Origin of the sequence: Bacillus arachidis, from assembly GCF_030285945.1 — a bacterium.
In the GTDB taxonomy this organism is placed as follows: Bacteria; Bacillota; Bacilli; order Bacillales; family Bacillaceae_G; genus Bacillus_A; species Bacillus_A arachidis.
Genome location: NZ_CP127376.1, coordinates 4,093,796 through 4,324,481 on the forward strand (window position 1 = coordinate 4,093,796; position 230,686 = coordinate 4,324,481).

Annotated in this window: 247 protein-coding genes, 1 pseudogene, 2 riboswitches and 2 other annotated features (1 of these 252 only partly in view); of the genes and pseudogenes, 80 read left to right on the top strand and 168 right to left on the bottom strand. The window is 36.6% G+C overall.

Annotated elements, in window-relative coordinates:
- A protein-coding gene (locus tag QRY57_RS22670) for a hypothetical protein (protein ID WP_286016150.1) crosses the window boundary here: on the top strand, nucleotides 1–42 show its 3' portion. 117 nt of this gene lie to the left of the window's left edge; only the last 42 of its 159 coding nucleotides appear in the window; its start codon lies beyond the left edge, outside the window; it ends in the stop codon at nucleotides 40–42.
- Nucleotides 43–82: 40 nt separating this feature from the next.
- Here QRY57_RS22670 and QRY57_RS22675 read toward each other — a convergent pair whose 3' ends face one another.
- A complete protein-coding gene (locus tag QRY57_RS22675; RefSeq protein WP_286016151.1) occupies nucleotides 83–766 on the bottom strand; it encodes a metal-dependent hydrolase in 684 nt (227 codons plus the stop codon).
- 148 nt (nucleotides 767–914) lie between these two features.
- Here QRY57_RS22675 and pepQ point away from each other — a divergent pair, with 148 nt between their 5' ends.
- Nucleotides 915–2,012, top strand: coding sequence for a Xaa-Pro dipeptidase (gene pepQ / locus QRY57_RS22680; protein ID WP_026593651.1), 1,098 nt, complete (start codon nucleotides 915–917; stop codon nucleotides 2,010–2,012).
- Between the two features lie 430 nt (nucleotides 2,013–2,442).
- A complete protein-coding gene (locus tag QRY57_RS22685) occupies nucleotides 2,443–3,276 on the top strand; it encodes a DUF2785 domain-containing protein (protein ID WP_286016152.1) in 834 nt (277 codons plus the stop codon).
- Nucleotides 3,277–3,288: 12 nt separating this feature from the next.
- On the opposite strand, the gene QRY57_RS22690 is transcribed toward QRY57_RS22685, so the two are convergent.
- The 9 genes from QRY57_RS22690 to QRY57_RS22730 form a co-directional block, all read right to left on the bottom strand.
- Nucleotides 3,289–3,495, bottom strand: a complete 207-nt coding sequence (locus QRY57_RS22690) for a hypothetical protein (RefSeq protein WP_026593653.1) — start codon at nucleotides 3,493–3,495, stop codon at nucleotides 3,289–3,291.
- 382 nt (nucleotides 3,496–3,877) lie between these two features.
- A complete protein-coding gene (locus QRY57_RS22695) occupies nucleotides 3,878–4,222 on the bottom strand; it encodes a DUF6176 family protein (RefSeq protein WP_026593654.1) in 345 nt (114 codons plus the stop codon).
- Nucleotides 4,223–4,224: 2 nt separating this feature from the next.
- Complete coding sequence (locus QRY57_RS22700) at nucleotides 4,225–5,019, bottom strand: GNAT family N-acetyltransferase (RefSeq protein WP_286016153.1); 795 nt, start codon at nucleotides 5,017–5,019, stop codon at nucleotides 4,225–4,227.
- Nucleotides 5,016–5,348 carry a cupin domain-containing protein gene (locus tag QRY57_RS22705; RefSeq protein WP_286017921.1) on the bottom strand — a complete coding sequence of 111 codons (333 nt, stop codon included), beginning with the start codon at nucleotides 5,346–5,348 and terminating at the stop codon, nucleotides 5,016–5,018. Before QRY57_RS22705 ends, QRY57_RS22700 begins: the two co-directional genes overlap by 4 nt.
- Nucleotides 5,349–5,670: 322 nt before the next feature.
- On the bottom strand, nucleotides 5,671–6,105 hold the full coding sequence (locus QRY57_RS22710; RefSeq protein WP_286016154.1) for a hypothetical protein: 435 nt from the start codon (nucleotides 6,103–6,105) through the stop codon (nucleotides 5,671–5,673).
- A gap of 252 nt (nucleotides 6,106–6,357) precedes the next feature.
- Complete coding sequence (locus tag QRY57_RS22715; RefSeq protein ID WP_272874312.1) at nucleotides 6,358–6,489, bottom strand: hypothetical protein; 132 nt, start codon at nucleotides 6,487–6,489, stop codon at nucleotides 6,358–6,360.
- Nucleotides 6,479–6,913, bottom strand: a complete 435-nt coding sequence (locus QRY57_RS22720) for a hypothetical protein (protein WP_286016155.1) — start codon at nucleotides 6,911–6,913, stop codon at nucleotides 6,479–6,481. The genes QRY57_RS22715 and QRY57_RS22720 overlap by 11 nt, the downstream gene beginning before the upstream one ends.
- 244 nt (nucleotides 6,914–7,157) lie before the next feature.
- Complete coding sequence (gene ald, locus QRY57_RS22725; protein WP_286016156.1) at nucleotides 7,158–8,291, bottom strand: alanine dehydrogenase; 1,134 nt, start codon at nucleotides 8,289–8,291, stop codon at nucleotides 7,158–7,160.
- Nucleotides 8,292–8,425: 134 nt separating this feature from the next.
- Nucleotides 8,426–9,217 (bottom strand): SDR family oxidoreductase, encoded by a 792-nt coding sequence (locus tag QRY57_RS22730; protein ID WP_081811117.1) that lies wholly within the window; start codon nucleotides 9,215–9,217, stop codon nucleotides 8,426–8,428.
- A gap of 149 nt (nucleotides 9,218–9,366) precedes the next feature.
- Here QRY57_RS22730 and QRY57_RS22735 point away from each other — a divergent pair, with 149 nt between their 5' ends.
- Nucleotides 9,367–9,825: a universal stress protein gene (locus tag QRY57_RS22735; protein ID WP_026593661.1), complete on the top strand. Its 459-nt coding sequence runs from the start codon at nucleotides 9,367–9,369 to the stop codon at nucleotides 9,823–9,825.
- Nucleotides 9,826–9,994: 169 nt separating this feature from the next.
- A complete protein-coding gene (locus QRY57_RS22740; protein WP_026593662.1) occupies nucleotides 9,995–10,174 on the top strand; it encodes a hypothetical protein in 180 nt (59 codons plus the stop codon).
- A 70-nt stretch (nucleotides 10,175–10,244) separates the two neighbouring features.
- On the opposite strand, the gene QRY57_RS22745 is transcribed toward QRY57_RS22740, so the two are convergent.
- A complete protein-coding gene (locus QRY57_RS22745; RefSeq protein ID WP_286016157.1) occupies nucleotides 10,245–10,586 on the bottom strand; it encodes a zinc ribbon domain-containing protein YjdM in 342 nt (113 codons plus the stop codon).
- Nucleotides 10,587–10,932: 346 nt separating this feature from the next.
- Between QRY57_RS22745 and QRY57_RS22750 the strand changes: the two genes are divergently transcribed.
- On the top strand, nucleotides 10,933–11,502 hold the full coding sequence (locus QRY57_RS22750) for a DinB family protein (RefSeq protein ID WP_098302305.1): 570 nt from the start codon (nucleotides 10,933–10,935) through the stop codon (nucleotides 11,500–11,502).
- A 44-nt stretch (nucleotides 11,503–11,546) separates the two neighbouring features.
- Here the strand turns inward: QRY57_RS22750 and QRY57_RS22755 are convergent, their stop codons facing one another.
- The 3 genes from QRY57_RS22755 to QRY57_RS22765 form a co-directional block, all read right to left on the bottom strand.
- The gene (locus QRY57_RS22755; protein ID WP_286016158.1) at nucleotides 11,547–13,130 is read right to left on the bottom strand and encodes a serine hydrolase domain-containing protein; all 1,584 of its coding nucleotides are present in this window, start codon (nucleotides 13,128–13,130) and stop codon (nucleotides 11,547–11,549) included.
- Nucleotides 13,131–13,343: 213 nt separating this feature from the next.
- On the bottom strand, nucleotides 13,344–14,732 hold the full coding sequence (gene argH, locus QRY57_RS22760) for an argininosuccinate lyase (protein ID WP_286016159.1): 1,389 nt from the start codon (nucleotides 14,730–14,732) through the stop codon (nucleotides 13,344–13,346).
- Entirely contained in the window at nucleotides 14,729–15,934 is a 1,206-nt protein-coding gene (locus tag QRY57_RS22765) for an argininosuccinate synthase (RefSeq protein WP_090687891.1), read from the bottom strand. Before QRY57_RS22765 ends, argH begins: the two co-directional genes overlap by 4 nt.
- Before the next feature lie 166 nt (nucleotides 15,935–16,100).
- Between QRY57_RS22765 and QRY57_RS22770 the strand changes: the two genes are divergently transcribed.
- Nucleotides 16,101–16,418 (top strand): radical SAM protein, encoded by a 318-nt coding sequence (locus tag QRY57_RS22770; RefSeq protein ID WP_026593668.1) that lies wholly within the window; start codon nucleotides 16,101–16,103, stop codon nucleotides 16,416–16,418.
- A 27-nt stretch (nucleotides 16,419–16,445) separates the two neighbouring features.
- On the opposite strand, the gene QRY57_RS22775 is transcribed toward QRY57_RS22770, so the two are convergent.
- Complete coding sequence (locus tag QRY57_RS22775) at nucleotides 16,446–16,640, bottom strand: hypothetical protein (RefSeq protein WP_286016160.1); 195 nt, start codon at nucleotides 16,638–16,640, stop codon at nucleotides 16,446–16,448.
- Between the two features lie 867 nt (nucleotides 16,641–17,507).
- On the opposite strand from QRY57_RS22775, the gene QRY57_RS22780 reads away from it, so the two are divergent.
- The gene (locus tag QRY57_RS22780; RefSeq protein ID WP_026593670.1) at nucleotides 17,508–18,158 is read left to right on the top strand and encodes a YitT family protein; all 651 of its coding nucleotides are present in this window, start codon (nucleotides 17,508–17,510) and stop codon (nucleotides 18,156–18,158) included.
- A 29-nt stretch (nucleotides 18,159–18,187) separates the two neighbouring features.
- Here the strand turns inward: QRY57_RS22780 and QRY57_RS22785 are convergent, their stop codons facing one another.
- Complete coding sequence (locus QRY57_RS22785; RefSeq protein WP_286016161.1) at nucleotides 18,188–19,021, bottom strand: EcsC family protein; 834 nt, start codon at nucleotides 19,019–19,021, stop codon at nucleotides 18,188–18,190.
- 109 nt (nucleotides 19,022–19,130) lie between these two features.
- Between QRY57_RS22785 and QRY57_RS22790 the strand changes: the two genes are divergently transcribed.
- On the top strand, nucleotides 19,131–19,568 hold the full coding sequence (locus tag QRY57_RS22790) for an NUDIX hydrolase (protein ID WP_286016162.1): 438 nt from the start codon (nucleotides 19,131–19,133) through the stop codon (nucleotides 19,566–19,568).
- Nucleotides 19,569–19,590: 22 nt separating this feature from the next.
- On the opposite strand, the gene QRY57_RS22795 is transcribed toward QRY57_RS22790, so the two are convergent.
- The 5 genes from QRY57_RS22795 to QRY57_RS22815 all read right to left on the bottom strand — a co-directional run bounded on the left by QRY57_RS22795 (nucleotide 19,591) and on the right by QRY57_RS22815 (nucleotide 24,009).
- On the bottom strand, nucleotides 19,591–20,784 hold the full coding sequence (locus QRY57_RS22795) for an acetate kinase (protein WP_090687899.1): 1,194 nt from the start codon (nucleotides 20,782–20,784) through the stop codon (nucleotides 19,591–19,593).
- Between the two features lie 296 nt (nucleotides 20,785–21,080).
- On the bottom strand, nucleotides 21,081–22,067 hold the full coding sequence (locus tag QRY57_RS22800; RefSeq protein WP_286016163.1) for a class I SAM-dependent methyltransferase: 987 nt from the start codon (nucleotides 22,065–22,067) through the stop codon (nucleotides 21,081–21,083).
- A gap of 217 nt (nucleotides 22,068–22,284) precedes the next feature.
- On the bottom strand, nucleotides 22,285–22,785 hold the full coding sequence (tpx, locus tag QRY57_RS22805; protein ID WP_208017335.1) for a thiol peroxidase: 501 nt from the start codon (nucleotides 22,783–22,785) through the stop codon (nucleotides 22,285–22,287).
- 180 nt (nucleotides 22,786–22,965) lie between these two features.
- Nucleotides 22,966–23,361 carry a GerW family sporulation protein gene (gene ytfJ, locus QRY57_RS22810; RefSeq protein ID WP_026593676.1) on the bottom strand — a complete coding sequence of 132 codons (396 nt, stop codon included), beginning with the start codon at nucleotides 23,359–23,361 and terminating at the stop codon, nucleotides 22,966–22,968.
- Between the two features lie 9 nt (nucleotides 23,362–23,370).
- Nucleotides 23,371–24,009: a DUF2953 domain-containing protein gene (locus tag QRY57_RS22815; RefSeq protein WP_286016164.1), complete on the bottom strand. Its 639-nt coding sequence runs from the start codon at nucleotides 24,007–24,009 to the stop codon at nucleotides 23,371–23,373.
- A 193-nt stretch (nucleotides 24,010–24,202) separates the two neighbouring features.
- Between QRY57_RS22815 and QRY57_RS22820 the strand changes: the two genes are divergently transcribed.
- Nucleotides 24,203–25,006: an NAD kinase gene (locus QRY57_RS22820; RefSeq protein ID WP_026593678.1), complete on the top strand. Its 804-nt coding sequence runs from the start codon at nucleotides 24,203–24,205 to the stop codon at nucleotides 25,004–25,006.
- A 69-nt stretch (nucleotides 25,007–25,075) separates the two neighbouring features.
- Here QRY57_RS22820 and QRY57_RS22825 read toward each other — a convergent pair whose 3' ends face one another.
- From QRY57_RS22825 to QRY57_RS22860, 8 genes are all read right to left on the bottom strand, one after another.
- On the bottom strand, nucleotides 25,076–26,638 hold the full coding sequence (locus tag QRY57_RS22825) for an amidohydrolase (protein WP_286016165.1): 1,563 nt from the start codon (nucleotides 26,636–26,638) through the stop codon (nucleotides 25,076–25,078).
- 90 nt (nucleotides 26,639–26,728) lie between these two features.
- Nucleotides 26,729–27,154, bottom strand: coding sequence for a VOC family protein (locus QRY57_RS22830; protein ID WP_026593680.1), 426 nt, complete (start codon nucleotides 27,152–27,154; stop codon nucleotides 26,729–26,731).
- A gap of 119 nt (nucleotides 27,155–27,273) precedes the next feature.
- Entirely contained in the window at nucleotides 27,274–28,860 is a 1,587-nt protein-coding gene (mbcS, locus tag QRY57_RS22835; protein WP_286016166.1) for an acyl-CoA synthetase MbcS, read from the bottom strand.
- Between the two features lie 154 nt (nucleotides 28,861–29,014).
- On the bottom strand, nucleotides 29,015–29,212 hold the full coding sequence (locus tag QRY57_RS22840; RefSeq protein ID WP_017153881.1) for an alpha/beta-type small acid-soluble spore protein: 198 nt from the start codon (nucleotides 29,210–29,212) through the stop codon (nucleotides 29,015–29,017).
- A 195-nt stretch (nucleotides 29,213–29,407) separates the two neighbouring features.
- Nucleotides 29,408–30,619 (bottom strand): tRNA uracil 4-sulfurtransferase ThiI, encoded by a 1,212-nt coding sequence (gene thiI / locus QRY57_RS22845; RefSeq protein WP_208017331.1) that lies wholly within the window; start codon nucleotides 30,617–30,619, stop codon nucleotides 29,408–29,410.
- Nucleotides 30,620–30,625: 6 nt separating this feature from the next.
- The gene (locus QRY57_RS22850; protein WP_090687912.1) at nucleotides 30,626–31,768 is read right to left on the bottom strand and encodes a cysteine desulfurase family protein; all 1,143 of its coding nucleotides are present in this window, start codon (nucleotides 31,766–31,768) and stop codon (nucleotides 30,626–30,628) included.
- 210 nt (nucleotides 31,769–31,978) lie between these two features.
- Complete coding sequence (ezrA, locus tag QRY57_RS22855) at nucleotides 31,979–33,688, bottom strand: septation ring formation regulator EzrA (RefSeq protein WP_286016167.1); 1,710 nt, start codon at nucleotides 33,686–33,688, stop codon at nucleotides 31,979–31,981.
- Between the two features lie 223 nt (nucleotides 33,689–33,911).
- Nucleotides 33,912–34,739, bottom strand: coding sequence for a LysR family transcriptional regulator (locus tag QRY57_RS22860; RefSeq protein ID WP_090687917.1), 828 nt, complete (start codon nucleotides 34,737–34,739; stop codon nucleotides 33,912–33,914).
- Nucleotides 34,740–34,877: 138 nt separating this feature from the next.
- Between QRY57_RS22860 and QRY57_RS22865 the strand changes: the two genes are divergently transcribed.
- Nucleotides 34,878–35,822 carry a DMT family transporter gene (locus tag QRY57_RS22865; RefSeq protein ID WP_286016168.1) on the top strand — a complete coding sequence of 315 codons (945 nt, stop codon included), beginning with the start codon at nucleotides 34,878–34,880 and terminating at the stop codon, nucleotides 35,820–35,822.
- A 46-nt stretch (nucleotides 35,823–35,868) separates the two neighbouring features.
- Here QRY57_RS22865 and refZ read toward each other — a convergent pair whose 3' ends face one another.
- Nucleotides 35,869–36,507 (bottom strand): forespore capture DNA-binding protein RefZ, encoded by a 639-nt coding sequence (refZ, locus tag QRY57_RS22870; RefSeq protein WP_026593687.1) that lies wholly within the window; start codon nucleotides 36,505–36,507, stop codon nucleotides 35,869–35,871.
- A 149-nt stretch (nucleotides 36,508–36,656) separates the two neighbouring features.
- Here refZ and QRY57_RS22875 point away from each other — a divergent pair, with 149 nt between their 5' ends.
- The gene (locus tag QRY57_RS22875) at nucleotides 36,657–37,136 is read left to right on the top strand and encodes a GAF domain-containing protein (protein ID WP_026593688.1); all 480 of its coding nucleotides are present in this window, start codon (nucleotides 36,657–36,659) and stop codon (nucleotides 37,134–37,136) included.
- Between the two features lie 41 nt (nucleotides 37,137–37,177).
- On the opposite strand, the gene megL is transcribed toward QRY57_RS22875, so the two are convergent.
- Entirely contained in the window at nucleotides 37,178–38,368 is a 1,191-nt protein-coding gene (gene megL / locus QRY57_RS22880; RefSeq protein ID WP_286016169.1) for a methionine gamma-lyase, read from the bottom strand.
- A gap of 349 nt (nucleotides 38,369–38,717) precedes the next feature.
- Between megL and rpsD the strand changes: the two genes are divergently transcribed.
- Nucleotides 38,718–39,320 carry a 30S ribosomal protein S4 gene (rpsD, locus tag QRY57_RS22885; protein ID WP_286016170.1) on the top strand — a complete coding sequence of 201 codons (603 nt, stop codon included), beginning with the start codon at nucleotides 38,718–38,720 and terminating at the stop codon, nucleotides 39,318–39,320.
- Between the two features lie 124 nt (nucleotides 39,321–39,444).
- Here the strand turns inward: rpsD and QRY57_RS22890 are convergent, their stop codons facing one another.
- The 7 genes from QRY57_RS22890 to acsA form a co-directional block, all read right to left on the bottom strand.
- A complete protein-coding gene (locus QRY57_RS22890) occupies nucleotides 39,445–39,576 on the bottom strand; it encodes a hypothetical protein (protein ID WP_026593691.1) in 132 nt (43 codons plus the stop codon).
- Between the two features lie 128 nt (nucleotides 39,577–39,704).
- Nucleotides 39,705–40,961: a tyrosine--tRNA ligase gene (gene tyrS, locus QRY57_RS22895; protein ID WP_286016171.1), complete on the bottom strand. Its 1,257-nt coding sequence runs from the start codon at nucleotides 40,959–40,961 to the stop codon at nucleotides 39,705–39,707.
- Between the two features lie 68 nt (nucleotides 40,962–41,029).
- Nucleotides 41,030–41,254, bottom strand: a binding site (T-box leader).
- A gap of 80 nt (nucleotides 41,255–41,334) precedes the next feature.
- Complete coding sequence (locus tag QRY57_RS22900; protein ID WP_286016172.1) at nucleotides 41,335–41,580, bottom strand: hypothetical protein; 246 nt, start codon at nucleotides 41,578–41,580, stop codon at nucleotides 41,335–41,337.
- Entirely contained in the window at nucleotides 41,561–42,106 is a 546-nt protein-coding gene (locus QRY57_RS22905) for an RNA polymerase sigma factor (protein WP_286016173.1), read from the bottom strand. The genes QRY57_RS22900 and QRY57_RS22905 overlap by 20 nt, the downstream gene beginning before the upstream one ends.
- Nucleotides 42,087–42,461 carry a hypothetical protein gene (locus tag QRY57_RS22910; RefSeq protein WP_349775682.1) on the bottom strand — a complete coding sequence of 125 codons (375 nt, stop codon included), beginning with the start codon at nucleotides 42,459–42,461 and terminating at the stop codon, nucleotides 42,087–42,089. The genes QRY57_RS22905 and QRY57_RS22910 overlap by 20 nt, the downstream gene beginning before the upstream one ends.
- A gap of 75 nt (nucleotides 42,462–42,536) precedes the next feature.
- Nucleotides 42,537–43,094 (bottom strand): maltose acetyltransferase domain-containing protein, encoded by a 558-nt coding sequence (locus QRY57_RS22915; protein ID WP_286016175.1) that lies wholly within the window; start codon nucleotides 43,092–43,094, stop codon nucleotides 42,537–42,539.
- Nucleotides 43,095–43,193: 99 nt separating this feature from the next.
- A complete protein-coding gene (acsA, locus tag QRY57_RS22920; RefSeq protein ID WP_286016176.1) occupies nucleotides 43,194–44,912 on the bottom strand; it encodes an acetate--CoA ligase in 1,719 nt (572 codons plus the stop codon).
- Nucleotides 44,913–45,089: 177 nt separating this feature from the next.
- Here acsA and acuA point away from each other — a divergent pair, with 177 nt between their 5' ends.
- Genes acuA through QRY57_RS22940 form a run of 4 tightly spaced genes read left to right on the top strand, consistent with a single transcriptional unit; the run spans nucleotide 45,090 to nucleotide 48,458 of the window.
- Nucleotides 45,090–45,722, top strand: coding sequence for an acetoin utilization protein acetyltransferase AcuA (acuA, locus tag QRY57_RS22925; protein WP_026593695.1), 633 nt, complete (start codon nucleotides 45,090–45,092; stop codon nucleotides 45,720–45,722).
- A 17-nt stretch (nucleotides 45,723–45,739) separates the two neighbouring features.
- Nucleotides 45,740–46,384 carry an acetoin utilization AcuB family protein gene (locus QRY57_RS22930; protein WP_026593696.1) on the top strand — a complete coding sequence of 215 codons (645 nt, stop codon included), beginning with the start codon at nucleotides 45,740–45,742 and terminating at the stop codon, nucleotides 46,382–46,384.
- Entirely contained in the window at nucleotides 46,381–47,547 is a 1,167-nt protein-coding gene (locus tag QRY57_RS22935; protein WP_286016177.1) for an acetoin utilization protein AcuC, read from the top strand. Before QRY57_RS22930 ends, QRY57_RS22935 begins: the two co-directional genes overlap by 4 nt.
- Before the next feature lie 53 nt (nucleotides 47,548–47,600).
- The gene (locus QRY57_RS22940) at nucleotides 47,601–48,458 is read left to right on the top strand and encodes an alpha/beta fold hydrolase (protein WP_286016178.1); all 858 of its coding nucleotides are present in this window, start codon (nucleotides 47,601–47,603) and stop codon (nucleotides 48,456–48,458) included.
- Nucleotides 48,459–48,487: 29 nt separating this feature from the next.
- Here QRY57_RS22940 and QRY57_RS22945 read toward each other — a convergent pair whose 3' ends face one another.
- From QRY57_RS22945 to QRY57_RS22955, 3 genes are all read right to left on the bottom strand, one after another.
- Entirely contained in the window at nucleotides 48,488–49,573 is a 1,086-nt protein-coding gene (locus QRY57_RS22945; protein ID WP_286016179.1) for a hypothetical protein, read from the bottom strand.
- Nucleotides 49,574–49,823: 250 nt separating this feature from the next.
- Complete coding sequence (locus QRY57_RS22950; RefSeq protein WP_035415654.1) at nucleotides 49,824–50,513, bottom strand: response regulator transcription factor; 690 nt, start codon at nucleotides 50,511–50,513, stop codon at nucleotides 49,824–49,826.
- A gap of 1 nt (nucleotide 50,514) precedes the next feature.
- Complete coding sequence (locus tag QRY57_RS22955; protein WP_286016180.1) at nucleotides 50,515–51,972, bottom strand: sensor histidine kinase; 1,458 nt, start codon at nucleotides 51,970–51,972, stop codon at nucleotides 50,515–50,517.
- Between the two features lie 267 nt (nucleotides 51,973–52,239).
- Here QRY57_RS22955 and mscL point away from each other — a divergent pair, with 267 nt between their 5' ends.
- Nucleotides 52,240–52,638 (top strand): large conductance mechanosensitive channel protein MscL, encoded by a 399-nt coding sequence (gene mscL / locus QRY57_RS22960; RefSeq protein WP_286016181.1) that lies wholly within the window; start codon nucleotides 52,240–52,242, stop codon nucleotides 52,636–52,638.
- Nucleotides 52,639–52,688: 50 nt separating this feature from the next.
- On the opposite strand, the gene QRY57_RS22965 is transcribed toward mscL, so the two are convergent.
- The 8 genes from QRY57_RS22965 to QRY57_RS23000 all read right to left on the bottom strand — a co-directional run bounded on the left by QRY57_RS22965 (nucleotide 52,689) and on the right by QRY57_RS23000 (nucleotide 60,314).
- On the bottom strand, nucleotides 52,689–52,961 hold the full coding sequence (locus QRY57_RS22965) for a DUF3917 domain-containing protein (protein ID WP_026593703.1): 273 nt from the start codon (nucleotides 52,959–52,961) through the stop codon (nucleotides 52,689–52,691).
- 249 nt (nucleotides 52,962–53,210) lie between these two features.
- Nucleotides 53,211–53,858 (bottom strand): putative bacteriocin export ABC transporter, encoded by a 648-nt coding sequence (locus tag QRY57_RS22970; protein WP_098302296.1) that lies wholly within the window; start codon nucleotides 53,856–53,858, stop codon nucleotides 53,211–53,213.
- Nucleotides 53,859–53,860: 2 nt separating this feature from the next.
- Nucleotides 53,861–55,891: a hypothetical protein gene (locus tag QRY57_RS22975; protein ID WP_286016182.1), complete on the bottom strand. Its 2,031-nt coding sequence runs from the start codon at nucleotides 55,889–55,891 to the stop codon at nucleotides 53,861–53,863.
- Between the two features lie 72 nt (nucleotides 55,892–55,963).
- Nucleotides 55,964–56,275, bottom strand: coding sequence for a hypothetical protein (locus QRY57_RS22980; RefSeq protein WP_098302294.1), 312 nt, complete (start codon nucleotides 56,273–56,275; stop codon nucleotides 55,964–55,966).
- A gap of 519 nt (nucleotides 56,276–56,794) precedes the next feature.
- Nucleotides 56,795–57,793: a catabolite control protein A gene (ccpA, locus tag QRY57_RS22985; protein WP_026593707.1), complete on the bottom strand. Its 999-nt coding sequence runs from the start codon at nucleotides 57,791–57,793 to the stop codon at nucleotides 56,795–56,797.
- 272 nt (nucleotides 57,794–58,065) lie between these two features.
- A complete protein-coding gene (locus tag QRY57_RS22990; RefSeq protein ID WP_286016183.1) occupies nucleotides 58,066–59,136 on the bottom strand; it encodes a bifunctional 3-deoxy-7-phosphoheptulonate synthase/chorismate mutase in 1,071 nt (356 codons plus the stop codon).
- Nucleotides 59,137–59,428: 292 nt separating this feature from the next.
- Nucleotides 59,429–59,755 carry a bacillithiol system redox-active protein YtxJ gene (gene ytxJ, locus QRY57_RS22995; protein WP_026593709.1) on the bottom strand — a complete coding sequence of 109 codons (327 nt, stop codon included), beginning with the start codon at nucleotides 59,753–59,755 and terminating at the stop codon, nucleotides 59,429–59,431.
- 1 nt (nucleotide 59,756) lies between these two features.
- Nucleotides 59,757–60,314 (bottom strand): DUF948 domain-containing protein, encoded by a 558-nt coding sequence (locus QRY57_RS23000; RefSeq protein ID WP_286016184.1) that lies wholly within the window; start codon nucleotides 60,312–60,314, stop codon nucleotides 59,757–59,759.
- Between the two features lie 143 nt (nucleotides 60,315–60,457).
- Here QRY57_RS23000 and QRY57_RS23005 point away from each other — a divergent pair, with 143 nt between their 5' ends.
- A complete protein-coding gene (locus QRY57_RS23005) occupies nucleotides 60,458–61,573 on the top strand; it encodes an aminopeptidase (RefSeq protein WP_026593711.1) in 1,116 nt (371 codons plus the stop codon).
- A gap of 63 nt (nucleotides 61,574–61,636) precedes the next feature.
- On the opposite strand, the gene QRY57_RS23010 is transcribed toward QRY57_RS23005, so the two are convergent.
- The 13 genes and pseudogenes from QRY57_RS23010 to QRY57_RS23070 all read right to left on the bottom strand — a co-directional run bounded on the left by QRY57_RS23010 (nucleotide 61,637) and on the right by QRY57_RS23070 (nucleotide 74,982).
- A complete protein-coding gene (locus tag QRY57_RS23010; RefSeq protein WP_286016185.1) occupies nucleotides 61,637–61,918 on the bottom strand; it encodes a hypothetical protein in 282 nt (93 codons plus the stop codon).
- A gap of 31 nt (nucleotides 61,919–61,949) precedes the next feature.
- Nucleotides 61,950–62,441, bottom strand: coding sequence for a GNAT family N-acetyltransferase (locus QRY57_RS23015; RefSeq protein ID WP_286016186.1), 492 nt, complete (start codon nucleotides 62,439–62,441; stop codon nucleotides 61,950–61,952).
- Nucleotides 62,438–62,986, bottom strand: a complete 549-nt coding sequence (locus QRY57_RS23020) for a GNAT family N-acetyltransferase (protein ID WP_286016187.1) — start codon at nucleotides 62,984–62,986, stop codon at nucleotides 62,438–62,440. The genes QRY57_RS23015 and QRY57_RS23020 overlap by 4 nt, the downstream gene beginning before the upstream one ends.
- A gap of 119 nt (nucleotides 62,987–63,105) precedes the next feature.
- Complete coding sequence (gene murC / locus QRY57_RS23025; RefSeq protein ID WP_286016188.1) at nucleotides 63,106–64,416, bottom strand: UDP-N-acetylmuramate--L-alanine ligase; 1,311 nt, start codon at nucleotides 64,414–64,416, stop codon at nucleotides 63,106–63,108.
- Nucleotides 64,417–64,667: 251 nt separating this feature from the next.
- Nucleotides 64,668–65,786: a nicotinate phosphoribosyltransferase gene (locus tag QRY57_RS23030; RefSeq protein WP_026593715.1), complete on the bottom strand. Its 1,119-nt coding sequence runs from the start codon at nucleotides 65,784–65,786 to the stop codon at nucleotides 64,668–64,670.
- Between the two features lie 60 nt (nucleotides 65,787–65,846).
- Complete coding sequence (locus QRY57_RS23035) at nucleotides 65,847–69,254, bottom strand: DNA translocase FtsK (RefSeq protein WP_286016189.1); 3,408 nt, start codon at nucleotides 69,252–69,254, stop codon at nucleotides 65,847–65,849.
- A gap of 531 nt (nucleotides 69,255–69,785) precedes the next feature.
- A pseudogene (locus QRY57_RS23040) lies at nucleotides 69,786–69,953 on the bottom strand (aminoglycoside phosphotransferase); the annotation flags it as partial.
- Nucleotides 69,954–70,000: 47 nt separating this feature from the next.
- Nucleotides 70,001–70,948: an N-acetylmuramoyl-L-alanine amidase gene (locus QRY57_RS23045; protein WP_286016190.1), complete on the bottom strand. Its 948-nt coding sequence runs from the start codon at nucleotides 70,946–70,948 to the stop codon at nucleotides 70,001–70,003.
- 236 nt (nucleotides 70,949–71,184) lie between these two features.
- Entirely contained in the window at nucleotides 71,185–71,799 is a 615-nt protein-coding gene (gene ytpR / locus QRY57_RS23050; protein ID WP_286016191.1) for a YtpR family tRNA-binding protein, read from the bottom strand.
- Entirely contained in the window at nucleotides 71,796–72,608 is an 813-nt protein-coding gene (locus QRY57_RS23055) for a DUF1444 domain-containing protein (protein ID WP_090687973.1), read from the bottom strand. Before QRY57_RS23055 ends, ytpR begins: the two co-directional genes overlap by 4 nt.
- Nucleotides 72,609–72,687: 79 nt before the next feature.
- Nucleotides 72,688–73,002, bottom strand: coding sequence for a thioredoxin family protein (locus QRY57_RS23060; RefSeq protein ID WP_026593720.1), 315 nt, complete (start codon nucleotides 73,000–73,002; stop codon nucleotides 72,688–72,690).
- Between the two features lie 83 nt (nucleotides 73,003–73,085).
- The gene (locus QRY57_RS23065; RefSeq protein ID WP_208017296.1) at nucleotides 73,086–73,595 is read right to left on the bottom strand and encodes a DUF84 family protein; all 510 of its coding nucleotides are present in this window, start codon (nucleotides 73,593–73,595) and stop codon (nucleotides 73,086–73,088) included.
- Between the two features lie 313 nt (nucleotides 73,596–73,908).
- Complete coding sequence (locus QRY57_RS23070) at nucleotides 73,909–74,982, bottom strand: M42 family metallopeptidase (protein WP_286016192.1); 1,074 nt, start codon at nucleotides 74,980–74,982, stop codon at nucleotides 73,909–73,911.
- Between the two features lie 142 nt (nucleotides 74,983–75,124).
- Here QRY57_RS23070 and QRY57_RS23075 point away from each other — a divergent pair, with 142 nt between their 5' ends.
- Nucleotides 75,125–75,436 (top strand): PepSY domain-containing protein, encoded by a 312-nt coding sequence (locus QRY57_RS23075; protein ID WP_026593723.1) that lies wholly within the window; start codon nucleotides 75,125–75,127, stop codon nucleotides 75,434–75,436.
- 157 nt (nucleotides 75,437–75,593) lie between these two features.
- Here QRY57_RS23075 and QRY57_RS23080 read toward each other — a convergent pair whose 3' ends face one another.
- From QRY57_RS23080 to trmB, 6 genes are all read right to left on the bottom strand, one after another.
- Entirely contained in the window at nucleotides 75,594–76,745 is a 1,152-nt protein-coding gene (locus tag QRY57_RS23080; protein ID WP_286016193.1) for a thiolase family protein, read from the bottom strand.
- Complete coding sequence (locus QRY57_RS23085; RefSeq protein WP_286016194.1) at nucleotides 76,742–77,614, bottom strand: 3-hydroxyacyl-CoA dehydrogenase family protein; 873 nt, start codon at nucleotides 77,612–77,614, stop codon at nucleotides 76,742–76,744. Before QRY57_RS23085 ends, QRY57_RS23080 begins: the two co-directional genes overlap by 4 nt.
- A 154-nt stretch (nucleotides 77,615–77,768) precedes the next feature.
- The gene (locus QRY57_RS23090) at nucleotides 77,769–78,908 is read right to left on the bottom strand and encodes an acyl-CoA dehydrogenase family protein (RefSeq protein ID WP_286017922.1); all 1,140 of its coding nucleotides are present in this window, start codon (nucleotides 78,906–78,908) and stop codon (nucleotides 77,769–77,771) included.
- On the bottom strand, nucleotides 78,908–80,476 hold the full coding sequence (locus tag QRY57_RS23095; RefSeq protein WP_286016195.1) for a fatty acid--CoA ligase: 1,569 nt from the start codon (nucleotides 80,474–80,476) through the stop codon (nucleotides 78,908–78,910). Before QRY57_RS23095 ends, QRY57_RS23090 begins: the two co-directional genes overlap by 1 nt.
- 334 nt (nucleotides 80,477–80,810) lie before the next feature.
- Nucleotides 80,811–81,674 carry a YtnP family quorum-quenching lactonase gene (locus QRY57_RS23100; protein WP_286016196.1) on the bottom strand — a complete coding sequence of 288 codons (864 nt, stop codon included), beginning with the start codon at nucleotides 81,672–81,674 and terminating at the stop codon, nucleotides 80,811–80,813.
- 74 nt (nucleotides 81,675–81,748) lie between these two features.
- Nucleotides 81,749–82,402: a tRNA (guanosine(46)-N7)-methyltransferase TrmB gene (trmB, locus tag QRY57_RS23105; protein ID WP_026593729.1), complete on the bottom strand. Its 654-nt coding sequence runs from the start codon at nucleotides 82,400–82,402 to the stop codon at nucleotides 81,749–81,751.
- A 274-nt stretch (nucleotides 82,403–82,676) separates the two neighbouring features.
- Between trmB and QRY57_RS23110 the strand changes: the two genes are divergently transcribed.
- Nucleotides 82,677–82,955, top strand: coding sequence for a YtzH-like family protein (locus tag QRY57_RS23110; RefSeq protein ID WP_026593730.1), 279 nt, complete (start codon nucleotides 82,677–82,679; stop codon nucleotides 82,953–82,955).
- 5 nt (nucleotides 82,956–82,960) lie between these two features.
- Here QRY57_RS23110 and QRY57_RS23115 read toward each other — a convergent pair whose 3' ends face one another.
- From QRY57_RS23115 to pepV, 4 genes are all read right to left on the bottom strand, one after another.
- Nucleotides 82,961–83,758 carry a phosphotransferase family protein gene (locus QRY57_RS23115; protein ID WP_026593731.1) on the bottom strand — a complete coding sequence of 266 codons (798 nt, stop codon included), beginning with the start codon at nucleotides 83,756–83,758 and terminating at the stop codon, nucleotides 82,961–82,963.
- Nucleotides 83,759–84,239: 481 nt separating this feature from the next.
- A complete protein-coding gene (gene pulA, locus QRY57_RS23120; RefSeq protein WP_286016197.1) occupies nucleotides 84,240–86,381 on the bottom strand; it encodes a type I pullulanase in 2,142 nt (713 codons plus the stop codon).
- 352 nt (nucleotides 86,382–86,733) lie between these two features.
- Complete coding sequence (gene thpR / locus QRY57_RS23125; protein ID WP_286016198.1) at nucleotides 86,734–87,288, bottom strand: RNA 2',3'-cyclic phosphodiesterase; 555 nt, start codon at nucleotides 87,286–87,288, stop codon at nucleotides 86,734–86,736.
- A gap of 105 nt (nucleotides 87,289–87,393) precedes the next feature.
- On the bottom strand, nucleotides 87,394–88,800 hold the full coding sequence (pepV, locus tag QRY57_RS23130; RefSeq protein ID WP_286016199.1) for a dipeptidase PepV: 1,407 nt from the start codon (nucleotides 88,798–88,800) through the stop codon (nucleotides 87,394–87,396).
- 357 nt (nucleotides 88,801–89,157) lie between these two features.
- Here pepV and QRY57_RS23135 point away from each other — a divergent pair, with 357 nt between their 5' ends.
- On the top strand, nucleotides 89,158–89,379 hold the full coding sequence (locus QRY57_RS23135) for a DeoR family transcriptional regulator (RefSeq protein ID WP_000805512.1): 222 nt from the start codon (nucleotides 89,158–89,160) through the stop codon (nucleotides 89,377–89,379).
- Between the two features lie 82 nt (nucleotides 89,380–89,461).
- Here QRY57_RS23135 and QRY57_RS23140 read toward each other — a convergent pair whose 3' ends face one another.
- The gene (locus tag QRY57_RS23140; RefSeq protein WP_090688000.1) at nucleotides 89,462–90,196 is read right to left on the bottom strand and encodes a pseudouridine synthase; all 735 of its coding nucleotides are present in this window, start codon (nucleotides 90,194–90,196) and stop codon (nucleotides 89,462–89,464) included.
- A gap of 42 nt (nucleotides 90,197–90,238) precedes the next feature.
- Nucleotides 90,239–91,891, bottom strand: a complete 1,653-nt coding sequence (locus QRY57_RS23145) for a putative polysaccharide biosynthesis protein (protein ID WP_286016200.1) — start codon at nucleotides 91,889–91,891, stop codon at nucleotides 90,239–90,241.
- 150 nt (nucleotides 91,892–92,041) lie between these two features.
- Between QRY57_RS23145 and QRY57_RS23150 the strand changes: the two genes are divergently transcribed.
- Together QRY57_RS23150 and QRY57_RS23155 are read left to right on the top strand one after the other, a co-directional pair.
- Nucleotides 92,042–93,313 carry a BaiN/RdsA family NAD(P)/FAD-dependent oxidoreductase gene (locus QRY57_RS23150; protein WP_286016201.1) on the top strand — a complete coding sequence of 424 codons (1,272 nt, stop codon included), beginning with the start codon at nucleotides 92,042–92,044 and terminating at the stop codon, nucleotides 93,311–93,313.
- A 107-nt stretch (nucleotides 93,314–93,420) separates the two neighbouring features.
- Nucleotides 93,421–94,851 (top strand): MDR family MFS transporter, encoded by a 1,431-nt coding sequence (locus tag QRY57_RS23155; RefSeq protein ID WP_286016202.1) that lies wholly within the window; start codon nucleotides 93,421–93,423, stop codon nucleotides 94,849–94,851.
- A gap of 65 nt (nucleotides 94,852–94,916) precedes the next feature.
- Here the strand turns inward: QRY57_RS23155 and QRY57_RS23160 are convergent, their stop codons facing one another.
- The 4 genes from QRY57_RS23160 to QRY57_RS23175 all read right to left on the bottom strand — a co-directional run bounded on the left by QRY57_RS23160 (nucleotide 94,917) and on the right by QRY57_RS23175 (nucleotide 96,348).
- Complete coding sequence (locus QRY57_RS23160) at nucleotides 94,917–95,240, bottom strand: ArsR/SmtB family transcription factor (protein WP_286016203.1); 324 nt, start codon at nucleotides 95,238–95,240, stop codon at nucleotides 94,917–94,919.
- Nucleotides 95,241–95,669 carry an SRPBCC family protein gene (locus tag QRY57_RS23165; protein WP_286016204.1) on the bottom strand — a complete coding sequence of 143 codons (429 nt, stop codon included), beginning with the start codon at nucleotides 95,667–95,669 and terminating at the stop codon, nucleotides 95,241–95,243. It abuts the gene before it with no gap.
- Nucleotides 95,670–95,927: 258 nt separating this feature from the next.
- The gene (locus tag QRY57_RS23170; RefSeq protein WP_026593741.1) at nucleotides 95,928–96,110 is read right to left on the bottom strand and encodes a sporulation protein Cse60; all 183 of its coding nucleotides are present in this window, start codon (nucleotides 96,108–96,110) and stop codon (nucleotides 95,928–95,930) included.
- A gap of 1 nt (nucleotide 96,111) precedes the next feature.
- Complete coding sequence (locus QRY57_RS23175) at nucleotides 96,112–96,348, bottom strand: DUF2553 family protein (protein WP_090688015.1); 237 nt, start codon at nucleotides 96,346–96,348, stop codon at nucleotides 96,112–96,114.
- A gap of 231 nt (nucleotides 96,349–96,579) precedes the next feature.
- Between QRY57_RS23175 and QRY57_RS23180 the strand changes: the two genes are divergently transcribed.
- Nucleotides 96,580–97,074 carry a CarD family transcriptional regulator gene (locus QRY57_RS23180; RefSeq protein ID WP_286016205.1) on the top strand — a complete coding sequence of 165 codons (495 nt, stop codon included), beginning with the start codon at nucleotides 96,580–96,582 and terminating at the stop codon, nucleotides 97,072–97,074.
- An 84-nt stretch (nucleotides 97,075–97,158) separates the two neighbouring features.
- Here the strand turns inward: QRY57_RS23180 and QRY57_RS23185 are convergent, their stop codons facing one another.
- The 5 genes from QRY57_RS23185 to QRY57_RS23205 form a co-directional block, all read right to left on the bottom strand.
- A complete protein-coding gene (locus QRY57_RS23185; protein WP_286016206.1) occupies nucleotides 97,159–98,328 on the bottom strand; it encodes a nitrate/nitrite transporter in 1,170 nt (389 codons plus the stop codon).
- Between the two features lie 91 nt (nucleotides 98,329–98,419).
- Nucleotides 98,420–98,653: a molybdopterin converting factor subunit 1 gene (gene moaD / locus QRY57_RS23190; protein WP_286016207.1), complete on the bottom strand. Its 234-nt coding sequence runs from the start codon at nucleotides 98,651–98,653 to the stop codon at nucleotides 98,420–98,422.
- Nucleotides 98,650–99,120, bottom strand: coding sequence for a molybdenum cofactor biosynthesis protein MoaE (locus QRY57_RS23195; RefSeq protein WP_286016208.1), 471 nt, complete (start codon nucleotides 99,118–99,120; stop codon nucleotides 98,650–98,652). The genes moaD and QRY57_RS23195 overlap by 4 nt, the downstream gene beginning before the upstream one ends.
- Nucleotides 99,117–99,638 (bottom strand): molybdopterin-guanine dinucleotide biosynthesis protein B, encoded by a 522-nt coding sequence (mobB, locus tag QRY57_RS23200; protein WP_286016209.1) that lies wholly within the window; start codon nucleotides 99,636–99,638, stop codon nucleotides 99,117–99,119. The genes QRY57_RS23195 and mobB overlap by 4 nt, the downstream gene beginning before the upstream one ends.
- A complete protein-coding gene (locus tag QRY57_RS23205; protein WP_286016210.1) occupies nucleotides 99,602–100,891 on the bottom strand; it encodes a molybdopterin molybdotransferase MoeA in 1,290 nt (429 codons plus the stop codon). The genes mobB and QRY57_RS23205 overlap by 37 nt, the downstream gene beginning before the upstream one ends.
- Nucleotides 100,892–100,986: 95 nt before the next feature.
- Between QRY57_RS23205 and moaC the strand changes: the two genes are divergently transcribed.
- Nucleotides 100,987–101,478 (top strand): cyclic pyranopterin monophosphate synthase MoaC, encoded by a 492-nt coding sequence (gene moaC, locus QRY57_RS23210; RefSeq protein WP_208017275.1) that lies wholly within the window; start codon nucleotides 100,987–100,989, stop codon nucleotides 101,476–101,478.
- Nucleotides 101,479–101,508: 30 nt separating this feature from the next.
- On the opposite strand, the gene QRY57_RS23215 is transcribed toward moaC, so the two are convergent.
- The 3 genes from QRY57_RS23215 to QRY57_RS23225 all read right to left on the bottom strand — a co-directional run bounded on the left by QRY57_RS23215 (nucleotide 101,509) and on the right by QRY57_RS23225 (nucleotide 104,104).
- A complete protein-coding gene (locus QRY57_RS23215; protein WP_286016211.1) occupies nucleotides 101,509–102,522 on the bottom strand; it encodes a molybdopterin-synthase adenylyltransferase MoeB in 1,014 nt (337 codons plus the stop codon).
- A 16-nt stretch (nucleotides 102,523–102,538) separates the two neighbouring features.
- Nucleotides 102,539–103,552: a GTP 3',8-cyclase MoaA gene (gene moaA / locus QRY57_RS23220; RefSeq protein WP_286016212.1), complete on the bottom strand. Its 1,014-nt coding sequence runs from the start codon at nucleotides 103,550–103,552 to the stop codon at nucleotides 102,539–102,541.
- 225 nt (nucleotides 103,553–103,777) lie between these two features.
- Nucleotides 103,778–104,104: a winged helix-turn-helix transcriptional regulator gene (locus tag QRY57_RS23225; protein ID WP_026593752.1), complete on the bottom strand. Its 327-nt coding sequence runs from the start codon at nucleotides 104,102–104,104 to the stop codon at nucleotides 103,778–103,780.
- Between the two features lie 139 nt (nucleotides 104,105–104,243).
- On the opposite strand from QRY57_RS23225, the gene QRY57_RS23230 reads away from it, so the two are divergent.
- From QRY57_RS23230 to narI, 6 genes are all read left to right on the top strand, one after another.
- A complete protein-coding gene (locus tag QRY57_RS23230) occupies nucleotides 104,244–104,915 on the top strand; it encodes an NAD(P)H-dependent oxidoreductase (RefSeq protein WP_286016213.1) in 672 nt (223 codons plus the stop codon).
- Nucleotides 104,916–105,082: 167 nt separating this feature from the next.
- Nucleotides 105,083–105,775, top strand: coding sequence for a Crp/Fnr family transcriptional regulator (locus QRY57_RS23235; protein WP_026593754.1), 693 nt, complete (start codon nucleotides 105,083–105,085; stop codon nucleotides 105,773–105,775).
- A gap of 214 nt (nucleotides 105,776–105,989) precedes the next feature.
- Nucleotides 105,990–109,673 (top strand): nitrate reductase subunit alpha, encoded by a 3,684-nt coding sequence (locus tag QRY57_RS23240; protein ID WP_286016214.1) that lies wholly within the window; start codon nucleotides 105,990–105,992, stop codon nucleotides 109,671–109,673.
- Nucleotides 109,663–111,138, top strand: coding sequence for a nitrate reductase subunit beta (gene narH, locus QRY57_RS23245; protein ID WP_286016215.1), 1,476 nt, complete (start codon nucleotides 109,663–109,665; stop codon nucleotides 111,136–111,138). Before QRY57_RS23240 ends, narH begins: the two co-directional genes overlap by 11 nt.
- Nucleotides 111,139–111,157: 19 nt before the next feature.
- Nucleotides 111,158–111,688, top strand: coding sequence for a nitrate reductase molybdenum cofactor assembly chaperone (gene narJ / locus QRY57_RS23250; RefSeq protein ID WP_286016216.1), 531 nt, complete (start codon nucleotides 111,158–111,160; stop codon nucleotides 111,686–111,688).
- A gap of 17 nt (nucleotides 111,689–111,705) precedes the next feature.
- Nucleotides 111,706–112,404: a respiratory nitrate reductase subunit gamma gene (gene narI, locus QRY57_RS23255; protein WP_286016217.1), complete on the top strand. Its 699-nt coding sequence runs from the start codon at nucleotides 111,706–111,708 to the stop codon at nucleotides 112,402–112,404.
- Nucleotides 112,405–112,750: 346 nt separating this feature from the next.
- Here the strand turns inward: narI and QRY57_RS23260 are convergent, their stop codons facing one another.
- From QRY57_RS23260 to QRY57_RS23270, 3 genes are all read right to left on the bottom strand, one after another.
- On the bottom strand, nucleotides 112,751–113,065 hold the full coding sequence (locus QRY57_RS23260) for a hypothetical protein (RefSeq protein ID WP_286016218.1): 315 nt from the start codon (nucleotides 113,063–113,065) through the stop codon (nucleotides 112,751–112,753).
- A gap of 18 nt (nucleotides 113,066–113,083) precedes the next feature.
- The gene (locus QRY57_RS23265; RefSeq protein ID WP_026593760.1) at nucleotides 113,084–113,308 is read right to left on the bottom strand and encodes a spore germination protein; all 225 of its coding nucleotides are present in this window, start codon (nucleotides 113,306–113,308) and stop codon (nucleotides 113,084–113,086) included.
- A 93-nt stretch (nucleotides 113,309–113,401) separates the two neighbouring features.
- Nucleotides 113,402–113,707 carry a rhodanese-like domain-containing protein gene (locus QRY57_RS23270; protein WP_000141217.1) on the bottom strand — a complete coding sequence of 102 codons (306 nt, stop codon included), beginning with the start codon at nucleotides 113,705–113,707 and terminating at the stop codon, nucleotides 113,402–113,404.
- Between the two features lie 221 nt (nucleotides 113,708–113,928).
- Here QRY57_RS23270 and QRY57_RS23275 point away from each other — a divergent pair, with 221 nt between their 5' ends.
- Entirely contained in the window at nucleotides 113,929–114,114 is a 186-nt protein-coding gene (locus tag QRY57_RS23275) for a hypothetical protein (protein WP_026593762.1), read from the top strand.
- Between the two features lie 36 nt (nucleotides 114,115–114,150).
- On the opposite strand, the gene QRY57_RS23280 is transcribed toward QRY57_RS23275, so the two are convergent.
- The gene (locus QRY57_RS23280; RefSeq protein WP_432804097.1) at nucleotides 114,151–115,218 is read right to left on the bottom strand and encodes an alpha/beta fold hydrolase; all 1,068 of its coding nucleotides are present in this window, start codon (nucleotides 115,216–115,218) and stop codon (nucleotides 114,151–114,153) included.
- Between the two features lie 252 nt (nucleotides 115,219–115,470).
- Here QRY57_RS23280 and QRY57_RS23285 point away from each other — a divergent pair, with 252 nt between their 5' ends.
- The 5 genes from QRY57_RS23285 (at nucleotide 115,471) to QRY57_RS23305 (ending at nucleotide 120,270) form a co-directional block, all read left to right on the top strand.
- Nucleotides 115,471–117,252, top strand: a complete 1,782-nt coding sequence (locus tag QRY57_RS23285) for a spore germination protein (RefSeq protein ID WP_286016220.1) — start codon at nucleotides 115,471–115,473, stop codon at nucleotides 117,250–117,252.
- Nucleotides 117,253–117,268: 16 nt separating this feature from the next.
- Nucleotides 117,269–118,363 carry a spore germination protein gene (locus QRY57_RS23290; RefSeq protein WP_286016221.1) on the top strand — a complete coding sequence of 365 codons (1,095 nt, stop codon included), beginning with the start codon at nucleotides 117,269–117,271 and terminating at the stop codon, nucleotides 118,361–118,363.
- Entirely contained in the window at nucleotides 118,339–119,418 is a 1,080-nt protein-coding gene (locus tag QRY57_RS23295; RefSeq protein WP_286016222.1) for a Ger(x)C family spore germination protein, read from the top strand. Before QRY57_RS23290 ends, QRY57_RS23295 begins: the two co-directional genes overlap by 25 nt.
- A gap of 135 nt (nucleotides 119,419–119,553) precedes the next feature.
- Nucleotides 119,554–119,739, top strand: coding sequence for a hypothetical protein (locus tag QRY57_RS23300; protein WP_026593767.1), 186 nt, complete (start codon nucleotides 119,554–119,556; stop codon nucleotides 119,737–119,739).
- A 102-nt stretch (nucleotides 119,740–119,841) separates the two neighbouring features.
- Nucleotides 119,842–120,270: a pyrophosphohydrolase domain-containing protein gene (locus QRY57_RS23305; protein ID WP_003201351.1), complete on the top strand. Its 429-nt coding sequence runs from the start codon at nucleotides 119,842–119,844 to the stop codon at nucleotides 120,268–120,270.
- A 326-nt stretch (nucleotides 120,271–120,596) separates the two neighbouring features.
- Here QRY57_RS23305 and QRY57_RS23310 read toward each other — a convergent pair whose 3' ends face one another.
- From QRY57_RS23310 to QRY57_RS23385, 16 genes are all read right to left on the bottom strand, one after another.
- A complete protein-coding gene (locus tag QRY57_RS23310; RefSeq protein WP_286016223.1) occupies nucleotides 120,597–121,418 on the bottom strand; it encodes a hypothetical protein in 822 nt (273 codons plus the stop codon).
- A gap of 132 nt (nucleotides 121,419–121,550) precedes the next feature.
- Nucleotides 121,551–123,959, bottom strand: coding sequence for a leucine--tRNA ligase (gene leuS / locus QRY57_RS23315; RefSeq protein WP_286016224.1), 2,409 nt, complete (start codon nucleotides 123,957–123,959; stop codon nucleotides 121,551–121,553).
- A 66-nt stretch (nucleotides 123,960–124,025) separates the two neighbouring features.
- Nucleotides 124,026–124,289: a binding site (T-box leader), on the bottom strand.
- Between the two features lie 51 nt (nucleotides 124,290–124,340).
- Entirely contained in the window at nucleotides 124,341–125,534 is a 1,194-nt protein-coding gene (locus tag QRY57_RS23320; protein ID WP_286016225.1) for an MDR family MFS transporter, read from the bottom strand.
- 501 nt (nucleotides 125,535–126,035) lie between these two features.
- A complete protein-coding gene (locus QRY57_RS23325) occupies nucleotides 126,036–126,908 on the bottom strand; it encodes an ABC transporter permease subunit (RefSeq protein ID WP_090688052.1) in 873 nt (290 codons plus the stop codon).
- Entirely contained in the window at nucleotides 126,880–127,845 is a 966-nt protein-coding gene (locus QRY57_RS23330) for an ABC transporter ATP-binding protein (protein WP_286016226.1), read from the bottom strand. Before QRY57_RS23330 ends, QRY57_RS23325 begins: the two co-directional genes overlap by 29 nt.
- A gap of 65 nt (nucleotides 127,846–127,910) precedes the next feature.
- Nucleotides 127,911–129,086, bottom strand: coding sequence for an anti-sigma factor family protein (locus QRY57_RS23335; RefSeq protein WP_286016227.1), 1,176 nt, complete (start codon nucleotides 129,084–129,086; stop codon nucleotides 127,911–127,913).
- Between the two features lie 3 nt (nucleotides 129,087–129,089).
- Nucleotides 129,090–129,635 carry an RNA polymerase sigma factor SigX gene (locus tag QRY57_RS23340; protein WP_286016228.1) on the bottom strand — a complete coding sequence of 182 codons (546 nt, stop codon included), beginning with the start codon at nucleotides 129,633–129,635 and terminating at the stop codon, nucleotides 129,090–129,092.
- Between the two features lie 370 nt (nucleotides 129,636–130,005).
- The gene (locus QRY57_RS23345; RefSeq protein WP_090688062.1) at nucleotides 130,006–131,223 is read right to left on the bottom strand and encodes a cation:proton antiporter; all 1,218 of its coding nucleotides are present in this window, start codon (nucleotides 131,221–131,223) and stop codon (nucleotides 130,006–130,008) included.
- 6 nt (nucleotides 131,224–131,229) lie between these two features.
- On the bottom strand, nucleotides 131,230–131,724 hold the full coding sequence (locus tag QRY57_RS23350) for a cation:proton antiporter regulatory subunit (RefSeq protein ID WP_026593776.1): 495 nt from the start codon (nucleotides 131,722–131,724) through the stop codon (nucleotides 131,230–131,232).
- Nucleotides 131,725–131,767: 43 nt separating this feature from the next.
- Complete coding sequence (locus QRY57_RS23355) at nucleotides 131,768–132,334, bottom strand: tyrosine-type recombinase/integrase (RefSeq protein WP_090688065.1); 567 nt, start codon at nucleotides 132,332–132,334, stop codon at nucleotides 131,768–131,770.
- A gap of 127 nt (nucleotides 132,335–132,461) precedes the next feature.
- The gene (locus QRY57_RS23360) at nucleotides 132,462–132,650 is read right to left on the bottom strand and encodes a hypothetical protein (RefSeq protein WP_286016229.1); all 189 of its coding nucleotides are present in this window, start codon (nucleotides 132,648–132,650) and stop codon (nucleotides 132,462–132,464) included.
- Between the two features lie 286 nt (nucleotides 132,651–132,936).
- Nucleotides 132,937–134,787 (bottom strand): FtsX-like permease family protein, encoded by a 1,851-nt coding sequence (locus QRY57_RS23365; RefSeq protein ID WP_286016230.1) that lies wholly within the window; start codon nucleotides 134,785–134,787, stop codon nucleotides 132,937–132,939.
- A 16-nt stretch (nucleotides 134,788–134,803) separates the two neighbouring features.
- Nucleotides 134,804–135,565 carry an ABC transporter ATP-binding protein gene (locus QRY57_RS23370; RefSeq protein ID WP_286016231.1) on the bottom strand — a complete coding sequence of 254 codons (762 nt, stop codon included), beginning with the start codon at nucleotides 135,563–135,565 and terminating at the stop codon, nucleotides 134,804–134,806.
- 143 nt (nucleotides 135,566–135,708) lie between these two features.
- Nucleotides 135,709–136,071, bottom strand: coding sequence for a VOC family protein (locus QRY57_RS23375; protein ID WP_026593781.1), 363 nt, complete (start codon nucleotides 136,069–136,071; stop codon nucleotides 135,709–135,711).
- A gap of 96 nt (nucleotides 136,072–136,167) precedes the next feature.
- Nucleotides 136,168–136,317 (bottom strand): hypothetical protein, encoded by a 150-nt coding sequence (locus QRY57_RS23380; RefSeq protein WP_003208774.1) that lies wholly within the window; start codon nucleotides 136,315–136,317, stop codon nucleotides 136,168–136,170.
- 16 nt (nucleotides 136,318–136,333) lie between these two features.
- A complete protein-coding gene (locus tag QRY57_RS23385; protein WP_026593783.1) occupies nucleotides 136,334–136,597 on the bottom strand; it encodes a YtzC family protein in 264 nt (87 codons plus the stop codon).
- Between the two features lie 112 nt (nucleotides 136,598–136,709).
- Between QRY57_RS23385 and mnmL the strand changes: the two genes are divergently transcribed.
- The 5 genes from mnmL to QRY57_RS23410 all read left to right on the top strand — a co-directional run bounded on the left by mnmL (nucleotide 136,710) and on the right by QRY57_RS23410 (nucleotide 140,619).
- Nucleotides 136,710–137,669: a tRNA modification radical SAM protein MnmL/YtqA gene (gene mnmL / locus QRY57_RS23390; protein WP_286016232.1), complete on the top strand. Its 960-nt coding sequence runs from the start codon at nucleotides 136,710–136,712 to the stop codon at nucleotides 137,667–137,669.
- Nucleotides 137,666–138,238 (top strand): tRNA 5-(aminomethyl)-2-thiouridylate-methyltransferase MnmM, encoded by a 573-nt coding sequence (gene mnmM, locus QRY57_RS23395; RefSeq protein WP_286016233.1) that lies wholly within the window; start codon nucleotides 137,666–137,668, stop codon nucleotides 138,236–138,238. Before mnmL ends, mnmM begins: the two co-directional genes overlap by 4 nt.
- A gap of 95 nt (nucleotides 138,239–138,333) precedes the next feature.
- Nucleotides 138,334–139,221, top strand: a complete 888-nt coding sequence (locus QRY57_RS23400; RefSeq protein WP_286016234.1) for an ABC transporter ATP-binding protein — start codon at nucleotides 138,334–138,336, stop codon at nucleotides 139,219–139,221.
- A complete protein-coding gene (locus QRY57_RS23405) occupies nucleotides 139,190–139,882 on the top strand; it encodes an ABC transporter permease (RefSeq protein WP_286016235.1) in 693 nt (230 codons plus the stop codon). The genes QRY57_RS23400 and QRY57_RS23405 overlap by 32 nt, the downstream gene beginning before the upstream one ends.
- A gap of 53 nt (nucleotides 139,883–139,935) precedes the next feature.
- Nucleotides 139,936–140,619, top strand: a complete 684-nt coding sequence (locus tag QRY57_RS23410) for an aspartate/glutamate racemase family protein (protein WP_286016236.1) — start codon at nucleotides 139,936–139,938, stop codon at nucleotides 140,617–140,619.
- Between the two features lie 224 nt (nucleotides 140,620–140,843).
- On the opposite strand, the gene QRY57_RS23415 is transcribed toward QRY57_RS23410, so the two are convergent.
- The 4 genes from QRY57_RS23415 to QRY57_RS23430 form a co-directional block, all read right to left on the bottom strand.
- Nucleotides 140,844–141,230, bottom strand: coding sequence for a GyrI-like domain-containing protein (locus QRY57_RS23415; RefSeq protein ID WP_286016237.1), 387 nt, complete (start codon nucleotides 141,228–141,230; stop codon nucleotides 140,844–140,846).
- Nucleotides 141,231–141,291: 61 nt separating this feature from the next.
- Entirely contained in the window at nucleotides 141,292–142,239 is a 948-nt protein-coding gene (locus QRY57_RS23420; RefSeq protein ID WP_349775683.1) for a helix-turn-helix transcriptional regulator, read from the bottom strand.
- A 107-nt stretch (nucleotides 142,240–142,346) separates the two neighbouring features.
- A complete protein-coding gene (locus QRY57_RS23425; RefSeq protein WP_026593791.1) occupies nucleotides 142,347–143,408 on the bottom strand; it encodes a tetraprenyl-beta-curcumene synthase family protein in 1,062 nt (353 codons plus the stop codon).
- A 36-nt stretch (nucleotides 143,409–143,444) separates the two neighbouring features.
- Complete coding sequence (locus QRY57_RS23430; RefSeq protein WP_286016238.1) at nucleotides 143,445–144,248, bottom strand: alpha/beta hydrolase; 804 nt, start codon at nucleotides 144,246–144,248, stop codon at nucleotides 143,445–143,447.
- A gap of 74 nt (nucleotides 144,249–144,322) precedes the next feature.
- On the opposite strand from QRY57_RS23430, the gene QRY57_RS23435 reads away from it, so the two are divergent.
- From QRY57_RS23435 to QRY57_RS23445, 3 genes are all read left to right on the top strand, one after another.
- Complete coding sequence (locus tag QRY57_RS23435) at nucleotides 144,323–144,835, top strand: gamma carbonic anhydrase (RefSeq protein WP_098489156.1); 513 nt, start codon at nucleotides 144,323–144,325, stop codon at nucleotides 144,833–144,835.
- Nucleotides 144,836–144,981: 146 nt separating this feature from the next.
- Complete coding sequence (locus QRY57_RS23440) at nucleotides 144,982–145,524, top strand: phosphatase PAP2 family protein (protein WP_286016239.1); 543 nt, start codon at nucleotides 144,982–144,984, stop codon at nucleotides 145,522–145,524.
- Between the two features lie 12 nt (nucleotides 145,525–145,536).
- Nucleotides 145,537–146,682 (top strand): glycosyltransferase family 4 protein, encoded by a 1,146-nt coding sequence (locus tag QRY57_RS23445; RefSeq protein ID WP_286016240.1) that lies wholly within the window; start codon nucleotides 145,537–145,539, stop codon nucleotides 146,680–146,682.
- 47 nt (nucleotides 146,683–146,729) lie between these two features.
- On the opposite strand, the gene QRY57_RS23450 is transcribed toward QRY57_RS23445, so the two are convergent.
- Together QRY57_RS23450 and QRY57_RS23455 are read right to left on the bottom strand one after the other, a co-directional pair.
- On the bottom strand, nucleotides 146,730–147,338 hold the full coding sequence (locus tag QRY57_RS23450) for a molybdenum cofactor guanylyltransferase (RefSeq protein WP_286016241.1): 609 nt from the start codon (nucleotides 147,336–147,338) through the stop codon (nucleotides 146,730–146,732).
- On the bottom strand, nucleotides 147,335–147,844 hold the full coding sequence (locus QRY57_RS23455) for a MogA/MoaB family molybdenum cofactor biosynthesis protein (RefSeq protein ID WP_286016242.1): 510 nt from the start codon (nucleotides 147,842–147,844) through the stop codon (nucleotides 147,335–147,337). The genes QRY57_RS23450 and QRY57_RS23455 overlap by 4 nt, the downstream gene beginning before the upstream one ends.
- 288 nt (nucleotides 147,845–148,132) lie before the next feature.
- On the opposite strand from QRY57_RS23455, the gene QRY57_RS23460 reads away from it, so the two are divergent.
- The 3 genes from QRY57_RS23460 to QRY57_RS23470 are packed head-to-tail and all read left to right on the top strand — an operon-like array spanning nucleotide 148,133 to nucleotide 149,049.
- The gene (locus tag QRY57_RS23460) at nucleotides 148,133–148,312 is read left to right on the top strand and encodes a hypothetical protein (RefSeq protein ID WP_208017243.1); all 180 of its coding nucleotides are present in this window, start codon (nucleotides 148,133–148,135) and stop codon (nucleotides 148,310–148,312) included.
- Between the two features lie 6 nt (nucleotides 148,313–148,318).
- Complete coding sequence (locus tag QRY57_RS23465) at nucleotides 148,319–148,510, top strand: hypothetical protein (RefSeq protein ID WP_090688097.1); 192 nt, start codon at nucleotides 148,319–148,321, stop codon at nucleotides 148,508–148,510.
- 14 nt (nucleotides 148,511–148,524) lie between these two features.
- Nucleotides 148,525–149,049: a GNAT family N-acetyltransferase gene (locus tag QRY57_RS23470; protein ID WP_286016243.1), complete on the top strand. Its 525-nt coding sequence runs from the start codon at nucleotides 148,525–148,527 to the stop codon at nucleotides 149,047–149,049.
- A gap of 99 nt (nucleotides 149,050–149,148) precedes the next feature.
- Here the strand turns inward: QRY57_RS23470 and metK are convergent, their stop codons facing one another.
- Nucleotides 149,149–150,348 carry a methionine adenosyltransferase gene (gene metK, locus QRY57_RS23475; protein ID WP_026593801.1) on the bottom strand — a complete coding sequence of 400 codons (1,200 nt, stop codon included), beginning with the start codon at nucleotides 150,346–150,348 and terminating at the stop codon, nucleotides 149,149–149,151.
- Nucleotides 150,349–150,516: 168 nt separating this feature from the next.
- A riboswitch (SAM riboswitch) is annotated at nucleotides 150,517–150,638 on the bottom strand.
- A gap of 229 nt (nucleotides 150,639–150,867) precedes the next feature.
- Between metK and pckA the strand changes: the two genes are divergently transcribed.
- Nucleotides 150,868–152,454 (top strand): phosphoenolpyruvate carboxykinase (ATP), encoded by a 1,587-nt coding sequence (pckA, locus tag QRY57_RS23480; protein WP_286016244.1) that lies wholly within the window; start codon nucleotides 150,868–150,870, stop codon nucleotides 152,452–152,454.
- 327 nt (nucleotides 152,455–152,781) lie between these two features.
- On the opposite strand, the gene QRY57_RS23485 is transcribed toward pckA, so the two are convergent.
- Entirely contained in the window at nucleotides 152,782–153,153 is a 372-nt protein-coding gene (locus QRY57_RS23485) for an ATP synthase subunit I (RefSeq protein ID WP_026593803.1), read from the bottom strand.
- Nucleotides 153,154–153,600: 447 nt separating this feature from the next.
- Here QRY57_RS23485 and QRY57_RS23490 point away from each other — a divergent pair, with 447 nt between their 5' ends.
- A complete protein-coding gene (locus QRY57_RS23490; RefSeq protein ID WP_286016245.1) occupies nucleotides 153,601–153,822 on the top strand; it encodes a hypothetical protein in 222 nt (73 codons plus the stop codon).
- Nucleotides 153,823–153,850: 28 nt separating this feature from the next.
- Here QRY57_RS23490 and QRY57_RS23495 read toward each other — a convergent pair whose 3' ends face one another.
- Entirely contained in the window at nucleotides 153,851–154,756 is a 906-nt protein-coding gene (locus QRY57_RS23495) for a DMT family transporter (RefSeq protein ID WP_286016246.1), read from the bottom strand.
- Between the two features lie 112 nt (nucleotides 154,757–154,868).
- On the bottom strand, nucleotides 154,869–155,192 hold the full coding sequence (locus tag QRY57_RS23500) for an iron-sulfur cluster biosynthesis family protein (protein ID WP_026593807.1): 324 nt from the start codon (nucleotides 155,190–155,192) through the stop codon (nucleotides 154,869–154,871).
- Nucleotides 155,193–155,318: 126 nt separating this feature from the next.
- Here QRY57_RS23500 and QRY57_RS23505 point away from each other — a divergent pair, with 126 nt between their 5' ends.
- Nucleotides 155,319–156,236, top strand: a complete 918-nt coding sequence (locus tag QRY57_RS23505) for a Nif3-like dinuclear metal center hexameric protein (protein WP_286016247.1) — start codon at nucleotides 155,319–155,321, stop codon at nucleotides 156,234–156,236.
- A complete protein-coding gene (locus QRY57_RS23510; RefSeq protein WP_286016248.1) occupies nucleotides 156,237–156,569 on the top strand; it encodes an outer membrane protein assembly factor BamD in 333 nt (110 codons plus the stop codon).
- 369 nt (nucleotides 156,570–156,938) lie between these two features.
- Here the strand turns inward: QRY57_RS23510 and QRY57_RS23515 are convergent, their stop codons facing one another.
- From QRY57_RS23515 to QRY57_RS23535, 5 genes are all read right to left on the bottom strand, one after another.
- A complete protein-coding gene (locus QRY57_RS23515) occupies nucleotides 156,939–158,159 on the bottom strand; it encodes an ATP-binding protein (RefSeq protein ID WP_286016249.1) in 1,221 nt (406 codons plus the stop codon).
- Between the two features lie 164 nt (nucleotides 158,160–158,323).
- Entirely contained in the window at nucleotides 158,324–159,523 is a 1,200-nt protein-coding gene (locus QRY57_RS23520; protein ID WP_286016250.1) for an ATP-binding protein, read from the bottom strand.
- Nucleotides 159,524–159,897: 374 nt separating this feature from the next.
- A complete protein-coding gene (locus tag QRY57_RS23525; RefSeq protein ID WP_286016251.1) occupies nucleotides 159,898–161,706 on the bottom strand; it encodes an acyltransferase family protein in 1,809 nt (602 codons plus the stop codon).
- Between the two features lie 471 nt (nucleotides 161,707–162,177).
- Nucleotides 162,178–162,393 carry a hypothetical protein gene (locus QRY57_RS23530; RefSeq protein ID WP_286016252.1) on the bottom strand — a complete coding sequence of 72 codons (216 nt, stop codon included), beginning with the start codon at nucleotides 162,391–162,393 and terminating at the stop codon, nucleotides 162,178–162,180.
- 1 nt (nucleotide 162,394) lies between these two features.
- Complete coding sequence (locus QRY57_RS23535) at nucleotides 162,395–162,691, bottom strand: DUF3986 family protein (protein WP_208017233.1); 297 nt, start codon at nucleotides 162,689–162,691, stop codon at nucleotides 162,395–162,397.
- Between the two features lie 120 nt (nucleotides 162,692–162,811).
- Here QRY57_RS23535 and QRY57_RS23540 point away from each other — a divergent pair, with 120 nt between their 5' ends.
- The 3 genes from QRY57_RS23540 to QRY57_RS23550 are packed head-to-tail and all read left to right on the top strand — an operon-like array spanning nucleotide 162,812 to nucleotide 165,391.
- A complete protein-coding gene (locus tag QRY57_RS23540) occupies nucleotides 162,812–163,816 on the top strand; it encodes an ABC transporter substrate-binding protein (RefSeq protein ID WP_090688113.1) in 1,005 nt (334 codons plus the stop codon).
- A gap of 11 nt (nucleotides 163,817–163,827) precedes the next feature.
- A complete protein-coding gene (locus tag QRY57_RS23545; protein WP_286016253.1) occupies nucleotides 163,828–164,592 on the top strand; it encodes an ABC transporter ATP-binding protein in 765 nt (254 codons plus the stop codon).
- On the top strand, nucleotides 164,585–165,391 hold the full coding sequence (locus QRY57_RS23550; protein ID WP_286016254.1) for an ABC transporter permease: 807 nt from the start codon (nucleotides 164,585–164,587) through the stop codon (nucleotides 165,389–165,391). Before QRY57_RS23545 ends, QRY57_RS23550 begins: the two co-directional genes overlap by 8 nt.
- Before the next feature lie 34 nt (nucleotides 165,392–165,425).
- Here QRY57_RS23550 and QRY57_RS23555 read toward each other — a convergent pair whose 3' ends face one another.
- Nucleotides 165,426–166,511 (bottom strand): recombinase family protein, encoded by a 1,086-nt coding sequence (locus QRY57_RS23555; protein WP_286016255.1) that lies wholly within the window; start codon nucleotides 166,509–166,511, stop codon nucleotides 165,426–165,428.
- A gap of 209 nt (nucleotides 166,512–166,720) precedes the next feature.
- On the opposite strand from QRY57_RS23555, the gene QRY57_RS23560 reads away from it, so the two are divergent.
- Nucleotides 166,721–167,371 carry an HAD family hydrolase gene (locus tag QRY57_RS23560; protein WP_286016256.1) on the top strand — a complete coding sequence of 217 codons (651 nt, stop codon included), beginning with the start codon at nucleotides 166,721–166,723 and terminating at the stop codon, nucleotides 167,369–167,371.
- A gap of 17 nt (nucleotides 167,372–167,388) precedes the next feature.
- Here QRY57_RS23560 and mutTA read toward each other — a convergent pair whose 3' ends face one another.
- Together mutTA and QRY57_RS23570 are read right to left on the bottom strand one after the other, a co-directional pair.
- Complete coding sequence (mutTA, locus tag QRY57_RS23565; protein ID WP_026593820.1) at nucleotides 167,389–167,868, bottom strand: antimutator 8-oxo-(dGTP/GTP)ase; 480 nt, start codon at nucleotides 167,866–167,868, stop codon at nucleotides 167,389–167,391.
- 85 nt (nucleotides 167,869–167,953) lie between these two features.
- Nucleotides 167,954–168,271, bottom strand: coding sequence for a hypothetical protein (locus QRY57_RS23570; RefSeq protein ID WP_026593821.1), 318 nt, complete (start codon nucleotides 168,269–168,271; stop codon nucleotides 167,954–167,956).
- A 108-nt stretch (nucleotides 168,272–168,379) separates the two neighbouring features.
- On the opposite strand from QRY57_RS23570, the gene ytzI reads away from it, so the two are divergent.
- Genes ytzI through QRY57_RS23585 form a run of 3 tightly spaced genes read left to right on the top strand, consistent with a single transcriptional unit; the run spans nucleotide 168,380 to nucleotide 169,019 of the window.
- Complete coding sequence (gene ytzI / locus QRY57_RS23575; RefSeq protein WP_286016257.1) at nucleotides 168,380–168,529, top strand: YtzI protein; 150 nt, start codon at nucleotides 168,380–168,382, stop codon at nucleotides 168,527–168,529.
- A 1-nt stretch (nucleotide 168,530) separates the two neighbouring features.
- The gene (locus QRY57_RS23580; RefSeq protein ID WP_286016258.1) at nucleotides 168,531–168,761 is read left to right on the top strand and encodes a DUF3953 domain-containing protein; all 231 of its coding nucleotides are present in this window, start codon (nucleotides 168,531–168,533) and stop codon (nucleotides 168,759–168,761) included.
- A 27-nt stretch (nucleotides 168,762–168,788) separates the two neighbouring features.
- Nucleotides 168,789–169,019, top strand: coding sequence for a DUF3953 domain-containing protein (locus QRY57_RS23585; RefSeq protein ID WP_286016259.1), 231 nt, complete (start codon nucleotides 168,789–168,791; stop codon nucleotides 169,017–169,019).
- Nucleotides 169,020–169,334: 315 nt separating this feature from the next.
- Here QRY57_RS23585 and QRY57_RS23590 read toward each other — a convergent pair whose 3' ends face one another.
- The 7 genes from QRY57_RS23590 to QRY57_RS23620 all read right to left on the bottom strand — a co-directional run bounded on the left by QRY57_RS23590 (nucleotide 169,335) and on the right by QRY57_RS23620 (nucleotide 176,871).
- On the bottom strand, nucleotides 169,335–169,742 hold the full coding sequence (locus QRY57_RS23590; protein ID WP_286017924.1) for a DUF5412 domain-containing protein: 408 nt from the start codon (nucleotides 169,740–169,742) through the stop codon (nucleotides 169,335–169,337).
- 141 nt (nucleotides 169,743–169,883) lie between these two features.
- Entirely contained in the window at nucleotides 169,884–170,873 is a 990-nt protein-coding gene (locus QRY57_RS23595) for a LacI family DNA-binding transcriptional regulator (protein WP_286016260.1), read from the bottom strand.
- Nucleotides 170,874–170,897: 24 nt separating this feature from the next.
- A complete protein-coding gene (locus QRY57_RS23600; RefSeq protein WP_286016261.1) occupies nucleotides 170,898–171,944 on the bottom strand; it encodes an aldose epimerase family protein in 1,047 nt (348 codons plus the stop codon).
- A gap of 17 nt (nucleotides 171,945–171,961) precedes the next feature.
- A complete protein-coding gene (gene galT / locus QRY57_RS23605) occupies nucleotides 171,962–173,446 on the bottom strand; it encodes a UDP-glucose--hexose-1-phosphate uridylyltransferase (protein WP_208017225.1) in 1,485 nt (494 codons plus the stop codon).
- Nucleotides 173,447–173,608: 162 nt separating this feature from the next.
- Nucleotides 173,609–174,790 carry a galactokinase gene (locus tag QRY57_RS23610; RefSeq protein WP_286016262.1) on the bottom strand — a complete coding sequence of 394 codons (1,182 nt, stop codon included), beginning with the start codon at nucleotides 174,788–174,790 and terminating at the stop codon, nucleotides 173,609–173,611.
- Nucleotides 174,791–175,154: 364 nt separating this feature from the next.
- Nucleotides 175,155–175,310 carry a hypothetical protein gene (locus tag QRY57_RS23615; protein ID WP_286016263.1) on the bottom strand — a complete coding sequence of 52 codons (156 nt, stop codon included), beginning with the start codon at nucleotides 175,308–175,310 and terminating at the stop codon, nucleotides 175,155–175,157.
- A gap of 76 nt (nucleotides 175,311–175,386) precedes the next feature.
- Nucleotides 175,387–176,871 (bottom strand): aldehyde dehydrogenase family protein, encoded by a 1,485-nt coding sequence (locus QRY57_RS23620; RefSeq protein ID WP_286016264.1) that lies wholly within the window; start codon nucleotides 176,869–176,871, stop codon nucleotides 175,387–175,389.
- 363 nt (nucleotides 176,872–177,234) lie between these two features.
- On the opposite strand from QRY57_RS23620, the gene QRY57_RS23625 reads away from it, so the two are divergent.
- A complete protein-coding gene (locus QRY57_RS23625) occupies nucleotides 177,235–178,464 on the top strand; it encodes an IS110 family RNA-guided transposase (RefSeq protein ID WP_098019289.1) in 1,230 nt (409 codons plus the stop codon).
- A 147-nt stretch (nucleotides 178,465–178,611) separates the two neighbouring features.
- On the opposite strand, the gene dapA is transcribed toward QRY57_RS23625, so the two are convergent.
- Nucleotides 178,612–179,508, bottom strand: coding sequence for a 4-hydroxy-tetrahydrodipicolinate synthase (gene dapA, locus QRY57_RS23630; RefSeq protein ID WP_026593831.1), 897 nt, complete (start codon nucleotides 179,506–179,508; stop codon nucleotides 178,612–178,614).
- Nucleotides 179,509–179,762: 254 nt separating this feature from the next.
- Between dapA and QRY57_RS23635 the strand changes: the two genes are divergently transcribed.
- On the top strand, nucleotides 179,763–180,320 hold the full coding sequence (locus QRY57_RS23635; protein ID WP_026593832.1) for a helix-turn-helix domain-containing protein: 558 nt from the start codon (nucleotides 179,763–179,765) through the stop codon (nucleotides 180,318–180,320).
- 92 nt (nucleotides 180,321–180,412) lie between these two features.
- Here the strand turns inward: QRY57_RS23635 and luxS are convergent, their stop codons facing one another.
- Nucleotides 180,413–180,886, bottom strand: a complete 474-nt coding sequence (gene luxS / locus QRY57_RS23640; protein WP_026593833.1) for an S-ribosylhomocysteine lyase LuxS — start codon at nucleotides 180,884–180,886, stop codon at nucleotides 180,413–180,415.
- A gap of 128 nt (nucleotides 180,887–181,014) precedes the next feature.
- On the opposite strand from luxS, the gene yidD reads away from it, so the two are divergent.
- Nucleotides 181,015–181,251, top strand: coding sequence for a membrane protein insertion efficiency factor YidD (gene yidD, locus QRY57_RS23645; RefSeq protein WP_286016265.1), 237 nt, complete (start codon nucleotides 181,015–181,017; stop codon nucleotides 181,249–181,251).
- On the opposite strand, the gene QRY57_RS23650 is transcribed toward yidD, so the two are convergent.
- Nucleotides 181,248–181,811, bottom strand: coding sequence for a beta-class carbonic anhydrase (locus QRY57_RS23650; RefSeq protein WP_090688143.1), 564 nt, complete (start codon nucleotides 181,809–181,811; stop codon nucleotides 181,248–181,250). The two genes, yidD and QRY57_RS23650, sit on opposite strands and share 4 nt — an antisense overlap.
- A 224-nt stretch (nucleotides 181,812–182,035) precedes the next feature.
- On the opposite strand from QRY57_RS23650, the gene cydA reads away from it, so the two are divergent.
- On the top strand, nucleotides 182,036–183,382 hold the full coding sequence (gene cydA, locus QRY57_RS23655) for a cytochrome ubiquinol oxidase subunit I (RefSeq protein WP_286016266.1): 1,347 nt from the start codon (nucleotides 182,036–182,038) through the stop codon (nucleotides 183,380–183,382).
- Complete coding sequence (gene cydB / locus QRY57_RS23660) at nucleotides 183,372–184,400, top strand: cytochrome d ubiquinol oxidase subunit II (RefSeq protein WP_286016267.1); 1,029 nt, start codon at nucleotides 183,372–183,374, stop codon at nucleotides 184,398–184,400. Before cydA ends, cydB begins: the two co-directional genes overlap by 11 nt.
- A 172-nt stretch (nucleotides 184,401–184,572) precedes the next feature.
- Here the strand turns inward: cydB and QRY57_RS23665 are convergent, their stop codons facing one another.
- Nucleotides 184,573–184,806 (bottom strand): spore germination protein, encoded by a 234-nt coding sequence (locus QRY57_RS23665; RefSeq protein ID WP_286016268.1) that lies wholly within the window; start codon nucleotides 184,804–184,806, stop codon nucleotides 184,573–184,575.
- Nucleotides 184,807–184,959: 153 nt separating this feature from the next.
- Between QRY57_RS23665 and QRY57_RS23670 the strand changes: the two genes are divergently transcribed.
- The gene (locus tag QRY57_RS23670; RefSeq protein ID WP_286017925.1) at nucleotides 184,960–185,988 is read left to right on the top strand and encodes a YdcF family protein; all 1,029 of its coding nucleotides are present in this window, start codon (nucleotides 184,960–184,962) and stop codon (nucleotides 185,986–185,988) included.
- Between the two features lie 65 nt (nucleotides 185,989–186,053).
- On the opposite strand, the gene QRY57_RS23675 is transcribed toward QRY57_RS23670, so the two are convergent.
- Both QRY57_RS23675 and QRY57_RS23680 read right to left on the bottom strand, forming a co-directional pair.
- Nucleotides 186,054–187,216, bottom strand: a protein-coding gene (locus QRY57_RS23675; protein ID WP_286015498.1) for an IS3 family transposase whose coding sequence is annotated in 2 segments (ribosomal slippage) — nucleotides 186,054–186,949 and nucleotides 186,949–187,216 — 1,164 coding nt in all. Because the reading frame shifts where the segments join, the coding sequence is not laid out codon by codon here.
- 122 nt (nucleotides 187,217–187,338) lie between these two features.
- On the bottom strand, nucleotides 187,339–188,202 hold the full coding sequence (locus QRY57_RS23680) for a LysR family transcriptional regulator (RefSeq protein WP_286016269.1): 864 nt from the start codon (nucleotides 188,200–188,202) through the stop codon (nucleotides 187,339–187,341).
- Between the two features lie 99 nt (nucleotides 188,203–188,301).
- On the opposite strand from QRY57_RS23680, the gene QRY57_RS23685 reads away from it, so the two are divergent.
- Nucleotides 188,302–189,441 (top strand): MFS transporter, encoded by a 1,140-nt coding sequence (locus QRY57_RS23685; RefSeq protein ID WP_286016270.1) that lies wholly within the window; start codon nucleotides 188,302–188,304, stop codon nucleotides 189,439–189,441.
- 57 nt (nucleotides 189,442–189,498) lie between these two features.
- Here QRY57_RS23685 and QRY57_RS23690 read toward each other — a convergent pair whose 3' ends face one another.
- The 4 genes from QRY57_RS23690 to QRY57_RS23705 form a co-directional block, all read right to left on the bottom strand.
- Complete coding sequence (locus QRY57_RS23690; RefSeq protein ID WP_286016271.1) at nucleotides 189,499–190,308, bottom strand: DUF4247 domain-containing protein; 810 nt, start codon at nucleotides 190,306–190,308, stop codon at nucleotides 189,499–189,501.
- Between the two features lie 12 nt (nucleotides 190,309–190,320).
- The gene (locus QRY57_RS23695) at nucleotides 190,321–190,827 is read right to left on the bottom strand and encodes a DUF4178 domain-containing protein (protein WP_026593843.1); all 507 of its coding nucleotides are present in this window, start codon (nucleotides 190,825–190,827) and stop codon (nucleotides 190,321–190,323) included.
- A gap of 21 nt (nucleotides 190,828–190,848) precedes the next feature.
- Entirely contained in the window at nucleotides 190,849–191,253 is a 405-nt protein-coding gene (locus tag QRY57_RS23700; protein WP_208017218.1) for a DUF350 domain-containing protein, read from the bottom strand.
- Between the two features lie 78 nt (nucleotides 191,254–191,331).
- Nucleotides 191,332–191,997: a PspA/IM30 family protein gene (locus QRY57_RS23705; protein WP_026593845.1), complete on the bottom strand. Its 666-nt coding sequence runs from the start codon at nucleotides 191,995–191,997 to the stop codon at nucleotides 191,332–191,334.
- Between the two features lie 410 nt (nucleotides 191,998–192,407).
- Here QRY57_RS23705 and QRY57_RS23710 point away from each other — a divergent pair, with 410 nt between their 5' ends.
- A complete protein-coding gene (locus QRY57_RS23710; RefSeq protein ID WP_286016272.1) occupies nucleotides 192,408–192,986 on the top strand; it encodes a lipoprotein BA_5634 family protein in 579 nt (192 codons plus the stop codon).
- A 39-nt stretch (nucleotides 192,987–193,025) separates the two neighbouring features.
- On the opposite strand, the gene QRY57_RS23715 is transcribed toward QRY57_RS23710, so the two are convergent.
- Genes QRY57_RS23715 through QRY57_RS23725 form a run of 3 tightly spaced genes read right to left on the bottom strand, consistent with a single transcriptional unit; the run spans nucleotide 193,026 to nucleotide 195,422 of the window.
- Nucleotides 193,026–193,193 carry a FeoB-associated Cys-rich membrane protein gene (locus tag QRY57_RS23715; protein WP_026593847.1) on the bottom strand — a complete coding sequence of 56 codons (168 nt, stop codon included), beginning with the start codon at nucleotides 193,191–193,193 and terminating at the stop codon, nucleotides 193,026–193,028.
- A gap of 16 nt (nucleotides 193,194–193,209) precedes the next feature.
- The gene (gene feoB, locus QRY57_RS23720) at nucleotides 193,210–195,198 is read right to left on the bottom strand and encodes a ferrous iron transport protein B (protein ID WP_286016273.1); all 1,989 of its coding nucleotides are present in this window, start codon (nucleotides 195,196–195,198) and stop codon (nucleotides 193,210–193,212) included.
- Complete coding sequence (locus QRY57_RS23725) at nucleotides 195,195–195,422, bottom strand: FeoA family protein (protein ID WP_026593849.1); 228 nt, start codon at nucleotides 195,420–195,422, stop codon at nucleotides 195,195–195,197. Before QRY57_RS23725 ends, feoB begins: the two co-directional genes overlap by 4 nt.
- A gap of 191 nt (nucleotides 195,423–195,613) precedes the next feature.
- Nucleotides 195,614–195,715: riboswitch (TPP riboswitch) on the top strand.
- A 95-nt stretch (nucleotides 195,716–195,810) separates the two neighbouring features.
- Between QRY57_RS23725 and thiT the strand changes: the two genes are divergently transcribed.
- On the top strand, nucleotides 195,811–196,413 hold the full coding sequence (gene thiT / locus QRY57_RS23730) for an energy-coupled thiamine transporter ThiT (protein WP_026593850.1): 603 nt from the start codon (nucleotides 195,811–195,813) through the stop codon (nucleotides 196,411–196,413).
- 223 nt (nucleotides 196,414–196,636) lie between these two features.
- Here thiT and QRY57_RS23735 read toward each other — a convergent pair whose 3' ends face one another.
- The 5 genes from QRY57_RS23735 to QRY57_RS23755 form a co-directional block, all read right to left on the bottom strand.
- Entirely contained in the window at nucleotides 196,637–198,436 is a 1,800-nt protein-coding gene (locus QRY57_RS23735; protein WP_286016274.1) for a sensor histidine kinase, read from the bottom strand.
- Entirely contained in the window at nucleotides 198,433–199,122 is a 690-nt protein-coding gene (locus QRY57_RS23740) for a response regulator transcription factor (protein ID WP_286016275.1), read from the bottom strand. Before QRY57_RS23740 ends, QRY57_RS23735 begins: the two co-directional genes overlap by 4 nt.
- 52 nt (nucleotides 199,123–199,174) lie before the next feature.
- A complete protein-coding gene (locus QRY57_RS23745) occupies nucleotides 199,175–199,795 on the bottom strand; it encodes a class D sortase (protein WP_286016276.1) in 621 nt (206 codons plus the stop codon).
- A 94-nt stretch (nucleotides 199,796–199,889) separates the two neighbouring features.
- Nucleotides 199,890–200,339 carry an LPXTG cell wall anchor domain-containing protein gene (locus QRY57_RS23750; protein WP_286016277.1) on the bottom strand — a complete coding sequence of 150 codons (450 nt, stop codon included), beginning with the start codon at nucleotides 200,337–200,339 and terminating at the stop codon, nucleotides 199,890–199,892.
- Between the two features lie 230 nt (nucleotides 200,340–200,569).
- Nucleotides 200,570–200,902, bottom strand: a complete 333-nt coding sequence (locus QRY57_RS23755) for a hypothetical protein (protein ID WP_026593855.1) — start codon at nucleotides 200,900–200,902, stop codon at nucleotides 200,570–200,572.
- Nucleotides 200,903–201,149: 247 nt separating this feature from the next.
- Here QRY57_RS23755 and hpt point away from each other — a divergent pair, with 247 nt between their 5' ends.
- Nucleotides 201,150–201,680 (top strand): hypoxanthine phosphoribosyltransferase, encoded by a 531-nt coding sequence (gene hpt, locus QRY57_RS23760; RefSeq protein WP_026593856.1) that lies wholly within the window; start codon nucleotides 201,150–201,152, stop codon nucleotides 201,678–201,680.
- 205 nt (nucleotides 201,681–201,885) lie between these two features.
- Here hpt and QRY57_RS23765 read toward each other — a convergent pair whose 3' ends face one another.
- The 8 genes from QRY57_RS23765 to QRY57_RS23800 form a co-directional block, all read right to left on the bottom strand.
- The gene (locus QRY57_RS23765; RefSeq protein ID WP_208017207.1) at nucleotides 201,886–202,485 is read right to left on the bottom strand and encodes a DedA family protein; all 600 of its coding nucleotides are present in this window, start codon (nucleotides 202,483–202,485) and stop codon (nucleotides 201,886–201,888) included.
- On the bottom strand, nucleotides 202,485–203,051 hold the full coding sequence (locus QRY57_RS23770; RefSeq protein ID WP_286016278.1) for a class I SAM-dependent methyltransferase: 567 nt from the start codon (nucleotides 203,049–203,051) through the stop codon (nucleotides 202,485–202,487). Before QRY57_RS23770 ends, QRY57_RS23765 begins: the two co-directional genes overlap by 1 nt.
- Before the next feature lie 161 nt (nucleotides 203,052–203,212).
- Nucleotides 203,213–205,162 (bottom strand): ABC transporter permease, encoded by a 1,950-nt coding sequence (locus tag QRY57_RS23775; RefSeq protein ID WP_286016279.1) that lies wholly within the window; start codon nucleotides 205,160–205,162, stop codon nucleotides 203,213–203,215.
- Nucleotides 205,149–205,919, bottom strand: coding sequence for an ABC transporter ATP-binding protein (locus QRY57_RS23780; RefSeq protein ID WP_286016280.1), 771 nt, complete (start codon nucleotides 205,917–205,919; stop codon nucleotides 205,149–205,151). Before QRY57_RS23780 ends, QRY57_RS23775 begins: the two co-directional genes overlap by 14 nt.
- A 266-nt stretch (nucleotides 205,920–206,185) precedes the next feature.
- The gene (locus QRY57_RS23785; protein WP_286016281.1) at nucleotides 206,186–207,760 is read right to left on the bottom strand and encodes a putative ABC transporter permease subunit; all 1,575 of its coding nucleotides are present in this window, start codon (nucleotides 207,758–207,760) and stop codon (nucleotides 206,186–206,188) included.
- Complete coding sequence (locus tag QRY57_RS23790) at nucleotides 207,750–208,466, bottom strand: ABC transporter ATP-binding protein (RefSeq protein ID WP_286016282.1); 717 nt, start codon at nucleotides 208,464–208,466, stop codon at nucleotides 207,750–207,752. The genes QRY57_RS23785 and QRY57_RS23790 overlap by 11 nt, the downstream gene beginning before the upstream one ends.
- A 122-nt stretch (nucleotides 208,467–208,588) precedes the next feature.
- Nucleotides 208,589–209,221: an SdpI family protein gene (locus tag QRY57_RS23795; protein ID WP_286016283.1), complete on the bottom strand. Its 633-nt coding sequence runs from the start codon at nucleotides 209,219–209,221 to the stop codon at nucleotides 208,589–208,591.
- Entirely contained in the window at nucleotides 209,218–209,490 is a 273-nt protein-coding gene (locus QRY57_RS23800) for an autorepressor SdpR family transcription factor (RefSeq protein ID WP_016116817.1), read from the bottom strand. The genes QRY57_RS23795 and QRY57_RS23800 overlap by 4 nt, the downstream gene beginning before the upstream one ends.
- Before the next feature lie 206 nt (nucleotides 209,491–209,696).
- Between QRY57_RS23800 and QRY57_RS23805 the strand changes: the two genes are divergently transcribed.
- From QRY57_RS23805 to QRY57_RS23825, 5 genes are all read left to right on the top strand, one after another.
- Nucleotides 209,697–210,392 carry a response regulator transcription factor gene (locus QRY57_RS23805; RefSeq protein WP_208017199.1) on the top strand — a complete coding sequence of 232 codons (696 nt, stop codon included), beginning with the start codon at nucleotides 209,697–209,699 and terminating at the stop codon, nucleotides 210,390–210,392.
- 2 nt (nucleotides 210,393–210,394) lie between these two features.
- Nucleotides 210,395–211,417, top strand: a complete 1,023-nt coding sequence (locus QRY57_RS23810) for a sensor histidine kinase (protein ID WP_286016284.1) — start codon at nucleotides 210,395–210,397, stop codon at nucleotides 211,415–211,417.
- Nucleotides 211,418–211,511: 94 nt separating this feature from the next.
- Nucleotides 211,512–213,482, top strand: a complete 1,971-nt coding sequence (locus tag QRY57_RS23815; RefSeq protein ID WP_286016285.1) for an ABC transporter permease — start codon at nucleotides 211,512–211,514, stop codon at nucleotides 213,480–213,482.
- Nucleotides 213,483–213,502: 20 nt separating this feature from the next.
- Nucleotides 213,503–214,255, top strand: coding sequence for an ABC transporter ATP-binding protein (locus QRY57_RS23820; RefSeq protein ID WP_026593867.1), 753 nt, complete (start codon nucleotides 213,503–213,505; stop codon nucleotides 214,253–214,255).
- Complete coding sequence (locus QRY57_RS23825; RefSeq protein ID WP_286016286.1) at nucleotides 214,252–216,225, top strand: FtsX-like permease family protein; 1,974 nt, start codon at nucleotides 214,252–214,254, stop codon at nucleotides 216,223–216,225. The genes QRY57_RS23820 and QRY57_RS23825 overlap by 4 nt, the downstream gene beginning before the upstream one ends.
- Nucleotides 216,226–216,273: 48 nt before the next feature.
- Here QRY57_RS23825 and QRY57_RS23830 read toward each other — a convergent pair whose 3' ends face one another.
- The 9 genes from QRY57_RS23830 to QRY57_RS23870 all read right to left on the bottom strand — a co-directional run bounded on the left by QRY57_RS23830 (nucleotide 216,274) and on the right by QRY57_RS23870 (nucleotide 224,759).
- Entirely contained in the window at nucleotides 216,274–216,474 is a 201-nt protein-coding gene (locus tag QRY57_RS23830; protein ID WP_026593869.1) for a YjcZ family sporulation protein, read from the bottom strand.
- A 245-nt stretch (nucleotides 216,475–216,719) separates the two neighbouring features.
- Nucleotides 216,720–217,022 (bottom strand): nucleotidyltransferase domain-containing protein, encoded by a 303-nt coding sequence (locus QRY57_RS23835; RefSeq protein ID WP_090688192.1) that lies wholly within the window; start codon nucleotides 217,020–217,022, stop codon nucleotides 216,720–216,722.
- Nucleotides 217,023–217,026: 4 nt separating this feature from the next.
- Nucleotides 217,027–218,133 (bottom strand): o-succinylbenzoate synthase, encoded by a 1,107-nt coding sequence (menC, locus tag QRY57_RS23840; protein ID WP_286016287.1) that lies wholly within the window; start codon nucleotides 218,131–218,133, stop codon nucleotides 217,027–217,029.
- Nucleotides 218,134–219,579, bottom strand: a complete 1,446-nt coding sequence (locus tag QRY57_RS23845; protein ID WP_286016288.1) for an o-succinylbenzoate--CoA ligase — start codon at nucleotides 219,577–219,579, stop codon at nucleotides 218,134–218,136.
- 72 nt (nucleotides 219,580–219,651) lie between these two features.
- Entirely contained in the window at nucleotides 219,652–219,777 is a 126-nt protein-coding gene (locus tag QRY57_RS23850) for a hypothetical protein (RefSeq protein ID WP_286016289.1), read from the bottom strand.
- 116 nt (nucleotides 219,778–219,893) lie between these two features.
- Nucleotides 219,894–220,712, bottom strand: a complete 819-nt coding sequence (gene menB, locus QRY57_RS23855; RefSeq protein ID WP_026593873.1) for a 1,4-dihydroxy-2-naphthoyl-CoA synthase — start codon at nucleotides 220,710–220,712, stop codon at nucleotides 219,894–219,896.
- A 92-nt stretch (nucleotides 220,713–220,804) separates the two neighbouring features.
- The gene (gene menH, locus QRY57_RS23860; protein ID WP_286016290.1) at nucleotides 220,805–221,617 is read right to left on the bottom strand and encodes a 2-succinyl-6-hydroxy-2,4-cyclohexadiene-1-carboxylate synthase; all 813 of its coding nucleotides are present in this window, start codon (nucleotides 221,615–221,617) and stop codon (nucleotides 220,805–220,807) included.
- Complete coding sequence (gene menD / locus QRY57_RS23865; RefSeq protein ID WP_286016291.1) at nucleotides 221,614–223,368, bottom strand: 2-succinyl-5-enolpyruvyl-6-hydroxy-3-cyclohexene-1-carboxylic-acid synthase; 1,755 nt, start codon at nucleotides 223,366–223,368, stop codon at nucleotides 221,614–221,616. The genes menH and menD overlap by 4 nt, the downstream gene beginning before the upstream one ends.
- Nucleotides 223,365–224,759, bottom strand: coding sequence for an isochorismate synthase (locus QRY57_RS23870; protein WP_286016292.1), 1,395 nt, complete (start codon nucleotides 224,757–224,759; stop codon nucleotides 223,365–223,367). The genes menD and QRY57_RS23870 overlap by 4 nt, the downstream gene beginning before the upstream one ends.
- A gap of 191 nt (nucleotides 224,760–224,950) precedes the next feature.
- On the opposite strand from QRY57_RS23870, the gene QRY57_RS23875 reads away from it, so the two are divergent.
- The gene (locus tag QRY57_RS23875) at nucleotides 224,951–225,904 is read left to right on the top strand and encodes a 1,4-dihydroxy-2-naphthoate polyprenyltransferase (RefSeq protein WP_090688208.1); all 954 of its coding nucleotides are present in this window, start codon (nucleotides 224,951–224,953) and stop codon (nucleotides 225,902–225,904) included.
- Between the two features lie 158 nt (nucleotides 225,905–226,062).
- The gene (locus QRY57_RS23880; RefSeq protein ID WP_090688211.1) at nucleotides 226,063–226,794 is read left to right on the top strand and encodes a TraR/DksA C4-type zinc finger protein; all 732 of its coding nucleotides are present in this window, start codon (nucleotides 226,063–226,065) and stop codon (nucleotides 226,792–226,794) included.
- Nucleotides 226,795–226,837: 43 nt separating this feature from the next.
- Here QRY57_RS23880 and cspD read toward each other — a convergent pair whose 3' ends face one another.
- Nucleotides 226,838–227,038: a cold-shock protein CspD gene (cspD, locus tag QRY57_RS23885; protein ID WP_001193054.1), complete on the bottom strand. Its 201-nt coding sequence runs from the start codon at nucleotides 227,036–227,038 to the stop codon at nucleotides 226,838–226,840.
- Between the two features lie 487 nt (nucleotides 227,039–227,525).
- On the opposite strand from cspD, the gene QRY57_RS23890 reads away from it, so the two are divergent.
- Nucleotides 227,526–228,308 (top strand): TIGR00266 family protein, encoded by a 783-nt coding sequence (locus QRY57_RS23890; protein ID WP_026593879.1) that lies wholly within the window; start codon nucleotides 227,526–227,528, stop codon nucleotides 228,306–228,308.
- A gap of 41 nt (nucleotides 228,309–228,349) precedes the next feature.
- Here QRY57_RS23890 and QRY57_RS23895 read toward each other — a convergent pair whose 3' ends face one another.
- Nucleotides 228,350–229,132: a MerR family transcriptional regulator gene (locus QRY57_RS23895; protein WP_286016293.1), complete on the bottom strand. Its 783-nt coding sequence runs from the start codon at nucleotides 229,130–229,132 to the stop codon at nucleotides 228,350–228,352.
- Nucleotides 229,133–229,299: 167 nt separating this feature from the next.
- On the opposite strand from QRY57_RS23895, the gene QRY57_RS23900 reads away from it, so the two are divergent.
- A complete protein-coding gene (locus QRY57_RS23900; RefSeq protein WP_026593881.1) occupies nucleotides 229,300–230,022 on the top strand; it encodes a lipase family protein in 723 nt (240 codons plus the stop codon).
- A gap of 76 nt (nucleotides 230,023–230,098) precedes the next feature.
- On the top strand, nucleotides 230,099–230,242 hold the full coding sequence (locus tag QRY57_RS23905) for a hypothetical protein (protein ID WP_090688218.1): 144 nt from the start codon (nucleotides 230,099–230,101) through the stop codon (nucleotides 230,240–230,242).
- Nucleotides 230,243–230,686: the final 444 nt, after the last annotated feature.

Below are 230,686 nucleotides of genomic sequence, written 5' to 3' on the forward strand. Positions count from 1 at the left end.
CCAAAACAAGCATCGGCTTTCAAACCTATTTTGCACACATAAAAAAACCTTCACTTGTCTTTTCAAATGAAGGGTCTTCTTTTTATATTGTAATACTTTCCCCAGCTTCTAATACCTTACCTGTACTACTTGTTAATTTTTGCACAAAAAGATGCGGATCCTGTTCAATAACTGGGAACGTATTATAATGCATTGGTACAACCGTTTTTGCTCCAATCCATTCCGCAGCTAATACTGCATCCTCTGGTCCCATTGTAAAATTATCACCAATTGGTAAAAATGCGATATCAATTTTGTTCAGAGACCCAATTAATTTCATATCAGAAAATAATGCAGTATCCCCTGCATGATAAATCGTTTTCTCTTCTGCCGTAAATAAAATTCCAGCCGGCATTCCCATATATGTAATCGTCTTATTCTCTTCATCAATATAACTAGAACCATGGAATGCTTGTGTAAATTTCACTTTCCCAAAATCAAATACATGCGAGCCACCGATATGCATTGGGTGCGTATTCACACCTTGCCATCCTAAAAATGTTGCGAGTTCAAATGGTGCAACAACAACCGCATTATTTTTCTTCGCAAGCGCTACTGTATCGCCGACATGATCACCATGACCATGCGATAAAATAATTGCGTCTACCTTAACATCTTCGGCCTTTAAATCTGTTTTCGGATTACCTGTTAAAAATGGATCAATTAAGATAACCTTCCCATTCGTTTCAATCTTTACAACTGAATGGCCATGATAAGATACTTTCACGATTATATTCCTCCCTTGTTTACATTCACACCTTGTATTCTACATGATTTCACAATTCCCTGTCTTTTCAAACATCGATTTGCTTGTCATAACGCTTCCATCCGATGTAAAGTTATATATGTAATTAAAATCTCGGGGGTGCGAATTTATGAATACTAGATTAGAAAACTTAATGCAATGGCTACAAGAACAAAACGTAGAAGCTGCATTTTTAACTTCTACACCAAACATCTTCTATATGACAAACTTCCATTGCGAACCACACGAAAGACTACTCGGTCTATTTGTATTCCAAGAAAAAGAACCAATTTTAATCTGTCCTAAAATGGAAGAAGGTCAGGCTAGAAACGCTGGTTGGGCGCATGAAATTATCGGATTCACTGATACAGACAAACCGTGGGATATGATTACAAAAGCAATTCAAGACCGTGGCATCGATGTAAATAAAGTGGCAATTGAAAAAGAACATTTAAATGTAGAACGCTATGAAGAAGTAAGAAAATTATTCCCGAAAGCATCTTTCCAATCTGCCGAAGAAAAAGTACGCGAACTTCGTTTAATTAAAGACGAAAAAGAACTTTCTATTTTACGTCAAGCAGCTTCCATGGCTGACTACGCTGTTGAAATCGGTGTAAATGCGATTCAAGAAAATCGTAGCGAATTAGAAGTGTTAGCAATCATCGAACATGAAATGAAGAAAAAAGGCATTCATAAAATGTCCTTTGACACAATGGTACTAACAGGAGCAAACTCCGCATTGCCACACGGCATTCCAGGAGCAAACAAAATGAAGCGCGGTGACTTCGTACTATTTGACCTAGGTGTCATCATTGACGGTTACTGCTCTGACATTACACGTACAGTAGCATTTGGCGATATTTCAGAAGAACAAACACGCATTTATAACACTGTACTAGCTGGCCAATTACAAGCGGTTGAAGCTTGTAAACCAGGTGTTACACTTGGCGAAATTGACCGTGCTGCTCGCTCTGTTATCGCAGATGCAGGTTATGGAGATTTCTTCCCACACCGCCTTGGCCACGGACTTGGAATTAGCGTACACGAGTATCCAGATGTAAAAGAAGGAAATCCATCTCCATTAAAAGAAGGAATGGTCTTCACAATTGAACCAGGTATTTACATACCAAACGTAGGCGGCGTTCGTATTGAAGATGATCTCTACATCACGAAAGACGGATCAGAAATTTTAACGAAATTCCCAAAAGAATTACAGTTTGTTAAATAAGAAAAAAGGTAGCGACTGCGCTACCTTTTTTTATATCCTATGTCTCTACTATCTCAAACCTATTAACAGTTATCCTGATTTCAACTTTTTATATACACCTTCATCGTCAAAATTTTAAATTACGTCTGTTTGGATTCCCATATGTAGGTGTTGATTTATATAACTTCTATCATTTCGGATTTTTTATTCATGATGAAATATACAGTCTCATTTCTCATCATAACGTATCCTTCCATAGCACCTTTTTCTGTTTGTTGTTGCACATTCACATGCTCATTCTCAACTTTCTCATTACGTATACATGCTGTTACTATCGTGAAAAGTCCAATAACTTTCTTTTTACTGTAGTATGTATTTCTTGTATATTCTCTATTTCTATTATAATATTTAAATACAGAATTTTCTAAACACACAAAAAAGGAGAGATTGCATGCAACAACTTCAAAAACAATTAGAAGAAATAAAGGCTAATCATTACACCATAGATTCCACGATAGATATCGATAAACTAATTTCAAAAATGCTTCAGCATATCGGCACCCCAGATAGTTATTTACGAGATACATTAATCTACACAACGTTTTTCCATCTTATTACAAATGATCATATTACACACACACAATTATCGCAATTATTGTCACAAAGTATAAGCGAACAATATTTATTTTATAAAATCACTACAGATGATAAGGATGCTGTATTCACTCGATCATTTACAACACTATTAATTGCTTTAATCATATACGCCGATACAAAACATAACTTCTTATCACCGTCTGACATATTAGATGTGAAAGACAAATTAATTATATATATGAACCAAGAACATGATTTTCGCGGATATGTTAGTGAACAAGGTTGGGCTCATAGCATCGCTCATGTTTCAGATACATTCGATGAACTTGTCAACAATCCAAAGCTTGAAACCACATATTACCCAGAAATAATGCAAACTCTATTAAAAAAAGTAAGTGTACATACAACTCATTACAACTATGAAGAAGATGAAAGAATTGTCACTCCTATCATCGCTATGCTTAAAAACGGTTTAAATAAAAAAGAACTCATCTCATCCTTACATTCCTTAGTAAATCAAATGGAAGTTCAAAAAACAAAATTATCTACCGCACCTTATGAAGCGTTATACAGAAATATAAAATCATTTTTGCGAAGCTTATTCTTCCGATTACGAACAAATTCCATATGCAAAGAAACAGAAATCGAGATTGAAAACTTATTAAAAAGATTTCGTCAATACAATTAAAAAGAAGGCCTCTCAAAAGGTGCCTTCTTCCATTTCACTAATATTTAATTGAAATTTAACAATCCAAACTGAGAAAAAGTGTACACAAATCGCGATGGCCATACATGTCCCGCTCAAAAAAGTTAAAATTGGGTGCGAGTATGAATGTCCTAAACCATAAGACGCTCCAACAAAAAACATTGTTATGTAGATATAAATTGCTCCATGTATTTGCTTCATATAGGCCCCCTTTTTCCATATTATAACATAAATTTTCTAACTATTCTCACTAATGTTTCGAAATAGATATTTCTCAACTGTTCCCCCTCTTATATATGGTACTCCCCACAACTAATTTCAATTATTCTTTAATTCTACTTGAATAATCATTTGCAATTGCATTTATAATTCTTTATATTAAGAATTATAATAATAAGTGTTTATTATAGCAGAAAATTAATAGAGGGGCTTTTTATTCCTTCAAATTCATGTAATTAGAATCACAATGTTGAGCGCTCTAACAGTATTTCTTATATGAGTAGAAAGGCTTGAAATATGTAATTTTCTACAAGTAAAAAAGCCCATCTCCTCTGATGAACTTTTCCTATTACTTACAAAAATATTATTTCATCGCTTCTTTAACAACATCTTGAATCATAACAACTTCTGTTTTCATATGGGAAACAGGTGATTCTTCATCGATACATTCATACCAAAACTCTAAATGCTTTTTATCAATTTCATGCTGAGAACTTTCGACATCTATTCCGCCTTCTCCTTGTACCGAATACCAATACAAATACTCTTTCTCATCCCTTATTTCCCGGAAAATTGTCTCTACATACATTTTTTCGTCGTTTAATGTCAAAAGTACTTCTTTCATATGATTATTGAGAAGTTTCATCCACTCATCCACACGATGACTTTTTCCTGGTTTCACTTTAAATCTTGTTAATTCGACCTTCATGTTTATTCCCTCATCTTTTTTCGTACATATAAAACATATTCTATCGGATGACAAAAACCTAATTTACCCGCTAAATTTTGTGAAGAAATGTTATCGCTATTACAATCCCAACACGGTGTAATTCCATTTTGTATGCAATGTTCTATGAAAGAAGTTGCGACTAATCCAGCAAGCCCTTTCCGTTGATGGTCTGGATGTGTTGCAATATCAATTTCCGCAAAATCATCACCTCTAAAAATTGAAATACACTCCGCCACTACCTTTTGACCTTGTACAATACAAAAACCAAAACCACGCTTCAAAAACGTTTCTTTTGATCCCCAATACTCTTTATAATACTGCTCCGTAAATTCCGTACTTTTTTCTATTACATTTTTATCGACACGTATGACCTGGTACGTAAAATCATCTACTTCTCTTTTTCCATCTTCAAAGCACTCTCTTTGAAATAGAAATTTTTTTCGAGGGATTTTCCGAAATACATCCTTGAAATGATTTTCAATAATGTTTTCCCAATCTAAGCTAGACACAAATAATGTGAATCGTTTCTCTGTTGTTAAAACATTACTTTCAATGTGAGAAAACAAAGTACATTGAAATTCCTGATCATATGTATCTCCAAACAAATAGTAAATACCATTAGCAGTCACAATCATTCCTGCTGTTAATCTATCATTTACAAAGATTTCACCATCTATCGTTTGATCACATACTGCATAGGCAAAAGTAGCTGTCTGTTTGTTCTCTTCTAAAACCGGAAGAATCTTATGATACTCTGGTAACACTAACTTTCTCATACATTCTCCACAATAACAGTATCCGCTTCTAAGTTTTCAAAACAGAGGTTAACGGTTCGCTGTAGTGCTCTTGTGCGGTGGAGAGTACCTGCTGGAATTAAAATAGAATCATTCGGTTTTAGTACAGTTGTATCCTTATCCTGAAAATCGATCAACAATTCTCCCTCGAGTACTATAAATAATTCATCCGAATTCGAGTGAAAGTGCCAATCATATTCTCCCGTAAACACAGCAATTCGCAAACAATGATTATTTATATTCGAGACAACAAAATTTTTGTGCTGCTCTGTAATCTCTTTTGTGAGTTCTAAAAGATTTACTTTCTCCATCATTCTTCCCATCCCCTAAGTTATTTATTATTTCCGCAAAAACCACCCAAGTACAATTACAATTGCAAAGATCAAAAACATTTCTATTTCTGTTTCCTTACTTTTTTCACTTCTTCTTTTAATTCTCGTACAGTTTGTTCTAAACTAACGATAGCTTCTCCTCTCGTTCAAATCATTTCTCTTTTGTATTTTTTCTTCTGGCTCTTTTGTTAAATTTATTACTGCGCTTCCTTTCTGCGATACACTATTCCATCCTAGTAATCTATTTCAAGTTCTAACGTTTCATTCTGAATAATGAAACATTTTAAGATAGATTACTTTGTTAATCTCCACCGCCCCCGCAATCTCCACCACCACTATCACTTGAACTACTACAATCATTATCGCTGTAGTTTACAAATCCACTTGACGAGTTTGAAGCATAGGAAGATCGTTTTCTTTTCTGCTGCCTTTTCTTATCATTTTTACTTTCACGGCTTGGCCATACTTTGTCAAACAATACAAAAAACATACCGAATGGTACCAAAAAAACAATCCCCTGAAAGATGTCTTCCAAAAATTCAGGTCTTATCTCGATTTGATAAAATACACCTAACAAATACATACACAAAATCACATATAAAACCATACTAATATACCTAGCAATTTCCTCTATACGAAGAGCCAGCTTCTGTTGAAATGGTATATTCTGTTCCTGCTTTTTCTTTATATATTTCTGCCGTTTTATCTGTTTTTTCTTCCTACTCTTTCTCCCCATGACATCCCCTCTTTAAATCTACTTATTCATATAATCCCAAACTACCATAAGAGGAATCTCATTAACAAGAAAAAATTCCAATTTTTAGATTTTCAAAACAAAAAGATGCTCTCTATCTCGTATTACGAGTAAAAATTAAAGAGCATCCCTTTTATCCTACTATTTACGAGCAGTAATACCCTCGTCTCAAAGCTCCCTGACAGAAAAAATTAGTAAGAGATGGACTACTCGTCAAAGTCCAGTTGGTGAAGGCTAATATTCAGCGGTGGATGGAGAAAGCTCCACCGCTGAATGTTTCATTTTATTGGCAACTTCTTTCAAAATCGCCTCGTACCATTCCGAATAATGAAACATTTTAAGGCGGACTACTTTTTTAATCTCCACCGCCTCCGCAATCTCCTCCTCCACTATCACCTGAACTACTACAATCGTTATCGCTATAGTTTACAAATCCACTTGATGAATTTGATGAATCTTTTCTCCTTCTCGCCTTGCTCTTACCCTGTTCACCTTTATCACTTGGTGTCCATATATATAGAAATAAAAAGCCATACAACGCCATTTCTACTATTCCTACAAATATCTTTAATAACTCCCCAAAAAACCCCTTAGTTAGATGTGACTGACTCATTTTAAAATAGATGTAAACACAGAATCCTAAATACAGAAAAATAGTAATGATTCTAAGTACTTTAAGTATAATGGCAATTGGTTTCTCATGTTGCTCTATAACTACTTCCTTTTGTTGCAATACATGCTGTTGTTTAGGTTGTCTCTTCTGTTTTTTCTTACTACTTTTCCCCCCCATTGGATCCCCCCTAGACCAATTTACTTTATTCTATAATTCTCGTTACTTATTATAAATCACATATGAAATAAACATAATTTCCCAAATCCTATCGTATCATTCTTACGATTTTTTTGTCTATCATACGTTATAAAAACATATTGAATATTATATCAAATCAAGGTCTAACTTTTTGTAGAAGACACTTGAGTTACTACATACAAAAAGACCCTCCTTATCTAAGGAAGGTCTCACAATTTTTTTATTATGATAAAGCAGGAGCTTTTTCAAGAAGCTCTTTCGCATCAGCGTATTGTAAGCCGTGTGCTTCTGCAACTGCTTCAAATGTTACATAGCCGTCTAACGTGTTAATACCTTTTAATAATGCAGAGTTACTTAAGCAAGCTTCTTTGTAACCTTTGTTTGAAATTTGTACTGCATATGGTACTGTTACGTTTGTTAACGCAAGAGTTGATGTACGCGGAACCGCACCAGGCATGTTTGCAACTGCATAGTGAACAACGCCGTGTTTTTCATAAGTTGGGTTGTCATGAGTTGTAATACGATCAGTTGTTTCGAAAATACCACCTTGGTCAATTGCGATATCTACTACAACAGAACCTGGTTCCATTGATTTAATCATTTCTTCTGTTACAAGTTTTGGCGCTTTTGCACCTGGAATTAATACTGCACCGATTACAAGATCAGATTCTTTTACAGCTTCTGCAATGTTATAAGGGTTAGACATTAAAGTTTTTACTTGGTTACCGAAAATATCATCTAATTGACGAAGACGTTCTGCACTTAAGTCGATAATCGTTACATCAGCACCTAAACCTACCGCAATTTTCGCCGCGTTTGTACCAGCTTGACCACCGCCGATAACTGTTACTTTACCACGTTTTACTCCTGGAACGCCTGCAAGTAAAATGCCTTTACCGCCCTTGTTTTTCTCAAGGAATTGTGCACCAATTTGTGCAGACATACGACCAGCTACTTCACTCATAGGTGCAAGTAGTGGTAAAGAACGGTTGTCTAATTGTACTGTTTCATAAGCAATTGCTACTACTTTATTATCGATTAAAGCTTTTGTTAATTCTGGCTCTGGAGCTAAGTGTAAGTATGTGAATAAAATTAAACCTTCACGGAAATAACCATACTCACTTTCAATTGGCTCTTTTACCTTCATAACCATCTCTTGATTCCATGCTTCTTCAGCAGTTTCAACAAGTTTTGCTCCAGCTTGTACGTATTCTTCATCTGTAAAGCCAGATCCTAAACCTGCACCCTTTTGAACAAAAACATCATGACCATTGTGTACTAAATGCACAGCACCAGCTGGCGTCATTGCCACGCGGTTTTCATTGTTTTTAATTTCTGTTGGAATACCGATACGCATTCTTAATTCCCCCTTGAGTTATGAAATGACCCCTGAATCATTTTTTAAAGCGCTTTCTACGCTCTTATATTTTAACATAATATCTCAATATTTGACAAAAATATCTCGAGTTTTCCGATAGATTTTATCTATTTTTATCGATGTCTGTGAATAACATCAACCGCCCCTGTTACTTCAATGATTGTACCCGTAATCATATCAGAATCTTCCTCGCATAGAAATGCAATTGTGCGAGCGATATCTTCACCTGTTCCAGATCTACCAATTGGTGTCTTGGCATCTTTCATCATACGTGCCTCTTGAATCGTTGCCTCTTTCATTTCACCAATAATATCTCCTGGACAAATCATATTTGATGTAATTCCGTATTCTGCTTCCTCATAAGCAATTGTCTTTGTTAATGAGACCAGTCCTACCTTTGCCGCAGCAAATGCGGAACGGTTCATCCAACCAGGTGCACTATCCGCTCCTTGAAACCCATAATTGATAATACGGCCAAAACGCTCTTTTCTCATGATCGGAACGACAAGTTTTAATAAACGAAACACTGCTGTTAAATTCCCTTGTATCATTTCATTCCATTCATCTTCTTCATAATCAATTAAATTTTTACGTTCAAATACGTAAGGACCTGCATTATTGATTAAAAAATCAATTTTGCCAAAACGGTCAATTGCTCCTTCTACCATTTTATGTAAATCTTCTTTTTTCGTGACATCTGCTTGCACAAACTGCAGACGTTCTGCTATATGTTCATATTTTTCCCTCATTGCTTTGGCAGCTCTTATATCGCTGCGATATGTTACGGTTACTGAATATCCTTCAGTCAATAATTTTTCTGTTACTTGCTTTCCTAAACCTTTCGTACCGGCTGTAATGAGCGCGTGTCTCACAAAAATAGCCTCCTTTTTATTCCTATACTCAATATGTAACAAGTTATCCCATCAATTACAACTAAAAAGAATCGAAATTAATTTTTCAAAATTCTGTAACGTTTTCGACAAACACATTACCATATTTTGCTTTATAATTAAGTTGTAAAAAGGTTATAAAAAAGAATTGGGAGGAATCTACTATGAATAATACATATACAAATATTTTAATTGCAGTGGACGGTTCCAAAGAAGCAGAAAAAGCCTTTAAAAAAGCAATTCAAGTTGCAAAGCGCAACAACGCAACATTAACAATCGCTCATATCGTTGATGTAAAAGCATACTCTGCTGTAGAAGCATATAGCCGAGCAATTGCTGAGCGTGCAAATCTCTTTGCAGAAGATTTATTAGAAGACTACAAAAAGACTGCAACTGAAGCTGGTCTTGAAAAAGTAGAAACTGTATTAGAATTTGGTAATCCAAAATCTAAAATTTCAAAAGAAATTGCTCCAAAACATAAAGTAGATTTAATTATGTGTGGTGCAACTGGTTTAAACGCTGTAGAACGCTTCTTAATCGGTAGCGTCTCTGAACATATTATTCGCTATGCGAAATGCGATGTCCTTGTTGTCCGTGGTGAAGAAGAGCAAGGTGAACTATAATTTATCAAAAATATAAAAGCATCAAGCTCATGTAGGCTTGATGCTTTTTTGTGTATTCAAATATCAAATAACAAAATATATCTTTGCTCCCATTCGATTAACTTAAAAATCGAAGGATAGAATATATCTGTTCGGTTACGCTAAGAAAAAAAGAAACGAGGGATGCTACATGGGCGATTCCGAACGAATTATTTTAGATGTAAATGATGAAGAAATTGAAATGCTCGACACAATCTGCTCTCATTTTAAAGAAAAGCATGGTGTTGAGCTGAGTCATGGTGCGCTCCTCCGTGATTTAATGGATATTGAATATATTCGTATTACAGAAAATCGGCATAAATACGAATAAGAAAAGACGTTCAGTAATTGGCAAAACCACCTTACTGAACGTCTTTTTAATCATTTATATACGATTCTTTTTATGCCTTTTTAACAAATTCAGATTTTAATTTCATAGCTCCAAATCCGTCAATTTTGCAATCAATATCATGATCTCCATCAACTAAACGGATACTCTTTACTTTTGTACCTATTTTTATAACGGATGAAGTTCCTTTTACTTTAAGATCTTTGATTACTGTTACAGCATCACCATCGTTTAAGATATTTCCATTTGCATCTTTAACAACCTTTTTGTCTTCACCATTTTCAGTTTCTGACCCTAGAGCCCACTCATGCGCACACTCTGGGCAAACAAATAGACTTCCATCTTCATACGTATATTCTGAATTACATTTCGGACAGTTTGGTAAGTTTTGCATATTTTTTATTTCCTCCATTATAAAAATTACTCTCAATTCCCTTTTTCATACTTACGTAAACTTAACAATTACGAACTGGAAACTCACGAAAAATAGGGATGTTCCTTATATACTGCCATAGTATTTTCAGATTGACAAGCCAACTTTATGTGAACACGTTTTCTAAAAAAGAAAGTACATCATATAGTGTGCTCTCCTTCTTTACGTTGATGGCAATGCGGTAAACTTAGATTTCTAAACATACTATTCCAGATGAAGAGTTGTTTTAGCATGGATTCTCCTTCCAAAATACAAAACAATTATAATAATGGTATAATTAGGAAAATGAACTAGGGGGTTCTGGTACATGAAATCTGAAAGTATATCAAAACATTTTCACACATTAAATCAACAAAGATCTCAATTTCTCCCTAAACTACAATCACTTCCGCAAGAAGAACTATGGCATCGAAATAAAAATGGGAAATGGTCAATTGGGGAACATCTCTACCACCTGTACTTAATTGCAAAAATGCTAAAAGTTGCAATTAAGTTTTCTTTCACACTTCTTCCCTATGCCAAAATAAGAAGAAATGCCCCGTTTGCAACTGAAATACATGACATCTATGCAGTATACAAAGAAAAAAATGGGAAAGGAATGAAAGCTCCTTGGATTTTAGTACCATCCAAAAAAATCTATTATTCTATGGATGGTAAAGAACTGGAACGATTGCTAGTTAACGAAACAAATGCAATCAAAATATGCGTTCAAAATATAGAAGAAAATATCGCGGGGCACATTGTATTTTTGGATCCACTCGCTAAGTATCCCAACCTAATTCAAGCCATTCAACTTTTAGCGATACATGAGAAACATCATTTTTTAATCATTGAAAATATCTATAAAACGATGCATGCACGTAGTCTAGAAGTATAAAAACACTAAATCAGTGAGAGCTGAATCCCTCACTGATTTAAGTTTCACTTTATCTTTACTTCTTCTCCTACATATTCCAAATGCCATGCATCTTGAATAGATAATACTGGAGATCCGCTTGTATTCTTTGCAAATCGAAGAAGTCCATATTCTCCTGCGTAAAATATAGAAGCGTTGATCGGAAAACAAGGATAGTGCTGGTCTTCATCTACAAATACTGGTTTACCTTCTTTTGTTAAGAAGCTAAACTCAAATACGCCTGCTGAATATGTTCCCTCATAATCCTTCCATTCTACTGCCTGAACATGCTTTCTTTGTAAATCTGTATACTTACAAGGGCTTCCATTAATAACGATATACTTTGTTCTTAAATCCATTACTCGAAACCCTATCGATACTACCTCACCATTATGACGCGCTATATAGAAATCCTTTCGAACAGGTTCTAATTGCATTTTTTCTCCATTCCACTCCATCATAAGAGCAGTATCTTCAATTGTTATACTGACAAATCCTCTTTTCGCACCTAAATACGTCCCTTCATAGTTTCTCCAACAATCCGAGTCAACTTGAACAGGAGTGATTTTAGGTTTAACAGTTTGTCCTATGAATTGGTTCATTAACATCTCTATAATTTCCCACCCATAATCCTGCGTCGCCATCGTCACAAATCCTAGCTTTTTCTCTGGGAACAATACTAAAAAACATTTATATGCGCTTATCGCTCCGCTATGCCAAAGCATTTCGCAGCCTCGCTCTTTCTCTATTACCAAACCTAAACAGCTACCAAACTCGTTTAAAGTGTAGTTATCAACTTGCTTCTTATGCATTTCCTCAATTATTTCTGACCTTAAAAATGTCTTACCATCTAAAATCCCTTTATTTAAATGCATCATCGCAAAGCGAGATAAATCTGTTATGGTCGACATTCCAAAAAAGGAAGGATAATTCGTTACATTTTCTGCAAATTTATGTTGTACCTTCCAATCGCCTTGTTCTGTTTTTTCATGGGCTAAAGCAAGAGGATACGTCATCGCTTCAAGCGGATCATACATTGTTCTAGTCATTCCAAGTGGATCTAATACATATTCCTTCATGAGCTCTGCAAACGGCTTTTTACATACAGATTGAGCTACATATCCTGCAAGATTATAAGCATGATTTCCGTATGAATATAGGATGCCAGGTGGAGTTACTAGTTTCAAATTAGGAACTATTTCCTCTATATAAGATACCCATCCTGCCTGATCACGAGGTCCCTCTATATCTCCTCCATCAGGTAAACCCGTGGTATGACTTAGCAACATACGAAGAGTTATGGTGCGAGCGTATTCTTGATTCTGCAGGGTAAACTCTTCTATATACGTACAAATTGGAACATCTAAATCTAAAATCCCCTCTTCTACGAGCTTCATTATTAAAGTCCCTGTTAAACTTTTACTAACTGATCCAATGCGAAACAATGTATCGGTCGTAACCTTCTGATTCGATTCTTCCCAGTTCATGAGACCGAATGCCTTTTCATACAAAATTTCTGTTTCATTTATGATTGATAGTGCAAACCCCGGTACTGTTTTGTTCTGTACTTGTTGTTCTATATGCAATTCAATATCTTTTATAGATAACACAGGGCATTACCTCCCTATTCTTTTTGAATTTCATTTGAAGTAAACTCTTTAATAAGTTGGCATAATAGACGCTCCTTACATTACTAAATCTTCCACCTACCCAAATTTCAACTTAAGATTGCGAAACTCCTTTCTCCTTTAACACACTTATTATTTTTTCTAGTAAAAAAAAGGATACCCCGCTCCTATATGGAGCGGGGTATCCTCTCATCCTTATAAATTTACAGTCTCTCCCACTAACACCTTCGCTTTTTCCAGTGCATTTTGAATTTGTTCGAATCCTGTTCCACCTGCACTATTACGACGTTTTACCGCTGCATATGGCGAAAGAACTTCATATAAATCTTCTTCAAATAACGAACTCATTTCTTGATATGTTTCTAACGGTACATCTAATAAATAGATTCCTTTTTGCGTACAATGAAGAACGAGCTTTCCAACAATTTCATGCGCCTGACGGAATGGAAGTCCTTTGTTTGCTAAGTAATCAGCAATTTCTGTTGCATTGGAGAAGTCTTGTGTTACAGCTTGCCCCATTTTTTCTTTGTTTACAGTCATCGTTTCTAGCATGCCAGCCATAATGTGCAGGCAGCCTTCTACTGTTTTCACCGTATCAAACATACCTTCTTTGTCTTCTTGCAAGTCTTTATTATAAGCAAGCGGTAATCCTTTCATTACCGTTAACAAGCTAAATAGATTGCCGTATACTCTTCCTGTTTTACCACGAATGAGTTCAGCCATATCAGGATTTTTCTTTTGCGGCATAATGCTGCTTCCTGTTGCATACTGGTCACTCATTTCAATAAATTGAAACTCCTGGCTGCTCCATAAAATGAGCTCTTCACAAAAGCGTGATAAATGCATCATTAGTATGGACGAATTACTAAGAAACTCTAGTATGAAATCGCGATCACTCACTGCATCTAAACTATTTTCATAGATTCCTTCAAAGCCGAGAAGCTCTGCGCTATACGTACGGTCAATCGGAAATGTAGTTCCCGCAAGAGCACCCGCGCCAAGCGGAGAAATATTAATGCGCCCCAGTGAATCCTCATAACGATTTACATCGCGCTCTAACATCCAAAAATATGCAAGTACATGATGAGCAAACGAAATTGGCTGTGCACGCTGTAAATGTGTATACCCCGGCATAATCGTTTCAATATTCTTCTCTGCTTGATGAACAAGAACCGATTGCAGTTGTTTCGTTGCCTTTATAATATCTTTCACTTTATTACGTAAATATAAATGCATATCTGTCGCAACTTGATCATTACGACTTCTTCCTGTATGAAGCTTTCCACCAACGTCACCAATTTGTTCAATTAACATTTTTTCAATGTTTAAATGAATATCCTCAGCATCTACTGAAAAAGTTAACTCATTTACTTTCGCTTTTTCTAATAAATGTTGAAGGCCTTCTTTAATTTTCTCTGCTTCTTCTTTTGTCACAATCCCCTGCCTCGCAAGCATCGTAACGTGAGCGATACTTCCTTCTATATCTTCTACCACTAATTTTTGGTCAAAGGAGATGGAAGCCCCAAACTCCTCGACCCACTCTTCTGCTTCTGCTGTAAAACGACCTCCCCAAAGTTTGCTCACGCTTCCACCTTCTTCTGATTTACTTGGCTGTATACTTTTGTTGGAAGACCAAATAAAGAAATAAAGCCAACTGCAGCATCATGGTTAAATTCATCATCCACTGTATATGTTGCTAATTTTTCATCATATAGAGAGTATTCTGATTTACGTCCTTCTACAATTGCATGACCTTTAAATAATTTCACACGTACTGTACCTGTTACTGTTTTTTGTGTTTCTTGTAAGAAAGCAACAAGCGCTTGTTTTAAAGGCGAGAACCATAAACCGTTATAAATTAATTCCGTTAATTTTTGCTCGATCATTGGTTTAAAATGAGCTACTTCTTTTACAAGCGTTAAATCTTCTAACTCTTTATGTGCTGTAAGTAACGTCATTGCTGCTGGACATTCATATACTTCACGTGATTTAATCCCAACAAGGCGGTTTTCCACATGATCAATACGCCCAACCCCATGTTTTCCAGCAAGAGTGTTTAACGTTTTGATTAGTTCTGAAAGTGAATAAGAAATGCCATTTAATGTTGTTGGTACCCCTGCTTCAAATCCAATTTCCACAAACTCTGGTTTATTCGGTGTATCTTCTAATGCTAATGTCATTTCATATGCATCTTCTGGAGGCGCTGCCCACGGATCTTCTAAAATTCCACATTCATTACTGCGTCCCCATAAGTTTTGGTCAATTGAGAACGGGCTATCTAAATTGATTGGGATCGGAACATCATTTTCTTTCGCGTACGCAATCTCTTCTTCACGTGACCATTTCCATTCACGTACTGGCGCAATTACTTCTAAATACGGATTTAATGCTTGAATAGAAACTTCAAAACGAACTTGGTCATTCCCTTTTCCTGTACATCCATGTGCGACAGCACTTGCTCCTTCCTGCTCCGCAATTTCTACAAGTTTTTTTGCAATTAACGGACGAGATAATGCAGAAACAAGTGGATATTTCCCTTCGTATAACGTATGACCTTGTAGCGCCATCAATGCATATTCATTCGCAAATTCTTCTTGAACATCAATCATGTAAGATTTAACTGCGCCTACTGAAAGTGCTTTTTCTTTTACAAAATCTAAATCTTTACCTTCCCCTAAATCTAAGCAAAGCGCAATAACATCATAATTTTTATCTTGTAACCATTTAATTGCAACGGAAGTATCAAGACCTCCGGAATATGCTAACACAACTTTTTTCTTCTCCATTTTATATCCCCCTAAAGAATAAATATTCATTATAATTAATAATAATTCAAACTTTAACACCTTTTATAAAATGAATCAAGGGATATTAACAAAAAAAATTCTAACAATTTCATCGAACTTCTTTCTTTTTTTCGGTACAATGGAAACAGAAAATGGGGGTGTCTATATGGAACAATATTTTATATACGATGAACACCTAGGAATAGAAGTACCTGAACTACAAGAAGAATGGGAAGATATCCCTGAAAACATGCAGCATGCAATTTTATTAAAATGGGAACAAATTCGTGGAAAAATACCTGATCGTATAAAAGAACTGGAATATCATATTAATCAAAAACAACAGCGTTTAAATAACGAGGAAAATTTTGAGATTTCTTGTAAACTCAATTCTGAGATTGCCGATCTTGCCTCTATCATTAACGATTTATGGCTATGGTATCGTCTTACTCAACATGTGTCTGAGGGAAAAGCGCATCAATAAAAGAAGCATGACCTCATTTACTGTGGGTCATGCTTTTTTTTCATAACAAGGCTTGCAATATATATTTTTCGCTGATTTCGCTAAGCATACATCAAAAGGACCTACTAACAGATTCCTTTCTTTTGGTAACTTTACAAAGGCAACCAATTCTTCTTCATATTGAATTTTTTTTTGACAAAGAGAACATACTAATTCTTTTCTTTTGAACATATCTTTGAACATACTATCCCCTCCCTTACCATTCATCCATCTATACAAATATACTCTCATACAAACTTATTTTTGTAAAAAAATAACACAATATACATTCCCCGCGTCATATACTAACGAAAAGAATTTGTACAGAAACATGACTCTACAGGAAGTTTAATTTTTATCCCCCATTAACTGGGATGCTTTTTTCAAAGAAAAAAGTGACAAACAGGAAACAAGTGAGTAAATTTCAGTACTTCTTTCTTATTACTTATTGGACATCCTCTCCCAACTCCTAAACAAATAGGACTATTTTGCAAAAACATTTAAAAATAGCAGCATAATTCCCATAAAATTACAAATTATGTAGTTTTTCTCCGGTTATTGTCGGTTTCCATCCGCATACATTTTTTGAAAGTATGATATAATAATATAAAATCTTTTACAGAAAGGATTTTGATATCATGATCGCTCGAAGGAGCATGTGGCATCGAATTGACGAATCTTACACGTAGCGTATTTTTTTGCTCAGATACTTTAGTCTAGCGAAAAAAATACGAGAGTGGGGAAATTATGATTGCCCGAAGGATAATTTGGCAACGAAAAGACTCTTCTTACACATAGCGTTTTGTTTAGGCCTTTATTGATAATTACTAAACAAAACGAAGAAGAAGGCAGGATTGCTAAATAACCAATCCTACTCAAAGTTTTGTTTAGTCGTTTTTAGACTTAAACTAAAACGAAAGTAGGGAGAATTGATGGACGAGAGGATTATTCGTTATTTCTTCAGCGATATATAGCGTAGTTAGTTTGATGTAAACTAACTGAAGGCTATATGAGCTCGTAGTTAGTTTACAAGATGAAAAGAACTACTAACTACGGAAAGAAGGAATAACGATGAGGAACATCCAAAGTCGACAAATTATTAAAGAAATTTTTATGCTTTTAATCGGTTCATTTATTTTATCAGCAGCACTATATCACATTCATTTTCAAAACCACTTAACTGAGGGTGGCTTTGTAGGAATTGCACTATTTATCCAAAACTTTTTTGATATTTCACCATCAATTTCAACTGTAATAATGGATATCCCGATTATTTTGCTATGTGCTACATTTTTAGGTAAAAAGATGGTTGGTTATTCATTTATAGGATCGATTTCATTCGGAGTATTTTATTCTTTAATGGAAAACTATTCTCCATTTACAGTAGATTTATCAAATCATTTATGGATAGCTGCAGTACTAGGTGGTGCGCTGGCTGGGATTGGACTCGGTTTTATATTGCGATTTGGTGGTTCAACCGGTGGAGACGATATTTTAACAATTGTACTAAGTAAAAAAACTCGATTTACAATTGGTCAGATTTTCTTCGTCTTTGATGCGATTGTACTTACACTTTCATTATATTATTTAACTTGGACAGAAATTGCTTTTACTATTCTTTCAATTGCTGTGCAGGCAAAGACGCTCGATTTAATTTATTATCCAGCAGAAGAAAAGAAAACAGTATCTATTCCAATATCAAAACAACATGCAACAAACTAAAAGCGAAAGGCCTTGGCCTCTCGCTTTTTTTATGCTCTTTTTTCTTTTTCTACTATGTAACGCACTTGGTAGAACCTGGTTGCAAATTCTGTTACATTCCTTGTTAGACGGTAATTCACCGTAGAACCAATCGCCATCCCTAATACAGGAATACCTTGAAATAGTTTACGTCGAAGCGCATAAATAGAAAAAGTCTTCAAAATTTGTTTTAACAAAATTTCTGTAGAAGCTGGTTTTAATACTTCTTCTTCCCCTTCATAAAAGAACGAATCCTCTTGTTCTAGCTCCTGAAGCAAGTTATACCAAGCATATTGCTGAAGCCTTGCTGGCAGTAAGGCAGCATGGAATACTTTTAAAGCGAGCATCATTTCATATGGCTTGTTCACATCATGACCAAATGATGTTGCAATAAGTTGAACTGCCTTTACATTTAACGCAATCATGACCGGAAAATCAGCTGTCAACAATAATAAACCACCGACTCCAGTTGCTCCTCCCTGTACAAAAGAATATAAACGATGACGCGCGGTCTGTTGCTCTGCTATATATGTTAGTTGATCAATGGATAATGCTTTCAATTCTCCTAGCTGTTCAATCGATTCATCAAACAACCGCGCTGTTCCTAAAATACGATTTCGCGCATCAAGCTGCGATTGTGAACTTTGAATCAATGCATGAAGATGGAATAACCATCCGTCTGCTTTCGCAAAAAATTCTTTTCGCTTTTTCTCCGGAACCTTTGCAACTGAAGTATGCAACCACTTATCAAACATCTTTTGAAAATCGGTTGACTCCTGTTCCAATAGCTGTCCTTCCCAATTTTTAACCTCTTGTAAAATGGCTTGTTCTCGCTTCGATCGCATCGTAACAACCACCTCGCTCAATTTTGTTCTATTGTAACATATTTCAGATTTTTCTTTACAAATCTGATAGGCTAAACATATATTTATCCAATATATAGGAGGTTATAATATGTACCCACGCGCAAAGGCATTTGGAATCCTACTCCATAACAAGCGTATTCTTGTTCAAGAATATCAAACAGAAATTCAAACATATTACAGACCACTCGGCGGTTCTATTGAATTTGGAGAGAAATCAGATCAAACAGTGATTCGTGAATTTAAGGAAGAAATTAATGCACAAGTAGAAATTACAACTTACTTAGGATGTCTTGAAAATATCTTTTATGTAGGTGAGGAAGCCGGACATGAGATTATTCAATTGTACTCGCTTCATTTTACAGATACATCATTATATGGAAGTGAAATGATACCTATGCAAGATAACGAACGAAGTGCATATGCAAAGTGGATTCCCATTACAGCATTTCTCGGGCAAGAAAAAACTTTGTATCCAAATGGAATCATACATTTTCTCGCAACAAAAATAAAAGACGGAATCCTATAGGATCCCGTCTTTTATTCATATATTAACCAATATTTCCAAGACGTAATACGTCACGAGCAATCATAACCTCTTCGTCAGTTGGAATTATAATAATTTTCACTGGAGAGTGAGGGAAGCTGATGAATGCTTCTTCGCCACGAACATTGTTACGTTTCGGATCGAAGTATACTCCCATAAACTCAAGGCCTTCTAATACACGCTCACGGATTAGAGAACTGTTTTCTCCAATACCAGCTGTAAAGATGATTGCGTCTACACCTTTCATACGAGCTGCATAAGAACCGATATATTTATGAATACGCTCTACGAATATATCTAACGCTACCTCTGCACGGTGATTTCCTTCTTTTTCCGCTTGTTCGATGTCACGTAAGTCACTAGAGAATCCAGAAAGACCTAGCATACCACTTTTCTTGTTTAATACGTTTAGAACTTCTTCTACAGATTGTCCTGTTTTTTCCATTAGGTATGGAATTAACGCAGGATCAAGGTTACCAGAACGTGTACCCATTGTTACACCAGCAAGTGGAGTGAAGCCCATAGAAGTATCGATAGACTTTCCGCCTTCTACAGCTGCGATACTTGCACCGTTACCTAAGTGGCAAGAAAGTAAACGTAAGCTTTCAAGTGGACGACCTAATAATTCAGCTGCACGCTGTGTTACATATTTATGAGACGTTCCGTGGAAACCGTATTTACGAACACCATATTTCTCATAGTATTCATATGGTAAGCTGTATAAGAAAGATTCTTCCGGCATTGTTTGATGGAATGCTGTATCGAATACTGCAACTGCTGGTACGTTTGGAAGTACCGCTTGGAATGCTTTAATACCAACAACGTGTGCTGGATTATGAAGTGGTGCTAATTCGCTTAAATTTTCGATTTCCGCTAATACTTCGTCAGTAATTAAAGCAGAATCATCAAACTTTTCGCCGCCGTGTACAACGCGGTGACCGATACCGCTAATCTCATCAAGAGATTTCACGATTCCGTTTTCAGTTAATTTGTTAAGTAACATATTAACTGCTACTCCATGGTCTGGTATACTTGTTACTTCTGTTTGTTTTTCACCGTTCACAGTAATTGTGAAGATACTATCTTCTAAACCGATACGTTCTACTAAACCTTTTGTTAATACTGTTTCACTTGGCATTTCAAATAATTGGAATTTCAAGGAAGAGCTTCCTGCATTAATCGCGATGATTTTTGACATCTAGTCTTTCGCCCCTTTTTTCTCTTGGTAGTTGTGTGGATGAGACCACAAACCGCTCGATTTTATCTGTTTAAATATACCAAAGATGAAAACGTTTCATCCCCAGTAAATTTTATACTCACGAATTTAATTTAAACATCGTACGACATATATTTCAAGTGAAAAAATTGTAACACCAAGAAAAAATATATATTACAGATTTCAAAAAAATTCAGTTTTATCTTGTATATATTAAAAATTATTACACACAATACAAAACTGTACTATATCTAAGAGTACTCCTGTTACATATATTACTATTTATACGTTGCAAACCAAGTATTTAATTGATCCATAATATTCTCCATCGCCTTCATGTTGGAAAATTTAGGCAACTCCACTAACAAAGCTTGTTTCGGCATTGTTACATTTGGACCTTTCTTTTGGAGAACAAATATACTTTTTGCATTTTTCTCGTTTTTAAACATGGAAACAGGAAGCTGTAATAGTCCTTGAATAAAGCTTGTTTCTTTAATAAATGCATGTAATTTTGGCGCTTGATCACTTTCAAAGATAAAGTTTGGTACTAAGAAGAATAAATAGCCACCTTCTTTTGTATGTTTCACACTTTGTTCAATAAATAAGTGATGTGCATAAGACATTCCTTCATCTGCTTTAAGAGTATATTCACTTGCGCCAATTTCGTTTGGATAAAATCCAACTGGTAAATCACAAACAACCGCATCTACTGGGTCAATATAAAGCGGTGCTAGTCCATCTTGATTGAAGAACTCGATTGCTCGCTTTTGTAAATTCGCATTCGCTAAAGCAAGTCTAACAAGTAAATCATCCACATCTACACCAAATCCACTTATCGTTGCACCTTCTTGAGCACCATTAAAAATTGTCGTCATTAAGTTCCCTGTCCCAATCGCAGGATCTAAAACAACGATTTCTTTTTGATCTTTCATAAATTTATGGAATAAGTAGCTCATAAACATTCCAACTGCATCAGGCGTCATTTCGTGATTGGCTTGCACGCCTTCTTTCATTCCTTTTAGAATCGCAAGTTGAAATGATTTGCGAATTTCCTCGCTTTTATATTTTTCTTCATTAAACTTACTATATTCACGATTCAACCGTTCAATTGTTGATTCAGATAATTCTTCTTGTAGAACCGCTCCTTCAAACAGATTATCTCCTGTTTCCACAAGCGCTTCTAAATAGGTTACATCCAATTCTTTACGTAAAATTACGGTAGAAGAATCAAAAATAGAAAATAATGTTTCTACTGTCTGACTCACGTACATTCCTCCTTCTGTCAATTACACATAACTTATATCATACCACAATCTAATTTTTTGCCAAAAGAAAAAGCGACCCCTTTTTAAGAGCTCCCTTCTTAGATTTTAATTTTATATCGACTGTTTCTTCTTATATATCAGCGCTTTTTCAGTACATCGGCGTTCGGCACTATATGAGAAAAAACGACCTCTTACATAGAGGTCGCCTTCATTTACATTACTTAGCAGCTTTTGCTGCTTCTAATGCTGCTTCGTAATTTGGATGGCTTGTACCTTCGCTTACGTATTCTACGTAAACTACTTTGTCGTTGCTGTCTACTACGAATACTGCACGAGCAAGTAAACGAAGTTCTTTCATTACTACACCGTAAGCTTCACCGAATGAAAGGTCACGGTGGTCAGAAAGTGTTGCTACATTTTCTAAGCCGTTCGCTGCACACCAGCGTTTTTGAGCGAATGGTAGGTCTACACTAATTGTTAATACTTTTGTGTTTTCAATACCAGCTGCATCTTGGTTAAAACGACGAGTTTGCGCATCGCATACACCTGTGTCGATAGATGGTACAACACTAATTAATTTCACTTGACCTTTGTATGTTTCTAAACTTACTGGAGATAAGTCGTTTGCTAGCACTTGGAAGTTTGGCGCTTGATCGCCAACTTTAACTTCTGTTCCAACTAAAGTGATTGGGTTACCTTTAAAAGTTACGTTTGTCACTTGAAAATCCTCCTTTTAATAAAACAAAGTATGTATAGTGTTAATAATAGTCATAATGATTCTAAAATACAAATGAAACTAACTCAACTTATATATTTTTTCAAAAAAGATGCCACTTTCATAATTCAGCACAAAAAAAGAAGGGCCTTTATTTATCCCTTCTTCTCAGAAATTCATCCTCTATATTTCAAATTCTGGTTCGTCGCCTTTTCGCTTCTCCATCATTTCCTTCACTTTATCAACAGCTTGAGGTGCTAACTCAAGGATTTTATCAATCACATGTGTCTGTTGATCTAAGTGTAATACTTTTACGCCTTGTCCATTTATAACGAGAAAAGCGACTGGGTTAATGGAGACACCACCACCACTCCCTCCTCCAAATGGATGACGACCGGAGCTTTCTACTTTTCCAAACTCGCTCCCGCCAGCAGCAAACCCAAAGCTCACTTTAGAAACCGTTAAAATGACGCTCCCATCAGCCGCTTTAATTGGATCGCCGATAATTGTATTTACATCAGTCATTTGTTTTAAATGCTGCATTGCAGTTGTCATTAAACCTTGAATTGGATGATCCATTTTATCCCCCTATGCTTGTACAGATTTTTCTGTTATACCAGATCTTTGTTTTCTCATAAACAAGAGTAACTTCACCCCTGCTACTAGGGCACGATATATATGAAAGGATGCTGTTAATTCACCTTTCGATGCAAATCCCTTCCCTTGAAACACAGGCGTAATCTCAAACTCCGGTACATCGATAACATGTGTATATTGTCCCAAGGCCCCCGCAGTCATTCCTTTTATTCCCCATGCATATCCAGTAACAATTCCAGTACTAGCTGCATCCCCAGTTCCAATTTGCGAATGCCATCTCCACTTATTGATTTTCACTTTTTTAAGAAAACCTTTAATGATAGTATGGATTTCTTGAAGCTTTTTTATCAGTTCCCCGATACTATCAAGTTGCGCCATAATTTTATTTTCTATACCGCCATCTTTCTCTGCCTTTTCAATTTTTTGTTCGGTCTTTTTTTGTTGTTTTTCAATTCTTTCCAGCACATCAAATGTATATCGAATCATCCATATTTTCACTTGAAATAAACATTGTTTCTCCATTTCTGAATATAAAAACGTCACTTTAATCGATAGTTTCGACAATAGTATAAGTAAAACGAGCAAGAGAAGAATTCCAATTCCAATCACAAACCACTTCATTTGTATCATCCTTTCACTCCACATCCATTATCGACAGGTTCAAACAGGATTAAACAAGCAGTTATAAAATTGAATATAAAAATTTTTCTAAAAACAAAGAGGGATTTTGACATTTTATATCGAAATATATTATTTGAGCATACCATCAGAATTTTTCTAATGGAGCACCACGTTAAATTTGACTGCAATGGAGGGATACACAATGACAGATCGCCGCAATTTATTTTTCTTTTATGGTGATGACAAAGCAACGCTTGTCGAAAAAATGAAGCCAATATGTCGTATTTTAGAGGAAAATGGATTTACCATATTAGATCATCCAAAAAATGCAAACGCTATCGTCAGTGTTGGAGATGACGGCACCTTCTTACAAGCCGTTCGTAAAACAGGTTTTAGAGAAGATTGCTTATATGCAGGGGTTTCTACGAAAGATGAAATTTCTTTCTACTGTGATTTCCATATTGACCATGTCGATACAGCCCTTCAAGAAATTACACAAAATGAAATTGAAGTGCGAAAATATCCAACAATTCAAATAGATGTTGATCATGACACATCTTTCCATTGTTTAAACGAGTTTTCTTTACGCTCTAGCATCATTAAAACATTTGTAGTTGATGTACATGTTGATGATTTATATTTCGAAACATTTAGAGGAGACGGTTTAGTCATCTCTACACCGACAGGAAGTACAGCTTATAATAAATCATTGCACGGCGCAGTTGTTGATCCATTAATTCCATGCTTCCAAATAAGCGAACTTGCTTCTTTAAATAACAACACATACCGTACACTTGGATCACCGTTCATCTTAAATCATGAACGTACATTAACGTTAAAGCTTGCTCCAGACGGTAATGATTACCCTGTTATCGGAATGGATAATGAAGCGCTTAGCATTAAACAAGTCGAGAAAGCAGTTGTTCGTTTAAGTGATAAACAAATTAAAACAGTAAAACTAAAAAATAATTCGTTCTGGGAAAAAGTACAAAGAACGTTTTTATAAGATAAAAAATGAGTGCTAGGAGATTCCCTAGCACTCATTTTTGCGTCACATATTTTCGAACGGTCGCTATTATTTTTGATACACAATCTGACCATCTATTACAGTTGCCGTAACTTGTATATTTTTTATGTCTTCTACTTCAATTTCAAATACATTACGGTCCATTATGGTGAAATCCGCTTCATACCCTTGGGCGATTTTGCCACGCTCGTTTTCTTTTCCAATCGTATATGCACTTCCGGTCGTAAAGAGTGAAACAGCTTCAAATACCGATAGACACTCTTCTGGTATATAACATGTTCCATCCATAAAACTTCGGCGCGTTACGGCACTATACATCCCTAAAAACGGATTTACTTGCTCGATTGGGGCATCTGATCCACCGCCGCAATGCAAACCTGCACGGAGCAATGTTTTCCAAGCATACGCATAACGAAGACGATGCTCTCCTAATTTTTCAATAACAGATGGGAAATCAGACGAGACGAATACAGGCTGAATATCAATGATTGCTTGTAAGTTCTTCATACGTTCAATTAAATCTTCACGAGCAAGCTGACAATGAATAATACGATCACGCAGCCCCTCTCCGGGAGGATATAACTCCAGTGCATCAATTACATATTCAAGGGATAAATCACCGATTGTATGAATCGCAACTGGCATCCGTAGATTACGTGCTTTCTTCACTAATTCCGCGAGCTCTTCACGAGAAAAAATAGCTACTCCATTTGTTTCCTTCTCATCTTCATACGGTTCACTTAATAAAGCCGTTCTTCCGCCAAAAGAACCATCAGAAAAAATCTTCATCGCTCCAAATTCAATATAATACTCATTTTCATATTCTTTTCGTTCTTCCGCCACTTCATGATGAACGAGTAAATGTGCTTTAAAAGGCGTCTCTTTTATAACGTATGGAAACGCATTGTACGTTTTTCGAAAACTGCCGTAATAATTTAAATCCTCTGTATGTCCACCCACTAATCCGTACTTCCAACAATCTCGAATAGCTGTTTCTAGTGCTCTTCGTAAATATGTTTCATCTATTTCAGGCTGAAGATGCTTAATTAATTCTTGGCCTTGTTCATATAAAAGACCTGTTAATTCATTTGATGAATCCCGGCCAATTTTCCCGCCTTTTGGGTCCTTCGTCTCAACCGTTATATTTGCTTTGTCAAGTATGTAAGAGTTCACCCATGTAACATGTCGACAAACACGTTTTAATAAGATAGGATGTTCTTTCGAAATCGCATCTAAATCACGGACATGGACGTTTTTAGTATCTGTGAAATTATTTTCGTTCCAGCCCTCACCAATAACCCAAATACCCTCTGCCGCTTCATTAACCCGCTCTCTAACGAGCAAAAGCATTTCCTGATACGACGTGCATGCAGATAAATCTAATCGAAGTAACCTTTCTCCATGCCCAATAAGGTGCATATGACTATCCACAAGGCCTGGAATCATCGTTCTTCCTTCTAGATTATGCACCCGCTCAGGCTCATAACGACTTTCTAACTCTTTTTTATTCCCCGTATCTATAATCATCCCATCTTCTACATACACAGCTTCAACCATTTCGTTCTCTTCACTCATTGTATAAATATGTCCACCGAACCAAATCTCCCCCATCTTCTCCCCCCTTTTTCTTTTAGTCTACGAAATTTAAGTGTAGAAAAAAAGCACCACTTTACAAACATGGTGCTTTTCCAAAAATGAATTTTAATTAGCCGGGATTGTTGTTACTTGCCATTCTACGTTAAATTTATCTTTTACTTGTCCATACGCCGGGCTCCAGAAAGTTTCTTGAATTGGCATAATTACTTGACCGCCATCTTGTAATTTTCCAAATACTTCTTTTGCCTTTTCTGCATCGCTTAATCTAATCGCTATCGTTACTTGCGATCCAATTTCGTGTGGTTTACCTGGGAATGTATCTGAAATCATAAGGTCTGTATTACCTACTTTTAAATGCGCATGTAAAACGCGTTCTTTCACCTCATCTGGAACAGTAAATCCTGGAGTTTCAGGCATTTCTCCAAAAGTTTGAATGACTTCAACTTTTGCATCCAATGCATGTTCATAAAACTTCACTGCTTCTTGTCCATTACCATCCAAAACTAAATACGGATTAATACCTAAAATCATAAAAGGCACCTCTTTTTCTAATTTTTTAGTAATCATTTCACGCCACAACAAGAACATACGTTCCTTTAAATGGTATCATAATCTTACATGCACTTGCAACAATCTAACTCCATTTTTTCTTACTTTAGCCCTAATTCCATTTCTTGTTTTCTAAGTTCGACGCGTCTAATTTTTCCGGAAATTGTTTTTGGTAGTTCGTCTACAAATTCAATTTTGCGAGGGTATTTATATGGTGCAGTTAATTCTTTAACATGTTCTTGAAGTAAAGGAATCAGTGTATCTTCTTTTTCTTGTACATTTTCTCTTAAAACGATAAATGCCTTTACGACACTTCCGCGGATTTCATCCGGACTTGCCACAACAGCACACTCTCTTACATACGGGTGTTTCACAAGTGCATCTTCGACTTCAAATGGCCCAATTGTATAACCAGAGCTAATGATAATATCATCACCGCGTCCCTCAAACCAAAAATAACCTTCTTCGTCTTTTTTCGCTTTATCACCTGTAATATAATAATCACCACGGAATTGCATCGCTGTCCGCTCATCATCTTTATAATATTGCTTAAAAAGTGCTGGCGTTTCAATATGAACAGCAATATCTCCTACTTCTCCAATGGATACAGGTTTTCCTTCTTCATCTACAATATCTACATGATTACCTGGCGTTGGTTTCCCCATCGACCCTGGCTTAATCTCCATTCCTTTCATAACGCCAACAAGTAATGTATTTTCTGTTTGGCCATAACCATCCCTGACGGTAACATGAAAATGATTTTGGAATGTTTCTATTACCTCTCGGTTCAGCGGCTCTCCTGCCGATACAGCACTATGTAACGCTGATAGATTATATTGCTGCAGGTTCTCTACTTTTGCCATTAAGCGATACTCTGTCGGCGTACAGCAAAGCACGTTCACTTTATTATCATCTAATAACTGTAGATATGTCTTCGGTTCAAATTTACCGTGATATACAAATCCTGTTGCTCCAGAACCGAGCGTTGCTAAAAACGGGCTCCAAATCCACTTTTGCCAACCTGGACTAGCCGTTGCCCATACAACATCATTCTCTTCTATTCCGAGCCAATTTGGAGCGCTTGTACGTAAATGCGCGTAGCCCCAAGCATGTGTATGAACGACGCCCTTTGGATTTCCTGTTGTTCCTGATGTGTAAGATAAAAAGACCATATCTTCTCGGTCTGTCTTAGCCATCTCTAATTCGTCACTTTCTATTTCTAATACGTCTTTTAAATTGATCCAGCCATCTACTGACTGCTCGCTCAGCGCAAACTTTTGAAGAGACTCCACCATCTCTACACCGTCAAATTGTTCGATATACGGCCCATAACTGACAATTGCCTTTACTTCTCCGTGCTGAATGCGATATTCAATATCTTTTTTACGAAGCATTTCTGAACTTGGAATAACCACAAATCCGGCTTTAATTGCGGCAATGTACGTCATATACGCTTCAATTAGGCGTGGCATCATAATGAGAAGCTTGTCCCCTTTTTGTAAGCCACTCTTTATAAAAGCGTTTCCAATTTTATTCGCACCTTTTATTAATTCAAAGTATGTAACCTCTCGTCTATTCCCTTTGTCATCCTGCCAAATTAAAGCAAGTTTCTCTTTTTCATTTGTATATTTTTCTATCTCCGCAACTAAATTGTAAGACGGCGGCGCTAATAATTCCTCTCTCTTCATAACAATCATCCTCCTTAATCTCTATGTCTCCCTTCTATAATAAAGAATTTTCAGTAAATTTTGAACCCTCTTCTTTTGACAAATTTTTTAATGGTACTTCGACAAAAAAAGAAGGAGCGAGAAACTCGCTCCTTCTAAGCCATCATATATGGGATTATTTGTGGAAACCGCCTAATTGTTGTTCAGCTAGTGAAACTAGACGTTTTGTAATTTCGCCACCAACAGATCCGTTAGCGCGAGATGTTGAATCAGCTCCAAGTTGAACACCGAACTCTTGAGCGATTTCGTATTTCATTTGGTCTAATGCTGATTCAGCACCAGGAACCGCTAATTTATTTGTGCTTCGTGCCATATGGTATCACCTCCTTGTGAGTATAGAGTGTGATAAACCATAGGACTTCATACATTTTTAGATATGGTAATTTATGGTTTTAAAAGATGTTCAAAAAGTCCGGTACTGATGTAGTTCACTCTACACGTCGTATCCTCCTGACCTCCGCGTCTCGAACTGCCCGTCCCTCTTTATCCTCCTTTTGAACAAGCACTTTTAGAAAAGATCTTCAAATTGTTCTTCTTCAGCCACTTCTACTGTTTGTAATACTATTTTTTCTGTATTAGCAACAGCAGTTTCAATAAGTGGTGTAAAGTCATATTTTGATTCAAAGCGATTTGCTTTTTCACGCTTCGGCTTTGTCGCTGGGCTCGCTGGTGTGAATACTGTACAGCAGTCTTCATACGGACGAATCGAAATATCATATGTTCCAATTTGATTTGCAATTTTAATAATTTCTAGTTTGTCCATCGTAATAAGCGGACGAATGACTGGATAGTTTGTCACTTCATTAATAGTATGCATACTATCTAACGTTTGGCTCGCTACTTGTCCAAGACTTTCACCCGTTGTAATTGCAAGTGCATTACGCTCTTCTGCAATGCGCTCTGTAATACGCATCATCATACGGCGCATTACTGTCATAGAATAACTAGATGGAATTTCTTTATTAATTGTTTTTTGCACTTCCGTAAACGGAACAAGGTGAAGCGTCAAACGTTTGCAGTATTTCGTTAACTCTTGGGCTAAATCAATTACTTTTTGCTTCGCACGCTCACTTGTAAAAGGTGGACTATGGAAGTGAACAGCCTCCACTGATACACCGCGCTTCATTGTTAAGAACGCAGCTACTGGACTATCGATTCCGCCAGAAAGAAGCACCATAACTTTTCCGCCTACACCAACTGGTAAGCCACCTGCGCCCATGCGCTCATCACACATAATGTAGCTATAACCACTGCGAATTTCTACGCGAACATTTACATCTGGATTGTGAACGTCCACTGTGATGTCTTCTGTATTATCTAAAATATACCCGCCAATCTCAGGAAGTAATTCCATCGTTCGCATTGGGAAATGTTTATAAGAACGGTGCACTGTAATTTTAAATGTTTTCACATCGCCTTTTACTTGTAAGAAAGCCGCTAGCGCACCTTTTTTAATCTCTTCTAGTTCTGATGGTACTTTCATCGCTAAATTAAACTTATGAATACCAAATACGTCTTGTAATCTCTCTGCAATCGCCTCATGATCTTCACCATTTAATTGAATGTACATGCGATCATGTGTTGCATCGATTTTGATATTTGGGAATTTCTTTAATTTAAATTTCACGTTCTCTTTTAACGTGTTTACAAACTTAGAACGATTTTTTCCTTTTGTCGTCATTTCACCGTAACGCACTAAAATATATTCATATTTCATCATGTTTCTTTACCTCATCACTTCGTATAATTTTGGTAATGTTTCTTTTATAATTTCTTCGAATTGCATTACTTCTTCCATCGTATTTTCAGATGCTAAACTAATGCGAATTGCACTTGCTGCTGCTGCACGCGGCACGCCCATTGACTCTAACACGCGACTTACTTCATTTACTTTTGAAGAACAAGCTGATTTTGTTGATACATATACGTCTCGTTCTTCTAGAGCATGAACCACTACTTCTGGTTTTAAACCAACGAATGATACATTTAAAATATGCGGTGCTGCATATTGAAGGGATGTATTAATCGTTACATCTTCCATGCCCTCGAAGAAACGGACAAGCTCTGCTTGTAACTTCTGTAAACGGTCACTTTTTTCTTTCATATGTTCCATTGTCATACGCAACGCTTTTACCATTGCCACAATACCAGGTAAATTCTCTGTACCAGAACGATAACGGAGCTCCTGCTGACCACCTGATAAAATCGGATCTAATCTTACTCCATCGCGTACATATAAAAGTCCAGTTCCCTTTACGCTATGAAATTTATGTCCCGATATCGAACAAAGATCAATATGCGAAGCATATAGATCAAGTGGTACTTTTCCGATCCCTTGCACGTGATCTACATGGAATCTTATTTTCGGATAGTTCGCTAGCAATTTACCAACTTCAGAAATAGGCTGAATCGCTCCTGTTTCATTATTAACATGAATCATTGAAACAAGAATTGTATCCTCACGAAGCGCTCGTTTTACATTTTCTACTGATACAATACCATGTTCATTTACAGGTAAGTATGTTACATCAAAACCGAGCCCTTCTAATTGTTTATATGCTTCAAACACAGACGCGTGTTCAATATTTGTTGTAATAATATGTTTACCACGAGAGCGATTCCTCATCGCTATTCCTTTAATCGCAAGGTTATTTCCTTCCGTTCCACCCGATGTGAAAATAATTTCGGAAGGTTTAACATGAAGAAGCTGCGCTGCAATCGTTCTTGATTGTGTTAATAAACGCTCTGCTTCTCCCCCGAGCGAATGAATAGAAGAAGGATTCCCAAAGTATTTTCCTGCAACCGTTACATACGATTGAAGGACTTCTGGATATGGTTTCGTTGTCGCACTATTATCAAAATAGATCATCGTTCTTCTCCTTTCAGCGCTGTCACATCATATAATCATATCACAAACACGTGTAATTACGCTAAACATACTCAAAGGTTTCATTTTTTAATATAAAAGTATAATTTTATATTTTGAAACGAAAAACACTGCTGTATTCCGCTATTCATTATAGCAATATCGCTCTAGAATTTACACAAATCCAGCACAAAAAAACAAACCCCTTTTTCATCAAGGGGTTTGTTCGTTGTCTACAAATTCAGCAATCTTTTGAACAACACCAGGTTCAAGTTGTTCTAAAACAGAAGCTGCTTGTTCTAAGGCAGCATCATATTCATATTCACGGAACAATCTCTCTGCATTCTCTAAGCTTTGGGCTAAATCCGTATCATGACTACGATAACGATTACCATATTGGATTAGCTTTTCTACTAAATACGCCTGTCCAATTAACTCCTGCGTTTTTTCATATACACCATTTACGATTGCATATGCTTCTTCTAACATGCTATTTACAACCTGCATATTCAGCGGCTTTAATTCTAACTGTCCATAAACACCTTGCATTGCCTCTTGCCCTCTTTGTAAATCTTCCATAATGCTTTCTGGAAGACCTGGTAAGTTAGACTTTTGCATAAAGCGTTTTGCTTCTACAATCATATGACGCATTTCTTGTAACTTTTCACGCGCCTCAAATTCTTCTTTACGCATCGTTTGCAACATCTCTTTATATTCTACATGAAGAACCTTTAATGTTTCACATTGCTCATAAATCTCTTCCAGTTCTTCACGAATGACAGAGAAAGCAATATCTTGCTCAGCAACACGTAGTTGCAATACTTCAAAGCGCTTCATTAAAATATGCATTTGTTTTTCAATCAATTTTTGTGACTCAATATCTTTATCTTGCAACTGATAGCTTTGTTTCACAAATTGCGTTTCGGATTTTGTTTCAATTGCTTTTTCGTGAATTTCCTCTAAATCTTCATAAACTGCAACTGATTTTTTCTCTACATAATGCTTCGCATGCACTTCTTGTTCTAATTGATCATACAACGTATCCAGACGCTTTTTTAATCCCTCTATTTTCTCATTAGCTTCTGTTATATGAAGTTCTTCCAAATCAATCAGACATGTTTGTAGTTGTTTGTTCATATCTCGTAATTCTTTAGGGATTTCTAAATGATTTAATACATATCCTTGACGCTTCATATCATCATGACCTTGTAATAAATCATCTAATTGTACTGGTAATGTCGCTTGACACTCGACTAATAGATCAGGAACTTCATGAATGATAACTTCTAAGCTCGCTAACCCATCTTCCAAACTTTTTACAATGTCACGCGCCTTTAAATAATCACCGTTTTCTGTTGTCTCATCAAATTCTTGAAATTTCGCCAGTTCTATATCAAGTAACTCTTCAATTTTCTGTTCAGATTTTCCAAACATATGACGATGAGCAAGTACACTTTTTTTCATACTACGATATGTATCACGTAACTCTTCAATCTCCGAACTATTTTTCTCATAGCTCTCTAACAATTGTTGCAGCTCATTTAAAATCTCCGTAATGCGGTTATCCGCTTCATCTAAATCACGAATGGATTCACTCATCAAACGCTTTGCTTTTCGGAAGGAAAATTGTGAGGCTGACTTTTGGGCGCTTTCTAATGTTTTATCAGCTTTTGGCAGAAGGTTTGTAACAATTTCATCCCATTCTTCACGCCATTTCCCAAACAGTTCTTCTGTTTGGCCAGTCATATTTAAATCCTTAACCCGTTTCAACTCATCTGCAACAGGTTTATCTTTTATTTTTTGTTTCCACTGCTCAAGTGCTTCAATATCTTTATATAAACGATTTCTTATCACGAGCTCTATCATGAGCAGCACTAGAATAGAGCTTACTACGATGATAACGATCGTCAGGATAGAATCCATGTAGAATAGCCTCCTATTATATCTCTTTTTTTGTCCGTTCCGTTTATGAAATGGAAGGCATTATGTATAAAAAGGGGAATCCCCTATATTTAACAACTAACAATGTACTAATCATATCATGTAATGACGTGTTTTTGACCTAGTTTTTTTTAAAATTTCATGTTTCTTTTGATCCGTTTGTAATATTACTTCCTAAAAATTTCTGTATCTCTTTTTCAAATATTTACTGTAACGCCTTTAATAAGGACATCTCTTCCCTATGTGATATAAAATAAATTACTCTCGTTAACGTTGGTTCCACATGCATAACACGAATCCCAGCTTGCATAGCTTGCTTCACTGCAATTTCTGGTAATAACGTAATACCAAGGCCAGCCCGAACCATCGCAAGCATCGGCTCTGCGTATGATGTTTCTACAGCAATAGTAGGTTTAACACCCATTCCTTTGAATGTTGTCATAATCATTTTTCTGATATCACAAATTTCCGGATAAATAATAAGTTTTTCATGCTGTAAATTCTTTATTTGAATCGTATGTTCGTCTTTATAAGCATGTTCATTTGAAACCACGCAAACGATACTTTCTCTTTTTACTTCTTTTACAAACTTGGCTCCCTCCACTTCCGAATCAATTAACATTGCATCAATCTTTCTCTCACGGAATAACTCCATTAACACTTTCGTATGTTCAATTTGCCACTCTACTTCGTATGTTTCTAATATACTCTTACATTTTGATATGTAATGAGCAGCTAAACTTGGTAATACTCCAATTGAAATCTTTTTCTTTTCTTGATACTCTTTCAGCTCTCCCTTCACTTCATTTATTTGTTCTATAATTGGCTCAATACGTTTTATAAATAGCTCTCCAGCATCTGTTAACTCCACTCCTTGTGTAGAACGTTTTAATAATTTAACTTCTAAATCCGCCTCTAATCTTTGAATTTGTTTACTAAGGGCTGGCTGTGAAATATGCAGACGTTTACTCGCTTTCGATAAACTTCTCGTATGTTTCACCTCAATAAACGATTGTACTGCTTCAAAATCCATCTGATATACACCTCTAACCAAAAGTTATAACCGCTATAACAAATCAATATTTCCTGTCCATAGAAAGTGAGCGCTATACTCATCTCATGCTTATTTTTATGAACCCACTATATCGAAATAAGAAGGAGAAAGATACTCTTGGATAAAAAACAAATACTATTTGGCTCTCTTTTATGCTTACTCGCTGTAACAGCTTGGGGATTTATGTTTCCAGTTATGGCCAGCGCTCTGCAATTTATTGATCCATTCTTTTTCACTACTTTTCGTTACGGATCAGCAGCTATCATTTTTATTATTCTTCTCTTCATAATTGAAGGAAAAAGCGCCTTTCACTTAGAAAAACAAGCTTTCTATTTATTATTCTATGGTACAGTCGGTTTTGCTGGATACGGATTTCTTGTTTTCTACGGACAGCAATTAGCAGGACCTTCTGGGGCTATTCACGCAGCCATGATTCAGTCTCTTATGCCGATACTCGCTTTATTATTACAATGGGTCTTAAAGAAGAAAAAACCACAAAACTATACATTCCTTTGTATGTTTTGTGCACTGATAGGTGTGCTACTTGTTATTTCCAAAGGTAATAGTCATATGTTATTTGGAGCAGCAGGACATGTTTCAACAAATATACTTATGCTCTCTGGCGTTATTTGTTGGGTTATTTACACAAACGGCGGTTCTCATTTTCCAACTTGGTCGCCACTTCGCTATACAACACTCACATGTTTATTTGGATCCATTTCGTTAGTTTGTACTGTCATTGTACTAACATATATGAAATTCATTTCCATACCTACATTTTATACAATCGCTACAGTTCGATTTGAACTATTGTATATGTCCATTATCGCTGGTGTTGTCGCCGTCTTTTGCTGGAACATGGGAAATCGCCTTATTTCATCTATTAACGGCATCTTATTTATGAACTTAGTCCCTGTGCTCGCACTTATAGGTTCCATTTTTCGGGGCTATCAAATTGAAAGAATTGAAATAATTGGAGCGATAATTACAATTATCGCTTTACTATGCAACAACTTATGGCAACGAAAACAAGAACGTATACAAGAGGAAATTAAACCTTGAAACACACGCCACAAAATACCCCCACCTACAATATGGCGGGGGTATTCTACATATGAACTGCTCGCGGCAGAGGATAATACATATGTAGTCTACATAATGTTTGTTCCATCCATTGCTCTACTTCTTTCGTATACATTTCCAAAAAGAATGTTTCTGACGGAAACGAATGCAAGACTTCTGTTATATATTGCGGATATAAATATGGCATGTTTATCATACCCTTTAATTGCGTCATAAACATTGTAAAAGACACTTTCTGAAACTCCTGCTGCATTTGTCCCTGCTTAATGATTTGCTCTATATAATATCTTTCTTTAGAAAAATAAACAGTCATCACTTCCCGGATTAACGTTGTATCAAGTGAAAGCTCTCGGTAAAAGAATCGAGTAAGTTCCCTATGTTCAAACTGATAGCGCAAAATGCCTCGTACAATTTGATTCAACACTTCTTTAGCTGGTAAGTACTCTCTTTGTTCAAATGCCCTCTCAATTACTCCGATATATCCTTCTAAAAAATCCGTTATAAGCTGTTCTAATAAACCTTTCTTTCCAGCAAAATAATATGAAATATTAGCCACATTCACATTCGCCCGCTTTGCAATATCGCGCACCGATGTCCCATCATACCCTTTCGTGTAAAACAACGAAATTGCCGCATCAATTACTTTTTGTTTCGTCTGCTTCACGTGCTCACTTCCTCTCACTCTGAACAGCTATAGTTTAAATTTCTTGACTTTTAAGACAAATTCCTTTAATTTTCTATCGACAAAGTCATATGAAATACAGCGTATTTTGCTATGATTTTACATTTCTCGATAGAAAGGGTGACGTTTCCATGTTTACAAAAGAAAGTTATACAGGCTCACGTGAAGAGCAATACGAAACGGTAATTAAGCAACTTGATGCATTGTTAACTGGTGAATCAAATGTAGTTGCTAACTTAGCAAATGCTTCAGCTCTTTTAAATCAATTCTTAGAGCGTATTAACTGGGTTGGCTTTTATGTAACAGAAGGAACAGGGCTTGTACTTGGACCATTTCAAGGAATGCCAGCATGCGTTCGCATCCCATTTGGGCGCGGTGTTTGCGGCGTAGCAGCTGAAACAAAAACAACACAGCTTGTTGCAGATGTTCATCAATTCCCAGGGCATATCGCATGTGATAGCGCCTCTAATTCCGAAATTGTTGTACCGATTATACAAGAAGGCAACGTCATCGGCGTACTAGATATTGATAGTCCCGAAAAAAACCGTTTCGATGAAGTAGATCAACACTATTTAGAGAAATTTGTGGAAACGCTCCTAAAACATATGTAAAAGAGAAGAGCCATCGATTCCGTAAATCGATGGCTCATTTTTCATTCTCCATTCACATGAGAAAATGTATTCGATAGCTTCTGTAACGCGTACGCTAAATCAGAAACAATATCCTCCCATGATTCTAATCCGACAGACAAGCGTGTTAAATTGTCAAAAATCCCCATTTCATGTCGTACCGCCGCTGGAATAACAGCGTGCGTCATCGTTGCTGGGTGTTGCACTAACGTCTCTGTGTCACCGAGACTCACTGCAATTGTAATGAATTGCAACTCATTCATGAACGCCTGTGCTTCTTCTTTTCCACCTTTAATCGTAAATGAAATCACACCGCCCCCGCGTTTCATTTGGTGAGATGCTAGTTCTCCTTCTGGATACCAAACTGATGCAACACTTTCGTGATTCCGCAAAAACTCTACTACTTTTTCTGCATTCTCACAGTGCCGATCCATTCGTACAGCTAACGTCTTTAACCCACGTAGCAAGAGCCACGCATCAAAAGGTGCCATAATCCCCCCAATATCTTTTCGAATCGGACGAATTTGTTCAGCTAGTTCCCTTGTTTTACAAACCGTCACACCTGCAACAACATCCCCATGGCCACCAATATATTTTGTAGCACTGTGAAGAACAACATCACAGCCAAGTGTAAGAGGTGTTTGTAAATAAGGTGAGCAAAATGTATTGTCGACAATGACAAGCAATTCATTTTGTTTTGCCACTTTAATAACCTTCTCTAAATCGATCAGTCTCATTGTTGGATTAATTGGTGTTTCAACAAATATTATTTTCGTATTCGGACGTATGCTTGACTCAATCTCTTCTTCTGTTTCCATATCACATAGTGAATGGGTAATCATAAATTTCTCTTCTAGTACTTCTAAAAACCCGTACGTACACCCATATAATCCATTCGAACAAATGATATGATCTCCAGCACGTAAAAACGCAAGAAGTGTCGCCGAAATCGCTGCCATTCCAGAACCGAACGCTAGCGCCGATTCTCCCCCTTCTAAAACAGCCATGCGATCCTCGAACAATTCCACAGTCGGATTTCCAAGTCTCGAATAAATATAAGATGGATCCTGCCCAGCGAAACTCGCTTCTCCTTGCTGCGCTGTTTCAAATGTATACGTTGAAGTTTGAAATAGTGGTGGCGTTAAACTCCCTTTATGCAGCTTGGAATCATACCCGTGATGAATAAGCGCTGTTTCTATATGTTTCTTTTTCATACAAACATCCCCCTTATGCTCTATTTTATGTAAGCGTTTTCTCTATGTTGCTATCCTTTCTTTCATACGGCTTCGAATTCCTTCTTGCAATTTCCACAATTTCCATGAATAAAACAAAAAAGAACTCGCTTGACGAAATTCCAGCAAAAAGATATAATAGCGTTTGTGTAAAATAAAAAGGCAGCCTTGTAATATGAGTTTATCGTTTGTATTTTGTTCCTCTGTTGTGAGGTGTATCTCGTAACTCCCAGCTGCTGGAGCGAAGGTACATGAAAACAAAATACCCGTAAATATCAATTACGCCTGTTTTTATTTTACGAAAATAAAAACACTAAAGGAGGAGTCAACTATGGCTCGTTATACAGGTCCAGCTTGGAAACTGTCTCGTCGTCTTGGAATCTCTCTAAGCGGCACAGGTAAAGAATTAGAAAAACGCCCTTACGCACCAGGTCCTCACGGTCCTAACCAACGTAAGAAACTTTCTGAATACGGTTTACAATTACAAGAGAAACAAAAACTTCGTCACATGTACGGCATGACTGAACGTCAATTCCGTCGCACATTTGACCAAGCAGGTAAAATGTCAGGTAAACACGGTGAAAACTTCATGATCCTTCTTGAAGCTCGTCTTGACAACCTAGTTTACCGCATGGGCTTAGCTCGCACTCGTCGCGCTGCTCGTCAATTAGTAAACCACGGCCACATCATGGTAGATGGCGCTCGCGTAGACATCCCATCTTTCCGTGTTAAACCAGGTCAAACAATTAGCGTTCGCGAAAAATCTCGCAACCTAGCTGTAATCAAAGAAGCAATCGAAGTTAACAACTTCGTACCTGAGTACTTAACTTTCGATGCTGACAAATTAGAAGCTACTTTCACTCGCCATGCAGAGCGCGCTGAATTAGCTGCTGAAATCAACGAAGCATTAATCGTAGAGTTCTACTCTCGTTAATGACAAAAAGCCGATCTTTGGATCGGCTTTTTTCGTTCTTATAGTGCTGTTTAAAAAGGAGGATAAAGATAGCTGCTTGCTATCTTTATCCTCCTTTTTGAATTTCCTTATATATATAATAATATTATTTATTTTCTTCTTGTTTCTCCACATACACATACGCATCCTTTGGACTTGTATGTATATCACCTTTTGTATTCTCAGCAAGCTGCCCCGCATTTAGCAAAGAAAAGATGATGAGCGCTTCTAGTGACATTTTGTTTTACCACTCCTTTCTTTTTACTTATACTCTTATGATACTCCTTACATGTGATTTTCGTATGAACATGAAAAGGAGATTAAAACAAAAAAAGCTTTGAGGATAAATCTCCTCAAAGCTTTTTATTAGTAACGAATTAAGAAATATTTCTTTTTACCGCGGCGGATAATTGTAAATCTACCTTCGATGCGGTCTTTTTCTGTTACAACATAATCCAATGCTTGTATACGCTCACCGTTTACGTAAATTGCACCATTTGTCACATCTTCACGTGCTTGACGCTTTGATGGTGAAATTTTGCTTTCAACAAGCAAATCGATTAATACTGTATCTTCTGCACTACGCTCTACAGATGGTACATCTTTGAAACCTTGCTCGATTTCGCTTGCAGTTAATTCAGCTACAGAACCGCTAAATAAAGCTGCAGAAATTTTAATAGCTTGTTCTAATGCTTCTGCACCGTGAACAAGTTTTGTCATTTCAGAACCTAAAGCTTTTTGCGCTGCACGTTTTTCTGGTGCTTCAGCTACTTGTTTTTCTAGCTCAAGAATTTCTTCATGAGATAAGAACGTGAAGTATTTCAAGTATTTTACAACATCGCGATCATCTGTGTTAATCCAGAATTGGTAGAACTCGTAAGGCGTTGTTTTTTCTGGGTCTAACCAAATCGCGCCGCCTTCTGTTTTACCAAACTTCGTACCATCAGATTTTGTAACAAGTGGAATTGTTAAACCGAATGCTTTCGCATCTTCTTCTGATTTACGAATTAATTCAAGACCCGCTGTAATGTTACCCCATTGGTCACTACCACCAATTTGCAGACGGCAACCTTGTTGTTGATATAGATTTAAGAAGTCGTATGATTGTAAAATCATATAACTAAATTCAGTAAATGAAATACCTGTTTCTAAACGAGATGCAACTGTATCTTTTGCTAACATGTAGTTTAAACCGAAGTTTTTACCGATGTCACGTAAGAATGTAATTACGTCTAAATTTCCAAGCCAGTCATAGTTATTTGCCATTGTTGCTGGGTTTTCTACATTTTCAAACTCCAAGAAGTTTGAAAGCTGCTTTTTAATACTTTCTGTGTAGTAAGCAACTGTATCTTTTGTATTTAATGTACGTTCTGCTTTTTTACCACTTGGGTCTCCGATCATACCTGTACCGCCACCAACAAGCGCGATTGGTTGATGACCAGCTAATTGGAAACGACGTAGCATTAATACTGGTAACATATGACCGATGTGTAAGCTGTCTGCTGTTGGGTCAAAACCACAGTATAACTTTACACTTTCTTTTTCTAATAGTTGCTCTAGGCCTTCAGCATCTGTTTGCTGGTTAATTAGTCCGCGAAATTCAAGATCTTGTAAAATACCCATATCCTACATACTCTCCTTTAAATTAATAGAGCGTGAAATGTGAAGACATAAAAAAATCGCCCCCTCAAATAAGGGACGATTTTTTTATCGCGTTACCACCCTAGTTGCAGACAAAAGCCTACCACCTCATTCACATAACGGCTCAACACCGTCTTTTCCCTTTTGAATACGATTCAATCGAAAAAAGATGCTCTAGGGGCGTAATTCGCGATCATCTATGTGCTGATTTCCACCGACCATCAGCTCTCTAAAACAGGGAAATGATCACTACTTCTCCCTTTCCACGCTCAATTATTCATATACTTTTCTTTATATCATTATTTGTATAGGCGTGTCAAATAGAGGTGTGGAAATTTCTCAGTCCCCCATTTTTTTACAAAGTCGTGATTAATATCGTAATAAGTGAGAGAAGCGGAACACCCGCTAATAGTGAAGCATGAAACACAATCGATAAATCATTTCCAATTATAGCTTCCACTGGATCTTTCGCTGGAGAGGCAAGAAACCGAAGCAATCGCTCGAAACGATTTACTTTCTTTGAAAAGTTTGGTACTTCTACATAATCGCTATCTAAATGTTGTTTCAGTTTATATTCTTTCTCAAAGGGATTTTCGTTCAATGTCATCTACCTCCAGCAATTGTTTCAATTTCTTCATACCAGCATGAAGTCTCGATTTTACCGTTCCTACAGGAATACCAAGTATCTGAGCAATCTCTTTTTGTTGCATATCATGATAATAATAAAGAATAAGGACAGCCCTCTGATCTTCAGGAACTTTCAAAATTGCATCCCTTACTGTGAGCCGATCTTCTTGTGAAATCTTCCCCTCCTGTATTGGTACTAAAAACGGCAAAAGAGATCGCCACTTTTTTCTTCGATTCAATTTATTAATCATGAGCCGATAACCAATTTGGAACAAATATGTTTTAATCTTTCCTTTTTCAATCTCATACATATACTTCTTACGTTCTAACATTAAAAACGTGTCTTGAACGAGATCTATGCTCAATTGCTCATCACGGTTAAAGCGATATAGAAATGTATATAGCGCGGGTTTAATTAAGACATATAGTTTTTCTCCAGCTCGCCTATCTCCATTTTGATACGCAAGCATGAGCTCTTCCTTAATCCCAATCTGCGCCATGTTTTTTAATCTCCTTTATTCCTTTTAAGGTTAAAGAAATTCGGCTAATTAAGTACCCAATTGCTACAAGTGTCCACACTTGTGATTGATTCGTAAAAAACTGGACGTACGGATTTTTAATCATAAATCCACAAGAGACTAAAATATTTAATACTTGTACGCATATGCACGCATACACCGCAAGACAGACAGATATTGTATCAAATACATTCCACTGAAAATACACTTTTGTTTTTGTAAAATCTATTTTATTTCCTTTTTTTCGTACAATATACTTCTTATCAAAAGGTATTAAAATCCCAAGAATAACAATCATCAGCACAACTACTACAACACCTGAAATAATAAACCCCATGTACACGTAAATCGCCTCCTCATCTATCATGTCATACACTTATACAACCGACAGAGGCAAATGGTTCAAAAAAAGTTATTTTATTTTTTTAATTACTTTCGCAGGATTCCCACCAACTACAACATTCTCAGGAACATCCTTCGTTACAACTGCACCAGAAGCAATCACGGTGTTATCTCCAATTGTAACCCCTGGATTGATTATAGCTCTCCCACCAATCCAAACGTTATTCCCAATTGTTACTGATTTTCCAAATTCCTTGCCACTGATACGTTCCATTGCATCAAGTGGATGTGTCGCCGTATAAATATGAACCCCCGGGGCTAACATACAGTTCTCACCGACTGTAACTGGGCATACATCTAAAATCACGCAATCAAAGTTCGCATAAAAGTTTTCCCCAACATGAATGTTATAGCCGTAATCACATTTAAAAGAAGATTCAACATGAATATTATCACCTGTCGTTCCGAATAGTTCTTTTATGATTGCACTACGCTCTTCATATTTTATTTCTGGCATTTCATTTAATTTTCTTGTTAATAAGCGAGCACGATTCCTATCTTCTACTAACACAGGATTAGCAGGTGCATACATTTCTCCTTGTATCATCTTTTCTTTTTCTGTTTTCATAATAGCATCCCCTTTGACACGTATATATAAGTTATTCATCGTTTATGATAGCACAAAAAAGAAAGGTCTAAATGAAATATCCATTCAGACCTTTTTCTCTTAATCTTCCATTGTTGATAAATCACCTGTTGGTAAGTTTAGCTCCCACGCTTTTAACACGCGTCGCATAATTTTACCACTTCTCGTTTTCGGTAATTTATCGCGGAATTCAATTTGTCTCGGCGCTGCATGAGCTGCTAAGCCTTTTTTCACAAATTGACGAATATCTTCTTTTAATTCATCAGATGCTTCATATCCTGCGCGTAACGCGATAAATGCTTTAATAATTTCACCGCGCACTGGGTCTGGAATACCAATTACACCCGCTTCTGCTACTGCAGAGTGTTCAATTAATTTACTTTCTACTTCAAATGGGCCAACGCGCTCACCAGACGTCATGATTACATCATCAATACGTCCTTGGAACCAGAAGTAGCCATCTTCATCCATATAAGCAGAGTCACCCGATACATACCAATCTCCTGGCATAAAGTAAGACTCATATTTTTGCGGATTGTTCCAAACAGCGCGCATCATTGATGGCCATCCCTTAGCAATCGCTAAGTTCCCCATTGTATATGGCGGCACTTCATTTCCTTCATTATCAACAATTGCTGCCTTCACACCTGGAATTGGTTTCCCCATTGAACCAGGGCGAATTTCCATACAAGGATAGTTACAGATTACTTGTCCTCCTGTTTCTGTCATCCACCATGTATCATGAATTCGAAGGCCGAATGCGTTCATTCCCCAGCGAATTACTTCTGGGTTTAATGGTTCACCAACACTTAGTACGTGACGTAGTGCTGATAAATCGTACTTCTTAATCTCTCCATCGCCAGCTCCCATTAACATGCGGAATGCTGTTGGTGCACTGTACCAAACTGTTACACCGTAATCTTGCAACGCTTCGTACCATGCCGCTGGGCTAAAGCGTCCTCCTAAAACGACATTTGATCCACCTACTAACCACGGTGCAAAAATGCCGTAAGCAGTTCCTGTTACCCAGCCTGGGTCAGCTGTGCACCAGTATACATCGTCTTCTTTTAAATCGAGCACCCATTTTGCCGTTTGATAATGCTGCACCATTGCATTTTGCGCATGGAGAACGCCCTTTGGCTTCCCTGTAGAACCGGACGTATAATGAAGAATTAATCCATCTTCGCGGTCTAACCATTCAATTTGCAACTTATTAGAAGCTTGTTCAAATAATGGATTAAACGCAACAAGTTTTCCGCCTTCTTCTACATTCTCTCCAACAAGAAAGACTGTTTTTAACGCTGGTAAATCATTAAGCGGAACACGCTCTAACAATTCAGGTGTTGTAATTAGCACTTTTGCTTCGCTATCTTCTAAGCGATCGCGTACTGCCCCTTCCATAAATGCTTCAAATAACGGGCCAACAATCGCTCCTAATTTCACTGCACCGAGAAGTGCAAAATATAATTCTGGTGAACGCGGCATAAAAATAAAGACGCGATCGCCTTTTTCTACATCACCATAGTTTTTCAGGACATTTCCCGCTTTGTTGGAGAACTCCTTCATTTCTTTAAACGTATATTTCTCTTTACGCGATCCGTCTTGATAATAAAGGGCCACTTTATTTTTTCGATCAGATTTCGCATGTCTATCAATTGCCTCATATGCCATGTTTACTCGGCCTGTTTCAAACCAAGAAAAGTTTTTATTAACCTCTTCCCAGTTGAAATTTGCATATGCTTCTTTATAATCAAGCAAATTATTTTCTCCTTTAATAACAGGAAGTGTTTCTACTTTCATACTTTACATCCCCCTCCTATGTATTCTATTATCTATTATAATAACATTATTTAAAATTTTCAGTATTTTTGTTGATTTTTAGACAAATTTTTACTGACAAAATTCGATTCACATCGCATATACTGTAAGATACGATATAAAGTAGATTCACAAACCCTCAAGGTGGTGAGCAAAGCATTGATTCATAAAAAAATATATAATGCAAGAAATTTAAAAACAGCAAAAGGAACCTTAATTATCGAAGGTCCTGTGTCCACCCATAATCTTGAAATGTATGAATTTCATCCAGATTTAGTTGCATTCCGTCCTGCCGAACAACAATATAAAGCAATTGTCGAAATTTCTAAATTACCAGAAGCTCGTCTCATTATTGCTAGACATGATCAAACGATTGTTGGCTATGTTACATACCTATATCCGGATCCATTAGAACGATGGTCAGAAGGGAAAATGGACGATTTAATTGAACTTGGAGCAATTGAGGTCGTTCCAGCATTTCGCGGATGCTCTGTTGGAAAAAATCTATTAGAAGTTTCTATGATGGATGATCATATGGAAGATTATATTATATTAACGACTGAATATTATTGGCACTGGGATTTAAAACAAACTGGTTTAAATGTTTGGGAATACCGAAAAGTGATGGAGAAAATGATGAATGCTGGTGGCTTACAATGGATGGCAACGGATGACCCAGAAATTTGTTCTCACCCTGCTAACTGCTTAATGGTTCGCATTGGCAACCGCGTTGATACAAACTCCATCCAAGCATTTGACCGCTTACGCTTTCAAAATCGGTTTATGTACTAAGAAAGGGGGCATATGGAATGATTGTAGAAGAAATTATGAATCATGATGTAATTACACTGCAACCAGATGACACAATTGAAACCGCAATCCGAACAATACGTACAAAGGGCATTCGTCACATTCCAATTGTTGGTCATAACAACAACGTAGTCGGTATTATTTCCGACCGTGACGTACGTGATGCAAGTCCCTCAATTCTCGATGAAGAAGTTTCAAAGGATATGCTTAAGCAACCGATTCAATTAATTATGAAACAGCCTGTTATGACATGCCATCCTCTCGATTTTGTTGAGGAAATTGCAACGCTATTTTTTGAAAATAAAATCGGCTGTCTTCCTGTTACAAAGGGTGGTAAACTTGTTGGAATCATATCGGAATCCACAGTATTGCATACACTCGTCAAGCTAACAGGTGCTCATCAACCAAGTTCACAAATTGAAATTCAAGTAAAAAATGAACCTGGTATTCTTGGAAAAGTCGTTGCGATTTTTAGTGAATTACACATTAATATTGTGAGCGTTCTCGTCTATCCAGCAAAAGATGAGAATGAGAAAGTACTCGTTTTCCGCATCCAAACAATGAATCCGCTAAGAGTGATTGAAGCGTTAGAGAAAAAAGGCTACCATGTTTTATGGCCAAATATAATGGGGATGCAAGCATGACGAGCGCCTTCATTTATTCAGATGATTTTCGGGGCTATTCCTTTAGCCCTGAACATCCCTTTAATCAGCTCCGCGTTACACTCACTTACGATTTATTAGAAAAAAGCGGGCTTATTCATCCTTCTCAAGTCATTCCACCGCGAATGGCAACAGATGAGGAGATTGCTTTCATTCATACAGAGGAATACATAAATGCGGTAAAACGTGCTGGAGAAGGAAAATTAGAACAATCAGTCGCAATGTCATATGGTCTTGGGACAGAAGATACACCCATGTTTCCCAATATGCATGAAGCAAGTGCCTTACTTGTTGGTGGGACATTAACAGCTGTAGATGCCGTACTTTCAGGTCAAGTAAAGCATGCATTAAATTTAGGCGGTGGACTGCACCACGGATTCCGAGGTAAAGCATCCGGTTTTTGTATTTATAACGATAGCTCTATCGCTATAAAATATATGCAGAAAAAATATGGCTTGCGCGTTTTATACATTGATACAGATGCCCATCACGGTGATGGTGTACAATGGTCCTTTTATGATGACCCTAACGTCTGCACCATTTCACTACATGAAACCGGGCGCTATTTATTTCCTGGAACCGGTGCTGTAAATGAACGCGGCCAAGGCATGGGCTACGGTTATTCTTTTAACGTTCCACTCGATGCCTTTACAGAAGACGAATCTTTTTTACATTCTTATCGCACTGTTGTAAAAGAAGTCGCAGCTTACTTTAAACCGGATATCATTTTAACGCAAAACGGAGCCGATGCACATTATTATGATCCTCTTACTCACCTTTGTGCAACGATGCAAATTTATCATGAAATTCCAAAGCTTGCTCATGAAATCGCCAATGAGTACTGCAGTGGACGCTGGATTGCGGTTGGCGGTGGCGGCTACGACATATGGCGCGTCGTTCCAAGAGCATGGGCACTCATTTGGCTCGAAATGAACAACATCCAAAACATCTCAGGTTATCTCCCTCCAGAATGGATTGAAACTTGGAAAGGACAAGCACCTACCCGACTTCCGCTTACATGGGAAGACCCTAACAACATGTATAACCCCATCCCTCGAAAACCAGAAATTGAAGAAAAAAATGCATTAACAGTGGCAAAATGCCTCGAGATTATTCGGAATAATACGAAAAAGGCTTTATATTAATTTACAAGAATAGGAGGTTTTCTCCTATTCTTTTTCATGAAAGGTGATATCTTATGTGGAAAGGACAACTCATACATACGAAACGCGGTACTTTTGAAATCTTTATAAAAGGCAGCGGGGAACCACTTTGTATTACTCATCATTACTCACAATTTAATGAAACCGGTGATTATTTTGCGGAGAGCTTTACTCTTACTCACCGTGTTTTTCTTATCAACTTGCGAGATACTGGTCGTTCTGCGAAAGCTACAAGGGAAAATGAATTAAGCATGAGTGAGACAATTAAAGACTTAGAGGCTATAAAAGAAACATTACAATTTTCATCATGGCATTTCGCTGGTCATTCTACAGGAGGGATGCTTGGACTGCTATACGCTATTACTTTCCCAGACTCCTTACAATCCTTAGTTGTTGTCGGTGCCGCTGCTAGTAACTACACAAAAACACCAGATTGTATTTATCATCCAGACCATCCACAATTTCAATATATGCAAGACATTATCGAAGAACTGAAACTCTCTCATCTTACACAAGAAGAGCGAAGTGCATTATCAACCAAGCGAACAAAGTTATCTTTATATGAACCCGAACACTACAAAATATATTTTTCAAAACCTATTTATAAAATAATGGCAGTAAGTCGAATGAATGCTTTTGCTAAAGAATATCTACACTTTGATTTGAAAGATCAGCTTTCATCTATCATAGTAAACACATTAATTATTTGCGGGAAACACGATGTTCAGTGCCCCTTGCAATATTCAATAGAGATGCACGAAAGTATACCAAATTCTATATTTATTCCATTTGAGTATAGTAACCATTATCCTTTTTTAGAAGAAAGCAATCGTTTTGCATTTATCATTAAAACCTTCTATAAATCATTACAGCACGAAAGCAGCAAGTACTAAATCACTTGCTGCTGGTTTAAAACTTTTCTTTATTTCGCTACAAACTCCACCTGATTTGCAGTTGCCCAGCCATTCATCGGTACAACTGTATATTTCTTACCTGGCTGTAACGTTGCACCATTTTGTAAATCAAAGATTCCTACTGCTCCTTTTCGAGAAGAAAAACGATATTGTGCTTCTACTCGATTTCCATTTTCACCTTGTAATTCTACTTTTCGCCCAGCAAACAGTTCCATACTTGGATCTTTCTCTAATGTAATTTGGATTGACTTATTATCTATCGCTTCAGCGCTTTGAATCGCAAGTGGCTCAATAGTTTCCGCAGTAAAAGTCGGATTCTTAATCGTCGCCCAATCCGATGTTATTGTATACGTCACACCTGGTTGTAACGTTTGGCCAGCAGGTAGACGAAACTTAGGTGCTTGTCTGCCATCTGCGGCTTGTGTAAACGGAACATATCCTACTACAATTTGTTCTCCTGCACTTGATGTAATGGTTAGTTTTCGATCACGTAGTGAAGAAATAATTTGATATTGTTTTCCTTCTTTATCTTTATTTTCTTCATCTAATTGAAACGCTTGATCTCCTCTTCCAGCTTTGTATGCCTCAATAATGTTTGCATAATCTGTCACGCCATCTTCTAAAAATGATTCAATTTCAAACGTATCATTTGTCACTTGTTTCGCTTGGCGAACATTAATTTTTTCAGTACTCGCCTCGAATTTCTCTTTTTTTCCACCTTTATAACTCACCTTATATGCTGTACCGGGTTTTTGAACTGTAACAGGTACAATATATGTACTTGTGGCACCTGTTTTTAATCGTGGTACATTCACAACTTCTAAACCGTTATCAAAAACAAAATTTTTCTTAATTGCCTCTAAGTTTTCTAATTTCACCTCTTCTTCTGATAAAGGTTTAGAAAATGTCAGTTGCAATGTCATCGCGTTTAATGGTTGTAATTTTGTAATCTGCGCTTCTTGCTTCTTCTTTTCTTTTTTCGCTTCTTGTTTTGTCTCCTGTTTTGCTTCTGCTTTTGTTTCCCCTTGCGCACATCCTGTTACCATTACTGTAAAGCCAATCATAGCTGGTACTAAAAATTTTATTGTTTTCATCCTCATCAAACCTCCAAATGATTATTTTCATTTCATATTCAACCACCTCGTGCACATATAACAGATACCTGTTTCCTCATATCTTCTTATCTGTTCACTTTGTTCCTGTGATACCTATAGTAGATGGCAAGTATAAATTGCCAATAAATAAATTCTTAAAAAAAGATTAAATAAAGGTAATATATTTTTAATTCTGTTGATCTTACTTCCCTTAAACATAAAAAAACCTGTCAATACTTTGACAGGTTCACTATACGTTAAAGCGATATCCAGCTCCCCACACCGTTTCAATATATTGCGGATTAGCAGGATCTCTTTCAATTTTTTCACGTAACTTCCGCACATGAACAACAACTGTAGCTAAATCTCCAGCTGAATCTAATCCCCAAATACGTTCAAATAACTGTTCCTTATTTAACACTTGATTCGGGTTCAGCACAAAAAATGTAAGTAAATCAAATTCTTTTGTTGTAAAAGCAACTTCTTCATTGTTTATGAATACTTTTCTCGCTCGTTGATCAATAGAAATCCCATGTATGTGTAACATATCTCTCTGCTTGATCATATTTCCAGACAATCTTTCATAACGGGCAATATGTGCTTTTACTCTTGCAACTAATTCACTTGGACTGAACGGCTTTGTAATATAATCATCAGCCCCTAGTCCAAGCCCACGGATTTTATCGATGTCTTCTTTTTTAGCTGAAACAAGCAAAATAGGAATATCTTTCACAGCACGTATTTGTTTACAAATTTCAAATCCATTCATTTTTGGAAGCATGATATCTAAAATAATTAGATCATATTGTTCCTGTAAAGCGCATTGCAATCCTGTTTCACCTGAATGTTGTACATCCACGTGAAAATCATGAATCTCTAAATAATCTCGCTGTAATTCTGCAATACTTACCTCATCTTCAATTAGTAAAATCCTCTTCACTCTACTCACCACATTCCTGTACTTTTTTCAATGAGAAGAAAATACTTGTGCTTTCTCCTAATTTACTTTCCGCCCAAATCTTTCCGCCGTGTTCTTCAACAATTTGCTTTGCAATGGCTAAACCAAGTCCACTTCCACCTGTACTAGAATTACGGGATTGTTCTGCACGATAAAAACGTTCAAAAATATATGGAAGTTTATCAGATTCTATACCCGATCCATTATCTGTAACTCTCACAATTACTGCATTCTCTTCATCTAATAATGTAACCGTAATTTCTTTCTGCGGCTTATCCATGTACTTCACACTATTATGAATTAAGTTGGATATAACTCGTTTTACTTTCTCACGATCAGCTATTACATAGAGTTGCGAAGCTTTAAGTGATTGTAAGTGCAAGTTAATTCCATACTTACTCAAGTCCATCCGCATTTCCTCTATTAAATCTTCCATAAACGTATACAGTTCTATCGTTTCAAATTGAAATGGCACACGATTCAAATCTAATTTTGAAAATAAAAAGAGTTCATCAATAAGTGTATCCATATGTGTTGCTTTTGTATAAATTGTTGTTAAGTATTTGTTCATCTTCTCGGGTGTATTTGCAACTCCATCTTTTATTCCTTCTACATATCCAATAATAGATGTAATGGGTGTTTTTAAATCATGGGAAATATTCGAAATAAGTTCTTTTCGATTCTCTTCATATTGTGCTTGCACTTCAATTGATTCTTTTAGTTTCTGCCTCATTTCTTCAAATGCTTGGTTTAATTGACCAATTTCATCATGAGACGTAACTGGAATTTGAAAATGTAAATCTCCTTCTTTAATTCTTCCAGTTGCATCCTTCAATATAAGAATAGGCTTTATTACACTTCTTGAAACGAAATAACTTAATAATCCAATGATGAAAATAGCCAACAGTAATAACGATATAAACAATATGGGAAATAGCTTTTCGGTTAGTTCCACATACGAACTTTGCTTATTCAATACAAATATACTTCCTTCTTCATTATGAGGAAAATAAAAATCAAACTTTACGTAGCGATAAAATGTGTCATTTAATTCAACCGTACCACGACTATTAATATTCGTTGCTTCAAATTTCGGAAGAGCTTCTTTTAAATTAGAACTTCCAATTGCTTTTGACGCATATGAAATTGCGTCTCCTTTTCTTACAACTATTTTCACATCTTCTTTCTCTAATGACGGCATAATGGCTTCATCTAATAGTTGTGATTGATTCTGCTTAGCTGCTGATTTCAATTCAAGAAAAGCATTTTCTTCCTCTGGTGTCAGTGGCCTTTGAATATACGAACTCTTATAGAAATTTTTCACTGACTCCAAATTCCCTGTTATAGAAAAAATAATCAAAAAACCCATAACTAACAACAGAGTAATTGAAACAAAAATAACTGCAATATAAGACAACAGAAACCTTGTTTTAATAGACATGACTCAATTCCTCACTTTATAAACTTTCCTATGTTATTCATAAGCATAAGAAGATATTTCCGAATACTCAAGCGATTTTATAGTTATTTTAGCAGCAGTTTATGAAAAATTAATATTTATATTTTAAGGTATAAAATAAAACGGATACATTTTTCAGAATTTACTTTCATTCCCATTTTCTCTTTATTTCTAACAAAAACTTCTATAGAATATGTTGATAGGAATTATAAATTTTATACTGAATCGTGGAAAGGATGGGTATTACACATGTTGAACGAATTTAAAAAGTTCGCTTTAAAAGGGAATGTTATGGATTTAGCTGTCGGGGTTGTAATTGGTGGTGCATTTGGTAAAATTGTTTCTTCATTAGTAGCAGATGTTATCATGCCATTAGTTGGATTACTACTTGGAGGAATAAACTTCACAGGGCTTTCCTTTAAATTTGGAGGCGCTGTTGTAAAATATGGTGCGTTTATTCAAACGGTTGTTGATTTCTTAATCATCGCATTCTCTATCTTCTTATTCATTAAGCTATTTAATAAACTAGCATTCAAAAAAGAAGAAGAAAAAATAGAAAAAATTCCAGAACCAACAAAAGAAGAAGTACTTCTTGGCGAAATTCGCGACTTATTGAAACAACAAAATGCTTCAAAAGACAACGCATAATTGAACGGACAAAAGGCATGCCCCTCGTGGGACATGCCTTTCTTTATATTTTATAACGTTTCCGAATTCATATGAATGAATAAAATAATACCAGCAACCACGAGTACCATAATCGAACCTGCAAATAATGTAATCGCAACAAATACGAGGCCCGTGCTTACATTGACTGAAATACTTTCAATAAAAATAGAAGCTACATACGTGATAAGGGCAATTCCTGCAAGAATACTTCCTGGAACAAAGCGCTTTAGGCCATTTTGTTTTAACGTCATATATGCAAAAAAAGCGGTCATACAAAGCGTAATTATCCAAAGAATAATCATCTCTTCCCCCCCACAAGCCTTTTCTTTCTATTATACATGACATTGCGTAATTATAGGGAAATTTGATTTTGGATCATGTACAATACAGGGGATAATAATCTGTGTAATACGGATGAACTATGGGCATTTATTGAAAATAATTAAGACTTTATTTTTATTTACACAAATAAAAGAACCAGTTATGTTGGGCAATAGAAAAGTGCAGAGTTTTGGAGGTTTCCACTCATAACTCTGCACTTTTTTCTTCCTTTAAGACAATTCATGTAAACGAATGACACGCGAAAAATAAGGTAAGATATCTTGATTATGTGTCACAACCACGATTGTTTTTCCTTTTTTATTTAATTGTTCCAAATACTGCAATATCACTTTTTCATTTTCGGCATCTAAGCTAGCAGTTGGTTCGTCTGCTAGTATTAAATCGCTTTCTTGTAGGATTAATCGTATGAGTGCAATTCGTTGCTGCTCTCCACCACTTAATTGATAGACCATTTTTTCTTTCAAATGAGATAGTTTAAATTCATTCAAAAGCACATCGATTTTTTCGATTTTCTCCTTTTTACTTAACTTCTTGTATTCTAGGGCTAAATTTAAATTCCATTTTACCGTTTCATCATCCACTAACCCATAATTTTGAAATAAATAACCTATCTTTTCTCTTCTGAACATCATCGCTTCTTTCGAATGAATCGACGGATTTTTTGTATCAAATAACAATAAATCCCCTTTATCTTTTTTCGTAATTAAGCCAATAATATTTAAGAGTGTCGTTTTTCCTTTTCCACTTTCTCCAGTAATTGCAATCATTTCACCATTCTCTACCGTTAAATTAACATTTGAGAGTACTTCTTCTTTCTCATATGTTTTAGACACGTTCACGAGTTTTATAATCTCCATCTTTATCCACCTTTAACGATTTTGTGAATATCGTTTTTAATAATCTTTTTGTATAAATATAATAAAACAATAAAATCTATTACGAGTATGCAAATATAGAAAGGAACGTTAAATTCTATAAATATATTCATAACGATCATACTTAGCAACATCGCATATACGATCAAATGTAATTTAAATGTTTTCATTATACTATAGCCATACATATATTGAATTGCGTACCTTTTACTATTCGATATGATATCCACATAATTTGAAATACAAATTACAAAAATTAATGTGAATAAGAATAGTGACGTAAAGACTAAAGAATTGTACATAATAAATTCTACAAAATGCACTTTATCCATATAAGGCGTTAGCAGCGTGCCAACATTTACGAGTTTATTCAAATGATGCTTCGCAAGTATTTGGTTAAATTCATCTCTTTGGTTTAAATGAAAATAAACGTTACCCGAACTTAACTGATCATAATAATATAAGCTACCAAAGTTTCCTTGATCGATCATAATAATTGTATCTTTAAGTTTCATATCAGAATCATCTTCAGACATATTTTTACCTAACAATTCATGTTCTTGATTATTAGCAATGTAGATAACTTCTACATTATCAATGTTCTTCGAGTCGGATTTAGGAATTCCAAAATTTTCATTATAGTTCAGCAACTGATTGTATTGTTCAATATACATCTTTTTAATTTTTGATTCCTCGGACTTATACTTAGTTGGCACCAGGATAGTAGGTTTTGTTACATGGAAATTTGTTATTTTCGCTCCTGTTTCATTCTTAATTTTCATAAAATCATTTATATATCTTTCATTAACTACTATGTAATTATCTTTTATAGAAGTATATAAATCCTCTTTTGTTAATCCGTTCATTTCTAAATATGTTGGTTTTAATAATTCGAGAATGTAAGCATCACTCACGTATAACTTTTCTTGTTCATCAAAATGACGATACATTTTCTGAACAGCATCACCATATTCTGCGATTATTTTCGGATTTTTGCGTGCTTTTTCATCCTCATTAGAGTTAAAGCCATTCGATGTAAAATACCCCTCTAATTTCGTATAGCGCTCTAAATCTCTCGACTTAGCTTTATACTCTCTGTAATTCGAGATAAACGAGGAAACCGAAACTGTGATAGATAATATTAGCAGGATTTTAATTACATATAAAATATAATTTAATCTGTTCGAATATACTTTGTTCTTTATCATCAAATTTATATCGATAAATCTTAAACTAATTTGCGTAAATAGTAACATGACAACATTTATTGCGATCACTAGCACTAGAAACACTAACAATAAATAAAAATAACGTGATACAACATTACCAACGAATACATAATATAGAAAATGAACACCTAATGTAATAACAAGTATCACGCTTTCCATCACTATAAAATCTTTTAATGACGCTTGTACCATTTTAAATTTCGAATAACCGAGCATCTTTTTAATCGCATTTACTTTGATTCTTGTAAATGTGTAAATCACTAAAACCAATTGTGTCAGTATAAAGAGAATGACAAAGTTTAAAACATTGTATGTAACAATTTGACTATAAGCAATATCATTATGATACGGGTTAATAGTAATTCCTATTGCCTTTGATAAATCATTTAATCGATCCAATGATAAATTCGTATAAAACACGCCATTACTATCAACAAAATCTTCTTTTGTTAATGGGTGATAATTTAAAACTGTATCAGATGAAATTGATTTCGGCTTATTTATATCTTTTTCTTGACTATGATATATATCATAAATAAACTCATTATGCTTAGATACAGGTGTTTTAACGAGTTGTAATTGACACGTATTATTCGACAAGCATGCCGAATTCATTTTCTCATATAACTCGTTCAATTTATGCCCTGAAACATCTTCTACAATGTAACCATCAAGAGATGAATCTCCTAAATTATTCAACTCATATATATCATAAACAGATTTATTAAATATATAAGATAGCAGAAATAGCTGCCCAATTAGAAAGATAAACAATAATTTTTTCATACTATCCTCCTGCACATCATATTCAATCCGAAAGTATTGTTAGGAAGGGAAAAGGGCAAAAATTTTTAAATATTATCTTTTATAATAATCGTAATGTGAAGTTTCATCACAATACCATTTTCTGTCCGCATCTTTATAGGCTTGATCTGCTTTCCATCCAGATGAATATGTGTTGCCACAAACTTTTACAGCTGCCCATACCATATATTTATTACTATTAGTAGGTATCGCATCTCTAATATCAGAGTATACTTTTGAATCTGTTTGTCCACCTTTATAAATTAACTCCCCATTCGCTACTGATGCTGCCGAAACAATTCCTACCGGGATTGCAAACGTAATGATTGTTAAAAACGCAATGATAACTCGATTCATTTTTTTCATCGTATCCACCCCTATATTTATTGTCCCTTTTCCCCGCACTCAATATAACATAATTTTAAAAATTGTGATTTTTTTCTAAAAATGGAAAATACGACTTTTCTCAATAGAACAAATATTGACAAAGCACGTGTAAACTAAAATATTCTAATAAAAACCTTACAAAAAATAGATACGATAGCATTTTTATTTCCAAGTTTTCTTTTCGGTATTATATTAAGATGTCATTTTCTCCGTGAGAGAATCGTTCCAAAAGGCATGGATTTTACTAATCATTGTTGTAATATACTTTTCACTTGTGACCCCAATCCAATCTAATACAGTAAAACGTTAAAAGAACAAAATGAATGTTTTTCAACCTGAAATGTATGAAAACATGTCCTACGCAGAATTCCAACATATCTCCATTATCAATGGTCTCATCGATTACATATCGACTTCCATCGTAAGCTAGTATCATTTATAAAAGGAAGCATGGATAATAAAAAAACTCACAGCACCACGCTGTGAGTTTTCCTATTCTTACTTCGTTGAATCTCTAAATTGAATACGATGAGGTAAGATAACTGTATGATCTTCTACTTTTTCTTTATTCATATATTTTGTTAACAGACGCATTGCTACTGCACCGATGTCATACATTGGTTGTACAACTGTTGAAAGTTGCGGGCGTACCATTAACGCAAGACGTGTGTTGTCAAAACCAAGTACTTCTACATCTTCTGGGACGTTTAAACCAACGTCTTGTGCTGCATGAATTACACCTAGTGCCATTTCATCTGAAGATACAAAGATTGCTGTTGGTTTTTCATCAAGTTCCCAAAGCTTTTCAAATGCCTCTAGACCTGAATCGTATGTGTAATCTCCATCAATTACAAGATTTTCATCATAAGCGATACCTACTTCTTCTAAAGCTTTTTTGTAACCTTGTAATTTCTTTGCACTTCCCGCTTTATCAATGTAAGGACCTGATACGAAACCGATACGCTTATGGCCTTGTTCTAGGAAATGCTTCATTGCATCATAAGCAGCTTGTGTATAATCAATATTTACTGATGATGTTTCATTTTCCTCATCAAATGATGCTGCTAAGACGATTGGTACTGGAGACTTTTTAAATTCTTCTACATGCGTATCTGTAATATCTTCACCCATGAATACAATACCATCCACTTGTTTACCAAGCATTGTATTTAATAAATGAAATTCTTTTTCTCTATTTTGGTCAGAGTTACTTAAAATGATGTTATATTTGTACATTGTTGCGATATCTTCGATTCCACGTGCAAGTTCTGCATAAAACGTATTAGAGATATCTGGAATAATAACACCTACTGTTGTTGTCTTTTTACTTGCTAGTCCACGTGCTACTGCATTTGGGCGATACCCTAAACGATCAATTGCTTCTAATACTTTCTTTCTTGTTGTAGGCTTTACATTCGGATTACCGTTTACAACACGTGATACGGTTGCCATCGAAACGTTTGCTTCGCGCGCTACATCATAGATTGTTACGTTCATCTCTTCACACACTCCTTCTATATATATTATCTATCCTTATGTATCGGTTCACTTAAATGAAAAAAAGACATCAACTCTATTTGAAGATGTCACTCCCGAGTCCTTTTACTAATGATACGATAAAAATACAGGCTCATACAATATTTTCCCGCAAAAGTTTCGAAAAAATTCGCTTCTTTTCTCCTATTTTCGTATTTTTCATGTAAAAAAGGATATTTCCCGCAAAAAAGTCTATGCAATAAGTGTCGCATAGACCTTATAAGCACTTCTGATTATCTAGCACGAAATGCTTTTAGCTCTTTCATAAACTCATTGAATTCAGGAATATCCATTTGCTGCGCTGAATCTGATAATGCAACAGCTGGGTCTGGGTGGACTTCAGCCATAACCGCATCAGCACCAATTGCCATCGCTGCTTTTGCAGTTGGTAATAAGAGGTCACGTCGCCCTGTAGAGTGTGTTACATCCACTACGACAGGTAAATGTGTTTCTTTCTTCAAAATAGGCACAGCGGAAATATCTAGCGTATTACGTGTTGCCTTTTCATAAGTTCGGATGCCGCGCTCACATAAAATAATCTCTCCGTTACCTTGTGCGATAATATATTCTGCTGCATACATAAACTCTTCAATCGTTGCTGATAAACCACGCTTTAATAATACTGGTTTGTTCACCGATCCTGCCGCTTTAAGTAATTCAAAGTTTTGCATATTACGAGCTCCAATTTGAATCACATCAACATAATCTAATGCCATTTCAATATCATTTGGATTTAAAATTTCACTAATAACCGCTAAATCATATTCATCCGCCACTTGACGTAAAATCTTCAAGCCCTCTAAGCCAAGACCTTGGAAATCATAAGGAGATGTACGAGGCTTGAATGCACCGCCGCGCATTAGCTTTAATCCGTGCTCCTTCATTGCTTCAGCAACTAGGCGCACTTGCTCGTAACTTTCCACCGCACATGGTCCCATAATAAAATGCGGATTGCCATCACCAATTTTTTCACCTTTTATATCAACAATTGTATCTTCTGATTTTTTCTTACGTGAAACAAGAAGCGCTTTACGGTGATCATCTTCTTGTAATTCTAAACCTGTTTGAAAAATTTGTTTGAAAATATGTTGAAGAGTCGATGTTTCAAACGGCCCATCATTCTTCTCAGCGATTAAATCAAGCATATTACGCTCACGTACAGGGTCAAATCGTTTCACACCTTGCACTTCTTTTAATTTACCGACCTCTTGAACAAGACGACCTCTCTCATTTAGTAATTCTAAAATTTGTAGGTTCATTTGATCAATTTGAGAACGTAAAAGATCTAATTCTTGTGATGCCATAAGATAGCCACCTCTTTCAAAGTTGTATATATATGAAATTACCTTATTATCGTAGTTAAGATAATTTATTATATCCGATAGATGTTAGGTTGTCACATGATATACACTACAGGTAAAATCGTTCTCTTTCACTTAAAGAAGATATGCTCCACAACTTTTTTATATGGCTTTTATATAACTTCATTATTGATTCCTAAAGTCGAATTTATCGTTAGATACATCAAGTTTATGATTGCTAATTATAAATCCTAAAAAAAAGAAACAAGCATCTACGCTTGCTTCTTCCTTCTTCCTACTTCACATTCTCTTCTAAAGTTTGCTTCTTAATATTCCAATGGGATGTATGCCATACCGCCATACCATCTTTTATGTATAATACTTGTGGTGACTCATGTTTAACACCAAAATGCTCTGCGATACGATTCGAAACATCTCTTGCATCTTGCACGTATAAATAGTAAGCAGGCGTTTCTTTTTCATCATGACAATATGCCTCAAATTCAGCATACGCTCCTTGGCTAATTGGACAAGTTATACTATGTTTAAAAAGAATATATGGTTCCGCTGTTTCTACTAATGCTTCAAACTCTTCCATTGTTTCGATTTTTGTCATGTCCATGTTATTCACCTCTCATACGAATTGGAAGTCTAGAGCGCTTCTCTTTTTTCTCTTTTTTCTCTACCTTCTCTAACTTCTTCTCTGCTTTTTCTAGTTTTTTTTCTTGTCTAGTAGCTCGAAAATGATTATACACTTCAATCGCTGCGCTACTCCATTGTACAACTTGCGCAACTTTGTCTGCATTATTCTCAATTTCATTTGTTACAGAATCTGATACATTGCGAAGTTTCGTATTTAAAGAATGAATTGTCGTTCCAATTCCATCTACGCCTTCTACTACTTTATTTAACGACTGAGATTTCTGCTGAATATCATCAGCTAACGCGTTCGTCTTATGTAATAATTGCTCCGTCTCTACGCTTATTCCTTGCATTTGCTTTTCTAAGCCTTCTAGTGTACCTGCAACGTTTTCTAATGTCTTCTGAACTGATAGTAGTGTTCTACATACATATACCACTAATATAGCAAAAGCAACTGCGATAATAGCTGCACTTACATATAAAAGAACTTGCATTTCATCACTTCCTTTATATTTTTCATACTTTCTCCTATTATACAATCATTTTCCGTTTCGTTCTAACCCTTACATTTTCATTAGAATTTTCATACTTGTTTGTTAACTGTAACATAAATTATTCAACAAATTCCACTAAGTAGGTTACAATAAGAAAGGATACATAATTAGTAGGGAGGCTTTTACATATGAAAGACCCACGTATTGAAAAGTTAGCGTATAATTTAATTAACTACTCCATTCGCCTACAAAAAGGCGAAAAAGTATTGATTGAAAACTTTGGCTTGCAAAAAGAACTTGTAACTGCACTGGTGAAAGAAGCATATGCAGCTGGTGGTTTCCCATTCGTTTCATTGAAAGACCATCAAGTTGATCGCTCTTTATTAATGGGTGCTACTGAAGAACACTTCGAGCAAATCGCTGCCTATGAAGCAAGCGTAATGAAAGATATGGACGCTTACATCGGCCTTCGCTCTGGTGATAACATTAATGAACAAGCTGACGTTCCAAGTGAACGCATGAAAATCCACGGTCAAACAGTTGGCAAAAAAGTTCATAGAGACATTCGCGTTCCGAAAACTCGCTGGGTCGTTCTTCGCTATCCAAATGCATCTATGGCACAGCTTGCAAAAATGAGCACAGAAGCATTCGAAGACTTCTACTTTGAAGTATGTAACTTAGATTACGGTAAAATGGACAAAGCAATGGATAACCTTGTTGAACTTATGAACAAAACAGATAAAGTTCACCTTGTTGGTCCTGGAACTGACTTAACATTCTCTATTAAAGACATTCCAGCTATTAAATGCTCTGGTCATTTAAATATTCCAGACGGTGAAGTATACTCTGCACCAGTTCGCGATTCTGTTAACGGTACAGTTTCTTACAACACACCGTCACCATATAACGGCTATACATTTGAAAACGTACAGCTTACATTTAAAAATGGACAGATCGTTGAAGCAACTGCAAACGATACAGAACGCATTAACAAAATTTTCGATACAGATGAAGGCGCACGCTACGTTGGTGAATTTGCAATCGGCGTAAACCCATACATCTTACATCCAATGGGCGACATCCTATTCGATGAAAAAATTGATGGTAGCTTCCACTTCACTCCTGGACAAGCTTACGACGATGCATGGAACGGCAACAACTCTAACATCCACTGGGATTTAGTATGTATCCAACGCCCTGAATACGGCGGCGGTGAAATTTACTTCGACGATGTATTAATCCGTAAAGACGGACGCTTCGTTGTATCTGAATTAGAAGCTTTAAATCCTGAGAACTTAAAATAAGTGAAAAAGAGCTCTTCCTTTGACGGGAGAGCTTTTTTCACTTGTTTTGTCGAATAGTCCATGTTATCGATATATTGCGAGAGACGGTCGATATATTAAAAAAAGCGATATTATTTCTCTACTTCCTATCCTTTGCTTCAAATTTGACGAAGATGGTAATAAAACAAAAGTACAACTGCTAAAATGCCTACTGCTATCGACAAATGCAAAGGCCATCCCAATTCGTGCTGATCCCCAGTTTTCTTTGTTTACAATGAGCATTCCAACTGGCCAAGCAACCATAAGAATCAACATTGAACTTACAAAAATCATAATAGGCTTGCTTCTTTGGATCGGGAAGTTCATATTATCACCCCTTTCCTAATTATCTCATTAATTAAAGGGGGTATTTGTAAAATATTTTATCCACTTCAAGTATTGGGAAATTCCTCGGTAACTCTTCCACACTCACACTTTGGAATCCATTTTTTTCGTAGAAGCGATGCGCTGCTAAAAACTGGACTGTTGTTCCTAAATAGATAGTTTCTAAGTTCTTTTCCTTTGCCCAAGAAATTGCTGTTTGTAATAACAAACTTGCTGTCTTCCACATCTTCCCGCGAAATTCTTTCTTCACAAACATTTTTCTTAAAGCTACTTGATTATTTCCAATATCTAATAAAGCTATTGTTCCCACAACTTTCCCTTTATACGTCGCTACCCAAAAATCCCCATTATCGCTTTGATAAAACTTTTCTATTTCTAATAAATCAGGTTGCTCTTCTTTCGTAATTGGCACATTGTACTCTTTTTGCTGAATGTGAACAATGAGACCCACTACTTCACTTTGAAACTTACTCTCATACGGAGTAATACAAATCGAATCGTTCATCGGATTTTCTCCCATTCTGAAGCTAGTAAACTGTATACAGCAATGTCATGAAAATGGTCATACAGCCATTCTTCCTCACGCAGAATGCCGTCTAATTGAAAACCAAGACCTTCTGGAATCGCACGACTTTTTTGATTCTCTACCCCGCAACGTATTTCTATTTTATTCAATTTTAATTCTTCAAACGCATAGCGAAGTACAGCCTTTACACTTCGCGTCATAATCCCTTTTCCTCCTGCATCTTCTGCAAGATAATATCCAAGGCTCGTCGCTTTCTTGCTCCAGGTCACTGGATGAATACCTACCATCCCAACAAGCTTTCCTTTATAACGTATACCGCTCTCAAAACCGTCTCCCTCTGCAAATTTCTTTAGCCACATTGGAAAAATTTCATCATACGCATCAGAAGATTTTGTTCCATCCACCCATGGAAGCCACCTTCTTAAATGATTACGGTTTTCATCAATTAATTGATATAGTTCCTCTTTATGATGTTTTTCTAGTAATTGAAGTTCAATTTCATCATCGACTCGAAGTGTGAACATTTCTCCATCCCCTTTTTTATTTTCTTATTATTCTAACATTTTTCCAAAGAATCTGTTAACCCACATTCGCTATAGAAACAAAAAAAGACGTGCAACCACCGCTGCACGTCTCCTCCTTATTACTTCTCTGCAACTTGCACTTCTTTCACGTAAGCTGCTTCGAATTTTTGGATGTCGCCTGCGCCCATGAAAATAAGAACGCCGTTTTTATGTTTCTTTAATACATCCGTTGTTGTATCTGTAATCAATTCTGCACCATCAATGCGTTGTTGCAGGTCTTGAATCGTTAATTCACCTTTGTTTTCACGTGCTGATCCGAAAATATCACATAAGTATACTTGATCAGCCTTGCTTAGACTTTCTGCGAACTCATCTAAGAACTTTTCTGTACGTGAGAATGTGTGCGGCTGGAATACAGCGACAATTTCACGCTCTGGATGTTTTTGACGAGCCGCTTCAATCGTTGCGTTAATTTCTGTTGGATGGTGCGCATAATCATCAATGATGACTTGTTCTCCCATCGGCTTTTCATTAAAGCGACGTTTTACACCTTCAAAGGTTGTTAATTGATGTTTCACTGCTTCTACATCAACATTTTCATAATGACAAAGCGCAATAACTGCTAATGCATTTAATACGCTGTGATTGCCGTATCCTGTAATTTTGAATGTTTCATAATACGTATTACGAACAAACACATCAAATACAGTGCCATCTGTTCTCTTTTGAATGTTACGAGCTTGGAAATCATTATCTTCACCAAATCCATAGAAAATAACAGGTACTTTCGCTTGAATTTTTTGAAGTTCTTCATCATCACCACATGCAATAATTCCTTTTTTCACTTGAAGCGCCATCTCTTGGAATGCACTAAATACATCATTGATGTCTGTAAAGTAGTCTGGATGGTCAAAATCAATATTTGTCATAATTGCATAGTCTGGATAGTACGACAAGAAATGGCGACGATATTCACATGCCTCAAACACAAAATACTTACTATTTTCTACCCCATGCCCTGTTCCATCTCCAATAAGGTAAGACGTCGGGTATGCACCTTGCATTACATGGGCTAACAAACCAGTTGTTGATGTTTTTCCATGTGCACCTGTTACAGCAACACTTGTATACTTACTCATAAGATCCCCTAAAAAGTGATGGTAACGATGTACTGGAATATTTAATTCTTTCGCTGCTACAATCTCTTCATGCGTATCAGGGAACGCGTTTCCTGCGATAATCACTTGTCCTTCTTTTACATTATTATTATCAAAAGGAAGGATGGAGATACCACGCTTTTCCAAAGCAACTTGTGTAAAGAAACGTTTTTCAAAATCAGAACCCTGAACAGTATGCTTCATATCATGAAGAATTTGTGCTAATGAACTCATTCCTGTTCCTTTAATTCCTACAAAATGGTAAACTGTCATCTTAAAGAACCTCCAACATTTCGAACTAATACAACGGCCTATCTATAAGACAGTATATGAATCTTTTCTTATTTTGGTAATCATCATACATTTTTGATACAGCGGAACTTTCATCAGCTCTCGCCAATCAGGATAAACACGTACGTACTTCTTATATGTCCACAACAAACTTATTATAGCAAAAAACAATCCGTTATACTATGATAACAGAAAAACTGATAGGGTCAATCACCTATCAGTTTTTCTGTTTCTTACATATCTTCTCTTTTTTCTAATTGAACACGTTCTAAACGTGGGTTTGGACGATATTTGCGTCCAGCTTTCGCTTCTGGTTTTCCATTTAATTCCACATTATCACCTGTAAAACCAATGTTCATTTTTAATAAACTGCTCCCTACTCCGTATAGATCCACAGGAACATTTTGCGCTTCAAATTCACGAATACGCTTTTCATCAAATCCACCAGTTACAACAATATCTACATGCTGGAATCCTTCCTCATCGAGCGCTTTACGAAGAGCGAAAACAAGTGATGGATTGACACCACGTGGGTCAAATGTTCCAAGCACTTCTGGATGACGAATGAAATATTGATCAATCATTGTACGTGATGTATCGATGCGTACACCTTTTAATTCTGAACCAAATTCGCGTGCAACGCGAAGCCCATCTGTAATAACATCATTGTTGTAGTCAATCAGTACAACTAAATCATCCTCTGGAAACTTTTTATGATACGCCTTTGCAGCTTCTACAACATCTCCATTAAACATTTGAATTAACGCGTGAGGCATTGTCCCCATTCCACTTTTGCCCCACCATTCATTCATTGCATGCGTTGCTTGTGCGCTCATACCACCAATATACGCAGCATACCCATCACCAGCTTGCTGTGTATAATGATCATCACGGTCTCCCATGAAAATAACAGGTTTTTCTTTTTCACCGCTGCGAGCAGCCTGTACAACATTATATACATTTGTTGCAACAGATGTACGACGAGCTAAAATCCCATCAATTACACCTTCTAAAAACCCGAAATATTCATAAGGCCCTGTAATTGTTAAAACTGTTTCAAATGGATTAATATTGTCACCATCCTTTAAAGAATGAATTTCAAGTTCTTCAGGATGTGTAGCAAACGTTTGTAACAATGCGATTACTTCATCTGTTCCGCAAAGTACCGCATGCTCTTTCTGGAAAAATTGCATTGTTACAATACTTTTTGGGCGAAATTCTTGAATAATATCACGAGTTTTTAAAAAGTAAACGGCAGAAAACCAGCCTTCTCCAACTCGTTCATCAAATTTAAATGTTTTATTTGTTAGTCGATTGATTTCACCTTTTAATTTTAATTCAATTTCTTTCATTTCGTTTACTCCCTACTTTACTATCCAACATTTTCTCTTAGTATACAGCAAAACCACTTCCTATACATTCGTTTCCTGCATCGCAGCAAACTCATCCTCTGAAATAAGAACATCTCTCGGTTTTGTTCCCCTTGCTTCGGAAATAATTCCTTGTGCTTCCATCTCTTCAATAAGACGTGCCGCGCGATTATAACCGATGCGGAATTTTCTCTGTACAGAAGATGTGGACGCTCCCCCTTGTTCTACAACAAACTGACATGCATCAAAAAACAGTTCATCTTCGGCCTCATGTTGCTCTGTTTTCGCCAATAAATCTTCTTGCTTAAATAAATAGTTCGGCTTCATTTGCTTTTTCACATGGTCAACTGTTTTTTCAATTTCATCATCCGATACATATACCCCTTGCACACGAACTGGTTTAGACGTACCGTTTCCTAAAAATAACATATCACCGCGGCCAAGTAATTTTTCCGCGCCCCCAATATCAATAATTGTACGGGAATCTACTTGAGATGATACTGTAAACGCAATACGCGTTGGAATGTTTGATTTAATTAACCCTGTAATAACATCCACAGACGGACGCTGCGTTGCAACTAATAAGTGAATACCACAAGCACGCGCTTTTTGAGCGATACGACAAATCGCTTCCTCAACATCACCAGGTGCAACCATCATTAAATCCGCTAACTCATCAATTACAATGACGATATATGGCAATGTCTCCCCTGGAACTTCTCGCTCACTCACAATTGTATTATAACGAGTTAAATCACGTGCACCAGCATGGGCAAACAATTCATAACGGCGTTCCATTTCTTCTACAGCCCATTTTAACGCCCCTGTAGCTGCTTTTACATCTGTAATAACAGGTGCTACAAGATGTGGAACAGAATTATATGGCGCAAGCTCAACCATTTTCGGATCAATCAACATCAATTTCACTTCATGCGGTTTCGCTTTATATAAAATACTTGTTAAAATCGCGTTAATGCACACACTTTTTCCTGAACCAGTCGCACCAGCAATCAGTCCATGTGGCATCTTCCTAATATCCGTTACAATCGGCGCTCCAGAAATATCAAGTCCAAGTGCAACTGTAAGCGGTGATTCACTCTTCGTGAACACAGGACTTCTCAAGATTTCTCTTAGAAATACTGGCTTACTCTCTTTATTTGGAACCTCAATTCCAATTGCACTTTTCCCTGGAATCGGCGCTTCAATTCGAATATCTTTTGCTGCTAAACTTAACTTAATATCATCGCTTAAGTTTGTAATTTTATTTACTTTCACACCTGGGTCTGGTTGTACTTCAAAGCGAGTTACAGCCGGTCCTTGTGAAACATTGATAACCTGAGCCCCAACATGGAAATTATTAAACGTCGTATCCAATAATTCTTTCTGTTCGTCTAACCATTCTGTATTATCCAATGTTGCTTGAGTTGGAATCGTCAACAAGGTTAATGGTGGCATTGTATATTCAGGCGGTGTTTGCAGCACATTACGCATATCATTTTCTCTTTTAGCTACAACATATGCTTTTTCTTGTACTCCTGCATTTACAACAGGTACCTTCACTTCCGGTTGCTGAACTGGCTTCTCTGTTACTTGCGGTTCCGCTACAACCTGCTGCATTGCTCTCTCTTCTACTTGCGTTCCCGCTACAACTTGCTGCGTTGGTCTCTCTTCTACTTCCGGTTCCACTACAACTTGCTGCACTGGTCTCTCTTCCATTTGCGGTTCCGCTGCAACTTGCTGCATTGCTCTCTCTTCCGCTTGCGGTTCCACTACAACTTGCTGCATTGCTCTCTCTTCTACTTCCGGTTCCACTACAACTTGCTGCGTCGGTCTCTCTTCCATTTGCGGTTCCGCTACAACTTGCTGCGTTGGTCTCTCTTCCATTTGCGGTTCCGCTACAACCTGCTGCGTTGGTCTCTCTTCTACTTCCGGTTCTGCTACAACTTGCTGCATTAGTTGTTCTTTTCTTTGTGATGCTTCTTCTACTTGTTGTACAGGAGTCTGCGGTGTTTTCATTCCTGCCACCTGTCTCTCCATCAACTTTCTTCTATCTTGTTTTAACATCACAACATTAAACGGCACATGACGCTTTTTCTCACGTTTTGGCTCTACTGTTTTCTCAACGGGCTTTTCTACAGTCACTTCTTGCTTTTCTTCTGCTTCTTCAATTAATACATTTGCAAAGCTTTGAACAGCTTCCTTCGTGTGATCGTCTGCTGCTAAAGATGTTTCAAAAATATCATTTTCTACTTTAGAATCAATCTTCTGTGGTTCTGCTGGTTCTTCAACTACTACTTGAGCAGTTGCTTCTGCTATGTCAGCTTCTTCCGCTGCTTTAACTTCCAGTGCTGGTTCTTCTTCTTCCTCTTCTTCTACTTCAGCCGCTGGTTCTTCTTCTTCAATAACACATTCTGTTAAAACAGTGTTCTCTACTAGCTGTTCTTCTGTTTCTTTCTTATATTCAATCTCTTCCATTGACGTTGTATTGATGTTCTTGACAATAGAGTCTTGTAATTGATTTTGTAGAGATTCTTCATTTTCTCCGATATCATCTTGTGATAACACCACTACATCTGGCTCTTGTCCAACTACCTGTCCGTTATGAAGAGCATGTTCTTCCTTCTTGTTATCCTGTCCAACTGCTTTATGTAACAAGCCATCCGTTGCAAATGGACGAGAGTCTGGAGAAACATCCGTCTTTTCTTTCTCCTCTACCGCAGTAAATGAACGTTCAGAATCATAACCATTTTTCTCTAGCCACTGATCAACAACGGATTTTTCTTCTTTTTTACTTTCTTGTTGTCGATCATCATCAAAGCTTTGCTCTCGTTCCTTTGAAGGAATAAAAGATTCGTCTGATAAATTCGCCAGTGAGTATCCTTTTTTCTCTAGCCATGCATCGACGACCAATTTTCCTTCAACCGATATTTCAAGATCTTCCTGCCTTTTTTCTTCCGTCTTCACCTCTTCTTTCTCTATAGACGGACGTTTATATCCAAAGATCGGTGAAATCATCTCTGTTGGGCGAAATGGTCTTCGATTGCTTTCTTGTGTTGGCACAGATTTTTTTGGTATGAAAGGCTTTGGCTCAATTTCTTGTTCAACTTGTTGAGGGGCAAATGTATGGATTGGTTCTTCTACATATCTCGGCCCGCGCCTCTCCACGTTTATTACTCTCGGCAGTGGCTGCTCTTCAACATATGCTGATTCTTCAACATGTGTTGCTTCTTCCACATTCTCCTCATCAAATCCATCATCAGGCACTAACGGAAATCGACATTTCACACCTGAATTTCGACTAGCCATTTGCGCTTCTCTTGCTTCAGTGTAGTGGTTTACACGAGGACGTTTCGACTTACTTTCAGTGTTCTTCGGTACTTCTTTATTCACCGCTGTTTTTTCTTCTTGATGTTCCTCTTTGTTAAACAGCTTTTTCATCCAATCTAACATGCTTACCACTCTTTCTACTAAATAGTAACATCCTTTATTGTATCAGCATTCAGCAAAAAGTGCAGGTAAAATTACGCCCTTGCCTTTTGTCCATCATATTCCAATTTTCAGTAAGTACAATATAAAGTGATACTTTAATCAGTGAGGATTTTCTTCATCCCAGACCTATCCTCCTTGTTTCTCTTTGAGTCCTGAGGCAGAGGTCTTGCTGCTCTTTAATGCAGGATAAAAGAAGATCTACACTCATTTTCTCCTTTTGTTTTCACTCGGCATGGAGCAAAACAAGGTACTGATCTCTTCTAAACAAAAAGAAATGTTTTCACCTATATTTATATATAAGTAGTTCAGTTATTGTGGAGAAAATCTAAAATAACGAGCTACATAACATATTCATTCACAGGTTAATTGGCGTAGTAAATAACACGCAAAAAAAGCTCAAAGTCCCTATATGACTCTGAGCTTTACTTTTGTATACGACTTATTTCATTAAATCCACTCTTTTCCATGTTCACGAATGAATTTAATATCATTTTAATAATGTTCAAGGTGCCCTTCATCTATCATCTTTTGAAAATTTATATCGCCTTCTTTTGCTTTTCTTTTCATGTATTTACATACCCCTTCTAATCGTAGCAATACCATCTCCAAATACTCTTCTTCCATATCCTCACCGTAGGATTCAAAAAACAATTTAACTCTTTATTTTATACAGTTTCTCTATGTTATCTGAACTGCTTAATATATACCTAAACTTTACTCTTCCGATATTCTTCTATACTCTCCGTTACACTTTGCAGTAAAGCTTCTAAATATTGCTTATCTGATAGTTTTTGATCTTCTTCAGGATTCGACATAAACCCTAGCTCAAGTAAAACTCCTGGAACCTTTGACCAGTTGAAACCAGAAAGATCATCACGAAACTTAATCCCATTTACTTTCACCTGACTATTTTCTTTCATTTTCTCCACGATAATCTGAGAAACTTGTAAGCTTTCTGCATAAATATCTTTTGTATATTGATTTCCTTCGGCTGGCGTCAACACAGCAAAACCCTTTTGTGCCTGGTTTTCAGATCCATCTGCATGAAGGCGTAAAAATACATTTGCTTGATGCTCATTCGCGAATGTAGCTCGCTCTTTGTTACTTATATCAACATCATGTGTTGTTCTTGTCATAAGTACTTGCATGCCTTTTGCTTCAAGCTTCTCTTTTAATATAAAAGCAGCTTCAAGTGTAAGAACGGATTCTCTCTTTTTCGTCACAACACCTGTCGTTCCATCAGTCACTTTATATTTTTTCTCAGTTGCACCTGGACCAATTGGTTCTAAATTTAAATTTGCTTTCTCTTGATGCCCTGGATCAATCACAATAAGAAACTTTCCTTGTTTTTTCTCAGCATCTGTTTTTGCTTCAGTTTGTTCAGCTGGCGGCAATTGTTCTTTACTTTGCTCCACAGGTGGCTCTTGTTCAACTTTTTTCTCTCGGTCTCCATTTTGTCCCACCGGTAATTCTGTTTCTGCTTTCTTCTCTTTTTCCTTAGGTTGCTTCTCTATTGGTGCTTCTTTCTTTTGTTCTACAACTTTTTTATTCTCTTCTTGTACAGGAGATGATGTTTTCTGTTCTTGTTCCTTCGAGCATGCGCTCATATATATTCCAAGTAATATAACTGCACACATCATTTTTATATATTTCATCGTTTCTCTCCCATCTATTTTGTGCATACTCTACAAATTTTTCAACATAAAGCCCCAGAAGTTCTTTCACTTTTGGATGTTGTTTCATATATTCTTATCTTCTATTTTTTTCTAAATTTTAACTAATTTGTTTTTGAAATACAACATGGATTTTTAGGAAAAGCGTTACAATATAAGAATATTTAAGCCAAAAAAAATAGCCTCATTTTATAATGAGGCCACTTTTTCTATATCAATTAAAATTTAAACTCTTGTCCAACTTCATAGCTATCTTCTAGTACAAGAATCCCTTTTTCCTGAGGAGCATCTGGAAGCTCTAATTCACGTGCAGAGCAAATCATTCCAGAAGATGGAACACCGCGAAGCTCGGCTGGTTTAATTAACATACCACTTGGCATTACAGCGCCGATTTTTGCAACAACAACTTTTTGTCCCGCATCAACGTTTGGTGCACCACATACGATTTGTAATGTATCTGTACCGATTTCTACCTTACAAATGTTTAATTTATCTGCATTTGGATGTTTTTCTTTTTCAGCTACATAGCCAACAACAAATTTTGGCGTAAGGTCTGCTTCTACTTTTTCTTCAAAGCCGTTTTTCGCTAAAATGTCATTGATTTTTTCTACAAGCTCAGTTGTTAAAGTAATGTTCCCAGTTTCTTTTACTTCTACATAAGAAGACGCATTAAAGATGTTAAATCCTCCTGTTACGTTGCTTTCACGATCATAAACGCGAGCAACATCTCCTTTGCGGTCAAATGTACGGTTTTCTAATGTAATATCTTGTAAGGAAACGATTAATGTGTCGCCAATTCCTTCAAGGTTATAAAAAACGTTCACTATATTCATCCTTTCTCTTTTCCATTTGTCTTCTTCCGATTCTTCGCTAAAATAAAGATTGGTTCAAAGTTGCCATCTTCATATACGAATGAAAGTGATGTGATCGGAACATGACCTTCGGCAAAAAACTTCATTGTCATTTGTGCAATAATATCATAACCGATTTCGTTGACGATATCAGCAACAATTAATACATCTTGATGCGGAACAGCCACCACCATATCACCTGAAATCTTCTCGCGCATCGATTGTAATAGCGATTCATTTAAAATACGACTCGCATCATAGCCATCATTTGTGTTTAAAAAATAAAATGTATTCCCAGCCACTTCATCTTGTTTAAATGTATAGCTTAATGAGCGGACATTAAACAATGCCATTTCACGTACTTGCTGCTCAGTAAGTCCTAGCTTTTGTAATAAACGCTCATCAATTAATCGATATGTTTTATTAGAGTCTAATGCATAATAAATGCGCGTTTCTGCTGTATGATCTGTCATGATAAAGGGATTGCCTTCTTCCGCTTGTTTCTGGAAAGATGTAGAGCGAATTACCGGCAGAATTTTTGCTGTGCTACTTTCTTCTTTATGCATCGCAACTAATGCCTCTTGTACGTAATAGACGACATCTTCAATCGCTACTTCTTTTTTGACTTCCCATTTTGCTACAACTCCTGGAAGCGATACATTAATTCCCTTCTTCGTATCCTTTTGTTCAATCCGAAGCACATCTTTTTCGCTATCATAATGAAAGTCCCATTCTGGACGAGCTAGCCTGTTCATTAGTGCTTCTTTCATTTTTTTGCTTGTCATTTTCATCTCGTTTGCCTCCCTTCCAAAAAAACAACCTCCCCCGCGAAGGTAGAGGTTGTTTTTACAATTTAATTGGCTGATCGCCTTATTTTAAACCTTCAATAAACGCTTCGATTTGTTCTTGTGTTTTACGATCTTTGTTTACATAGCGCCCAGTTTCTTCTCCTTTATTGTACGCTACAAAGCTCGGAATGCCAAATACGTCTAATTTTACACATAGATCAATAAATTCATCACGATCTACATAGTAGAATGAGAAATCGCTATATTTCTCTTCTACTTCTGGCATAAATGGGTCAACAAAACGGCAATCTGGACACCATTCTGCTGAGAACATAAATATAACGTTCCCTTCATTTTTTAGTTCTTGGAATTGCTCCATGCTTTCTAATGATTTCATCTATATTTCCTCCTCTAACGAAGTGTATCTTTTCATGTGTAATCTTTCTTTTATACTACCATACATCACGTATGCTGCAAGATTTATGCTTGTTTTTCGTCATACTTATATTGCCCGACTAACAGCTTTACAACATGGACAAATAATCCTGTACGATCCACATAATGATCTGTGAAGATTCCAATTGCCCCTTCATGACTGCGGATGTCTTTTCGGTTTACAAATTCCTCCATAACTTCACTTAGCTCTTTCCCACTTTCAAGAGGAGCAACAAAATCATCTGGCAACTTAATACGTGCCCCGCCTGCTACAAATATTTTACCTGTACTTGTTGCTAAAGCGCCCCAGTTACACATAAACAAGCCATGCTCTGTTTTCATGACACCGCCCTCTAGACCGATACCGATGTCAGCTTGCTCTTTCTCCAGTGCTCGCTTTGCTCTATTGATTGCCCCTTGCATCGTTTCCTCATCAGAAAACGGTTGTGCCGCTACTCCTGAAGAAGCAGAAATGGCTGTAATGTTCGCCTCTTTCCATACTTCTTTTACGGCACCTACTTTTGTTTGGTTTTTCGATCCAACTGCTACTTTCATATTCTTCACCTCTATATAAATCAGCGCTACAAAAAACAAAAGGTAATTAACATTCTTGTTCTTTCTTTGATTTTAACTCTGTATGTAGGAAAAAGGATGACTTTATCTCCGTTCTTCATGATATATCCTCTTCATTTTCACAACATATAATTTACGACTATGAAAACGAAAGAAGTCCCATCTCGTTTCCTCTTTTTAGATTCACATGCCCTGAGACTAAGCCGCTACTATGCATGAACGGACGCTCTCTTCCACCTAAAAAAAGGGGTTTTATATTTATACGAAAAGAAAAGGCCAAAACTGGCCCTTTCTTTTAAGCGTTATTTTTAATTGTTTCTAATGTTGTTTTATCCGTTGCTTTCACAAGTTTCGTAATCAATTCTTTCGCTGCAGCATAATCATCAACATGTAAAATAGAAGCATGTGTATGAATATAACGAGCGCAAACACCAATTACTGCTGACGGAATACCAGAGTTACTCGTATGTACCCGACCCGCATCTGTACCACCTTGTGAAACAAAATATTGGTACGGGATGTTATGTGTTTCTGCTGTATCTAAAATAAATTCACGCATTCCTCTATGTGTTACCATTGTACGATCATAAATACGAAGAAGCGCCCCTTTTCCTAATTGACCGAACTGCGTTTTATCTCCAGATGCATCATTTGCTGGACTTGCATCAAGCGCATAGAAAATATCTGGCTGAATCATGTTTGCAGCCGTTTGTGCCCCGCGAAGACCAACTTCCTCTTGTACAGTTGCACCAGAATATAATGTATTTGGCAGAGTTTCATCTTTTAATTCTTTTAATAATTCAATCGCAAGGCCACAGCCGTAACGGTTGTCCCAAGCTTTCGCCATAATTTTCTTTTCATTTGCCATTGGTGTAAATGGGCAAATTGGAACGATTTGTTGTCCTGGTTTCACACCAATTTCAAGTGCTTGCTCGTAACTATCTGCACCAATATCAATTAACATATTTTTTATATCCATCGGTTTTGCACGTTGCGCATCACTTAATAAATGAGGGGGGATAGATCCAACAACCCCAATAACCGGGCCATTCTTCGTCATAATTTGTACACGCTGTGCTAATAGTACCTGACTCCACCAACCGCCTAGCGTTTGAAAACGAATCATTCCGTTTTTCGTAATTTGCGTAACCATAAAGCCGACTTCATCCATATGACCAGCTACAAGTACGCGCGGACCATTTTCATTCCCTTTTTTAAGACCGAACACGCTACCTAAACCATCTTGAACAATTTCATCTGCATATTTACTTAGTTCTTGTTTCATAAAGCGGCGTACATCATGTTCAAATCCTGATGTACCTTGTAGTTCTGTTAACGTACGAAATAATTCTAATGTCTCTTTATTCACGAAGTTCCCTTCTTTCAAACCTTAGTAGAATTCCTCTTTTATTGTAACGAAATTTTCGAAATGTTTCTAGTTTCTTCTTTTTTAGTTAAAATTGCATTATAATTATCATCGATACACTATTTTATAGAATTGAGGTGAATATATGAACTGGAAAGGTTTACTAGCTGGGGTTGGCATTGGTTTTGCAGCTGGTTATCTTGTTGCAAACAAAGTTCAAGAACAATCCCATATTTCTTCAGAAAAAGCATTAAAAATGGTGAAACAAGCACTCAGTCATAAAGGCGAAATTACTGGCTCTTGGGTACATATGGTTCCAGAGACGTTTGAAAAATATGATGTCGCATACGAAGTATATCGCGGCGGTCTTACAACAATTTTAAATGATATACAAGAACGATTTGAATTTTTAGTAGATGCAAAAACAGGTACTGTTTTAGAAGTAACAGCGGCGTAAAGGAACTCGGCTAATCCGAAGAGACAGTATTAAATAAAGCGAAACTTTGATTAGTAGAGGTTTTCCATATCATTTGATGATTAGTACGCCTCACCCATCGGGGTATTTACAGACAGTAGAAGGATAACAGCGTGCAGATGAATTTCTGCACGCCTTTTCACATTCTTTCAATTATCGTCGCTGTTGACATCCCATGTCCAATGCAAATTGTCAGCAGACCGTACCTTCCCTGCCTCCGCTCCAATTCATGCAGAAGAGAAGTCATTAATTTTGCACCCGTTGCCCCAAGTGGATGACCTAGTGCAATCGCACCACCATTAACATTTACCTTTTGTAAATCTGCTTCTATCTCCTTTTGCCATGCTAAAACAACCGATGCAAATGCTTCATTAATCTCTATAACATCTATATCCTGAATTGTTAAATTGGATTTTTGCAATACTTTTTTCGTTGCAGGGATAACGCCGTCAAGCATTGTCGTTGGATCAGAACCAACAACTACTTGATTCACAATACGAGCACGTGCTTTACAACCTAGTTCTTTCGCCTTTTCACTATCCATCAGCAAAATTGCTGCAGCACCGTCGCTAATTTGGCTTGCATTCCCTGCTGTAACCACTCCATTTTCTTTAAACACTGTTTTTAAATTTGCTAATGCTTCATACGAAGTATCTCTTCTTGGTCCTTCATCACTTTCAACTAATATTTCGTTGCCTTCTTTATCTATCCCACTCAGTGGTACGATTTCTCGCTGAAAGCGTCTAGATTCAATCGCTTGAATGGCTCGTCTATGACTTTCTAGCGCGTAAGTATCTAACTGTTCACGGGTAATTCCATATTTTTCGGCAATCATCTCAGCAGATACGCCTTGATGTACAATTTGATACTTTTCATGAAGACTACTTGGGATGGTTCGCTCATTTCCATCAGTTAAAATAGGAACTTTTGTCATATGTTCAACACCAGCTGCAATCGTAATGTCCATATCGCCTGATTTAATTTCTTGCGCCGCAAAGTGAATAGCCTGTTGTCCAGAACCACAAAGCCGATTAATCGTTACTGCTGGAACTGTTATAGGAAAACCTGCTTCAAGTGCTGAAAGTCTTCCAATATTAAATGCTTGCTCGTTAATTGGCGTTACACACCCCATAACAATATCTTCTATGAGACCTTTTTCTATATTCCCCCGTTTTGTTACTGCATCCAGCGCAACTGCCGCAAGCTGTACTGGGTGTAACTCACGAAACGCACCATTTCTTTTCCCAACTGGCGTACGTACAGCTTCAACAATAACAACGTCTCGCTTCATATTTTCTCCCCCACCTTCCCTTTTGAATAATCATAAAAACCTTTCCCAGTCTTCCTTCCAAGATGCCCCGCCTCTACAAGTTTCACAAGTGTTTGTGGCGCTCTAAACCTCTCACCAAATGCTTCTATTAGCCCTTCGCTCGCAAATAACAGCGTATCGAGTCCTATATAATCCGCTAATTCAAATGGCCCCATTGGATAGTTCAAACCAAGCTTAATCGCCTTATCAATGTCTTCTTTACTTGTAATTCCCTCTTCATACATACGCATGCACTCTAACATATGAATAGCAATTGCCCGCGTGGTCACAAATCCTTGCGTATCTTTTATAACAACTGTTTCTTTCCCTATTTCTTCTGAGATTGCTCTTACTGCTTGTATCGTACTTTCCCCCGTAACTACTCCTCGTACAATTTCAATGAGCTTCATAACAGGAGCGGGATTAAACCAATGCATCCCTACTACTTTCTCTGGACGACTTGTCACACTTGCAATCGCAGTTACACTTAACTCAGATGTATTCGTTGCTAGAATAGTAGATTGTGATGTATACGAATCTAGTTTTTGAAAAATCTCCTTCTTTAACTGTAATATTTCTGGTACTGCTTCAATAACAAGTTCTACATTCTGGCAAGCTTCTTCCAATATAACTGTAGGAGTAATATGAGTTAGAATGTGTTTTTTCTCTTCCTCAGTCATACGCCCTGCATGCACGAAACGACTCAGGCTTTTGTTGATCGTTTCATAAGCCTTTTGTAGATTTTCTTCTGATACATCATACATTTTCACATCTTTACCGCCCATTGCTAACGCTTGGGTAATTCCACTTCCCATAATTCCTACACCAATTACCGCGATATTTTGAATCATTATTTTCCCCCTTTAATCATTTTCTTTTTGTTTCCACAGCATACATTCCAACAACAAGACAATATGTTTTGAAATAGTGTTGAATATTAGCAAACAATGCATATGGGCCTGGTAAAGTAGTGAGAAAAATCAGCACCTGTTATTCCTTTCAACATCATAAGCCCATACCTTTCGCAATTATATTTTTCATAATCTCATTCGTTCCAGCATAAATCGCGCTTACTGGAATATCACGATAACGCCGCGCAATCTCGTATTCTTCCATATATCCGTATCCACCGTGTAGTTGCATGCACTCTGCTGACACTTTTTTTGCGAGATCTGTTAACCACCACTTTGCCATCGATACTTTCGTTACGATGTCCTCACCATTCATATGACCTATAATACAGTCATCTACAAATGTTCTACCAATTTCAATTTCCGTATACATTTCTGCTAATCGAAATTGTACCGCTTGAAAATCACTTATACTTTTCCCAAACGCTTTTCGCTCTTGGACATATTTTTTCGTTATATGTAACATTACTTCCGCTGCTGTTTTCGCGGCGATTGCAACGATGAGACGTTCTTGCTGCAACTTTTCCATAAGATAATAAAAACCTTTTCCTTCTTCCCCTAACAAATTCAAAACAGGGACTTTTACATCTTCAAAAATAAGTTCTGCTGTATCTTGACTATGTAAGCCAACCTTTTTAAGCTGTTTCCCTCTCTTAAATCCCTCCATTCCTCTTTCTAAAACGAGTAAACTCATACCTTTATGAGCAGCGTTGATATCTGTCTTACAAACAACGATAACTAAATCTGCATGAATACCATTTGTAATAAATGTTTTTTCACCATTTACGACATAATAATCCCCTTCTTTCCTTGCCGTTGTTCGAATACTCGCCAAGTCCGAACCTGCTCCTGGCTCCGTCATTGCAATTGCAGTTATATATTCACCGCTTACGCATTTTGGTAACCAGCGCTTCTGCTGTTCTTCCGTTCCATACTGCGTGAAATATGGAACAACAATGTCATTGTGCAAACCAATTCCGATTAGACTCGATCCAACCTTTTCAAGTTCCTCGTTGACGATAACCGAATACCCAAAATCAGCACCAGCTCCACCATACCGCTCATCTACCATTGGACAAAGAAAACCTTTACTCCCCATACTCGTCCAGAAAGAACGAGGAATTATCCCCTCTTTTTCCCATTCGTTGTAGTATGGATATGCTTCCTTCTTTAAAAATTTTTGAAAAGCATCACGAAAAATGTGATGCTCTTCCTGTAAATACTTATGCTTCATCATATCCTCTCCTTGGATTCCACTTCTGTCACTTGGCTACGTAAAATAAATTTTTGAATTTTACCGCTCGCATTTCTGGGCAGTTGTTCAACAAATATATAGCGACGTGGACGTTTATAATCAGCAAGCTTATCACTTGATTTACAGTACTCATCTAATATCTCTTCAGTAAGAGACTGCTCTTTTGAAACGATGTATGCTAGAACACTTTCTCCCCAAAGCCCATCTTTCTCGCCAAGCACCGCAACATCTAAAATGCTTTCATGCGTATACAAAAAGTCCTCGACTTCACGCGGATAAATATTTTCTCCGCCACTAACAACCATATCGTCAACACGATCTGCAACATACAAATAACCATCTGTATCTACATAACCTAAATCACCTGAATGGTACCATCCTTTATAGAGCGCTTTTGCTGTCGCCTCTTCATTGTTGTAATACCCTTTCATCAAACAGGAACCTCGTACAATAATTTCTCCAATTTCATACGGTGGTAATATATCATCTGGCTCAGATGGCCCTTCTTCATTTGGACGAACAACGCGAATTTCATGATTATAGGCAGCTTTTCCTGCAGAACCTACTTTAGTAATCTGCTCATTTTCTCGTAAAAAAGTAATTGCAGGCCCCATTTCTGTCATACCATAAGCTTGTACTAATGAAACATTCAATTTTTCATCACATGCTTTTACAAGTGCCGGTGCCATTGAAGCTGCTCCATATAAACCGTACCGAAGAGATGATAAATCATACTGCATTAAGTCTTCCTGCAACATCATATTCCACATTGTAGGTGCTGCAAACATAACAGTAATCTTTTCTTTTTCAATCGTTTCAAGAACATTCTTGGCATCGAAATGGTGCAGAATAATATTTGTACCACCGCTATGCACCCTTGGCACGAAACAACAATGCAGCTCCGCACAATGAAACATCGGTGCTGTTACAAGACCACGACTATTCTCGGTGTAATGTAAATAAGCAATTCCCATCAAACTGTGGTCAATAATTTCTCGATGACGGTGAAGTACACCCTTCGGATAACCGGTTGTTCCACTTGTATACATAATAGAACAAATATCATCTTCTTTTACTTCTACTGCTTCAAATTCCGGTAACGCATTGGATAGTTTCTCTTCATAGGAAATAGAAAACGATGGACGATTTTGATCAATGTACCAGAACTGAATATGAGGGAATTGCTTATGAATGCTTTGTACTTGAGAGGATAATTGTTTTTCAAAAAGTACGATTTTTGGAGAAGCATCTTCTAATATATAAATGAGTTCCTGTGGTTTTAGTCTAAAATTAATTGGGTTAAATACGGCGCCAATTTTCGCACAAGCGAAACATGTGGTTGCTAGTTCACTACTATTAAAGAGAAATGTCGAAACGCGGTCACCTTTTTGTATACCACTTTTTTGGAGTGCATGAGCTAGCTTATTTACCTGTTCATTCCATTCTGTATACGTCCAGCGAATATTTTTTTGCGGTTCAACAATTGCTTCTTGATTCGGATACTTTCCAGTAGTCAGTTCAAGTAATTTTCCAATCGTTATATACAATATATTTCCCCCTTTCAAATAAAACGCTTCTCATATAGAGCATGTAGCAATGTAGTAACTCGGAGATATTATATCAATTTTCAGAATATTTTAAAAGTAATTCTTTCGATAACGCGGAACTTTAATCAGTGGGGGGATTTTTCATCTCCCACTGATTATTAGCCCGCCCTATCTATCTTTTTTGCTCTATCTGAATGTTGAGATAAGGGCCTTACTTCTCTTGAATAGCAGGACAAATTCTTACAACAAAGTATTTTGTAATTGAAAGAGAACATAAGCAGTTTCACTTTTTTAGTAGAAAGGCAGTCACCTCCACTTCACGCTTCTATCCTTCTTACACTTCACTTGATACTTTTTCCTCTATTCGTTCTACCTTCTCAATCATAATCCCTTCCTCATCCCACTTCACAGCGCGATAATATGCATCATGATAAAAGGTGAACCACGCTTTCTTTTCTGCGCCATACTTCATCCATTTTTGCTTATGTTCAATTGAAGTCATTGGATAATCATCATATGCCATCACCCATAATACGTTTTGATGAGCATGTGTTGGCAGTAGATCAGCTAAATGAAGCATTGTTTCTCCCTGACTTTCGAGAACAATAACAGCATGTCCATCACTATGCCCACCTGTGTGCACCATGCTTACTTCATCTGTAATTTGCGTTTCCTCTTTAAAAGTAACAACTTGCTCTACAATCGGCTCCCAATTTTCTTTCCAATATGTATTACGAGAGCGAATATTAGGATTTCTCATTTCATTCCATTCTGTCTCTGACACATACACTTTTGCATTTGGAAACGTCGGAACAAGTTCATCACTTTCCCATTTTGTTAATCCTGATGCATGATCAAAGTGAAGATGTGTCATTAGTACGTAATCAATATCTTCGGCTGTTAGACCGAGCTCCGCTAGAGAATGTTCAACTGACGATTCTTCTGTTACACCTTGATTCCGCTTCATTTTTTCAGTCATTTTATTATTTCCAATTCCTGAATCAATGAGCATATTTCCTTCTTTCGTTTGTACAAGCAACGGATCTGTCCTTAAATAAATATGATTTGTATCATTATATTTATATTTACGTGACCATAAGACTTTTGGTACAACACCAAACATTGCACCTCCGTCTAAGTGGGTATTCCCACCACGTAGCCATGTCACTTTGATTTCTCCAATTTGTAAACATTCCATTTCTATTCCCCCTTTTTTCCTTTTTAATTTTAACACAAAATTCAGAATGTTTCTTACAACAAAAAACCTGTGCATTATTGCACAGGTTCCGTACGATATTTCGCTTCAACACGATAAATACGGTGTCCTTTATTAGAAAATTTCTCTTCATATTCGGTCATAATATTTCCTTCAAAGTCACTGTTATGAAGGTCCAGGCTCAAGAACGTTAACAACATACCATACTCAGCCATGCTCATAAGCGAGTATTCAAATAGACCTTGGTTATCTGTTTTAAAATGAATTTCCCCGCCCGTTACTAGCACTTCTTCATAATTACGTAAAAACGTTTTATACGTTAAACGACGCTTCTCGTGACGATTTTTTGGCCATGGATCTGAGAAGTTTAAATATACACGGTCAATTTCGCCTTCTGCAAAGAAAATTGTTAAATCTTCAGCATCTTTATTAATTAATTTTAAATTTGGTACTTCTTCTTCAATTAACTTATCAAGCGCATCTACGATAACACTTGTGAATTTTTCAATCCCAATATAGTTAATATGTGGATTTGCTTTTGCCATCTCATAAACGAAACGACCGCGACCTGTTCCTACTTCAATATGGATTGGATGGTCATTTCCAAATACCTCTTTCCAATTGCCACAACGCTCCTCTGGGTTTCCAATTACAAACTGTGAATACTCATTAATTTGATCCATTGCATATGGTTTATGTCTTAAACGCATAGATGTCTTCCTCTCTTTACTAGACTATTTGTAGAAGGTTCCTTCCTTCTTTCTTTTTTAATTATTCTATCAAACAAAAAACCAAGTACGTACGAGCACTCGGTCCGTTTCTTTCAAGTATAAGGTGTTCCATTTTGATACAAACTACAAAGAGCATAGAACGAAACTTTCCTGCTGAAACGTTTCGTTAGCCAATGATTAGCTACTCCTTGGCGAAATAGAAAATTTCTCTTACTTGTTCAAATTGAACAACAATCGAAAGGATGATCCAATCGTGCCGATTAATCAACAACATCAATTAGAAATTTTAAAAGATATTCTAGTCAATCACCAAAGTGATTGCTGTGGAACGGTTTCTGAATGCGAACAATTAGAACGGCTCATTCAATCATTGCTTGCAAACGATAATGTGAACAGCGACGTAAAAGCGATGCTAAATGATGTATATTACTATAGTCAATCGGGTAAATATTCTCCTGATTTAGACAACCATATTTCTAGTAATCAAGAACAACTTACGCAATGGATTTCTGGAATGGACAATTTTTCTTAAAGTATTTACTCTGAAGCAAGTAGTTGCTGTAAATATTGATGCCAATATTCAGCTTCTGCTTGCTGCTTTTTTGTTGTATGCCATTGAACAGATAAAATAGTTTGTGCCACTACATACCACTTCATACGATGAACCAATGATTCATTCATTTCAATTCCATAATACGCTAACCATTCGTCCCATTCGTGACGCGGAACATACCAATATAATAACATGCCAAGATCGAGAGCAGGATCCGCAATAAGCGCTCCATCCCAATCAATTAAAAATAATTCATCTTCGTCCGATAATAACCAATTGTTATGATTAACGTCACAGTGGCACACAACAAACTCATCATATTCAACATCTTTCAATGTAGCTTTTAAATATCGAAGTCCTGTCTGAATCGTTTCATCCGTTCTTAAGTCTCCTCTTAAAACAAAATACAATTGCTCGAATAACTCCTGCGCATGCAGGGGCTGTTTTCCAAGCCTTTGTATCATCTGCACAAGTGCTTTAGACGAATGTATTTTTTTTAAAAGCTTCGCAACACGCTCAAGTTTCATATCCTCTGGCTCTAGCTTTTGTCCTGGAAGCCATTTTTGAGCTGAAATTACATCACCGTTCGTCACTCTTCTTGTCCAAAGTAATTTTGGAACAATTCCTTCTGCCGACAATACCGCTAAAAAAGGCGATGTATTCCGCTTTAAAAATAGCTTTTGTTGTCCATTTTGCGCAATATATGCATCGCCCGTTGCCCCACCAGCGGGTATAAGACTCCACTCTTCTCCTAATAATTGTTCCAACCATTCCATATTCATTACCCGTTAACAAATCCTTATCTTTTATAGTCATAAAATGAAAAACCGCAACACCTTTTGAACATGTTGTGGATTCATATGAAAACTCCCGCTACCTAGATCCTTTGAATCTTGAAGCGATGATTTCTCGTGCACCTACACTAACAGATGGTTAACACAAGTGGAGTTAATTGCCTGATGGCACAACCCCTCTATTCCACTGGCAAATGCCCCCTGGAACTACTTTTTTAATATTTTATATAAAGACAGTTACTAGCAATTCATCTTCATCCACCAAAACTATACTACGCATATTCCTTAAGGATGGAGTTTTCCTGCTTTTTTTGATAAAAGAAAACTTGGTATGGGCCAAGAAATCAAGACAAACTAACCGTCTATTCTTTTATATTTTACAAAACCAATAATACAATGACAACTTATCAAAATCGTCACCTTTGTCAATTCTACATTTATTATATTCGCATCGTCAAGTAGCGATTTGTCACATTATCGCCAATATATACGAGCTAATCGGAGCCATTTGAAGTTCATTTCCTTGAAATGAAGAAATCGGCTGTACTTTTGCTTTTGCACTGTCTGCTAATACGCACCACATTTCATGTTTCGGCAGTAAAATCGTTTCTATTTGCATACCACTATGAAACAACACCACAATTTCCTTCCAAGGACCGAACTCCCCTACATTTTGTAAATGATAAGCAATAACAGTAGAAGATGTTTGTAAAAATGTCATATGCTTCTTTATAAGATTCGCTGACTGTAAGCGCAACGCTCCATGTGTCTTACGAATTGCAATTAACCCTTGTATATAAGCAATTGTTTCTATTTCTTTCTCTTTTTGATCCCAATCGAGTTGATTAATTTCGTCAAGCGCATTATAACTATTTTCATTTCCTTTCTTAGAACGATAAAACTCTTGTCCTGCATGTAAAAACGGAATTCCTTGTGAGAGTAATGTCATCGCGGTGGCTAAACGATGGCGCCTTTTTTGCACTTCTTCCGTTTCCTGATTGCTGCACACGAGTTTATCCCACATCGTCATATTATCGTGACATTCCACATAGTTAATACTTTGAATCGGTTCTAAAAATAACCCATCTCCTTTTTCATTTGCCAGACTTCCCATTAACACATATTGCAAATGCACAGGGTCTACGCTTCCTCCAAATGCAAAGCCACGTTTACTTACATCAAACGTGCTGCCTTTTATCGCATCACGAAATTGATCATTGAACTGCGCGATTTGTGGCATTTTATTCGCATTGTTAAGCGTAGCCTTCTCTTCTGCCGGAAGCGGTGTTTGTAGCTCCCAGCCTTCCCCTAATAACAGCGCATCCTTTTTTATGTTTCTTACTTCCTTTTCTACTTCATTCATCGTTTCTACATCTAAAATTCCCATTAAATCAAATCGAAACCCATCAACATTATATTCAGTAAGCCAATATAAAACAGAGTCTATTATAAACTTCTGCATCATTTTCCGCTCAGATGCTAGATCATTCCCAACTCCTGTTCCATTTGATGGCATGCCATTTTCATCATGTCTAAAATAGTATCCTGGTACAAGCTTTTCAAAAGATGATGTTTCTCGTTCATATACATGATTATATACAACGTCCAAAACCACACGGATTCCATGTTCATGAAATTTTTCAATAAGTTTTTTACAATCTTTGATTCGATTATAAGGATCGATAGGATCGCTTGCATATACTCCCGTTGGTACGTTGAAATATAGTGGATTATAGCCCCAGTTATACGCCGCAAACGGCCGTTTTTCATCTACTCCAGCAAAATGATGAAGAGGTAAAATTTCAACATGTGTAACTCCTAATTCTTTTATATAGGAGAAGGCCGTTTTTGTCCCAAGTTTTCCTTTCGTATTCTCTTCTGTTAACCCTGCATATGTCCCCTTTTTTGCTACGCCACTATTTGGATGCATAGTGGCATCACGAATATGCAATTCATAAAGGATTGCATCAGCGAAAGATTCCAGTTTAGGTAATACAGTTTGTTTTTTTATATATGTCTTTAGAGGATCAATCACAATTCCATACTTACCATTGACTGATACGGATTTTGCATATGGATCTACAGCTTCATTCCAAATTAAATTAATACAAACGAGAAATGTGTACCTAGCGAGCTCCAAGTCTCCTTGTAAAATATAAGACCAAACACCATTTTCTCCTCTTTGCATCTCATAATCCGCATACTCTTTATCATTTTTATAAATCCTTACTTTCGCAAGTCTTGCAGTGGGTGCCCACATTTTAAAAGCTGTTTCTTCTTTCCTATAACAAGCTCCTAAGTCTCCACCAGCATAATAGTATTTTTCATCAAATACAGCCGTTCGAATAACCGCTCCAATTTGTAAGTCTGTTTCTTCATTTCGCTCATCTCTCACTGTGTAATACTTTCCCACATCAAGTGGATATTCTACACAGCATTCATACTTCGTTGCATCTGGAAGAGAAATGATTTGAGAAATTTTAAGCTCCCATACATGATTTCCTTCCTGCATAAAAAATGTTCGGCTGGTTCCGTACGCATGCGGGAGCAAAATTGTAATTTTATTCATTTCATCTAAATAGGCTTCAAATGGACGCTTTACTTTCAGCATAAAAAATCACCATCATTCTCGAAATTAAAATGAAACTTCCATGAGCGGGGATGGGAGAATTCATCCCCCACCTATCTTTCTTATTTCTCTCTGAATCTTGAGGTAGAGATCTTCCGCCCGCGTATAAAGGGGATACATTGCGGCTATGTCGAACAGAAAGAGATTTCCACTCATTTTCTACTTCTGTTTTCACATGGCAGGGGGGCTAAAAAAGGCACTGTCCGCTTCTATCCTTAAGCAGATCCTCTCTCCCACCTATAAGGAATAGTTTTATGTTGGTCTTTCAATTCGTATTCATGTACACACAAGCTTACTATTTTCTATAGTATATTCACATTCGTAAGAAACGTTTTTATACTTTAAGTTTCTGTAACTTTATTTCATAAATTGGCTTATACTTTGGAATTTGATGGACGTGAGACTCGTACAATGTAATGGTATCCGCCTGAAACAACACTGCATCCAGTTGCTTCAGATCTTTAAGATTAAAATTTTCTTCTCCACCCCACTTACGAGCAACAGTAATGTGCGGATGATAAGGACGTGTTTCAAGTGAAAAACCATTTCTCTCACAAATAGCATGCACCTGTTTTTGCAAATCAAATAATGCTCGATTTTCTTTTAATCCAGCCCAAAATATACGTGGACTCTCCACTAGACCGAATGTAGAAAAACTTTGTAGCGTCAGATCTAATTCTGCTGTATTCACAAGGATTTGTAACCCTTTCTCTATTCCTTGCAATTGTTCCTGCGCCGCACTCCCTAAAAAAGCAAGTGTAATATGGTAGTCTTCCTTATGTACCCACGAGCGAAATGGTAACTTGTCCTTCACTTCCTCTTTATAATTTGCAAGTATTTCTTTTATATGATCCGGTAAGGTAACTGCTAAAAAATAATGTGGAACCATTTATATCTTCTCCTTTCTTGTTATTGTTGCTTTTCTTTTGTATCTCATTCAAAAAAGAATCCGCCCTCCGAATGGAGAGCGGTCATATCTCAATATACAATCAGCCTATTTCGCTAATTCATAAATTGCTTGCGCATAAATTGCTGTTGCTTTTAATAGATCTTCAATTTCAATATACTCATCTTTTTGATGCGCAAGTTCTTCTTTTCCAGGGAATAGTGGACCGAATGCAACACCAGCTTTTAATGAACGAGCATATGTACCGCCACCAATTGCTAATAGCTCTGCTTTCTCTCCTGTTTGTTCTTCATATACACGTTGCAATGTACGAATTAAAACGTGATCTTTATCAACGTGATGTGGACGTGAGTTAGAGTAATCAGCTACTTGGAAGCCTTTCTGGCCGACATAGTCTTTTAATTTCTGCACTGTCTCTTCAAAATTAGTTGTTACTGGATAGCGTACATTTAAACCTAAGTTTCCACCTTCTTCTTTTGTATAAGAAAGGCGACCTACATTGATCGTTAACGGTCCGCTAATTTCGTCTTTATAAGCGATTCCTGCTTTTTCTCCAAGCGTATCATTCGTAAATGTTTCTGTAACAAATGCCGCAAATGAAGCACCTTTACCGTCAAGAGCAAGCGTTGTTAAAAAGTTCGCTAATAAGAGACCTGCATTTTCACCTTTTTCAGGAGTAGAACCGTGGGCTGAAATCCCTTCTACTTGTAACTTCACAGTATTTCCTTCTACATTTGCTTTTCCTGTTTTCTTAACAGTTTGTAAGTATTGTTCGTAAGCAGCGCGAAGTTCCGTTACCTTTTCAGTCGTAATCACTGCTTCTGCAAAATCAGGAACCATATTTAAACGACGCCCTGAAGAAAATGAAACAAGTTCATATTCCCCGCCTTGTGTTTCACTATTTTTTTGCACAACTTGTATATCAGAGATCCCTTTTTCCGCATTAATAATAGGAAAATCAGCATCTGGTGCAAACCCAAGCGTTGGCATTTCTTCATTTTTAAAATAATGATCGACACATTTCCAGTTGCTTTCTTCATCCGTTCCTAAAATCATGCGTACGCGTTTTGAAAGCGGCAATCCTAATTCTTTTACAATTTTCATTGCATAGTAAGCAGACATTGTTGGCCCTTTATCATCAATTGCACCACGTGCAAAAATCTTTCCATCACGAATATCAGCGCTATATGCAGGTGTTGTCCATCCATCTCCTTCTGGAACAACATCAACGTGACAAAGAATACCAACCAATTCCTCTCCTTGCCCCATTTCAAGATGCCCTGCATACCCTTCTAAATTTTTAGAAGTAAATCCTTCTACTTCCCCTTTCTGTAACATGAAGGATAGTGCTTTCGCTACACCTTCTCCAAACGGTGCACCTTCTTTTGCTGTTTCTTCTTCCCATACACTTTTAATTTGCAAAAATTGTTGTGCGTCATGAATTAATTCATTTTTTCGTTTTTCAACTTCTTCTGTCCAATTAATTGCTGTCATCACGTATTCACCTTCTTCTATATTCTCCCCTTCATCATAGCAAACGAAAATCAGATATGCCAATAAGAGAAGGGGAAATGACGAACGATTATAATATTTCAGATATTTCACATTAATTTTTCTTTTATTTTTTAAAAAAATTTGCAGGAATTTGGCGGTTTACGTAGAAATTTATGTGATAGTTGATAGAAGAGACATAGAATGTCAACTACCAATATTTTTCTATTTTCATATTTGTTAAACTTTTGTAAAATTTAACTAGGTTTAAGCATGAAATTTGTCTAGTGGAGTACAATGGAAGTAAAGACCTTCTTTCCTGAATGGGGTCAAAAAAACTAGTAGAGGAGTGGTTTTCTCTTGAAACCTACGACTACTCGTATGCTAACACGCATTAAATCAATTTATATGTACATCAATGAGAATGGTACGGTAACGACGAAAGACCTTGTAGATGAGTTCGGGATCACACCGCGAACGATACAACGTGATCTGAATGTGTTGCAATTTAATGAACTCGTGTATAGCCCTTGCCGCGGTAAGTGGACAACAACAGGAAAGAAAGTGAGAATGACCTCATAACGAAAACAATTGTATCTAAAATATAATACATACCCCTTTCTGTGAAATTAGAAAGGGGTTCTTTCTATTTTTGGAATCGGTCTCACTCTTGACTCTCTGTTTGAATTTGATACGTTTTTAACATTTCTACTTCTTCATCTGTTAATTCACGGTATTGACCAAGCTCTAATTCTTCATCTAATACTAAAGGTCCCATCTCTGTTCTCTTTAAGTAGACAACTTTTTTCCCAACCGCTTCAAACATACGCTTCACTTGATGGAATTTCCCTTCTGTAATCACAAGCTCGATTTCAGAAACATCGTCACTTTTCAAAATGGTAAGATCACCCGGCTTTGTTTCATAGCCATCATCTAAAATAACACCTTTTGCAAATTCTTCTATATCTTTCTCTGTTACAACTCCAGCTACGTGTGCATAATATTTTTTCGGCACATGCTTTTTCGGAGATAATAACTGATGCGCTAATTTACCGTCATTTGTTAATAGTAGAAAACCTTCTGTATCAATATCAAGTCTTCCAACTGGAAACGGCTCAAAAATCGCATCTTCAAGTTCTAATAAATCAACAACTGTTTCATGATTGTCATCTTCTGTCGCAGAAATAACGCCTTGTGGTTTATGCATCATTAAATATACAAATTCTTTGTATTCAACAACTTCTCCATGAATTGTAACTTCTTGCTCCTCTACATTCACATGAAACTTCGCATCTTTTACTGGCGTTCCATCAATTTTTACAACGCCATCCTTTAATAATTTCTTTACTTCTTTTCTACTTCCGTATCCCATGTTTGCTAACAATTTATCTAATCTCAATTCTTTCACCTTCTTTATTTATCATAGAAAAGGGGACGTGTATTACGCCCCTTTTGACTTCATCTTTAATTTCAATCTACTACCAAGTTTACGCTGTATCTTTTCTAAAGCTTCCCCGCCAAATACTCTTTCTAGTACTCCTGTGCGGATTGCTAAAAGTCCGTAAGTAAGGCCACCAATCCCTGCACAAACTGCAACGGTAATAAGTGCACCAAACCGGCTCTCAGGTGAAATCACAAAGGATAGAAGTCCTTGTGATAGTTTTACGACAACGACCATCACAATTGTTAATATTGCAATTTGGAATGTTCGTTTATATACAACACCAAATGAATAGTGTGCATGTTTTCGAATTTGTTTATTCGTATATAAAATAGAAGCTAAGAATCCAATACCTGTTGCTAAAACAGCTCCAATTGTACCGAAGTAACGGATTAAAATCACATTACATAAAAACTTCAAAACAACGCCCATGCCAAGCGCAATAATCGCATGTTTTTGTTGGTTAATCCCTTGTAAGATTGCCGCAGTCACTGTAAATAAAGCAAATAATAACGCAACTGGTGCATACCACATAAGGATTTGTCCACCTAATGGATCCTTTTCATAAAACGCTGTATAAATTGGATACGCAAGCGTAGAAATACCAACTACCGCTGGTAATGTTAAAAACATATTTGCCTGGAATGTTTGCGTAATTTGTAATTTTAAATAACGAAATTGTTTTTCTGTAAATGATTTTGTGATTGCTGGAACAAGCGTTAAACTAAACGCCGTTGCAAGCGACACAGGAATCATAATTAACTTATGCGTCCACATCGTAAAAATACCAAGTGCTCTCTCTGCAATATCCCCTTGTCCAATTGCTTGCATAATAGAGTTAAATGTTAATGTATCAATTTGTTGATATAAAGGAATTGTTAATCCAATGACAACATAAGGAATTGCATATGCAAATAATTCTTTAAATAATTGAAGTGTACTTACTGTTGATTCTGGTACAGTTTGTTCAATTAAATATTGATCGAGATGTTTTTTACGTTTTAACCAGTACCAAATCAACACACCAAGCGCTCCCACAGCTGAAACAAATGCTGCAAAAGTTGCCACTCCAACAGCGGTTGCTACCGAGCCACCTATCACTTTAATAACAATAAAACTACCCGCTAGTAAAAAGACAATGCGGATAATTTGTTCAATAATTTGTGAAACTGTCGTCGGTCCCATTGATTGATGACCTTGGAAGAAACCACGAATTAAACTTGCTGCAGGTACAACAATAAGCGCAAAACTTACGAGACGAATAATCATTGTAACGTCTTCTATATTATTGTGTACACTTTGTTTCCCGAGCATTGCGTGTGCAAATAATGGCGCAGTCATGTAAAGCACTAGGAAAGAAAGAATCCCTGTTGCAATCATCATAACCATTCCCGAACGGAACATTCTCCGGCTCGTTTTATAATCTCCAAGTGCATTATATTTGGAAACAAACTTTGAAACAGCAAGCGGCACTCCCGCCGTTGCAATACTTAAAAAGATTGTATATGGAATGTATCCATACGTATAGAGCGTTCCGCCTTCTGTGCCAACTAATGCATGAAATGGAAAGACGTAAATCATGCCTAAGAACTTAACTAAAAAAGTTCCTAACGTCACAATAAGCGTTCCGCGCAGAAATTTTGAATCGGACATAGATGATCCTCCTACATATATAACGCTGAACTCTAACCTTTGTATTGTACCACAATTTTTCAGAGAAACAGTACCTCACTGAATTTTTCTTTTCTACGAAAACATGCTATTCTTTTAGGCAGGAAATGTAGAAAATGAGGTCGATATACTATGCATTATGATGTGATTGTCATCGGGGGTGGCCCTTCAGGATTAATGGCCGCAATCGGTGCTGCGGAAGAAGGCGCGCGTGTCTTGCTTCTTGATAAAGGAAATAAATTAGGACGTAAACTTGCAATTTCTGGCGGCGGGCGCTGTAATGTCACAAACCGTTTACCACTTGATGAAATTGTAAAACATATACCAGGAAACGGTCGCTTTTTATACAGCGCTTTCTCTATTTTTAATAATGAAGATATTATTACATTCTTCGAAAAGCTTGGCGTAAAGCTAAAAGAAGAAGACCATGGCCGCATGTTCCCTGTATCTAATAAAGCGCAATCTGTTGTTGATGCGTTATTAATACGTCTAAAAGAACTCGGTGTTAAGGTGCGTACAAATACACCCGTTGAAACTGTTGAATATGAAAATGGACAAACGAAAGCCGTTGTACTCCAAACAGGTGAAGTGCTTGAAACAAATCATGTGGTAGTTGCTGTTGGCGGGAAATCTGTTCCTCATACTGGCTCAACTGGAGATGGTTACGCTTGGGCTGAAAAAGCTGGGCATACAATTACTGAGCTTTTCCCAACAGAGGTACCAATTACTTCAAATGAACCATTTATCCGTGATCGTACACTGCAGGGTCTTGCTTTACGCGATGTAAACTTAAGCGTATTAAATCCCAAAGGCAAAGTTGTCATTTCTCATAAAATGGACATGCTCTTTACCCACTTTGGTATTTCTGGTCCAGCTGCTCTTCGCTGTAGCCAATTCGTTGTAAAAACGATGAAAAAATTTAAAATGCGTGCGGTCGAAATGAGCATCGATGCACTACCAGAAGAAAATAGTGAACAGCTCTTCCAGCGCATGATGAAACAAATGAAAGAAGAACCGAAAAAAGGAATCAAAAATGTGTTAAAAGGATATGTTCCTGAACGTTATTTCCTATTCTTATTAGAAAGAAACGGAATTGACGGTAGCGAACAAGCTGGGCAAGTTTCTCACGAAAAGATTCGCGCACTTGTGAAAGACTTTAAAGAATTCAAAGTAACAGTAAACGGTACACAGCCACTTGAAAAAGCATTCGTGACAGGCGGCGGCGTTTCTGTTAAAGAAATTTACCCGAAAGAAATGGCTTCTAAATTAACGAATGGCTTATACTTCTGCGGAGAAGTTCTTGATATTCATGGCTATACAGGCGGCTATAATATTACTTCCGCTCTTGTTACAGGCCGGATTGCCGGAACAACTGCTGGGCAAAATGCAAAAGTGCAGTACTAAAAAAGAAACAAGAGGGGATTTTTTCCACTCCTGTTTCTTTTTTGTTGCCTTATGTAGCTTAGTAGCTTTATATTTTATATTGTTGAATATTATAAAGGGGAAAACATATGAGAAAAAAAGTCATGATATCTTTAATGTTAATGACGTTTCTTTCCGCTGTGGAAGGAACGATTGTTAGTACAGCAATCCCTCGTATAACGAGTGATTTATCAGGCGTTGAACTTGTTAGCTGGGTATATGCGATTTATATGCTCGCAACTGCAGTCTCGACTCCAATCTACGGAAAACTAGCCGATTTATTCGGACGTAAAAAAGTACTGCTCATCGGCGCAGCCATCTTTTTAATCGGTTCTGCACTATGCGGAGTCGTGACATCGATGGAACAATTAATCTTCTTTCGCGCTCTTCAAGGTATAGGTGCCGGCGCTGTTATGCCAATTACAATGACGATTATCGGAGACTTATATAGTGAAGCGAAAGATCGTGCAAAAGCACAAGGCTGGATGAGTGCTGTTTGGGGTGTTTCAGGTGTTGTTGGGCCGCTAGTAGGTGGATTTTTAGTTGATTCTCTTTCTTGGCGCTACATCTTTTTCTTAAACGTTCCATTTGGAATTCTTGCTTGTGCGATGATTGCAATTTCTTACAAAGAGTCAATCAAACCAGCAAAACACCATATCGATTATCCTGGTGCAATCATCTTCTCACTAAGTACAATCGCGTTACTCTATGCACTCTTAACAGGAAGCAGTAAGCAAAACTGGGGCGACATTACAATTATAGGTCTTTTAATCTTTGCGGCTGTTTCATTCCTTATTTTCTTGTTCGTTGAGAGAAAATCTCCGGAACCATTAATTCCGTTAGCACTTTTCTCTAATCGTACGTTATCAACTGTAAATATCCTAACACTGATTGCCGGCGCCATGATTATTAGTATTACAATGTATCTTCCAATCTGGAGCCAAGGTGTATTAGGAAAAAATGCAACAGAAGCAGGACTTATTCTTATGCCAATTCCTGTTATGTGGACATTCGGTGCAATTTTCTCTGGGAATTTGGTTGGTAAGTTACAAACGAAACAAATCATTTTACTTGGAGCTAGCATTTTATCAGTCGCTACCTTCTTATTATTCACATTATCAATTCATTCACCAGCATTTCTAATTTATGTTGCTGTTGGACTATTCGGCCTAGGAATGGGGCTTATTACACCAATTTATATGGTAACCATACAAGCAGCTGTTCCTGCACATACACGCGGTACAGCAGTCGGCTTAAACACATTTATTAATACATTTAGCCAAACATTAGGTGCCGCTATCTTCGGAACAATCTTTAATACGATGATTCATAAACAAGGAATACAAAACGTGGACCTTATCTCAGGCGGGCACGGCACAGCAAATGTCGTAACAAAATCACAAGAAGCATTAGCTTCTAGTGTCCATGTTATTTATATGAGTACATTTGTGCTCGCACTTCTTACACTATTTATCGGTTGGCTTCTATTAAAGCCTAGCAGTCAGACAGCTGAACAGTAATAAAAAGGATGATCGCATATAACGATCATCCTTTTTTTATATCAAGCGTTCATATTTCACAACACTTATTCCTCATTTTCCACCACGTATTTCAGCATGGACAATTTATTGTTCCAAAACTGTTCATAATAGGAAAGCCACTGCTGTAATTCAGCCAACGGCTCAGGCTGCAACCGATATATCTTTTCTCTCCCAACTTTTCTTCCGCTTACTAATTTCGCTTCTGAAAGAATGTGAAGGTGTTTCGCTACAGCTGTACGACTCATTGGAAAGTGATCTGTTATTTTAGAAATTGGTAATTCTTTTTCTGTTAATAACCGGAGTACTTCTCTACGGGTTGGATCAGCAATTGCTTGAAAGACATCATATTTCGCTGCTGATGAGGACACTTATCCTTCAACAACCCTTTTCAGTTTTTCATTTACAATCGCTACCCAGCCGCCTGCCATTCTATCCTGAATAACAGAACTTTTCTCGTTTGCTTTCGGAAGAATTGTATCAGGCTGTTTCCACCCACCATGAATAAGAGTAAACTCCGTTTTATCCCCTAAATCTTTCAAAATAAATGAAACGATCCAACCATCTGTATCCCATGAAAAAGATAAACGATAAGGCTCATCAATTTCTAACACCTTGCATGGAGATGGTCCAAAAGGTGATTGTACATGAAACTCATGTCCTACCTTCGGCTCAAAGTCATTTGGCATAAACCAAGACGTAATCCCTTCTGAAGTTGATACTACATTCCATACTTTTTGAATAGGCGCTTCAAAAATAACTGTTTGTTTAATATCTTGTAATGTATTTTGCTGATCCATACTATTTCTCCTTTATATAGGCCGTTACAATGTAACACCTTTTGGTTTCACTTTATAATATAACACCTTTTAGTTTCACGTCAAGCGATCTCCATTTGCCTGTTGAGAAATTCTCAACATTTTTTCAACAGGACAAACACCAGTGAAACAGTTCCAGCTAGAAAAGAAAAACTGGCCCTACAATCCATTATGAACACTTTACCAATCCATATAATGTCTACTTAAAACATAAAAAAGAGCTGGATCCCCAGCCCTTTTTTATGTTTTATAGACTACCATCGCCGAGAAACAATAAATTTGATTTTCATCGTCATTAATCGATACACCAACTTGATATTTAATATCTACAAACTGTTCATCATCCAGCTTCTTCAAAAACACATTTACGGAATCTTCTAAGTCCTTTTCATGACTTTCATCAAACACCTTAACGCGGATCATGTTAACACCATCCTAGATCACAGCTCTCCGCCGCTCGATTATTGCCACGGTGCGTATCTATGATGCGATAAAACTTACCATCTTCATATATATATCCGTCTTCTAATACATATTGCTTATCTTCAGTATAGACATAAAACTTACCTATCATAAATTTACTTGTATATAATTCTAAATAATTTGATTTAAATCTTGCTACTACCCTATTCGTAATATCAATTTTAATTGTGCGCCCCACCTTCTCTCCCTCCTTTAAAAAGAACGGATTTAGGTATATTGTATTAACGATTTTGCATTTTATGATTAAAAATGAGTGGATATGCCTCTTATTTTTACGAACAATTACCTTTTACAAAAAACACCCTAAAAATCGCCACACAACTTATTGACTCAAATGTCATTTTTATGATATTATATAAAATTTGACATTTTTATACATATGTGTTATCATTAAGAGTAGTTACCACATATGGAGGTGGATGATTTGTTTCAAATTGGTGATAAGATTGTTTACCCTATGCATGGAGCAGGAATAGTCGAAGCAATTGAGGATAAAGAAGTATTAGGACAAACACGTCAGTACTGTGTAATACACATGGTTATTAGTGATATGCAAGTGATGATTCCTGTGGATAAAGTTAAAAGTTCAGGTATACGTTTTGTTGTTGACAAAGATACATTAAACGATGTATTAGTTGATGTTCATAATGGCGAACCTGACCACTCACTCCCATGGAAACAAAGATACAATATAAACATGGAGAAGATGAAAAACGGGAATCTCCTAGACGGCGCTGAAGTTGTTCGTGATTTAATTCACCGCAATAAAGAAAGAGCGTTAAATGCAAGTGAGAAGCAAATGTTAGACAACGCGCGCAGAATTTTAGTTAGTGAAGTTGCACTTGTGCAAGATCTTTCAGAAAATCAAGCAACTGATTTCCTTCAAGATACAATCAATCATTAATATACAAATTTAAAATAGCATTCGGCTATTTTTTTTTGCCTAAACAAGAAAAAGATGTCTACTTACAGACATCTTTTTCTTGTTTTATTTACTATTTAACATCACTAACAACTTCTCTTGACTGTACATCCACACCGTAATAATTAAACATGCAAGCGCCACTTCTGAAAGTGCCATAAATCCAATTGCATAATGACCTGTTAGTTGGAATAGTAACGTTAAAATTAATGGAGGGAAAAATCCTCCTAAACCACCTAAAGCTGCGACAAGTCCATTTACAACCCCTGCTTGCTCAGAAAAGTACATTGGTACTAGTTTGAAGATTGTTCCATTTCCAATTCCAGCGCAGAATGCGACTAGTAAGCAACCAAATGTATATACGTTCATACTTGGCATAAATGATAAAATAATTCCAGATAATGTAAGAGCAATAAATACGAAGATTAAAATTTTAAATGGATTAAATTTATCACCGAGCCAACCACCAATTGGGCGCATAATCGTTGCCAATACGATGAATCCAGCTGTCCGCATACCTGCATCTACTTTTTCAAGTCCGAAATGAGATACTAGGAAATTTGGTAAGTATACTGTAAATGCAACAAATGAGCCAAAAGTTAAGAAATAGAAAATACATAAGAACCAAAGTTTTTCATTTTTGTATACACCTTTTAACTGTTCCATTAATGGTGTGTTCACTTTTCTCTCATTACGATCACCTAGTAAAAAATTCAGAAGTGCGAAAATAGCAAGTAAGATTAAAAAGGATTGGACAGTTGCTCTCCATCCAAATGAAGTCGCAATAACAGGTGCTAAGAAAGATGTAACTGCTGTCCCTGCATTTCCTACACCGTAAATACCATTTACAAAACCGTGACGCTCTTTTGGATAATACTTCGGTAAGGACGTTACCCCTACAGAGAATACAGCTCCGCCAATCCCTGCAAATAAACCGCCAATAATTAAATCCATCATCGAATTCGCAATACTAATATAAAAGACAGGGAATAGTAAAATAATAAAGCTTATAAAGAATAATTTTCTCGCTCCGTAACGATTGGTCCAATAACCAATTGGTATTCGAAGCACCGATCCTAAAATAACGGGTACTGCTGTAACAAGGGAAATTTGTCCTGCTGTTAACGCAATGTCTGCTTTAATAAATGGCATTAGCGAAGATAAAATCACCCATACCATAAAGCCAATAATAAGATTAGAAGTTTGTAAACCTAACTGAAAATTCGGACTTTTCATCCTTTCCGCCTCCTATTTTGTTCAGTATTTCACAATGTGTGTTAATTCCCTCCAGTCTAATCACGTACTTCCGTGATTAGACTGGAAAAAATCAACCACCGCTCACTGGCGGAATCAATGCGACAACATCACCAGATTGTATTTTGTCATCTTCATTTGCATATTCCTCATTGATAGCAACCATAATTTGCTCTGAAACTGCGATATGATGTTCTTTTACAATCATATCCTTTAATTCTGCAACGGTAATATTTTCACAGTCTATTTTTAGCTCGTTTGTTCCGGCTTCTTCTTGTAAATGCGCAAATAATAATACTTGAATCATTTTCTCATCTCCTTTCCAGGTTCTCCATTTGGATAAGGCGTTTTTTCTAATTGATCACCAATCCATGAATCGCCATCTTCCCAAAACTCCTTTTTCCAAATCGGAACAATTTGTTTAATGCGTTCCATGATGTATTCATTCGCTTCATACGCAGCTTTCCGGTGCGGTGTTGATACAGCAACAACAACGGCGATATCCGAAATTTGAAGTGTGCCGATGCGATGTGTAATCGCAACGTGTGTCCCAAGCCACTTCTCTTTCACTTCATCTCCAATTTTTGCAAGCATTTTTTCAGCCATTGTCTTATAGGCTGCGTACTCTAAATATAACGTACGGCGCCCTTTTGTAAATTCTCTTACAGTACCAGTGAAAGTTGTCACAGCACCACATTCACGGCGAATGACTTTATTTGTAACCTCTTCAATTGAAATTGGTGTATCTACTACTTCATAATACCTATGTGTCATCTTGCACCCCTTACTGTTTGTACGAGCCATTTCATATAAGTTTCTTCCTCTGTTATATGGAAAGTTTTATATGTTTCTCGTAAACCTTCTATGGCGTCATTCCAGGTGATAACCGCCATCACATTTTCTACTTGATTTAATAAAGAAATATCCTCAATTGAACGAAGCAAAACTACCTTTGGATAATTTTCTGTTTTATATCCTTCAATTAAAATGAGATCTATTTCAAAAAACTCATATAATCGAATGATTTCCTGCAAAGACCACTTATCCCGAAGAGAAGAAAGTGATAGTAATCCAGCTCCTTCTACACTGCTAACAATCGCACCCGCTTGCCTATGACGTTCACTATCCTTTTGCGGTACCTCAGGATAGCCCCCATGTCCGTGATGCTTAATTGTGGCAACTTTCATACCTTCATGTGAAAAAGCTTGAATCAATTTCTCAGTGAGCGTCGTTTTGCCGCTATTTTGATAGCCGACTATTTGTAAGATTGGAGCGGTTCTGCCCACGGCCACTCACTTCCTTGGCTTGATTCTAGTAATAACACTGAAACTATCATTCCAGCTTCAAATCCTCTTGTTCCTCCTGGTAGTACAATTAAAGCGTTGCTTTCCGCAAGAGAAGAAATTGCGCTTGATTTGTCGAGTCCTACTGGCATAGCTTGTAGCTGGCCATTCATAAACTCTGCCTTTCCCCTTACAAATCGTGTAAATGGATTTGCCTTTGGAAAATCTTTCTGTAATACGGCATCTGTACGATATGCATGTGGTTCTTTCGCATGAAGGAATGTTTGCATAACCGGATGAACAAGTAATTCAAATCCGACATAACAAGCAGCCGGGTTACCGGATAACCCAAACAACAGCTTCCCAGTTACTTCAGCTACAGTCGTTACACTCCCTGGCCGCATCGCAATTTTATTAAAAAGAACATTGGCATTTAATTTTTCATAAATCGCAGGCAAGTAATCATAATCACCTACCGAAACACCGCCCGTTGTAATCAATATATCCACTTCATCCAGTGCCGCTTTTACAGCTTCATAGCAAACCTCTAAATCGTCAGCAAGTTGCCCATAATATTTGACTTTCCCGCCGGCTTTAGTAATTTGAGCTGCAATCATATAAGAATTACTATTTCTAATTTTTCCTGGCTGAAGTGGTTCATGTACTTCTAACAATTCACTTCCAGTTGTTATAATCCCAACTACAGGCTGTTTTATCACGTTTACTGAACTATAGCCAAATGTAGCTAAAAGCGCCGCTACACCAGGATTAATCTTCGTGCCTTTTTTCACAAGTATTTGATTTCGTTTTACATCTTCACCTTTAAATGAAACATTATCACCAGCTTGAAAAGAACGTTTTAACTTCATATATGTTTTTCCGTTTCTTTCAAATCCTTCTGTCAGCTCCAACATAACAACTGCGTCGCAATCTTTTGGAATCGCTGCCCCGGTCATAATCCGAACTGCCTCGAAGCTCTTTACTTCATCTGTAAAAACAGAACCAGCTCCGATTTCTCCTATCACTTCAAACTCAATCGAATGATTTTGACTCGCCTCTTTCGTATCTTCTGCTCGAATCGCAAATCCGTCATAGGGAGAACGATCAAAATGAGGGACATCATGATCTGCTACAACATCTTCTCCAAGAATTTTCCCGTAGCTTTCGGTAATAGAAACTTTTTCTGTTTCACCTTGCTCAGCATACCTCATCACCCTCGCTACTGCTTCAGCAACTGGAATTGGTACTCGTTTTTCTAACATTGTTTTCACCCCATATTTGCAAAATATCACATCTTGATTACACTTTATATTGTACAATGCTAATCATAATAGCAATTACTTCAAGGAGGAATCCCATGTCTTCATTCACTCACTTTAATGACCAAGGCCGTGCAAAAATGGTCGATATTAGCGATAAAAAAGTAACAGTACGAACAGCAATTGCTCGTTCTAGCATCTTAGTTACAAAAGAAATTTATGATAAAATCTCCCATAATGAAATTGGTAAAGGCGATGTATTAGCCGTCGCACAAATTGCTGGTATTATGGCTGCAAAACGCACTTCTGATATTATTCCGATGTGCCACCCTTTACTTCTAAAAGGAGTAGATGTCTCCTTCGACTGGGAAACAGCGAAAGAACAATATCGTCTGCTTATTGAAGTAAAGGTCAAAACAGAAGGTAGTACTGGCGTTGAAATGGAAGCTTTAACAGCAGCTTCTGCGACCGCTCTTACTGTGTATGATATGTGTAAAGCTGTTGATAAAGGTATGATTATCGGCGAGACATATTTACTTGAAAAAACAGGCGGGAAGAGTGGAGACTACGCGAGAAATCCACATTCCTAATCCTTTGAACCTAAAGGTTTTCCTTTAGGTTCATCCTATATATCTTGCATATAATCCCTTCGCCACCGTCGTATCATTCGTTCCGTGAATAAACGCTCTACCATCTGTAAATAACACAAAACGATATTCATCAATCAGAAACGATAATAAGTACGGTGTCATTTGTACATCCACACTTTTTTGTAAGCGCTTTTTAATTTCTTTTAGGTTAAGAATTTGTGGCACTCCCGGACGGATTTGCACCGTATTTCGTCCACATAATACTTCGGTTTTCATTTGCGATTCAAACGCTATACTTGGATACGTGCGCAGTTTTCCACAAGATAAACACGTATCTTTTTTCTGTCTATTTACTTTAAACGCCATATACTGATTGTTCCAAAGATCAAATGACAGCATCGTTTCACGAAGCGCCCCAAAATCTTCTACCAATATTTTAAGTGCCTCTGTCACTTGATGACTGGAAACTATTTGTACAGCTGGCTGTATAATTCCAGCCGTATCACATGTCGCGCCGCTTGATGGATGCTCCATCAAACAACGGAAACACGGTGTTTTCCCAGGAATAATTGTATATGTGACGCCGTAGCTTCCAACGCATCCTCCGTATATCCAAGGAATATTGTATTTTTGTGAAATATCATTAATGAGAAGACGTGTTTCAAAATTATCAGTCGCGTCTAATATTAAATCTACATTCTGAATGAGCTCTTCCATTTCTTGCACCGCTACATCCGTTACAACCGGTACGATTTCTACTTCAGAATTAATCTGCCTTAAACGTTCAGCCGCTGCAACTGCTTTTGGCTTATACTCTTTTGCATCTGCTTCTGTATATAACTGTTGCCTTTGTAAGTTGCTCCACTCGACATAATCGCGGTCTGCAATCGTCAGTTTTCCAATTCCCGCCCTCACAATCGCCTCTGCATTTGCTGCGCCTAGTGCACCGGCACCAATAATGAGTACATGCTTTTCTCTTATTTTCCTTTGTCCTGTCCCGCCAATTCCCGAGAACAATATTTGTCTTGAATAACGCTCCTGCACGCTGCATCCCCCTTTCTTATCCTCCGATATAAGACATTTCAATTTTCGGACGATTATTTGCACTTTCTTCAGTCCGCTCATCAGAATACCGATCTGTCCGGTATTCCCATACAGCTTTCACTACCTCTAATAAATCGGAATCAGAAATTCCTGTTCGAAGGAGCGTCCGTAAATCCTTTCCTTTCGTTGCAAATAAACACGTATAAAATTTCCCCTCTGCCGAAATCCGTGCTCTTGTACAAGAAGAACAGAAAGATTCAGAAACTGAGGTAATGAATCCAACTTCCGCATCACTTCCGGCATAACGATAGCGCTTCGCAACCTCTCCAAAATAATGAGGTTCTGCAGGTTCAATCGGATATACCTTGCTAATCTTTTCAATCAACTCTTGTTTCGTAATGACTTGTTCAAAATTCCATCCGTTCGTACTGCCAACGTCCATAAACTCGATAAAGCGAAGCGGAATTCCCTGCTCTTTAAAATAAGAGGCCATCGGAAGAATTTGACTATCATTCATTCCTTTTTTCACAACCATATTCACTTTCACATCAAGTCCAGCTTCTTTTGCTGCCGCAATCCCTTTTAGCACAGGTTTTGTACTAATATTCCTTCCGTTAATTTTGCGAAATACCTCGTCCTCTATCGCATCTAAACTAACATTCACTCGGTGTAATCCCGCTTCCTTTAACGCCTCTGCTTGTTTTGTTAAATGAATACCGTTTGTTGTAAGTCCAATATCCGTTAAACCTTCAAGCTTCACAAGCCGTTCAATAAGCTTTGGTAAATCTTTTCTGAGCAGCGGTTCACCGCCTGTTAATCTAATTTTCTTTACACCTAGGTTTACAAATAATTTTGCTAATCGTTCAATCTCATCAAATGTAAGCAAAAATTCTTCTTGCAAAAATGCATAATCAGGTCCGAATACTTCAGCTGGCATACAATATATACACCGAAAATTACAACGATCAATGACAGAGATGCGTAAATCTTGAAGTGGACGCCCTAAAGAATCTGTAATCTTCTCATGCATCGTCACCCCTCCTTTTCTGCTAAATTCTATCTGTCTTCATTCTATTATAATATATTTTTAAACTGCGATGTTTTTGCTTAAGCTCTTTATTCATTTTCTATGTTTTTTAGTTGCCTCCATCATAGAAAAGAAGAAGAAGGTACGTTGTGATATTTCTCACATCGCCTTCTTCATTCAAAAATTCTTCACAAATTCGTTCAAATTTTATTCACATTTCAGATACAATTACTTTATTTGTGTACGATATTCTTCTCCCCACTCACGCATAAGAGTAATAATTGGTGTAAGAGATTTTCCGAATTTCGTTAAAGAATACTCCACTTTTGGTGGAACTTCTTTATATACCTCACGGTGAATGACACCTGCAGCCTCGAGCTCTCTAAGCTGCCTTGTTAACATGCGTTGTGTAATACCAGGCATCAATCTTAAAAATTGATTAAAGCGTATCTCTTCAGCATTCATCAAATGAAACAAAATAACGCCTTTCCATTTTCCACCGATTACATCAAGCGTTACTTCTACTGAACAACGATTTATATGTTTCTGTTCCATATTTTCACTCTCCATTAGTATACAAATTGATACTATATGCTAAAAATGTGCGTACTTACATCATTCATTGTACTATTGTAGAATCAATTTTGTAATCAACTTACTATAAAAAAGTAAATTAAAAAAGGTGGTTGTTTAAATGAAACCTACAAAAGAAGAAATTTTAAAAGCGTATCAATTTAGACATGCATGTAAAGAATTTGATGTAAATAAAAAAATCCCTGATGAGGATTTTCATTTTATTTTAGAAACTGGTCGTCTTTCTCCAAGTTCATTCGGCTTCGAGCCTTGGAGATTTGTTGTCATTCAAAACCAAGAATTGCGCAACAAACTACTCCCTGTAGCATGGGGTGCACAAAAACAATTACCAACAGCAAGTCACTTTGTCATTATATTAGCTCGTAAAAAAGAAGAGATGATTTATAACTCATCCTATATTTCTAACTTTATGAAAAACATTCAACACCTCCCTGAAGAAGTGATAACGATGAAACGTGGTTTTTATAAAGAATTTCAAGAGTCTGATTTTCAATTACTAGAAAGCGACCGTGCCATGTTTGATTGGGCTTCTAGACAAACCTATATCGCTCTCGGAAATATGATGACTGCCGCTGCCCAAATCGGCATTGATTCTTGTCCTATTGAAGGGTTCAATAAAGAAAAAGTAGAAGCTGTTTTAAAGGAAGAAGGTATTCTTTCAGATGAATCATTCGGTGTTTCTGTTCTAGTTGCTTTCGGTTATCGCGCAGAAGAACCGAAACATGATAAAACTCGTCAATCAATGGATACGATTGTTGAATGGATTAAGTAATGTAAAAGAGTGTCTACAAAAGACACTCTTTTTTCCGCATGAAAGGCAAATTTGTTCACAGCTAAAAATCACTTTATCACTTATAAATAAAAAGAAATTTCTTGCATTTTCACCATGTTTACATCCACAATAAGAAGTAGACTGCTTTAAAAAGAAAGGTGATTGCTGTGACAAACCGTACGGCATTATCAAACGATTTAAAAGAACTCCTTGCATCTGTTGAATATAAAGCACAGATTAATAAAGGACATTATATTTTCCAAGAAGGCGTGGAAGCGAAAGAACTCTATATTATTCACTCTGGAAAAGTACAAATTAGTAAAATTAGCGCTGATGGCCAAGAGTTAACACTTCGCATTTGTTCGAAACACGATATTATTGGAGAATTAACATTATTTACGGAGAATGCAAAATATTTATTGAATTCGAAATGCCTCGAGGATGTTGAGGTTGGCGTCATTAAACGGGATGCTTTAGAAAAGGCATTGCTTCAAAAACCTGCTCTCGCATTTGAATTTATGAAATGGATTAGTGAACATTTACGAAGAATGCAAACAAAATTTCGTGATTTAGTGTTACATGGAAAAAAAGGAGCTCTTTACTCTACACTTATTCGCATGACAAACAGTTATGGCATATTAAAAGAGAATGGCATTCTTATCGATCTACCTTTAACAAACCAAGAGCTTGCGAATTTCTGTGCAACCTCACGTGAAAGTGTAAACCGTATGTTAAATGATTTAAAAAAACAAGGAATTATTTCTATTCATAAGGGAAAGATTACGATTCATAATTTGCAATTTTTAAAATGTGAAATTGCTTGTGAAGATTGTCCTGCCTCTATTTGTAGTATTGAGTAGCCTCTCTATTTGAGATGCTACTCTTTTTTCTTTCTCCTTGATTCTACAAAAAACCTACATTTTGTGATGTGTAAAATATCACACCTTTCCCATAAAATGTTACGAATCTGATTTTTTGACAATCTGTTGAACTGTGATAGATATCACATCTCTGTTTTGCACGCTCTCTTATAGTGAAAGTAAGCAAGAGAGACGCAATAAAGGAGTGAACAGTATGAAAAAGAAACCTTCAGCATTAATGAAACGTTTAAAATATTTTTCTCCAATAGATCGCTATAACGATAATCATACACAAGAAACATACGAAGATCGCGAATGGGAAAATGTGTATAGAAAACGATGGCAACACGATAAAGTAATCCGCTCTACACACGGCGTTAACTGTACTGGCTCTTGTAGTTGGAATATTTACGTAAAAGATGGAATTGTGACTTGGGAAGGTCAAGAACTTAACTACCCATCCACTGGTCCTGATATGCCAGACTTCGAACCAAGGGGATGTCCGCGTGGAGCAAGTTTTTCTTGGTACATCTATAGTCCGCTTCGCGTGAAATATCCATATGTACGCGGTGTTCTTTGGAATATGTGGCAAGAGGAGCTACAAAATCATAAATCACCATTAGACGCTTGGAAAAGTATCGTAGAAAACCCTGAAAAAGCACATACTTACAAGCAGGCACGTGGTAAAGGTGGATTCATCCGTGCAAATTGGGATGAAGTATTACAACTTGTTGCCGCTTCTTTACTTTATACAGTAATCAAGTACGGTCCAGACCGAAACGTTGGTTTCTCACCAATTCCAGCCATGTCAATGCTGAGCCATGCTGCTGGTAGTCGCTTTATGCAGCTTATGGGTGGACCGATGCTTAGCTTCTACGATTGGTACGCTGATTTGCCACCAGCTTCCCCGCAAATTTGGGGTGATCAAACCGACGTACCAGAAAGTAGTGATTGGTATAACTCAGGTTACATTATGACTTGGGGTTCAAACGTACCAATGACAAGAACACCAGATGCCCACTTCTTAGCAGAGGTGCGCTATAAAGGAACGAAAGTTGTTTCCGTAAGCCCTGACTTTGCGGAATCCACAAAATTTGCTGATGACTGGATTAGCGTAAAACAAGGTACAGACGGTGCACTTGCGATGGCAATGGGGCACGTCATCCTACAAGAGTTTTACGTAGATAAACAAGTGGAATACTTCACAAATTACGCAAAACAATATACTGATTTCCCATTCTTTGTCACACTCAAACAACAAGGAGACCAATTCGTTGCAGATCGTTTCTTAAATGCGAATGATATCGGCCGTGAAACAAAACTTGGCGAATGGAAACCTGTTCTTTGGAACGATAACACGAAAGATTTCGCAACACCTCATGGCACAATGGGTTCACGTTGGGATAATGAAAAGAAATGGAACTTGCGTTTAGAAGATGAACAAACAGGCGAAAAAATTGATCCACGTCTTTCCTTACTTGGTATGGAAGATGCAGTGAGAACTGTGCAGATCCCCTACTTCTCTGATGATGGAAACAAAGTATTAGAACGAACAATTCCAGTGAAAAAAATCACTACAGAAGAAGGCGACGTTTTCGTTACAACCGTGTACGACTTAACGTTAGCAAACTACGGTGTTAATCGCGGACTTGGCGGGCAGGAACCGAAAGATTTCAATGATGATGTTCCATTTACACCAGCATGGCAAGAAAAAATGACTGGAGTAAAGCGAGAACTTATTATTCAAATCGCTCGCGAGTTTGCTCAAAATGCCGTTGATACAAACGGTCGCTCGATGATTATTGTCGGCGCTGGTATTAACCATTGGTTTAACTCTGATACGATTTACCGTGCGGTTCTAAACCTTGTTCTTCTCGTTGGTGCACAAGGTGTAAACGGCGGTGGTTGGGCGCATTATGTTGGGCAAGAAAAGCTACGACCAGCAGAAGGTTGGCAAACTATCGCAATGGCAAAAGACTGGCAAGGTCCGCCGAAACTACAAAACGGTACATCCTTCTTCTATTTCGTAACAGATCAATGGCGTTATGAAGATACACCAGTCGGACATTTAGCATCGCCAGTTGTCGGTAACTCACGCTATCAACATCACGGTGATTACAATGTGTTAGCTGCTCGCCTTGGCTGGCTACCTTCGTATCCAACGTTCGAGAAAAACGGAATTGAAATTTATAAAGAAGCTGTCGCTAGTGGCGCAACAACACAGGAAGAAATCGGGAAATACGTTGCGCAGAAGCTAAAAGATAAAGAATTGAAATTTGCCATTGAAGACCCTGATAACAAAAATAACTTCCCGCGCAACTTATTCGTATGGCGCGCAAACTTAATTTCAAGTTCCGGTAAAGGACACGAATATTTCTTAAAACATTTATTAGGTACAACAAACGGATTAATGAATGACGATAGCGATTCATTACGACCAGAAGAAATAAAATGGCATGAGGAAGCACCTGAAGGAAAGCTTGATCTACTAATCAACTTAGATTTCCGTATGGCTGGAACAGCACTTTATTCTGATATCGTTTTACCTGCTTCAACTTGGTATGAAAAACACGATTTAAGCAGTACAGATATGCATCCGTTCGTGCATCCATTTAATCCAGCAATCGGTTCTCCGTGGGAAGCTCGCTCTGACTGGGATATTTTCTGTTCCCTTTCGAAAGCAGTCTCTAATTTAGCAACAGAACTTGACCTTGAACCAATGAAAGAAGTTGTTGCAACACCACTTCTTCATGATACACCGCAAGAATTAGCACAACCACTTGGCAAGATTAATGACTGGAGCAAAGGTGAGTGTGAACCAATACCAGGAAAGACAATGCCGCAAATTCATGTTGTAGAACGAGATTATAAAACGATTTATGACAAGATGACAGCGCTTGGACCAAACGCTGGAAAACAGCCTATTGGTACGAAAGGGATTTCCTGGTCAGCAGAAAAAGAATATGAACAATTAAAGAGTAGATTAGGTGTTGTTCGTACTGATTCTATCGCAAAAGGATGCCCTAACATAACAGAGGCAATCAATGCTGCCGAAGCAGTGTTAACCCTTTCTTCTACAACAAATGGTCATATGGCCGTAAAAGCTTGGGAAGCTCTTGAAAAACAAACAGATTTACAGCTTCGTGATTTAGCTGAAGAACGCGAAGAAGAATGCTTCACATTCGAACAAATTACAGCGCAGCCAAAAACGGTAATTACATCCCCTGCTTTTACTGGTTCCGAAAAAGGAGGACGTCGTTACTCACCATTTACAACGAATGTCGAGCGTCTTATCCCTTGGAGAACGATAACAGGGCGACAATCTTTCTACTTAGATCACGATATGATGAAAGAATTTGGTGAAACGATGGCAACATTTAAACCAATCTTGCAACATAAACCGTTCCGTAAATCACGCCCTGAAGTAGAAGGGAAAGAAATTACACTGAACTATTTAACACCACATAATAAATGGTCAATTCATAGTATGTACTTCGATTCATTACCGATGTTAACGCTATTTAGAGGTGGTCCAACTGTTTGGATGAACAAAGACGACGCTGCCGAAGCTGGCGTTAATGATAATGACTGGATCGAATGCTTCAACCGTAACGGTGTTGTTGTGGCACGTGCCGTCGTAACGCACCGTATACCAAGAGGAATGGCCTTTATGCACCACGCACAAGATCGTCATATTAACGTGCCTGGTACGAAATTAACAAGCAACCGCGGAGGAACGCATAATAGTCCAACCCGCATTCATGTCAAACCAACACATATGATTGGTGGATACGGCCAATTAAGCTATGGATTTAACTACTATGGTCCAACCGGTAACCAGCGTGACTTAAACGTCGTAATCCGCAAACTGAAGGAGGTAGATTGGCTTGAAGATTAAAGCGCAAGTCGGAATGGTAATGAACCTAGATAAATGCATCGGCTGCCATACTTGTAGCGTAACATGCAAAAACACCTGGACGAATCGTCCAGGTGCTGAATATATGTACTTCAACAACGTGGAAACAAAACCAGGTATCGGTTATCCAAAACAATGGGAAGATCAAGAAAAATATAAAGGCGGCTGGGAATTAAAAAACGGTGAAATCCAGCTAAAGTCTGGTTCAAAAATGAAACGTCTTATGAACATTTTTCATAATCCAGATCAGCCTACAATCGATGATTACTTTGAGCCTTGGAACTATGATTATGAAACATTAACAAACAGCCCGCAGCGAAAACATCAACCAGTAGCTCGTCCGAAGTCAGCAATTACAGGCGAATTTATCGACAAAATTGAATGGGGACCAAACTGGGAAGATGATTTAGCAGGTGGACATATAACAGGATTACAAGATCCGAACATCAAGAAAATGGAAGAAGAGATTAAAACAGATTTTGAGAACGTCTTTATGATGTACTTACCTCGCATTTGCGAACACTGTATGAATCCATCTTGCGTTTCTTCTTGTCCATCTGGCGCAATGTATAAACGTGAAGAAGATGGGATTGTCCTTGTCGACCAAAATGCATGCCGTGCTTGGCGATTCTGTGTATCTTCTTGTCCATATAAAAAAGTGTATTTCAATTGGCAAACAAATAAAGCAGAGAAATGTACAATGTGTTTCCCGCGTATTGAAGCTGGTATGCCAACAATTTGTTCTGAAACATGTGTAGGACGTATTCGTTATATCGGAGTTATGTTATATGACGCTGACAAAGTAAAAGAAGCTGCTTCTGTCGAAGACGAAAAAGATTTATATGAATCTCAGCTTACTGTTTTCCTAGATCCAAACGATCCAGAAGTAGCAGCTGAAGCGAAAAAACAAGGTATTCCTGAAGAATGGATTAAAGCGGCTCAAGAGTCACCTATTTATAAAATGATCATTGATTGGAAAATCGCCCTTCCTCTTCATCCAGAATATCGTACAATGCCGATGGTTTGGTATATCCCACCGCTCAGTCCAATTATGAATATGGTGGAAGGAAAAGGAAGTAACTGGAAAGCAGAAGAAATTTTCCCTGCTATTGATAACATGCGTATTCCAATTCAATATTTGGCCAACTTACTGACAGCAGGCGATGAATCACATATTCGTCTTACATTGAAAAAAATGGCTGTTATGCGAACGCATATGAGAGCACTGCAAATTAATAAAGAACCAGATGAAGCTGTATTAGCAAACTTAGGCTTAACGAAAGAAGATGTGGAAGATATGTATCGCCTTCTTGCTATCGCAAAATACAAAGATCGCTTCGTTATCCCTACATCTCACCGCGAACAAGTTGCAGATTTATATAGTGAGCAAGGAAGCTGCGGTCTTTCCTTCGCAGGTGGTCCAGGTTCTTGTATGACGATCTCTTAAATAAAGGAGGCAGGCAAATATGAAACAAAGTTTACAAACCACTTTTTCTTGTTCTTCCTTTCTTCTCTCCTATCCTGAACTAGGTTGGAGAGAAGCTTTACTAGAATTACAGGAAGAGATTCAAACGATTGAACACGAAGAAATCCGAGCATCACTTACAACATTTATAAAACAAGCACTAGAAAAAACAAACGATCAACTTATTGATTCTTACGTATATACATTCGACTTCGGAAAGAAAACAAATATGTACCTTACTTACATGAACACAGGTGAACAAAGAGAACGTGGAATTGAATTATTAGAGTTAAAACAGCACTATCAAAAGGCTGGCTTTGCAGCAACAGACAAAGAACTACCTGATTATTTACCACTTCTACTTGAGTTTCTTGCAAACGCGAATGAAGAAGATAGCGAACCGATTATGAGTAAATACACGAAAAATATACAAGCATTGCACAAGCAGCTACAAGAAGCAAATTGTATGTACGAACCAATTATCGCTGCCATTCTCCTCGCTATCGATGCCTGGGGAGTACAAGCGAATTAGAAAGGAGTGTCGTCAAAATGATGGATCAATTTTTATGGGTACTGTTTCCCTATATCATTTTCGCAATCTTTATCGGCGGACACATTTTCAGATACAACTATGATCAATTTGGCTGGACATCAAAATCTAGCGAACTATTAGAAAAGAAAATGCTCCGAATCGGAAGCTTGCTCTTCCACTTTGGCATTATGTTCGTAATCGGTGGACATATCATGGGAATATTAATTCCAGAATCCGTATACAGCTCTTTCGGTATTTCAGAGCATACGTATCATATGGCCGCTATCGGCTTCGGTCTTCCTGCTGGAATCGCTTCTATCGTCGGATTAGTCATTTTAATGTACCGCCGCTTTACAGTAAAACGCATTATCGCAACAAGTACAAAAGGAGACTACATGGCCCTTGTCCTCTTATTCATCGTAATGTTAGCAGGCCTATCCTCTACATTTTTCAATATTGATGCAAAAGGATTTGATTATCGAACAACAATCGGCCCATGGTTCCGCAGCCTCTTTGTTTTCCAGCCGAAAGCAGAATATATGGCAGAAGTACCTCTTTGGTTTAAAATCCATATCATTGCAGCAATGGGGCTCTTTGCAACATGGCCATTTACAAGACTTGTACATGTCTTCAGCGTTCCTATGAAATATTTACGACGCAGTTATGTGATTTATCGTAAAAGACAGCCTATTGAATCTGAAAAAGCAAAAATTTAATAAAAATAGCACCTATCTCATAATAGGAGGATAGGTGCTATTTTTTACATTCATATTCTATGTTTGTTGTTTTTACTATCTTACAACACTTGAATCCCAAGCATCATTGTTACCGAATTTATACCACACTCCACCGATTTGTTGCCAACCTGTTTGCAACAGAAAAGACTCCACTCGTTGTCTAACATTAGAACAAATTTGCGCAATATATAAGAATCATTGCGAGTGTCCTCTCATGTTATTATCCTTGCTCTTCTCACTGTTTCCCTTGTAAACGGAGCAGACGAAAACGGATGATATGTTATAAGTATGTGAAAAACCCCCCCGCTTTTGGCAGGAGGGTTTTCTATAGACCAGGCGCCGAATCAAAATTATCCGTATTCGGTGCAGCCTGTAAGATGCCAGTTGCGTTTATACCGGAATCTGTATTTCCACTTGCTCCTGCAGGTGCTCCTTTCGTATACGTTGTAGTTATTGTATCTCCTGGCTGTAAACAAACCTTTGTTGTTGTTCCAATTACTGTCACAACATCAATATAAGTTGGTCCAGATGCTCCACTATACGTCTTTGATGCACTAAATGAAGTATCCCTTAAATTATCTCCCGTAAATAGATTTCCATAGTTATTAACAATAATAAATTCTTTAATATTTGCCGGCATTACCAGTCAACCTTTCTTTTACGAACCTAATGTTAATTCACTTGTTTCTAACGGAGGAATAAATACAGTCCCCCTCGGCACCTCTGCTGGCATGCGCTTCCCATTTAAAAAGGTGGCAACGCTTGAAGCCCCAGAACCAGCATATATTTTCGCTACAGCAAATGGTTCGATACTAAAACAATCGCCTACATTTACCGCTCCTCGATTATTTATAATTTTAATCTTCCGAAGAAATGCACTCATAAGTAACCTCCCTTCTAAGAAAAGGATTCTTTTGTACACTGTATGCAAAAGAAAAAAACTTGAAACAAACACGTTTCAAGTTTTAAGAACGAACTATTGAATTTCACCTTCATATTGCAGCATACCGCCGACCATATTTACCGTTTTAAACCCTTGTTCATTTAAATAGTGACATACATTTTCACTACGCATTCCTGATCTACAAATAAAGATATATTCATTTTCTTTATCAAAGAAGTCGACTTTATTTGGGATATCACCCATTTTAATATGTACAGCTTCTGGAATTTTCCCTTGTGCTACTTCCTCATCTTCACGCACATCTACTAAAAATAATGTTTCTCCATTTTCTAAACGTTCTTGCACTTCTTCTGTTGTAATTGTTTTTACTTCCGTCATATCCATAATTCCTCCTTATATACAATGTAACTCTAAGTAATCAGCTTTTTCTTTACTCATCTATTCATCTCCAATTTTAGCATGCAAAATTACGAACGCAAACACTTGAAACTTCTTATCTTTTTATTGTTTCTCAGCACAATTGCAAATGAATCTATTTACAAATATAGCTTTTACATTGTATCCTCAATATACTTGTTTTACGAAAGGAGTCACTTGAAATGACACTTGTTCTTTTCATTATAGGTCTCATTTTTTTAACTCTTGCTATCATTTCACTTGGTGTATTTAACAAAAGTAAGCCTACACAATCTTCTCAAGAACGATCATTCCTCTATTTATTAATCGGCATTGCTTGTTTAGGATTGTGCATTGCAACATACCTCTTCCGTTTAAAAATCATCTAAAAAAAGGTGCCTGCTTAACGACTTGCACCTTTTCTTTTACACATGGCTAGACACTCTTCTCCTTAAAAACTCATCCACTTTCTTTTCAAATAAATGAACATCTATTACTCCAGCCATATGACCATTTATACTTTCAATCTCATACACTTCCGCATACTTCCCTTGCTTCCTAAGCACGTCTACCATTTGATAATTATAACGAGAAGGTTGCAACAAATCTTGTTTGCACGGAATCATAAGCACATCTGCCTCGATTTGAAAAAGTGCTTCTTCTAAAGAAGAAAAGCCGTGAGCAAGATCATGTAATAATGTGGCCTTTGCTGTATACATCCATGAATTCGCATCAACAAAAGTAATATTTTGAAGTGTCAACGTATTTATATTTTGTTCAAATGACAGTAATGCCGAGAAATTCTCATAAGGTGCTGTTTCTGCACTATTACGCTGAAATGTCGTTTCATAATAGTGAGCATCAAATGAATTTATAAACATCATTTTTCCTGCTACATGTAATCCTTTCATTGGCTGTTCGTCCCTATAATTTCCATCATTCCACTTCGGATCTAACTGAATAGCTTCGATTGCATTTTGCAGAACATTAACCGACGTTACAACCGGATTTTGCGGGTTCGTAATTACACCAATCATTCGCTCTACCATATCCGGATAATGAACAGCCCATTGCTGTGCAATCATTCCACCAGCTGAAGGCCCTATGACAGCATGCAATCTTGTAATTCCCATGGCTTTCACTAATTCATATTGCACACGTGCCACATCTAAAAACGTAAATACCGGAAACTCCATCCCATATTCAAATCCTGTTATTGGATTGATTGATTTTGGACCCGTTGTCATTACGTAAGGATTCTTCACTTGTACATTGCAAATATTATCGGTACATATTACAAAATAGCGATCTGTATCAATTGCTTTCCCCGGACCAATCAGTCCATCCCACCAGCCAGGAAATGGATCCTCTTCCGTATATTTTCCCGCGGCATGGCTTGTTGCACTAAAATAATGACAGACTAAAATCACATTTGATTTTTCCCGATTTAATTTACCGTATGTCTCATATCCAATCTGAACAGGAATTTTCATGCCGTTTTCAAATGTGAATTCTTTTAAATAAAAGTTTTCTTTTTTCACATGTAGCAATTTTTCCCCTCCTTCACTACATTGCTTCCAACATGTTCATTCATATATTTTTCAGCTTATAAAAAGAGAAACTTTCTCTTAAAGGAAATTTATATATATAAAATGAAATTCCTTCTTACTCTCTTAAATAAGTGCATAATATACAAAAATCCCCACAAACTAACATTATCTAACATCATTAAAGAGGGAATACATATGATATGGAAATGGTTTCGCAAGAAAAAAAATTCAAGTAAAACAGATTCAAAAGAGCAAGCTCAAGCTACTCAGCAAGACAAGCAAGCACAAAACAAACAACAGCAAGCTGCTCAGCAAGACAAGCAAGATCAGAACAAACAACAGCAAGCTGCTCAGCAAGACAAGCAAGATCAAAACAAACAGCAGCAAGCTACTCAAGGTACGAAACAAGACAAGCAAGATCAAAACAAACAACAGCAAGCTGCTCAAGATACGAAACAAGATACACAAACGCAGCAAAATAATAATAGCAATAGCATTTATGATTTCAGTAAACCTGAGAAAGAAAAGGCTCACTCTCTCCAAGATTTATTAGAAAACCTAAAAGCATCTAGTGATTTTGTAAGTTATCATACGTCAGATGATGAAACAATGCCGTACTGGATTTCTTATTATCGGCCATCACTTGATGGGGAAAAATTACAAAAATATTTAATGCCAGCATTACTAGAGCGTACATACTCTACATTAGAAGAATTAAAAGAACATATTCCGATGAGCGGGATTACGATTACAAACGACCTTCAAAAAATTGAAGATATGGTTTTAAAAGGGCATGCGATCGTACAGTTACATAAACAAGATCAAAAATGTATCTTAGCAAATATCACAATTGATAATTATCGGGCACCATCCATTCCCTTAAATGAATCTACAGTTATTGGTCCACAAGAGGGATTTGTAGAGGATATTGATACGAATATTAACTTAGTACGTAAACGCCTTCCGGTGTTAGCACTACAAACAAAAGAAGTTATCATTGGGACGTTCTCTAAAACAAAAGTTGTCATGATGTATTTAGAGAATCTTGCTGAAAAAGGCAGTGTTGATTATTTAGAAGAATCACTTCGTACAATTGAATACGATCAAATCAACGACAGCTCCTATATTCAAGAATTAATGGGAGAAAAATCAATCTTCCCACTATATATTAATACAGAACGTACAGACCGAGTAACGACCGCATTAATTGATGGGAAAATCGCTATTTTTGTAGATGGTTCACCGAGCGTCTTACTTACTCCTGTTTCATACTTTGATTTTTTCGTTTCACCAGAGGATTACAACGTATCTTGGCTTTACGCTACGTTTTCAAGACTTTTACGACTCATTGCTGTTCTATTTTCCATCTGTGCAGCACCATTATATGTTGCCATTTTAAGTTATCATTACGAATTAATTCCAAGCGATTTACTCGAAACATTAATTTTATCAAGAGCACAAGTTCCTTTCCCACCTTTAATAGAAGCACTCTTTCTAGAACTGGTTATTGATTTACTTAGAGAGGCCGGGGCTAGGCTGCCAATGAAAGTAGGGCAAACACTCGGTATTGTAGGCGGTATCGTAATCGGACAAGCATCTGTACAAGCAGGACTAACAAGTAATATTTTGTTAATCATTGTCGCCTTATCCGCGTTAGCTTCCTTTATCACACCGATTTATAAGATGGGGAACGCAGTTCGCTTACTACGATTCCCATTCCTTTTATTTGCAGAATTAGGTGGACTATTTGGAATTTCACTAGGTTTTATCTTTTTATTTACTCATCTATTCAGGCTTTCTTCTTTACGGAAACCATTCGCGCTCTTTTATCCAGCAAGGAAGCAATCAATAAAAGACTCTTGGGTCCGATTTCCGTTATCTATGATTGATACAAGGGATATTCAAGCAAGACCGCAACACGTAAAAAAATCAGCAACAGGAATTTCAATAAAACATACATCTGATTTTGATGAATAAGAAACGAGGTGCACCTATGAGTAAAGTCAAAACAAAATATCAAATATCTCCCATCTTTGTTTTCTTCTTAGTTCATAGTGCACAGTTCGGTGCTGGAGTTCTCGGGTTTGCACGCATTATTGCTAAAGTTGCAGGCTATGATGCTTGGATTGGCGTTCTTATCACTGGAATCATCATTCATATTCTCGTTTGGGTGATGTATTACTTATTAAAAAATACAAACGGCAACCTAATAGATCTTCATCAGCAAACTTTTGGAAAATGGCTCGGTAATGGCATTAGTATTGTATTCATGTTGTATTTTTTCGCTTTGAGTATATCCGTTGTTCGAACGTATGTTGAGATTGTTCAAGTATGGATGTTTCCTACCGGGTCCACTTGGATGTTCACAATCTTTTTATGTTTATTAAGTTACTACGTCATCTCATCAGGATTTCGCGTCATGACCGGTATCTGTGTACTTTCAATCGTGGGAACATTAGGTTATATTTTTCTTAGTTTTTTTATGTTGCGATACGCACATTGGGAAAATTTACTTCCTATTTTTTCACATTCTTTTGGAGATATTTTAAAAGCATCTCAATTTTCAATTTATAGTATGACAGGCTTTGAAATCTTGCTTATGATATACCCATTTGTGAAGAATCCCGAAAAATCTCATAAATTTGCACAATATGGTGTATTGTTCTCTAACATTTTATATTTATTTAGCACGATTTTGGCATTCGCTTTTTTTAGCGAAAAACAGTTATCAAAAACAATTTGGTCTCAACTTTCCATGACACAAGTTATTAAATTACCCTTTATCGAACGACTAGAATACATTGCCATCTCTGGCTATGCACTTGTAATTCTTACAAGTTCTATTCTTCCATTATGGGCCGCTACAAGAGGAACGCATGAAATCTTTCATGTAAAGCAAAAATACATTTTACTTTCTTTCATACTAATTACCATTATTGTTTCACAACTTTTAACAAACAGGCACGATATCAACGATTTTATTAGTTATATTTCCAAAATTAGTCTTTGGCTTATGTATGTTTACATCCCAATCTTATTTCTTATCGTGTGGGTGAAAAGAAAATGGAAAAAATCAAGAGAAAACTAATTCTTCTTTCATGTATTTGTTTATTCACCATAACAGGCTGTTTGCAAAAAAATATTGTTGATGATGTTCAGTTAATTCAAGGGGTTGTTTTTGATACAGCAAAAAACAATAAAATAAAGGTGACATCGGTTTGTCCGGTGCAACGAAAAGGAAATAAAGTACAGGTCTACGAAGGAGTAGCAAATGCCGTTAAACAAGTAAAAGCTGATACTTCTTTGGAATCTTCTCAACCATTTGCAAGCGGACAAATGCGCATTGCTTTGTTTACTACAAAAATTGCCAAAAAAGGATTGTCGACCTCCTTTGACACATTGGTTCGTGATGTCAGCATCGGAAACTCATTGTATGTTGGATTATTAGAAGGAAATGGACCTGAGCTGTTTAAAGGAAAATATACAACTTCAGCTAATGTTGCTATTTATATAACAAAAATGTTAGAGCATAACATGCAAACAGGCCCCTTACCAACTGATAATTTACATTTAGGTGCATTTCGTTATTATCGTGAAGGCCAAGATTCTTATATGCCTATCCTAAAAAAGAGTAAAGACAAAATCAAACTCACTGGCATTGGACTTTTAAAAAAGGATAAGTATGTCGGAAAAATTGATCAACAAGATATGTTCGTATTTAAGGGATTATTGGAAAAACATCGGTTAGATTCACACGAATTTAAAAGTAATAATGGATATGTAATGATCAATAATATACGCTCCAAGCCAACGTATACTGTAAATGTAAAAGATGGAAAGCCTTCCTTTTTAATTAAAGTAAAAATGGATGCACGCATTCTAGAACTTTCGAAACAAATAAACCTAGAAAATAAAAAGAACACCCAAAAAATATCACGAGAAGTTGAACAACGCTTAAATGCTAAAGCCGCAAAACTTATCAAAAAATTCAAATCTCTAAATGTTGATCCCCTTGGGCTAGGAGCTCAATTTAGACAACACTATAGACCATTTAAATTAGCAGAATGGCAAAAAATGTACAAAGACGTACCTATCACAGTAAAGTATGAGGTTAATATTACAAATTCAGGTGTAATCGAATAATAGGAGATATAGTTTCCTCAAAATGTAAGATAATGATTGAACTCCTCTTTCGGTCATGATACAACGGAGAGAGGAGTTTTTTATACTACTTACAAAATTACTTACATAGAGAAAAAGATATTTACGGGGGAGCTTATGTCTAAAAAGTTAGTAAAGCCTATTTTATATGGTATCCTATTTCTCAGCGTCTTTTTATTTGCTCATACATACTTAAAAAATGTTTCATTTACACGTTATTTACTTGTTGTTGTACCAATGCTACTTGTGGGGATGTTTGGGATTGATCTTGCTGTATCATTTTTAATAAAAAAAGAAGAGTAGCGATAGAGAGAACATCTTATTTTATATAGGATGTTCTTTTTATTAAATAATCTCCTTATGTTACAATGAAACTCGGCACAAAACGAGAAAGGATGAAACAACATGGCTAACGAAAAAGGTTTAGATAAAGGATATGAACTTGTCGCAAAAATGCACGAGGTATTTGGACATCCTGTTACAGATGTACCAACAAAATTAACTGAAGAGCGTGCAAAAATTCGCGCAAGCTTTATGCAAGAAGAGCTAGAAGAGTTTTTAGAAGCTAATACTGTAGAAGATCAATACGATGCATTAATTGACCTTATTTATTTCGCGTTTGGAACATTTGCAGAAATGGGAGTACGTCCTGATAAAGGCTTTGAAATTGTAAACAATGCCAATATGGCAAAACTATTCCCTGATGGAAAACCGCGCTTCCGTGAAGGCGACGGAAAAATTTTAAAACCAGAAGGTTGGCAAGCACCAGAACCACAGTTACGTGCTGAAATTGAGCGTCAACGTCAAGAAGCATTAGCAAAAGCAGGAAAATAAATAGCCCGGTAGCTTCTATTGTTGCGGCTTATTTTGTCAAGCGGTTGATGTGTTGTATCAAATCGCAGATATATTTAAAGAAGCAACGATATATCTAAGAAAGGAGCTCTCTTTATAAGGAGAGCTCCTTTTCTTATTTCTTCTTCTTTTCTGTCGGTTGGCTTTGTTTAGCGAAATTAGATGAATCATCGAAATTTGGTTGCTTTTTACCAGCATTATTACTTCTACCTTTTCCCATATGTAAGCACCTCCCCTCCCTTTTACTATTCCCAAAATAAAAAATCCCCTTCTTTCAAGAGAATTTTTTAATATGTTTCTTTATCCCATTAATGTCCGATTTGTCCAGCATGTCCTGCAGTACTTCCTGCACTTCCAGCCCCCCCATACCATATTGGATGTTGCTGTTGCTGGTGATGACCATGTTGCGGGTGATGCACTTGTTGCTGGTGGTAACCATGATGCTGGTGATGCACTTGTTGCTGGTGGTAACCATGATGCTGATGATGCACTTGTTGCTGGTGGTGACCATGTTGCGGGTTGTGACCGTGATGCTGGTGGTGGCCGTGATGCTGGTGATGACCGTGATGCTGGTGGTGGCCGTGATGCTGGTGGTGGCCGTGATGCTGGTGATGACCGTGATGCTGGTGATGACCATGTTGCGGGTGATGACCATGAATCATTTGTGGAGACGTACCTACTCCTCCTACTAGAATAGGTGGGGTACCACCAAATCCTGGTTGTGAACCAATTGGTGCAGGGAAACCAGTTTGTGCCCCGCCTACAAATGTTGGAAATGTAGTTGGTGCTCCCACAGGAACTCCTCCTTGTGCCCCGCCTACAAATGTCGGAAATGTAGTTGGTGCTCCTACTGGAACTCCTCCTTGTGCTCCGCCTACAAATGCCGGAAATGTAGTTGGTGCTCCTACTGGAACTCCTCCTTGTGCCCCGCCTACAAATGCTGGAAATGTAGTTGGTGCCCCTACTGGAACTCCTCCTTGTGCTCCAGCTACAGATGTAGGGAATCCTGCTGATACGCCCCCCATCCATGTTGGGTTTCCGCCGCATCCTCGCTGCATGGCCCCTGCCTTTAACATATTCGTCTCACCTGACATAAAGCCATGTGATGCGTTATTATTCATCCCTCTCATTTCTTTCACCTCTTCCTCTCAACTTAGCCTACCTTTTTTATCATATTTCACATGAGAGAATAGGTGTTTGTCTACAAATAAATTCCTTCATCACAAAAAAAGAGCAATCCCAAAAAGGACTGCTCTTTCGTATTAGTTTGCAACAATATTAACAAGTTTTCCAGGAACAACAATTACTTTACGAACTGTTTTTCCTTCAATTTGTTCTTTAACTGCCTCAATCGCTAGTTGTTCCATTTCTTCTTTTGATGCGTCTTTTTTCGTTTTCAGTTTTGCACGAACTTTACCCATAACTTGAACAACGATTTCAACTTCATCTTCTACAAGTTTTGACTCATCAAATGTTGGCCAGCTTGCATATGTGATTGTTTCACTGTGTCCAAGTTTGCTCCAAAGTTCTTCAGCAACGTGTGGTGCAACTGGTGCAATCATTTTCACGAAACCTTCTACATATTCTTTCGGAAGAACTTCTGCTTTATATGCATCGTTAATGAACATCATCATTTGAGAGATTGCCGTGTTAAAGCGAAGCTCTGCATAGTCTTCTGTTACTTTCTTCACCGTTTGATGGTATGCCTTTTCAAGTTCTTTATTTGGTGCATCAGTAATTTTCTCACTTAGTTCACCGTTATCTTGAACAAATAGACGCCATACGCGATCTAAGAAGCGACGAGCTCCATCAAGGCCATTTTCAGACCAAGCGATTGAAGCATCTAATGGTCCCATGAACATTTCGTAAAGACGAAGTGTATCTGCACCATGACTTGCTACGATATCATCAGGATTTACAACGTTACCTTTTGATTTACTCATTTTCTCGTTGTTTTCACCTAAGATCATACCTTGGTTAAATAGTTGTTGGAATGGCTCTTTCGTTGGAACCACACCGATATCATATAATACTTTATGCCAGAAACGAGCATATAGTAAGTGAAGTACAGCATGCTCTGCACCGCCGATATAAATATCAACTGGAAGCCATTGTTTTACTTTTTCAGGATCTACAAGTGCTTCGCTGTTGTTTGGATCAATATAACGTAGGTAGTACCAGCAGCTACCAGCCCATTGTGGCATTGTATTTGTTTCACGACGACCTTTTTTACCAGTTTCAGGATCTACAACGTTCACCCACTCTTCAATGTTTGCAAGTGGTGATTCACCTGTACCAGATGGGCGAATATTTTCTGTTTTTGGAAGAACTAGTGGTAATTCTTCTTCTTTCACAGCTGTCATTGTACCATCTTCCCAATGGATAACTGGAATTGGCTCACCCCAATAACGTTGACGGCTGAATAACCAGTCACGAAGACGGTATGTTACTTTTTGATTTCCTGCACTTGTTACTTCAAGCCATTCAATCATTTTTGCAATTGCTTCTTCTTTATTTAAACCATCTAAGAATGCCGAGTTTACGTGCGCACCATCACCTGTATGTGCTTCTTTTGTGATGTCTCCGCCTTTTACAACTTCTTTCATAGGAAGATCGAAGTTTTTCGCAAATTCATAATCACGCTCATCGTGAGCTGGAACTGCCATTACAGCACCTGTTCCGTAAGTTGCAAGAACATAGTCAGCAATCCAAATTGGTAATTTCTCACCGTTTACTGGGTTAATTGCATAAGCACCAGTGAATACGCCTGTTTTTTCTTTCGCAAGTTCTGTACGCTCTAAATCACTTTTCGCTTTTACAGAATCAATGTATGCTTCTACTGCTTCTTTTTGGTCTGCAGTTGTAATTTCTGCAACAAGTGCATGCTCTGGAGCAAGTACGCAGTAAGTTGCGCCAAATAGTGTATCAGGACGCGTTGTGAAGATTGTAAACTTCTTATCTGTACCATCGATATTGAAGTGTACTTCTGCACCTTCAGAACGACCAATCCAGTTACGCTGCATATCTTTTAAGCTTTCTGGCCAATCAAGCTCATCTAGATCTTCAAGTAGGCGATCTGCATAGGCAGTGATTTTTAACATCCATTGTTTCATCGGACGACGCTCAACAGGATGTCCGCCGCGCTCACTCTTACCGTCGATTACTTCTTCGTTTGCAAGTACTGTACCAAGTGCTGGGCACCAGTTTACAGGAATTTCATCTACGTAAGCTAATCCTTTTTCAAATAGCTGTAAGAAAATCCATTGTGTCCATTTGTAGTAGTTTGGATCTGTTGTATTTACTTCACGGTCCCAATCATAAGAGAAACCTAATGCTTTAATTTGATTGCGGAACGTGTTAATGTTTTTCTCTGTAAATTCTGCTGGGCTGTTTCCAGTATCAAGTGCATATTGCTCTGCTGGAAGACCGAATGCATCCCATCCCATTGGATGAAGAACATTATATCCTTGCATACGTTTCATACGAGATAAAATATCCGTTGCTGTATATCCTTCTGGATGTCCTACGTGTAGGCCTGCACCTGATGGATATGGGAACATATCTAGTGCATAAAATTTTGGTTTTTCTGTCTCATCTGGCGTACGGAATGTTTTATTCTCTTCCCAATACGATTGCCACTTCTTCTCAATTTCTTGATGATTAAAGCTCATGAGATATCCTCCATTCAAGTTATATTTATTTTCACCGCCTAAAATACAAAAAACCTCTCATCCCTAGAAAGGGACGAGAGGTTATAGATTCCCGCGGTACCACCCTAAATTAATGTAATAAAAGATGTTCAAAACGTCCCGTAAAGGTCGCTAGACAAGCATCAATATATACATTCGCTTAGATCCGTAACGTGGATTAACGGCAATTGCTACTTCATTTCACAACTGCAACTCAAAGGCGAGTTCATAACGAAACGTGGATTGACTTGCACCGACCGTCAATTCTCTAAACCAGCTTCTATTACTACTACTCCTTCTCACTGTTATTACAATATGAGTTAATTTAAATATATTCTAAAACAAGTTACATGTTCCGTCAAACTAAACCGCAATTTTTTCTTCTACTGTTTCTTCTACTTTTACTCGTTTATCATACATACTCGTTGCGATAAGTGCTACTACAAGCATTACCATGATTGCAATAAACAATACTTCCATATTATATAAGTCAACAATCGCTCCGCCGACAACAGGTCCAAACATTTTTCCAACAGTCGCCGCACTATTTACAACGCCTTGATAGAAACCAATCTTATCATTTGGCGCAAGGATATTTGCAATTGTTGGAACAGCTGGCCATACAAATAATTCACCAATTGTTAATGTCACCATCGCGACAAGGAACATCGTGAATTGCTGCGCTTGACTAAGTACGATAAATGACACTGCAAAAATACCGATTCCGATCATGATTTGTTGTTTTAAAGAACGATTCATCGCACGAATCATCATACTTACAAGCGGCTGTGCACAAACGATCATTGCCCCGTTTATCGTCCATAATAAACTATAATGACGAAGGCTAATATTTAGCTCCTGCATATGCGTCGCAATTGCACCTTGCCACTGTACATATGTAACCCAGCATAAAGCATATGCTACACATACGATAAGAAGCGCCTTGAATCCTGGTGTAAGTGACCAACCTTTTTTCGCTTTGACCGCTGTTTGTATACTTTGTTCGTTTTTGTCCTCCATACCACGGAATCCGATAAAGGCAATTAAAAAGAAGATACAGTATAAAATAAAGTTCGCTAAGAAAATATAATCAAAACGATACGAAGCAACTAAACCACCGCACGCCGTTCCAACAGCGATTCCAACATTTTGTCCAACATACATCGCATTAAATGCTCTTCGTCCTCCCTCTGGCCACACAGTGCCAACCATTGCGTACATCGATGGAAAGACCATTCCAGACCCGAATCCAATTAACGCTAGCCAAACAACATACAACGGCCAACCATGGAAAAACACAAGACCTAAAATCGACACAAGTGTAATAACAATTCCTACTAAAATTGATTTATATCCGCCCCATTTATCAAATAACACACCACCGAGCAAATTACCGATTACACCAGTTAACGAGTTAATCATCAACACCATTCCGGCCACAGATAGAGACTTCCCTAAATGATCGTGTAAATAAATTGTATTAAAAGGCCATAAAAAAGAAGCACCCGTGACATTAATGATCATCCCAGCTACTAATAGCCATACTTTCCTTGGCATAGTTTCCCCTCCTATTCTGTTTTTTCGTTCTATCCATAATAGTAAAATTGTAGTCGTTTTTAAATAGGAAGGCAACTGATTAATAGTTGGTGAAATTCAGACAATGAGATGTAGACTATATAAACACAAATTAAAAAGTCGATATAAAACCCTCTTTTTTAGGCGGGCAAGAGCATCTGGTCACGCATAGAAACCGTCAGGGCCTTTTCCTGCGACATGCAAGGTCTAAAAGTAGCGATCATGGTGTATTCTGCACGGCAGTGACTTATAAAGAAAAGCGGAGCCGGCTGTTTAGGCCTGTTGGCTAAGGTTCTTTCACGCAGAAGGTGTTTTTTACCTTCTCGTGTGGAAGGTTCTTAGACATGAGGGCCTAGGAGGCAGAGCTAGACAAAGATGTCGAAAAAATTAAAATAGATATATATAAAACCCACATCTACATAAAGAGGTGGGTTTTCGTTCACGCTTTACAAAATTGGGAGAATACACTGAAATTTCATCCCCTTATAAATCACGTGATTTAAATGTACGAATCGCTATAAAAATAGCTGCTAGCACATATAAAACAACATAAACAATCATCATATTACTCGGCGCTGAAACACTCCCGAACACTCCTTGTGAGGCTATTGATAAAGGATTGTCTCCTGAATCAAATAAATAGATTGTCATTTTACGATACATTGTATCAATTGGGAATAAAAGGCTTGCGATTATGCCCATGTTTACAAGTGCTGTTTTTTGTGCCAATGTACCGATTTGTTCAACAAATCCGCCAATAAATCCAGTTCCGTACAAAATAATTAACACAATGCCAGCATTTAATGTTGCCATACGCGTGCTTAGTAATATCGCGATGCTAATTAAAATAACGGGCTGGATCAAGAAGAGAGCCAATGCTTTTATAATCTGCGTCGCCGTGAAATCTAAATGAAACGCGCTCCCTCCCATTGTTTGATGAATAAGCACGATACTTATAAATAGAAAGGCTGCGTACGCAATCAGTAACAAGCATAAGCCGATCCATTTTCCCATTAAAAAGGAAAAGCGTGAGATTGGCCTCGTTAACCACGTATCAATTTGATGGCTTTCAATTTCATTGGCAATACTGCCAACACTACTTAAAATAGCTAACAACGCCGTAATAAACGAAGAAAAGTACAACCCCACTCCAAGAAGCTGTGTAGAAAAGAAACTCTTACCCATAAAGTCTTGAGCTGCCGAAATACCGCTAGATTCTCCTGGAAGAATTTCACTAACTGCATAATGAATGGCCACCCCATAAAATATTAAAAAGACAAATGTCATACATAACGTAATAGTAAAAATACGCTTTAACAGAATTTCTTTAAATGATAACTTGGCGATTGTCCACATGCCGCGTCCCCTCTTTCTTATTTACCCAGTACATAAACACATCTTCCAAATGCGGGTGAACCGGATTTAACTGATACACTGGAATATGTAGTGCCACAAATGCTTCTAACAATCTAGGAATGTCATCTTCTTGTTGTAGCGTAATAATCCAACGCTTACGATTTTGCTGTTCTTCTATCTTCCGTACATTTTTAACAAACGAAGGCAGTTGTTTAAAGAACAATTCGCTCTTTTCACCAAGTGTTACTTCAATTTCCGTTTGAATCATCATCAACGAGCGCCAATCTCCTTGGACAATTAACTCTCCCTTATTAATAATCGCCACGTGATCACATACATGTTCAATTTCATTTAATAGATGGCTGTTTAAAAATACTGTCTTCCCTTGGTCCCGAAGCTCTTCCATTAAATGACGCACTTCTTTCCGCCCGATTGGATCAAGCGCAGATGTTGGCTCATCTAAAAAAATCAATTCCGGATCAGAAAGCAGGGCACACGCAAGTCCGATACGTTGCTGCATTCCTTTTGAATAACCGCGAATTTTTTCTTTTTCCCTACCCTTTAAGCCAACTTTTTCAATAACCTCACTCATTTTTGCTTTCCGCTCACGAGAAGGAAGATCGCATAGTTTTGCATGTGTTTCAAGTAACTGCCATCCGGTCAGCCAATCAGGATAGCGAAACAGCTCAGGTAAATAGCCAATACGCCGTTTTGATTCTATTGTCCCAATCGGCTGTCCTAACATTTGCGCTGTTCCCGAATCCGCATGAATCAATCCAAGCATCGTTCGCACAAACGTACTTTTCCCTGCACCGTTAGGACCTATAAATCCGAATACAGTACCGCGCGGCACATCTAATGAAATGTTGTGGATACCGCCTTTTCCGTTATATTGTTTTGTTAAGTTCTTCGTTTGAATAATCCAGTCTTGTTTCATGTTTTACCCCCGCTCTATACAGGAACAGAGCCGCCCCATTTCGCGGAGCCGCTCTTGTTCAATCATTATTTTAATTCATTTGCAAGTTTAATAAGATCGTTTGCATTCAATTCTTTCTCTTGCTCTTTATGTTGCTCGACCATGTGCATTTTCCCATCTTTCTCCCAAATAAGTACACTTTCATATTCAGCACTATATAAGACGGCCTTTACTCCTTGAACCTTTGTCTCCGATACTTTTGCACCTTTTGCTACATAGGGAATTGGCAATGTATGTGTCCAATCTTGAATACCTGCAAGTTGTGTTTTCACATTCCCTGGAATAATCGGAAGCTCTAAAACTGTTTTTTGTAATTTCGTAACATTTACACCTTCTGGAACAGAAATTTTTGGTGCATCAATTACATTATAGGAAAAAGCGCCTGATGTTCGATTGCCCTCAACTTCTATTTGAGTACGTACTGATTCCGGAACTGTGATTGAAAACTGCTTACCATTCAAAGCACTTTCAAACTCAGTATTGCTTTGTAGTTGTTTCAATAATTTATTAGCTTTTTCTGTATCGAGCTCAAATTGCATAATAAATGACGAATTCACATCCACATTCGTTACCCGATATCCATTTGGCACTTTTGGAACTGCATACCCAGCTTCTCTTGCTTGCTGTTCCGACTGAAAATGAGCATCTTTTTTGCTTCCATTATCTTCGATTCCTATTTTACCAATTCCTTTAATGGACTTCTCTCCTTCTTCCATATTAGAGATCCATCCTTCAATTTCACGTAAGTCCGAATCGGTAAGTTGAACGAACTGCACATCCTTTACTCGAAAAATCGATAACAAGTTATTTGCTCCTGCCCGTACTTCTGGAACTGTTAAAGACACACATACAACTGCTGCCGCTGCTGCTGCAGTAATCCAACGTTTAGATGATTTCTTCATATTATGCCATCTTCCCTTCTTTTTACTTTCTTCACTGTTTGTTTCTTCCGTTTTATGATTTTGTATATTTTGTTCAAAGGTTTCCCAAGCTTGTTCAACATCGATATCAATCTCTTCACTAACGTTTGTGAATTCATCATCCAATACAACTTCTACCCATTGATTAAGCTTACTTACTTCTTCTAACGCCTTTTGACATGCTTTACAATGGTCAAGATGTTGAATATATTGCTTTCTTTCATCGCGGTTTAATTCTCCATCTAAATACGCCTGAATAAATCCAATATCTTGGCATTTCATTTGTCACTCCTCCTTCATCCCTCTATACATCTTCCGAAATTTCGCTTTCGCTCGTGCTAGCAATGTTCCAACCGAGGAAACTTCCATATGAGTAGCCTCCGCGATTTCTTTATATTGAAATCCCGAAAACTTCATTAATAAGAGGGTACGTTCACGCTCATCCATTTCTTTTAATGTACTTTGTACACGAGTAATTTCTTCTTTTTGAATACATTTCTCTTCCGATGACGGACTACTCATTGATTGTTTATAATTTGCTTCTTTTTCAATTCTTGCTTGATGCCTTTTTTCAGATCGCAAATAGTTATATGCTGCATAAATAGATGCTTTTGCCAGCCATGCCGATACACTTTCAATCTCTTTCCATTCTGTATGATATAATTGCAAAAATACTTCCTGCGCTAAATCTTCAGCAATCGCTTGCTCTCGCACAATTCGCATAATTTGTCTCACAACGTGAGCATAATATTGTTTAAATACATCTTGAAACTGTATATTAGAAACTGAATCTTGTTCATATATATTTAACAATGAAGCTTTCACCTCCACTCGTTTCTTCCTCCTTATTAGCCACTTTCACTATAAAGAAACCACAAATTTGCTATTTGTGACAAAAAATAAAAAATATTTTCTTGTAATGGTTCATTCTTATTATAACCGTGTATTGAAACCCATTTTAATTCCTTGTTCTCTAAGAAATTTTGTTCAGAAGCATAAATCTTATATATAAAAAAAGGAGCTGCCTCAAAAGACCGCTTTTAGTAGTCTTTTGAGGCAGCTCCTTTCTATATTGGAATCGATCTCTAAAACATACATTCTATCCCACATGATTTCCTGTTATAACTTGCATTCTGTTTTGTAATTACATCAATAGAACTATTTATGATTAATCTTTATATTTTAATTTCCCACTGTGGATTCATCCTATTTCTGATTTTGACCGCTCTTTAGAACTCCATTTAAATATTTTATCTAATACAGCATATATCCTATTGGATTCCTTCGCTAGTAAAGGTCCTATAGATGCCAATATCAAAACATATAAAGCTGAAAATGGTTTAATTGTAGCCATTAAGCCACCTGCCATTCCGATATTCGCTAAAATAATAGAAAATTCTCCTCTTGATACAATTGTTAATCCAATATTCACAGAAGCCTTATGGGATAACCCCGCTTTACGTCCAGCAATCATTCCAGCTACAAAGTTTCCGCAGATTGTTAATAGAACTGCTCCTAGTGTTAACCATACAGCCCCACCAAGTGAAAACGGATCTATACTTAAACCGAAACTGAAAAAGAAGATAGCTCCAAAGAAATCACGGAAAGGAACAACAAGATGTTCAATTCGATCACTATGTTCTGTTTCAGAAAAAACGAGTCCTAATAGAAGAGCTCCAATCGCTTCCGCAACATGAATCGTTTCTGAAATACCAGCTATAAAGAATAAAGCTGCAAATACTACGATAATAAATATTTCATTTGAACTAATATCTAATAACTTATTTAAAATAGGGGTAGCTTTTCTTGCCACTATAAAGAATAGCAGCATATATCCTAACGCGATACCTATAGAAGTAATTGCACCTAAAAATGATGCATGATCTCCGAGAACCAGTCCAGAAACTACTGATAGATATACAGCAAGAAAAATATCTTCAAACATAATAATCCCTAAGATTAGTTCTGTTTCATTGTTACCGGTTCTTCTTAAATCCACTATTACTTTTGCCACAATAGCACTAGAAGAAATTGTAATAATACCTGCTATAATTAATATTTCTAACAAAGGAAAACCAGCAAGATACCCATATAATAACCCTAAAGTAAAATTAATGAGGATATATATTGTTCCACCAGTAACAATAGAGCGACCGGATTTAATTAGTTTTTTCATGGAAAACTCTAAACCCAGGTAAAAAAGAAGGAAGAGGACACCGATTCTCCCAAGAAAAGAAATAACTTCTGCACTTTCTATAAATCTGAAATCGATAACACCAATTACAGGAGCATGAGGCCCCACTAACATTCCGAGGATGATAAGGAAGGGAATAATGGAAAATTTAAATCTCCCAGCAAGTATTGCACCAATTGCAACTAAAACTAAGGCTGTTCCAACTTCTAAAATCAAAGTATTCATCGACTATCAATCCCCCCCATTTGAAAGTAATTCCTTAATAAATCTTTTAATCTCTAGCCTTTCTCCAGATAGAACTAGCATATCACCTGCGTCAATTACAGAATCTGGTCCTGGATTAAATAACTTCTTCATATTCTTTTTCATGATTGCAATCACAGTTACATTGTATTTTTTTCTTATTCCGAGATCGCCAATTGTTTGACCGATTGCTGAAGCACTATTTTCAACTTTAAACCACTCAATTGCTAATCCCTCAAACACCATTTCAATTGTTTCTAAGGCTTGTGGTTTATATACCATCCCCCCTAATATGGCAGCGATTTGTCTTGCTTCCGAGTCACGAAGAGAGATACTTGAAATACTTTCATCATGACTAGAATCAAAATGGTACATTTCTCTGCGTCCATCATCATGAATAACAATCACCATTTTTTCGTTATTTTTAGTAATTACTTCAAATTTATAACCGATACCCGGAAGCTCACTTTCTCTAATATTCATTATATTTCCTCCTTGGTATGTTTAATTTGTAATACTGTTTGTTTTATAAATCTACATCAATTTTTGTTTTAAACTTTTCTTCTTTCGAGATCCCAAGATATTTTAACGTTTCAGATGGAGTAGCATGATGAAAATGTTTTTGAAGAAGTGCAATTGCTACCCCTCGTTTATATGCATGGTAACCAAATGTTTTTCGCATAGAGTTTGTTCCAATCTTTCCAGGAATGCCAATTTCTTCAGCTGCCCGATGAATAATACGATACGCTTGTTGACGCGTAATCGGATTTTTCGTTTTATTGGATTGAAATATATATTGCTCCTTCTCTACTTGAGAGGATTGAAAATAATCTAAAAGAGCATCTTTTACTTTTGAATTCAAATAAATATCTTGATTATATTTTTCATCTTTTCCAGGAAGCAAATAAAAATCTTTAATTGTTCCACCTTCATCTAAAACATCTTCAACTTTTATAATTAATAATTCAGTAATTTTAAGGCCTGTATTAATCCCTAAAACAAATAATAAATAATCACGTTTTGAGTGTTCCTCTAAATACTTCTTCATCGCTTGAATTTGCTTAATATCCTTTAATGCTTCTACACATTCCATACATGTATTCTCCTCATCATATGATACATACTCACTGTTCTCATTTCTCTTATTCTGTATCATTTTATCTTATCATATCTGAAGATTTCCATATATGTTGCCTGTTATCATTAAAGTTATTTATGCACTACACAACTGGAGCAATAGATTTTAATATCCCTAAAAACTCAGGATATTTATGGTTGGGGAATTTAACGTTATAAAAATAGGTTGAAATAACAAAAAACACAAGAGATAAAAAGGAAAATACTATAACATCTTTTGATTTCAGCATGGTACCAACTAGACGAAATAGCGATTCATTTTGTGTATTCAAAATTGTTTCCTCCTATCTTCTAAAGATGGGCTTCGTAATACGTTGTTTCATAATTTTTATCCCTTATTTATGTTTTACTAAACAATACTTGTTCATCTCTCCTTTCCGTATCTTTATGTTACTTAATTATAGTTTAAACCGTAATTAAGTAACATTGCAAGTGTTTTCTGTTTTTTCTTATTAATAGTTTTTTTGAAATTAGCTCCTTAATACTTATAAAAAACAGTCGCCTTAAACGTTTGAATCAAAAAATACCGAGCACCCTCTGCTCGGTATTTTCTAAATCTTAGTCTTCTTTCGGAAGAACTATTCCTTTATACAATTGAACTGTAATGAAGTAATAAATTGCGTAAATGACTACGAAAATAACAATTGGAAGCCAAATACGGAAATACGGATCAAGTAAAATAAATCCGAAAATGTTCATACCAACCAATACGTGAGCGATACCTACAATCGCTGGGAATAAGAACACTAAGAATAACTCTTTATAGATAGACTTCGTTAATAATTCACGGCGAACACCGATTTTACGAAGCATTTGATAACGCGTAATATCTTTTGATGCACCAGAAAGAATTTTAAACATTAAACAACTTGCCATCATTGCTAAGAAAGCAATTCCGAGGAAGAAGCCCATAAATACTGTTCCACTTGCCATACCGTGAAACCCAGTATACATCACATATTTAGTTTGTAAATTATCTGCCTTTATATTTTTATATTTATCTAGTTGCAACTGGTCAAGTTTTTTCCATTCTTTTGTATATGCTACAAAATCATCTGTTTTTCCAATACATACAATACCTTCTTTACCTTTTATACCATCGTACATTTTTTGATCGACAATTTTAATTGCTTGATCAGGGAATAAATAAAATGGCTGAAGCGTTCTAAAAGCTTCCTCCCATTCTTCTGGAAGTTTTTTTGTATTCGCATCTTTTTCGTTCATATTTCTTGAAATAGCACCTACGGGAAGCTCTTCAGAAACCTTCTTAAATTTATCAAAACTTTCTTTACCTACACCATCGCGTACCAATGGGCGATTTTTCTCTAAATCTTCTTTTAAGTAGTAAACATATTTATCATCTGTTTTGTAACGATATTCACTTTTTTCTTTAAATGGAATACCATCTAAAATTTTCTTTTCTTCTGCTGTTGGGTTATGAACCACTGAATCATATATTTCAACACCATCAACAGTCTTCATAACATTATTTTTAAAAGCCATACCGCCAGAAATTGCTCCTGCACCAAGTGCAATTAACATCGCAACTGTTGCAAGTACCTTTGTTAAACTATTAATACGGAAGTTTAATTGCGCAAATGTAAATGCGTTAAGACCCTTTTCACTACGCTTCTTATTGCTCTTTAGCTTTTTAATAATAAATGGTAGGGCAGATCCAAATAGCATGTAAGTGCCTGCTGTTGTTGTAATTAACGCAATAATAATTCCCATTTCTCTTAACTTCTCCATATAAACCATGGAAGCATAACCAATGCCTAATAAAACAATTGCTAAAAATGCTACTACACCCGTCAATTTTCCTTTCACCGCAACACGCTCTGTTTGTGCATCTGCATGAACAAGTTGTAAGACTGAAATACGTGATAGCTTAATACTGTTCATAATTGCAGATAACACAAATAGTGCAAAGAAGAAAATGCAAGTAACAGTCATTGATGGGACATAAAATGCTTGATAACCACCTGCAGTAAACTCAAGCTGCTTCATAAGTAGCTGCCCAATTCCTTGTGCAAGACCTACTCCTACTGTAATCCCAATTACTAGAGATGCTACTCCAATAATGATTGTTTCCATAAACATAAGTAGTGTAATCTTATACTTTTTTGCTCCTAGCATCATATACATACCGAACTCTTTTTGACGAAGTGATAGTAAGAAAGAGTTCGCGTATAAAATGTAGAAAAACGTGATAATTGCTAGTAAGAATGAACCAGCTTGGAATACAAATCCAATCGACCTAATAATAGAATTCGATTCAAGAAACGCCTTATTCAGTGCTAACGTTTGAAACATATAAAAAATTGAAATAGACATAACAAGACCAACAAGTAAGACGATATAGTCTTTCAGCTTACTTTTTAGTCCTGACATAGAAAGCTTAAATAACATGCCTGAACCTCCTTTCTTATACTTTTTGTGTACCTAAGTCTGCAAGTACATCTAAAATTTCTTTATAGAACGCTTCACGCGTACCACCGCGATGAATTTCTTTGTATAGCTCTCCATCTTGAATGAATAAAATACGCTGACAGTAACTTGCACTATATGGATCGTGAGTAACCATCATAATAGAAACGCCTTGTTCTTCGTTTAAATTTGTCATCGCATCTAGAAGACTTGTTGCGTTTTTAGAATCAAGTGCTCCTGTTGGTTCATCTCCTAAAATGATTGCTGGTTCATGCACAAGTGCACGCGCTGCTGCTGAGCGTTGTTTTTGTCCACCAGATACTTCAGACGGGTACTTTTGAAGTATTGCTGAAATCCCTAGCATTTCCGCTACCTTCTCTACTTTTGGTCCAATTTTACGTGATGGAACACCTTGAAGTGATAACGGTAAAGCGATGTTTTCATAGATTGATAAGTTCTCTAATAAATTAAAGTCTTGGAAAATAAATCCTAATTTTTGAGAACGGAAATCAGAAAGCTCACCTTGCTTCATTTTCGTAATATCTGTACCTGCAATTTCAACAACGCCGCCCGTTGCTTTATCTAATGTTGAAATTACATTTAGTAATGTTGTTTTCCCAGAACCAGATGGTCCCATAATTCCAACGAATTCCCCCTCTTGAATGGAGAATGATACGCCCTTTAATGCGTGTGATTGGCTCTCACCCTTTTTACCGTACACTTTTTGAACATTTTTTACGTCTACCACTGGTTTGTTCATATATATCCTCCTACGCTTGTTTTTCCATTTCCTAGTTTGCGCCTTTTGGAAGATATCTGCCATTGCTTAACATTACATTTACCTTACACTTTTGTAATATAAATAAAAAAGCTGAGTTTAGATAAACTCAGCTTTTCATGGCATTATCCCTTTAAAACAAACTCATTTCCTTCATTATCTTTAAAAATAGAGAACGTTCCCCACGCCATTTCATTCGGCTCTTGCGTAAACTCTACCCCGTTCTTCTTCATTGTTTCATACGTTTCTGTAATATTTTCTGTTACAAATACGATCGATGCTTTTAATTCATTTGCATTTGGCATCATTGATTTTGGATAAATAACTAAGTGAGAACGTGTTCCTTTTGGTCCTACTTCAATCCAGCTTGCATTTGGTCCCATTGGGTCATTACGGTATACTTCAAATCCAGCCTGTTCCGTCCAAAATTCAAGTGCCTTTTGTTGATCCTCTACGTAAACTGCTACTGTACCGATATGTGCAATCATCATTCATTCCTCCGTTACTATTCTTACTTGAAACTTAATTATAATGTAGATGCTCAGAATTACAAAAAATAAAACCAGGTCATACTGCGACCTGGCTTACTCTGATTGTTTCGATTTTTGCGGTTGTCCCTTTTTACGATTCCGCTGTTTTGCTTGTACTACTGGATCAAGTTCATTTGAAAATTCTGCGTTATGCCCATTTTGTGTTTTTTGCTCTGGATTGTTTTGATCTGAACGCTTTGCCACTTTCATTCACTCCTTATTAGTGCGGTGTAATAATCATTTGATGCTGCAATTGACGAACCGCCATACGTGCACGGTTTAACTGTTCACGCTGTTCATCATTTGCGTGTTGCTGCATTACTTGTAAATCGTTATAAGCCTGTTCCAATTTTAACTGCGCATCAGAATACTCCATTGTGTTGTAATGCTCTTGTCTACTTCCAATATCTAATTGTTCTTTTGCATATTCGATCGCTTGCTCTGCTTGCGTAATATATTCTTCAAGTGATTGACGCTCTGCCATTACATTTTTCCTCCTTGCCGTTAATTCCCCCTTAGTGTGTCCCTTCCATATTGACCTTATGAGTATGTTATAATGGATTTTGTTTCATTTTAGGTTTTAGGAGGGATATGTAATGAAGGCTCAAAACCCTTTTCCATATACAAATGACAATAAACGTTACCATACGTGGAATTATCACTTACGAAAAGAGTTCGGCGAAAAAATCTTTAAAGTTTCATTAGACGCTGGATTTGATTGTCCAAACCGTGATGGCACAGTTGCATACGGCGGATGCACATTTTGCAGCGCTGCCGGTTCTGGTGACTTTGCTGGTGATCGCCGCGATGATGTTATAACGCAGTATCATGAAATGAAAGAAAAAATGCATTCAAAATGGAAAGATGGAAAGTGTATCGCTTATTTCCAAGCATACACAAACACACACGCTCCATTAGAAGTGTTAAAAGAAAAATTCGAACCACTTTTAGCAGAAAAAGACGTTGTTGGTCTTTCCATTGCCACTCGCCCTGACTGCTTACCTGACGATGTTGTGGAATATTTAGCTGATTTAAATAAACGGACATATCTTTGGGTCGAACTTGGACTACAAACTGTTCACGAGCGCACAGCAAATCTTATTAACCGTGCCCATGACTATCCGTCATATGTGGAAGGTGTAAACAAGCTTCGTAAACACGGCATTAGAGTATGCTCTCATATTATTAACGGTCTCCCACTTGAAGACTACGACATGATGATGGAAACGGCGCGTGAAGTAGCCAAACTTGATGTGCAAGGAATTAAAATTCATTTGCTCCATTTATTAAAAGGAACACCAATGGTGAAGCAATATGAAAAAGGACAATTAGAATTTCTTTCTCTCGAGAATTATGTAAGTCTCGTTGTCGATCAACTTGAGATTATTCCAGCAAATATGATTGTGCATCGTATCACAGGTGACGGTCCACCTGACTTAATGATTGGTCCAATGTGGAGCTTAAACAAATGGGAAGTATTAAATTCCATAGATGCAGAATTTGTACGCCGCGGAAGCTGGCAAGGGAAATATGCAAACGAGGTGAAACAAGTATGAAATTAGAACGCGTCTTGCCGTTTGCACGCACTCTTTTGCAAACAGCTGTTAAAGAAGGCGATTATGCTGTAGATGCAACACTTGGAAACGGTCATGATACTTGCTTTCTAGCGGAGATCATTGGAGAGAGCGGGAGAGTATTTGGATTTGATATTCAACAGGAAGCAATTGAAAACTCGACTGCTCGTCTAAAAGAAAAAGGCCTAGAAGAACGAACTGTTCTTATTCATGACAGCCACGACACTTTGGTATCCGTATTACCAGAAGAAGCAAAAGGGAAAGTAACTGGAGCCATTTTTAACTTAGGTTACCTTCCTGGCGGTGACAAACATATCGTTACAAAACCAAATTCAACGATAGCTGCCATCGAACAATTATTAGACATCATGGCACCAGAAGGAATCATCGTTCTTGTCATTTATCACGGACATCCTGAAGGACAAATAGAACGTGATGCTGTACTGAAATTCGCTGAAGAACTGGATCAAACACAAGCCCACGTGCTTCGTTACGGATTCATTAACCAACAAAATAACCCACCATTTATCGTGGCGATTGAAAAGCGATAAGCCGTGCATATACTGCATGGCTTTTTTATTGTCCTATCGACAAACATTACCATATAATGGATGTGTAAACCTTACAAAGAAGGAAGGTAAATATTTTGTTGATAGAATTGAAAGGGCTAACAAAGAGATATGGAAAACAGCTAATCTTAGAAGACATTCACTTATCTATTCCAAAAGGACAAGCAGCTGCCATTATTGGTGGGAATGGTACTGGAAAAAGTACACTCCTCAAAATAGTTACTGGATTTATTACTCCTACAACTGGAACAATCAAGAAACAACCCGACATGAAAATCGGATATGTACCTGAACATTTTCCAGAGGATATTCGTTTTACACTGGAAGACTATTTGTATCACCTTGGTCGTATTCACGGGTTATCTCAAGAGCATTTACAAAATAAAATCCCACCCCTACTAGAGCTTTTTCATTTAGAGCACGTCAATCATTCCGTTGTAAAGAATTTTTCAAAAGGAATGAAGCACAAGGCTGGTATTATCCAAGCACTCCTTAGCAACGTAGATCTTTTAATTTTAGATGAGCCACTTTCAGGTCTTGATCTAAAATCACAACAAGAACTCGAGCAAATATTGCTTACATTAAAACAACAAGGTCTTACCGTTCTCTTCACCTGCCATGAGAAACAGCTATTAGAAAATTTTGCTGACCGAATTGTGACACTAGCTAATCGTACGATTGCAGAGGATAGACTTTTAACATCTGATGCAATCCCGAAAGAGCATATCTACATAGAAGCAACTGTACCGTATACATTTTCTATTACAAAGTTACAAAAACAATCTGGCTGCATACATGTCGCATCTAACCAGAGCCTCATTCAATTACAAATTGAAAAGGCTTATACAAATGACATACTTCACTATTTATTACATAACAATGCGTCCATTACATTGCTACAACCTAAATTCCAAAACCGAAAGAAGGATCTTTATGATTGCACTCATTCGCTACAATTTTCTTGATTATACAAAGTCGTACAAGTATGTTCCACCAATCGCGATGTACATCATAAGTTTGCTCTTTGTCTATGCCTATACGCCAAATCCAATTGTTACAACATATTTAGAAACCGCACTTACGCTCTACCTACTTTCAGCTTGGATCACCATCACACTGTTTCATACGGAAGACCCTGTTCAAGAACAAATTACTCTTTCTCATACCAAAAGCATACAGGCCTTATACCTTAGTAAATATGTAACAGTACTTCTCATTTGTAGTGTTCTATCCCTTATATCTGTTATATACCCAATTGCCTTTCATATGTTTAACGAAAAAATGACAGTATCATTATTTATAACTGGTTTCCTTGTCCACTTTTCTTTATCTATACTGGGTACTTCTATCACAACTTTATTTACACGAAATATCATACAAAAAGCAAGTACAGCTTGGCTTAGCCTTTCATTTGTATTACTGATTACAATCGCATCCATTCGTCTCAAAAAAGACATGCCAGAATTATTATGGTTCTTCCCTCCTATTAATCATTTTATGATGCTTGGTCAACATGAACATCATTTACCTGTCCGTGTGCTTTGGCTTACTGCATGGGCACTTGCATATTCAGTTGTATTAATAGGATTATTTCTTTCTCTTGTACGAAAAAGAAGGAACATGTAGATGAAAACAAGAATTTCTAAATTTAGATTATGAAATTAGGGAGAGATACAACAATGATCGGAATACTAGCAGGAATGGGACCAAAATCAACAGGGCCATTCGTTGATACAGTAGTTGAACAATGTCAAAAGATATACGGCGCAAAGTACGATATGGACTTCCCACATATGATGATTTATTCTTGTCCAACGCCTTTTTATATGGATAGGCCTATTAATCATAAGGATATGAAACAGGCTATTGTACATGGTGCACAAAAACTGGAAAGTACAGGTGTGGATTTTATCGCCATGCCATGTAATACAGCTCATCTGTATTTTAATCAATTACAAAATTCTATTTCAGTTCCCATTTTAAATATGGTTGATGAAACAATAAAAGAAATACCCGATCACGTAAAAAAAGTAGCTCTTTTAGCTACTGATGCGACTGTTCAATCTGGCATATATCAAGATGGAATTTCCAAACGCGGTATGGACTACATACATAAAGATACCTGGCAAAGAGATACCACTCAAATTATATCGAAAATAAAATTGGGGAACATAAGTGAAGCAAGCAAATTATGGCGTACACTTTGCACAGAATTAGGTGAATCCGTAGATGCCGTTATTATCGCTTGTACAGATTTGAATGTTATATGGGGTACAGAACTACATAACCTTTATTTTGTGGATTCATCTACTTGTCTGGCTAAAGCCGTTGTAAACAAATATGTATCCTATCAAAAAAGATAGAAGGAAGATTTCATGAAAACAAAAAATATTCCTTTTGAAATGAGCTATACAATGTTATGAAAAACTCCAACATACCCGAAGAATTTTTATTAATAAACTCCGCCTCGCTCATGGTTATCATTGGGAAACGGACTTCAAAAAGGCGAATGCGATTTTTTTGCGAATTCTTTCTGATATTGCAGCAAAACAACCGGTTCCTTGTATAGGAACCGGTTAATTATTTACTATTCAACCGATAGAAATATTTTTATACTTCCATCTTTAGAATAAAATTCAAAATCAGTTTTATATGCTCTTTTGATATCACTGTTCCAAATATCCACCCAAGCATTAAAGACACCTTTGGGATCGTTATGATCTACTTCTACAACCTGATAGTTACCAGTGGGAATGATGACATTACTTTCCTCAACAAGTTTCTCTTCCGTGCCAATATGTAAATCATAATCACCTGTAAAATCACTTTCATAGTTCGTATAAACACCATATACATCACCTTTTAAATCTAAACGAAGAAATTCTTCCCATAGATTAAGTATGGCATCTGTATTTTGATTATTTGTTCTTACTTTTTTTCCATAAATATGTTTTTCAGTAATCGCTGTATTCATAGATAATTCCCCCCACTAGTTAATATGGAAAGTATAGCATTCATAATATGACAACAGTCTGTCAGCTTTTATAAATATATTCAATTTCACCTCTATATTTATTTTTAAGCCATAAAGGTTCTAGTATCTTTACATGCCTCCCAAACATCAAGAGAAATGGCAATATATTTTTATTGCTATCATATTGAAAAGTTACTTTTAACTCTCCATCTTCAAGAAACTCTATTTCATCATCAGTAAAGAAGTCGTATAATTTTCCAAGTTCACTTTTTGAGAATAATAATACAATCCTCTCTACTTTAGCTGCCTTATTCGTTACATATTCATTTTTCTCAGTATAGGCCGCTTTAGTATTGTCATGTATAATTTCCATACTTCTTATTCTAGTCAATTTAAATAATCTCAAAGCTTTTCTAGACTCACAAAAAGCTTCTAAATACCAACTACCGTTCATAAAATTTAGTTTTAAAGGCTGAATCATTCGACTAGATATATTTGCTGTTTGTGACACATAAGAAATATGGACTTTATTTCCTTCATCAATTATAGACAGTATTTTTTTGACCTTTCGTTTTGTCTCTTCTTCTATCGTTTCTCTATGTAATGTAGATGATGATATTGTGATATTGGAATGATATTCCTCTTTATTTTCTTTCAATAACTCTAATTTTTTTTGTAGCATTGATAATTGATTGTTATCAAATAGTTCATTTTTTAAGGTCAAGCCTTCTAGTAAAAATTTCTTTTCCTCTTCACTAAATGTAAATTTATCTAGTTGATAGTTATCAATTAACGTAAAACCACCATTCTTTCCTAAATAAGAAATAATAGGAATACCAATTGCCGATAAAGCATCTATATCTCGATAAATCGTTCTTTTGCTGACTTCAAATGTATTAGCCAACTCTTCAGCAGGAACGATATCTTTTTTCAACAAATAAATAAGTATCGAAAACATCCTCTCTGTTTTCATAGCATGCTTGACCTCCTTGAGGGATATGTAAAAAATTAGAAAATCGAACTTTTCATTTTATAGAATATGTTTTTCATAAGTAAATCACAACTTTTAAATATATATAGTAAAGAAGACCACTCCTAAAAAGAGTGGTCTTTTCATCACTGCGCCATTTTCTTTCGGTACATCTTCCCGTTCCAATAGAAGAATCGTGAAGTGAACCCCCCGTATTTCACAATGCGCCTTGCCATTTGCTGCATATTCTTTTGCTCTGATACCTTTTGGTCAGATAAATACATTCCAAGAAGACCGCGACTAATAAGACGATGAAACTTCGCATGTGGTAAGTCACCGATATTTCTTTCCGCTTCTTCCACAAAATGCTTCATTCGCTCTAATATCACTTGTTCATTTTCATAATAACTACAGAAATTTAAGTCTCCACCGATACGATCTTCTTCTTGATCGATGAAATAATCAAGTAAAATATGAAGACCTTGTACATAAGGGAAATAACCTTGCTTAATCTTTGCAATATCCTCATCAAGTAATTCATCATGAAACGCATACGCAACAAGACAAAAGATTCCAAGAGTAGATCCTGCACATGCGGAAAATTCAAACCAGCTCATCGGTGGTACATTTTCCTTATGAGCTTCAAACCATGTTCGCAAGCGCGGTTCTCTCTCTTCTAGTTTCACATGCTTATGAATTTGTAAATCACAATAGTAACAAGCAAGCTCGTGAAGTATTGGCGCTATCCTGTCATAGTGTTTTGTTTTTAGCAAAACATCTTGGCATGTTGCAACAAGCTCATCTAAATAACCACCATCATCTTGATCATCACGATAACGATAGTAATTACTTCCTTCACTCTCTGGTGTTAATGCAGCCAGCATTGATTCATGAAGTGCAGCAAAATCATTTGGATCAAGCGATGTACTACGATCACATAAGTTATCTAAGTAATCACTAATTGTCTGATACGCTACAATAAAACGAATACAGTCCTCCCGGTGTTCATTTGCAAGCAGTGCTAAAATACCACCGCCTTCACAATGAAACGTTTTATGTTCAATACTTGCAATAGCCTGATTATGAAGCTCATCATTCGGAATATGGTAGGCACGCTCTTTCCACATCGCTAGCTCATGGTGTACAACCGGAAACACATCACGGTATACTTTCGCCATGAGCGTTATGGGATTACTCGGTACGTTCACTTCTTCCTTCATCTCCACTATTAAATGTCCAAATCATTATTTATTTGTTTCTATTATGTTATTTACATGTATTTCAGTAAATGCTTTGATATAGCTTAAAATTTCATCTCGCTCATATTCATTTAATAGCTCATGGTAACAATTTGACCATTCTTTATACGTCTTATCATTAACCTTTAAGTTATCAAACCATTTACGGACACGTGTTTTATCTACAAGTTTATCCTCACACGCCTGCATTAGCAAGAGCGGAACATCTGGAAACTCATCAATTTTTTCATGGGCAATCTCAATTGATTTTATCAATTCACTATACCAACGAACTGACACCTTGCGCAAGAACAACGAATCATTCTCCATCGCATCGCGAATTTCTTTATTCCTAGTTGACATTTCTACTGTAAGATTTGTGGGGAATTGGAGTTTCGGTGTGAGAATATTTAACAACTTTGAAGCAGCTCGAAGCGGAGCAGCAGGTGCAGCTAAAACACCTAGACATGGCGAGCTTAATATAATTCCATCTATGTCTTCTCGCTTCGTTTCTTCCATCATACGAATGACAATAAGTCCGCCCATACTATGACCAAATAAAAAAATAGGAAGCCGATATTTCCTTGCTTCTTTCACCCATAATTTTACTTCCTCTATGTATTCATCAAATGAGTCGATATGTCCTCTATTTCTTGAAGTTGTTCCATGAGCCGGAAGATCTCCCATAACAACATGATACCCAAAATGAGTCCACATTTCTGCTAGTACCTCATAACGTCCGTGATATTCCATCGCCCCGTGCACAATCACGATTACCGCTTTGGCTGTTTCTGCTTCATAATTCCACATACGAAACTCCTCCATTTCACTCTTTTCTGTAATTTGATACACTAAAACTAGTTTCTAGGAAAGGAAGGCTTTACATGATATATCCTTATAAAGATAAAAATCCGAAAATTGCGAGTAGTGCTTTTATCGCTGACTACGTTACGATTACAGGTGATGTTACAATCGGCGAAGAATCAAGCATTTGGTTTAATACTGTTATTCGCGGTGATGTTTCGCCAACAATCATTGGAAATAGAGTAAATGTACAAGATCAATGTACGCTTCATCAAAGTCCACAGTATCCCCTTATTTTAGAAGACGATGTTACAGTTGGACATCAAGTGATTTTACATAGCTGCACTTTAAAAAAAGATGCTTTAATCGGGATGGGATCCATTATTTTAGATGGTGCTGAAATTGGCGAAGGTGCATTCATCGGTGCCGGTAGCTTAGTTTCACAAGGAAAGAAGATCCCTCCTCATACACTAGCTTTCGGTCGTCCGGCAAAGGTTATTCGCGAACTAACAGATGAAGATCGAAAAGATATGGAACGCATTCGCAAACAGTATGTTGAAAAAGGGCAATATTATAAGTCACTGCAAAAATAGTTCTACTTGCTGCCATTAAAGTGGCAGCTTTTTTTCATTAAAACTCTAACGTTCTCTTTACAAAATCTTATTATTCCCTCAATAAATTCTTATTAAAATAAAAGATATCATCTCAATACATATATAAATGAGGGGAGAGAGGTTTCATGAAAGCTAAATCCGTCAACTCCTTATACAAAATAGAATGTTACATTTTCAAAGGAATTAACCGTTACTTTGATCAAAAAACATTAAATATCTTTTTCCGCACGATTACACATATCGGTGGTGCAACCTTTTCTATCTCGCTCACGTTATGCCTTCTTATCTTTTCAAAAGGACTTCTGCACACTGCCGCAATTGCAGCAGCTCTTTCATTAACAATGAGTCATATTCCTGTGCAAATATTAAAAAGATGGTACCCACGTAAACGACCTTACTTAACGATTCAAGATGCAAAATACCCATTGCATCCACTACAAGATCATTCATTTCCATCCGGTCATACAACAGCTATTTTTTCAGTAGCTGTTCCCTTTATTTGTTATGATCCAACCTTAATATTTTTTTTACTTCCAGTAGCAATGATTGTGGGAATCTCCCGCATCTATCTTGGACTTCATTATCCATCTGATGTATTTGTAGGTATGTGCCTTGGCACATGTTCTGGCATTATCTCTTTTTATCAATTCATTCCACTTGTTATGTAAAGGGGAGATTAGATGAGAGTCGCCATATTTACTGATACATTCACACCGCAAGTAAATGGTGTAGCAAAAACTTTAGATCGTTTAACTCGTTATTTTCAAAAACAAAATATTGCCTATTCTGTATTCGCACCACAACATACAGCAGAAGATAATTTTGTCGCCAATGTGAATAAGATGAGGAGCATCCCGCTGAAAATACTATATCCAGAATGCCGCTTTGCGTTTCCAACCCCGCGTATTAGACGGGAACTTCTCGCATTTAATCCTGATATCATTCATGTTGCTACTCCTTTTAACATGGGGCTTTGCGGCATGTATTATGCGAAAAAACTAGGTATTCCTCTTGTCGGTTCTTATCACACTGACTTTGACGCTTATTTACAATATTATAAAATTGAATTTTTCTCCAATATGTTATGGAATTATTTGAAATGGTTCCACAGTCATATGCAAAAAAACTTTGTCCCTTCTTCTGAAACATTGCAGCAATTAACTCAAAAGAAATTTCGAAATTTATATATATGGGGACGAGGAGTAGATTGTGCTCTCTTCCATCCTACTTACAATAAAGACGTATTCCGAAAAAAATATAATATTACTGCTTCATACATTCTTTCATACGTCGGACGCATTGCCCCTGAAAAAGATATTGATACCCTTCGTAGGCTTATTCATACAACAATAAAAGAACGAAAAGATGCGATTCATTGGCTTATTGCTGGAAATGGTCCTCTTGCTAAAGATTTACGTGAAACTACACCAACCAATAACGTAACCTTTACTGGATATTTGGAAAGAGAAAACCTAGCAGAGGCTTACGCCTGCTCTGACCTTATGATATTTCCTTCAGCTACAGAAACATTTGGTAATGTCGTGCTTGAATCTCTCGCATGTGGTACACCAGTTATTGGTGCAAATTCTGGCGGAGTAAAAAATATTATTGCAGATGGAAAAACAGGTTTTCTTTGCGAGCCCAAAAATACGAACTCATTTTTATCATCCATTTATCAATTGTTAAATAGCGAAGAAGCGCGTAAACAAATGAGTATAGCGGCTCGATCCTATGCCACTACACAAAGTTGGGATGAAATTTTTCACGGCTTATACATGCAATATGAAGAGGTGCTTCAGCAAAGTAATGCTGAACTATTTGCTTAAATAGGAAAGTTCCATTCATAAAGGAAAAAGGTATGACTTCTATAACGTCATACCTTTTTGGTCTTGTTCTCCTTGAGTACCCGGACATATTCCTCTTTCGTATTTACATTCACAAACAATTCCTTAACCGCGTTCCATTCTTCTTCCATCACATACTTTACGTTACACTGTGATAAAAGTTGTCCCATACTTCGCTTTTCTTCCTCTAATAGCGTATAAATTTTCTCTTTCATACTCTGATGATATGCCGCTAATAACGGCTGTTTTCTGCCATCAATCACTGGAACAATTGCCTCATAGCCTTCACTGATTTGTTTTACTAATGCGGTAATCCACTCATTTGAAAGGTTCGGCGTATCACAAGGCAAAATGATATACCATTCTGCTTCAATATGCTCCATTCCCGATACAATCCCAGCAAGCGGTCCATCTCCTTTATAGGAAGGAATATCTTCTATAACAGGAACGTCTACTAAAGTAACAATTTTCTCTTTTATATTAGGATGACTAATTACAACTACATCTTGCACAGTAGTCTGTATCACCTGAACGATGTGTTCAATAAAAGTATGTCCTTGCCAAATCGCCAACGCTTTCGGCTCCCCAAAACGTCTCGACCTACCACCTGCTAATACAATTCCGGCGAGTTTTTTCATTGGCGATGCAGCTCAAATGTAATGTGCCCAAGCTCTGGCAAAATCAATTTGTTCATCGCAAGGCGAACAGCCCCGCTAGAACCTGGCATTGAAAAGACAACTTTTCTTCCGATTGTTCCGCCAATTGCTCTACTTAACATTGCAGCGCTTCCGATATCTTCTAAATAACTAATCATCCGAAACAATTCACCAAATCCAACAATTTCTTTATCTAATAATGCCGAAACTGCCTCAATCGTAACATCACGCTTTGTAATGCCTGTTCCTCCATTTGTTAACACCACATCAACATCTTCTTGATGATATCCACTTAATACAGCCTGTCTAATACTTTCTTTATCATCTTTTACAATTTCATAAGCAGTTACCGTATGTCCTGCTTCCATTAATAATTCTTTTAATAGCTTACCACTCTTATCCGTTTCTTCTGTGCGCGTATCAGAAACTGTAATAATTTTACAGTGTGCTTTTTTAGGCGCTTGCTTTTTATGTTCTATTACGCTCATTTTTATTCGCTCCTTCTTATGAACTACTCATAATTTTATCATACCTGATAGAAGTTCTCTCAAATGTGCAGTACATCACATTTACATAATTATCTAGTGAACGGCTAAAACATTATGATACAATATTGGTATATATAACCATAAAAAAGAGGTCCTATGATTCTAACCGTACATACTTAACAAGTACAGCGATTCCTCTCTTACTCGCTACTTATTTCATTGCATTTAAATTCGTGCGAAACGATCTGATATATACTAAATAATTTTTCATAATTAGGAGGCTCGTTCATGGAACTTTATAAGAAACTCACAACGGTATTTATCCTTCTATTTGTCGCTTCCATCAGTGCTGGAATGGCATTAAAGGACGCTGTCCCATACTCAGCAATCGGCGGATGGGGATTTGCGACACTCTTTTTACTATGCAGTGCATTTTGCGCCGGAAAAGCACGTCAAAAGAAAGGTTGATGACCATTGTTTCGCAAAAAACCTACACTTTGCAGATCATGCGACAAAGAAATTCAAACATATGAAAAAGCTTGGGTTCATATGCCTTTTCCTCCAAGCGGAATGACGAATATGAAAAAATATATTGAACTTGATGGAGAAGTATATTGCAGTTCGTGTGCTGGAGTATGTAAGAGCCAAAATAATACAGTAAAGTAAAGGAGGTTTTTCACTTGTTCGAAACAAATCGGATTCGTTTACGAAAGTTTTCAGAAAGTGATATTCCAACCTATTACCATTGGCGAAATGATATAGAAGTTATGAGCGCTACCAGTCTCAATCTTGATACGTATTCATTTCAGGAAGTAGAGCAATTTTGCGGGCAAATCATTCACTCCCCTACTTCTAAAAGTTATATCATTGAACAAAAAAAGAGTAGCCTCCCCATTGGCATCACATCTTTAATTAACATCGATACACATAATCGAAATGCAGAATGTATTATCGATATCGGAAAGAAAGATTATTGGGGGCAGGGATACGGAAAAGAAGCATTAACTTTATTATTGGATTACGCCTTTTTAGAATTAAACTTACACCGTATATCCTTACGTGTTTTTTCATTTAATGACAGAGCGATTCACCTTTATAAAAAGCTCGGTTTTCAGCATGAAGGTACGTGTAAGGAGGCTGTATTCCGAAATGGTAAATGGCATGATATTGAAATGTTTGCCTTGCTACAGTCTAATTACAATTGAACTCCCCCCACCTACCGTTACACGCTTGGGGTAGGGTCTTCTCGCTAAATATGATAAAAAAAAAGCCTTGCGCTCCGCGCAAAGCTTTTCATTCTTATATTATAGACTAGCTTGCTCTTTTAAAGTTGCTGCTTTGTCTGTACGTTCCCATGAAAGATCTACATCAGTACGTCCGAAGTGGCCGTAAGCTGCTGTTTGTTTGTAAATTGGGCGACGTAAGTCTAGCATTTTGATGATACCAGCTGGGCGAAGATCGAAGTTGTTACGAACTAGTTCTACTAGTACTTCTTCAGATACTTTACCAGTGCCAAATGTATCAACTGAAATTGATACCGGTTGTGCTACACCAATTGCGTATGCAAGTTGTACTTCTGCTTTTTCAGCAAGACCAGCTGCAACGATGTTTTTCGCAACATAACGAGCTGCGTATGCTGCAGAACGGTCAACTTTTGTTGCATCTTTACCAGAGAATGCACCGCCGCCATGACGAGCGTATCCACCGTAAGTATCAACGATAATTTTACGTCCTGTTAAACCAGCATCCCCTTGTGGTCCACCGATTACGAAACGACCAGTTGGGTTAATGAAGAATTTCGTTTCTTCATCCATTAATTCTGCTGGTACTACAGCTTTGATTACGTGCTCTTTTAAGTCGCGATCGATTTGTTCCCATGTAGCTTCCGGGTGATGCTGTGTAGAAATTACAATTGTATCGATGCGTACTGGTTTACCATTTTCATCATACTCAACTGTAACTTGCGTTTTACCATCTGGACGTAAATATTCTAATGTTTCATCTTTACGAACTTCCGTTAAACGACGAGCTAATTTGTGAGCAAGCGAGATTGGAAGTGGCATTAATTCTTTTGTTTCATTACATGCAAAACCAAACATTAAACCTTGGTCCCCTGCACCAATTGCCTCAATCTCAGCGTCAGTCATTTGACCTTCACGCGCTTCTAACGCTTGGTCAACACCCATAGCGATGTCAGCAGACTGCTCATCAATAGATGTTAAAACTGCACAAGTTTCTGCATCGAATCCATACTTTGCACGAGTGTAACCGATACCTTGAATTGTTTCACGAACGATTTTTGGAATATCTACATAAGTAGAAGTTGTAATCTCCCCCGCTACCAATACTAAACCAGTTGTTACTGTTGTTTCACAAGCTACACGTGCGTTTGCGTCTTTTGCTAAGATCGCGTCTAAAATTGAATCAGAAATTTGGTCACAAATTTTATCTGGATGTCCTTCAGTTACAGACTCAGATGTGAACAGATGACGTTGTTTTGTCATGTGGTAAACCTCCCTACAGTAATTGTATATATTGTACGGAACTCATCCTTAATTTGCCACAAACTGCGACATTCATATATTCTCCCAAACAAGTAAAAGAAAAACCTTTCCCACTTAACATAGAGGAAAGGTTTAATTTGCTACTTGCATACTGCTTTTTGCCCTTCGCTCTTATCGTTCGAGACCGTTCGCCTCGCACAGGTTTTAGCACCTATTCACTTGTATTTACCGTTACAAGTGAGGTTGCCGGGCTTCATCGGGCCTGTCCCTCCGCCAGCTCGGGATAAGAGAGTATCCGTCCCAACCTATACTAAAGAAATGATATTCATTTGTCAATTAATATTCACATATTCCCACAAGTTTTTCGGATTATTTGTCGAACGAAATATAAATAGGAAAATAATACATTCACACAAACAAAAATAAATAAATAGTATACATTATTTATATGATTGTGTTATACTCTTGTTGGGGATTACGAGAAAAATTTCATTAAAATGAAAAGGATGGTATATAAATATGAGTACTGTGAATGTCCAAATTGGATTACACGAATTACTGAACGGAAGCAATGCACAGGTTCAACTAAGCGTTCCACAATTAGTAGAAAAAGTTCTAATGAGAAATGAAGGGAAATTGACTTCTACTGGCGCTGTATCTGCTTCTACAGGAAAATATACAGGACGTTCTCCTAAAGATAAATTTATTGTGAAAGAAGCATCGGTTGCAGATAAGATCGCTTGGGGATCTGTAAATCAACCGATTTCTGAAGAACATTTTAATAAATTATATACAAAAGTATTAGAATACTTAAAAGAAAAAGAAGAATTATTCGTATTTAAAGGATTCGCTGGCGCTGATCGTAACTATCGCCTTCCATTACAAGTTGTTAATGAATATGCATGGCACAATTTATTCGTACATCAATTATTTATTCGTCCAACTGAAGACGAATTAGCAAATCATGAAGCTGAGTTCACAATTGTTTCTGCACCAAGCTTTAAAGCAGATCCAGAGATTGACGGCACAAACTCTGAAGCATTCATTATGGTTTCATTTGAAAAACGCATCGTATTAATCGGTGGTACTGAATACGCTGGAGAGATGAAAAAATCAATCTTCTCTATTATGAACTTCTTACTTCCAGAACAAGATATTTTATCTATGCACTGTTCTGCAAACGTAGGTGAAGAAGGTGATGTTGCTCTATTCTTCGGTTTATCTGGAACAGGTAAAACAACATTATCTGCTGACCCACACCGTAAATTAATTGGTGATGATGAGCACGGTTGGTCTGATAACGGCGTATTCAATATTGAAGGCGGTTGCTACGCAAAATGTATTAACCTTTCTCATGAAAAAGAGCCACAAATTTTTGATGCAATTACATTTGGATCAGTGCTTGAGAACGTTGTAATTGATAATCAAACACGTATTGCAGATTATAATGATACTACATTAACAGAAAATACACGTGCTGCATACCCAATTGATGCGATTGATAATATCGTAGTACCAAGTGTTGCAGGACATCCAAATACAATTATTTTCTTAACTGCTGATGCATCTGGAGTATTGCCTCCAATCAGTAAGTTAAATAAAGAGCAAGCTATGTACCATTTCTTAAGCGGTTACACTAGTAAACTAGCTGGAACTGAGCGCGGTGTAACATCTCCGCAAGCAACGTTCTCAACTTGCTTCGGTTCTCCATTCTTGCCACTTGATGCATCTCGCTATGCTGAAATGCTTGGTGAAAAGATCGAGAAACATGATGCGAAAGTATTCTTAGTAAACACTGGCTGGACTGGTGGCGAATACGGCGTTGGAAAACGTATGAACTTAGGTTACACTCGTGCAATGGTACAATCAGCATTAAACGGCGAGCTTGATAACGCTGAAACAGCGAAACATGACATCTTCGGTCTTGAAGTGCCACTTCATGTACCAGGTGTACCTGATGAAGTATTAATACCTGAACAAACATGGGCTGATAAAGCAGCTTACAAAGCAAAAGCAATCGAACTTGCAGATAAGTTCAAAGAAAACTTCAAAAAGTTCGAGAACGTTTCTGAAAGCATTATCAAATTAGGCGGTCCAATCGCTTAATTTAACCTTTACTGTTTGAATACCCCTTTACTCATATGAATAAGTATAGTGTAGCCTAAAAAATTCGCGTACTCACCGACAAAACCCATGCGACTTTATAGGTTACACATACTTACAATAAAAAAGAAGCTTACGCTAAAAAGTAAGCTTCTTTCTATATATCTTGATTTTCTAACATACAAATCGCTGCTTGGCAAACAAATACAGATTCTCCACTCATTTTCTCCATTTGTTTTCACATGACATAGGGTAGAAAAATTCTCTGATCACTTCTATCCACCATCGAATCCTCTCTCTTACCTAAAAAAGAAAAGGTTCTGTATTTACCTATTTCTTCGCATCTTTCATGCTGTAATAACCTAAATTAATAACGATTAAGAAATAACCACCCATAATCCCAACAGCAAATGCCCACATAACCATATGATGTTCAATTTCATACATAATAATTGCGCCGAGTATCGCTGCTGCAAAACGATTAACCATACCAAGAGTCGGTGCTTTACTCTTTTTTACAATACTATCTCCAAGCTTTTCAATACGTCTTCCTAAAATCCAAACGCAATACATACTAACGAGTAAACCAATCCCTACACCTAAAAAGTGTGCAGAAAAAGGTGTCATCGCCCAACCTAATAGCATTGCACCTAGCAAATAATACATTTGGATTTTAAATGACCTTAATGACATACTAATCATGCAGTTCTCCTTTATCATCTTATTTACATATCATCAGACTTTATCTGTTACATTCGAAAATAAACAACATAAACACTACACTTATGTTGTTAAAATTATTTTTTGGAAATAATATTATACAAGATTTTTAGTTTGGAAGCAGGCGCAACTTGTGACTTTTTTTCAAACATTTCTCATAGATTTACAAAAAAGTGATATCAATCTACAAAAATATGGATATGATGTAGATATATCCACTTTCATTTTCCAACATATAAACCGAGGCCTTGGAAACAAAAAGAGATCTCCGCTCGTTTTCTCCTTCTGTTCTCACATGGCATGCGGCAAAAAAAGGTCTTACCACTTCTACGCTCGACCAAATCCTCTCTCCCACCTATAAAGAAAGGTTTTATGTCAGTTTTTCAATTTATATGTATGTAATGAGTACACAAATAAAGGGGGCGTCTAATGATTTATTTTTTAATGGCTCTCATTCACCTCATTATCCCTGCACTTATAGGACTCTCATTATATTGGTACACAAAAGAACATAGTATCTTCTATGCTGTCCTCGGTGTTCTTCTCTGCGGAATTATTCTTATTGCACTATTCCGCATACCTTTTCTCAACTTTATCCCACTTATAATTTCCATTTTTTTACTTATATTTTTACCAAAAATAAAAAAATAGGAAAGCAGATCATGACTGATCTGTTTTCCTATTTTGATATATATTCTGATGCGATATGCTGCGCATCAAGTTTTTCAGACTTTACAAACCATAAGCCAAGAAAGATAATACAACCACCAATCATCTGTTGGAACGAAATATGCTCTTTCGCCCATACCGCCGCAAATACAACCGCAACAAGCGGTGTAATGTACATATATACCATCGTATGTGAAGCACCAATTTTTTGAACCCCGACATACCAAATGACTAAACCAAATACCGTTACAAAGAAAATAGAATATAGTAGTGCAAACCATGACATCCCTTGTTCAATTTGGAATGGCAGCAAAAAAACATGTGGGCCGCTCAGTGTAACAAGCGGAATTGCTCCAACAACTGCTGACCATGTAGTCACACGAAGTGCCGAATATTTTTTTATAAGTGGTCCTGCTAAAACTGGATATAGCCCCCAGCATATCGATGTAATGAGTCCAATTCCATTTCCATAAAAAGACCCAGCAAGTGAATGTCCTACTAATAAAACAAGGGAGGCACCGATGCAAGCTATAATAGAGCCAACTAATTTTCGCGAAGAAAACTTCTCTTGTCTAAGAAAAATTGCAAACACCGTTGTAAAAATAGGTGAAATAGAAATAAGTAAAGAAGCATTCGTAGCGGATGTATACTTTATAGTTTCCATAAATAATGTTTGATACAGCACGATTCCCACAACACTAACTACAATGAGCCTTGGTATATCCCTTAATTCCATGTGCAATGACTTTTCAATATAAAATGTAAGTACTACTAATAGCGGTGCTGCTGCAATCATCCGGAGCGCAGTAAACTCAATTGCTGTAAGTTCTACAAGTCCGTATTTTCCAATTGTATAATTGATACCCCAAATCATAACCACACTTAAAAGTAATAATTCAATCCCCCATCTTCTCATATGTATCCCCTCCGCACAGAAAATTATACAGAAAATTCAATCATATGTACATTTCATTACATGAAAAATTACATAAGAAAAAGGAGCATGCAATTTGCCCCTTTTTAATAAATTATACTCGAATATGCAGTTTCATAGTTGGATTATAAAATTGGCTCGGACTTTTCAGTTGAAAATGCCCGCCTGATTCATGTAAATCAACGATAAGCTTATCATCCATAAACACAAGCTTTGTTCGATCTGCAATGAATTGTAATTTATTTGATTCAATATCGACATCACGTTCATCTTTTTCTGATACAGCCACTAAATCGATAATCCCGCTCATCACGCAGCCGCACCCTTCATTATCATAAAATAATTTTATAAACTTTGTTTCACTTGGAATCGTATCCATAATCTTTTTATATGCTGCATCTGTTACAGTCACATTCATTTCTCTTTCCTCCTACTTCTATACATAATTCTTATATTGTACCATTCTTTTTGTGAATTCTATCCACTTGTTATATACAGAAAATTACAACTACTATACAATGAATGTGATAAAGGAGGAGAGATTATGCCAGCCTTAAAAGAAGTACAATATGCACTAGATTCTTTATTTCAAATCAAAAAATATGGAAAAGACAGTGCCTTTAGTCGCTTTATTCCAGCTGTATACGAGCCAATCGAATTTCCTTGGCGACAATTTTTTGAAGCAGACTTTGTAAATACCTTTAACGGTCTTATGATAAAAGGTGCTGAAACTGTAAACACAATCTTTTTAGCTGTCTTTCCAACAGATGATGTTCTCGAAAAATTCATCTCACAATCCAAGCCAGGTGATTTACTTTTTATGCATCACCCTCTTGTGATGGAATGTGGTGATCCACTCGGAAAATCTGGACGAGGCTTTGTACCTATTCCAATGCACGATTTACAAACTATCAAAGAAAAAGAACTCTCTATTTATACATGTCACGTTCCAATGGATCATCATCAAACATATGGAACAAGCATTGCGATTGCTAAAGCTCTAGAGGCCAATATAGTAGATGGATTTGCTTATGATGGAAAAGATATACCCTGCGGACTCATTTGCGAAATACATGAAACAACAACAAGAAACCTCGAACAACGTCTAAAAGAACTCTTCCACGTTCCATACATAGACTTTGAAGGTAAACACCATGAATCTATTAAAAAAATTGCGATTATCGCTGGTTGCGGTGATAAAGTAGATCTTCTCAAAGAAGCAGAAGAAAAAGGTGCCGAGGCGTATATTACAGGGGAAATTCATTGTCATATCGATAATGAATACGGCAAATACAAATATTCATTAATTATGGATTATGTGAAAGAAACAAATATGTCGCTTATCGGCGTATCACATGCAGCTTCTGAATACTTAATAAAGAAAACTTTGATACGTGATTGGTTTATAGAAAACTTTAATGTGGATATTGTTTTACTTCCGCAGAAGAAATGGTGGTATTAAATGAGAGGTCGAATACTTTCTTTCGCACTCCTCGTTCTTGCTTGTTTTCTATTAAGCTCATGTAAAAGTACCCCTAAGGACGAATTAAAGAAAACGGTATGGAATCAATTATCTGAGCATGCGAAAGAAGAAATAAGTACTGGCTGGAAGCATGCTACAGTTACGACAGAAACGTTGCAAGCTGGAATATCTTCTGTCAAAGATTCCTCTTATATTGGAAAAGAGGTCTATCGTGTTTCGTTTCCATCTGATCGTTCTTACAAACTTGGAAATGTAGATGCGTTTGTTGATATGAAAACGAAGAAAATCATTGGATTCGGTCTGCGAGATTAATTATAAAAAGGTACCACTAAGAATCCTTTTTTCTTCATGCTTGGCGGTTTCTAAAAATATAATCGCTTCCTTTTTCTATCAGATTTTGCTGAAAGAGTACCCCTACTTCAAACGAAGTTAAGTGAGGGCGTATTCATGTAAACATCTACCTATCAATAGGCTATATTAGCCTAAACTATAATATGAAATATTGCATATCATTCCTTCATACTGTATATGATATAATCCTAAAGCAATCTGTTAGTAATCCTTCTTCATGCAAATCGCTAACTTGAAAAGTTAAGGACTACTAGAACTCAAATAATATGTAAAACTTATGACATCAAAAAAGAGAAAATTCGTTTATTGAACGGATTTTCTCTTTTTATTTTATTGCGAAATTGGAAGCACAATCTCAACCGTAGTTCCAACTCCCACTTCACTCTCAAACTGTAACTTGCCCTGATGTTCTTCAATAATCTTATATGTAACCATTAATCCTAAACCAGTTCCTTCATCTTTCGTTGTATAAAAAGCTTCGCTCAGTTTAGGAATTTTATCTTTCGGTATGCCGCATCCCTCATCCTTGATTCGAATTACCATTGCATCTTTTAATGTAACTTCAATGATAATTATTCCACCATCTTGCATGGATTCAATCGCATTTTTTATTACATTTAAAAACACCTGTTTTAAACGTTTTTCATTACATATTATACTTGGTAATTCACCTTTATAAATGGTATGTATTTTAATTCCTTGTTCCGAAGCAGGCTGTCCCATAATTCTTACCACGTATGAAAGAATGTCCTTTATATCATGATTCTTGTATTCCATCGGCCTAGAATTCCCAAGCTCCACAAGTTCGGTGGCAATTGTATCGATTCTTTCAATTTCTTGCTCCATAATATCACAATATACTTTATCATCAGGGTACTTTTCGTGTTGCCCTCTAATAAAGCTTTTCAAAAGCATTAATGGATTACGCATTTTAAAACCGATAACTGTTGCCATCCTGCCAATTACAGCCATCTTCTCCGACTGTTGCAATTCCTTATGTGTCATTTCAATTGTGCGTATATAAGCTTGGAATCTCAATAAAATAACCCATCCTATAATGGAAAACAAGCTACAAAGGACAATGGGAACGAGAACAATAAAAGAATGCACAACCACTCCCATTAAGGCATACTTTACTATTGTTCCTCCTGCTACTAACCAAAAATAGCGCTTGTTCAAAAAGAATGGTGCAAAAAGAAAGAAAAATCCTTCCACTATATTTCCTGCATCAAACTCTAAATCTGTTCCATAGTAAATGATAAAATTATGAATAAAATCTAATGTATTATATCCTATGAAAATAATATATTTCACAGCATATGGATTCTTTCGCCTCATCACATATATTCCTACAAGCACCAATATAGCCGTAAGAATATACAACCATATCCCTAAACCTTGTTCTACAATTGGGGCCTCATTTACGCCTTCTAGCTTCGGCATAATATAATAAGATGCAACATCATAAATAAAAAAAGTAGCAATGAATAAACTTAAAAACAGCCTTAACGTTCGAACCTGTTCCCTTGTTAATCTATCAATACTGTCCATGTAGTAACTCCTCTATTCACAATACACATACTTCACAAATCTTTCCTTCTATATAAATCTATTTTGATTTTTCAACATATAAGTCTCTGCTATAAAGAACAGAAGATGGCCTGTACTCGTTTTCTCTCCTTGGAAAGATTATATGTCGATTTTCCAACTTATTCTTATATAGGTAAAATAATGTCTACTTTCGTTCCTACATTTCTTTTACTCGTAATATGTATTTCCCCATTATGTTCTTCAATAATTTTGCAAGCAACAGTAAGCCCTAAACCTATGCCATCTTTTTTTGTTGTATAGAAGGCCTCTGTTATACGATTTAAATCTTCCTCCTCTATGCCACACCCATTATCTACAATACTTACTATTACATCATCCTTGTTTCGCTTCTTTATATCTATCCAAAGTGTTCCCCCATGTCCCATCGCTTCAATCGCATTCTTTATTATATATAGAAATACTCCTTTTAATTTACGATTATCACACTCTATTTTTATTTGATCAGGTGCAACATCATAAGTGAGATACAGCTGTTTTTTGTTTATTTCTGCACTCATTTCTTTCATCGCTTTTGATACAATTTCTTCTATTAAATGACTACTATATGTAGAAGGCTTACAAGTTGCCATCGCCATCAGTTCACTTATCATATTATTTATGTGTTCAATCTCATCAATCATATGTTCATACACCTTATCATCCGCATATTTCTCTTTCTGCAATTGTGTAAATCCTTTTAATGAGGAAAGTGGGTTTTTAATTTCATGTCCAACAGACGCTGCCATTTTCCCAATAACCGCGAGCTTTTCGGACTCTCGTTTTTCTATCATCACACTGTTTACAGTAGAAAGGTACTGCAAAAATCGATTCAATAGGAGATATGCTACAAATAATAAGAGACTATACATAACCAACTGCATAAATGCTGTTTTTTTCCCCAGGATCAAAAGCGCACCATATTTACCCATAATAACTAAAAATAACCACTTCAAGTACCGTTTACTCATAAAAATTGGCACAAATAAAATAAAAATAAATTCAAGTATATTCCCACCATCAAATGCTACTTTATTGCGAGTTGCATACCAGTACAAATTGAAAATCTCCGAAAACATATAAGCTAATAAATATATATACTTAATACGATATACCTGTTCCTTGTTTACTAGATACATACTGTATGCTATTAAGCAGGCTCCATACAAAAGCGTTGGAACTTGAACCTTTAATCTTATTAGTAGTTCAGAATCTCCTAGCATAACAGAATAAGCTGTTTCATATATACCCCATACAATATTCAATACCCATAAAAAGAGTCGAGCATTTTTCTTTTCTTCTTGAAATGAGATAAAGTTTTCTTTCACTTTAACACTTCCTCAAATCCCATATACTTTCACTATATTATTATCAATACTTATTATAATAAATGATAGTAGTATTTGACCAAAATAATATCGAATAATGCAGAAAATTTTAACCTGATTCATGAATTTGATAATTCACATAATTTTCAATAATATGTACTTAAAAACGTTATTATGTGTTATATACTGAACTTGTCAGGTTAACTGTAAAGAGAACTCCCCGGTTCTTTGTGTTTGAGCTATTTTGTCTGATTACCCCGTTATGAAATATAAGTCAAAAGAGAACTTGTAGCATCTCTACAAGTTCTCTTTTGTTTTCAATCAATCTATTGCATCACACTTTGAAGTTATGTCAAAATGTGATGCAAATCAAATTATTGATTCACCGCTTTTGCTACAAGCGCAGCATATGCTTCTGCACCTGCTTTCGTTAAATGTACACCATCTGGTTCAAAATATGCCTTATTTCCAGCACTTGCTGTATACCAATCGACTAACGTCACATTTTTATACTCAGATGCTACCTCTTTTAATTTCTCATTCACTAATGATTCCCATGGACGTGGTACCCTCGTATTGATTAATACAATTTTACGTTCATTCCCAATCAATTGTACTAATGATACTAATTGATCCTTAGTAAACGCTCCATTTGTACCTAATCCAACGATAACATGATTTCCTAAATTCCCCTGATTTTTTAGCTGTTCTACAGCAGGAATTGCTTTAGACAACTGTCGACCAACCTTCGCATCAATTACAATATTAGGAAATGCATTTTTCAAATACGGAGCAATATCAATCATAATGGAATCACCTACAGCTGTAACTGTTAGAGGATCTTTAGACTGCGTATTAGCTTCTTGTTGTTCTTTATTTTGAGGCGGCTCCTCAGCTGATTTTTCCCGAACTGCAACTGGGTGCTTCGCCGGTTCCGCTTGTACCGACTCTACCTTATCTTTTTGAGAATTCTCCTTTGCTTTACTAGCTGTTGATAATCCAAAAACAGCTATCGAAGAAATTAATAATGCACCTACTATAGCTAACTTACCACTTAATGCTAAGTTTCTTATTTTCCAGTTCTTAGATCGAATGTTCCGGAGTGCCCCTTGTCTGATTGGATTTTCAATAAACTTCCATGAAATTTGTGCCACAACTATAATAAGTACAAATTGAAGAATTGCTCTTGTAAGTGAAAACTCTCCAGCATGTACCTTCGGAGTCGTCAATGCGATAATCGGATAATGCCAAAGATATATCCCATACGATCGTACACCCATCCAGCGTAATGGTCTAAACCTTAAAAATAGAGCGATTCGGCTAGCTGGATGAGCAAGGTTCGCTACTAGCAATGCTGTAGCGATTGATAAAAGGACCATTCCTCCTTGATATAAAAATGGATCATATTGATTCGTTTTCCAAAACATAACGAGGATGACGATAAGAGCAATTCCTCCAACTACATCAAGAATAAGACGTGCCTTTGGAATAATTTTATTCGCAAGTCTACTGCTTGGCCAAATTAAAGCAAGTGCCGCTCCAATTAATAAGGAGAAAGCCCTCGTATCAGTACCGTAATAAATTCTGCTTGGATCAACTCCTGGTTCATACAGAATAGCCATCGCTAATGCAGAAGCAGCTGCCCCTAAAACAATAAATAAAATGATACGTGATTTCTGTTTTATGTAACGAAATGCCAGGCTAATAATAAATGGCCAGACTACATAGAACTGTTCTTCAACTGCTAACGACCAAAAATGATTCAACGGGGACAGTTGGTTAAAACTATCAAAGTATGATAATTTGTGATAAATATACCACCAGTTACTGAAGTATAATAAAGCTGCTAGTGAATCTCCTCGCATTTTTCCTAGCAAAGAGCTATGAAAAATTGTAATCCATGCTAAAACAACTACAAGCATGACAAACATTCCCGGAAGCAATCTTCTTGCCCTACGCAACCAGAAATTCTTCAAGTCAATTCTCTTATTTCTCTTCCATTCTATAGCGAGAATATCCGTAATTAAATAACCCGACAATACAAAGAATACAGCAACCCCTAGGAACCCCCCAGGCATCCAATTAAAATTGATATGATATAAAATAACACCTAGTATGGCTAGGCCTCTTAGACTGTCCAATCCAACCATATAGCGACTATTTTTCTGTAATGGTTTAGGCATTCACAGTCACCTCCTTATATTTATCTAAAAATTCCGTCAATAACATCAGTGATATAAAGCGCTATCAATTCTCTAAAAACATATGAACCTAATCAAAATATTACAAAACCAAATTACAAACCCTCTCACTGTTTATAATTGCATGCACAGTAATTAGAATTTTAACATGTTATCTAACTACATAAAATAGTTTCATGCATAAACTTTCTTTTATAAATAAATAAAAATTCAAATATACAAATTAAAAAACCTGCATAAATCCTTTCTAGGGTGAAAGAGAGCGTCTGCTCATAGATAGAAACGGGCTTGCCTCATGCCATAAAAACAGAGGGAGAAAACGAGGGGGAATTCGCTTTTGTTTCAGAGGCCGTAACTTGTAGCTGGAAAATCAAAGTAGATATATAAAAAGAGGTTATCCTAAAAAACTACTTTTAGGATAACCTCTTTTTGTATTAACCGACACGCTAGCCTCTACCAAATCCCCCATAGAATGCATATAACCAATATAAGTGTATAATCACCAAAATCTAATGTAGGACCCTTCTTCACATGCATATCCAGCCACATATAAACGAGCTTTATTCTTTTATATTTATAAATATTTTTCTTTGCAAATCGATAAACAAGAACCTGCAAAATCATAAAACCCGCTACATATATAAATAACAAAACAAAAAAATCAACCATCCTATTTCTGTACAGCTTTTTCCAATATACCGTGCCCCAAAAGCCATTCTTCAAACTTCGCACTGCCAAATTCCCAGCTTAAATCATTGGCATGTACGGAAAAAACGCGATAACCTGCATACTCATCCATATACGCATCTTCTTGCATCTTGCTTGGCGAAATCCCATAAAATGAAAAGTTGAAAAAGACATCCCATACATCTTCATGTTTTCTTTTATAAGCAATCGATTCCATATCGTACTCTTCTCCGAAATAATCAAGATGTAAATGCATGCTATCATCATATTCATACTTCATTTTATCACCCCTTATATTTGTACTTCTTTACCATCCAAAAAATTCCTTCTATGTCCACTCACATCTAGGCACTTACCTACATATTATGGCAGTAGATTCATTTCTAGGAGGTGTCATATTTTGAAAAAATTCATAGCTGTTTTTTGTATATTTGTACTTACTGTTTTTACGTTTGTAGCGTGTAATAAAAAGGATGACGCAAAGCAGCAGACAAAAAAGATTCGCATTGGTGAAGTTACACACTCTCTCTTCTATGCACCGCTATATGTTGGAATTGAAAAAGGATTTTTTAAAGAAGAAGGATTAGATATTGACCTGCAAACGACAGCTGGTGGCGATAAAACAATGACAGCCTTATTATCTGGCGGAATTGATATTGCACTTGTGGGCTCTGAAACATCCATTTATGTTCACCAGCAAGGGGCAAAAGATCCAGTTATTAACTTTGCACAGCTCACGCAAACTGATGGTACATTTTTAGTTTCACGTAAAAAGTTAGATTCTTTTAATTGGAACGATGTAAAGGGTGTTACGTTCCTTGGTCAACGTAAAGGCGGTATGCCGCAAATGGTTGGGGAATACGTTTTAAAGAAAAATGGTATTGATCCGCACAAAGATACAAATTTAATTCAAAATGTTGAGTTTGCTAATATTGCAAATGCCTTCGCGTCTGGTACAGGTGAATTTGTGCAGCTCTTTGAACCAACTGCAAGTATTTTAGAAAAAGAAGGAAAGGGCTATATCGTCGCTTCTTTCGGTACTGAATCCGGAACTGTTCCTTACACAACATTTATGGCAAAGGAAAGCTTTTTAAAGAAAGATAAAGTAGCTGCGGAGAAATTCACACGTGCATTATATAAAGCACAGCAATGGGTGGATACACATAGCCCAGAAGAAATCGCAAAAACCGTTACACCTCTTTTCAAAGATACTTCACAAGACATTACGCTGAAGGTCATTGAACGTTACAAAAAGCAACATTCCTACGCAACGAATCCATTATTAGATGCGGAAGAATGGAAGCAACTTCAAGTCATTATGAAAGAGGCTGGGGAATTACAAAAAGAGGTTCCACATGAGGCGCTCGTCAATACAAAAATTGCCGAAAGCGTTATTAAGAAGTAGGGGCGAATACGATGAGTTTCTTACAAATATCTCATGTTTCCCAATGCTTTTTTTCAAAAGAAAAGGCTCGGCTTATCCTTGAAGATATTAGCTTACACGTAGAAGAAGGAGAATTTATATCCTTTCTCGGCCCAAGTGGCTGCGGCAAAACAACACTCCTTTCTATTATTGCAGGACTACTTCAACCAATCGAAGGTTTTGTCTCTTTTGATGATAAACCAGTAATAAAATCAACAGATTCAATGGGATATATGCTTCAACAAGATTACTTATTCCCTTGGAAAACGATTGAAGAAAATATAATGCTTGGGCTGCATATTACAAAAACATACGGAACGGAAACAAAGGAGCATACATTACAACTTTTAAAGCAAGTTGGCCTTGAAGGCGTCGAAAAGCAATATCCTTCGGAATTATCCGGTGGTATGCGTCAAAGAGCCGCACTCGTTCGTACACTTGCGACAAATCCGAAAATCCTTTTGCTTGATGAGCCCTTTTCAGCTCTTGATTATCAAACAAAATTAAAATTAGAGGAGCTCGTATTTTCTTTATTACACAAGTATAAGAAAACTTCTCTTCTCGTCACACATGATATTGAAGAAGCAATCGCAATGAGTGATCGCATTTACTTGCTTCAAGCAAACCCTGGGAAAGTTGCTAAAACATTTACCGTACCAGAAAGCATTCGCTCTCTACCACCACTTGAGGCAAGGCACCATTCCGATTTTCCGGCCCTTTTTCAAGACATATGGAAGGAGCTGGAACGTCTTGGATAATATTAAACAATTACACGAACAGTTTCGAAAAAAAGAACGTCAGCGTACCTGGACTGCTGCCTTTTTACAATTACTACTGCTCGTACTCTTTCTTACATTATGGGAAATTTCTAGTAAGAAAGAATGGATTGACCCCTTACTGTTCAGCTCTCCTTCAAGTATTTGGGAGTTATTTTTAAGTAAATGGGGAGATGGCTCACTTTGGATTCACATATGGACGACACTCTTAGAAACAAGTATTGGCTTTATTCTCGGCACGGTGCTCGGAACGATTATCGCCACAATCCTTTGGTGGATACCACTTCTAGCACGCGTATTAGACCCATACCTTGTCGTGTTAAATGCGATGCCAAAAGTAGCACTTGGTCCAATTATTATCGTTATTTTCGGCCCAAATCTCTCTTCTTCAATCGCAATGGGAGTCATTATTTCCATCATCATCACCATTCTTGTTATTTACAGTGCATTTGAAGAAGTTGATTCGAATTATATAAAAGTAATGGATACGTTTGGCGCAAATAAATGGCAAACCTATCAACAAGTTATTTTACCGTCTTCCTTTCCATCTATCATTTCAACTTTAAAAGTAAACGTTGGATTATCGTGGGTTGGTGTAATTTTCGGTGAACTTCTCGTTTCCAAACAAGGTCTCGGTTATTTAATTAGCTATGGCTTCCAAGTGTTTAACTTTACACTTGTACTGCTGAGTGTGTTACTGACATGTATCCTCGCGACTCTTATGTATGTATTTGTGGAAGGACTTGAAAAATTACTTGTAGGGAAAAGAAAAAGAAGCTGATTCAAGGCAACATGCCAAGGTCAGCTTCTTTCGTTTATACTTCCTTTGAAATTTCATATAGGCCAGATAACACTTCAGTACGCATTTTTACAAGCTCAGGGAATTGATAGAAGAAAGCAATTTTTTTATACTTCACCTCTGTACCTTCCTTCACTTTCTTTGAATCTTGTAAAATGAATGCAGTAAATGTATCAGCAATGTCTTCTGCTACATTTGTTGTGCTATATTCTGAAACAAATTGATCCTGTTTATCTTTAAAAAATTGGATTTGTGCTTCTAGGTTTGTTTCAATTTCTTTTTCTTTCCATTCATTTTCAATTTGCTTCCAAAACGATTCATAAAACTTATTGATATAAGAATTCTCTTTCGTACAACCTTCTTGTAAGAAAAGATTTCCACATTTGTCTTTATACGATGAAATATCTTTATCCTCTTCAAATGCTTTTATATACTTTTTATCTACTGGAATTTGCGTATCATTTAATGTTAATACGTGAGCTGTTTCATGAATTAGCGTTTTCATCACTTCATCTATATTTATGCCGGAATCAAGTGTATCTAAACTTAACACCCACTCTTTCTGATTTTCCATACTAGGAGCCACATGTGCAACAACTCCATCATATCCATCTGTCACAATATCAAATTCTTTTATACTCTCTCTATATTTAGCAGGGATCAGTGTACGATACATTTCCCATAACGTATCATGATAATCCATATCCTCATGCTGGGCGATGACTTCTTCTTTTGCTTCTTTATCATCCGCAAACACTTTATTTAAACGTTTCTTATCTAGTTTTTCAAAATAAGGGTCTATAATATCTTCATTATCAATATAGTAAGATGCTAAAAAGAAATAATTTTCATCATCATTCTTCTTTTGCTGCGCTTCCTTAATTACTTCTGCACCTTCTTCAAATTCCCCCGGTACTTCTAGCTGAGACAGATTTTCCATCTTCTTATATACTTTTTGAATCATACCATCTCCAAGCCTCGTACACTCTTCTTCTGTTTTACATATTTCTTTCTTTTCGGCAACATTCACCGATTTATTGCAACTTACCGTAAAACAAATTGCTAAGATAAAAAGGAATAGCTTACCATAACGTCTCACCATATAACCCTCCATTATTCCATTCTACAAAGATATTATACAGTGAAAATTTAATCAGTAGGTGAACCTTTTCTTCCCCCTAATTTCCTCATTTCTATTTACATTTTAAATTGGGAGTATTACCGCCTGCAAATAGTGGGATAATCATTTTTTTGAAAATATGCGATAATTATTTTAAATGGGCTTTTTACTTTAAGAAGGAGGAATGTATTATGATACGTGCTGTATTATTTGATTTAGACGGGACATTATTAGATCGACGTCAATCTTTGGAAAGTTTTATTGGCGACCAATATAATCGTTACGCAGCGCACTTTACTGAAATAGAAAAAAATGAGTATTGTACTCGCTTTGTCCAGCTTGATAATAACGGCTACACTTGGAAAGATAAAGTCTATGCTATCTTGCTCAAAGAATATAACATTACGACTCTAACAGTTGAACAACTTTTACACGACTACGTCACAGAATTCACAAACCACTGTATTCCATTTCCAAATATGCACGAATTGCTACAACAATTACAAAATCAGAATATCGCAATTGGAATTATTACGAATGGCTTTACCGAATTCCAAATGAATAACCTTCGTGCCTTGCAGCTACATACGTATACAAATACAATTCTTGTTTCAGAAGCAGAAGGCATTAAGAAACCTCATCCAGCTATTTTTGAGCGTGCTCTCAAACAATTAAACGTTCAGGCAGAAGAATGCATCTATGTTGGAGATCACCCTGAAAATGATGTCATGGGAGCTGAGAAGGCTGGGATGACTGCGGTTTGGAAGAAGGATTCATTTTGGAAGGATTTTGAACATTCTCATGCAGTTCGAGATTTGCTTGAAATACTATCTTTTGTATAAAAAAGAACTCGGCTCCTTTACTTCGTAAAACAGCCGAGTTCCTCTATATGTTTCATCGTACGCGCTAATACATCATCGCGCATAATAAAGCTAAATTTCCTATCACTTTTAATGTTATCAGGGATTTCTTTTAATAGAACAGACCCTTTTGTCTCTTCATAGTGCGTATGTTCTTCTACTGCGCTAATTGTTGCAAAATAAATGTTTTTAATGATTATTTTGTCTTTTCCAGATACTTTGTATTGTCCTAAGTAAGTTAAATCAGAAACAATCCCGCCAGTTTCTTCATGAACCTCTCGAACTGCCGCTTCTTCCGGTGTTTCCCCGAGTTCTACCTTACCGCCTGGAAATTCAAGACCGCGGCGCAAATGATGCGTTAATAACCATTGATCCCCGTACCGGCATACAACCCAAACATGCTTTGGCTCAGGAGAAAATGGGTAACGTTCAAACGATAATTGTACAGTATTGTGGTAATAATCTTTAAATTTGTACATGCCATTACTCCCCTATAGATGGTTACAAGATTTTCCTACCACAAATTGTAGCACAATTCGTATTCATATGCATAATGTTATCCAACTATAATCCATTGATTATTCCCATTTGTGCGACTAATTCCTTCGTTTCATGATTCCCTAAATCATAAATCATCTTATATGCTTTCTGCAGCTCAGCATCATACCGATCATTATTTGAATCATGATGATATTCCACATATGGAACATGTGAACGTACAAAAGAGCCAAGATCTTCGCGATATGCCTGATCGAAGCATTCCCGTAACTCAATAATTTCCTCATCATTCGCCTGGATTTCAAAGCTATATGTATCCGCCGTTTTCACCTGCGAAATCTGTCCATTTCCTACTGATATATAGTAAGTTTTCTTATTATCCATATAACGCTCCTTCTTTCACCTTTTTAACTTCTATTGTTTTCAACAATTACAAAATTATGTAAAACGAAGTTTCGTTTAATGATAAAATGGAGAAAAGGAGGGGTCTATTTGATTAAAATATTAATTATTGGAGTCATTATTGTACTTATCGTATTGGTTCTCTCTGTGCTGACAATCAATAAAGGTTATTCTTACAAACATTCAGTGGACAAACCAGAGGATAATCCTTATCTAACAAATAAACAGGAGGATCAATAATATGCTTCGTATATCCCGCCTCCTCACTACTTTCATTGTCATTATCGTATCCTTATATAGCCTCTTTACACAGAATGATGCATTTCTTACACTCTCACAATTTTTCGTAGGAGCCTTAATGTTTATAATCGCGATTGAACAAATACAAAAGAAAGACCCAAGCACCGGTTTGACATGTATGGTAGCAGGAGTTTTCGTATGGGCTGTTCTCGTAGCAAAGTATGTGATGTAACGACTATTTCCCTATAGAGGAATAAACATGTTAAAGATTGTTCGGATTACATTCGTACTCATTGCATTAACTTTATCTATCTATAGTTTTATCACAGATAACAGAGGTATTATGCTTTATATGTTCATTGCTTTAGGCTTAGTGTCTTTCACTATGAGCATTGAAGAATTACGTGAACAAAAGAAAGCAAGTGGAACATTCTATTTATTAGCCGAAACACTTACTTTATTTCTAGCTACATTCGATTTATTCTGTTAATTCGAACTTTCAAAGGAGGGACTTTAATGCTAACTGGATTACGTATTTTTCTCTTGCTTACACTTATTCTTTGTATATATTCTTTTTTTACCAATAGCCTTGCAATCACCCCTTACGTACAACTTAGTTTTAGTTGTTCATTTATCCTTATCGGCATAAATGAAATAAAAGCAGGGCGAAAATCAATGAGCATTCCGTATTTTGGGATTTCCGCTCTTATGTTCTTCGTTATGGTATCCAAATTTTTTCACTAAATAAGGCAATTTATAGAGTTAAAATAACTATCCATACTCTACTTCTCTTACTACATATCATTTACTGAATAAACTGTTTCGGCTCTTTTTTAATATGCTTATCATCCTCACGCCAATCATACGTTTCTTCCCGTGAAATATCTAAAGTTTGATCTCCAATTCTAACTCTATCTTTATCCATCCATTGAATGTATGGATCTGTATCTGGATAGTTCCAATATATATTCTTGGTGGAATCGGAACTAAGATTAACCAGCTCTCCTCTAACAGCATCTGCACTTAATGACCCAGCATCATGAAAATAAGTTTTTATAACATGCTTTCCATCTGGGGATTGCACAGTTCGAATCCATTCCCCTTTCGGAACGCCTTGCAAACTAAAAAATTTCCAATATCCGAAGCCAATGATTATTACTAGCGCAGCAAATAATACCAATGCTACTTTTCTCTTTGTCTTTTTGATTTGCATTTTTGTATCGCTCACTCAACCATCCCCTATAATATTGAATATAATCCTCTTAAAACCATATTACACTACACACTAACCTTTAATATAACCTCATAAAAAGAAACCCCTGTTTCAATAAGCAGAAGTTTCTTTTTTCATTTACTAAAAACTACTTTTCCTAATGTTTAATTTCGTTGACAAAATTACCTTTTTAGCTACATTCCGTCCTAACAATCGTTCCATTAATAAATCCACTGCCGTTTCTCCCATAAGTCCTGTATATACTTTCACTGTACTGAGCGCTGGAGAAAGATACTGGGAAATACTAATATCATTTACACCAATTATATTTACTCTTTCTGGAACAGCAATTTCATGTTCATTTAGTGCTCTTAGACATCCGATTGCCATCGCGTCATTTCCAACAAAAAAAGCCGTCGGTAACTGATCCTGCTGCTCTTCTATCGCCTGATTCATTAATAAATAACCATCGTTTACTGAAAACTGACCCGTGTATATATAATTCTCATAAAATAATTCTTTTTCCTTCATATATGTTATAAAGGCACGTTCCCTTGAATCTTCAATTTCGGAAGTCTGATCTTTAAATGTTTCCCGTCCTCCTATGTATCCAATCTTTTGATGTTCCTTTTCTATTAAATAATCAATCACCTTCATTGTTGCCTTCTCAAAATCTACCACAACCGAATCAAAAATCTCTTCATTTGGAGAATAATCTACAAATACAATATTTTTTGTTATCATTTCAAATAAACCTATTTCTCGTTCACTAAATTTCCCTATTGCAATCATGCCTTGAATATTTTCCTTCATCAACTCTTCCATTTGGCTATGAAAAAGTTTTACAATTTTCAACCCTTGCTGTTCACATCTTTTTTCTATTCCTAAACGAATGGACATATAATATAAATCGTTAAGCTCTTCTTCCTCTGTATACCAATGGATCAAAGCAATTTTCGGTAATTCTTTTTTACGATTTGTACGCTTCTTATAAGAAAGCTCCTCTGCTGCCTCAAATATCCTCTTCTTCGTTTCATCACTGACAGAAAGTAATGCATCATTATTTAACACCCGAGAAACAGTAGCTATGGATACGCCTGCCTTCTCTGCTATATCTTTAATCGTTGCCATACCTAATCCACCTACTCTTCTCAATTATTCAACCCGAAACATATATTTCGTCGAGGAAGAGAATAATTGATTTTTATTTAAAATGTACGAAGGAAAATTCGGATGATGAATGGCATCAGGCAATCCTTGCGTTTCTAGACAAAGTCCTAAATACTTTTTGGATTGTACCCCACATATTTCAAACTCACTTGGTAATTGGTTTCCTGTATACAAAACTACGCCAACCTCATCTGTTTCCACGACTAATTTGCGGCCACTTTCTTCATCCCATAATATAATTTCCTGATCGTAGTTGCTATTCAACAGAAAAGGATGATCATATCCCTTCCCTACTAATTCATTTTGATAATAGCGAGAATATACTCCCTCTTTTATTTGCCTTCCTGCTCGGAAATCGAAGGGCGTATCTATTACATCCAATATTTCACCCGTTGGTAATAATTGCTCGTTTAATTCTAGAAATTGATCACTGTCAATTTTTAAAGTATGCTGTAAGACATCCCGCTTTAAATTTCCACTTAGGTTAAAATACGTATGATTCGTTACGTTTAATATCGTCGTTTTATCCGATTGTGCTTCATAACGAATCAAAAATTCATTCGCATTATTTAATGTATAGAACACTTTTACATGTACAGTTCCTGGATATCCTTCTTCTCCGTTAGGGCTAGTATAAATAAATTCAATTCCGGTTTCCTTCTCATTTTCTATTATTTTAGCATCCCAAACGATATAACTAAATCCTTTCAAACCACCATGAAGGTGATTGTCTTGCTCGTTCTTTACCAGCGTATAGGTGTTGCCATCCAACTCAAATTGAGCCCCTTTGATTCTACCAGCTACTCTTCCTACAACTGCTCCAAAGTATGGAGAATATCTCTCGTAGTTTCCCAATTCTTCAAACCCTAAAACGATATTTTCATACTTTCCTTTCCTATCAGGCGTAATAATTTTCGTAATCACACAACCGTAATTTAAACACGTAACCTCTATACCCTGGGCATTTTTTAATGTATAAGCGTACACATCTTTTCCATTTACTTTACCAAATATATTTTGAAAGACTGTCATATCCCTATCGCCCGCTCCTATAAACTTTGTATAAAACGTTTAAATGCAGCTATTCCTCCATCGTTTCGTTTGAAAACTCCAGCATCTTCTAATGCCCTTAAAAATTTAGCTGCTAGCTCTTTTTGAACAATGTGATGAATATTCTCTTCATTCGCTTCTACTTTGTACCGCTCTCTCAATTGCTCTGCCCATCGTTTGTGATATTCTGCTACACAATTGTCTTTATACAATACATATCGTTCTACCTCTTGTAACTCTAATTTCAACCTTGCTGGAAGTACAGCCAATCCCATCACTTCAATTAAGCCTACGTTTTCCTTCTTAATGTGTTGTACATCTTGATGCGGATGAAAGATACCAAAAGGATACTCCTTACTTGTACGATTATTTCGTAGTACAAGATCTAGCTCATACTGTTCATTTCGCTTGCGAGCAATAGGTGTAATCGTATTATGCGGCACACCGTCTGTACTTGCGTAAATATGAACGGATGGATCGCTATATTGCTTCCATTTATCCAAAATGGAATCTGCCACGTTTACTAATAAATTAGAATCCTTACCTTTTAAGCGAATAACAGACATAGGCCATTTCACTACTGAACATTGAACCTTCGGAAATCTATCTAATTGAAATACATAATCATCTTCTGCTTTTGCCATTGCAAATTCGTATTTACCACCTTGATAATGATCATGTGATAAAATGGATCCGCCTACAATAGGTAAATCCGCATTGGAGCCAATAAAATAATGAGGGAACCGTTTCACAAAAGAAAGTAATCTTTCAAAAGCTTGACGATTTATTTCCATATTCCGATGTGTTTCTGCTAGCACAATGCAATGTTCGTTATAGTATACATAAGGAGAATATTGTAAGTACCAGCGCTCTCCTAATAATTCCATTCGAATCATTCTATGGTTAGAACGTGCCGGATGGCCAAGTCTACCCACATATCCTTCATTTTCAATGCAAAGTAAGCATTTCGGATAATCCGTATTCTGTATTAGATTTTCGTTTACAATTTCTTTTGGATCTTTTTCCGGTTTAGATACATTAATCGTAATGTCCAGTTCTCCATACTCTGTATTGGCTTTATAATTAATATTTTTCTGAACATGCTTCGTTTGAATATAGTTACTTATTCGACTTAATTCATAAAAATAATCCGTCGCATGTTCTGGATGGCACTCGTAATGTTGATAGAAACATTGATTAATAGTCGATGGTTTTGCCATGAAGCAGTTCATAATTTGACTCGCTAATATGTCTCTTTTATAAGAAGAATCATCAATAATTCCTTGTTCACTCGCATACTGAACTAAATCTTCTAGTAAATCTGTTATTTCTTTTTCTTCCGCTTTACTTTCTTGCTTTTCAAAACGCTCTAAATGAAGAAGGTGAAGAATTTGATTTCTTATATAAATTCCATCTTCTCTTTCGATAAACCGAAGTGAACATGCCCGTTTTATAAGTTGCTCAATGACTTGATAAACATTCATGATACTTTCCCTCCGCTGAATCGTTATATCCGCTCGGATTATTTTCATTCCCATCATAAACTATAAGGAAAAATAAAATAGTTACACATTAGCTGTAACTACTACATTAAACTTTGCCCTACGAATTGCTATACAAGCACGAACACCGATATAACCTGCCATTCATTGCATTGCCTCTCTCTGCAGCTCTCGTGCCCCATCCCCAATATCAGCAACATAAAATGTCGCTTCGTAACCGATGACTTTTTTATACTTTTGTCCAACGTTGCAAATAAATTGATCCGTATATTCTTTCCCAACGATCGCAATTGCACAACCACCAAACCCCGCACCTGTCATACGTGCTCCTATAACCCCTTCTTGTTTCCAGGCTGATTCAACCAATGTATCTAGTTCTTGCCCTGTCACTTCATAATCATCACGTAAAGAACAATGGGATTCATTCATCAGCCTTCCAAATTCTTTTATATTATTTTCTTGTAATTCTTTTACAGATCGCAATGTTCGGCAATTTTCATACACAACATGTTTCGCCCGTTTTCTTAAGCTCTCTTCCTTAATTACATGCTTATATTGTTCAAACATTTTTTCAGTTAGTTCTCCTAGGGAGCTTATATCAATTATCTCTTGTAAATTTGCAAGGGCCTGTTCACATTCCGTTCTTCTCTCATTATATTTAGAAGTAGCAAGCTCTCGCCGCTTGTTTGTATTCATAATAATGATATTGTAGTTATGCAGCTGCAGTGGCGCATACGTAAAATTCATTGTTTGGCAATTTAATAACATCCCATATCTTGCTTTTCCCATCCCAATAGCAAATTGATCCATAATGCCACTATTTACACCGATAAAATAATTCTCTACTTTTTTACCAATTTTAACCAATTCTATACGATCTAATTCGAATTGAAATAATCCTTCCATCGTTACCCCTGTTACAAGCTCAATAGAGGCAGACGATGACAATCCCGCACCGTTTGGAATATTTCCATAAAACATAATGTTAATTCCTGAATCAATGCTATATCCAGCTTCTATGAGATAACGAATCATACCTTTTGGATAATTCGCCCACTCATGTTCTTGCTTATAATCTAAATCCTGTAAAGAAAATGAAATAACACCCTTTTCGGGGAAGTTCAATGAATAGGCACATATTAACGCATCATCTCGCTTGCTTGCTAACGCATACGTGCCGAAAGTAATGGCACATGGAAACACATTTCCTCCGTTATAATCAGTATGCTCTCCAATCAAATTAATCCGACCAGGCGCAAAGAAAGTACGATACTCCTCTTGATGAAATATTTTCTTAAAGTTCTCCATTAACTGGTTATGTATCATCTAAAGGCCCCCTTATGTAATACGAACTAAAAAGGTTTTCCATTCTAATTCCGAATTCATTCTACAAAAAATAAAGACTTATTATCTTTTTACTAAAAAAATTCAAAAAAGTCAAAATTTTTTTAGTAAAAAATCGCATCATTTTTGTACATATTTTAGTAAAAAAATACCGCATCATTTTACTTTGCAGTTTAAAATGGATTACATATAATAATTCAATCTCTCATAATTGGTTTAATTGCGCAGAAAATCCTCTGAATTTTTATTGATTAACTCCCCTAAGATGTTCTTGAGACTATAAAAAGCTCCCTGTTTTTATACAGGAAGCTTTTTGATTCTTCTCTAGCGCATACCGTTTTTTTACTTAGTTTACCTCAATCGGCTTCTGGACAATAAACCAATAACAAAGCGCCACGCATCCAGCAATAATTCCACCAGAAATAAATGCTAACGCATACGAACCTGTTGTATCAGCTGGATGCACATCTAGTTTTGGATTTATTCTCCTCTCATCATTCATCCTCCCTTTTTGAACAAAAAATAGACATATATTTTTGTAGAAAAAAAGGATATGGTATCCATATCCTTCTCTCGAGCTACTCCAAATTCACCCAAATGCTCTTCACTTCCGTATAATTATCAAGCGCATACGAACCCATTTCACGGCCGATACCAGATTGTTTATATCCTCCAAATGGCGATGCGGCATTTTCTAAATTATAACTATTGATCCACACTGTACCTGCTTTTAATTGATTCGCAACTTTATGCGCTGTTTTTACATTTTCTGTCCATACACCAGCTGCTAAACCGTACGGTGTATTATTTGCTCGTTCAATAACTTCTTCTATCTCATCAAAAGGTAAGATAGAAACAACTGGGCCAAAGATTTCTTCTTGCGCGATTTTCATATTATCCGTTACATCTGCAAATACAGTTGGCGCCACGAAATATCCTTTTTCAAATTCCTTCACGCCGCCCGCTACAAGTTTTGCGCCTTCTTCTATTCCGCTCTTAATGTAGCTAAGTACACGTTCTTGTTGCTTCTTCGATACGAGAGGTCCCATTTCTGTTTCAGGGTCTAATCCATGTCCTACTTTCACTTCATTCGCCATTGTTCCTAATTCACTAACGACTTTTTCATAATGCTTTCGATGAACAAATATGCGTGAGCCTGCGCTACAGTTTTGACCATGGTTATACATAATGCCGTTAAATGCCCCAGGGATTGCCTTTGAAAGATCAGCATCTTCTAAAATAATATTTGGTGATTTCCCGCCAAGTTCTAATGTGACGTGCTTTATCGTCTCCGCTGCTTTACGCATAATCCCTTTTCCAATAACAGTTGATCCTGTGAAAGCAACTTTATTGATATCCGGATGATTCACAATCGCTTCACCAGCACCTCCGCCAAAACCAGGAACAAAATTGACTACACCATCTGGGAATCCAGCTTCTTTAAATAACTGCGCTGTATATAGAAGAGAGAGCGGCGTTTGCTCTGCTGGTTTCAAAACAATTGTACAACCCGTTGCCAGCGCTGCCCCTAACTTCCAAGCAGCCATTAATAATGGAAAGTTCCACGGAATAATTTGTCCGACAACGCCAATTGGTTCATGGCGTGTATAGTTTAAATATTCCGGTGAAATTGGAATTGTTTGCCCAAGAATCTTTGTTGCCCATCCCGCATAATAACGGAAATGATCAACTGTCCCTGCAATATCATCTTCAAGCGCCTGTTTATATGGTTTTCCATTGTCTAGTGCCTCAAGCTGCGCCAGTTCTTCTTTATTCTCATCGATTAAATCTGCAAGCTTGTAAATCAAGTGCGCTCGTTCTGCTGCACTTATTTTTGACCAAGTTCCTTCTTCAAACGCTTTACGAGCAGCTTTCACTGCAATATTCACATCTTCTTCTCCTGCCTCACATACAACAGCAAGTACTTCCTCTGTCGCTGGATTCCAAACGTTAAATGTTTTTCCACTTACTGCTGGAACGAATTTCCCATCGATAAATAATTCCTTTTTCCCTTCCAGGAACGCTTGAACTTTTGGTTTTAAATCTTGGCTTGTCGTTAGCATACTCTCTCTCCCTCGTATATTATTTTTTAGTTACTCTTTCAAGCGACGATTTAACACAATGTTCTCTTGGACGTCTGAGGATATTCCTAGATAATGAAAGTAAGGATCATTTGGGACAATTCTCCCTCTCCCTGTAGGCTTTAACTACATTAAAAGACTGTTTCCCAGTGTTCGCTTTATTCTTCCTACTCACAGGCTGTTCTCCTTAATTCAAACCTAGCTGTTAGTAGCGCTAGGGCGGCTTTTGAAGCAAGGGTAAGTTCTTATACACGAGGATGTTGGTCAGCGTTCACACTAGGGATATCCCCAGACGTCCAAGAAAGAGATTTTCCAATGATTCTAAAAGAAAGGAGGAACTCTCTCATGAAACTATTTGTTGGTTTAGATGTGAGCTCTCAAGATGCAAAAGTTTGTTTTTTAAATGGTGAAGGTGATCGATTAGAATCGTTCACCATTACAAATGACTTACCTGGAGCCATAATATTAAAAGAAAAAATTCTGAACACAGCTTCCAAATTAACCTGTGAAGTGATTAAGATTGGCTTAGAATCTACGTCGATTTATAGCTACCATCCAGCTATGTTTCTTCACAATGATAAGGAGCTAAGAACCTACGGTTCTCAAGTGTTTATGATTAATCCAAAACAAATTGCAAACTTTAAGAAAAGTTATCCAGAGATGGATAAAACAGATGCCATTGATGCATTTGTCATTGCAGACTATGTTCGTTTTGGACGTCATACGATGTCGATTGTGAAGGAAGAGCAATACATTGCCTTACAACAGTTAACTCGTTCTCGTTATCAACTCGTACATGCCTTAACAAAAGAAAAACAACATTTTCTTCAACACTTAGGATTAAAGTGTAGTCAATTTACACAAGACGTTGGGTCCTCTGTCTTCGGAAATGCCATGATGGAATTATTCTTAGAACGATTCAGCTTAGAAGAACTCGCTCAAATGCCCTTACAAGATCTCGCTCTTTTTCTTCAGGAAAAAGGAAAAAATCGTTTTGGTAATCCAGAAGAAATAGCAAAATCCATTCAAAAAGCTGTCAGAGGATCCTATCGTTTAAGTAAAGTGGTAGAAGATTCTATTGACCTTCTACTAAGCACCTCCATCCAGATTATGCGCACGTATCAAGCTCAAATTAAAGAGATTGAGAAAGGTATAGAAAGTTTGATGTCATCGCTACCTCAAACGCTTGAAAGCATTCCAGGTATAGGTCCTGTATTCGCAGCCGGTATTGTGGCTGAAATTGGTCAAATTGAACGCTTTACCGATGAAACACGAATCGCCAAATACGCAGGTCTATTCTGGAAGAAATATCAGTCTGGTCGCTTTACTGCAGAAAACACGTCATTAACACGATCAGGGAATCAGTATCTACGTTATTACTTAGTTGAAGCCGCCAACTCTGTAAGGCGTCATGTCCCTGAATATCGTGACTATTATGCGAAAAAATCTGCCGAAGTACCTAAGCATAAGCACAAACGAGCCCTCGCATTAACCGCAAGAAAATTTGTTCGTTTGGTGGATGCGCTACTACGCAACAACCAAATTTACACGCCCGGAAGGAGCGTTGATAGATGATGTCTACTGACATTCTTCCTTCTTCTATATTCCATTAATTTACAAATTATTAATGGTCTAGTTTCGTATTGCCTTTTTTAAGCTGAAATAACAAATTAAGTGTTTAAATTACTAGAATCATTACTTGACATCACACCACAGGTCTTCTTATTTTTGTAATGTTAATAGGTTTTCTAAAATTCCTTGTAACTTTTGATCTTCTTCCTCTGTTAATGGCAGACGTGGTTTGCGAGACGGACCACCAGTTTGCCCTTTTAAATCCATTACTCTCTTAATAATTTGAACATACTTCCCTGATTCTTCAATAAAACTACATAGCGGTAAAATCTTATCGTATAGCTCCCAAGCTCTCTCTAGTTCCTTATTTTGCACCGCATCAAATAGTTCCGTTACAAGTTTTGGCACCGCATTACCTGCAACTGAAATCCACCCTGTTGCGCCAACTAAAAAAGATTCTAATACTAAATCATCCGCACCGCAGAATGTTTCAATATCCCCTTTTCCTTTTCTTGTAATATCACGAACTTTGCGAATATCACCGCTTGATTCTTTTACATGCGTAACATTCTCTACATCACGACCGACGCGAAGAATCGTTTCTGTGCTAATATCAACACCAGATGTAAATGGATTATTATAAATCATAATTGGAAACTGAACGGATTCCGCTACTGCTTTAAAGTGTTCATAAATCTCTTCTTCTTTTGGGTGAGCGTAATATGAATTAATAAGTAATGCACCACTCGCACCCGCTCTCTCCGCTTGCTGCGTATATTCAATCGCTTCTTTTGTCGTTTCAGCCGCCGTTCCGACAAGAAGCGGAATACGCCCGTTAATTTGCTCCACCGCTGTTTCCACAACTTTAAAACGCTCTTCCTTCGTTAAACTGACAAACTCTCCCGTACTCCCGTTAACAACTAAACCTGCTACACCTTCTTGAATAAAGTGCTCAATATTTTGTTTCAAACCTTCCCAATTAATCTCTTCGTTTTGATTCATCGGTGTAATAATAACTGGATATGCCCCTTTAAATGTTTGATACATGTTTCTTCCTCCCATCACTGAATTTAACTAAAGATAAAACAAATTGAAGTGTCACTTCAATTTGTTTCGTAAAAAAAACGCAATTCATATCATCTATACACTTAGGGTCATTATAATGCAGAAAAAATAAGTTTACAATATACCTATCTAATTTTTCTGAATTTTTTAATGATAATTTGCAAAACTCAAAACTTTCCTTTACACTTCTTTCATAAGAAAAATTCTATCCAATACTTTATTCGAGGGATTGTCATATGTACGAAAATATCGGAAACAAAATTAAAGCTCTTCGCTTAGAAAAAAGAATGACCTTAAAACAAGTCTCTGAAAAAACAAATCTATCTATTAGTTTTATCTCTCAAGTAGAACGCTCGAAATCTTCTATTACACTAGAATCTTTGAAAAAAATATCAGAAGCACTTCATATCAGTCCTAGCTATTTTTTCGCAGCAGAGCAAAAAACAAATACAAATATCATACGCCGCGGCCTGCAAAATGAAGAACATGTAAATTACTCTCATTTTGTTTACACGAATCTTTCTGGAAATGTTTCAAATCCACATTTCGAACCGATTTTAGTGACGCTTCATCCTGGTGAAAAAAAAGGAAATCCTTATTCTCACAATGGTCAGGAATTCGTATTTGTACTAGAGGGTGTACTCACCATTCTATTAGAAAACGAGGAGCATGATCTACATCCTGGCGACAGCATTCATATGGAATCTGCTACACCACACAATTGGTTTAATCATACGGAAAAGCCAGCTAAATTTTTGTTTGTGAGCTCGCCCCCTATGTTCTTTCAAAAGTAACTGTGCCTTCTCATCTATCGTCGCTTCGATAAGAGATGACATACACATGGACTAAAAGAGCTGCCTTTTCACAGGCAGCTCTTTTTCATCTATTAACCAAATACTTTCCCAAGTTCATCTTTATCTTGGCTTAACCAGAAATTCATTAAGCGTTTTGCTCCTTCTAAATCATGAAGCTTTGCTTGACCGCATTGTGTTTCATTTGCAGCTGGAATTTCTGTAATTTGAACCGCATCTTTTAATGTAAGTTCTAATAAATCAATGACTTCACGAACTGTTGGCGTACCACTTACAACAAGATAATATCCTGTTTGGCAACCCATTGGTGAAATATCGATAATATCGAAATGCGGATAACGATCAATATATTTACGTAAATTAAATGCTAGTAAGTGTTCTAACGTATGAATCACATCTGGCTTCATCGCTTGTTTATTCGGTTGGCAGAAACGAATATCAAATTTATTCACAATACCGTCACTACCCACTTTATGAACACCACAATGTCTTACATAAGGTGCCTTTACAATCGTATGATCTAATTCAAAGCTTTCTACTGATGGCATAATACATCTCTCCCGCTTTCAATTTAATTCCGTTATATCCAATATGATATAACGGAATTCCGAATTAGTAAAGTATTATGTATAGCCGTGCTATAATACTAGAAGAATATGCTGAAAAGGAGACGGTTATGAAACAGATTTTTATAGGTATCATACGCTTTTATCAAAAATTCATTTCCCCGATGACACCACCTGCATGCCGCTTTTATCCAACCTGTTCGCATTATGGATTAGAAGCCTTTCAGAAACACGGCGCTTTCAAAGGATTTTGGCTAACGCTAAAACGTATATTAAAATGTCATCCTTTTCATCCAGGAGGATTTGATCCAGTCCCAGATAAAAAGGATGACAGAGTAAACTCTTAAGCTTCGTAGCCGTTCACAACAAGATCTAATTTCCCTGTATCAGGGTGAATCACAAGACCATGAACCGGTACTTCGGCTGGAAGTAATGGATGGTTACGAAGTACAGAAACGCTATGTTCTACACTTTCTTCTACACTAGAGAATCCTTGTAAGAATTTCTCTAAATCGATTCCAGAATAGCGAAGTGTATCTAATTTTTCTTCTGAAACGCCTCGCTCTCTCATCTTTTCAATTGTGCTGCTCGCCTGTATTTTTGCCATACCACAATCATGGTGACCAACAACACATACTTCATCTGCACCAAGCTCATATACAGCAACTAAAATACTACGCATAATACTTCCAAATGGATGTGAAATAACAGCGCCCGCTACTTTAATAATTTTCACATCGCCATTACGCATATTCATTGCTTTTGGCAATAATTCAACAAGGCGTGTATCCATACAAGAAATAATTACCATCTTTTTGTTTGGAAATTTTCCAGCCTCATACTCTTCATATTTTCTCTCTTCAACGAATTTTTCATTATACTGCAAAATCTCTTCTAATGACTTCATAGCAAAAAGACCCTCTTTTCTTTTATATAGTCTACATACTCAGTGTACCAAAATCTAAAAAATCCCAAAAGGATATTACTTTATTGCAAATATATAATTTTTCAGACAACCGACATAATTTCTTCATAATATACACACAGCTCTGTAACAACTGTCCCATACTTTGCTCACATTTTCACTATAAACTAGATGTAGATAATGTTAAAAAGGAGTGAAACTTTATTATGTCCGACGTTCTGTTACTGAGTCGTTTTCAATTTGCAATTACTATTTTTTATCACTTTTTGTTTGTACCACTCACAATCGGACTTGTTATTTTAGTAGCGTGTATGGAAACACAATATGCACGCACATTAAACCCAACTTATCGAAAAATGGCGAATTTCTGGGGTAAGCTATTTACGATAAACTTCGTCATGGGTATCATAACCGGTATTACGATGGAGTTCCAATTTGGGACAAACTGGTCAGAGTACTCAAAATACATGGGGGACATCTTCGGATCACCGCTCGCAATCGAAGCGCTTGTTGCTTTCTTCTTAGAATCTACCTTCATGGGAATTTGGTTATTCGGTAAAGATAAAATCTCACCAAAGTTCCGTGCTTTTTGTATGTGGATGGTTGCACTTGGAACAAATATTTCCGCGCTTTGGATCATTACAGCAAATGGCTTTATGCAAAACCCTGTTGGTTACGTAGTGCGTAATGGCCGCGCTGAATTAAATGATTTTTGGGCACTTGTTACCAATCCATATGCATGGCATATGTTCTTCCATACAGTTGTTGGTTGTTATATCGTTGGTTCTTTCTTCGTTATGGCAATCAGTGCGTATCATTTATTACGTAAAAACGAAGTGGAGTTCTTTAAAAAGTCATTTAAATTTGGTTTAGTTTTAGGATTATTAGCAGCAACTGTAACACCTTTCATCGGTCACCAATCCGGTGCTTTCGCTGCAAAAATGCAACCTGCAAAAGGTGCTGCGATGGAAGCAGTTTGGGAAACTGGTAAAGGTCAAGGCTTCTCAATCATCCAAATTCCCGATGTGAAGAATGAGAAGAACTTCGAATTATTTACAATTCCAAAACTCGGCAGCTTCTTCTATACAAACTCATTTGATGGAGAAATTGTCGGTTTGAAAGATATCCCGAAAGAAGATCGTCCGAACGTAAACCTTGTTTACTATAGCTTCCGTTTAATGGTTGCACTTGGCGTATTCTTCATGGCACTCACTTGGTTTGGTTTCTATTTAAACCGAAAAGGAAAACTAGAAAACTCAAAACGTTTCTTAAAAATTACAATGTGGTCTGTCTTACTTCCATATGTTGCGATTAACGCTGGATGGATTGTTGCTGAAGCAGGTCGCCAGCCATGGACGGTATACAAATTGATGCGCACAGCTGAAGCTGTTTCACCAATTTCTGTCCCGCAGATTTGGTTCTCATTAATTAGTTTAGTATTGTTCTACACATTGCTCTTAATCGCAGATGTATACCTCATGCTGAAGTTCGCGAAAAAAGGACCTGCAGCATTGGAAGAACCTACTAAGGGAGGTGTAGCTCATGTCTCATGATATGCTTGCAGTTATTTGGTTCGGTTTATGGGGCGTGATTTGGACAGTTTACTTCATTCTCGATGGTTATGCACTCGGTAACGGAATGATTTTCCCGTTCGTTACGAAAGATCGGAAAGAACGAAATCAAATGCAAGAAGCAATCGGACCGTTCTGGGGCGGTAACGAAGTATGGTTAATTACAGCGGGCGGTGCAACATTTGCCGCCTTCCCAATCACATATGCAAATATGTTTAGCTACTTATATACACCATTGTTTTTAGTATTACTTGCTCTTTTTGCTCGTGCAGCAGGGCTTGAATTTATGCATAAAGATGATTCACCAATTTGGCAAAGTACTTGTAAATGGGCATTTGCAATTGGTAGTTTCCTCATCGCATTCTTATTCGGTGTTACATTTGCAAACCTATACTATGGACTGGAAATCGGAAAAGATGGTTATGAAGGAACATTACTTAGCTTATTAAATCATTACGGTATTTTAGGTGGTCTTTTCTTCACAGCAATCTTTGTCGTATCCGGCGCACTTTGGGTCATGATTAAGACAACTGGTGAAGTATCAGATCGTGCTTATAAAATCGCAAAACCATTTTCAATGGCAGCTGCCATCATTTTAGCCATCTTCTATGTGGCAACTGCAAACCGTACAAACTTGTTCCAAAACTTTACGGAGTATCCTGTACTATTCATTCTTCCAGCGCTTGCAATGTTAATGAGTGTCCTGGCAATTATTATGGTTTACAAACATAAAATTGGTCTCGCATTCACATTTGTTTGTCTAACAATCGCAATGTTTATGACAACTGGATTTGCAGGTATGTTCCCAAGAATGCTACCATCACGTATTAATGATGCATACAGTACAACGTTATACCAAGCAGCAGGAAGTGAATTAAACTTAAAAATTATGTTCTTCGTCGCAATGGTAATGGTACCAATCGTTATCGGCTATCAATTGTGGAGCTACACAATCTTTAAAGAAAAAATTCACAAAGACTCTGCGAAAGGGTATCACTAAAATGAAAAAAGACGCTCAAAATGAGTGTCTTTTTTTGCTTATACGTATGATTTTCACTAAGATGTTAAGCCTCTAATTTAACAATCTTGCTAAAGAGGAATGACCAACAGTTTTTATTGAAATTGTATTATATAACGTATACAACAATTCTATACAATTTTACATATTACGTTTAAAGCGTAGTTAGTATTACTTGATCATACTTATCATTATCATACACATCTGTAGCACTAATTCCATTAAAAGCTTTCACAGAAAATCCTACATTAGACGATCCAGAACCGTTATATGCTTTCGTTTGTTCGATTGGATGTACATTATATTTATCGCCTAAATTAATGGTCCCATTGCAATTTTCAATAACTACACCATCGATAACAGCAGGCATACTATCACTCACTTTCATTATGTTATTTTCAGTTTATGAAAAGAGCCTAAAAAAATAGCATGTTTACAGTAAAAAAGATATTCTACAACATTTAACTACGTTATTTACAAAATGTAATATATAATAAATGAGGCCATTATTCATAAAAAAATTGAGGTGTTTACAAAATTGATGTTTTTTGGAAGTATTACGCTTATTTTATTCCTTATTTTTCTATTCTTTTATGTAAAAGATCCCAGAAGCTTATTAATCGGATTTCTATTTAATTTATTCTTTTGTTCATCCCTTATCCTTTTCCTTTATTTAGGTTTCAGCTCGAATAATGGGATACTTAGATTCATTGCAATCATACCATTTTTAATTATTCTTTTTATGTTATCCTTTGGTATATTTGCTTTAATGATTGGACTATTTCTTAACGCAAGAATCTTGATGAGAAAAGAAGGCCGACGTTTTTCTAACTGTTTAACTTTGATTGCTGGGTTAGGTATTTTATGCACTATGCTATTCTCACTATTGGATCCAACACGATTTTTATCTCCTCATTTCCAGCCGATCTTTACAGGAGTATTTTTCATTAGTTTATATTTCTTTTTCCATATATCAACTTTCTTAACAGCTTATTTTCTGTATCAATTTAACAGACCACGGCGTAATCAAGATTTCATTATCGTTCTTGGCAGTGGATTAATTAACGATAAAGTACCGCCACTTTTAGCAAGTCGAATTAATAAAGCAATTGATTTTTACTGGAAACAGGCTGCTGTCACTACTCCGCCTACAATCATTTTTTCTGGTGGACAAGGACCAGATGAAAATCTTCCTGAAGCTGAAGCGATGCAAAAGTATGCTGTTGAAAAAGGCATTCCGATTGAACATACCATACAAGAAAATCGTTCCGTCAATACGTATCAAAACATGCTCTTCTCAAAACAAATTATGGATTCATTAAAAGACAAGTATAAGAGCATCTTTACAACGAACAACTTTCATCTATTCCGCGCTGGCTTATATGCAAAGCAAGCTGGATTAAATAGCCAAGGAATCGGTTCCAAAACTGCTTTCTATTACTGGCCAAATGCGATGATTCGAGAATATATTGCAATCGTTGTAATGAGTCGGAAGCGTCATATGAAGGTCGTAGGAGTTATTTTAGGGTTCGCTGTCTTTTTATCAGCCATGAGCTTTTTATTTAGTTAATTTATACCGGAAAAGCCATCCTTTCGAATGGTCTGACCCCATTTGGTGAGACAAAGAAAAAACACCTAGACAACATGTTTCCTATAAGCTATAGGTGACATATTATCTAATTTTCTCTGAATCCGTTCATTATTATAGTAGTGGATATATTCATCCACAGTTTGTATTATACTAGCATTATTCGATTGTTTTATATTTTGCGCATAGAATCCTTCGGATTTCAAATGAGAATGAAAGGATTCTATGAGGGCATTATCATGGCAGTTTCCTGTACGAGACATGCTTGTGATAATGCCTTTTTCTTTGGCATATGTTTGAAATTGTTTTGATGTATACACTTTTCCTTGATCCGAATGCAAAATCGTATCAATCACATTTCGCTTTCTTAAAGCCTCTTTTAGAGTATCTAATACAAGAGAAACATCCTGTGTCTCACCTATTTTATAACTTACAATTTCATTGTTAAACCCATCTATAATAGATGAAAAATAAAGAGTCTTATTGCCGAACATCAAATACGTGATATCAGTGAACCATTTTTCATTAGGCTTGGTAGCTTTAAATCTCCGTTGTATTCTATTTTTAGCTACCACTGGTTCATGACCGAGCACAAATATCTTTTTCTTTTTTCTAACTCGAGATAATACGTTGTATTTTCTCATGATACGTAATACTCTTTTATGATTCATTACGATGTTAAATTGATCACGTAGACAAGCTGTAACCCGACGATATCCATACCGATATTTATGATGTTGACATATTTCTATTACGGTTTTTTCTTCATGATTAGTTACTGTTTTCTCGTGCTTTTTCCAACGATAATAAGTAGCACGTGAAATATTAAATATGGAACACAGTTCTGCAATTGTGAAAGTTGATTGCCATTCCTTTATCATTTTCATTATTTCTTCTTTTCCTCCCACCTCCTTAAAATTTCTTGGCACTTTTCCAGCAATATAATCTTTGCCTTTAAATAACGTATTTCTAATTCTTTTTGTTCAAGTTCTGTTAACTTTTTTAAACCTTTTCCATGTGCAGATTGTCTTCCAATAGATTGTTCAAACCGATAGGTTTCGCCTTCACGATACCATTTCATCCAAGTTTTAATTTGAGCCACATGTTTAATTCCTAAGGCATCCATAATTTCTTTATTTTTGAATCCTTGGTGTTTCATTTCAACTACTTTCCACTTTATTTCGGCGGGATAATGATTCTTTTTCCCCATGCGAAAAACACCTCCATTAAAATCATAACTGATACTTACGATTTAGAGAGGTGTTTTTTATCGTCTCATTCTCAGGGTTCACTCCAACGAAAAAGGGTGGCTTTTTTAGTTTTCATACAGCCTTAGGAACGGATCGATAATTGATTACATGTAAAAAAAGCATCAATGATAGGCGATCTTTCTTTAAATGCTAAATGAATATAACGATATTGTTTTTGCTTTAACTTTTTCATTTCAATATCTTTATGTGACTTAAAAAATAATTCTGGTCCCATTGTAATCCCGATATTTTGTGATACCATATTAACAATCGTTTCACAATTTAGTACCTCTAATATGATATTGGGACATACTTGGTGATCAGATAAGTTTTTTATTACTAATGGCTGATACGGCCCTTTTGGCATAATAAAGTCCATTCCATCAACTTGCCTAATATCAATTACTTTTTGATTCGTTAACGGATGATTTTTCGGTAACCCTAATACGATTTCATCTTTGCTAACTGGGATTGATTGTATTTGTTTTTTTACATCTGATTCTAAAATAAACCCTATGTCCACTGTGCCATTATCAATCCACTCAATTACTTCTCCATATGTACCCTCAAATAATAAAACTTTAATACCCGAGTAACTCTGTTTAAGATGTAATAACATAGGCGGTAATATTTGTGATGCTGCACTTGTAAACGCCCCGACTTTGATCGTACCCTCCAATCTCTTATTTTGTATAGATACCTCTTGTTTAATCGCCGCTTCGCTCTTCAATACATTTTGAATATGTGGAAAAATACGATTTGCAAACTCGGTTCTTCTAATTTCAGCCTGCTTATTTCTGTGTAATAAAGGATGACCAAACTCTCTTTCTAAACTAGCAATCGCATGACTCACAGCTGATTGTGTCATGTTTAATTGCTCTGCCGCTCTAGTAAAATTCCCTAACTCTACTACTTTTTGAAACACTTCATATCTAGCTATAGTCATGAGTTTTACTCATACCCCCCATTCAAAATATGAATTTCACTAATTTTATTATACTCGTTACGATAAAAATAGACCAATTCATCTAAGGGAGGATTCACTTTGAGTAAAATATTATTATTAACTTTTGGCATGTTTGCATTAGGAGTAGATGCTTATATAATGGCAGGCATTTTGCCCCAAATTGCTGATGATTTTCATGTTTCAATTGGAACAGCTGGGCAAACCGTAAGCATATTCACAATTTGTTATGCGATTGCAGCTCCTTTGTTTGCTACATTTATGAGAAAAGCGAATACAAAACATACGTTATTAGCAGCATTATTCCTTTTTACACTCTCGAACTTTATCACCGCTGTTACCCATCAATTTATTGTTCTATTAATTTCTAGAGGAATAGCCGGCATAGGCGCCGGTATATACGCGCCATTAGCATCAGCTGCTGCTGTTACATTCGTTTCTGAAAAACAAAAAGGAAGAGCTTTAAGTACCATTTTACTTGGAATGAGCGCCGGAACTGTAATTGGTGTTCCATTCGGTATATATATTGCATCAGCTTATGACTGGCGCATGGCAATGTGGTTTATCGTTACCGTTGGGGTAATCGGGATATTTGCTCTCTTTGCTAAATTCCCTATGATAGAATCTAGCCCTTTGCCGACATTAAAAGAGCGGCTAAGTATGTTCAAAAACAAAAAAACTTCACTTGTCATGCTTATCACCATGATATTAAGTTTTTGCAGTTTAGGCTTGTATACATACTTAGATACCATCGTTGTTTCATATGGATTTCAGAAGTCGATCCTCTTTATTTGGATGTGGGGTATCGGCGGGATTGCAGGAAGTTTTGTAATTGGATTGATAATAGATTTGTATAAGAAACCAAAGATCGTATTAGTGTACTTAATGTGTATCATGTTTTTCTCATTTATATTTATGAGTCTTTTCCATGGAAGTGCCGTATTATTGGCCCTTTGTTTAATCCTTTGGGGTGGTACCGGATGGGCAACACTCGCTACTCAACAAAAAACACTTTTAGAAATTAGCCCAGAGCATGCAACCATTTCAATTGCCTTGCTGAGCTCGATCAATTATTTTGCTGGCTCAATAGGCACAATGGTAAGTGGAGTATTTTTAGAGAAGGGAGTAGACCCTATCAATTTACCTTATATATTAGGTGGAATATTACTTTTGGCTATCGGAGGACAGATTCTGTTTATAGGTAAGGAAATTGTAAAATAGGCGTAAATAATCATAAAAAATCCCAAGAAGCATCTACTCTGCTCCTTGGGATTTCCTTTATCGTCTCTTCGTAATTTTCCCTGAACCGCCAACCCTTGTTTTAGGGGGAGACGTATTCTTCGGCGGGCTTTTAATCGATGATTTCGGTTTTACATCAGATTCAGTAGAACCGCCTGGTGATTTGATAATCTTTCCCTTATTCTCTGTAGACGGCGGAACAGTTTTAGTTTCTTTTTCTATAATGCTTCCTTTATCCCCTACAGAGGTCTTTGGCTCTACTTTATCACTTCTCTTAATAATAGAACCTTTACCTTGCTTTGTAATAGGCGGCGGTGTCTTCTTCTCTTCTTTCGTAGGCGGTCTTTCTGGAATAACCGGTTTATGATTTTTCCGATCTGTATATCCGCGGTAATCACCATGATACGATTTACGTGAATCAAATATATCGTCTAATATACTTGCCAAAATATAACCTTGTAAGAAAGATGGCTGGTAATTTTGGCGTACATATTCTGTATTACTTATTTCAATAATGGTATCTGATGGTTTTTCTTTATCCTTTTGCAAATTATACATTTTGTCAGGATAAACGAGAAACATCTGGTTTTCATCTTCTTTAGATGCTTGCTTGGGCTTATTTTCATCAATCAGTTCTTTTGCAATCTCTGGAACTGATTTATTGGCAGCCCTATATACATATGATTCTTGCTTACCATCTTTTGCGACGGATTCTAACGGGTAACGGTCCTGAATCGATTTTTCATTTTGACACCCTGATAATGTAAACCCAGCAATTACAAGTAACGTAACAATGGCAAGGATAGGGATGAAAAACGATTTAATCATGGTAAACAATCGGTTTGACATGATTAAGCCCCCTTACGTTGCCCTTATAATTTGTACATCAGCAGAAAGAATCGCTTCTCCCTCATACATCATTGTACGTCCATCTTGCCATTCAATACGAAGTAACTTTCTATTATCAGATTGAAACTCCCACACATATTGTTCATCAGAGACAGCAAACGGTGTTTTTCCCATCGCAACAACACGTCCATTATATCGTTCTTCCATATGGTACTCGATATCATCCATTTCAATCGTCGTTGGGATCTCCTCTACGGAATCTAAACGACCATCAATTGGTGTATACAGCTTATAATAAGTACTTTCACGGTTTTCGATTTTTAAATAGCGAATTGTTTTCCCGTCCTGTAATGTTAAAACAATTTCATTACGAGAATGCAGGCTTGTTTTTCCGGTCACTTCATACATTACTAATGAAACTTCAACCATATCGCCAGGTGCTAACGTGAGTAAGGATTTCTCTGGTTTCACAGGCTCCGGACTTTTCATTATATTTTTAATTCGTTTGAATAAACTCATGATCTATCCCTCCTTTTCTCTTTATAGACAAGCTGCTAAAATGAGGGCCCCAACAATATGTAATGAACCGGCTAATAACGCATGAGTTACATGACCTTGCTTCGTCCCCTCTTCTAAATCTAAACCTACCAGCTTTTTCAAAATAAACTCAATAAACATTTCAACAACTAATAAAATAACGAAAGAAACAGCGGATGCAAGAAGCGCTTGCCATAGGTCGTTTGCTTTCATAATCGATTGTGACAAAATATATCCTTGTGCAAACAACTTCATAATAAAACGTGTTGTAACTGCCATATTTCCTTGTTTTATTTCTGCTACATCATTGTACTTTGTAAAAATAGAATCAACCCACATAAGTGCAAATAACAGAACAGCACTTGCTCCTGTCCATACGAGCATGGCTAACACATTCATCCATGTCATTACAAAACCTCCTCTAAAAGATAATAGAAAACCGACATGGTTTATTTCAGACATGTCGGTTCCTGTGTCTATTCTATATTATTTCTCATACTGCTTCATAATACGTGCTAGTTCATCATCCACAGCTGAGTTTTTATTTAAAGCCGCAAATTCATCATCTAACGACTTTTCTTGTTTATAAATTTCACCGCTTGCCTCTGCTTCAGCTTCTAATTGAAGAGCCTTTTCTTCCATACGGCTCAGACCAGCTTTTGCAGTATTGGCATCAAATCCGGACATCGCTTGATTAATGCTCTTTTGTGCCTTCGCTGCGTTTACACGCGCTACAAGTGTTTCACGTTTATTTTTTAGCTCTGTTAATTGCTTGCGCATTTCTTCTAATTTTGCACGAAGGTTATCAGCTGCTGCTTTATTTTGCTCGTAGCTTGCTTTGTATTCATTCATCTTCTGTTCTGCATTTTGCTTTTCTTCTAACGCACGGCGCGCAAGATCAATATTATTTGCTTGAACTGCCATATGTGCTTGTTCTTCACGTTTCTTCACAAGTGCTTCTTGCTCTTCAAACAATAATTTAAACTTTTTCTCAAGCGCGATTTGAGCCGCTACACTCTTCTCAGCTTCTTGTACATCTTGCTGCATATCACGTAAATATTGATCCGTCATCTTAACTGGATCTTCTGCTTTCTCAATTAACGCATACACATTTGACATCGTTAAATCTCTTAATCGTTTAAAAACAGACATGTAAATTCCTCCTATGGATTACCTCATATTTCAAACTTACTCCACGTAAAAACTTTCCTTTACAGTAAGAATATTCATTTTTAAATCCTATGTGTTTATTATATCAAAACTAAGATGTCCTTACATGTTATTTACCAAATATACAATCTATAATCTGACATTGTTATTGCAATATGTACCCATACTATAAATTTTATCTTTATATTTTCTTTTTCCTATCACATTTTCAACTCTTTTCAATGCATTACATCATTGTAATGTTACTGTAAGCTAACTCGATAGTTACAAAAACGTTATTCTTATAAAATGAAATCAGAAGCCGAGGTTAAACAAAAAACAATTTTGCTTCTCTAAATTTAAAAAACATTACATTTGTATTTACTATAACGTATAAAAAAGGAGACAAGAAAATGAAAAAATTAGTAGGTATTGGGTTAGCAGCAGCAATTTCATTAGGAGCATTATCAGGCTGTTCTTTATTAGGAGAAAAAGCAAATGGTATGGTTACTTACGGAAGTGAACAACAAATTAATCAAGTAATCGATAAAAACAAATCTGATATCAAAGAAAAGAATACGTACAAAATGAAACTTGCGACATTAGAAGGTAAAAAAGTACTTGTAATGGATAAAAAGACTGGTGAAGAACTAGTGAAAAAAGAATTGATTAAGAAAGTTGAAAAAGAAAATACAAAAGCAATTGATAAATTACCAGCAGTAACAACGGACCAAGGTGTATTATTCGCGAAAGAAGAAGTAGCAAACGCAACAATTGATGGAGCGAAATTAAAATACGAAGGTAATACAATCATCGGTGACGCCCGTTCTTACGCGGATATGTTTGCTATTGTAGATGACGCTGCATACGAAAAAGTAAATGGTGAAGAAAAATCTGTAGGTGTACTGAAATTTGCTAAAGACCCTAAAGATAAAATCCAAGATACTACGAAAGAAACAGAAGCTGTACAACTTGTTAAAATCAAAAAGTAATTCATAAAAAAAGCTTTGCGAATTTCGCAAAGCTTTTTTCTATTTATTAACTACTTGCTCCATATCAGGACTACAACTATTCGACTGACATGACTTATTTAAGGAACATGCTGCGCACTTCCCTTTTTTACTTCTCTTCACAAAATTGAATAATGTATATCCTGCATAACCAAAAATGACAGCTCCAATGACAATATTGATTATCATTATGATACATCTCCTTCTAGAATCCGAGTAAAGATCCAACTTGGTATATAACGAGCGTTAATAGATAAGCAACAATAAGTGGATAAACAACAGAGAAAATTGTCCACTTTATAGATCCTGTTTCACGGCGAATAACAGCTACTGTTGCCAAGCACGGAACGTATAACAAAATAAAGAACATGAATGCATATGCTGATAACGCAGTATAGTGCGCTCCCATTACATTTCCTAATATATCTTCTTTCACCGCATAAATAATGGCCATTGTAGAAACAACAACTTCTTTTGCTAAAAATCCTGTTAATAAAGATGCCGCAGCTTGCCATGTTCCAAAACCGAGCGGTGCTAAAATCGGTGCCACAAAACCACCAATCATCGCTAAGAAACTATCTCCCATATCTACGCCAAATCCTGATGGACCTGCATAATTTAATAACCAAATCACAACGGAACCACCAAAGATAAATGTACCCGCTTTACGAACGAAACCTTTTCCTTTTTCCCACGTACTAAGCCATAATGTTTTTGCTTGTGGCACACGATAAGGTGGAAGTTCAATAACAAAAATTGATTTTTCTTCTTTTAAAACAGTAAGAGACATTACCTTTGTAACAAGCAAAGCAAGAACAATACCAGCAATATATAAAGAAAATACAACAGTCGCTTGGTTATGAGGGAAAAAGACTCCCGCGAATAATGCATATACCGGTAAACGTGCTGAACAAGACATAAACGGCGTTACTAAAATTGTAAGTAGCCTCTCTTTCTCTTGTTCAATCGTTCTTGCCGCCATAATCCCTGGAACGTTACAACCAAAACCGATAATCATTGGAATAAATGCTTTCCCATTTAAACCAAAGAATTCCATAATACGATCCATCACAACTGCAATACGAGCCATATATCCTGAGTCTTCTAATAACGAAATAAAGAAAAATAATGCAAAGATTTGTGGAACGAATACTAATACAGCACCAACACCGGCAATAATTCCTTCTGTAACGAGCGCTTGAATAAAATCAGAGGCTCCAATAGTTGTTAAACCCGCTGTTACCCAATCGGTGAGTTGACCGCTGAAAAATTCATCCAGCATATCCGATAAAGGTGTTCCAATCCACGTAAACGTAACCTGAAAAATAAAAAACATAACAGCTAAAAAGATTGGAAGTCCTAAAACTTTATGTGTGATTAACTGATCAATTTTTTCTGAAAAAGGAATTTTCCCTTCCTTCTCATGCTGAATCACATTTGTTTTTAACTTTTCAATATACGCTGCACGTGAACGATAAATATGTTGTTCCAGCGTTACATCAATTTCTTCCTCTAATTCTGATCGAATCGCTATAAGTTTTTCATACACCGGCAATTTCTTTACTTCTTGTTCTACTACTTCATTATTGCTTAAAAATTGAAGTGCAAGCCACCTTGGATTCTCATAATTTTCCTTAGTTAAAAACTCCATGATATCTGCAATTCCTGCATCTATTTGTTTACCATATGAAATACTGAAGGGCTTTTGCTCTTTTTGCTTACTCTCATGTAGGGTTGCAAGTAACTCTTTGCAGCCTTTTCCACTTCTCGCAACAACAGGAACAACTGTTACTCCTAATATTTCTGATAACCTGTTCACATCGATAATAATTCCACGCTGCTTTGCTACATCAATCATATTTAAACCGATAGAAACTGGTTTACCAAATTCTAATAGTTGCAATGTTAAATGCATATTGCGCTCAAATTGAGAAGAGTCAACAATATTTAACATATGATGAAATTCTTCTGTTAGTAGAAAATTTGTAACAACACCTTCATCACGAGAAACCGGATTTAAATCATATATACCTGGTAAATCAATTAATGTCCCTTGCTTACCTTTTAACTTACCGACCTTCTTTTCTACTGTTACCCCGCTCCAGTTTCCTACATATTCATAAGAACCTGTTAGCGCATTAAATAATGATGTTTTCCCCGTATTCGGATTCCCTAGCAATGCAACTTTATTCACGCTAATTCCACCTTTATCATTTTCGCGTCACAATGACGAATACTAATTAATTGTCCACGGCACTCTAGCGTACACGGTCCCTTAAACATTGCTTTTTGTTTCATACGAAGTTCACTTCCTTCTGAAAGACCAAACGCAGCTAATCTACGCTTTAATAACTTATCTAACGATTGTATATTTTTTACAAGTACTGTTTCACCTATTTTAATATCTACTAAACTCATAATCTTCCCCCTCGAAGAGAATGATAATTATTTTCATGAAAATTATATCATATTCTATGAATCAAGTACTATAGCTTTCCCTTCATAGTTATTAACATTTTTGCACAATTATATTTAAATAATTGTCATAACAGATTCATTTGCCATTCTCATCCATTTCGATTACACTGAACCTAACAAATAAAGAATCTCGTTATCACAGGGGGAGCCTCGTTGCTGAGAGGGAACAATTCGTTCCGACCCTTAGAACCTGTTAGTTAATGCTAACGTAGGAATTGTGCAAGCGTCGAAATACATATACCTCATCATTTTCTACTTACGTATTTCATATCTCCCTATGGTAAATTATTCTTTTTTTGTGCAACTTAGATTTAGGGGGAATAAGAACATGCGTAACACCAATTTACAAGCGATGATTGAATCTGCAATCCTTGCAGCTTTCGCCTTAATCATCGACATTTTACCAATCTCGATTAAACTTCCAACAGGCGGTTCCATTTCATTTGCTATGATTCCTATTTTTATTATCGCATACCGCTGGGGATTTAAAACAGCTTTCTTCGGTGGCTTAATTTGGGGGCTACTGCAAATTGTATTCGGAGATGCTTATATTTTAACGCCAGTTCAAGCGTTTATTGAGTACTTCGTTGCATTTGCTTTTATCGGTTTTGCTGGATTATTTTATCAACCTATTCAGCAATCAATGGCGAATAATCAAGGTAAGAAAGCAATGGTCTATATTGTTATTGCTACACTCATTGGTAGCTTAGCACGTTATTTCTGTCATTTTATTGCCGGGGTTATCTTTTTTGGGAAATACGCACCGCCTGGACAATCAGCTGTTCTTTATTCATTGATTGTGAACGGTAGTACAATGCTTGGTTCTTTCGCTTTATGTACAGCTTTACTAATGCTTCTATTTACAACAGCTCCACGCTTATTTAAAAGTATTGGTGCACATAATTTGAATTCAAAAAATACGGTTGCCTAAATGGCAATCTTATTTTTTATTTAATGAGTTATATCAATAATAAAAACAATAAATACACATAAGAATATAAATACCATTACACTTAGTAAATTACTATTCATGGCTAATCTACTCCTTGTAAACCTTATTTTTTATATAAATTATACGTGTAGAATATAAAGATAAAGTAAAGATGCTATCAAAATAAAATTAAGAAATAATAAAAAAGTGTAGAATTTCGTTTCTACACTTTTTTATGTAAATAAAAGTAAAACAGTACACCATCTACTGTATTATCTACACCATATTCCACACCATGAAGTTCTAAAATATTTTTAGAAATGGCGAGCCCCAGTCCTGTTCCACCTTTTGAGCGCTGACGAGCTGTATCGATCCGATAAAACCGATCCCAAATCTTATCTAATTGTTCCGCTTCAATATGAGCGCCTTTATTTTCTATACAAATCTTTATTCGATTCAGTTCATCTCTTATAGAAATAATAATATCCTTTTTTTCAGGTGTATAACGGATTGCATTCGTTACAAAATTTATAATTACTTGTTCGATACGATGTTGATTTGCAACAACTTCGATTGGCAAAAGGCATTTATGAACATTCAATTCTTTTTTCGCTATTTCTAATGATAGTTGTTCACATATATGCTCAATAACTCCATCAATATAAAAAATATCCATTTTCATTTTATACGTACCAGACTCAAATTTAGCTAACTCTAGCATATCCAAAATTAACATATCCATCTTATCGACTTCTTTTTCCATTGCCTGAAAATAATACTCTTTCTTATGCTCTGCCACCCCATCTTTTAAAATAGAAATGCAACTTTTCATAATGCTTAGTGGAGTTTTCAATTCATGCGAGACACCCGAAATAAATTCTTTTCGTGTGTTTTCTAACTTTCTTTCTTTTTCGATGTCTTGTTCCAATTGTTCAATATGTGAATGGAGCGTATTAGACAACATATTAATATTTTGTGATAAATCACCAATCTCATCTTTTGAAGTAATGGGGATTCTTTCCGTGAAATCTAAATTTGCGATTTTTTTCGTTGTGTCGTTTATTCGTAATAATGGTTTGGCAATTTGTTTTGAATAATAGAAAGAAGCTAGAAAAATAAGTATTAATACAAATGCAATGATATATATATAATAATCCTTCACCATTTGCACCGCTTCATCTACTGGCTGCAAGGAAGCCATTGCGAATATATATGTTAACGAACCATCTTTTTCTTTTATTGGTTTAATTAATAATTTATATTTTATATCATTTTTTTCATAGTCATTTACTCTTAAGGTATCATTATTATCTTCATTTTCATTTAACAGTAATTCTGCTTGAAATTCTTTTATACTTTCCAAAAACAAAGTATTTTTATAAATTGGATTCACTACCCCTTTACTATCAGGCAGTTGCACTTTTGTAATGGTTCCCCCAAAAACAGTACTAGGAAATTGTGCAGCACTTTTTCTTTCCTCTTTCAGCTTAAGAGCCATTTCATTTACTTTCTTATCTAAAGGCTTGTTGGACCAATTTATACTTCCCTTGCTTACATTTAATACAGCAGGGATAAATGTAGAATCTTTATCTATCCCATAAATTGAAACTTGCAATCCTGAAAAATACGGGAGTTTTTCATTTTCAACCTCTTCTATCGCCATCAGATAATAGAGAGGGATTGTAATGTTTGTTTTTCCAAGTTCCTTCTGCGATAGCCGATCCAACTTTACCTCTAAATAAAAATCATCTGCATGTTTTAAATTCCCATTACTATCTAACGTCGTAATCCATGTATTATTTTCTCGATAAAAATCTTGTTCCAGTTTCTGAATAGCTTCAGTGTTACTACTATTCAAATAATCTCTCTCAAAAGAGCTTATATTCGTTTTAATATCGTTTACCTTTCGGTTTGCATAATATTGTTTAAAAAATATTGTTTGTCCAATAAATATTGTTGCTAGAATTAGCATACATAAAGCCGCTGTAAGAATAAATAATTTGAGTACAATCCCTTTTCTCATACATTCCCCTCAAATTTATACCCCATCCGAACAACAGTGGTAATATGCTTTGCTTTATCACCTAATTTATTTCGTAAATTACGAATATGGCTATTCACAGTCCGATCATCACCAGCAAATTCATATCCCCAAATTCTTGAAATCAACTGCTCTCTCGTAAGAACAATCCCCTGATTTTTCATAAAATACGTTAATATTTCAAACTCTGTATGTGTTAAATTAATATCCATTCCATCTATCATAACAACGCGAGAAGGAAAATGAACATAAATTCCATGAATAGATACTGTATCATTTTCATTGTCCGAAGACTTACTTATAGTTGCCCTACTTTCCAGCAATCGTTTCGCCCTTGCCAATAAAATAGGCGGACTATATGGCTTTGTTACATAATCATCTGCCCCTAGCTCAAATCCAAGTAATGTATCATCCTCATCTACACGTGCTGTCAGCATAATAATTGGCACTTGAGACGTCTTACGGATCCTTCGACAAACAGACCAACCATCTAATTCTGGTAACATAATATCAAGAATAACTAAATGAACTTCCTCTTCTTCAAACAAGAATAAAGCTTCCTTTCCGTCTCTTGCCTCAAGTACTTGATATTGCTCATTTAAAAAATAATCTTTCAAAATTTCACGTAAAATATCTTCATCCTCAACAATCAAAATTGTTTTTGACATATTCTTCTCCCTCTCTCGTTACTAAATACCAAAAGATAAGAATACTGTAATCTCATCTTGAATCAGTAGCAATCAACTTTGCCTCAATAATATATCGATCCGGTGCATCTCCTATATAATTGAATGGATAGCAGGTCGTTAGCGTTAATGTTGGCTCTTCTTTCTTCACAATGACTGTGCGATCATCCGCATGTGTAATCCATGTTTTTTGAATCTCATAACTATAAATTTTATTATCATATCCTACAATAAGTTTATCTTTTTCTTTCAGCTCTGCTAACTCTGTAAAAACAGTATCACGATGTCCGCTCAACACTGTATGACCTCGTTCAGAAGGGACTGTTGTAATATCACTAACAAACATACCTACTCCTTTTTTCAAAGTGGTATCATTAGATCCCCAATATACAGAAAACTTCTTCTTTATTTTCGGGATATTTAATAGAGCTACTTTCTCACCTTCTTTATATGACATCTGAGAAGAAGACACTTGAGAATTTACAGGTACTTCAGTAGAATGCTCTTTTGATTGTATCTTTTCAAAATCCTTTATCTCTTTTGTCGTTAAATCTTGCGCAGAACTTTTCCCCTTATACCATTCAAAAGAATAATAACCTCCAATAAGAATACCAATTATTATAAGGGCGAATCCAATACGATTAAGAAGTGCCACTTTTAATCCCTCCATGCAAAAAATGGTAGGGATATCCTACCATTTTTAATATATGAAATTACCCCATGTTTTATAGACCAATGAACATTTCGTTTTACGATTTAACCTTACGACGATTCAATCCAAACAATGTCCCTAACGCCATAAGGCATGCACTTAATGCTATCATTGCTACACTATTTGATGCTGTATTTGGTAATTTTTCACCTTTTACTACCTGCTTTTCTATTTCTTTTTTCGCAACTCCATCCTTTTGCTGCGCTTGAATTGCTGCTTCTTTTCTTGCCATATCTTGCTTTTCTTGTGTCTGTACTGCTTCTTCCTTCTTGGCTATCTCATTTTTTTGCTGTACTTGCGCTGCTTCTTCTTTCTTTGCTACCTCATTTTTATGTTGTTCCTGAATCGCTGCTTCTTTTTTCGCCATATCTTGCTGTACTTGCGTTACTTCTTCTTTTGTCATTGTGCCAGTAGACGCACTAGCCACTGACGAATACCCTACTGATAAAAGTGCCATCGCACAGATTGGTAAAAGTTTCTTTTTCATTTTATTTCTCTCCTTGTATGCTTTTTCACATCCCATCAGATGTATTTATAGGATATATCCGTTATGTAAATATGAGATGCAGATAAAATGGATTTCTGTTAAAAATTGAATCAATATCAGAAATACAATCCCCCGCATATCTGAACGTTTAAAGTGCATCCAAAAAGAACAAAAAAAGCATTGTAGATTCCCTCTACAATGCTTTTTTAGGTGTCTCATTATTTCAGTGCCTAATTGTTACTTTCACGTGAATGTAAAGTAAAAGGGTCTGAAGTGATAACTAATTGTCTCGGCTCAGTTTTCTTTAAGTGATTAGTGACGTTACACTTACGACGTTGAACACCCCATGCCTTTATAGGGTTTGTGAAAATGACTCTTCGCTCTTCATTAGGGGTCTCTTCTTCAAACTTACAACTTTCGCTCCGTTTACACCATTTCATTGTAAATATGGAAGAAGAATGATCTTTTTCTCGATCAAACAAATACGAAAAACTCATATCTCCAGCTAATACAACTGTGTTACTAGCTGATAACAAAGCAAAGGTTGTCCAACGTTTCTTCATTCCCTTCTACTCCTTCTTCACATAGAGTGCCTATAGCTTACTTTACCTAAAATGTGCTTGCCTTTTACCTTACATTCATAAGTTTATCCAAAAGACAACTATGTAACTATCGATTTTCCTTACAAATCACCTTACATTTTTGTAAGAAATAAACCTTTATCAAATATGTATTTCTCATTTTTGACTTTTTCCTCTCAATCCTTTACAGTCGAAATGTTCACCAGTTTTACAATCTAGGAGGATTATTATGAACATTGAAATAAAAGACACTTTAATTTCTACAGAATCGTTACAAGCAAAAGTAAAAGAACTAGCGCTACAAATTGAACGCGACTTTGAAGGCGAAGAAATCGTTGTAATCGCTGTATTAAAAGGTTCTTTCGTATTTGCTGCTGATTTAATTCGTCACATTAAAAATGAAGTAACTATCGATTTTATTTCTGCATCTAGTTACGGAAACCAAACGGAAACAACAGGAAAAGTTAAGTTATTAAAAGATATCGATGTCAACATTACAGGCAAAAATGTAATTGTTGTAGAAGACATCATTGATTCAGGCTTAACACTTCACTTCTTAAAAGATCACTTCCTTATGCATAAGCCAAAAGCATTGAAATTCTGTACATTACTTGATAAACCAGAACGTCGTAAAGTTGACTTAAAAGCAGAATACGTTGGCTTCCAAATCCCAGACGAGTTTATCGTCGGCTATGGTATTGACTGTGCTGAAAAATATCGTAACTTACCATATATCGCATCGGTTGTTACAGAAAAATAAAACCAAATATAACTTCCATCGATTTCTGATGGAAGTTTATTTATATCGGTTACTAAAGGTTGTTACCTAAAACATTAACAACCTTTTATTTTTTTATAAAACATTTCTAAGAAATATTTACACTGTACGTAAAAACCCCATGCATCTAGGGAGAAATTTAAAGCCATTTCCATGTACGAAGGCAACTTCATTGTAGATTATTTATTTATGTATTTACTATTCGCTTCTTCTTTTGTAGGTACAAATAAAAAATACTACCGATGACGACAACTACTCCACCTAAATAGATACCATACTTCGTTGTCAGTTCTACAATCATTTCGATATGTTTTCCAAACAAAGATCCAAGTACGAAATAAAGCAATGTCCAAACAAATCCTGTCGTATAGGAATACAAAGCATACGTTTGAAATCTCATGTTACTCATTCCAACTAAATAGGGTACGATATGTCTAACGACAGGTATAAAGTAGCTTGTTACTAATGCATAATGTCCGTATTTACCAATCATTTCTTGTGATTGCAGCAAGTACTTCGCTTTTTTCTTTTCCAACAATTTATCAAGTACTTTAGCACCAAAGATCCTTCCAAGTATATACCCTAAAGAGAGGCCTGACACAACGCCCAAATAAGTTAACAAAAAGGCCGGAATTATATTTAGTATGTCCAGCGACGATACAAAGCCACCACTCATCACAATCATTTCATCTGGAACTGGCATACCTACAATCCCGAGCCATAAACAAAAAAATAAAGCCCCGTAACCATATGTCTCAATATAAGATAACAATTCATGTAATTCCATTACGTGCATGCCTTTCTACAACTAAAAACATGCGCTGGAGGAAGATTCAACCAAACTTTTTTTAGTGAAATTTCCTGAAAAAAGTTTTGGATAAATGCTTTCTTTGCAAGTGAATATTGAAATGTAATGAACTCGCCGTCCTCACTTAATGATTCTATTACGCTGGATAAAATACGAGAAGATACTTCCCTTGGTAAAGATGTAAAGGGTAATCCTGATAATACGTAATCAACCTTCTCTATTTGAAACTCCTTTATATACTTCTTTAGATTCTCCGCTGATCCATGTATGACTAAAACATTTGGATCATCCTTAAACTGCTCCTGTAACTTTTTGAAAAAAACTTCATTAATTTCAATTAAGATAAATATCGTGTGTTCTTTTTTTCTTTTTATAATCTCTCGTGTAAATGCTCCTGTTCCAGGCCCCAATTCTAGAATATACTTTGCTTCTTCAAAATTAATTGCGCCTACCATCTTTTTGGTTAATCTATTCGAACTAGGTGCAATTGCCCCAGTATTCTTTGGATGCTTCACAAATTCGGTTAAGAATGTAATAAATTGCATTTCTAACCTCTCCCTTTCATTCGGTATCATCTAATATAACTCCAAGTATAACTATCATTTTTTAAAAAATAGCATGGAAATTTCTTAAGATTTTATGAAGAAATGAACAGGATAGAAAATATAAAAGCAGCTACCGCCTATAGCGATAGCTGCTTTCTTCATTACTTCGCACTCACAATCTTGTAATAAGAACGAACTGTTAAGAAGTAATATCCAATATAAATAACACTATATACACCGATACTCATTAATAATGGGATCAATATTTCAAATGGTAACAAGTTTGATAAGCCTTTTAGCGCAAATAAGCTGTGTAAAATCCCAATTACTAATGGAATTGCAAATATAAAACTTACTTGTTTTGCAATCGCCTTTTTCATTTCTCGCTTTGTAACTCCAACTTTACGAAGTACAACATAACGATCGCGGTCTGCACTTGCTTCTGTTAACTGCTTGAAATAAATAATAGAACCTGTTGCAAGCAAGAACACTAAACCTAAGAATAGTCCAATAAACATCATTAATCCTGTCGCTTCAAGTCCTGCATGGAAACCAGAATAGAAGTCTCTGAATGGTGTTTCAATTTCAGATTTTCCAGCCGGCATGACTTTCGCTAATTTTTCTGTTAGAACTTTACTGTTTCTTTCATCTTTTACATCAATATTTTTTACAATGCGTGTTCCAACTACTTTTTTAGCTTGTTCATATACTTGATCTGGAACAATTACAAATAATTCACCTAAGTTTGTGACATTATTACTTCCTGTACCTTTAATTGCTAGAGTCTTTGTTTCTTTTCCGATTGGAAATACGGCTTTATGTCCTTTATAGTCAGCGTTAAACTCATATTCCTCAATATATGAACCATCATATACAAAGGCCTCATCAGCCCCTATATCCACTGTATCTATATTCATCTTTTTCGCAAGGGTATTAAAAGATGATTTCGAGATAAGTTGGTATTGCTCAGTAATTCGATAATGAGTATTTCCAAGCATATCTGCTTGTTTTCCTTCAAACTTTCCTTTCACAGGAACCATCTCAACTTCAAATTGATTTGTAACTGGATGGTTTTTCTTTTCCTCATTAAAAATAGATTCTATTTTATTATCTAATGCTGCATCTTTTTTCTCATACGAATAACTATACGGTGCAAATTCCTTCGCCTGCTTAAATGTGTTGTAATACATCGTAACCGACGTACCGACCGCTGTTAATGTTACCGCACTTAATATCGCAATTGTTGCAAGGGATTTTGCATTCCCTTTAATACGGTACAGTAGTTGGGACGTCGTTACCATGTTCATACCGTTATAGAAAGATGATTTCTTGTTTCTTGCTCGTTTTAATACAAATACTGTAAAGAACATAAATAGTAAGTACGTACCAAGTACTGTTGCAAGTAAAATATAAAGCGCGACTGTCATAAAGTCTGCATATTTAATTGCTTTAATATACATCAGTGATAAGAAATACCCTGAACCGATTAAGCAAACTGAAAGTAATGCCATAATCACGGATCCTTTTGGCATCTCTTCCCCTTCACGCTCCGCACGGAAAAGTTCAATTAATTTAAAGCGATAGATTAAACGATACCCTTGCAGTGATGTATAAAGAATGATCACAAAAAAGATAATTGCCGTATCAATAATTGCAGCCATTGGTAATTCAAAATGCACATTTAAATTTAATCCCATCATGCTTACTAATAATTCAAGGAATAACTTTGAAAGTACACTACCAATCGCGATTCCGACTACTAATGACATCAAGCCCATCAGCATATTTTCATAAAATAACATTTTACCAATTTGTCTTTTTCGAATTCCTAGTAGAGAATATAAACCAACTTCTTTTTTACGCTTACGTGTAAAGAATCCATTAGAGTATATAATAAATACCGCTACGAAAATAATCAGCATCACACTTGATACTTGGAATGCTCCACTAATTTTCTTAGAACCTTCCGCTGCTTTTTCCATTTGTGAGTTATACTCAAGCGCCTTAAATGTAAAATAAATGACGATGCTAAAGATCATAGATGCAAAATATAAAAAGTAATCCTTAAAATTCCGCTGTATGTTGCGGAGGGCAATACTAGATAATGTCATCTGCCATCCCCCCAGAAATTGCGGACATTACGTCGACTACTTGTTGGAAAAATTGTTTACGTGTTAAGTTCCCGCGATGCAATTCTTTATATAGCTCACCATCTTTAATGAAGATAACACGTTTACAATAACTCGCGGCAAATGCATCATGCGTTACCATTAAAATTGTTGAATTATCATATTCATTTAATGCCTTCATACTTTCTAATAAATCTGTTGCTGATTTGGAATCAAGTGCCCCTGTTGGCTCGTCCCCAAAAATCATACTTGGATTTGTAACGATTGCTCGTGATGCCGCGCAGCGCTGCTTTTGTCCACCAGATACTTGGTATGGGAATTGACTTAAAATATGATCAATACCAAACTTCTTCCCAATCTCCAGAACGCGACGATCAATTTCGCTTGCTTTCACTTTTGATAACGCAAGTGGCAATGCAATGTTTTCTTTCACCGTTAACGTATCTAACAAGTTATAATCTTGGAAAATGAAACCTAAATGATCGCGGCGGAACAATGCTAATTTATCATCATTCATTTTTACAATGTCTTTTCCATCAATTAAGATTTCACCGCTCGTTGCATTATCGATTGTAGAAAGAACATTCAAAAGGGTCGTTTTACCAGATCCAGAAGGTCCCATAATTCCAACGAATTCCCCTTCTTGTACTTGTAAGTTAATACCTTTTAGCGCTTCGAATGTATTTCCGCCTGTATCGTATACTTTTTTAATATTTTTCGCTTCTAATACCGTCTTCATCTCTATATCCCTCACTTCTTCTATTCTCTATTTTCACTATATCTTAGCTTCCACTCTTGCCACTATCGATGTTTCTTACACAAACATGACAGTTATGTAAGGGCACTTAGCAGAAGAAAACAAAATTTAACCTTGTGAAATAACTACTTTGCTACTATAACACTGGGACAAAGAGCTATCTATTCATTCTCCTTACAGAAACATTACAATTCTGTAAGGTGGAAAAAAGCGCTCATCTTATCGATGGCGCTTTTTAGACTAACGTTTCACTTTATACTTCTTTTAGATTCATTGTTATACAATGTTGCAGTGATAATCGAAATCATTACAACAACTACAAAAGTAAACAACCTATAGTTTGATATCACAGCTGTACCTACTAGCACAGCAGGTACGACAGCCATAATCATACCTCCAAGCATACCAAGAACAGATCCCATACTCTGTTTCACCACTTGTGTTTCTGACACCCAGTCATAATTGACAAATCGATTATTAATAAAAACACCCCATACTGCTGAAAAAAATGAATATGCAATAGGAGTTATTATGATTAACATAGAAGTCCAAATATCCGCCTTTAAACCTATCATCATAAGGATGCCACTAATAATCGAGGTAGGTATGCTGAGTGAAAGATTCATGAGAATCTTACTGTCATAAATCATTTTAGGTGTTAGAGGCAATGATTTGATAATCCATACGTTTTTTCCCTCTAACGACAATGATACGCATGTTGTACATGTCATAGCAATCATCGCTGAGACAGCAAATGGCGCTACTTTTTGTAAAATCGTTTCGATTCCTGGATATCCGGTGAATTGATTTGGCCCTACTATAACCACCGCAAGTGAGAAAATAGCTGCCATGACAACTCCCATACCAATATTAATCACATATACGGTAGAAGAAAAGAAACGCTTCCGTTCTTTTTTGTATAATGCAATCAATACTGTTTCTTTCTTCATACGATCAATCTTGTAATTTGAAAGCATATGGTACGTAGAGATACCTGTGTTGATTTGTTTATATTTAAGGGCTAGTATTTTTACAAAAAGATAATACCAAATAACTGATATACCAATAAAAAGGATAAAAGCTACAATATTAGCATCGACAATTGCTTTTTGAAAAATGTTAGCTAATGGATACACCTTCACTAACCCCTCTGAAACAGCTGCTCCAATCCCCTCTAAATCTGCAAAACTATATTTCGTATTTCCTTGTTTGAATATAAAGTAACCAAAAATAATGATTGCTACCAAGCTTAAAATGGTAGTGACTCTATTTGCATATCTAAATTTGGAGGCAATTGCCGTAATACCTGCCCCAAAAACTGCCGCAATTGTTGTCGGAATTAAAGATACTGTAAACAGGGTTATGAACCACATCAAGTAAAAAGAAGCTAATGGCCTCTCGTATATACAATAAACAATGCCCATCGGCAGCATGATTATCATTGAAAACAACGTATTTAATACATACAAATACAAAAATCTACTAGCGATAATCGTATCTACACGAATCGGTAAAGACATGACAAAATCATAATCCTTAAAAGCAAAAATCTCACCATTCGCTTTAAACATCGTGAAAAATAAAACTAATACACTACTAATAACAAATGCGTAAACTGGAATTACTTCACCTATCCCCAGTTTTACCAATCCATATGCCGCGCTTCCACAATATAACATCAACATAACAGCCACGAAAGCAATTGATACCGAAATTAAAATTTTATTTTGCTTCTTTTTCTTATCTTTTTCATACTTAAAAGTATTTAGTCCAAGCTGCGTTATCAGACGGATTTTTAAAAGAGCTAGCGAATTATTCTTCATCGGCAAGCACCTTCATAAAGAGCTCTTCTAATGAATGTTCCCTTGTCAAAGACTTTACTTCCCCCGAGATTGCTAGTTTTCCTTTATTAATCATCGCTATCTTGTTACATAATTTTTCTGCTACATCTAATACATGAGTAGAAAAGAAAATGGCACTGCCTGATTCACAAAGTTCCTTCATAACCCCCTTAAGTACAAGAGCCGCCTTTGGATCAAGACCGACAAAAGGTTCATCTAAAACCAATAATTTCGGATGATGCACAACTGCTGATATAATCGCTACTTTTTGTTTCATGCCGTGTGAATAAGAAGATATTAAATCTCCCAAATATGGCGTAATCTCAAAAGCATCCCCATATTTTTGTATCCGTTCCTCTCTGTCTTTTGCCGATACCCCAAAAACATCAGCAACAAAGTTCAAGTATTGAATCCCTGTTAATTGCTCATATAAATCTGGATTATCAGGAATATATGCCATGATTTTCTTACATGCGATTGAATCCTTTTTTACTGAATGCCCATCAACAAAAATTTCACCCTCCTCAAAGTCTATAACACCTACGAGCGACTTAATCGTCGTACTTTTCCCAGCTCCATTATGTCCGATAAACCCAAAAATATCTCCCGCTTGAACATTTAAACTCAAATCATCTACTGCTCTTTTACCACCTTTGTATGTTTTGCTAAAATTTATGATTTCTAACATAGGATCTCCTCCCAACGATTTAAACTCGCGCGCTACAAGACTGAATATTCAGACTTCCATAACTAAAATGACACGCAATAAGCCTTCATCCTTACCACATATCATTAAGTCGTATCTACTATTTATAGTTGTTCCTTTTTATATAAAATATAAGAATATCCATTCGTTAGCACCACAGCAATTAATATCATTGCAAGCATGATATATGATCTCCAATCAGCTGGTACAACAATACTTACAATCATAAGGAGTCCCAAAGCTACAAATACCTTTCCACTAAAACGATGTGTTTTACGCCATACTTCCTCATTACTAAGTGTCCATGGATTACGCATACCCACAAAGAAATTCGGTTTACACTGCGGTAAATAATTCCCTATCATTAAAAATAAAATACCAACTAATAATTCTGGGATTCGATTTATAAATAAGTTATATCCTAATCCACTGGTGATAATATCTATATTCCCTACAAAAAGCAAAACAAGTATCCCATTATTCATCACCATAAAGCCTTTAGAGAATTTCTCGTAATTTGTTCTCTTTGGATCAATTTTGGGTAAAACATTTAGAAATATATATAAGCCAATCATAATCCCGACCATAGAAATCATTCCGTATAGTTTAGAAGAATAACCATCTACCTTACCACCATTCCAATGCGTTGCAATTGTATCCGGCAGATGTGGCCAAGCAATCGTCCATGCTACACAAGTTATAAGAATTAATATGATTGCAAAAAGATGTTTTCTCATTTCCCTTCTCCCCCTTTATTCGTAAACGTAAATACCCATGTTAATAAATCTTGAAATACCGTTGTATTTAAAGAATACACAACAAATTGCCCTCTTTTTTCATCTTGAATGAGTTCAGCATTTTTAAGTGCACTTAAATGATGCGAAATGCTTGGCTTTGTCATATTGAAGTGTTCGGCAATTTCACCAGCCGTTAAATCACCTTCTTTTAATAGATCTAAAATCTTTCGCCTTGTTGGGTCTGCTAATGCTTTAAATGCTTGGTTCAATGTCTTTCTTCCTTTCACTAATTAGACATTTAGATATTTATCTAAATGTTAAAATAAAAACTATAAATTGTCAATTATATCCACAGCCCTTTTTACTTTTTCCACTTTTGCCCTATACTGTTTACTAACGCTTGTTGCAAGATAATGAAAAGACTAGAAACACATGTTACACTATAGCTACAATTGTTTTTTGAGGAGGAATATATATGTATAAAGTTTTAATTGTTGAAGACGATCCAAATATCGCATCTTTACTTCAGTCTCACATTCAAAAATATGGTTATGAAGCGGTTGTTGCTGATAACTTTGATGATATTATGGATTCTTTTAATAGAGTGAAACCACACCTAGTGCTTCTAGATGTAAACTTACCGAAGTTCGATGGCTTCTACTGGTGCCGTCAAATTCGTCATGAATCGACTTGCCCGATTATTTTCATTTCTGCACGTGCTGGTGAGATGGAACAAATTATGGCAATTGAAAATGGTGCGGATGATTATATTACAAAACCATTCCACTACGATGTTGTCATGGCAAAAATTAAAGGACAATTACGCCGCATTTACGGTGACTATGCACCAAACATTTCAGAACGTATTGTGGAAGTGGAAGGTTTAAAACTATATCCAGAACGTCCAGAGATTCACTTTAAAACGGAACAAGTTTTACTAACAAAAAAAGAAGCAATATTAGCGGAAATGCTACTATCAAAACACCCACGTACAGCAAGCCGCGAAGATTTATTAGCTGCACTTTGGGATGATGAAAGCTTCGTTGAAGAGAATACATTAAACGTAAACATTACACGCCTTCGTAAGAAATTCAATGAACTTGGTATTGAGAATGCAATTGAAACAGTACGCGGATTAGGGTATCGTTTTAACGCAACTTGGAGTGAATAAGAATGAAGTTATTTTTGCGTGATCATTTTGCATTTTTTCTTCTTTATGCATTAAACTTCGGTATCATTTTCATTCTCTATGATGCAATAGATGGATTCCAAAGCAACAAGTTCTACTTTATTGTATTAAGTTTATATTTATTTATTTGCTTCCTTGCTTATCGCTATGTTCGCAACCGCAGAATGTATCATAGGTTAAGTGAGCCACCAGAAAAAATGGAAGATGCGTTTATTGAAAGAGCGACTGCACCGATGCCACACGGCGTAAATGAACTTGTTCGTACGCAGTATCGCCTCTTCCAAAAAGAGCTACAAACATATGAAGTAAAACAACAAGAACATCAATTGTTTATTAACCACTGGGTGCATCAAATGAAAACACCCGTTTCTGTTATGCAACTTATGGTACTCGAAATGGAAGATGAACACCTCATTCCTAAATTTAAAAAAGAATTAGAAAGATTAAATCAAGGACTTGATATGGCTTTATATATGGCAAGACTTAATAACTTCCACGAAGACTTCCATGTAGAAACGATTTCACTGAAGGATGCCGTAACAAAAAATATTAATGGCTTAAAAGAACTCTTTATTCGCAATGGGGTTTTCCCCGTTTTAGAAGTCCACTCTGATCTTACGGTTGCTTCTGATGCAAAGTGGCTTAAATTCATTATCTATCAGTTAATGACCAATGCAGTTCGCTATTCTGGCGAGCGTGGCAAGAAAGTCTTCTTGTCCGCTTATCGAAACGGAAAAGACATTATTCTAGAAATTCGTGATGAAGGTGTTGGTATCCCACAAGAAGATATTCGAAGAGTATTCGAACCATTCTATACTGGAAAAAATGGTCGTGCATTTGGAGAGTCAACTGGTATGGGACTTTATATTGTAAGCAAAATTTGCTCTTATTTAGGACATTCTGTGAAATTAGATTCTGAGGTTGGTAAAGGAACAAGCATCAAAATCATCTTCCATAACGCTGCGAATACACAAGCCGATGAATCTAGGAAGGTGACAGAGCAATGAACATAACACATTTCAGCAAAATGTATGAGAATTCACTCTCATACATTTTTTGCAACACGACTCAAACTATATCTTCTATTCGGAGGTATACAGCATGACATTTTGGCAGTTTGCATTTAAAAACGTAACCCGAAATTCAAGGGCTTATTTCGCCTATTTCATAAGTAGTGCATTTTCCATTGCCGTTTTCTTTTCATTTGCGGTGTATTTATTTCATCCTCGATTACAAGGGTCTAACTTGGTTGATGGAATTTCAGGATTAATGATATTTTCGGAAGTAGTTATCGTGTTCTTCTCGTTCTTTTTCTTACTTTACTCCATCGGTACATTCTTAAAGGTTCGAAAAAAACAATTTGGTATTTTAACTGTTTTAGGAATATCCAGAAGGCAATTAAAACGACTTATTTTCTTAGAAAATATGTTAATTGGAGTATTATCTATCTTTTTTGGCATTCAATTCGGACTTGTATTTTCTCAGTTTTTCTTATTAGTAACAGCGAAAATTACATATGCCCCAGGACTATATTTATATTGGCCAACAGAAGCCATCATTTTAACAGCTGTAATCTTTCTTGGACTCTTTATCGTCGTATCAGCATTCACTCCTATACTCATTCGAACAAGAAAAGCGGTGCGACTTCTAAAGGAAGGGAAAGTGAAACAAAAAGAACGAAAGCCATCTATACTTATTTCTCTATTCGGTGCTATATGTTTATTCTCCGGTTATGTGCTAGCTGGAAATCCAAAATACTTTGTATCACTTGGTACTGAAATAGGATCTATATACATTGTTTCTAGTATTTTCGTTATTCCATCATTAGTTGCAATGGGAACCTATTTTTTCTTTTCACAAATTAGCTTCCTGCTCATTCGTATTTTAAAAGCAAGACGGAAGTTTTATATGAAACGAATTAATATGCTTTGGATTTCAGATTTAGCAAACCGCATTCGGACAAATATTAATATGCTGTTTATTGTAGCAATGCTATCTACCCTTGCATTTACAATGATTACATTTATATATGGATTTGGGAAGTTTATAAAACTCGATGTTACCAACAATAGTCCATTTCCATTTACCTATCTTTCATACGACAACAATCCACTTGTCACGCAGCATATGGACTGGTTAGAAAAGCGACTTAGCGAAGAGCAATTTTCATATAAAAAGTTCGAAACGGACTTATATGCAATTTCATTACAAAAGGATGAAACGACTACTTATGAACAAGAGGCATATGTATTAAAGGAAAGTGACTATAATAAGCTTGCAACTACTTTACATCGTAAGCAACTTTCTGTAAAGACGGATGAAACATATATATTACCTGGGTACGGGTATCAAAACGTATTGGTACCCATGCAAGAAGAGTACATGCAAAAAAGCGTCAAACTTTCTCAAAGTGGACATACATTACATGTAAAAGGTTACGAATTTATTAGCGTGATACCAACTGGATGGACATCACAAATATTGATTTTATCTGATGATACAGTACATGCTTTATCGAATAACATGAAACATATGACGCTTTATAATTTCCAAGTAAAAGACTGGGAAAAGACACATGAAATCGCTGCAGAGTATTTTGATAAATTAACAAAAGAGCGACACAACATCTCATCTACAGAGCCTTTATATATGATGGAGGAAGCAAGTAATACACTATACGAAATTAAATTAAGTACCGCTTCATTCTTTTTAATTGGCACGTTCCTTGGTGTTATTTTCTTCATTGGAGCTGGAAGTGTACTTTACTTCCGAATGTATACGGATTTAACAAACGAGCAAGAAAAATATATTACCGTTACGAAGATTGGTTTAACGGAGTCTGAGATGAAGCGCTCAGCAACCATTCAGCTTGCGATTTTATTCTTTGTTCCATATATTATAGCTTCCATTCATACAATCTTTGCTACAAAAATGTTGCAAGAAGTCATAAATCTGTCGTTATTTGCTGAGATTACAGTGGTTCTTACAATCTTTGGAACGATTGAAATTATCTTTTTCTTGTTAATCCGTTCCTTATATATGCAAAAATTATCGCATCATATTAAGCTTTAAAAAATAGAAAGGTGAGTTTTATGGAAGAAGTATTACACATTAAAAATGTCTCAAAAGTGTATGAGGGGAAAGTTCCTCATACTGCTTTAAAAAATATTAATTTGCATGTGGATAAAGGTGAGTTTGTCGCAATTATGGGGCCTTCAGGGAGCGGTAAATCTACTTTCTTAAATGTAATTTCAACAATTGATTCTCCTACTGCTGGAGAGGTTTTTATTAATGGAAAACAGCCTCACACATTCCGCAGAGAAAAACTAGCCGTTTTCCGCCGTCAGGAATTAGGCTTTGTTTTTCAAAACTTTAACTTATTAGATACGTTAACAATCGGTGAGAATATTGTATTACCATTAACCTTAGATAACGTTCCTCTTAAAGAAATGGATGAAAAACTTGATAACATCTCAAAAAAACTTGGAATTGATCATATTTTAAATAAGCGGATTTTTGAAGTTTCTGGTGGACAAGCGCAGCGCACCGCAGTAGCTCGTGCTGTTATTCATCATCCATCGCTCTTGCTTGCTGATGAGCCAACAGGAAATCTAGACTCTAAAGCAGCAATTGATGTAATGGAGTTATTTACAAAATTAAATAAAGAAGAGCAAGCTACCATTTTAATGGTGACACATGATCCATTTGCAGCTAGTTACTGCAACCGCGTGATTTTTATTAAAGATGGGGAACTTTACAATGAGTTACACCGCGGTCTATATCGTGAAAAGTTTTATCAAGAAATCTTAGATGTACTGGCATTACTCGGAGGAAGACGCGGATGACATTTTGGCAGTTTGCATTTAAAAATGTCTCTCGTAATTCAAAAGCATACTTTGCCTATTTTGTAAGCAGTGTATTTTCAATTACAGTTTTCTTTTCATTTACTGTGTATTCGTATCACCCGCATTTACAAGGCTTACAAGAGCGAGGACCACTGATGAATTTAATTGGGATGGCCCAATTTGTCATCGTTATGTTTTCGTTCTTTTTTCTCCTTTATTCTGTCGGATCATTTTTAAAAGTACGTAAAAAACAATTCGGTATTTTGACCATTCTTGGCATTTCAAAGAAACAATTAAAACGACTTGTGTTTATGGAAAATATGATGATTGGAATATTAGCAATTTTTGTTGGCATTCAAATTGGCCTTGTGTTTTCTAACTTTTTTCTACTAGTTACTTCTAAATTAACGGGTGTAAAAGGACTTTATTTATATTGGCCAACAAAAGCGATTATCATAACGACCATAACATTTATCATTTTATTTTTGATTGTTTCTACTTTCACACCTATATTGATTCGCACGCGCAAAACAATGCGTTTAATAAAAGATGAAGGTCTACAAAAAAAAGAGAGACGCCCATCTATTCTCATGTCACTTTTTGGATTGGCTTGTTTAGTAGGATGCTATTATATTGCTGGTGTTCCGGAAAGTTATGTATCAGAGAAAACGATTCGAAGCGGCTTTGCTATTGTTCCACCATTATCAATCATTCCACTTGTAACAATTGGAACCTATTTACTGTTTTCACAAACACTGTTTCTTTTCATTTGGTTATTAAAAAAGAGACGTCGTTTTTATATGAAAAAAATTAACATGCTTTGGATCTCGGATTTAGCAACACGTACACGTGGTAATATTACTATGTTATTTATCGTTACGATGCTATCTGCGCTTACATTCACGATTATCACGTCACTTTTTGCAATGAATAATTACACAAAAGCGGCAATTGTAGCAGATTATCCGTTTCCTTTCACCTATATATCTGATGAGAAAAATCCTTTTGAAAAAAAGCATACGGATATAATCGAAAGAGAGTTAACAAATTACGAATTTCAATATAAAAAAAACAAATTCACCGTATTAAAAGATCAAGCTTTTAACATCGATATTGCCATTATGAAAGAAAGTGATTATAATCAGCTTTCAACACTATTAAACAGACCGACGATTCAGCTGGATAAATCCGAAACCTATATTGTTTCGGATTACTCAAAAGCTGTCAGAAGCTTAACCATGCATCCTTTTGAAAAGCGAGAAAATATTACGATCGCATCTAACAAAAAAACATTTCATATAAATGGCTTTTCTGAACAAGCAATTGGGCCAAAGTTTGCTCTTCCTTATATTCTGGTTATGCAAGATTATGTAGTGGAAATGATGATTCCTCATATCGAAACGATGACAATTTATAATTATATAGTGGAAAACTGGGAACATGCCCTTTTACCAACAACAAATATTTTAAAAGTAACAAACGAGGATAGAGACAATATTTCTAAATCTAAAGAACAAAATAATAACACACAAACACCCATCCCATTCTCTATTTTTACGGCTAGTGACGAACTGTCTTATAGTAAACAAAATAATGTTTCCGGTTTCTTTATCGGTGCATTTCTCGGCGTCATCTTCTTTATGGGTGCAGCTAGCGTTTTATACTTCCGAATGTATAACGATTTAACAAGGGAAGAACAGAAATATATTACCATTACAAAAATTGGGTTAACAGAAACGGAAATGTTCCATTCTGCAACCATTCAATTGGCAATTCTATTTTTTGTACCTTATATCGTTGCTACTGTGCATACGATATTCGCTATTCAATTTTTACAATTTATACACTCATTTTCATTATTAAAAGAATTACTATTCGTATTAACTCTATTTGGGACCATCGAGATTATTTTCTTTTTCCTAATCCGTTCCTTTTACATTAATAAATTATCACAACGTCTTAAAATTTGAATAAAATAGCCTTGTGCGCATGCACAAGGCTATTTTCAATAGTTTTTGTTAGCAGTAACCGCCGCCGTAACCACCAAAGCCACCATAACCGCCATAGCCACCGTAACCGCATCCACCACCGAAGCAGCTAGCACCGATGATGATCAATAAAATAAACAGTACAATTAGAAGCGCAAAGCCGCCTCCGCAGCCGTGTCTTATATGCTGATGATGGTGATGGTCATGATTGTGATCGCACTTTTCACTCATTACTCTATTCCTCCTTTAGTATCATTCGTAACAACAAGGGGATCCTATCATGTTCTAAATGAGGGGATTCCATTTATATTATGTTTACATGGGAAATCAGGAGCTTGTTTTTCCCAAAAACAGGCTTGTTTTACGAAAAGATGCAATTGAACCATGAATTTATAGATAACCGTGAATGAGTACGAACTGTACGAACTGCTCATTCATCACAAAAAGGCCTACGATAATCGAATTATCGTAGGCCCTTATATACGCTGTACAAATAGCTTTCCTTCTTGAAGGATACGCTTTTTTAATTGTGGATTGGGGAGCATATTTAAATGTACCATATCAAATTTCTCGCTTCCCTCTAGCTCTTCTGTCAACTCAAAGCATAGCCACTGAAATTGTTTATACGAGGCATTCTTCGTTTCAATTGCAATATGATAACTATACTGATCGAACACTTCTTTCCTTACTTGAGACCCAAAAATATATGCAACTTTTACAATTGGCACCTTTAATAAATATACCTGTATGGCTTGCAATATATCTTCTTGCTGCCTCATGCATTCACCTCTCACATACAATCCGTTTTTTCGTAATCTCTTCTAATCTTTCCCGGTTTACTTCATATCCAAACCCAGGTTCATTCGGAACAAATACTTTTCCGTCTTGCAATATTACTTCTGGTAAAATAATATCTCGCTTCCAATGTCTACTCGAAGCTGAAATATCACCTGGAATTGTAAAGTTCGGAAGTGATGCTAACGCAATATTTTGCGCACGCGAAATCCCCATTTCAACCATACCACCGCACCAAACAGGAATGCCGCGCTCCTGACAATAATCATGAATTTGAATCGACTCAGTTAATCCACCAACTCGTCCCGGTTTAATATTTACGATGCGGCAGCTTCCAAGTGTAATCGCCACTCTTGTATCTTCTAAGCTATGAATACTCTCGTCCAAACAAATAGGTGTCTCAATCTGTTGTTGGAGCTTAGCGTGATCAAGAAAATCATTATCTGCTAAAGGCTGCTCAATCATCATTAACTGGAATTCATCTAATCTTTTTAACTGCTCAGCATCGGCTAACGTATACGCTGAGTTTGCATCGGCCATTAATGGAATCTTGGGGAAGGCTCTTCGTATTTCTTTCAGCAGCTCATAATCAAGTTTTGGTTTAATTTTCACTTTAAAGCGCTCATAACCTTCTTCTGCATACATCTCAATTCTCTTTAACATATTAGGAATCGTATCTATCCCAACTACAACACCGACTTCAATTTTTGGCTGCGTTCCTCCAAGTAAAGTCGCTAATGACTTGTTTTGACGTCTCGCATATAAATCCCATACAGCACCTTCTATCCCTGCTTTTGCCATGTGATTTCGTTTCATATGCTGAAAGAGGCCCGGGATTTCATTCGGATGCGTAATTTCCACTTTCAATAAATCTGGTAATAAAAAATCTTGAAGCATATGAAGCGCCGTTATTACAGTTTCTTCTGTGTACCATGGCTCAGAAAAAGCGACGACTTCTCCAAAACCGATATATCCGTCAGCATCCTCAAGTTCAATGACGATACTTTCGCGCTTTTTATACGTTCCGTAACTTGCAGCAAAAGGTACGACAAGAGGCATTTCTGTTATATAAAGCGTCACCTTTTTAAACTTCATCTATATTTCCTCCAACAAATGCCTTAATTCACGTCTTAACAATTTTTTCGAAGCATTACGTGGTAATTCTGATAAGAAATACACTTCTTTTGGTACTTTATACTTCGCTAATTTTTCTTCACAAAAACGAATGATTTCTTCTTCAGTTACATGATCTGTTTTTACGATAAATGCAGCTGGTACTTGTCCCCATTTAGCATCCATTTTTCCGACAACGCCAGCTTCTACAACTTTCGGATGCGCAAGCAACACCTCTTCAATTTGCGCTGGATAAATATTTTCCCCTCCTGAAATAATTAAATCACTACGGCGATCTAGTACATATAAAAATCCTTCTTCGTCCAGATACCCAAGGTCACCAGTACGAAGCCAACCATCCTTTATTGCTTCACGTGTTGCATCTTCCCGTTTAAAATAGCCATGTGTCACATTCGGCCCTTTTACAACAATCTCACCTTCAACATTTGGTGGCATAACCTTACCATCCTTCTCAATTCGAAGCTGACATGGGAAAAGAGGTTTTCCTGCTGAACCGACTTTCGTTAACATATAATCCGCTGATAGTGTACAAATTTGTGAAGAAGTTTCCGTCATTCCATATGTTTGATACACAGGAATCCCTTTTGTTACACATGTTTCTAATAGAGGCTTTGGCGCAGGCCCTCCGCCTAATAGCATACAGCGTAAAGCGTTTGGGTATGTTTCTCCTTCAAGTCTTTCTAATAAGTCCGTCAGCATTTTAGAGACGACCGATATGATTGTTACTCCTCTTGTTTTAATCGCTTCATGAATAAAATCAGGATCATATTGGGGAACGAGCAAAACCCGCATACCGTACATAATATTTTTCATTAGAAGGGATAAACCGCCTACGTGGAACATCGGCATACACGCTAACCAACAATCATCATCACGGAGTCCTAAGTTCAGCGATGATCCAACGGCACTCGCCCAGTGATTGCCATATGTTAAGATAACTCCTTTCGGCTTCCCAGTTGTTCCTGACGTATAAATAATTGTCATCGCTTCTTCTAAAGAAAACTCTTCTTGAATCATTGCGGGTTGCTTCGGTCCATTCACCACTTCTTCAAATTTGTAAACAGGTACCTGCTCCGTTTCAAATTCTTGGTCTGTTAGTAAGCAAACAACTTCAGCATCTTCCATTTGCCAAAGTAGCTCTTCTCTTGAAAGACGTGTATTTAGAAGTACGGCTACTGCCCCTATATAAGACAAGGCATGAATTACCGTAATCATCTCCGTACCATTTTTCATCAGAACAGCCACTTTTTGACCTTTTTCTATCTGTAAGTAGGAAAGGTGTTTACAAACAGATAATACTTTTTCATGTAATTCTGCAAAGCTTATTTTCTCTTCCTTTGTCTCAATCGCAGTACGATTTGGCGTTAAAAAAGCACGCTGTATTAACCAATTGGGCATCGTCTTCATTACACATTCTCCTTCCATGAAAGAAAGAGACTTGATGTAGAATCAAGTCTCTTTTTTGCTTCCGCTTTTAATCTATCCGGCTACAGCCGCTAGAACAGTCGGTCGTTTCACTCCTTCCTGCGAGGCAAACTGCGCCTCTTCATCAGGAGTTCCAACGCCCTCTTGTTCTAAACGAGCCACCTCCGCTTTTGATCCCATCCAGCTACAGCCGCTAGATTATTCGGTGGCTTCGCTTCTGCCCATGAGGCAAACTGCGCCTCTACGTCAGAAGCTCCATCCCCCTCACACTCTAAACGAGCCGCTTCCGCTTTTGATCAAGGAAAACGAGGGAATTGTCCGAAGTCTGGACGACGTTTTTCTTTGAACGCGTCACGGCCCTCTTTTGCTTCGTCAGTTGTGTAGTACAATAACGTTGCGTCTCCCGCTAGTTGCTGGATACCAGCTAATCCGTCTGTATCTGCATTGAATGCAGCTTTTAAGAAGCGAAGTGCCATTGGGCTGTTTGCTAAGATTTCTTGTGCCCATTGTACTGTTTCTGCTTCTAACTCTTCTAATGGTACAACTGTATTTACTAAGCCCATATCAAGTGCTTCTTGTGCACTATATTGACGGCACAGGTACCAAATTTCACGAGCTTTCTTATGACCTACCATACGAGCTAAATAACCAGCACCGTATCCGCCATCAAAGCTACCTACTTTAGGACCAGTTTGTCCAAATACAGCGTTGTCTGCTGCAATTGTTAAGTCACATACGATATGAAGTACGTGTCCACCACCGATTGCATAACCTGCTACCATTGCGATAACTGGTTTCGGGATTGCGCGAATTAAACGTTGTAAGTCTAATACGTTTAAGCGTGGGATTTGGTCCTCACCTACATATCCGCCATGACCGCGAACTTTTTGGTCGCCGCCAGAACAGAATGCACGTCCACCTTCACCAGTTAAAATGATAACGCCAACATTTGCATCATCACGTGCATATGCAAAAGCATCGATTAACTCCATTACCGTTTTAGGGCGGAATGCGTTATGTACTTCAGGGCGGTTAATCGAAATTTTTGCGATACCATTGTATGTGGAATAAATAATATCTTCGTAATTGCCTTCTTTTACCCATTCAATAGCCATTACTATTACCTCCTTTTTTATCGTGCTAATAGTCAATTTAACTTGTCCATTAGCTAATCTATAAGTTCTACTCTCTTCAAAAGAAAAAAGTGTCACTGTATAGTTTTTAGAAATCCCTTTACTATTGTATCAAACTTTTGCGGTTGTTCCACATGAATTGCATGGCCAGCTCCATCAATTTTGACAAATTCCGCGTGCGGGATGCATTTTTTTATGTTTTTTAAGATCTGAAAGAATTTTGGATCGCTCTCTCCGTTCATTAACAAGACAGGCATTGAGAGCTCTTCAAGCTGATTCCACCATGAAGGCTGAGCACCTGTTCCCATACCCCTAAGACTATTTGCAAGTCCTCTTGGGTGATTAGCAAGTCTCTCGGTCCTTACCGCCTCTTGTACATCTCGTGACAACCTTTTTTGCGTTGCAAACAGCGGTATATTTTCCCACCTGCTTACGAAGGCGTCTATTCCTTCCAATTCAATTCGATCTGCAAGCTGTTCATCTTTCGCGCGGCGTTCTTGTCGGTCCGATTCCATTTCAAGTCCAGCTGTGCAATTTTCTAATAAAAGAGACTTCACACGGTTTGGATATAAGCATGCTATCGTAATCGCCAGTCTTCCGCCCATTGAATAACCAAGTATATGTGCTTTTTCAATATGCAAATGATCGAGTAGTGCCGTCATTTGTCGTGATACATTTTGAATATCATAATGCGTAATTTCCTCGGGACTCTCTGTTTTTCCATGTCCAACAAGATCCACTAAGATAACTTGAAATTGCTTACTCCATGAAGAAATAAAAGAACGCCACGTCTCCATGCTACCCGTAAAACCATGAAGAAGTAGGAGCGGTTCTCCACTTCCGACCACTTCATATTCATACGCTACACCTTCTAGCATGACTTTCATTTCGCTTCACCTTGCAAAATTTCGGTAACTATTTTCGATGTACTTGCCCATAAATCACGGTGCATCTTTAAGTTCTCATCACGATTCGTACAAATTTCTACAACATGTAATCCTCGTTCAGTTGTTCCTTTTTGTACTTCTTCACGAAATGCTTCCCAACCATTTACACGCGCAAATGAACCACCATACATCTTTACAATATGTTCATAATCAAGTCCAAGCGGCGTTCCGAATAATGATTCAAAATGCTCTTTTGATTCATATTGCGGTAAGAATGAGAAGATGCCACCACCATCATTATTTACAATAACAATTGTTATGTTTAAATCATATAATTTTGCTGCTAATAGTCCGTTTAAATCATGATAAAATGATAAATCACCGATTACTAATACAAGGGGCTCACAAACAGTACTCGCACCTAGAGCTGTTGAAATAATTCCATCAATCCCATTCACACCACGGTTTGCCACTACATTGATTCTTTTATCTGTTGTAAAGAAGAACGTATCTGTATCACGAATTGGCATACTGTTGCTAGCAAATAAAGTTGCTTCCTCTGGTAACACATGAACAATATCAGTAATCACTTTTCCTTCAAATGCTGTTTCATATGTTTCGATTTCACGAAGCTTTTCCTTTGTCGCATCGTTTATATGTTTCCACATCCCGTACCAATCATTCTGTTCTCTCTTTTGCATATTATCTGTAAGTTCTTTACAAAATGAGATATCACTTGCACATACAACTTCCGTCGCTGCAAGAGCCGGGTCTCTCCATTTTCCTGACTCATCTACAACGATATGAACAGCTGTCTTTTGTTTCTTTATATATTGCGTTAAAGCTTTCGATACAGGCATACCACCGAAACGAATGATAACTTCCGGCTTCCACGTATCCTTTAACAATTCATTTCGTAAAAATGTATCATAACAATCCATTACCATTGATTTATCATGTTCACCGCTTCTGAGACCTGAAAGGGGATCTGCTAAAATTGGATATCCGGTTTTAGCAGCAAACTGTATGATAGGTTCAGCAATCCCTGGATGACTATCGTCTCCACAAACAATAAGCCCCTTTTCCATACTTGAAAGGCGCTCTGTAAGAGAACTTACATATTCACTGGCCATCGTCATGTTTCCTTGGTGAACTGCCCCTGTATATTCACCACGACCTTTTTCCCATAAATCTGCTAAAGAGAAATCAGGAATGAGTGGTTCCCGAAGTGGGAAGTTAATATGGACAGGTCCCTTTGGCTCAAGGGACGCACTTGCAATAGCACGCCCAACTGTCATACGAGCATAATGATACATAGGCTCTCTAGCTTCTGGCAGTGCCATCTCCATAAACTGTTTCACAAAAGAACCATATAAATTTAATTGATTCATTGCCTGCGGTGCCCCAACATCTCGTAGTTCATGTGGTCTGTCTGCTGTTAAAACAAGCAATGGTACACGTGAATGAAAGGCTTCACAAATTGCCGGATAATAGTTTGCTGCCGCTGTTCCTGATGTGCACAAAATCGCTACAGGGCGCTTCTTCATTTTCGCAATACCGAGCGCAAAAAAGGCAGCTGATCGTTCATCTACATGCAAATACGTTTTTATCTGTTCATGCTGCTCCATTAGTAAGGCTAACGGCGTCGATCGTGAACCTGGACTAATGACAACATCATATACATTTAGACGCGCCATTTCGTCCACAAACGCGCCTAAATAATATGATAATGCTTCTATATGATTATTCATTTCATTAATTCCTCCAAAGCACCAAGCATCGGTCTAAACTTCAAACTTGTTTCTTCATATTCAAGTTGCGGCACAGAATCAATCACAATACCGCAACCAGCAAATAAGGATGCCTTGTCACCATTTAATAATCCGCAGCGTAAGGCTACCGCAAATTCACCGTTCCCTTTGTCATCTATCCAGCCGATTGGTGCTCCGTACAATCCGCGGTCTAATAATTCTACATCACGAATCAGTTTCATCGCTACGTGGCGAGGCGTGCCGCCAAGTGCTGGCGTTGGATGTAATTCTTCCACCATCGAAAGAAGTGATGCAGCACCTTTCGCTTCAACTGGTGTATATAAATGTAGTAAATTTTTTGTTGTTAATAATCCTGGTTGCTGCGGAATATTAACAGACTCGCAATGCTCATTTAATACGCCTCGAATCATATTTACTACATAACCATGCTCTGCCAAATTCTTTTCATCATGAAGAAGCATCGCACCATTTTGTTTACTTTCTTCTATAGAATTACCATGACCAATCGAACCAGCAAGACACATGGATGTAAATTTCTTTCCTTCTTTTCGAATTAATCTCTCAGGCGTTGCTCCTAAGAAGCATGCCCCTTTATAATCAAAGGAAAATACGTAACAATCTGGCTGACCAATGCGGAGTGCTTCTAAAACACGAGCAGAATCAATATTTTGGTTCATCGTTAGTTTTAATTCCCGTGCTAATACAACCTTTTGTACGCTTCCTTTTTTCATTTCATCCTGTACTTTTACAATTGCATTCATCCAGCCCTTTGGGTCAACTTCTACTTTAGAAGTTACTGTTAACTTTTCCTCTGTAAGCTGGCCTTTGCATTCTTGTAAAATTCTTTCTTCCAAAGAAACAATTTCTTCATAAATTATCTGTGCCGAATCTTCAGCTGAAATAAATGTATTTATTGTTAACCATGCTTTTTCATTTTTGACTGTTAAAAGAAAAGCTGGTAACGACAATGTTGTATCTTTAAATTCTTTCCAAAGATCCGTTTGTTCTTTTTCTGGATCAAATGAAAAGCCACCAAATAAAAGTGGTCCTGTCCCAAATTCATACTCTTCTCTTTGAACAATTGCATTCTTCTGCACTTTACTCCACTCTTCGCGAGCATCTTGAAAGCGTTTATCAGAAGAATTTGCTATAGTGAAAACAGAGCCAATTCCAGCAAATATCACATGCTGAGCCGGATCTGCAAAATAACATCTATTTTCGGATGCAATCCTTTTTCCTGCTGCATAAAAAAGAAGTGGATCCATCCAATCTATTTGCTTTACAAAACTGACCAATGTTTTTTCATTCGTCGCACGTGTAATAGCTGTAATTAGTACTTCTTGTAAATCTTTTTGTTTCGTCTGAATCACAGAATCTCCCCCCTATGGGCGAAAAATAGTCATAAATACGCTTGATTTTAAGATACACCTCAAACGAAAGCCCTGTCAACGTTTAGCATTTCTGAGAAATTCCCCTTCTCTTCCTAGAAAATAAACGTTGACACTAAATGCTGCTTTTCCTACACTTAATTGTGTATATTATGTGACAAGGAGGATTCAACATGGAAATGAAAGTCGAAACGAATTCCCCTTCTATGTCGCCAAAGCCAAGTAAACAAACGGGTTGGCGCATTTGGTGGAGTTTATTACGTCCTCATACATTAACAGCAGCTTTTGTTCCTGTTTTTATCGGAACAGCTTATGCAATGCAAGTAGGGGGTATTAATCAAATACATCTCCCTCTTTTCTTTATCATGCTTCTTGCCTGTCTTCTCATTCAAGCAGCAACAAACATGTTCAATGAATACTTTGATTATAAAAGAGGATTAGATCATGAAGGTTCAGTTGGTATCGGCGGTGCAATTGTCCGCGACGGGATTCCGCCAAAAACAGTATTGAACTTAGCATTTGGATTTTTCGGTATCGCAATGCTATTGGGCGTTTATATTTGTATGAATTCTAGCTGGTGGCTTGCTGCAATCGGTCTTGTTTGTATGGCCGTTGCCTACCTTTATACAGGCGGCCCCCTTCCAATTGCCTATACACCATTTGGAGAATTAACAGCAGGATTATTTATGGGTGTTATTATTATTGGTATTTCTTTCTTCATTCAGACTGGCACTGTAACATCAGAAATTATTTTAGTATCTATTCCAAATTCGATTTTAATTGGTGCAATTTTACTTTCTAACAACATTCGTGATTTAGATGGTGATAAAGAAAACGGTCGTAACACCTTAGCAATTATCGTTGGACGTGAAAACGCAATTGGTGTCCTTGCATCTATGTTTATCGTTTCCTACATTTGGACGATTGCCCTAATGATTGTCGGAATCGTCTCTCCATGGATGCTAATCGTATTCCTAAGTGCACCGAAAGCATTTAAAGCAACAAAAGGATTTATCGGAAAAAGTATTCCAATGGAAATGGCACCTGCAATGATTGCAACTGCAAAAACAAATACAATCTTTGGATTTTTAATGGGAATCGGCCTATTGCTTGGATATTTTCTATAGAAAAGGAGCTGCTAGTTAGCTCCTTTTTTCAATTTCAAAATATATCGGTGCTTTTTCAATATATGGGCGATGTCATTACCTTCCTAAATTCCTCCTCATATTTCCTGTAATCCAGCTCATACTACATAAAGAAACCGAATTGTAGGAAGGTGGATACTATGTTAACTCCACAACAAATCAATCATTTTAAGTCTATTTTAGAAAAGCAACAACAAGAGTTAGAACAAACTCTGCAAAATCATGAAGGGACAGACCGTGCTTCTGAACGGGAATCTGTTGGGGAATTATCGGCTTATGATAATCACCCTGGCGATATGGCTACCGAATTATATGAACGCGAAAAAGACTTTGGACTTATTGAATTTTGGCATAAGCAACTGCAAGATACAAAGGATGCCCTGCAAAAAATTGAAGCTGGCACATACGGGGTTTGCGAAGTTTCTGGTGAAGAAATCCCGCTAGAAAGATTAGAAGCCATGCCGACTGCTACAACTTGTATTGAACATACGACAAATAAATTAAACCTAGGTGCACGTCCCATTGAAGAAGAATTGGTAGAGCCACCGTTTGGCAAATACGATATGGACAGTGCCGTTGGATATGATGCAGAGGATGCTTGGCAAGATGTTGCTTTATATGGAACATCAGAAACGCCATCTGATTTAGAACGCCGCGACTCGAAGAATTTTGATGAGATGTATGTGGATGCTGAAGAACCACGCGGTTACGTAGAAGACTTTGAAAACTTCATCGGAACAGATATGTATGGGAAGAACCCACAGGTGTATGCGACAGAAGAACATGAAGAATATGAGCAGATGCTTGATGATTTTGAAGAGCGCACCTTTAAAGGGGAATTATCTCCGAATGAATCTAGTTCAAAAGAATAAAAAAAGCATTCCGAAATTCGGAATGCTTTTTCTCGCTAGCTAATTAGTTTTTTGTAACGTTAGCAGCTTGTGGTCCACGGTTACCTTCAACGATTTCGAAAGAAACTTCTTGACCTTCTTCTAAAGTTTTGAAGCCGTCGCCTTGGATAGCTGAGAAATGTACGAATACATCGTCTCCACCTTCAACTTCGATGAAACCGAAACCTTTTTCGCTGTTAAACCATTTAACTTTACCTGTTTGCATGTCATGTACCTCCTAAATAAAAATGAAACTATGAATCCACATGAAAAGGTGGATATAAAGGACATGAATGTATCTCAGACCTAACGCCTTGAATTAAACACGCTTTATTTCCGTACCACATTATGTAGCTCAATAGTGATTTCACTATATCACGCTCTATCAAAAACGTCAAATGAGAACACTTTCATTTCAGTATTTTTTTTAAAACTTCACAAAATATGTAAACTATATAAACTAGTAGAAAACCTTTTTTGAGGCGGGAGAGAGCATCCAGCCTTGCATAGAAACGTTCAGACTCTTTTTAGCCCCCTACCATGTAAAAAACAAAAGGAGAATGCAAGTAAATGTCACCTTTTGTTCTTCGTAGCAGCAACTTACATGTCGAAAAATTAAAATGGTTTTTTGTTAAAAATTAGCAAAATGATTGTTTTCTAATCTCTTTAAATTCTGTACAATATGAGTATCCACTACATATGAGGTGAAAATAATGAAAGCACATGAAATTGAGTATAAATTATACGGCGATGATATGCAGTTCGTTGAAATTGAATTAGATCCAGAAGAAAGCGTAATTGCAGAAGCTGGCGCAATGATGATGATGGAAGACTATATTGAAATGGAAACCATCTTCGGCGACGGTGGCGGAAAGTCTAGTGGCCTATTCGGTAAACTAATGGGAGCTGGAAAACGTCTTGTTACGGGTGAAAGTATGTTTATGACTGTATTTACAAATACAGGTCATGGCAAACGTCATGTATCATTTGCTGCACCGTATCCTGGGAAAATCGTTCCAGTTGATTTAAGAGAGTATCAAGGCAAAGTAGTTTGCCAAAAAGATGCATTCCTTTGCGCTGCAAAAGGTGTTTCTATCGGAATTGAATTCACGAAAAAAATTGGTAGCGGCTTCTTCGGCGGAGAAGGCTTCATCATGCAGAAACTTGAAGGTGATGGACTCGCTTTCATGCATGCAGGTGGCACTGTGTACAAACGTGAACTAAAGCCTGGCGAAAAACTGCGCATCGATACAGGTTGTCTTGTTGCAATGACAAGAGATGTTGACTATGATATTCAATTTGTAGGCAATGTAAAAACTGCTCTATTTGGCGGAGAAGGGTTATTCTTCGCAACGTTAGAAGGACCAGGAACAGTTTGGCTTCAATCCTTAACACTTAGCCGTTTAGCAGCGCGTCTTACAAATCCTGCAGCTCAAAGCAGCGGGGAAGGTAGCGTTTTAGGTGGACTTGGTCGACTTCTAGATGGGAAAGAATAAAAAACAAATCGCTACGTCATAAGGCGTAGCGATTTGTTTTTTCACTTATCTTCTTCTCTCGCGGGACTGTACATCCCATTTTGAATCATATAATACTCCATCGCTTCATTTAACCACGCCTCTTCTTCCTTTGTATACGGGGACGGAATCATATCCTCATACTGATCTTCTATATTTTCTAAGTTACCCAAAGTGTGTAAAGCATCCTTCCCTACATATTGAAGCGTTGCCTTCATATGTTCATTAACAAGCTTTTGCACCTCTGGATTATGGACTGGCTTCCCAAATAATCTTTTCACTTCTTTCGACAACTGAATAAATTCTTTATCCAATGCGACCATCTCTTCTTCAGATTTATCGTATAATCGATCAACGACTTTCTTATCCATGTATTCCTCAAGCCATAGGCGTTGTTCACTTTCTTTTTGTATATTACGAATTAAACTCATTAAAATATTACTATCTACTTGCCCTTCATCTTCTAATAAATTAATTGTCCGATTAATGGCTTTCAAAGAAGTTTCAATATGTTCCTTTTTTTCTTCAAAGGCTGTTTTTTGGCGTTGTAATGTTTCTTTTAAGCTTTCGTTAAAGCTAGACATATTGATCATTACACATATTTCATCTAGACTATATCCTAAAAATTTAAGACTCACTATCTTTTGCAACGTTAAGATATCTTTATTTACATATATTCGATGCCCAGACCTAGGATGTTTTTCCGGTTTAAGTAATCCGATGTCATCGTAATAATGTAGCGTTCGTATTGATGTGCCTGTTCTTTTAGAAAACTCTCCAATTGAATAATTTTCATTGTTACTCATCCGTGATTCCCCCCCTACATTGTTTTACCGATATGGTTACTCAAATCATACTACCTCACGTAACTGTAGGTTCAAGTATTAAATTGCTTCAAATTTCCTCAAAGAATGATTATTCCCTTTCACTCATATATTGAACTATTACTATTTCTTAAGGAGGGGCTTCCTTGATGCGTGCTCCTTTATCTTTTGATAAAGATACTGCCATATTATTAGCTTCATGCTGTGAATTAACATATGATCAATATAAACAAAATGGCGTCTTTCAAATACCGGATGGATTTCAATATGTACAAGGCTTTCAAGCAAAGGTCATTCAAACAACAGAATGGTTTGGCTTCATATTAGAATCTGAGGATACCATCGTCGTTGCCTTTCGGGGAACACAAACTGATTTAGAGTGGATTATTGATTCACTTGTGAACCAAAAACCTTATCCATACGCCTTAAATAGCGGAAATGTTCATAACGGATTTCTCTCTATTTATGAATCTTGCCGTGATCCAATTATGGATATGCTTGTCTCCTTACCATCACATAAAAAACTGCTTGCCACAGGACATAGTCTTGGCGGAGCACTTGCCACACTACACATATTAGACGCGCGAGTGAATACTGCGTTTGCACAATACGGTCTCTATACCTTCGCTTCTCCAAAAGTCGGTGATATTACTTTTCGAAACTATTACAACATGCAAGTCGCAAGCAGCTTTCGCTTCGTTAATTTATTCGATGTCGTCCCGCTTCTTCCCCCGCGCAAAGTGCATTTTAATGACCGTGACTGGGAGTATACACATGTTCATCACAACATGACATTTACGAAAAATACAAAATCTATCGCCAACAATCACGCCATGACAACATACAAAACATGTCTGACTTCTCATTTTTGATACGGAAACATTTGGAAACAACATACCGGTATACTATAATAATCTATGTAACTACTTCTGGATGAGGGGACCAAACATGCTAAAATATTTCTTTGCACTTTTTCTAGTATTATTGTTTGCAGTTACAGGTTTCTTTACATTCTCATACTTTGCTACAGGCGAATATGGTGGGACTGGTATGTTATATTCGGTGACACCTTATATCTCTATAGTAAAATAATCAAAAACGGCTTGGAAATTTCCAAGCCGTTTTTGATTTACCTACCTTTACTTTATGAATTCAACTCAAGTACTTTATACGAATCAGTTACCCTATAATTCTATAAATCGTATGCACTTTATTTATACTAGCAGCTAGTAAAGCTGTAATATCAATCACTGTCCATTATTATTCTAAATATGAATCCATCCAAATATCGTATTCAATAATGTGATACATATCAACCAAACAAAAAGTCCCGCATTAATTAGTAAATTTAAAATACCGATAAAGGCTGTTTTGCCACTCCGTACTCCTTGTAAACCTATCATACTTATGACAAAAGCACACCAATCGCAAAACACTCTAGAGGTATCCCTGTAAACTTCCCGAAATAATAACCAAAAGGAGTCAAAGAAAATATAAAAATAAATACTATACAAGTCCAACAACTAATTAAAGACC

Coding starts and splice junctions, on each gene's coding strand:
- QRY57_RS23560 (WP_286016256.1), top strand. CDS start 166,721: ATGATACGTGCTGTATTATTTGATTTAGACGGGACATTATTAGATCGA.
- tyrS (WP_286016171.1), bottom strand. CDS start 40,961: ATGGGTATTTTACAAGATCTTGAATTTCGCGGACTAATTAACCAGCAA.
- QRY57_RS23240 (WP_286016214.1), top strand. CDS start 105,990: ATGAAAAAGAAACCTTCAGCATTAATGAAACGTTTAAAATATTTTTCT.
- QRY57_RS23905 (WP_090688218.1), top strand. CDS start 230,099: ATGCTAAAATATTTCTTTGCACTTTTTCTAGTATTATTGTTTGCAGTT.
- murC (WP_286016188.1), bottom strand. CDS start 64,416: ATGACAGTTTACCATTTTGTAGGAATTAAAGGAACAGGAATGAGTTCA.
- QRY57_RS23085 (WP_286016194.1), bottom strand. CDS start 77,614: ATGATTCAAAATATCGCGGTAATTGGTGTAGGAATTATGGGAAGTGGA.
- QRY57_RS23735 (WP_286016274.1), bottom strand. CDS start 198,436: ATGAGAAAAGGGATTGTACTCAAATTATTTATTCTTACAGCGGCTTTA.
- QRY57_RS22735 (WP_026593661.1), top strand. CDS start 9,367: ATGAATAATACATATACAAATATTTTAATTGCAGTGGACGGTTCCAAA.
- QRY57_RS23055 (WP_090687973.1), bottom strand. CDS start 72,608: ATGAAAATGACAAGCAAAAAAATGAAAGAAGCACTAATGAACAGGCTA.
- QRY57_RS23825 (WP_286016286.1), top strand. CDS start 214,252: ATGACATTTTGGCAGTTTGCATTTAAAAATGTCTCTCGTAATTCAAAA.
- trmB (WP_026593729.1), bottom strand. CDS start 82,402: ATGCGTTTAAGACATAAACCATATGCAATGGATCAAATTAATGAGTAT.
- QRY57_RS22740 (WP_026593662.1), top strand. CDS start 9,995: ATGGGCGATTCCGAACGAATTATTTTAGATGTAAATGATGAAGAAATT.
- QRY57_RS23370 (WP_286016231.1), bottom strand. CDS start 135,565: ATGAACAAACCAGTGGTAGACGTAAAAAATGTTCAAAAAGTGTACGGT.
- QRY57_RS23530 (WP_286016252.1), bottom strand. CDS start 162,393: ATGGTTGATTTTTTTGTTTTGTTATTTATATATGTAGCGGGTTTTATG.
- QRY57_RS23895 (WP_286016293.1), bottom strand. CDS start 229,132: ATGAGTAACAATGAAAATTATTCAATTGGAGAGTTTTCTAAAAGAACA.
- ytfJ (WP_026593676.1), bottom strand. CDS start 23,361: ATGGATCATCCAATTCAAGGTTTAATGACAACTGCAATGCAGCATTTA.
- QRY57_RS23325 (WP_090688052.1), bottom strand. CDS start 126,908: ATGTGGACAATCGCCAAGTTATCATTTAAAGAAATTCTGTTAAAGCGT.
- QRY57_RS23690 (WP_286016271.1), bottom strand. CDS start 190,308: ATGTCAAACCGATTGTTTACCATGATTAAATCGTTTTTCATCCCTATC.
- thpR (WP_286016198.1), bottom strand. CDS start 87,288: ATGGTTCCACATTATTTTTTAGCAGTTACCTTACCGGATCATATAAAA.
- QRY57_RS22860 (WP_090687917.1), bottom strand. CDS start 34,739: ATGGATTTTGAAGCAGTACAATCGTTTATTGAGGTGAAACATACGAGA.
- ezrA (WP_286016167.1), bottom strand. CDS start 33,688: ATGGATTCTATCCTGACGATCGTTATCATCGTAGTAAGCTCTATTCTA.
- QRY57_RS22745 (WP_286016157.1), bottom strand. CDS start 10,586: ATGCAAAACTTACCAAACTGTCCGAAATGTAATTCAGAATATACGTAT.
- QRY57_RS23115 (WP_026593731.1), bottom strand. CDS start 83,758: ATGAATATGGAATGGTTGGAACAATTATTAGGAGAAGAGTGGAGTCTT.
- QRY57_RS23005 (WP_026593711.1), top strand. CDS start 60,458: ATGAAAGACCCACGTATTGAAAAGTTAGCGTATAATTTAATTAACTAC.
- QRY57_RS23445 (WP_286016240.1), top strand. CDS start 145,537: ATGAGAGTCGCCATATTTACTGATACATTCACACCGCAAGTAAATGGT.
- ytpR (WP_286016191.1), bottom strand. CDS start 71,799: ATGAATATAGTGAACGTTTTTTATAACCTTGAAGGAATTGGCGACACA.
- QRY57_RS23060 (WP_026593720.1), bottom strand. CDS start 73,002: ATGAAATCATTAGAAAGCATGGAGCAATTCCAAGAACTAAAAAATGAA.
- mutTA (WP_026593820.1), bottom strand. CDS start 167,868: ATGTACAAATTTAAAGATTATTACCACAATACTGTACAATTATCGTTT.
- menD (WP_286016291.1), bottom strand. CDS start 223,368: ATGAATAATCATATAGAAGCATTATCATATTATTTAGGCGCGTTTGTG.
- QRY57_RS23570 (WP_026593821.1), bottom strand. CDS start 168,271: ATGGATAATAAGAAAACTTACTATATATCAGTAGGAAATGGACAGATT.
- QRY57_RS22915 (WP_286016175.1), bottom strand. CDS start 43,094: ATGAAAACAGAAAAAGAAAAGATGATACAAGGAGAAATGTATGCACCT.
- QRY57_RS22770 (WP_026593668.1), top strand. CDS start 16,101: ATGGAACAATATTTTATATACGATGAACACCTAGGAATAGAAGTACCT.
- QRY57_RS23845 (WP_286016288.1), bottom strand. CDS start 219,579: ATGAAGACGATGCCCAATTGGTTAATACAGCGTGCTTTTTTAACGCCA.
- QRY57_RS22980 (WP_098302294.1), bottom strand. CDS start 56,275: ATGAAAAAAATGAATCGAGTTATCATTGCGTTTTTAACAATCATTACG.
- QRY57_RS23305 (WP_003201351.1), top strand. CDS start 119,842: ATGGCTAACGAAAAAGGTTTAGATAAAGGATATGAACTTGTCGCAAAA.
- narI (WP_286016217.1), top strand. CDS start 111,706: ATGATGGATCAATTTTTATGGGTACTGTTTCCCTATATCATTTTCGCA.
- dapA (WP_026593831.1), bottom strand. CDS start 179,508: ATGTATCAAACATTTAAAGGGGCATATCCAGTTATTATTACACCGATG.
- QRY57_RS23275 (WP_026593762.1), top strand. CDS start 113,929: ATGACACTTGTTCTTTTCATTATAGGTCTCATTTTTTTAACTCTTGCT.
- ald (WP_286016156.1), bottom strand. CDS start 8,291: ATGCGTATCGGTATTCCAACAGAAATTAAAAACAATGAAAACCGCGTG.
- pepQ (WP_026593651.1), top strand. CDS start 915: ATGAATACTAGATTAGAAAACTTAATGCAATGGCTACAAGAACAAAAC.
- mnmM (WP_286016233.1), top strand. CDS start 137,666: ATGAAATTAGAACGCGTCTTGCCGTTTGCACGCACTCTTTTGCAAACA.
- QRY57_RS23065 (WP_208017296.1), bottom strand. CDS start 73,595: ATGAAAGTAGCAGTTGGATCGAAAAACCAAACAAAAGTAGGTGCCGTA.
- QRY57_RS23780 (WP_286016280.1), bottom strand. CDS start 205,919: ATGAAGACGGTATTAGAAGCGAAAAATATTAAAAAAGTATACGATACA.
- QRY57_RS23080 (WP_286016193.1), bottom strand. CDS start 76,745: ATGAAGCGAGACGTTGTTATTGTTGAAGCTGTACGTACGCCAGTTGGG.
- menC (WP_286016287.1), bottom strand. CDS start 218,133: ATGAAGTTTAAAAAGGTGACGCTTTATATAACAGAAATGCCTCTTGTC.
- QRY57_RS23495 (WP_286016246.1), bottom strand. CDS start 154,756: ATGAGAAGATGGGGGATTGAATTATTACTTTTAAGTGTGGTTATGATT.
- QRY57_RS23295 (WP_286016222.1), top strand. CDS start 118,339: ATGGAAAAAATCAAGAGAAAACTAATTCTTCTTTCATGTATTTGTTTA.
- QRY57_RS23435 (WP_098489156.1), top strand. CDS start 144,323: ATGATATATCCTTATAAAGATAAAAATCCGAAAATTGCGAGTAGTGCT.
- QRY57_RS23170 (WP_026593741.1), bottom strand. CDS start 96,110: ATGATCCGCGTTAAGGTGTTTGATGAAAGTCATGAAAAGGACTTAGAA.
- QRY57_RS23590 (WP_286017924.1), bottom strand. CDS start 169,742: ATGCAAATCAAAAAGACAAAGAGAAAAGTAGCATTGGTATTATTTGCT.
- ccpA (WP_026593707.1), bottom strand. CDS start 57,793: ATGAACGTAACAATCTATGATGTAGCGCGCGAAGCAAACGTTTCGATG.
- QRY57_RS23615 (WP_286016263.1), bottom strand. CDS start 175,310: ATGAATGATGAGAGGAGAATAAATCCAAAACTAGATGTGCATCCAGCT.
- QRY57_RS22890 (WP_026593691.1), bottom strand. CDS start 39,576: ATGTCACTAGAAGCGCTCATCATCTTTTCTTTGCTAAATGCGGGGCAG.
- QRY57_RS23770 (WP_286016278.1), bottom strand. CDS start 203,051: ATGCAATTTATTACATTCTTAACCGAATTTGTGAAGCATCCAAAGAAT.
- QRY57_RS23625 (WP_098019289.1), top strand. CDS start 177,235: ATGAAACTATTTGTTGGTTTAGATGTGAGCTCTCAAGATGCAAAAGTT.
- menB (WP_026593873.1), bottom strand. CDS start 220,712: ATGGCTATTGAATGGGTAAAAGAAGGCAATTACGAAGATATTATTTAT.
- QRY57_RS23195 (WP_286016208.1), bottom strand. CDS start 99,120: ATGACACATAGGTATTATGAAGTAGTAGATACACCAATTTCAATTGAA.
- pckA (WP_286016244.1), top strand. CDS start 150,868: ATGAGTACTGTGAATGTCCAAATTGGATTACACGAATTACTGAACGGA.
- QRY57_RS23670 (WP_286017925.1), top strand. CDS start 184,960: ATGTTTTTTGGAAGTATTACGCTTATTTTATTCCTTATTTTTCTATTC.
- luxS (WP_026593833.1), bottom strand. CDS start 180,886: ATGCCATCAGTAGAAAGCTTTGAATTAGATCATACGATTGTAAAGGCA.
- QRY57_RS23795 (WP_286016283.1), bottom strand. CDS start 209,221: ATGAGAAAACATCTTTTTGCAATCATATTAATTCTTATAACTTGTGTA.
- cydA (WP_286016266.1), top strand. CDS start 182,036: ATGTCCGACGTTCTGTTACTGAGTCGTTTTCAATTTGCAATTACTATT.
- QRY57_RS23180 (WP_286016205.1), top strand. CDS start 96,580: ATGGAGGTGGATGATTTGTTTCAAATTGGTGATAAGATTGTTTACCCT.
- QRY57_RS23890 (WP_026593879.1), top strand. CDS start 227,526: ATGAAAGCACATGAAATTGAGTATAAATTATACGGCGATGATATGCAG.
- QRY57_RS23505 (WP_286016247.1), top strand. CDS start 155,319: ATGCCAGCCTTAAAAGAAGTACAATATGCACTAGATTCTTTATTTCAA.
- QRY57_RS23035 (WP_286016189.1), bottom strand. CDS start 69,254: ATGTTAGATTGGATGAAAAAGCTGTTTAACAAAGAGGAACATCAAGAA.
- QRY57_RS23280 (WP_432804097.1), bottom strand. CDS start 115,218: ATGAAAATTCCTGTTCAGATTGGATATGAGACATACGGTAAATTAAAT.
- QRY57_RS23535 (WP_208017233.1), bottom strand. CDS start 162,691: ATGAAGTATGAATATGATGATAGCATGCATTTACATCTTGATTATTTC.
- QRY57_RS23830 (WP_026593869.1), bottom strand. CDS start 216,474: ATGAGTGAAAAGTGCGATCACAATCATGACCATCACCATCATCAGCAT.
- QRY57_RS23620 (WP_286016264.1), bottom strand. CDS start 176,871: ATGCTAACGACAAGCCAAGATTTAAAACCAAAAGTTCAAGCGTTCCTG.
- QRY57_RS23680 (WP_286016269.1), bottom strand. CDS start 188,202: ATGACTATAGCTAGATATGAAGTGTTTCAAAAAGTAGTAGAGTTAGGG.
- cspD (WP_001193054.1), bottom strand. CDS start 227,038: ATGCAAACAGGTAAAGTTAAATGGTTTAACAGCGAAAAAGGTTTCGGT.
- QRY57_RS22815 (WP_286016164.1), bottom strand. CDS start 24,009: ATGATACAAATGAAGTGGTTTGTGATTGGAATTGGAATTCTTCTCTTG.
- QRY57_RS23455 (WP_286016242.1), bottom strand. CDS start 147,844: ATGAGCGTAATAGAACATAAAAAGCAAGCGCCTAAAAAAGCACACTGT.
- QRY57_RS23785 (WP_286016281.1), bottom strand. CDS start 207,760: ATGAAGAATAATTCGCTAGCTCTTTTAAAAATCCGTCTGATAACGCAG.
- QRY57_RS23010 (WP_286016185.1), bottom strand. CDS start 61,918: ATGAACTTCCCGATCCAAAGAAGCAAGCCTATTATGATTTTTGTAAGT.
- QRY57_RS23880 (WP_090688211.1), top strand. CDS start 226,063: ATGTTAACTCCACAACAAATCAATCATTTTAAGTCTATTTTAGAAAAG.
- QRY57_RS23020 (WP_286016187.1), bottom strand. CDS start 62,986: ATGTTCACACTTCGAGTCGATGATGAAATTGAACTTCAATTACTAGAA.
- QRY57_RS23430 (WP_286016238.1), bottom strand. CDS start 144,248: ATGTGGAATTATGAAGCAGAAACAGCCAAAGCGGTAATCGTGATTGTG.
- leuS (WP_286016224.1), bottom strand. CDS start 123,959: ATGAGCTTTAATCATCAAGAAATTGAGAAGAAGTGGCAATCGTATTGG.
- QRY57_RS23260 (WP_286016218.1), bottom strand. CDS start 113,065: ATGCCGGCAAATATTAAAGAATTTATTATTGTTAATAACTATGGAAAT.
- QRY57_RS23515 (WP_286016249.1), bottom strand. CDS start 158,159: ATGGACAGTATTGATAGATTAACAAGGGAACAGGTTCGAACGTTAAGG.
- QRY57_RS22875 (WP_026593688.1), top strand. CDS start 36,657: ATGTTTACAAAAGAAAGTTATACAGGCTCACGTGAAGAGCAATACGAA.
- QRY57_RS23030 (WP_026593715.1), bottom strand. CDS start 65,786: ATGAAAGAAATTGAATTAAAATTAAAAGGTGAAATCAATCGACTAACA.
- QRY57_RS22820 (WP_026593678.1), top strand. CDS start 24,203: ATGACAGATCGCCGCAATTTATTTTTCTTTTATGGTGATGACAAAGCA.
- QRY57_RS22840 (WP_017153881.1), bottom strand. CDS start 29,212: ATGGCACGAAGCACAAATAAATTAGCGGTTCCTGGTGCTGAATCAGCA.
- QRY57_RS23490 (WP_286016245.1), top strand. CDS start 153,601: ATGATTTATTTTTTAATGGCTCTCATTCACCTCATTATCCCTGCACTT.
- QRY57_RS22940 (WP_286016178.1), top strand. CDS start 47,601: ATGTGGAAAGGACAACTCATACATACGAAACGCGGTACTTTTGAAATC.
- QRY57_RS23580 (WP_286016258.1), top strand. CDS start 168,531: ATGCTTCGTATATCCCGCCTCCTCACTACTTTCATTGTCATTATCGTA.
- QRY57_RS22790 (WP_286016162.1), top strand. CDS start 19,131: ATGTACCCACGCGCAAAGGCATTTGGAATCCTACTCCATAACAAGCGT.
- QRY57_RS23875 (WP_090688208.1), top strand. CDS start 224,951: ATGGAAATGAAAGTCGAAACGAATTCCCCTTCTATGTCGCCAAAGCCA.
- QRY57_RS23265 (WP_026593760.1), bottom strand. CDS start 113,308: ATGAGTGCATTTCTTCGGAAGATTAAAATTATAAATAATCGAGGAGCG.
- QRY57_RS23045 (WP_286016190.1), bottom strand. CDS start 70,948: ATGAAATATATAAAAATGATGTGTGCAGTTATATTACTTGGAATATAT.
- QRY57_RS23415 (WP_286016237.1), bottom strand. CDS start 141,230: ATGAATACAGCGATTACTGAAAAACATATTTATGGAAAAAAAGTAAGA.
- QRY57_RS23015 (WP_286016186.1), bottom strand. CDS start 62,441: ATGAACGATTCGATTTGTATTACTCCGTATGAGAGTAAGTTTCAAAGT.
- QRY57_RS23090 (WP_286017922.1), bottom strand. CDS start 78,908: ATGAAGCATAAGTATTTACAGGAAGAGCATCACATTTTTCGTGATGCT.
- QRY57_RS23205 (WP_286016210.1), bottom strand. CDS start 100,891: ATGTTAGAAAAACGAGTACCAATTCCAGTTGCTGAAGCAGTAGCGAGG.
- QRY57_RS23310 (WP_286016223.1), bottom strand. CDS start 121,418: ATGAGAGGGATGAATAATAACGCATCACATGGCTTTATGTCAGGTGAG.
- QRY57_RS23375 (WP_026593781.1), bottom strand. CDS start 136,071: ATGATTGCACATATCGGTACAGTAGCAGTTTACGTAGAGGATCAACAA.
- QRY57_RS23710 (WP_286016272.1), top strand. CDS start 192,408: ATGAAAAAATTAGTAGGTATTGGGTTAGCAGCAGCAATTTCATTAGGA.
- QRY57_RS22970 (WP_098302296.1), bottom strand. CDS start 53,858: ATGGAGATTATAAAACTCGTGAACGTGTCTAAAACATATGAGAAAGAA.
- QRY57_RS22775 (WP_286016160.1), bottom strand. CDS start 16,640: ATGTTCAAAGATATGTTCAAAAGAAAAGAATTAGTATGTTCTCTTTGT.
- thiT (WP_026593850.1), top strand. CDS start 195,811: ATGCGTAACACCAATTTACAAGCGATGATTGAATCTGCAATCCTTGCA.
- moaC (WP_208017275.1), top strand. CDS start 100,987: ATGTCTTCATTCACTCACTTTAATGACCAAGGCCGTGCAAAAATGGTC.
- QRY57_RS22710 (WP_286016154.1), bottom strand. CDS start 6,105: ATGGGGAGAAAGAGTAGGAAGAAAAAACAGATAAAACGGCAGAAATAT.
- QRY57_RS23270 (WP_000141217.1), bottom strand. CDS start 113,707: ATGACGGAAGTAAAAACAATTACAACAGAAGAAGTGCAAGAACGTTTA.
- mnmL (WP_286016232.1), top strand. CDS start 136,710: ATGAAGGCTCAAAACCCTTTTCCATATACAAATGACAATAAACGTTAC.
- QRY57_RS23290 (WP_286016221.1), top strand. CDS start 117,269: ATGAGTAAAGTCAAAACAAAATATCAAATATCTCCCATCTTTGTTTTC.
- QRY57_RS22990 (WP_286016183.1), bottom strand. CDS start 59,136: ATGGCATCACAAGAATTAGATCTTTTACGTTCTCAAATTGATCAAATG.
- QRY57_RS23715 (WP_026593847.1), bottom strand. CDS start 193,193: ATGATAATCAATATTGTCATTGGAGCTGTCATTTTTGGTTATGCAGGA.
- QRY57_RS23365 (WP_286016230.1), bottom strand. CDS start 134,787: ATGTTATTTAAGCTTTCTATGTCAGGACTAAAAAGTAAGCTGAAAGAC.
- QRY57_RS22910 (WP_349775682.1), bottom strand. CDS start 42,461: ATGGGGTTTATTATTTCAGGTGTTGTAGTAGTTGTGCTGATGATTGTT.
- QRY57_RS23300 (WP_026593767.1), top strand. CDS start 119,554: ATGTCTAAAAAGTTAGTAAAGCCTATTTTATATGGTATCCTATTTCTC.
- QRY57_RS22720 (WP_286016155.1), bottom strand. CDS start 6,913: ATGGGGGGGAAAAGTAGTAAGAAAAAACAGAAGAGACAACCTAAACAA.
- QRY57_RS23815 (WP_286016285.1), top strand. CDS start 211,512: ATGACATTTTGGCAGTTTGCATTTAAAAACGTAACCCGAAATTCAAGG.
- QRY57_RS23725 (WP_026593849.1), bottom strand. CDS start 195,422: ATGAGTTTAGTAGATATTAAAATAGGTGAAACAGTACTTGTAAAAAAT.
- QRY57_RS23695 (WP_026593843.1), bottom strand. CDS start 190,827: ATGAGTTTATTCAAACGAATTAAAAATATAATGAAAAGTCCGGAGCCT.
- QRY57_RS23765 (WP_208017207.1), bottom strand. CDS start 202,485: ATGGAATTACATGAATTGTTATCTTATATTGAGACATATGGTTACGGG.
- QRY57_RS23600 (WP_286016261.1), bottom strand. CDS start 171,944: ATGACAGTCTTTCAAAATATATTTGGTAAAGTAAATGGAAAAGATGTG.
- QRY57_RS23700 (WP_208017218.1), bottom strand. CDS start 191,253: ATGACATGGATGAATGTGTTAGCCATGCTCGTATGGACAGGAGCAAGT.
- QRY57_RS23350 (WP_026593776.1), bottom strand. CDS start 131,724: ATGAATATTAGAGAAAGTGAGCTTCCGGGTATCGGTTATAAATTTGAA.
- QRY57_RS22965 (WP_026593703.1), bottom strand. CDS start 52,961: ATGATTATTCTTTGGATAATTACGCTTTGTATGACCGCTTTTTTTGCA.
- QRY57_RS23405 (WP_286016235.1), top strand. CDS start 139,190: ATGATTGCACTCATTCGCTACAATTTTCTTGATTATACAAAGTCGTAC.
- QRY57_RS23145 (WP_286016200.1), bottom strand. CDS start 91,891: ATGTCCGATTCAAAATTTCTGCGCGGAACGCTTATTGTGACGTTAGGA.
- QRY57_RS23155 (WP_286016202.1), top strand. CDS start 93,421: ATGAGAAAAAAAGTCATGATATCTTTAATGTTAATGACGTTTCTTTCC.
- QRY57_RS23585 (WP_286016259.1), top strand. CDS start 168,789: ATGTTAAAGATTGTTCGGATTACATTCGTACTCATTGCATTAACTTTA.
- QRY57_RS22685 (WP_286016152.1), top strand. CDS start 2,443: ATGCAACAACTTCAAAAACAATTAGAAGAAATAAAGGCTAATCATTAC.
- QRY57_RS23665 (WP_286016268.1), bottom strand. CDS start 184,806: ATGAAAGTGAGTGATAGTATGCCTGCTGTTATCGATGGTGTAGTTATT.
- QRY57_RS22785 (WP_286016161.1), bottom strand. CDS start 19,021: ATGCGATCGAAGCGAGAACAAGCCATTTTACAAGAGGTTAAAAATTGG.
- mscL (WP_286016181.1), top strand. CDS start 52,240: ATGTTGAACGAATTTAAAAAGTTCGCTTTAAAAGGGAATGTTATGGAT.
- QRY57_RS22765 (WP_090687891.1), bottom strand. CDS start 15,934: ATGGAGAAGAAAAAAGTTGTGTTAGCATATTCCGGAGGTCTTGATACT.
- QRY57_RS23510 (WP_286016248.1), top strand. CDS start 156,237: ATGAGAGGTCGAATACTTTCTTTCGCACTCCTCGTTCTTGCTTGTTTT.
- QRY57_RS23285 (WP_286016220.1), top strand. CDS start 115,471: ATGATATGGAAATGGTTTCGCAAGAAAAAAAATTCAAGTAAAACAGAT.
- QRY57_RS22955 (WP_286016180.1), bottom strand. CDS start 51,972: ATGTCTATTAAAACAAGGTTTCTGTTGTCTTATATTGCAGTTATTTTT.
- QRY57_RS23805 (WP_208017199.1), top strand. CDS start 209,697: ATGTATAAAGTTTTAATTGTTGAAGACGATCCAAATATCGCATCTTTA.
- cydB (WP_286016267.1), top strand. CDS start 183,372: ATGTCTCATGATATGCTTGCAGTTATTTGGTTCGGTTTATGGGGCGTG.
- QRY57_RS23385 (WP_026593783.1), bottom strand. CDS start 136,597: ATGGCAGAGCGTCAATCACTTGAAGAATATATTACGCAAGCAGAGCAA.
- QRY57_RS23610 (WP_286016262.1), bottom strand. CDS start 174,790: ATGATACATAACCAGTTAATGGAGAACTTTAAGAAAATATTTCATCAA.
- QRY57_RS23355 (WP_090688065.1), bottom strand. CDS start 132,334: ATGGAATGTGTAGAAGCATTAAAGGATATTAAGCAAATTCAAGCGATG.
- QRY57_RS23440 (WP_286016239.1), top strand. CDS start 144,982: ATGAAAGCTAAATCCGTCAACTCCTTATACAAAATAGAATGTTACATT.
- galT (WP_208017225.1), bottom strand. CDS start 173,446: ATGAATGTTTATCAAGTCATTGAGCAACTTATAAAACGGGCATGTTCA.
- QRY57_RS23330 (WP_286016226.1), bottom strand. CDS start 127,845: ATGAAACAAGACTGGATTATTCAAACGAAGAACTTAACAAAACAATAT.
- QRY57_RS23595 (WP_286016260.1), bottom strand. CDS start 170,873: ATGGCAACGATTAAAGATATAGCAGAGAAGGCAGGCGTATCCATAGCT.
- QRY57_RS22700 (WP_286016153.1), bottom strand. CDS start 5,019: ATGAGAAAGTTAGTGTTACCAGAGTATCATAAGATTCTTCCGGTTTTA.
- QRY57_RS23230 (WP_286016213.1), top strand. CDS start 104,244: ATGAAACCTACAAAAGAAGAAATTTTAAAAGCGTATCAATTTAGACAT.
- QRY57_RS23775 (WP_286016279.1), bottom strand. CDS start 205,162: ATGACATTATCTAGTATTGCCCTCCGCAACATACAGCGGAATTTTAAG.
- QRY57_RS22825 (WP_286016165.1), bottom strand. CDS start 26,638: ATGGGGGAGATTTGGTTCGGTGGACATATTTATACAATGAGTGAAGAG.
- QRY57_RS22690 (WP_026593653.1), bottom strand. CDS start 3,495: ATGAAGCAAATACATGGAGCAATTTATATCTACATAACAATGTTTTTT.
- QRY57_RS23525 (WP_286016251.1), bottom strand. CDS start 161,706: ATGCCTAAACCATTACAGAAAAATAGTCGCTATATGGTTGGATTGGAC.
- moaD (WP_286016207.1), bottom strand. CDS start 98,653: ATGATTCAAGTATTATTATTTGCGCATTTACAAGAAGAAGCCGGAACA.
- pepV (WP_286016199.1), bottom strand. CDS start 88,800: ATGACAGCAATTAATTGGACAGAAGAAGTTGAAAAACGAAAAAATGAA.
- QRY57_RS23500 (WP_026593807.1), bottom strand. CDS start 155,192: ATGAATGTGACTGTAACAGATGCAGCATATAAAAAGATTATGGATACG.
- mbcS (WP_286016166.1), bottom strand. CDS start 28,860: ATGAAGAGAGAGGAATTATTAGCGCCGCCGTCTTACAATTTAGTTGCG.
- QRY57_RS23185 (WP_286016206.1), bottom strand. CDS start 98,328: ATGAAAAGTCCGAATTTTCAGTTAGGTTTACAAACTTCTAATCTTATT.
- QRY57_RS22905 (WP_286016173.1), bottom strand. CDS start 42,106: ATGGCGCAGATTGGGATTAAGGAAGAGCTCATGCTTGCGTATCAAAAT.
- QRY57_RS23225 (WP_026593752.1), bottom strand. CDS start 104,104: ATGGAACAGAAACATATAAATCGTTGTTCAGTAGAAGTAACGCTTGAT.
- yidD (WP_286016265.1), top strand. CDS start 181,015: ATGAAACAGATTTTTATAGGTATCATACGCTTTTATCAAAAATTCATT.
- QRY57_RS22705 (WP_286017921.1), bottom strand. CDS start 5,348: ATGGAGAAAGTAAATCTTTTAGAACTCACAAAAGAGATTACAGAGCAG.
- QRY57_RS23705 (WP_026593845.1), bottom strand. CDS start 191,997: ATGTCTGTTTTTAAACGATTAAGAGATTTAACGATGTCAAATGTGTAT.
- hpt (WP_026593856.1), top strand. CDS start 201,150: ATGAACATTGAAATAAAAGACACTTTAATTTCTACAGAATCGTTACAA.
- QRY57_RS22750 (WP_098302305.1), top strand. CDS start 10,933: ATGAAATCTGAAAGTATATCAAAACATTTTCACACATTAAATCAACAA.
- QRY57_RS22795 (WP_090687899.1), bottom strand. CDS start 20,784: ATGTCAAAAATCATCGCGATTAATGCAGGAAGCTCTTCCTTGAAATTC.
- menH (WP_286016290.1), bottom strand. CDS start 221,617: ATGAAAGTCATGCTAGAAGGTGTAGCGTATGAATATGAAGTGGTCGGA.
- narJ (WP_286016216.1), top strand. CDS start 111,158: ATGAAACAAAGTTTACAAACCACTTTTTCTTGTTCTTCCTTTCTTCTC.
- QRY57_RS23835 (WP_090688192.1), bottom strand. CDS start 217,022: ATGAGGCAGCAAGAAGATATATTGCAAGCCATACAGGTATATTTATTA.
- QRY57_RS23755 (WP_026593855.1), bottom strand. CDS start 200,902: ATGAAGAAACGTTGGACAACCTTTGCTTTGTTATCAGCTAGTAACACA.
- QRY57_RS22930 (WP_026593696.1), top strand. CDS start 45,740: ATGATTGTAGAAGAAATTATGAATCATGATGTAATTACACTGCAACCA.
- QRY57_RS22695 (WP_026593654.1), bottom strand. CDS start 4,222: ATGAAGGTCGAATTAACAAGATTTAAAGTGAAACCAGGAAAAAGTCAT.
- QRY57_RS23410 (WP_286016236.1), top strand. CDS start 139,936: ATGATCGGAATACTAGCAGGAATGGGACCAAAATCAACAGGGCCATTC.
- QRY57_RS23850 (WP_286016289.1), bottom strand. CDS start 219,777: ATGGGATCAAAAGCGGAGGTGGCTCGTTTAGAACAAGAGGGCGTTGGA.
- QRY57_RS23450 (WP_286016241.1), bottom strand. CDS start 147,338: ATGAAAAAACTCGCCGGAATTGTATTAGCAGGTGGTAGGTCGAGACGT.
- metK (WP_026593801.1), bottom strand. CDS start 150,348: ATGACAAAACAACGTCATCTGTTCACATCTGAGTCTGTAACTGAAGGA.
- QRY57_RS22935 (WP_286016177.1), top strand. CDS start 46,381: ATGACGAGCGCCTTCATTTATTCAGATGATTTTCGGGGCTATTCCTTT.
- pulA (WP_286016197.1), bottom strand. CDS start 86,381: ATGCTGAAAGTAAAGCGTCCATTTGAAGCCTATTTAGATGAAATGAAT.
- QRY57_RS23635 (WP_026593832.1), top strand. CDS start 179,763: ATGTACGAAAATATCGGAAACAAAATTAAAGCTCTTCGCTTAGAAAAA.
- QRY57_RS22850 (WP_090687912.1), bottom strand. CDS start 31,768: ATGATCTATTTTGATAATAGTGCGACAACGAAACCATATCCAGAAGTC.
- rpsD (WP_286016170.1), top strand. CDS start 38,718: ATGGCTCGTTATACAGGTCCAGCTTGGAAACTGTCTCGTCGTCTTGGA.
- acsA (WP_286016176.1), bottom strand. CDS start 44,912: ATGAAAGTAGAAACACTTCCTGTTATTAAAGGAGAAAATAATTTGCTT.
- QRY57_RS23460 (WP_208017243.1), top strand. CDS start 148,133: ATGGAACTTTATAAGAAACTCACAACGGTATTTATCCTTCTATTTGTC.
- QRY57_RS23485 (WP_026593803.1), bottom strand. CDS start 153,153: ATGATTAGTATGTCATTAAGGTCATTTAAAATCCAAATGTATTATTTG.
- ytxJ (WP_026593709.1), bottom strand. CDS start 59,755: ATGGACATGACAAAAATCGAAACAATGGAAGAGTTTGAAGCATTAGTA.
- QRY57_RS23900 (WP_026593881.1), top strand. CDS start 229,300: ATGCGTGCTCCTTTATCTTTTGATAAAGATACTGCCATATTATTAGCT.
- QRY57_RS22780 (WP_026593670.1), top strand. CDS start 17,508: ATGAGGAACATCCAAAGTCGACAAATTATTAAAGAAATTTTTATGCTT.
- QRY57_RS23750 (WP_286016277.1), bottom strand. CDS start 200,339: ATGAAAAAGAAACTTTTACCAATCTGTGCGATGGCACTTTTATCAGTA.
- QRY57_RS23650 (WP_090688143.1), bottom strand. CDS start 181,811: ATGAAGTCATTAGAAGAGATTTTGCAGTATAATGAAAAATTCGTTGAA.
- QRY57_RS23810 (WP_286016284.1), top strand. CDS start 210,395: ATGAAGTTATTTTTGCGTGATCATTTTGCATTTTTTCTTCTTTATGCA.
- QRY57_RS23820 (WP_026593867.1), top strand. CDS start 213,503: ATGGAAGAAGTATTACACATTAAAAATGTCTCAAAAGTGTATGAGGGG.
- QRY57_RS22975 (WP_286016182.1), bottom strand. CDS start 55,891: ATGAAAAAATTATTGTTTATCTTTCTAATTGGGCAGCTATTTCTGCTA.
- QRY57_RS23165 (WP_286016204.1), bottom strand. CDS start 95,669: ATGGATCAGCAAAATACATTACAAGATATTAAACAAACAGTTATTTTT.
- QRY57_RS23320 (WP_286016225.1), bottom strand. CDS start 125,534: ATGCCAAGGAAAGTATGGCTATTAGTAGCTGGGATGATCATTAATGTC.
- megL (WP_286016169.1), bottom strand. CDS start 38,368: ATGAAAAAGAAACATATAGAAACAGCGCTTATTCATCACGGGTATGAT.
- QRY57_RS23790 (WP_286016282.1), bottom strand. CDS start 208,466: ATGTTAGAAATCATAAATTTTAGCAAAACATACAAAGGTGGTAAAAGA.
- thiI (WP_208017331.1), bottom strand. CDS start 30,619: ATGATGAAATATGAATATATTTTAGTGCGTTACGGTGAAATGACGACA.
- QRY57_RS23740 (WP_286016275.1), bottom strand. CDS start 199,122: ATGTCAAAAACAATTTTGATTGTTGAGGATGAAGATATTTTACGTGAA.
- QRY57_RS23075 (WP_026593723.1), top strand. CDS start 75,125: ATGAACTGGAAAGGTTTACTAGCTGGGGTTGGCATTGGTTTTGCAGCT.
- QRY57_RS23345 (WP_090688062.1), bottom strand. CDS start 131,223: ATGAATACTTTGATTTTAGAAGTTGGAACAGCCTTAGTTTTAGTTGCA.
- QRY57_RS23335 (WP_286016227.1), bottom strand. CDS start 129,086: ATGAAATGCCAAGATATTGGATTTATTCAGGCGTATTTAGATGGAGAA.
- QRY57_RS22945 (WP_286016179.1), bottom strand. CDS start 49,573: ATGAAAACAATAAAATTTTTAGTACCAGCTATGATTGGCTTTACAGTA.
- moaA (WP_286016212.1), bottom strand. CDS start 103,552: ATGCATGAGAAGATTACAGATTCTTTAGGGCGTCCACTTCAAGATTTA.
- QRY57_RS23545 (WP_286016253.1), top strand. CDS start 163,828: ATGAGTTTCTTACAAATATCTCATGTTTCCCAATGCTTTTTTTCAAAA.
- QRY57_RS23555 (WP_286016255.1), bottom strand. CDS start 166,511: ATGGTGAGACGTTATGGTAAGCTATTCCTTTTTATCTTAGCAATTTGT.
- QRY57_RS23150 (WP_286016201.1), top strand. CDS start 92,042: ATGCATTATGATGTGATTGTCATCGGGGGTGGCCCTTCAGGATTAATG.
- QRY57_RS23100 (WP_286016196.1), bottom strand. CDS start 81,674: ATGGAATGTTTACAAATTGGAGAAATCAAAGTGACATGGCTACGTGGT.
- QRY57_RS22830 (WP_026593680.1), bottom strand. CDS start 27,154: ATGATTTTAGGTATTAATCCGTATTTAGTTTTGGATGGTAATGGACAA.